Raw genomic sequence first — 230,686 nt, forward strand, 5'->3', positions numbered from 1 at the left:
TAGAGTGATTTTAAAAGCTATTCACAGCTTTCACTTTGATTTATGCCAAAAAGAAGGGGGCGATCTACCCTCAAGTATTCATCGCTCGCCTCGATAAAACACGCTGAAGAGGTTTTAGTCAGGGAAGGATAATTTTTTTGCTAAAATTTAAAAAGCCCAAATTTAAGTATGCTTGCTATCCACTCCTTCATCTGCTTCCTTGGGAAACACTCGAAATTGGTGATTATTCCTTCATTTTCCTCTCTTTGTAGCTAAAGGAGGTTTGTAGCATAAAAAATTTGGGTCAATTGGTATAAGTGAAGGGGGTGAAAAATCCCCCTGAAGATCACTTAAGAGGGAATTCATCCTTCCACTTCCCTATTGGAAGGCCTCTAAAGCTTGTTTTTTCTCTTTGATTTGACTTTTGAGTATTTTCAGGTCTTTTTTAATTCTTTTGTTTTCCTCATCTAAAACTTTTAGATGCTCAAGTGCTGCCTTCCGATTGATATTGTCATCATACTTTTGATCACGGGTGGATGGCTTCAGGCCGCCTTGTCGGTATTGTTCATGTCTTTTTATGGTATTAATGGCTTTTTTATTGGACTGATAGATTTCTTTTTGATTTTTGGAAGTAGCTTCCAATTTGATTAGCTCTTCTTGTACCATAAGGTATTCCGTAAATCTGCCAAAGTCTTCGAGTACTTCCATAAATATGGCGGTTTCTATAGGGTTGACCCCGGCATCCGTAAAATTCATCAACTCATCATTTTGGATTAATAAGTGTAGTGTACTACCCTCAATTCGGCCGTCTATATGGCCGGTTAATTGTAAATCGTGCTTGGAGACCTGAGTGAATTGAAACTTTTTACTCGTTAATTTCCCTGATTTGGTTCTTACCTTAATACCCATTTCCTTTTTCATAAAGGCTTTAAATGCTTTTTCAGCCGATGCCTTCTCCATCGCGACTTCTAAGGCGATACAGTTGACAGATTGTCGATTAATCACCACAGTAGCATTGTAAGGAGTGGTGGCTTGATTGTCCGCGTAGGAAATGTTGCTGATGAGTAGGAAAATTAAAAATATAGTTTTCATGTTGGCGGTGCTTTTTATTAATAATCGACTGGAAATGCAATTGGTGAGCTTTGGCCAGAGGAACAGCTAATTTTTGGGTTCAATAATGCGTTTTTTTGTCATGTAATAATTTACCAGTTTTAGCTAAAAAGATAAGGGCCACCTATCGGTAGCCCTTATAATATTTTGAGTAAAATTTAACCTGAATTATTCACCGAATGATATCGAAAATCAAACCCTATATAAAAGGGATACAGGGATAATGCTGATTTGTCAAAAGCCTCAATATAGCTGGGAGGCTTGCTTTTCAATCCTCTGCTTCGTTGAAAAAACTCGAAACAGGTGACACTTCCTTCATTTTCCCGCTTAACAGCTAAACGAGGAATTAGAGCATGAATAATCCGGATTAATTTTAGTTCAATACTGCTCATTAAACATGCTTAGGATGCACTTTCAGGGAAACCTCTATCCCTCATTATGGCGTTGGTTTCAGCATCTCTTCCTCTGAATAGGCGATAAGCCTCGGCAGGATCCACTGCATTACGTGGGGCAAACAAGTACTTCACTAGTTTTTCGGAAACTTCTGCATCGTAATATCCTCCTTCAGCCTCTTCGAACATTTCTGCGGCATCGGAAGTCAAAACATCTGCCCACAAATAACCATAATAGCCCGCAGCATATCCCTCACTGGAAAAAATATGTCCAAATTGCGTAGAGCGGTGTCTCATCACAATTGTTCGAGGCATATTCAATGCGCTCAGGCTTTCTTTTTCAAATGCTCTTGGATCCATATCGGTAGGGTCAGCCATATGGTATTTCATATCCATAAGGGCAGAAGCCAAATATTCTGTAGTCGCAAAGCCCTGATTAAAGGTAGAAGCCTTTTTGATTTTTTCAATTAAAGATTTCGGCATGGGCTTGCCCGTCTCATGGTGCACTAGAAATTGGTTAATTACCTCATCTGTAGATAACCATCTTTCCAATAGCTGTGACTGAAATTCCGTATAATCTCGAACGCCACCGTTCAGCGTAGGGTATTTTACATTAGCACTAAGGAAGTGTAAGGCATGTCCGAATTCATGGAAAAAGGTTTCAGCATCTTCCCAGGAGATCAATACCGGATTTCCGGGTGCGGGTTTAATAAAATTGGAATTGTTGGAGGCCAAAACATTGGTTGCACCTTCAAAATTGGAGTAGCTTCGGTAAGTCGTTGCCCAGGCGCCCGAACGTTTTCCCTGACGGGCAAACGGATCGAGGTACCATAAACCAATGTGTTCCCCTGTATTTTTATCCTTTACCTCCCAGACTTTAACATCTTCATGGAAGACGGGAACACTGCTCTCCGCTACCGGAACGAAGTCAAAATGGAATAATTCTCCGGCTACATAAAACATCGCCTCACGAAGTTTATTCATTTCCAGATATTGTTTCACCTCATCAGAGTCCAGTTGGTATTTCGCCTGTCTTACCTTTTCCATATAGAAGCGATAATCCCATGGCTCAATAGTAATTTCCTGACCACTGGCGCGGGCAATTTTTTCCATATCTGCCACTTCTTCCTGAACACGCGCAATAGCCGCAGGCCATACTTTGTTCATAAGGGCATATGCATTCTCCGGGTTTTTGGCCATCCGGTTTTGTAATCTCCAGGCAGCGAAATTATTATAACCCAATAAACCTACTCTTTCTTTTCTAAGCTGTAAAATTTGGGCGATAATTTCGTTGTTATCAAATTCATCTTTGTTATCACCACGCATTATATAGTTGGTCCATACTTGTTTGCGAAGTGCGCGTTCCTCTGAATAGGTAAGGAAAGGCTCCATAACCGAGCGCGTATTGGTGATGGCATATTTTCCGGGATGTCCCTTTTGTTCTGCCGTTTTTGCTGCCGCTGCTACAAATGAGGCCGGTAATCCCGAAAGCTGATTTTCTTCAAGGTATACCACATAGTTTTCTTCATCGGCTAAAACATTATTTGAGAAAGTGGTATACAAGGAGGATAATTCTTTGTCGATTTCTGCATATCGCTTTTTATCTTCCGCATTGAGCGCAGCGCCATCCATAACGAAAGCCTCATAAGTCAGATCCAAAACTCTCTGTTCGGAATCCGCCAAAGGTTGTTTTTTTGCCGCCTGATAGATGGCCTCAATTCTTTTAAATAATCCTTCGTTCTGTTTTATCTTAGATTGAAAGTCGGCAATCTTGGGAGCCAAATCTTTTTGAACTTCTCTAAACTCCGGAGTGGACATATTGCTTGATAATATGCCATAATATCGGAAAACACGAGATAAAGCTTTTCCGGAGGACTCCATTGGAATCAGGGTATTCTCGAAGGTGGGTGCTTCAGGATTATTGGCAATCTCATCAATTTCTGCCAGTTTCATTGCCATGGCAGCTTCCATAGCAGGCTGAATGTCCTTGACTTCCATTTGATCAAAGGCTGGAACGCCCTGAAATGGCCCTGTCCATTCTTGTAGCAGGGGATTGTTGATGGCTTCAGCAGGTATTTCTACTGTTTTTTGGCTCGATGGGGAGCAGGCCATACTGGTGGATAGCAATGCCGCTATCATTAATTGGCGTCCCCTTGAATAATTTTTAAACATGAAAAGGTTGGTTAAGATTAAGAGCGTGATAAAAAGCTAAATTTCGTAATGAAAATTTGATGATTGTAGTGCAAACGTGGGATATTCATAGGAGAAGGGCCATGCCATTCTTGAAAAATTACCCAAAATCGACTCCAATAAATCGAATTTGCTTCGGATGGTGCGATTTATACAAGCTCAAAAGGTTAAGACTAATTCAAAGTTAAAAAATATTTCCATTTATGTGGGCGAAAGCGATTTTTATCCCGTCTTGGCGGCTTTGAGATTAGCAATAGGAGGGGAATTCAATTTTTTGAAAAATAATCTGCGGTTTTTGAATAGGCATGGCACTATTTTAATAAAGAATATTCAACAAATACGCTTTAACCATGAAAAGAAACTTTGTACTCTTTTTGATAGCCACTGTCGCATTGTTTTCTTGTAAGGATAATGACCCTTTCGAAGATGCGCAAACCATTGTCAGTGGTCAGCTGATTGCCCAGTCGGATACGCAGGATTTTGAGTGTGTAAATGGGGCAGTTCCTGTTTTGGAAGTCGAAGTGAACGCTGATGAGGAAACTTTTGACTTAGATCTTGATCAGGTGACTTTGTTTATCAATGAAAAAGCAGCCATGAAGCAGGAAGTGGTTTCTGCCACGCTTCACCTGCCCAATGGTGGAGCTTTGCCCGGCATTCCACAGGATCATTTAGGAAATCATATCAAATTTAAAGCTCCCGTACCTGAGTCTGATACGGTTTACAGTATCAGTGTGGCGCAAAGGTTTATTGCGGAGGGGTTTCCTGTAGGTTCCTTTTTGGTTTACGGAGTGGCAGTTGAGGTTAAATTACCGATTGAAGAAGAATAATTCCGGCAATGCATAGATGTAGAGAGGAATTTAAAAATAAATGATATTTGATATCATTTTACCAATCCTTTCATAAGCGAGTACAACGTTGTACTCGCTTTTTTTTGGAATGAATTTTTGAAGTGGATCAAAATTCAATGGCCAACTTCCCAATCATAGTACCAGCTTCGGAAGTTTGATGAGCGGCTTTAAGGTTGGCCACCGTCAACCCTCTGAGGGTCTGCTTCAGAGTGGATTGAAGCTCCCCGCTGTCCAGTAATGCGGCCACCTTGTTCAGAATTTGATGCTGACGTTGCATATCCGCAGTTTGAAACATCGAGCGGGTATACATCAACTCCCAATGAAAGCTAACGCTTTTTGCTTTGAGGTCTCTTAACTGTACCGGTTCTGCAGGGTCGCTGATAGACCCGATTTTTCCCTGCGGTTTTATAAGATCACACATGGCTTCCCAATATTGGTTAACGTCTACCAGGTCCAGTATATAGTCCACAGGATCATGTCCTGCTTTTTTCATCTCGTTCAATAAATCCCGGTGGTTTACTACCTGATCTGCCCCCATTTTTTCACACCAGCTAATACTAGCCTCCCTGGATGCGGTGGTAATCACTTCTAAGCCAAGCAGATTTTTAGCAATTTGAATGGCCATAGAGCCCACTCCACCAGCCCCACCGATGATGAGGATTTTTTTGCCGGCATCTTTTTCTTTGGTTAATTGCAATCGGTCAAAAAGTAATTCCCAGGCCGTCAATGAAGTTAAGGGCATAGCTGCCGCGGCGTCTACAGGAATATGCTGTGGCGCGAAACCCACAATTCTTTCATCCACCAGCTGATATTCCTGATTACATCCCGGGCGGGTCAAATCTCCGGCATAATAGACCAAATCGCCCTCTTTGAACAAGCTACAGCTTTCTCCTACTGCTTCCACAGTGCCGCAGGCATCCCAACCGAGGATTTTCGGATCTGCTAATCTTTCGTCCACCGCGGCAGATTGCCGGATTTTATAGTCCACCGGGTTCATTGCAATAGCGGCTATTTTGACCAAAAGGTCTCTGCCTTGGGCTCGCGGTTTGTCCACTTCAAATAGTTCAAAGCTTTGCGCTTCTTCAATAGGTAGTGATTTTGTAAATCCAATGGCTTTCATGCTGTAAAGTTTAAAGGGTTCGGTTTTGAATGTATTTGTTTTGCTGCGATATCGGCTTGTTTGCTGCTATAGAGGGAAGAGGGCACAATGACTTTTTGTTTGCTTTAAATGAAAGGTATGGCCATAAAAAACCTGAGTGTTTAGCACTCAGGTTAAAGGTGGGTTCAGAACGTGTTTAGACGCCGAGTTTTCCCCGCAGAAAATTTAGTATTTTTAAAGGAGTAGGTGATTGCTTTTAGAACACCAGCTGCATCTCTCAATGCATTTAATTTCAATTTCTATTATTTGGATTTTCTTTGGATGGTCTGCATTTAAACACGCTCTCATATCTTGACTTCTATAAAGCAGATAACGAAATAATTCAATTTTCATTATATTATAGCTTGTCAGCAAAAAGGAGTAAGAACATACGCTCAAAAGATGGCATTATTGTCAATCTAGCAATTTAGGAAATCCCCTTTTTGCCCAAGCTTTAGAGTTAGAACAGTACCTAAGAACGTGGGAACTTGCCCTCGATTCAGTATCAATCATGAGAAAAGACGATGAAGATTGGTGACAAATTGAGTATTTATTAAATCGTAAAGGACTATGGAAATCAAGTATGTAGCAGGCGTTGATATCGCCAAATCAGATTTTAAGGTCAGCCTGGTTTTAGGTTTCTCGGATCGTGAGCCAAAGGTTTTAGGCAGTAGAAAATTTAAAAATACGGAAAAAGGCTTTGATGAATTAGTTTCGTGGGCTGCTAAGAAATGTAAATTGGATTTGCCTTTAAGCTTTGTCATGGAAGCCACGGGAAATTACCATGAGAAGCTCGCCTGGTACTTAAATCTGAATTCGCACCGTGTGAGTGTTGTACTGGCGAATCGGGCAAAATCCTATATGAAAAGCATCGGGCATAAAACTAAGAATGATAAAATGGACGCCAAAGGTTTGGCCTTCATGGGTGCTTTTCAACATTTGAAAGAATGGGAGCCGATGAGTAAAGGCCTCTACCAGCTAAGGGAACGTACCCGCTTATTGGAAGATTTGCTAAAGGTAGAAACAAGCTTGAAAAATAGAATGGAGCATGCCAAGCACACGATGATCATTGTCGAAGATGCCCAGCAATGCCTGCAAGAGGCGATTGATGCGATAGAAACACAAATTTCTAAGTGCAGAGAGCAGATTAAAGAAGTGGTTCAGAAGGATTCAGAATTAGCCCGAAAAACCGAATTCTTAACTTCCATCAAAGGGATCGGCCCCATCACAGCAGCTACCATAATTGCAGAAACTAACGGATTCTTGTTGTTTGAAAACCTACGGCAACTTACCAGCTATGCAGGATATGATGTTCAGGAAAATCAGTCTGGTCAAAAAGAGGGAAGGACTTCAATCAGTAAAAAGGGAAATTCACACATTAGAAGAATTCTACATATGGCAGCATTGAATGTCGTTAAGCATGAAAAGGGCGCATTTAAAGCGCTTCAGGAACGGATCTATAAAAAGACAAATATCAAAATGAAAGGGTATGTGGCCGTGCAGTCCAAATTATTAAGGATAATGTATACCCTCTGGCACAATGAACAGCCTTATGACAATCAATATCATCGAAATTGTGCCAGGACAGTCGAAGGCGATCCAAGTCAATTGATCGTGGAACAGAAGGTTGCCTAAGGAAAAACGGGAAGTGCCCCCATCTACGGGCGGGCATAGAAGCAATCGGCAATCTTTAACCATTGATCCGATAATCAATCCCTAAGAACAACTATAGGCTTGCCAATAACAATCTTTAGGATTTAACCTGAAGATAATAATAAAAGGGATAATCCCCCTTAAAATGGAAGTAGCTGCCTTAAAAAAAGACAGCTACAGAAGGTAGACGTAAACGCCTCCTTTGAATTTCAAATATATTAAAATAATTCAATTCAAAAAATTGCTTTTTTAGACAGTACCTAAAAAACGATTTAACTAAACTTCTGCAGTTTCTTCGGCTAGAATTGGGTGATGTTCTACTTTATGTTTTTTTTCGGCATCTTTATTTCTTTGGAATCGTGGTCGTTTTACGCCAAAAGAACCTTTGGCAATCTTTCCTTTTGTAGTTTTTTTATCTCCTTTTCCCATAAAATTAGACGTTTTGAAAGGGTTGAACATAAAATTTAAAAATCAGTCGGTCGACTATCTCCTTTATATTAATAAAAATACAAGGGAAATGCAATTTTAATCAAGGGTGAAGCCGTTGATTTTCAGGTTGAAATGAAAATAACTGATGATGGTAGCCATCTTATGAGAGAAGATCAGATGCCAAAAGGAATGAATAAGGATTTCTATTCTTGGAGTCGGTTTTGGACAACAATATTCAGGCTACAATCAATATCTTGGGATAAATTATGGATTGTTTATTCAACAATAGGCATTTGGAGCGGTCTAAAAATTGTTGAATGCCTTTTCAGAGTGGGATTTTTCTTAAGATTTTTGGGGCTGGTGACGCAAACTGAAGGGCCGAAAAAAAAGGAGGAAGCGATTAAGACTTCCTCCCTTTTTTGGTTATTTAACTTTCCCCTTTTCGTTGAAAAGCTGTCCTTTTCGCTTGGGGAGGTCGAATTTTATTTCGGTCCATTCCGTTCCCTTTACTCCTTTGAGGGTGATCTCATTATCCACCTTTACCAAGGTAAACAGAAAGTTAGGTTGGCTTAGATCTCCTGTGGTAAAATACTTGTTAACGGAAGTCAGGCCATTTTTGTCTACCCCCTGCGGTTTATAATCTTTGGTCATAAAGTAGAGCTCGTCCCAGTCACACCCTTCGGTACAAATTAATTTTACTCCCTCCGGAGCGCGTTCTACAGTGATTTTGAAGTTGTAAGCTTTGTCTTTTTGAGGTGGTATAGTATTGCCAAAAAGGAAAACCATACTCATTAGGAATATTCCTATCCCAGATTTTAAAAAAAGATTCATATTAGGCTGATTGAGGTGATATTGATATTTGTTTACATATAATATTTACTGCATTTGACTTTTAATTATCCTTCCTCTCAAATCAACCCGTTAAAAGGGAAATGCACTATTTACTTATAGATTAGTGAGCGATATTAAAATGCTCTTAAATGAAGTTTGCCCCCCTTTTTGGTGAAAAAAAAATTTATATTTTTAGTGAATAATGATAGTATTAATAATTAGAATACCAAAATAGAAAGAGTGATCGTATTTTGCAAATTTGGTAAAAGTCTAGATAGTAGAATCTTGGGGGAAAAATGGGTAGATCGCACCTAAAGTAGGTAAAAACAGTTGATTGATTTCGAAATAAAATCCATAATACCTACCATTGGATGAAGGCTTTATTTGTGGAGATAGGTCATTGTGTGCTGGTCGTATTTGATAAGGGTTTGATTAAAATCTGGAGTATCAAAATAGTAGTAGCCGATCTTGAATTTGCTATATGTCTTAAATTATTCTTATAAAGCCGGATTTTTCATATTTAAAACCCGTATAGCGGTAAGGCGGGATAAAGAAGGAATTTTTCCTTTTTAAAGTTTTGCAATGAAGCAGATAAAAGAGGAGGAAGCAAGCTTGCCCAAATTTGGGTTATTGAAAAATCTAATCGAATAACGATGCTAATGGGTTATTGAAGCCGATCGGATAATGCTGGCGGGGAATATTTCGGTTTAAATCAGAGAATCGCCTGGTTTTCCCCATGTATGCGCTATTATCGCCTTAGAAAGCTGAATTTGCAGCGAAAAAAGCAAGTTTGATACAAATACAAGTGGTTCGTTTTTGTATGATCGTGTCTCCATGGTCATAAGTCACTAATATACTCAAGCTATTGGATGAAGGAAGGAATTTGTATGATTTGATTAGCCTTATGAATGCTGGTATTAATATTTGAATAACTCCTCATTTGCCCAGGAGCGCTATATCCCTATTCTGTGTACACCTCTTGCTAATTTGTGTTAGTCCAGTCGTTTTTCCTTTCTTACTTTTGTATATACTAAAGACGAACAACAATTACTATGACCCAGATTGATAAATCAAAACCCGTTTTAGTGACCGGTGCCAATGGTTATGTGGCCAGTTGGTTGGTGAGAAAACTTTTAAAAGAAGGGATTAAGGTGCACGCCGCTGTTAGGAATCCTGAAAATTCAGCTAAAATTCAACATTTGGTGGAGGAAGCGGAAGCACAGCCAGGTGAGTTGAAGTTTTTCAAAGCGGATCTTTTACAAAAGGGCGCTTATAAAGCCGCCATGGAAGGATGTGAACTTGTTTTTCATACTGCTTCTCCTTTTACAACGGACGTTAAAAACCCGCAGGAGGAACTTATTGAACCCGCAGTTCAAGGTACCGCAAATGTTTTGAACACCGCTAATGAGGTGGATTCAGTAAAGCGAGTGGTGGTAACTAGCAGTTGCGCCGCTATTTATACGGATGCGATTGATACTGTAAAAGCTCCCGGAGGACAATTAACAGAGGAGATTTGGAATACGACCGCTTCCTTAGCTTATCAGCCCTATTCCTACTCAAAGACGCTGGCCGAGCAGAAGGCATGGGACATTGCTAAGGCCCAAGATCGTTGGGATTTGGTGACCATTAACCCAAGTTTAGTGCTGGGTCCCGCCCTAAATCCGCATCAGACTACTTCAGAGTCGATAAATATTTTAAAAATGCTGGGTGGTGGTGACATGAAAATGGGCGCACCAAGATTAGGGATGGGGGTGGTCGATGTTCGTGATGTAGCGGATGCTCACTATTTGGCTGGTTTTACACCTCAGGCGCACGGGCGGTATATCACTTCAGCGCACAACTCTAATTTTCTGGAAATGGGACTTGCCTTACGCCCAAAATATGGCAAGCAATTCCCCTTACCTAAAAAAGCGATACCCAAGTGGTTATTAATGCTGGTCGGTCCACTGGTCAACAAGTTATTCACGCGGCAATTCATTCGAAATAATGTGGATGTGCCCTGGAAAGCTGATAATTCAAAAATCCAAAATGAATTGGGTGTTCAATTCCGTCCTTTCGAGGAAACCATGGAAGAGTCCTTTCAAGTATTAATTGATGAAAATATTTTATAAGCCTATATCATTTATCGCTAGATCCAATGAATCTAGCGAAGTGGCTTATTATGATCGTGACTTAGAGCAGGTTTAAAAGCGCACCATCCGGCGGAAAATTTGATTATTGCAGAAGCGATTTTGCAGCCGGATGGTGTGCTTTTAAATATGCGCTAAATAATTTCGCTATTTTATTATTTGGTTTTGAGTAATTGGTGTCGATTTAGGATAATATTTGTCTTTTATTGTGGAATTTAATACAATATTGGTTTTAGGAAGAGAGTGGTTTTTTAAAAAAGGTTATTTTTGTTGCCAATCGGCGATAGGTTCCTATTTTTTTGTGATCCTATTGCCTAATTTCCTAATTAATAATTTCCAGCCCTCATGTTTAGAATGAATAAACTTTGGTTGCTTTTTTTAAGCCTTGGTCAAGTGCTATTGGCCTGCCAAACTCCTGAAAAGATTGAGGAGAAGCGGCCAAATATTTTATTTATTATGTCTGATGATCATGCTTATCAGGCCATTAGTGCCTATAGTGATCATTTGATTCAAACCCCTCAAATTGACAGAATTGCCAAGGAAGGGATGTTGTTTACCAATGCCTGTGTATCAAATTCTATTTGTGCCCCATCTCGCGCAACCATACTTACCGGTAAACATACCCATATTCATGGTAAGAATGATAATTTATTTCCGTTTGATACCACTCAAATGACTTTCCCGCAGCTTTTTCAAAAGGCGGGTTATGAAACTTCCATGTTTGGGAAACTTCACTTCGGAAATAATCCCAAAGGTGTGGATGAATTCATGATTTTACCAGATCAGGGTAATTATATCAATCCTACTTTTATCACCCAGCAGGGGGATACGATCATTAATGGTTATGTTACCGATATTATCACTGATTTAAGTATTGACTATTTGAAATCTCAACGTGATCAGGACAAGCCTTTCATGATGATGTATCTGCATAAGGCCCCTCACCGTCCATGGTGGCCTTCTCCGGAAAAGTTCGAGGAGTTCCGAAAGAAGAAATTTCCACTGCCGGAGACCTTATTTGATGATTATGCCACAAGAGGTACCGCCGCTCATACGGCTGAGATGAACCTGCTCACCCATATGCAATATGAGCATGATTCCAAGATTCGTCCGGAGACGATTGCCGAAATGGGAGGGGTTGAACCTTTCATTGAGCCGATGCCTGATGGATTTTACGGTCCTTATAATCGTGCAAATGAGGCGCAGAAAGCCCTTTATGATCCTATTTTAAAAGAGATCAACGATGAATTTAAGGCGAATTGGCCGAAAATGACTGATCGCGAGAAAATGGAGTGGAAATACCAACGTTATATGCAGGATTATTTGGCTTGTATTTCTTCCGTGGATGATAACGTGGGTCGTATGTTAGATTATTTAGAGGAGAGTGGACTGGCAGATAATACTATTGTAGTGTACACTTCTGATCAGGGGTTTTACTTAGGAGAGCACGGCTGGTTTGATAAGCGCTTCATCTATAATGAATCCTTCAAAACGCCATTATTAATGCGTTGGCCGGAGAAAATTCAGGCCGGTCAGGTTTGTGAAGAAATGGTTCAAAATTTAGATTTTGCACCTACCTTCTTAGAAGCCTGTGGCATTGATGTTCCTGAAGATATGCAGGGAGAGAGCATTATGCCCCTTTTATTGGATGCTACTGCGCAATGGGGTCGCGAAGCGGTTTATTACCATTATTATGAGTATCCGGCTGTTCATATGGTGAAGCGTCATTATGGTATTGTTTCCAAAGAGTGGAAATTGGTGCATTTTTATGACGATGTCGATGAATGGGAACTTTATGATCGATTAAAAGACCCTCAGGAATTAAATAATGTTTATGATGATCCTGCTTATGCAGATAAAGTACAGGAAATGACCCAAAAGCTTGAAGATTTGCGTGTATATTATGGTGATTCTCAGGAGTTGGATCAACACTATATGGATCGTTATTATGATGCGCTGGGTAATGCCGGTTATCAGCATGATCATCAAAAGTAATTAAATATTTAAATTTTTATAAATCACATTATACTTAGTGTAATGTGATTTTTTTGTCCATATTTTTAACTTTTTCTTTCCTTTCAGGCTTTCCCTCGGATCATCTGGCAGGGCCTAAGGCCGTTGCTCTATAGGTGAGGTGCTATGCCAACAGGGTGTAAAAAGAAGTTTCAATAAAGCTACCTCCCTGAGCCAAATTATTCCTGTTTAAATCTTCGCTTAGCCTCGAGGTGGAAAGAATGAAGGAATTTGCCCTTTAATGAAGCAGATGAGTGAGGAGAAAGCAAGCTCCCTCAAATTTGGGCTATTCATAAATTAGGGGCAACATCCCTAATGCATTGAAAATAAGTCTTTTGATTTGATTGTAAAACCTAGGGGCATAATGTGGCTTAGTGCAATTATTCAGTAGATTTGTAAAAAAACAAAGCAAGATGCAAAACAGGAATTTAATACGGTTTGATTGGGCAATAAAGCGATTGTTAAGGAACAAAGCGGATTTTACTGTATTAGAAGGCTTTCTTGCGGAATTGCTTAAAGAGGATGTTCAAATTCAGAATGTTTTAGAGAGTGAGAGTAATCAGCGCTTTGATTCCGATATATATAATCGCGTTGGTATTTTGGTAAAAAATACCATAGGCAAGTTGGTGATTATCGAAATTCAGAATCAGAATGAATATGATTATTTTCATAGAATGTCTTATGGGGCTTCAAAAGCGGTTACAGAATATATTGCTGTGGGAGAACCTTATCAAAACATAAAAAAGGTTTATTCCATCAACATCGTTTATTTTGATTTGGGCCAGGGAGAGGATTATGTTTATCATGGGAAAACAGACTTTATTGGTATTCATAAATCTGATAAGCTGTTGTTATCTGCAAAACAAACGGAATTATTAGGAGGTAAAATTGAGCCTGCTCAGATTTTTCCTGAATACTATGTTATTAAGGTTAATCAATTTGATGATGTTGCCAAAGATACTTTAGATCAATGGATTTATTATCTGAAAAATAATGAGATCCGAGAGGAGTTCACGGCAAAAGGGATTTCGGAAGCGAGGGCGCTTTGGCGTGTGGACAACTTGCCGGAAGAAGAGCAGAAAAACTATGAGCGCCACCTTAAAGCCCTGAGGAATGAAGCGAGCAGGCTTTTGACCTTAAAGGAGGATGCTAAAGATCGTGCTAAAAAAGAAGAAAAGGTTGAAATTGCGCGCAAAATGAAAAGAGAAGGTCTGGATCTGTCGTTAATCCAAAAGTTAACCGGTCTGGATAAAGGGGATATTGATGCATTGTGATTTTTCGGTTTATTTCAATTTTTGAAAGCGTATAAGTGTCTGATTGTCATTAAGCTCTATTTGAGAATGGAATAAGCCAAATTATTCCTGTTTAAATTTTCGCTAAGCCGCGAGGTGGAAAGGATGCAGTAATTTGCCCGTTTTGGTTTTTTCCCAACAAAGGAGGGGAGTGAGTAGAAAGCAAGCTCCTTTAAATTTGGGCGATTCATAAATCGGCGATAATAGCTTTAATGTGTTGATTGTAATGCCCTTCGTTGTGCTTGTTGCGCCTGGCGGCGCATAATGCGGCTTATGAACTTATCGGCTCAGTTATTGAATACGTTTTTAATATCTCGGGTCCGGCTTTTGCGGCAACTTTACCATGCGTTCCACTTCAATATTCGGAAAGCCGAATTCCACAATCACTTTTCCTTTGATCAGATAACAGCCACGTCCCTGAAACGGGCTGTGCTGCAGGCTGGGAGGGAAGTGACAGGTGTCAAAGAAAAATCCCTGCGGATCGATGAAGCTGCCGAAGTTCATGATTTCTCCTTTGACGGTACGCACCGGCTTGCGGGTGATGTAATATCCCAGCATGCGGACGGTCTGCCCCCGATATTTCAATAAATCCGATGCGGGAAAATCTCCCCGGTAATCTGTGCGGAGGATGTCGAAAGGGGAGCTGAGCGGAAATCCGAGCAGGTCGAGCTGTTCAAAGAATTGTTCATTTCCTTCGGCCTCCAGGCTGGGTAATTCATATTTATTTTCATTGGTGGCCGTTTGGAACAGCTCGCCCGTTTGCAGTACGGGCCGATGGGGTCGCAGGCACAGGCCTTTTTTCCATTGCAAGGCTTGCGGACTTTCCCCGGTAAAGCGGAATGCCCCCATGCGGATTAATAGTTCTAGCTGCTCCCGTCCCACTTTCACCCGGTCGGTGAAGTTGCCGAGGCTACGGAAAGGCCCGTTCTTTTTGCGTTCTTCCAGTGCCCGTTGGATCATTTTCTGCTCCAGGCTTTTCACATGTACAAAGCCCAGGTAGACGTCTTTGCCGCTGAGTGAAGTCAGCCATTCCCCTTTATTGATGCAGGGGCCGTGGATCACGGCACCGGCCAACCGGGCCTCATGCAGATAAAGTTCGGCAAAGTAAAAGCCCCCGAAATTATTGATCACTGCCACCATAAACTCGATAGGGAAGTAAGTTTTCAGATATAAACTTTGATAACTCTCCACTGCAAAGCTGGCCGAATGCGCCTTGCAGAAAGAGTAGCCGGAAAAGCTTTCCATCTGTCGCCATACTTCTGCCGCCAGCTGGTCAGGGTAGCCTTTTTTGCGGCAGTTAGCGAAGAACTTGTCCTGAATTTCCAGAAAGGCCGTTTTGCTGCGGGTCTTGCCGCTCATGGCCCGACGCAGAATATCCGCTTCAGCCAGGTCAATGTCTGCGAAGTGGTGGGCAATTTTGATCACATCTTCCTGATAGACCATCACGCCATAAGTTTCACCCAGATGCTCTTCGAATACGGGGTGCAGGTATTCAATTTTTTCCGGCGCATGGGAGCGTTCAATATAGGTGCGCATCATGCCACTCTTGGCTACCCCGGGGCGGATGATGGAAGAGGCCGCCACCAGATCGATATAATTGTCGCACTCCAGCTTTTGTAAAAGTTGTCGCATGGCGGGCGATTCGATATAAAAGCAACCGATGGTGCGGCCAATGCGGAGGTTGGATTTGATGTTTTCGTCCTGTTTGAATTGTTTGACGTCGTGAATGTCGATGGTGATGCCCTGATTCTGTTTGACCAGCTTCACACATTCTTTGATATGCCCGAGTCCGCGCTGGCTTAGTACATCAAATTTATAATAACCGATATCCTCGGCCACGTGCATGTCAAACTGCACAATGGGGAATCCCTTCGGCATTTGCTGCAGTGGGGTATAACAGGCGATAGGTTTCTCGGATATCAGCACGCCGCCGGCATGTATGGACAAATGATTGGGCAGGCCTTTGAGCTGATTGGCGTAATGGTAGATTTTGGGCGCCAGCGCATGGTGTTTTTCGATCCGGTTGGGCTCATCAATGAGGGTGTCAATGTCGCCTTTGGGTAGGCCAAATACCTTCCCCAGTTCCCGAATGAGGGATTTTGCCTTGAAAGTATTGTAACAGGCCAGCAGGGCGACATGGTCTTTGCCATAGCGCTTGAAGAGGTAATCCAGGATTTGATCGCGCTCATCCCAGCTGAAGTCGATATCGAAATCCGGAGGAGAAGTACGGTGAGGGTTGATGAAGCGCTCGAAGTAGAGGTTGAGCTCCACCGGGTCCACATCGGTGATTTTCAGGCAATAGGCCACGATGGAATTGGCGCCGGAGCCCCGGCCTACATGATAAAAACCACAATTTCCGGCATAGCGCAGCATGTCCCAGGTGATCAGGAAATAGGCGCCCATCTGCAGTTGTTCAATGACTTTCAGCTCCTTTTGCACACGGGCCAGGGCGTACTGGTCTTTTTCGGAATAGCGGTAGGCGAAGCCGTCCATGGTAAGCTTGCGCAACAGGGCCATATCATCCTTGTCTGAGCAGGTGTAAAAACGCTTGTTTTTGGGACGGTCAATGTCAAAATGGATGTGGCAGTCCGACAGGAGTGCATCGGTGCGTTCCAGGATTCCTGGTACATTTTCAAAGCGGTGGCGTAGCTTTTGCAGCGATAAGGGGTATTCGTATTGACCGGCAATTTCTTTTTTATCAAGTTTGCTAAGGATCACATTTTGATTGATGGCACGCAGCAGTCGGTGCAGGTCATGGTCCTGTGGTTTTGCAAAGGTGATCGGGTGCCAGACCACTAATTTGTCCTGATGTGCATGCAAATGCTTCAGGCCCGGTAGTCGGTGCACATCCTCTGCCCGCAGGCCAACAAATTCTCTTTCGCCGAGTGCTCGCTCCGGTATGCGACGGGAAGGATAAACGAGATACACCTTTTCATGCAGGAGTATGGGGAGCTCTTCCGCCTGCTGATAGCGAGTGCAATGTTCATTAATCGCACGAAAGCCTTCCTCGTCCCGTGCGATGGCGATGAAATGTAATGTTTCGCCCTGTCGGAATTCCATACCGGCGATCATGCGCAGGCCAGCCTTTTGAGCAGCACGATAGACGTCGTAAATAGCGGAGACGTTGTTGATGTCGGTCAGGACGAATTCACGCGCACCGGTTGTGGCAACGGCTTCTACCAGGGCATCGGGCAGCAATGTTCCGTAGCGAAGACTAAAGGCGGTATGACAATTAATGAGCATGGGTATTTGGTGTTATGATTTTCCCTATAGAGACGCAAGCTTTGCGTCTTTACTGCTTGCGTCTCTATAGGGACCGTTGCGGTATAGCGACTGCCGGCAGTCTGATGAGGCTTGTGTTGGGGTGAGATGCGGCCTTGCCTTTGGCAGAGACGCAAGCTTTGCGTCTTTACTGCTTGCGTCTCTATAGGGACCGTTGCGGTATAGCGACTGTCGGCAGTCTGATGACGCTTGTGTTGGGGTGAGACGCGGCATTGCCTTTGGCAGAGACGCAAGCTTTGCGTCTTTACTGCTTGCGTTTTTACCGAGGGTGTGGCAGAGACGCAAGCTTTGTGTTTTTACTGATCGCATCTTTACATCCTTGGCTTACTCATGCTGACGGCCCGTCGGACGACCTGCTCGCCGTATTTGTTGCGCAGGAGGTCTTTGGCCTGATGGAGTTTGAGGGTTTTGGTGTTGTCTTCGAAGAGGTCGATCTGGAAGTTGCCCCGTACGAGGTGGCTGAAGCGGATGCCGATTAGCCGGACGAGCACGCGACGGTCGTAGAGTTGTTCGAAGATGCCTTTGGCGGTGCGGATCAGCGTGTCCTCGTGGGAGGTGTAGGGGATGCGCATTTGCCGGCTGACGGTGTTGAAGTCCGAATAGCGGATTTTGACCGTGACGCAGGCGGTGAGTTTTTGCTGCTTGCGCAGGTCGTAGGCGAGGTCTTCGGTCATGCTGACGAGCTTGGCGCGCAGATAGTCCACATCGATGGTGTCCTGCTGGAAGGTACGCTCTTTGGAGGCGGACTTTTGCTCACTGTAGGGAATGACTTCGCTACGATCGATGGCGTGGGATTTTTCGTGCAATACACGCCCGCTGCGACCGAATTCGCGCTCCAGCAAGGGCACGGGAATTTGTTGCAGGGTGTTGATGGTGCGTACGCCCATGGCGGAGAGCGTCTGGTAGGTTTTCTGGCCGACCATGGGAATTTTGCCCACATTCAGCGGGGAGATGAAGGCTTTTTCTTCGCCCTGTGGCACGCGGATGGCGCCATTGGGCTTGCCTTCGTTGGTGCCCATTTTGGCGATGAGTTTATTGACGGAAAGCCCGAAGGAGATAGGCAGTCCGCTTTCCTGCATGATTTTCTGACGCAGCTCGATGGCCCATTTGTGGCAGCCATAGAAGCGATCCATGCCGGTGAGATCGACGTAGAATTCATCGATGGAGGCTTTTTCGAAAAGCGGTACATTGTCCCGGATAATTTCGGTCACCAGGTGCGAATGCTGGCTGTAGCTTTCCATATCGCCGGAAAGTACGACGGCGTGGGGGCAAAGCATTTTGGCCATTCGCATGGGCATGGCGGATTTGACGCCGAATGCACGGGCTTCGTAGCTGCAGGAGGAGACCACTCCTCTGTTGGATTTTCCGCCGATAATCAGCGGCAGGTTGTTCAGCTGGCTGTTTTTGAGTCGTTCCACGGAAACAAAAAAGCTGTCCAGGTCCATATGTAATATTGAATTCATCATCACTTCTTGTCTAAACAAAAACTCGTTTTGCAATCCTTTCCTTTTCCTTACTATTCAATATGACGGTATAGTCGACATCCTCTCGTCGTATTTATAACACAAATGTAAGGGCTTTCGTTGCGGAAAAAGAAGTGTTTTGGTGTGATTTGTGAAAAATACCTGTCGTAAATTTCGACCTATGAAAATGGAAATCAATGAAAAGTGACGGGCTGCGGCAGAAAGGGCTTTTGGAACAAATAGTGATCCATTTAAATAATACCGCATAGGGTGTTAAGTTAAGATTAAAAATAGGCATTATTCAGTTGTTAAATTTGTTGATATTAAATTGCGCTTTTTGAATAATTTTTATGTATCTGATTTGTCTATTTGATGTTGTATTTAAAAGGGTGGAAGGGATGTGTAAAAAGGAGGGGTTTTGTGGTGTTGAAGGGGTGGTGAAATTTTTATTTTGAAAAACCCTGAAGTCTTAATTATTCGATTGAATTTAAAATCCAAAAATGAAAAGCCTTGCTGAGGTATATCTGATCGGCATGGCTGGCAAATATTTTTTCCTGTGCCGAAAGAGCTTTGGATTTTGTAATGCGCTGTAATTTAGTCTTTTACTGGAGTCAATCTGTTGTCGCTCCTGTTTTGTTCATAAAAAGAGAGAAGTGGTAAAATATAATTTTTACCCCTTTAAATTATGTTCGTGATTTTGACATGATTTTTACACCACTGGTTTTGGGGGATTTTTTTTAGATGTGAGTATGGAGAATCCGTTAGATTGAAACATCAAAATTTTTTAATTCAAACTATTTTTTATGCGTTTATTTTTATCCCCTATTAAATGCAGTAAGCTATTTATGGGCGTACTCATTGCATTTCTGCTTTCCACACAAGCAGTTTACGCACAAGTAGAAATTAAAGGAACAGTGACCGCTTCAGATGGAGAGCCACTGCCGGGTGTTTCAGTGGTAATAAAAGGTAGCTCAACAGGAACCATCAGTGATTTTAGCGGCGCCTATGCACTTCGAGTAAACGGACCGGAGGATGTCTTACAGTTTACTTTCGTCGGGATGAATACCGAGGAAATCAGAGTGGGTAATCAAACCACCATTAATGTGACCATGCAGGAAGATGTGGTGAATCTGGAGGAGTTTGTAGTGGTGGGTTACGGTATTCAGCGGAAATCGGATGTGACGGGTTCTGTGGCTTCTGTAGATGCTAAAGAGCTGCAACAGTCCTTAAGCCCGAATATTGATCAGGCTCTGCAGGGAAGGGCAGCCGGGGTATCGGTGATGTCGAATTCAGGTTCTCCGGGCAGCAATACTATGGTGAGAATCCGGGGAATCGGTTCGGTAAATAATTCCAGTCCGCTTTATGTGGTGGATGGGGTTCCGCTGGGGGATATTTCCTCTTTGAATATGCAGGACGTGGAAACGATGGAAATTTTGAAAGACGCTTCCGCTACCGCGATTTACGGATCGCGGGGTGCGCACGGGGTGGTATTGATTCAGACCAAATCCGGAAAAAAGGGAAAAACCACGGTGAATTATTCCGGAAGAGTAGGTGTGCAGTCAGCATCTAATTATCTGGATTTAGTATCGGCAGAAGAATATGCCACTATCAGGAATAAGGCCCGGGCAAATGATCAGTTCTATTATCCAGGCGAAGACTGGAGTCCTATGCCGGAATTAGCCAATCCGGCAGCTTTGGGTCAGGGGACGGATTGGCAAAGAGCCGTTACTCGCGATGCGCTAATTCATAATAATCAGGTATCCGTTTCTGGCGGGAATGAGAAAAATACATATTATATGGCCATTAATGCGATGGGGCAGGATGGAATTATGAACGGATCGGATTTTTCCAGATTAACCTTCCGTTTGAATAATTCCTATCAGATCCATAAGGATGTGAAAGTAGGTCATAATATTAATATCAGTCACAGCACTAAAAATACCATTCCGGAATGGGGGGAGAATGTGGCCAACCAGAAAATTCTGACCAATGCGATCGGACATGATCCGATAACACCGGTCTATGATCCGACTAATCCGGACAGCCCTTATGGTTATACCAAATTGGGGGGTAACTATGGAAATCCGGTAGCCCGGGTGGATTACAATAACAATACAACCACCGTTTTTGGGGTTCAGGGGAATTTCTTCGCAGACTGGAATATCAATAAGCATTTAACTTTCCGCTCCAATTACGGTCTGGTCGCCCGCTTTCAGGAAAATGAGGTTTTTGTTCCGGAGTATGTGGTTTCGCCTTTGCAGTTTGAAAAAACGTCAAGTTTGAGTAAGAATCGGGCAAATACCATCAACCATACCTGGTCGAATACCCTGACCTATATGCGTAGCTTTAATAAACACCATCTGACTGCCATGGTGGGACAGGAAGTTCAGACCAATTCTTACCACCTGATACAGAGTAGTATTATGGATATTCCGGGAAATATCAGTAAACCCAGTTTTGGAGGAGGGAATATTGGTACTTCTGCAGTGACTGATAATCTTACGGCCAGTGCCCTGGTATCCTTCTTTGGTCGTGTTAATTATAACTATGACGACCGCTATTTGGTGACGGCGAATTTCCGTTCGGATGCTTCTTCGCGTTTTGGTCCCGGTAACCGGTGGGGATATTTTCCTTCGCTGGCCTTAGGTTGGAATTTGCACAAGGAGGCCTTCTGGCCGGAGAATGATGTGGTGACCAGAGCCAAGCTCACCGGAGGTTATGGTGAAATCGGAAGCCAGAGTTTTGATGATTATATGTACTACAGTCTGATAAGCGGCGGGCAATATTATTTCTTTGGTACGGATAATCACCTGAACATCGGGGCGACACCATTGATGATTGGTAACGAGGACCTGAAGTGGGAAACCGCTACCACCACCAATGTGGGAATAGAAATGGGCTTTTTCAATGATATGATCACCTTCAATGCAGAGTATTTTGTGAAAAATACCACGGATATGTTATTGCGGTTACCTATTCCTGATTACTCCGGCATTCAGCAGGCTCCATGGGTGAATGGAGGACACCTGAAAAACCGCGGATGGGAATTTACGGCATCTCACCGCAAGCAGGTAAATGATAAATTTTCTTATGGGATTGACGGAAACATCTCTTTTATCAGAAATGAGATGCTGGACTGGGGAACAGAGAACGGATTCGTGGATGAAGGGAAATTCAGAAGCTTCCCGCTGTTGAGCCGTACATCTGAAGGCCGTCAGATCGGAGAGTTTTTCCTATGGAAAACGGACGGCATCTTCCAGACGTCGGAAGAAGTAGCGAACAGCTCACAGCCGGATGCCAAACCCGGAGATATCCGCTTTGTGGATGTTAATGGTGATGGCGTGATCAATGAAGATGACAGAACTTATGTGGGATCCCCACTGCCGGACTTTACTTATGGCTTTACCCTGAGTTTGAATTATGGTCATTTTGATTTTTCTGCCTTCTTCCAGGGGGTACAGGGGAATCAGGTATTTAATGGAATGCGATATTATACCGACCGGGCAGGTGTATTTAATAACCATAAGCGAATGCTGAATGCATGGGATGGACCGGGTTCTTCCAATACGGTGCCCCGCCTAACGGAACGTGATGCGGAGAATAACTTATGGGCTTCAGATTATTATCTGGAGGATGGCGCTTATCTGCGTTTGAAAAATCTTGAAATTGGGTATTCCCTGCCGTCTGTTATTGCCAGTCGGTTGAAAATGCAAAACCTAAGAGTCTACCTGAGTGGCCAGAACTTGCTGACCTTTACGAAGTATACAGGTATGGATCCGGAAGTAGGGCAAGAGTGGCCGGATAAATTGGCTTTTGGTATTGACCGGGGAATGTACCCTCAGCCAAGAATTTTCTCATTAGGACTGGATGTTACTTTTTAATTTTTGAATCATGAAAAAGATCATTTTTTATATATCAGTAGTGGCTTTTTGCCTGCAGGGGTGTTTTGGGGAGTTGGATCAAAAACCATGGGGAGTAGCCCTGGAGGACGAATTTTATAAAACAGAGGAAGATGCGGTCTTAGCAATAAATGCCGCTTATTCTCCCATGTCCTGGATGCAGGATGCCTTTAATTCCAATATGGCCGCACTGGATTGTTCTTCCGATGATACTTTCAAGGGAGGCGGACATGCCGGTGACCAGACCGGTCTGACCGAATTCGCCCAGTTTAGAATTACCTCTTCCAATAGTATTTTGGCAGATCGCTGGAAGGATGCTTATCAGGGCATTTTCCGGGCCAATAAGGTGATTGAAAATGTGCCTGGAATTGATATGGATGAAAACCTTCGGAACCGCATAGTCGGGGAAGCTTACTTCCTCAGAGGTTATTATTATTTTGAATTACTGGTGCAGTTTGGTGGCGTCATTAAAGTGGACCGGGTATTAAGGCCGGATGAATTTAATCAGTCCCGTTCCAGCAGGGCCGAAATCATCCAGCTCATAGAAGATGACCTTACCATGGCGGTGGATCGTTTGCCTAAAAAATCGGAATACTCCGCTTCCACAGAACTAGGAAGAGCGACCAAGGGTGCGGCACTGGCTTATCTGATGAAGTTGAATGTGATGGAGAAAAACTGGTCGGCAGCATCTAAATATGCCGAGAATATTTTTGCGCTGGGAGAATATGAGTTAGTGGCGGACTACGGGCTTATTTTCCAACAGGCAGGAGAGCACTGTTCTGAATCCATTTTTGAGGTAAATTATAATGAAAACTCCATCAAAGGCTGGGGACGAGGAAATCCGGGTTCCTGGACAGGGGTATGTTTTATGCCCAGAGCTATTAGGGGGACGGGTTTTTGTCAGGTGGATGAAGGTTTGGTCGCTGCTTATGAGGAGGGAGACCCTCGCAAGGAGCTGACCGTTTATCATCATGAAAATACGGATTATGGTACGGATTTATATTTTAGAAAATATTCCTGCGCACCGTATTCAGATTACCCATGGCCATCAAACGGTCCCAGTCACGGAGCGAATAACACCCGCCTGGTTCGCCTGGCAGATATTTACCTGATGTATGCCGAGGCACAATATCATTTAGGGAATGAAGGTTTGGCACAGGAGTATGTGAATATGATCCGTGAGCGCGCAAGAGGAGGCGATGATAGCCTGCTGCCGGATGTTACTGCAACTGGAGAAGCTTTGTTGAACGCCATTTATTTTGAAAGACGCATTGAGCTGGCCGGTGAAGGACTTCGTTTCTGGGATTTGGTTCGTACAGGAAGAGCGGCTACGGTTTTGAAAGACAGAGGATTTGTGGCGGGTACGCATGAATTACGTCCTATCCCGAATAAGGATGTTATTCTGTCTAACGGTGCAATTGAACAAAACCCGGGTTATTAATACTTCGGGTTAAACCATAAAAAAGGCTGGTGCAGGGTGCATCAGCCTTTTTTGCTGTTTACAACTTGTTCATAACCCTAGGGATAGTCCATGACTATCAAAAGGTTCCCGAAAATCAGGCATTAAATACTTTCAAATCTTCCACCAGCGGCATCAAACGCTCCACCGTGACATGCTCCATAATCACGACTTTAAACCATTTGGCTTCGTGATGATTGTCGGGCACCAGGCCATATTTTTGGGCAATTTCTTCATTCAAATGTTTCGCGCGCATGGTTACCAGATTGGATTTCGGATGGCGAAAATACTCCACGCCCATAGCGGCTAATTGCTCACAAAACCACTCTGTTCTTTTCTGTAAAATATAGATTTTCTCATACCAGCCATAAGGGCCGTATTTAGAAAGAATCATCCAAACCGAAATGGCATTAGCTCCGGAGCGGCTGCCGATCAGGGTACAGTCTTCTCCTTCCACATAGCTGGCTTCCATGGTGGTGGCGTACTGCATCAGGCCTTTTCTGGCCAGGAAAATACCGGTGCCGTATGGCGCCTGGGCCATTTTGTGGGCGTCCAAAGTCACGGATGAAATTTCAGGATGGTTAAAGCCCATTTGGAAATTTTCCTCAGAAAAAGGGAAGTAGAAACCCCCATAGGCTCCATCAATATGGATGCGATATTGCACCTCATTTGCCTTTAGTACGGCAACATAATCATCCACCGAATCCACCGAGCCAAACATGGTGGTCATCATATTGGCGACAATGATGAAGTATTTTTTCCCTTTTGCTTTTTGCGCTGTAATACAATCCTGGATTTTCTCCTGGTCGATAGCACGATTATTTTCATCTACAGCCACCTTTGCCACATCAATGGCCAGAACATTTCCTGCCTTATCCATGGAGTAGTGGTTGTCCTGAGAAGTGATGATGACCATCTCCTCTCTTTGCGCCCCAAATTCCTTCATGAATTGATTGCGGTAAATCCAGATGGCCTGCATATTGGCTTCTGTTCCGCCTGAGGCAACATAACCATCAATGCTGTTAGGGGCGCCCTTCAAAATATCCACGGCGCAAATTTCAATCAGTTCCCGCTCAATTTCATGCGTGCCGGCAAAAAAGGATTCTGAAGCACCGGTGGTATGACAACCAATATGGTTTGGGTTGTGCAGCATCGTGCTTAAAAATGGAGCGTCTTTCAGAAAAGAAGCATTGTGAAAAAAGACTTTTTCATCGAGATAAGATCCTGGTACACCCAGGATGTTGGCGTCCAGGTAATTGATATTTCTCTTTAAAGCGGAAAAAACTTTTTCTTTTATTTCCTCTTCCGACTTTTTGCTCCAGATATTCATTTTTTTTGCCTCTGATTTTTGATTATGCTGGCAAAGATAAACAAATTCTCAGAACCTTGTCTCTTATATAAATAATGGGTAGAAATTATAGGATATTTATCATGAAATTAATTTAAAACTCATAAATGGTTAATATGTTTAATGACAAAAATGTTAATTCATTTTGTTAAATGAAAATTGCGTATTCCTTAAATGTAGAGGCTGATTTCCTGCTTTTTGTCGATTAGCAAACGTTTGCGGCTTATTTGTTTGTAAATCGCTCAGTTAAGCGAATTCAAAGAATTATTTAATAATTATTATTGCGGGATAATATCAGTCATTAACCATTTAATTTTTTTATGGATCTGCAAAAGAGAAGTCTGAAAAGTGCATTCATTCAATTGAATATTGTGATTCTTATATTTGGAGTTACCATATTGTTGGGGGCTTTTTGGTATTTAGGGGATGTGATGGACTCCAATGATCGTTATGTTGCTTTTGGAGAACCCATAGAATATACGGCAAAGGTCGTTAAATCCGATGCCATGGAGGTGGTTAATTTACTTTATGGGCTTTCAGTAAAAGATGATGCCGAAAAAATACAAGTCATTAAAGACCGCTTGTATTCTATAGAGGGGCATATTAAGGGCTTTGAAGAGAAACGAACCCTTGGTCTGGATCCTCAGTTTGATCCGATCGTTCTGAGTATTCAGCGTGATTTCAAAGCGCTCAACGAAGTGGTGTTAAAAGGAGCTGAACTTCGAGATCCCAACTTCATCGAAGAACAGGTGGTGCCCAAAATGAATCAGTTTGGGAATCATATCAATGACCTTTCCGGCAAGAATTGGGAAGTATATGGCTCAAGACAGAGTAAAATATTTGCAGGTTTTGGTCGATTCCAGATCGGGATGATCGCTTCACTGGTTATTTTTTTATCGGTTATTTTCCTTTTTGTCTGGCAATTATCTAAGAGGATTGTTCGTTATTTACACGCCTTGGAAACTGAAATTGTGTCCCTGAGCAAAGGGAATTTACCGAAACCTTTAAAAGAACATGGCAATGAACTGGATACTATCGTCAGAGCGGTAAATGTATTGAATACCAATTTAAGACAGGTGAAGGAATTTGCTTTGGAGGTAGGGGAAAGAAATTTTACCACGAAGATTTCCGTTTTTGAAGATAAAGGTGAAATGGGCGAATCTCTGATTGCCATGCGGGACAGTCTGAAAAGGGTAGCGGCGGAGGAGCAGATCCGGAACTGGCAGACGGAAGGAGTAGCCAAATTTGAAAGTCTTATCCGTGAGCTTAATAAAAATATTGATTTATTGGCGGATGAATTTGTAAGAGCTTTATGTAAATATATTGGGGCGAATCAGGCTTTTGTATTTGTGGCAGAAGAGAATGAGAAGGGAGATATTGAATACCTGAAATTAAGAGCCGCCTATGCTTTTGATCGAAAGAAATATGTAGAGAAGGAAGTGTATCCCGGCAACGGATTAGTGGGACAATGTTATTTAGAACAGGCACCCATTTTCCTTTCAGAGATTCCGCAAAATTATTTGAAAATTACCAGTGGCCTGGGTGATGCGTCCCCTTCTAATATTTTATTACAACCCATGATTTTTAATGATCGGGTGGAGGGAATTCTGGAGTTGGCGACTTTCACTCCGTTGACGGAGGCGCAACGGTCCTTCATTGCTCGCATTTGTGAGTCGATGGCCTCGGCTATAAGTACAGCCCGAACCAATGAACGTACTCAAAAAATTCTAAAGGAATCACAGCTATTGACGGAACAGTTAAGAGCGCAAGAGGAGGAGTTAAGACAGAATTCTGAAGAACTGCTGGCCACACAGGAAGGCATGAGCAGACGGATTGAAGAGCTGGAACAACAGCTTCAGGCGACGGAAAGGGCTCCTGTCATGGAATAATTTTTACATCCAAATCGACCTATTTAATGATTAAAGCCCTCCTTTTCGGAGGGCTTTGTATATTATCCAAAATCACTTTCAATACTTCAAATTTTCACGGCGAATTTTGGTTTTTAAACAGGCTTTAAAGTTAGCTTCAATCCTGAAGTTTTCAACAATCGAGCTTCCCGCCAAAATAAAACAGATAACTGCTTTCCCGAAGCAGTCATGCTGTATTTTTGTGCTGGGCAGATTCCCTGAAATGGTAGCATCCCGCTCATTGATGGGTTCCGGTAAGCTATTCGGGAATGCAATCGGCCGCTGTTTATCCCTAACCTGCTGTTGTTTACTATGGTAGCAGGGATATTTCGATTTTATTTAGAACTGATACTCAATCTCTTCTGGTTTGATTTTGAGCCAGTACCATAGCTCATCTCCCAGATCCCAGTAAACCTTGACTCCTTCCGGAATGAGTACGCCCTGGTGTTTTTGATAGTGGTGAAGTTTGGTCATCCACAGACTGCGCTTTTCATTACTTTTACCATAATACCTTCGGGTAATAAATTTTTCCGGTAACCAATTATCAGAAAAATAGAAATCTCCGTAAACCTGCAGTCCTCCGTATTCAAAATAGGCGCGTGCGACTTTATAGCTTAATTCTTCCCATTGCACCCAGGGGCTGCAGGCAAAAGAAGGGTACCAGACCATTTCCCCTAAAAAGCGTTGCATGCTACTTTCGTCAATTTTCCGCCCTTTCTCATTTTCCATACACAGCCCCGGGCTGCAATATAGCCGTGCATTTCCCCTTCCGTTTTCGAAATGGTTTAGAGTAGTTATTTTCAGGATGGAAAATAGCCTGAGCTCGGCTCGCCAGTTAAAGGCGGGGGGATGGGTTTGGGCAGCATAATACGCATGCGCATCGTCCCATTTTTTTTGTCCGGGATGCAACATCATCTTCAGCTGCTGACGCATTTTGATGGATTGTATGGGGCGATTGATGTCCGGCATGGCCTGATGAAGCCATTGACTTACGGCGAACGGCAAGGACTGCAGACCGGTAAATTCGGTGGGTTGAGGTAATATGGTATTGGGGGGACACATATTAACTGTATTGGTGGTTTTGGTATTTAAGTTATTCTTTCTACATGTAAAAGAATATTTATCAGTTAATAATCTGATTTTTTTACTTTGGTGCCGCTTCGCAAGAATGGACAAGCAAATTGGGTGCTTACTCCTTTACTTTGTATCATAAGAAGAGAGATTCGCGACATTAAAAGCGGAAATGCTTCTATATTTAAAGCGAAATTTAGCAATTACTTAGGCAGGATATGGAGGAATATTACGAAAATAGAATAGCGAAAGTGGTGCACTTTATTCATCGCCATTTGGATGAAAAATTAACCATAGAACAATTGGCGGAGGTTGCCGCTTTTTCGCCTTTTCATTTTCACCGGATTATGCAGGCACATTTAGGAATGCCGATAGGGAAATATGTCCATCAAGTCCGCATGCAGCGAGCTGCACAACTATTGAGCTCTTCAGAAGTACCGGTCTCTGAATTAGCCTGGGAGTTGGGGTATTCGGATGCTGCAGCCTTTAATAAAGCCTTTAAGAAGCTATATCGTGTATCTCCTTCGGAATTTCGTGTATTAAAATTAGATCATGTTATGAAAAATGAAAAGCCTGATTTCGGACCATGGAGCATCACCAAACGTCCAACCAAAGTCCATTTGGAAGAAAGAAGATTGATGTATATCCCCTTAAAAGGAGCTTATGGAGCGCTGGATTATGGGGGCGCCTTTGAGCAACTTTGGGGGCAAATAGGTGCCCAGAAACTTTTTACTAAGGGGATACAATCTATTTGTCAGAATTTCGATAATCCTGATATTACGCCGGCTGCTGAAATTCGGGCAGAGGTGGGTTTAATTATTCACAAAGAAGCCAACGCTACGGGTGAAATAAAATTGAAAATGCTTCCTGAGGGGGAATTTATGCGATTTCGCTTTCAAGGAGATTATCAGAATTTGGGTTATGCCTATCAGTTTATCTTTGGTGAATGGTTGCCAAAGAGTGGATTGAATTTGAGAGAGGAGCCTTGTTTCGATCGCTATGTGAGTGACCCCAGACGGGTGGTGCCTGAGAAAAGAAAAGTAGAGATTTTTATTCCAATAGAATAGGAAAAGCCGCTGGAATTCCAGCGGCTTTTGGTATTTTTTGAAGAGCGTGTTTAAAAACCAAATTTCCTTATGAATATTTGTTTATATAAGAGTGAACTATGCTTATTTTGAGGCCAAAATTACGGCAGAAAAATAAAAGCAATATCACTTCTTATTTATCAATTTTTTTTAGGGAGTATTTAGTGCGTGTTTAAAAGCGTACCATCCAGCTGTAAATTCGAATTATTGGAAGCGATTTTGGATGATTTTTCAACAATAGCGCTGCTATTCTCTCAAAATAATCGGGTATCGCTTCTGCAATAATCAAATTTTCGCTACGAATTTTGTGTTTTAAACACGCTCTATGGTTTTAGTAGGCTTCTATTTTACTTCAGCATTAAGCTTGCCTTGTTGATGAACAGCCTGATTTTCTTCCTGAATTCGTGCTCTTTGTGCTTTGGTTAATCCATGCTTGTAATAGAATTCCGGTTTATAGTAGGAGTTGTGGCGCTTCATTTCCGGATCATTTACATCCAGGCTCAGGTCACAATCAAATCTTAATAAAATGGCATGGTTCTGCGACCAGGTTGTGGCATTGGTCAGGTGGGAAATCCCCCAGGTAATACCTCGTCCGTATTTGGTGTCGGTGAAGGCATCCGGTACATAAGGACCGGCGGCGGTCGGCATCAGACTACAGATGGAAGCGATATCGAAATTTACGCCATCCGGTGCATATTGCATAGTGAAGTGCTCATTCCCATCTTTAATCACCATCGCGGCCATTCCTTCTTTGAAAGGGAAAAGGGTGGTTTCATGTCCGGAGGTAATGACCGGGTTTTGTGGGTGTTTCACAAAAGGTCCCATTGGATCATCTGCGATCGCTAAGCCCTGCATGCGCACCAAAATAGGATCGCCATCAGCATCTGATTTATAATACAAATAGATCTTTCCATCGCGTACAATCGGGTAGGGATCATGAATAGAAAATTGATCCCAGGCGCCTTCAGGTCCATTGGGAATAACCACTTTATTGGCATGTGTCCAGGGGCCGTCAGGAGAATCAGCATAGGCGATGGCCACCGGGCAATCATCCCCTCTTTTCCCACTTGCTTCCATGAAGGCTTGGTAATAGATGTAATATTTTCCTTTCCACTCCAAAATGTCACAAGTAGAAATAGATCTCCAGCCCGGATTAGGTTTTTCTGGTCTTTTCAGAGCAGGCCCTTGCTCCTCCCATTTGAAGCCATCTTCAGAGGTTGCATACCAGATTTCAGCCAAATCCCAGTCCGCAGATGGAATAGTATCGTTGCAGTTTTTGGCTCCTTTTGGAGGAGTTGGCGTATTTCGATAAGTATACCAAACGTAGTATTTGCCATTGGCAAAAATCACTTTGGATGGATCTCGACGGGAAATGGTACCATCTCCGCCATTATAATCAAAACCTTCTAGTTTGGTGTATTTGAATTGGGTGTACAGCTCATTGTCCTCAGGTCGTGGGGCCATATAGCGATCATAATTTCGCTCCATGGCAGCGCTTAATTTGATCTGAGGTTTTTCTTTAGGAAGAACAAAGGGGAAATGCGAGTGCTCTGCGTTTTGCACTGTTTGTGGATTACAGGCAAACATCAGGCAGAGTGCAAAAAATGCCGGATAATATGAAAGTTTAAAAATCATGGTATTAGAGTTATTTTGAAAGCAATTAGCAGATTGTTACAATAAAAAACAGGGGTTAAAAATATTTAATTTTTAACCCTTGTATATTCTGTTGCTCATTATTATTTGAACTGAGTTGCTTTTGTCCTGATATTCAGCGTGGAGCACCAGCAGGGCAAAAAATGCATTTTCAAACACTTTTTATGGTTTCCTCTGCCTTGGTTTTAATGAAGGGTGATGATTGCTTCTACAGGGGTGGCAGCTCCCAATTTTTGACTTAATTCACTAGGAAGGGCATTGGCCACCATTAGTTTGTATTTCCCTTTTTGCCAAACGCTTTCACCCTCCTCATTGATCATCCTGAAATCTTCTGCCGGCATTTCAAATTTCACAGTGGTTGCTTCTCCCGCTTTTAAGTGGATCCGCTGGAAATTTTTTAGCACATACATCGCGGTGTTCTCCTCTCTTTCCTGTGGTACCAGGTACAGCTGGGCGACATCTTCCGCAGCCATGGTGCCGGTGTTTTTCACCTTGACTTCTAAAGAAACGGATTGTTTAGATTTTAATTTGTCCCTGGAAATTTTTATCTCTTCATATTGGAAGGAAGTATAACTCAAACCAAAGCCAAATGGATAGGCCGGCTCTTCTTTCATGAATTTGTAGGTGCGGCCCGCCATGCTGTAATCCTCATATGGAGGCAACTGTTCAATATTTTTAGGAAAGGTTATGGGGAGTTTGCCAGATGGAGCTACATCACCAAAAAGTACATCGGCCACCGCATTTCCTCCCTGTTCTCCCGGATACCAAATTTGTAGAATAGCATCACAATGGGCTTCTATTCCTTCCAGAGAAACCGGGCTTCCGCTGGCAATAAGTAATACCAATGGCCCTTTTTTCTTTTCGGCAATTTGTTTTACATAATCAATCTGATTTTGAGGGAGCTTCAAATCTTTGCGATCTCCGATATAATCAGAAGCAATGGCATCCACCTCTTCTCCTTCCATATCCGCGGTTATTCCGACCACACAAATGGTTACGTCAGACTCTCCGGCTACATTTGGTGCCCAGTTTTTAGGGTTGATGTTTTTTTGAAATGGAAGGGCGCCGCTTCGGTAATTTAGCGAAGTTCCTAAGCTTACTTTATCTGCTATGCCTTCTAAAATAGTGACTAAATTAGGGCTAATGCCATAATAATTCCCCATCAACATATCAGCAGAATTGGCAAAGGGACCGGTGACATAAGGTACGCGGATATCTTTTGGGAGTGGTAATACCTGATTTTTATTTTTTAACAATACAATACTCTTTTGGGCCACTTCTCTGGCCAGGGCAACATGGGCTTCGCTATGAATATGCTCTGGGCCGATTAAGTCATAGGGATGATTGTGATTTTCATCCATTAGTCCTAATCGAATTCTGGTTTTCATTAGCTGTATTAATCGCTGATCGATTAATTGCTCATCAATTAATCCTTTTTCCAGTGCTTTTGATAAATGTTTATAGGTTGCCCCGCAATTTAGATTTGTGCCTGCCTTTAAGGCTACTGCAGCCGCTTCCGCTGGCGTAGGGACATATTTTAATTTATGAGTAATGCCACTGATGGCGCCGCAGTCAGAAGTGATATAGCCGTTAAACTGCCATTGATCTTTCAAAAACCCCTGCAAATACGCTTTGTTCGCAGCGGCCGGAATACCATCAATGGCATTGTAGGCTGCCATTACGCCTTCTACTTTGGCTTCTTTGACTAATCTTTCAAAAGCAGGAAGGTAGGTTTCGTGTAAATCTTTTTGGGAGGCACGGGCATCGAACACATGACGCATGGACTCTGGCCCTGAGTGTACCGCAAAGTGCTTGGCGCAGGCAGCAGTTTTTAATCTTTTGGGGTCGTTGCCCTGTAATCCATTCACAAAAGCCACCCCAATACGGGAGGTAAGATAGGGATCTTCCCCATAGGTTTCCTGCCCACGCCCCCAGCGTGGATCTCTGAAAATGTTCACGTTTGGAGTCCAAAAGGTGAGTCCTGCATATTTTGAATAATTGCCCATTTCCTGGGATATGGTGAATTTGGCCCGGGCCTCATCGGAAATAGCACTGGCCACCTGATGGATAAGTTCCGGGTCAAAAGTAGCGGCCATGGCTATTCCTTGTGGGAAAATGGTCGCTTTTCCATTTCTGGCAATACCATGCAGGGCTTCATTCCACCAGTTGTAAGCAGGAATATTGAGGCGTTCAATCGCCGGGGCGTCGGCAAGCAGCTGGCCAATTTTCTCTTCAGTGGTCAGTTGTTTTACCAAGACTTCAGCCCGAACGTCTTCAGATAGATAGGGGTTTTGGAAAGAATAATCTACTTCCTGTGCATTTCCGTAATGAAATAAAAACAAGAATAGACCGCCAAAAAATTGAGAACGGAACTTCATAAAAATGCTATATTAAATATCAAACTTTCTACTCGAAACGGGCAAAAAGTCGAACCATCTTCACGCCCCCTTTTTTGCCTATTACTTACTCATAAAAGTATTGGGTTCGCGGCTTTTTTGTACGTTGTATTCTTATGCAATAACTATTCAGCGATTGAGAAAAACTTGATATTTAATTTGCGAAACTAAATCCTTCGTCTGGTTGATTGATTTTTTAGCGGTTTTATGATTAGGGCAGTCTAATGGGTTGATTTTTGACTATTTATTCTTTAGTTGGAGGAAATAAAGGGGGGTAAAGGTGCCTTCGGAATGGGGGTGAATTCAAGTTTAAATCCCCAAGTTTTCCAGTATTTATTTGAATTTACTCCTATTCAAGCTAATTACCCAAGGTTCTGGATCACATGCAGGGGAGATGAGGTAGCAAGCAGGATTGATGGCTATTGTCGATTTATCTTTTTGGCTTCCAAATATTCATTTTTACCTAGTCTGAATTATGCAGGTTTCAATTCGCCTTTAGCTGCCATGCGCGAAAAATGGGGGTATTTTTCTTGTGTCGGGTTTTTTCCAACAAAGGAGATAAATGAGGAGAAGGCAAGCTTGTGAAAATAGGGGGGCTTAAAAAATTAGGAAAGCGCGCATAATGGGTGGGAAATGTGTCTGGTGTGGGTTGCTTAAATCCAGCAGCGCTACATTCAGGTCAACACAATCAAAGGGAGTTAGTTCACGAAGCTTGAGGTGATTTTTATTTTTTGAGATGATAATCGAAATCATTTGTCCACGCTTGGAAGCGTAAAGGAATCTACCATGCCGTGGATCCCGATTTTTTTAAAAGATTTGAGGAAAGAGTTTTCAGGGAATGCCAATAATTTGACTATCTTCTGTTCAGAACAATTTCAGATAAGATGAAATACAACCCTATTATTTTTTTATTGCTGCTATTGGGGGCTTGTGCCGAAAAGAAAGGAGGGGAGGAGATTTCGAAAGGCAAGGAAAAGGTAAATTTCCCAGTTTATGCTGATTATGAAACGAATCATTCTGATCAGGAAGTATTATTGCAATCGGTTTTTTCAACTCCTTTTAATGGACAGAAGGGGACTTTTGTTGGCCTAAAGAAGGGCTTGCCTTTATCGGAAGAAGAGGTCGCTACTCAGCTGAAGGATACCCTTTTGTTGGAGAAGGATAATGCGCAATATTGGAGCCTGAAGCAAGAGCAGGTGTTGGATTTCCTGACGGTGGAATGGGTGGATTCGCTTTTTGTTTTTGGTGAAAATGGGAAATTAGGGGAAGATCAGCGCCCTGAAAAATTTATATATTTTGAGGATCTTCTTGAGTCTGGTTTTATAGCTTTATTTCCGGACCTCCCCCTGATGGATTCTGCCCTTTATGTGATGAAGTTTAAAGGGCAATATTTCCCGGAAAATCAACGTCATATTCCTCTGGACAAGGAAGTGAAGCGAGAATGGAAGCTTCTTCAACTGGAGCAGGCAAAAATGGGTATTGGCTCCCTTCAGTTTGGCTTGTTACCCGATTCCACTTGTTTATCTTTTTATGCCTATTCGGATTCTTCGGGGCAGGATCACAGTCAGTTGTACTACTGGAAATTGGGCATGCCGGACAAAGCCCATGTGCAAGCTTTAGATTGGGTCATTTCCGATGTGGTCGTCACCCCTTTAATTGTTCGCGGAAAACCTGTTTTATTGGGTAGTGGATGTATTTCGGAATCGGATGTTTGCAGTGATTTTCCGCTTGTTTTTGACGGAGAAAAATATCAAATGGCTTCTTCTTCCATTTTTGTTCCGGCAGATTTTCAGGCAAGTTCAGCGATGGTCTTCTCTGAGCAGGATACCATCTTTGCCCTCATAAATCGCCGATTATTAAGGGAAGACTCACTTTCTACAGAGGCATTGTCGGCATTTATGAACGCTTTTTTTCATTTGCGAAATATGGAGGAGGTCAGACTGGTCGGAAATGAATTGATGCTTGATTTACTGTATCAACAAACTGAGGAATTTTTATTAGTCTTTGGCAGTCAGGAGGACAGTGTGAAAGCTTTTATTCTGAAAGAACTGGCTCATCCGGTAATAGAAAACTACGATCCGGCGGCGGTAATGGATAAAGTGGAGTTTTCGAAAGCGGATAAGGCGGTGAAAGTGCAGGTACTGACCACTTTAGAAAATTATCAGGCTACCTATATTCAATAAGAAGCTACCGGAAAGCAGGAGAGTCTTGGCGTTCTGACCCGAATTATCCACCGCTGGATTTAGTAAGACTCGCCAAGGGCTCATGTATTAGCTCCCTGAGGTTGATTTTGCCGAATTTTAATAGTTCCAATTGGGGTAAGCCAGCTTTCTATTCATTCATCTGTTTCGTTGGAAAAAACTCGAAATGGGAATCAATTCCGTTGTTTTTTCCTTTGCCGCTAATCGTGGATTTAATCTTTAGTAATCCGGTTTAGGGTGAGTTAAAAAACGAAATATCGGGCCCAAAATTCTCCTATTACAGAAGGGAAGCATTATCTGGCGAATGCAGCCTTCTTAGAATGTGTTTAAAAGTCAAAATTCGCAACGAAAATGAGCGATGCCCGATTTTTTGTGAGAGTAGCATCGCTATTGTTGAGAAATTCCCTCTTAATTAGTGGAATTTTATCGGAATTTCACCAAATCAATCGAAGCCAGTGGTATTTAAAACAGGCAAAATCATGATGACGGGACTTCCTGCATTTTTTTTATGGTTTTCAGCAGGGTCTTTTTTGGGGTGATCGGGATACTTGCCATCATTATTTTTTGCATAGTAGTAAGTCCGGAGAGTACTTCTAACTTGCCAGCCATCATGGCATTATAACCATCTTCCGCTACGGACCTTGCACTGGCGGTTTGATTAAACAAAGTGGTCTTATCCATTCCGCTCGTTTTGGCAAATTCCGTTTCGGTGGCGCCTGGTAATAATGCGGTGACGGTCACCTTCGTTCCCTCCAATTCTCCGGCCAGCGCATTACTGAAAGAGGTGACGTAAGCTTTGGTAGCGAAATAAACGGCCTGTAACGGACCGGCCATTAAACTGGCTGTAGAAGAAACATTCAATATTTTGCCCTCATTTCTTTTTACAAATTCCGGGAGAAAAAATCTGCTCAGGGCCGTAAGCGCAATGATATTCAAATTAATCATAGCTAAATCTTCCTCCCACTTTCGTTCGTGAAAATAGCCTCTTCCTCCAAATCCGGCATTGTTAATCAGATAGGTGATTTGAATATTGGCCTGCTGAATTTCGTCAAAGACTTCCTGTGCTGCATTGGCTAGTGTCAGGTCTTTTTGAATAACGATAACCTCCGTTTCAAATTGATTTTTGAGTTCATGGGCCAAAGCTTCAAGCTTATCCTTGCTTCTGGCAAGCAGGATTAAGTCATTTCCTTTTTCAGCATGGATGCGGGCGAATTCTTTTCCTATGCCGGAGGAGGCTCCGGTGATTAGCGCTACGTTTTTCATCTTTTTTATTTTCAATTACTGATTTTCTTTACAAATTAAATGACACGGAATGGGGAATGGACAACACTTATTAGGGATTGTTCCGGGAAGTAGAAAATACAGAAAAATTGGATGAAATAAAATCGAATGATTGGAATACGCCGGCGGGCATTCGGGTGTTTATTAGAGCAAGTTTAAAAGCAGACCATTCCGCTGCAAATTCGAATTATTGGAAGCGCTTTTGGATTATATCTCAAAAATAATGATGCTATGCTCTCGTTATCTGAAGATAATAGGGTTGTTGGGTGGCTATGAGTTTGTCGGGGTTTAATTTTGCTTAAACCTTATGAGGTCGAAAATTAGGCAAGATCAATTTGTGGGGGTATAGAGATTTAGAAATAGAAATAAACTGTATTGGTAAAAGGGCAAGGGAAAGCAAATTTGGCGCTGCCTTTTATGCTTGATTGGCGGTGTCATATGAAAATCGATATGCAGAAAAATGCTTTCCTTTGTCATAGTTAAAGAGCCGCTCAGTTTAAGAGCATGTTTAAATGCACATTAGCCGGCTATAAATTCCAATTATTGGTAACAATTTTGGGTAATTTTTCAACAATTACGATACGGTTTGCTCAAAATAATCCTTTGTGACTTCAGCAATAATCAAATTTTCGCTGCGAATTTTGGCTTTTAAATGCGCGCTTAATCATTGAACTCAGGGCATATTGTAATAAAAGCGTTCTTGTATAATTTGGCCGTTTTGCCATTTCTGAACCGCAACCTCTTCCATCTTGAAGCGTTGTCCCTGCGGGTTGGTGATGTCTACCCAAGACTCTACCATGGTGATGTTGTTTTTTTCATCTGCAGTGATGGCGCCCACACCCCCACCGTGCATTTCCTTGACCATATTGGTTTCCCAGTCGATTAATGCTGCTCTTTGTTCGTCTTTTCCTTTTCGTGTTTCCCCATTGGCCTCAATAATTTCACAATCCTCCGCATAAAACTTTTCGAAGGCCTCCATCATTTTCCCTTCTCCCATGAGGGAATAGAGGCTTTGTGCATTTTCAAGATTACTCATTTTCTTTGTTTTTGGTTGAATTTAACCGTAAAACAGTCAAAGCCCGAATAAAGTTAATCTTGCTTAATTCCAATCTTCCAGGGGACATAGTTGGAGAAGATCCGCTCGGAAACATTCATAAATTATAACGTCATGTTTTTCCATCCATCTGGCAATCGTTAGGGTTGGTAAGGCAGCATTTCGAGGAATGAGCTGTAGGATAGTTTCATTTTTTTTGGTTAAAACAGTCCACAGGTAGGGGGGTTGGTCAATAGTAAGATGCATTGCTGAAAATATACGATGTAAATACTACTGAAATTTAACTACCTAATATTAATACAAAATCACCCTGAGACTAATTTTACCTATGAAATTGGATGGTATGTTTCATTTAAGGGTGATGCAGGGGGATTGCTAAGCTCATTTTGTTAATGTTAAATTAATATATTGAATCCCCTCCTTTTTCTAAAAAAAGTGCTATCTTTGAAATAGCCTAGAAAATGTTTTGGGAGCCATCCCAAAGTGTTTCATGTGGTAATTTAAGTAAGTGTGTGAGACCCTGACGTAATCCGTCGGGGTTTTTTTATGGCCGCCCTTTTAAGATAAGAGGATGTTAAAAAGTTAAAAATTGCATCCGGATAGTGTGTTTTTAAAAGCGCGCTAATATCCATTATCACTTTCTAATAATCTGAATTTGTATTCTGATTACCGTTTCAGGAGGAATGCTCACAGGTGTTTAACCCTAAAAGCGCGTAAACGTAGCATTTTCCTGTATAAATGTTCAAAACGAGGCAGCCGGAAATTACCGGAAGTAGAGCACTTTTTTCTCCAAATACATTGAAAAAAAATAAGAAAACGCCAATGGTGGCGATGATCCCTCGGATGATTTTATCAATTTTTCCAATATTCTCCTTATTCATGATGGCAATTTACGGGTTTGGATCGCTTAGACTATTTTTAAATTAAAAATTTAATTATTAAGCCGGATTATCTCAGCTTAAATCCTTCTTTAGCTCCAAGGCGGGAAAAATGAAGGAATTATTCCTATTTCGATTTTTTTCCCAGGCAGCAGGTGAATGAGGAAATGGCAAGCTTATCCAAATTTGTGCTATAAAAAAAACAGCCAATTCAAGTATAATGTATTGATAGTAAGTCAGTATTGTTGAATTCTTAAATCTAGCGGTGAAAAATTCTTGTTAAGGCAGTTCCACAAAACTGTTTTAAATATTATAAGATCGCTATTATTTATCCTTTCTATAAAATCACTTCAACTTGTTCTGGTTTAAGGTCAGGCTTGCATCATTCCCGGGCTTTCAGTTTCGCTATTGCTTTTTTTTGCTCGATTTGGCCTTAGGATTAAATTCTAAACATTTTTGAATCCAGTATTCCAAATCTTCCTCCTGGTCAATGGCCAGTGGGGATACGAATACATAGCCTTTCAGGGGCTTCTTAGTGAAATCCATAGGACGAATGCCAGGTTTTTGAAGCGCCTTTTCATAGTCATCGGGTCCTATTCTGGCCATCAAGTCGTTTTTCACGATGCCAAAGCACATTTTGTCCTCCACTAAAAAGCAAAGTCCTCCCATCATTTTTTTTTCCTGGGCGGAAATTCGGAGCTGATTGATTTTTTGTCGCAGTCGGTCTGCTAAATATTCGTCATACGCCATTTTGATGAATTTTGATTTGCATAATGGTGGCTATTGATTGAGCTCTTTGTTTTAATAGTTCGGCCTTATTGCCGGTGAAATGAGTGTCTACCGCCTGTAGAAAAAGTTTTAGCCAGGTATCAAAATGATTTTTTTCAAGTTTATGAACGGCGTCGATTTCTAAATGAACTTTTACCGGATTCCCACGGTAGGCCGCTGGAGGAAATAAAATGCTTTCCCAAAAATCACTAATGCGTGGCAGGTGTTCTTCTAGTTTTACTTTTCTATGTTCGGTGAAAAATGGGCCAATCTGAGGGTCCTTGAAAACTAAGCCATAGAAATAAGCCATGAGCTGTTCAATATCTTCTCGTCCTGAAAGGTCTGTTTTAGGCTTCTCCATCTAATAAAGAAAATCAATTATGGTCAAATAAAAAAGGGGAACTTTAGTTCCCCTTTCAAATATTTTCTGTGGTAATTGTGTGTGTTTGACCCGTAATATTGATAAGAGCCTATCATGTTTCTGTGTGTAATTTGAAGGTATAATTCTTATCCATAAAAGCATAATTTCTAAGTGGTACAATTAGGGGTACTTCCATTTATTCGCGTTTCATTTAGGGGTACAGATAATCATAAATATAGCTTTAATCGTGCCATATGACTATAATTTAGGGGTACAATAAATATTTGAATAGAATTTTCGGAAAAGCGAAAAATTTGTAAATTGAGCGAAGTGCTATTTTTATTTCTTTAACTCAAACTTAGCGTATTTTGCATTTTACCCCATATTGGCTTCCCGGTGCATTACAAATGATGGTTTCCAGAACAGGAAACTTATGCAGGCTTTGGATTTTTATTTTTCTGATGATTTTTTCTGGGCCTGCTGTAGCTGCTATAGAGCAGTTTAATTTCATTCATTGGGGGAAATGGGATGGCTTATCTCAAAATGATGTGTTTTGCATTATGCAAAGCAGCCAGGGGTATTTGTGGCTTGGAACCGAGGAGGGTCTGAATAAATTTGATGCCTATGATTTTGTGGGGTATCAACCTGATGCTTCTGACCCTTCCTCTCTCAGTTTTCATGGGATTCGGGCGCTTTTGGAGGATGAAAAAGGGCAAATCTGGGTGGGGACTCATGCGGGTTTGAATATTTATCTGTCTAAATCGAATACTTTCAGGAGGGTGGAGATCGAAGAACTTCAGCGAGCGGATATTCGGGATATTTTGCAGGATGTTCATGGGAATTTATGGGTGGCCACTGCTGATGCCGGATTGTGGCTGATGCAAAATGGGCATTGGGAAAAATTACAAGAGGGCGCTTTTCAGGTACTTTTTGAAGACCGATTGGGGCAGCTTTGGTTGGGGAGTAAAGAAGGACTTTTTATGGTGCAACAGGGAGGCAGGAGGTTGGAGACAATTCCTTTGAATAAGGGCGAGGCATTTAATGTGCGAGCGATTGCTGCGGAAGGAGATCAACTCTGGGTAGGGACCAATGGACATGGTTTATGGGCACTGGATTTATATAATCATAATAATCGGCAGCACTTTATGAAGGCAGATGGTCTGGAAGGTAATACGATTATTAGCCTGGCTGTGGATCTGGAAAAACGACTTTGGATTGGAACTGAAAATCAGGGTTTACAAGTGATGAATTTGGGAGGCGCTCTGGTTCCTCAGGTAGTAAACTCTGTTAAATTCGATATATCGAAATCAGCGATCACGAGTATTTACCTGGATCCGGTAGGACGCATTTGGATTGGTGTTTACGGAAAAGGGGTATTTATGCACGATCCTGCGCAGCCTTTTCGACATATTTCTCACGCCAATCATTTAACCAATGGGCTTTCTAATAATAATGTTCGGGGCATGTATTTTGATGAAACGGATGGTTGGTTTTTAGCGACTGATGGTGGCGGAATGAATATTTTCGATGCGCATCAGGACTATTTTGATCAACTTCCGGAGGGCGCTTTAACCACTAATCATTTGTTGTCTATTGAAAAACATCAAGATGGTAAATATTGGATAGGAACCTACAGGAATGGGGTTGATATTTGGGATAAGCGAAGCAATCAGATTCAAAATATAAGTGTTGCTAGCCGGCCCGATTTGGGATTGCAGAATGATAACATATGGTGTATTTTACCTGATAACCGTGGCGGGATGTGGTTAGGGACATCAGGCGGTTTGGCCTTTCAGGCGAAAGATAATCAACCATTTAGCGTATATTGTGCTCAGGAAGGGGATAGTAGTAGTTTGATTAATAATGAAGTTCGCGCATTGACCCAGGATGTAAAGGGAGATATTTGGGTAGGTACTTTTGGCGGGCTTAGTCGATATTCGGTGCGAGAGGATCGTTTCTATAATTATATTCTTCCGGAAAACTTAAGTAGAACGCCCGGTATTATGGGGATTCTGGAAGATGAGCATTTGAATTTGTGGATTGGGACTTATGGAGGGGGTGTTTTCCGGTTTGATCGATTTCGTGAAGTGTTTATTCCAATTGCCGGATTCGAGAATTTGCAAATTTTCTCTATGGTGGAGGGGCAGGAAGGCGTTATTTGGGTCGCCTCAAATGAAGGCATTCATCGTTTTAATCCTCGAAACGGTGGCATTGAAACTTTTACAACCAATCAGGGACATCGGTTTGGTAATTTTATTTATGGGTCTAAAATTTCTTTCCCCGACGGGCAAATCGCTTTTGGAGGTACGGATGGATTAGTCATTTTTGATCCCGCTCAGGTGCGAACTAAAGAAAGGGAGTTGCCCTTACACTTTACCCAGTTTCGTTTACTCAATGAGGATCAATCCAATATTGATGAGCAAGGGCATATTTCCATGATCGATGAGGTGTATTTGGAACCGGATCAAAATGTATTTTCACTTACCTTTGCTTGTTTTGATTTTGGAAATACCAGTACGATTGGTTACCGGTATAAGTTTGACGTCCGGCCTAACAATAAATGGCATGAGATTGGTAACGAGCGGACAGTGACGTTCACAGATCCTCCTGCTGGAAAATATAATTTTGTATTACAGGCCTACCGGATTAATTCACCAGATGTGCTGTTAGCAGAGCGTTCCTTAATCATCGAGATTCTACCGCATTTTTATGAGACGCTATATTTTAAAGTTTTAATTTTTATTGTTTTCGTTATAGCGGCTATTGCTGTTTGGAAATGGAAGGAAAGAAGCTGGCGATTACAACAACTATTTTTGAATCAGCAAGTAGAGCTACGTACTTCTGAACTACAACATCAAAAAGAGGAGTTGGAAGCCAAGAACGAGGCCTTAGCTTCCGCCGAAAAAAAGAATCACCACCTGTTACAGGAGCAATTCTCGGAAAGGTTATATTATCGGGAACGGGAATTAACGGCTCATACCTTGAATACCATTTCTAAAAATGAACTTTTAAAAAGGGTAAAAATAGATTTGTCTAAGTTAAAATTACAGGAAAAAGAGGATAAATCATTGTTGAAAAAGGCGCTTCAGGAAATTGATGACAGTTTGGAAATGGAAAAGGACTGGAAAAAGTTCAATGCACTTTTTGGAGAGGTACACCGAGACTTTGTCCAAAAACTTAAGGCCAAACATCCGGATTTAACGGAACATAATTTACGTTTGTGTTATTTATATCGAATGGATCTTTCTTCCAAAGAGATCGGGATCACCCTTGGTATTTCATTGAATAGCGTCAAGGTAGCCCGGCATCGTTTAAGAAAGAAATTGGGTTTGGAAGAAGAGGTTGATTTGTTAAATTATTTACATAGTTTTTTATAATTTATTAATGACTTGTCGGAATTGTTCTCCATTGTTTTGCCACTGAATGATTAAGACTTTACGTTCTAGCCCTCTAAGGTCTAACCGATCGCCTTCCATTACGCTGGTCTGCGTGATTTTATGTCCGCTAATTTCATATATAAACAGGTCTCCGCTTCTTAGAATTTCCAGTTCCCAGATTTGCTGCTGACAATGATGTGAAAAGGGAACGTCCGGGACATTGGTCTCCTCTGTGAAATTAATCTGATGACTTTTAGGTTCTCCCAGTGTCATAATTTCATTTTTTCGACTAAAGGGGGCGATTTCAAGGGTATAGTCTGGCAGAAGGTCTGAAAATATATCCTTAAACAGAATCAGTTCCTGACTACTAAAGTAATGTTGCTTTTCATTAATTGATAGGAGTAGACTATCCGCATTTTGGGTGTTAATTTTTAGAGCCAGATGTTCTATATCGGCTCGGTTTAGAGTGTCCAGTTTCTTTAACCTGGAAATGACGTTGCCACTTCTTAAATCCAATAGCTCGGTAGATAGCCACTTTGGTTGAGTAGACTGACTATCTTCATCAATCAGGCCATTACAGTTATTATCCATGCCATCGGCAATTTCAGGGGCGTTGGGATTTATGTCTTTGTTGGCATCATCACAGTCGGTATTGTCGGCCACATACCCATTTGGTTTTTTACAAGCCTGTTGACTTTGGTTGGGATTTCCAAACCCATCGCCATCACTATCTGCATACCAGGTCGGAATTTTCTGATCGGGATTCGGTACGGTCGGACAGTTGTCTATCGGATTCAGTATGCCGTCGCCATCATCGTCAGCAATTCCTTCATCGATTTGTCCATTACAGTTATTATCCATGCCATCGGCAATTTCGGTGGCATTGGGATTGATGTCTTTGTTGGCATCATCACAGTCGGTATTATCGGCTACATATCCATTTGGTTTTGTACAGGCCTGCTGACTTTGGTTGGGATTGCCGAATCCATCGCCATCACTATCTGCATACCAGCTGGGGATTTTCTGATCGGGATTCGCTACGGTCGGACAGTTGTCTACCGGGTTCAGTATGCCATCCCCATCATCATCGGCGATTCCTTCATCGATTTGACCATTACAGTTATTATCCATGCCGTCGGCAATTTCAGGGGCGTTGGGATTAATGTCTTTGTTGGCATCATCACAGTCGGTATTGTCGGCCACATACCCATTTGGTTTTTTACAAGCCTGTTGACTTTGGTTCGGGTTTCCAAAACCATCACCATCATTATCTGCATACCAGGTCGGGATTTTCTGATCCGGGTTTGGTACGGTCGGACAGTTGTCATTCGGGTTCAGAATGCCATCCCCATCATCATCGGCGATTCCTTCATCGATTTGTCCATTACAGTTATTATCAATACCGTCGGCAATTTCAGGAGCATTGGGGTTGATATTCTTGTTGTTATCGTTGCAGTCGGTATTGTTGTTGACATAGCCATTGGGCTTTGTACAAGCCTGCTGACTTTGGTTGGGGTTGCCGAATCCATCGCCATCACTATCCGCATACCAGGTGGGGATTTTCTGATCGGGATTCGCTACGGTCGGACAGTTGTCTACCGGGTTCAGTATGCCATCCCCATCATCATCGGCAATGCCTTCATCGATTTGTCCATTACAGTTATTATCAATGCCGTCGGCAATTTCAGGGGCGTTGGGATTGATGTCTTTGTTGGCATCATCACAGTCGGTATTGTCGGCCACATACCCATTTGGTTTTGTACAAGCCTGTTGACTTTGGTTCGGGTTCCCAAACCCATCGCCATCGGTATCGGCATACCAAGTGGGGATTTTCTGATCGGGATTCGCTACGGTCGGACAGTTGTCTACCGGGTTCAGGATGCCGTCGCCATCATCATCGGCAATTCCTTCATCGATTTGACCATTACAGTTATTATCAATACCGTCGGCAATTTCAGGAGCATTGGGGTTGATATTCTTGTTGTTATCGTTGCAGTCGGTATTGTTGTTGACATAGCCATTGGGCTTTGTACAAGCCTGCTGACTTTGGTTGGGGTTGCCGAATCCATCGCCATCACTATCCGCATACCAGGTGGGGATTTTCTGATCAGGATTCGGAACTGTGGGGCAGTTATCAACCGGGTTCAGAATGCCATCCCCATCATCATCGGCGATTCCTTCATCGATTTGTCCATTACAGTTATTATCTATGCCATCGGCAATTTCGGTGGCGTTGGGATTAATGTCTTTGTTGGCATCATCACAGTCGGTATTATCAGCCACATATCCATTTGGTTTTGTACAGGCCTGCTGACTTTGGTTGGGATTCCCAAAACCATCGCCATCACTATCTGCATACCAGGTGGGGATTTTCTGATCCGGGTTTGGTACGGTTGGACAGTTGTCTACCGGGTTCAGGATGCCGTCGCCATCATCATCGGCAATGCCTTCATCGATTTGTCCATTACAGTTATTATCAATACCATCGGCAGCTTCAGGAGCATTGGGATTGATATTCTTGTTGTTGTCGTTGCAGTCGGTATTATTACTAACATAACCATTGGGCTTTGTACAAGCCTGCTGACTTTGGTTGGGATTTCCAAAACCATCACCATCGGCATCGGCATACCAGGTGGGTATTTTCTGATCGGGATTTGGTACGGTCGGACAGTTGTCAACCGGGTTCAGAATGCCGTCGCCATCATCATCGGCAATGCCCTCATCGATTTGTCCATTACAGTTATTATCAATACCATCGGCAGCTTCAGGAGCATTGGGATTGATATTCTTGTTGTTGTCGTTGCAGTCGGTATTATTACTAACATAACCATTGGGCTTTGTACAAGCCTGTTGACTTTGGTTGGGATTGCCGAATCCATCGCCATCACTGTCGGCATACCAGGTGGGGATTTTCTGATCAGGATTCGCTACGGTCGGACAGTTGTCTACCGGGTTCAGAATGCCGTCGCCATCATCATCGGCAATGCCTTCATCGATTTGACCATTACAGTTATTATCAATACCATCGGCAGCTTCAGGAGCATTGGGATTGATATTCTTGTTGTTGTCGTTGCAGTCGGTATTATTACTAACATAACCATTGGGCTTTGTACAAGCCTGTTGACTTTGGTTGGGATTGCCGAATCCATCGCCATCACTGTCGGCATACCAGGTGGGGATTTTCTGATCAGGATTCGCTACGGTCGGACAGTTGTCTACCGGGTTCAGAATGCCGTCGCCATCATCATCGGCAATGCCTTCATCGATTTGACCATCGCAGTTATTATCAATGCCGTCGGCAATTTCGGTGGCGTTGGGATTGATGTCTTTGTTCGCATCATTGCAGTCGGTATTATCAAGAATATAACCAGTAGGAGGGCTACTGGCAATAGTGGATTTATTCGGATTCCCAAAACCATCCTTGTCAGCATCCTGATAGTAAGTCTTACTGCTGCCCGCCTGGTATTTTATGATCATCCAATTCGAAGCTTTGATGGGGCGGTTGTTTCCATCTTTTTCAGCTGCAATAAGGAAATAATATCCATCAGTAGCAGGATCGGTGGGGTTTATATTAATGGTATGGCTTCCCTGACCCACACCGTTGGTTTTGGCATTGATCATTTCCACCTTCACATAAGTATTGCATTCGAAGGGTTCGAAACTTAGGCTATTGGTGCTGGTGTTATATTGCCCGCCCTCCATAACTACAATTTGATAGTTAGTATTGGCTTTACCGGAAAAGTTGAGTGTAGGGTTTAGCGTATTGACAAATCCTTTTTGGCTTACTCCGGCCACCGATATTTTGGCATTGGTATTGTTCCCGGGCTTAAATTGTGCCCAGGCTTCCGATCGAAATTGCTTTCCAAATAAAATCGAAGTCTGGCTACTCCCATCTGAATACTGAATGGTGAGGGTAGCGCCAATCATTTCCGATCCTGAAACCGATCCCGTATCATTGGGCCCCGGAGGTTTCGCTCCTTTAATAGATTTAGGATCCACGTCAACTGAAAAGGGAAAAACCTCTCCCGGGGCGAAATCATTAAAGTTCACTTTTAATTGATAGTAGCCATTGGCTGCTGAGCCTTTAGAGAAGGAAAAAGAGGTTTGACCCGCTAAATTATTGGGATCATCGTTTTCAAAGGATTTGGCATCCGAATCACCGGCTTGACCTGTGGGGTCGAAGACCATACCGAACATCATGCAAGTACTCAAATCTATAGTGAAGGAGGTGATTTTTTGACCGCCGGTAGATTCATTCGTCAATTTGAAAGCACCGCCGGAAAAGGTACTGGCTTTGATGGCATTCCTTTTATAAATATCTGTATGAATTTCCAATAGGGCATTTTGCGCAAAGGAAAGGGTGAGATCAAATAAAAGGAACAAGAGAAGGAGTAGGCATTTTTTCATAGGGATTCGGCTGTGTATTTCCGAAACTAGGAGGTATTATCACTGTTTTCCCATGCTGATGGACATTGATAGAATCCTGCTGATTGAATGAATTAGAGGATGGCAAGGATGTTATCCTTCCAAAAAATGACCAATTATGTATAAAATGTTTGATTGATTTAATTAAATATCAATCATTTACATATAAAGTAAATTTAAAATTTAATTAGTGCAATTTCCGACCCCATAGTCGCATGAATAATAAGGATGTTTAGACCAAAATGGCTGCAGGGGCTGCTGGGGATATAAAAATGGGAATAGACTTTTAGAAGAATAGGGCTTGAGAGATAAGGGCTTCCCGGCTTCGAGAATGATATTATTTTACTTAAAACTTCCATTCATCATTTTTTAGTGAACTGAAAAGGAGGAATTGGAGGGCGTAATTTTATTTTAGGAAGAATAAATTTTGAAAATATTGGAATGTGACGAAACAAATAACCTCGAATAAGCCCATCGGTTCTAAGATTAAATAATACCAAAATCTATACCTCCTATGCGGCATATCTTACCCATTAGCGTCAGATATCCAATATTAACCTTATTTCTTTTTCTTAATGGTTTCTTTTCAGCTAGAACACTCAATGCCCAAAATTTTGGAGTGAGTGACTTGAATAGCCTGGGGATTACTTCTCCGACCACCCTTGAGTTTGGTCCAGATGGGAAACTGTACGTCGGGGAGCGCTTCGGTACCATTAAAGTGGTCACCATCCAGCGTAATGGCGCCAATAATTATCAGGCGACCTCGGTGGAAACCATTAATTTGGTAAAAAACATTCAAAACCATGATGATCAGGGGAACCCGACCACTACGGCTAATCGGCAAGTGACCGGGCTGACGGTTGGGGGGACTTCTGCCAATCCCATTCTTTACGTGACCTCCTCCAACCCATTAGTCGGTGGGGGCGGAGGCGGAAGCGACCTGAATCTGGATACCAATTCCGGCACCATCTCGCGTTTGACTAAAAGTGGTGGCAGTTGGTCCAAGGTGGATATCGTTCGTGGCTTGCCCAGATCGGAGGAAAACCACGCCCCCAATGGAATGGAGCTGGTCAATATTAATGGAACCAACTATATTCTGCTCTGTCAGGGAGGAAATACCAATGCTGGTGCTCCTTCGAATAATTTTGCGCTCATTACGGAGTATGCCTTATCGGCCGCCATCTTGTCGATTAATTTGGACCAGATTAATCAAATGTCCATCAAAGGTAGTGGCAATTCCTCTTATATCTATGATATCCCCACGGTGGACGACCCTACACGCCCCAACAGTGGTGGACTAGATGTGGGTGATCCTTTCGGAGGGAATGATGGATTGAATCAGGCCAAAATTGTACCCGGAGGACCAGTGCAAATATTCTCTCCGGGTTACCGAAATGCCTATGATTTGGTAGTGACCGAAGATAAGCGGGTGTATGTCACAGAAAATGGAGCGAATGGCGGATGGGGCGGCTACCCGGTAAATGAAGGCACTCCTAATGTAAATAACAATTACGATCCGAATGAACCTGGCTTTGTCAATAATAAGGACCATTTGCACTTAATCACCGGTATCGGGAATTCCGCTAGTGTCGATAATTATAGCTTTGGTTCATACTATGCGGGTCATCCTGTTCCGATCCGCGCAAATCCAGCTGGAGCAGGCTTGTATACTTTTGGAACTTCCGGCGTTTTTCGCACCTCGGTAACGGGAAATCCCAGCACCTCCCTGCCTGCGGACTGGCCACCGGTGCCAGTGAGTATGGCGAATCCGGTAGAAGGCGACTTTCGAAATCCCGGGGTGGATGATAATGATTTGACCACCTGGGAAAATAATACCAATGGGATCGATGAATACACGGCCAGCAATTTTAACGGGGCCATGCAAGGGAATTTGATAGCAGGAAAATCCGGAGGGAAATTGCATCGGGTGATCTTACAATCCAATGGAGATATTCAGACTCTGGAGCAAAATAAATTTTCTACCGGGGGCAATCCGCTGGGCATCACCTGTCAGGGGGATAATGATATTTTCCCCGGAACGATCTGGGTAGCCACCTTTGAAAATAAGGTGGTGGTGATGGAACCCGCCGACTATGACGGGGATGCCGGAGGTGATTGTCCACAGCCCGGACAGTCCGGTTATTCCGCATCAGCTGATAGCGATAATGATGGATTTACCAATGGGGATGAAATTGATAACGGCACTGACCATTGTAATGGTGGTAGTTTCCCGAATGACTTCGATGGGGATAAGATCTCGGATTTGAACGACCCGGATGATGATGGGGACGGTATTCCGGATGTTTCGGATCCATTGCAAATGGGGCAGCCTTTTAATATTCCGGTGATCAATGAATTGTTTTCGCAGAACCTGGAACTCGGTGGTTTTTTAGGACTGGGCCTTACCGGCCTGATGAATAATGAAAAGACGAATGATAATTATCTTAATTGGCAGGATGATCCTTCCGCCTCCAATTCGGATATCGATGATATCTACGGTGGGGCGATTGGAGCCATTACGATGTATATGACCACCGGGGACCCTTATGGCTCCCTAAATAATCAGGAGAAAGCCTATCAGTATGGGGTGAATATGAATGCCAATACCGATCCGGTGATTTGTCATAGCCGAATGATGGCGCCTTTTCATGATTTCTCGGCGGTGGGTTATCAATCTCAAGGGATGTATGTGGGGAATGGAGACCAGGATAATTACATCAAATTTGTCATCAATAATGGAGGCTTTCAAGTGGTATTTGAAAGTAATGGCAGCTCAGTGGAGGAATTTGAGGGGAGCCTTCAAGGGAACCTGAATGAATATATGGACATGTTCATGGAAGTAAATCCGGCCAACGGGCAGGTGGAAATTTCCTATTCGCTGGATGGGGGAGCGAAAATTTCTGTGGGAACGGTAACCGCCTCCGGCCCTGTTTTAACAGCCATGCAAACCAATGGTAATCCTTTTTGTGTGGGTTTTATTGGGACTACCTTCGGGAATGGAGCAGAATTTGCGGCCAATTGGGACTTTCTGAATGTGCAATATGCTGATCAGGTAGATCAGGTACAACTCACTAAAGCCTTCCCTGATTTTACAGAATCTATCGGGACGTCCACTATTCAGTTGAATCTAGCTGAATATTTTATTTATACCGGAGGATTTAATAACCTGGAATTTACTTTTCAGACGACCAATAATCTGTTTGGTTTGAATAAAAGTGGTAATGATTTGATTGTCAGTCTACCCACTACTGCGGCGAGTACGAGCATTACGGTTACCGCCAAGGATTTGGAGGAAAATGAAGTCTCCGATACCTTCACCATTTCGGTGGAGGATGTGCCTGAGATTCTGTTCCGGGTGAATGCCGGGGGAGGAACGGTTGCAGCCATAGATGGTGGTCCGAACTGGATTGGGGATACTAAAGCAAGTCCGAATCAATATTTAGCAGACGCAGGGTCGAATTCCACCTATCAGGGGAATATCGGAAATTTGCATCCTTCGGTGGATGCCTCCAAAGTGCCCCAAGCGATTTTTTCGCATGAGCGCTGGGATGCCTCCGGAGGGTCGGAAATGAAGTATGCTTTTCCGGTAGCCAATGGTGATTATGTGGCGAGTATTTATGTAGGAAATGCTTACAGTGGTACTTCGCAAGCTGGTCAAAGAAAATTTAACGTTATAGTGGAGGGTCAGGCTCAAAACAATATTGATTTGATTACCCTCTTTGGTCATCAACAGGGTGGAGTTTTGAAATTCAATGTCACCGTTACGGATGGTTTGTTGACGGTTGATTTGACTCATGGAAGTATCGAAAATCCTTTGGTCAATGGAATCGAGATTGCTAAATCCGGAGCGGTATCGAATCCGCCATTGGTATTGCAGGCCGTAAATGATCAGCAAAATCAAGAAGGAGACCAGGTGAATTTAGCGCTTTCTGCCAGTGGAGGCGACCCCAATATGAATTTTGTTTATGGGGCACAGGGCTTGCCCCCGGGAGTGGAAATTGAACCGACCAACGGTTTGATTTTCGGAACCATTAATGCCGGGGCGGCTAACAGTAGCCCCTATGAAGTCACCGTTTCGGTGGATCGCGGAAATGAAAGCCAATCCCAAACTTTTGATTGGGTAGTGAATGCTCCTCAGCCGGATGAATTGATAGTGAAGCTGGAAATTTTGAAAGGGAGTGATGCCGCCAATGCCACTACCTTTAGTGATGATGCTTTTGTTCTGAAGAATAATTCTCAAAATATTGAAATCCAAAGTATTGAGATTGATTTGTCTACTGCGGCACTCCCCAATCTGCTATTTGATCCCAATGGCACTGCCGGGGATACTTCGGAAAAAGATTTTACCCCAAGTGCTGGTGCTTCGACAGTGGGCTATCTATCGCATGATTTTCAAAAGCCTGCAGGAGTAGGTGGTTTCCAGCAGCTGACCGTGAATTTTAATGATTTTGAAAGTGGAGAAGAAATAGTCTTCGGAGTAGATGTCGACCCGGGTTCTATTGCGGGATTGCCTGCACCAGGCCCTAACCTTTCCGGGGCCATTACCGGACTGGAAATGATCGGGGCGACTTTCCGGGTAGTAAGCAGTTCGGGAACTTACACCGGACAAATTGCCGGAGATGGTTCCCTGGCAGGGGCTGTGAGTTGTGTGTTATCAGCAGCGGATTTTGTTGTCCCTGCGATCAGCTTTCAGGGCTTAGCGGATATGGTGAAGACCAGCGACAACTCGGCCACTATCCAAATCAGTGGAGGGGCCAATAATGGAAAAGTTCGACTTTATCTCCTGGAAGGTGGTCAGTTTGAAGACAGCCCGGGCGACTTGACTTTCGCAGACTTTGAAGCCAATGGCTTGAGTCAGATCGCTTTTGATGATTTCAATTTGAATGGAAGTGGAAATGCGACCAAGACTGTCAATATCACGGAAAGTTCTCCTGAGGAAGGTTTGTTTTACTTTGCTGTCGCTCCATTGTCGGTAGATGATATTCCATTGGGCTTATCCAATATTCTGAAGGTAGAAAAGATAGCGGAAAATCTCTTTGTCTATTATGAAGATCTGGATGAGGATGGATTCGGGAATCCGAATGTTATACTGGAAACGGGAGAGGATCAGCCTCCTTCTGGATTCGTGGCCGATAATAGCGACTGTGATGATGATAATGCAGCAATTAATCCCGATGCGACGGAAATAGCTGATGGTATCGATAATAATTGTGATGGGCAAATAGATGAAGGCTTTGGTAACAACACTTATTATGCCGATACCGACGCCGATACTTATGGAGATCCTTTAAATACTTTGATCACCACTTTGCCCACAGCGCCGGAGGGTTATGTGTTAAACTCATTGGACTGTGATGATAGTGATGAAAATATCAATCCGGATGCCACAGAAGTTGCGGATGGGGTGGACAACAATTGTGATGGAGAGGTTGATGAAGGTTTTGCGGTGAACACCTATTTCGCAGATACGGACGAAGATGGTTTTGGTGATCCTTCCAACACCATTCAATCCGCATTAGTTACGCCACCGGCAGGTTATGTTACCGATAATACGGACTGTAATGATGATTCCGACTTGTCTTATCCGGGGGCACCGGAATTGGACGATGGTTTAGACAATGACTGCGACGGTGAAATTGATGAGGATTTCGGTGGAAATACCGAGGGCGTTATTGGCTTCAATCTGATCAATGCACAATCTGATCAGGTCATTCTGGCGATGCAAGATGGTGGCACCTATTACTTTGGTGATTTGGGCACACAGGCGCTGAATATACAGGCGGTGACGGTTCCGACCAATGTAGATCAGGTGGCCTTATCGCTGTCTAATGGTAAAAACCAAACCGAGAAAGTGGCCCCTTATGCGCTTTATGGAGATAGTGGAGGAAATTATAACATTTGGAACGCCTCTGCGGGCACTTACACCGTAATCGCCACCGCTACGGTGAATGGGCAACTGACACCCTCGCTTTCCTATACTTTTACTTTGTTGAGTGGAAGCGGCCCGGTGGACTCGGATAATGACGGCGTTTTGAATCCGGATGATAATTGTCCGGACACTCCAAATGCCAATCAAGCGGATGCGGACAATGATGGGGTAGGAGATGCCTGTGATAATTGCCCAACCGTGGCAAATGCGAACCAAGAACTGCCTACTTGGTATGCGGATACGGATAATGATGGCTTCGGAAATCCTGCTCAAAATACTACCGCCTGTACGCAACCTGCAGGTTTTGTGGCCAACAGTCAGGACTGTGATGATACGGAGGGCAGCATTTATCCGGGAGCTCCGGAACTGGCCGATGGCATAGACAATGACTGTGATGGGCAGGTGGATGAGGGGCTCGACCAGAATACTTACTATGCCGACACGGACAATGACGGATTTGGCGATCCTGGAAATACGACCACTTCGGCATTGCCTGATCCACCCAATGGTTTTGTGAGCAATGATGAGGATTGCGATGATAGCGATTTCAATATCAAGCCGGGCGCCACGGAAATTGCCGATGGGAAGGATAATAATTGTGATGGGCAAATTGATGAAGGCCTGCCGACCACGACTTATTTTGCAGATAATGACAATGATGATTTTGGGGATCCGGAAAATTTTATCGTTTCTGCCCTCACTTCACCTCCTGCCGGTTACGTGCTGGACAATACGGATTGTGATGATGGGAATGCGAATGTGAACCCTGATGCTACGGAGGTATTCGATGGTTTGGATAATGATTGCGATGGGCAGACGGATGAAGGGGTGCAGCCTACAGGCCCGGCCATTATCGCCTGGCAGCTGGTGGATGCCACCGCAAATGTGATTTTGAAAACCATTACGGAAGGAGAAGTGATTGATCTGGCCGCTTTAAATAATCCGGCGATTAATATCATCGCGGTGCCGAATGAGGAAGTGACCAAAGTAAGTTTCTCCGTGAGTGATGGACATACGCAGACTGAAAATTTTGCGCCATATTGTCTCTATGGGGATAATCAGCAGGGTGACTTTGGTAATTGGATTCCATCCACAGGTGCTTATACCATTTCCGCTACTCCATTCATTGGCAGTACAGTGGGAACGGTAGCAGATTTGAATATTTCCATTGTCAATAGTGGCGCTCGGTTTATTGCCGAAGAACCTGCTTCGGCGGAGGTTAAAAAAGCCTTCAAATGGTATTTCCAGGACCGTAGGGTTAAGATTGAAATATTGCGGGATGGGCACCTGAATATTTTTGACCTTCAAGGCCGCCAAATGATGGATCAGGAAGTGGAGGTCGGAGATCAGCACTGGATGCCTTCCAATTTTCATGGGCGTTCCATCATAATATGGAGAAAAGAAAATGAGCATCAACGCGATTGGATTATTTCGCCTTAGAGGGTGTTTTTTACACGCCCTTAAGTTGATGAGCACGTGAAGCGCCCTGTTTGTTGCCGAGAATTGGGGTATTCAATGTGCTGGAATTTTGCCAATTTATTCGAGAGCTCCGGGGGAAACTCCGGGGCTTTTTGCGCTTTTAGGATTTTTGAAAATCAGGGCTGGGCTTGACCTTATTTTTTCTTGTTGACCTGCTTTTGGGGATAAAGCTGCATTAGGAAAACTTCCTTCATTTTTCCCATCTTGCAGCTAAAGGAGCATTGAAGCATGAATAATCCGGCTTAGCAGGGGCGAAGCCCCGCAGGGGCAGGGATGAAGCGGGTTTGTTTGAACCACAGCGGCCCAAAAGGCCGATGAGGTGAGCCGCGCGAGCCCGGTGCTGACGTCTAAGCGGCAGCAGCCCCACAAAAAAAAGAAAAATTCACCTGAGTGAGGCATCGCTGGCTTTAACCCGAATTATTCAGGGCATCGGATATTTTGCTTTGTGCTCAGTGCTTTTTAACCCGAATTATTCACCGCTAAATTAAGTAATTCGCCTTAATTGATTTATTATCAATCAATAGGCTCATTTCTGCTGATTTTTTAAATTGCCCAAATTTGGGCAAGCTTGCTTTCTCCTCATTCATCTGCTTCGTTGAAAAAAACTCGAAATAGGAGACTATTCCTTCATTTTTTCCGCCTTGCAGCTAAAAGAGGATTGAAGCATGAATAATCCGGGTTTAAGTGGTTTTTGGGATTTTTTAGTCGGCCGTATTGGTGTGAGCTTGTTTTCTTCTTATTCCGCCATTCCCTTATGCCTATTTCAGCTTAAGGATAAAAAAGGGCCACCCCAATGTTGGGGCAGCCTCTAAGCATCGGATGGATTACACCACATTATTGGGTTAACACACGAATGTTTTGTTGATTCCCCTCCTGTTTGATTTGTAATATGTACAAGCCTGCGGGTACTTCCGGCGTATCAATGGTTAATTGATTTTCCTGGACCTGAACCTCTTTTTGCCAAATGGATTGTCCCTGCTGATTGATCAGGCTGATTTGAGCCGGCCCTGCTTGCAGGTTTTTCAGGCTTAACCAGTGATCAAATGGATTTGGATACACCTCCAGTGCGTGGGAACTTTCGGCGAATTGTCGGTTATTGGCCAGTCCGTAATAATTGGCGAAATTATCGGCATACGCATGGTTGCCTACTGCATCCCAATTGACGGACCAGGTCATCCAACCCCGAAGGCCCGGGTATCCCGATGGATTTTGCAATTGGTAGTTACCACCAAAGGAGATTCCCTTGGTCAGGTAGTCCAGGGCTTTTTGAACTTCTGCCGGTGCAGTATAGCCTCCGGCAGGTGCTGCAGCAGGGGTGGCGGGTAAGCCAATGGCCACCTGATCTTCCCGGAAAGCATCAAAGAAGCCGGCCGTACTTTGGGTCTGGAATCCCTGCAACATCATTTCGGTCATGGCCACAATAAAGTCCGCATTGGCCTGACTGTAAATTTGCCCGTCGTTGGCGATGACACTTCCCGTATTGTAAAGCTGCACGTGAACATAATCCAGTTGGTCGCGCAGGGCATGCAGGATCGGAAGATATCCCCCCCAGGAGCCGCCATAAGCATTTTTTCCGCCCTGTACATAGGCCGTTTCCGGAGCGGAACTCATGATCAGCTGGTTATTGAAGCGGGCATTGATGTTTTTAATGGCATTGATGAAATTCACCACCCGCGGGGTGGTCGGATTTTTAAAGTCCACATCACCGGAATTCAGGGATAGGGAAGAGCCTTCCAGGTCAATATCCAGTCCGTCAAAGCCGTACTGATTGATCAGCTCCACCATGGAATCTTCAAATTTTTGTTGCTCGGTCGCATTGTCCAAATGGACCACGCCATTCGCCCCACCGATAGAAATCAATACCCGACGACCCTGGCTTTGCAAAAGGGCCACATCTTCTTTGAATTGCTGACGGCTGGCCTCGGTGGGTTCATTGCCCTGATTGTTGAGGTCAATAGGATCAAATACCATGGTATTGTCGATGTCCCGAATTTTTGGTTCCGCAAAAGCGATACATACTACATTGTACATCGGGTTCACCTCCGACAGGCGAATGTAGGGCGCGCTGGAAAGGTTCCAGTTATGCCAATAGCCGACCAATACGCGCTCCGGAGCGGTGGGGGCAGCAGGGTCTTTAACCCGAATGGTGATTTCTTCTGTAGAGGTATTGCCCTCATCATCCGTAGCACTGGCCGTAATGGTATAAAAACCATAAGCGGTCGGATTGAAGGTGTAGGTGTTGCCATTGTGGCTTTGCCCATCCACCTTGATGCTGGTGGCGGTAATGCTGCCGTCATCAGCGGCTTCAATGGAAATTTCAATGGCCACTAATCCGTTGAATATTTCATTATTTTGGGGAGCGACAAAGCTGATCGTTGGGCTTGTTCCTCCTCCGCCGGTATCACCACCTTCACAGGCGCCCAGTGGTTTCCACCAATGGTCGGCGGTACCCGGGGTTACATTATATAAATTGCTGGTGAGTGCTTCATAGCGTTCACCTTCATGGGATACAATATCTCCGGTTTGGTAAATGGCAGGATAGGGCTCATAGGCGGGAATACCAGCGCAATCTCCTCCGGTACTAGCGGACGCTTTAACGGTCACCGTATGGCTTTCACTCACGGTCAGACCTTCGCTGTCTGTAGCAGTGGCGGTGATGGTATAAGTGCCAAAGGCGGAAGGCATCCATTCAGCCGTATTGCTGCTCCAGCTTTGATTGTCTACTTCAATCATGACCTCCGTTAAGTTATCATCCGGATCACTGGCCTCAATGGCAATCGAAATAGTTTCCAAAGCGGCCTGTTCGAAAGTAGTTCCATCTGCCGGGCTAAAGCTGGTAATCATTGGCGCCTGGTTAGTGGTTTCATCGATGATGGTGATGGTAATTTGAGCAGAGCTGGTCTGGCCGGCATCATCGGTGGCCGATGCGGTCACCACATAGGCGCCATAGGCAGCAGGGGTGAATTCATAGGTATTACCGCTCACGGTATTGCCATCCACGGTCAGGCTGCTAGTGACGATACTGCCATCATCAGTGGCCAGGAAGCTGATAGCAATCGGGCTGAAGGTGGCCTGAACCACGGTGAGGTCTGATGCCGGATCGATAAAGGTAATCTCCGGTGCCTGGTCCACATTCACATCGCCGCAATCTGCCAGATAGGCCCAGGTAGTGGCATCGGTGCCGGGTTCCACACCGACGGCCCACCATTTTTGGAAAGTGTATACTTTCGCCTGGTGACTGACTTTCATGCCATTGGTTTGATAAGTGGTGGCCGCATCATAGGCGGGGTAGTCGGCACAATTCAGCGTGGTTCCCGGACAGGCGGATTGCAATTTCCATACATCTGAGGAACCGGGCTGGCTGGCTGCTGCGGCTTCCCAGGCGGCCTCATAAAGGAAACCTCCAAATACGACCTTACTTCCGGCTGGGTATACCTGAGCAGTCCATTCGTCTCCGCAATAGGCTTCCACTTCCAAAACTTCCACTTGTATAATCAGTTCTGAAGTTTCGCCGGCATCATCGGTGGCGGTGGCAGAAATGCTAAAGTTGCCAAAAGCAGATGGAAGCCAGTTCGCCTGAAGGCCGGTGAAAGTTTGCCCATCCACACTAATGGAGGAAGCAGCAATGGTTCCGTCGGCATCGGTAGCGGTAAATTCCAAAGCGACTGGTGCCAGTTCGGACAGCTCAATCACCTGACCATCAGTGGGGGAAACCGCAGTGATAACAGGCAGACTATTGGGGCAGTCAGGCCCTTCGCATTCCAGACTAAAGGTAATTTGTTGGCTGGCGGTTTCCCCATCATTATCTACGGCAGTGGCCGTCAGGGAATAATTTCCGAAAGCGGCAGGGGTCCAGTCTGCTGTCCACTGATTATTGTTAAGAGTGGCCTGCAGTTCCTGTCCGGCTATTGTAAAAGTCAGGCTGCTGATGCTGCCATTCTCATCAGAGGCGGTAGCGATCAGGGGGATGGCCGCCAAGGCAGGTGTGGAGGTCAGACTTTCCTGATTTTGTGGGGAAAGGATATTGACTATGGGGCTGCCATCGCCTTCAGCAAATACCTGATTGAGGGTGTTCACTAAAGGCGATTTGGTATCCGGGCAATAGGGTAATTTTCCAAAGGTAGTTTGCACGGCGGGCATTTCCAGATCACCGAATACTTGCCATACAATGACACCGCCAATCTGATGGTCATTGACATACTGGGCCTTTTCGCTGATGGACTGCTCATTATCAAAGCTCAGGAAGTAATTGCCCTTGGTCAGGTAGGGGACACGGGCGGTTTCATCCCAGTGGTAGGTCCAGTCGGTAGTTTTTTGTCGGATAAATTCATAGGTGGGGGTGGCATCGAAATCACCGAAATTGGTGAAATCTCCGGCGGTCATCACTGGTCCATCCGGCTGCAAAGTACGTTGGGTTTTCACCGTGGGGGCATTCAATGCAGCGGCTCCATTGGTCACTACCCCCCGGCCGTAAAAGCCCACACCCATCGTGATTTTTTGCGCGGGAATACCTAATTGGTCCCTCATATAAGTGAAGGTGTCATTCCAGGACATGGCGCCATATTCTTCCCCTTCATAGGAATAAAGAGGTGAATTGTGCCCGGCAATATTGGACCAGCCACCATGATAGTCATAAGACATCATATTGTAATAATCCATGATGTTGTTCAGCTTACTCCATTCAAAATCCGCTAATTTGTTAGGAATGGCAGAAAAAGCAGCAGTGATCAGCTTATCCGGACCGATAGCAGCACGAATTTCCTCCATCATGGTGGTGAAATTGACATAGTCATCGGGACCGTAATTTTCGATATTCATCCCCACATTTCCGGGATATTCCCAGTCAATGTCGATGCCATCAAAGCCCATGTCGATGAGGGTTTTACAGTCATTAATGAAGTTGGCCCGGAGTTGGGGGTCGCGTGCCATCTCCGGAAAATGCTTGCACATGGACCATCCTCCGATGGAGGCCATCAGTTTGACATTGTTGGCTTTACAAAGTTCGATGATGCCCGGCGCACCACCCGGCTTGGGGAAGGGGATCGGCATATCACCTTCCAGACCGGTCTGGCTATTGGACCAGCGGTTGCCATTGATGATATAGCCGGCAGCTTCAGCTTCTGGCGTCATGACATAGAGCAGCTCTAGCTCGCCATACAACAGGTAATAATCCCAAGAGCTGTATATGTCCGGATGCAGAAGCTCGCCCGGTTCCTGAACGGCTCCGTTCTGATAAATGGATTTATTCCTTAGATCACCGGAATGAAGGGTACCGTCTTTGGCCACGCCAAAGAAAGAAAAGTTGAGAATGGTGTATTGGCTATAATCAATATTGAGCTGATTATAAGCCCCTTTGGCCGGTACTCCATGCTTAGTGTCCTTCCAGGCATCCCATTGGGTGAAATAACCAATGATTTCCTTTTGGTGGTCTTGAGTGGAATAGGGGGCATTCCCATCCACTTGCGCGAGTGCGATTTGAGCGGACAGGAGCAGAGCAAAAAGTCCTATACGCCAAATGGTATTAATAATTTTCATAGTAAATAAGTTGGTTAAGTGAAACAAACAATGGCCATTTGCTTATGATATAATTTATGGAATATCAGGGGGTTATGCCGAGTGGTTCCGGTGTACAATTGGGGGTACAGTAAGCATCAGTCTATAATATTTAGGGGTACTGATATTTAAATTAGGTAGACCTTAAACAGTTGATGGAAGTTTTTGGGGATACTAAACAGCGTAAAGAAAAAGATGTAAAAAAATATAGCACCTTGCGTATTTCGAAATTAAAATAAGGCGCTGGACCTGAGTGAATTAATAATTTTTATTTTGTAATGATTATAATTTGCGTAATTGGTATATCATTTTTAGCCTTATTTAGAAATTGCCATTTAAAAAAAGCCGAGTTTTAATTATTTGCAGGAAGAAATTGAACAAATTTCACAGGGTATCTTGGTTTCGCCCTGTTGCTATACCTCCTGTATCTAAGCCGGATTAAGCAAGTATTGCCATCCGACTGCCCCCACTACACATTATAAAGGTTGGCGTATCCCAAATTATTGCAATTTTAGTGTGGCTTTTGCGGTTTAAATATTCGGCATCCATAGAATTCTGCTTACCTTCGTATAAACAGCGATTTTAACATGATTAGTAGCGATAAAATTACCTTTGATGCCATTGAGCTTTATCCGATGCCGGAGGCGATATCGGAAAAGCTGGAAGCTTTATATGCACAGATGAACTCTCTTTCCGGGGTGAATCAGCTGGATCGATTGATCACGAAGCTACGAAAGTTTATAAAGGAGCATCCGTCGTACCCGCAGGCTTACAATTATTTGGCGAATGCTTATGTCATGCAGCGGAATATGGACAAGAGCAAGGCAGTAAATGAGTTGCTGTTTGAAAAATTTCCGGATTATTTATTTGGCCGCGCGGCTTTGGTGGCGAGTGATTTGGACGAAGATTTTCTGGAGGACATCACTTATCTGTTAGGGGAAGAGTTGGAGTTGGACGCCCTGTACCCGGATCGGGAGCAGTTTCATATTCAGGAGGTGACGGCTTATTATTTTGCGGTGGCGAAATATTATTTTGTGTCGGAGCAATTTGAAAAGTTGAACGAATTGTATTCGGAGCTGGACAAAATATTGCCGGATGAGCCGATGACGCATGAAGTGTCGAAATTAGTGATGGCGGGAAATGCCCAGGCTCTGGAACATGAACATGAGCATGTGCCACACGTACATTCGCATCCGGAGAAATGGGAGCAAACCACGGTAGCGCCAGAATTCCAATTTTCGGAGGAAATGGCGAAGTTCTATCAGGAAGAAGAAATCGAGGAAGCGGAATGGAAGGCGATGCTGGAATTGCCAAAAGAAGCGCTGGAGGCTGATTTGCTAAAGGTGCTGGAAGATGGCTTCCGTCGATATGATCATTTTGAGCAGATTGAGGAGCAGGACTTTATGTTCCGCGCGCTGGCGATGCTAACGGATTTGCGTTCGAAGGAAGGCTGGAAATGGGTGATAGAGGTCACCAAGCAGGGAGAGGAATTTATGATGTTCCATTTTGGGGATGCTTTCCACCAGCTGGTGAGCCGTTATGCATATTATGCTTTTGAACCCTCGGAATTAGAGCGTTTTGAAAACTTTTTCCTCGAAGAAGGAATTGCCGGCTTGGATAAAGCTTATGTGGTGAACGTGATCGCCTATGCGGAAATGGGTGGCCGGATTGAAAAGGCTGCCGCGCAGGCTTTTGTGCAAAAGGTGTTGCAGGAATTGTGGGAGGCCCGTGATAACAGTAAGCTGACGGATGCTTTTCTGAATTCTACTTTGATTGGCCTGGCGGCAGATCTCAAAGTGAAGGAGTGTCTGCCACTGGTAAAGCAGTTTTTTGATGAAAATATGGTGGTGCCCTCATATTTTGGTGATTTTGCGGAGACGGAGCGTTATTTTGATGCCCAGAGTTCGGTATCTCAATATAAGGCACAGCCGGAAGGTTGGGCATTTTGCCTGAATCCACTGAATTTGACCGATGAAGATTTGGATAAGCTGATGCAATAGAAAATTTGCTTATTTATTCTTTCCACAAAATATGTATATTGGGACTCTTAATTTTTGGGAGTCCCTTTTTCGTGGACTTTTGAGATTTGTAGCATTCCGTATCCCGGAAGTTATCGGGTGGCAGGGAAGGCTTGAAATCTCTAATGGTTTGTTTTTTGATTAATTTGAAAGGAATGATTTTAGACGGAGTATTGATCAGACCAGAAACGGCAGAGGATTTTGAAGGTGTTTACGAGGTTAATAAAAGCGCTTTTGATTCAGAGGCTGAACCTCAATTGGTAAATGAATTGAGAGCGGAAAAAACCGCTTTTATTCCTGAACTTTCATTGGTGGCCACCTTCAAGGGAAAAATTGTGGGGCATATTATGTTTACCCATTTGGGGGTAAAGCATCCGGAATATAAAGGAGGGATGATTACCCTTGCGCCCATGGCGGTGCAGCCCGAATTTCAGACCCAGGGTATTGGGAGTGTTTTGATTCGCGAAGGCCTGACGCAGGCCCAAAAGATGGGTTTCGAAACCGTAGTGGTGTTGGGGCATGAAAAGTATTATCCGAAATTCGGTTTTCAGGAAGCCGCGCTTTTTGGGGTGAAAGCGCCCTTTACGGTACCTAGCAGCGCTTTTATGGTGAAGATTTTGTCAGAAGAGTTTAACCCGGCCCATGCAGGTGAGGTGATTTATCCCCAGGCCTTTGAATTGGTATAAATGAAATTCAATAGCATATGCTCAGCAGGCTTCGGTCTGCTTTTTTTGATTATGGCTGCCTGCTCTTCAGATCAGAGGGAAGTCGTTCCCCCTTCCGATAGTTTTGTGATGGGGGCTGACTTATCCTATGTCAATCAGCTTTTGGACTTTGGTGGACAGTATGCCGATGCCTCCGGAACCCCACAAGACCCCTATGCACTATTTGCCGACATAGGAACGGACTGGGTACGCTTAAGGCTCTGGCATGATCCACTGTGGACCCGCGATATTTATGGGAATGCCGGTACGCAAATGTACAGTGACCTCGAGGATGTAAAGCTGGCGGCATTGAAGGCTAAAAATCAGGGAATGGAAGTATTGCTGGATATTCACTATTCCGATACCTGGGCAGATCCGGGGCAGCAAGAGTTGCCGGCAGCCTGGGCCAGGCTGTCCTTAAATGAGGTGGAGCAAAAGGTGGAGGAATATACTTATCAAGTGCTGGCGGAAATGCAGGCTGCGGGATGTTTACCCCTGGCGGTGCAGGTGGGCAATGAAATCAATACCGGCATGCTATTTCCACATGGTGCGTTATTCCCTGAGGGAAGTGGTACGGCAAATCCGGAGGGATTGCGGAAAATGCTGATCGCGGGCCTGAAAGGCATCGCCCGTGCGGAGGACGCCTTCGGTGTGGAAATCCAATCGGTGATACACTGTGCCCAGCCCGAACATACCGATTGGTTTTTTAGTACCGTTTTCGGAAATGCGCCTCTGGACTTTGATATTCTGGGCGTCTCCTTTTATCCGGCCGGAAGCAGCCGTTCCATTGCCGATATGGGCAATGCCATTCGAAATTTGAAAAGTAAATACGCGAAAGAAGTCATGGTGCTGGAAGTGGCTTATCCCTGGACGCTTGACTATGCCGACCACAATAATAATATCCTGTGGGCTGATGACCTGATCAATGGGTATCCCGCCAGCCCTGAGGGCCAACTGACCTTCTTCCGGGATTTCTGTCAGGAAGTGAAAAGTGCCGGAGGATCCGGCGTTATTTATTGGGAGCCCGGCTGGATCTCCACCGATGCCAAGACGCCAGGCGGTAAAGGTTCTGCCTGGGAAAATGCGACTTTCTTCGATTTTAAAAACGAAAATCGTTTGCTGCCGATAAGGGAGGTGTTTGGGGAGTTTTAGCGGTATTAATCTATGTTGTTTTAAGCCGAATTATTCACCGCTAGATTTAGTGATTTGCTATAAATATCTTGAAATCAGAGTGTTGTGGTTGGTTTTGTCGAATTATCAATAGCTCAAATTTGGGTTATCGAAAATTTTGCAAATCCAGTCGTAATGAAATGACAAACAGTCTCTTGTGGCGGATATAATAACTAGCGGTGAATAATTCGGGCTAGGGGCTGCCCTCCGCTACACTCCGGTCGGGCTCGCGCCAGTCGCTCTTTGGGCGAGGGCATAGGGGCCGGAAGCGTGCCCTGCCCAAAGGAGCTCCAACAATGGCTTGATCCCTCAGCCGAATGCTCGCCTGATTAGCACCATGCGAGAACAAGAGCTGGAAGTTCCTTTCTCTTTTTTTCTTGTAACGGTTTCCAACTACTGAGGTCATCGGTATTGAGCCTGGTCCATAGCCTCATTTATGCTTAAATCCTCATTCATTTGCTTCCTTGGAAAAAATGAAGGAATGAGCCCTATTTCGGGCATTTCTACCAAAGGCTCCAAAATATTTCGCTCATAAGTTGCTGCCAGGGCCTGTGGTGGAATAAGCGCATTAAGGGTTTCGTGATCTGAAATTTGTTCGATTAAAAGATAATTTTTAAGTTTCCTCTGGATGTATTTAGTGTTATAATAATATACATATATTCATCCCTCGTAAAACCTACTATGATGCGCTATCTCTTGATTTTTTTGTTTGCCATATTATCTAATGCCGTCAATGCTTGTGACTGTATATTTGAAGGAGATTTCTTTCGGGACAGCCAGTTATCAGAGCTGGTGGTCTTTGGGGAGGTAATCGATTATAATTCTTATTATGCCCATAGCAGAGCACCGTTTCCGACTTCCATTTCATTTCTGATTAAGGAAAAGTTGCGCGGGACGGAAAGACGCGATACAATAACCGTGTTCGGTGATTTGGGGTATAACTGCCGACCCTATATAAGTAAATTTGCCCCTAAAACAGAATGGGTATTGGCCATGACAAAAATGAGTAATGAAAAGGAGTCGGATTATGAAATATCAAGTTGTGGAGCGTATTATCTTCAATATTTGAATGGAGAGGTGATATCGGAAACTTTTGGAAAGGAGCGCCTAAGGTTTCCTTATGATCAGGTGGTTAATTTAGTCAGGTACCCTGCTTTAGTTCCCTATCATTGGCCCGCTAAATACCTGGATAGCACCGAAGATGGTCTTTCGTATTTTTTAAATTGTGATGTCCTTCCCAAAAGTAATATTCCCAACCGAAGGTTAGCGGATATGGTGAAGCGGGAGCTGAACCTTCCTCCCGGATTTTTGGAGGAAGGAGATTCCTATCTGTTTTTAGTAAAGGGGATAGTGGATGAAAGAGGCCACTACAGGTTCAATGGTTTTTACAGACAAGTTCACTTTCTTTCATTTGAAAGCGACTATATTGGAAGCCAATTGAAATTTATTTTGGAAAATACGGGAGGTTGGCTTTGTGGCTTGGAAGGAGGTGAGAAAGTTGCGGCAGAGGTTGTTACGCCCATATTAATAGAGCGCAGGCTGTGACCAACAGGTAGTGTATCGTGAAGGCTGATTAGAGGAGTCGGGATATTCTACTCTCTTTTTATTTCCAGGGGTAAAGCATAAAATGACAAAAAAGAGGTTGGTGGTTAATTACCTGGGATTTTTTGGTGTTTTAAGCCGGATTATTCATCCTTAAATCCTCGATTAGCTGCTAGGGGGAAAAAATGAAGGAATTTTTCCTATTTCGAGTTTTTTCCAAGGAAGCAGATGGGTGGGAAGGAAGCAAGCCTACTCCAATTTGGCTTATCAGAAATTCAGTAAGTTCAATCATAATGAAGTGACAAACAGCCTCTTGTGGTGGGTTCAATAACTAGCGGTGAATAATTCAGGTTAATGACCTAATGGGTGATTTTCTAAGCAAATAGTCACTTTAAAAACCGTAATGATTTCACTGTTAAAAAGGACTATTTAGCTGAACATGACCTGTAGCAGTGCTTTTTAGCTGATTTCCCATTAATATTGAACAACATTTTTTGAGCAACAGCACTATGAAAAATACAGAACTCGTTTTTAATATTTGGTTTATCGTTGACATCAGGACCGGATTATCTTCCGCCGCATTGTTTAAAGCTTATCGTTTGTCCGGTAGTGATGATGACAAGTTTAAAGTTTTGCAGGAAGCTGCAGCAGCAGATTACCCGTCTGCTCAACGCATTGATTTTGATAAGGATACTTTTGCCAATATCGGTGAGGCGGAAAAGATGAACGGGATGATTCCCGACAATTTAATCAATTCCTATTTTTATCAGAATATGGATTTGTTCCTAAAGAATATGGAGCAGGAGGGCGAAAAATTCCCAAAGGAACCGCTATTCATTTCCACTTTTCTGATGCAAAATGAAGTAGGGGAAATCCGGCCGATGACTTCTGAAGCCAATAAGGAATGGGCACTGGCAGAACAAAAGAGATTGAAAAAGGCATAGGCCTGGTCAGAGTCTTTGGTCATAGACAATAGTTAAAAAAGGATTTGAGGAGATTCAGATCCTTTTTTTATTGTGAATACTCCTCCTCATCTGACCCCTTGCCCACGATTAAAATCAGGGGCAAGGGATGATTCCAATTTTTTGATCCAGCTATTGATTCTACGCTCCGCTCAAGGGGGGGCATTTGGCTGGTCGTTGGCTTCGTCTAAGACCTATAATCTTTGGAGCATTTGCATCATTTTCTTTTTTCGAGGGAAGGCACCCCACCTACCGATGGAAGTCAACCTTGGTCAAAGCGAGACGCTTCGACCAGAGGGGGGCTGGTCATGGGCAATGGATACCCTCTAAAATCCCTGGCAGATTGGCCAAAAAAACGGGGATAGTGCCAGCCCCGCCTGTTCATTAGAAGACCGTACAGGTCACTCCATCATAATTAACGCTTCCCGGTCCTAAGTTAACAGCGGCTTTTAAACATTTTATATTTTTTATCACTTAATTAGGGTCTGCTTAAAAAGGTCTCTTTATTTTTCTTGAAATTTGGTTGACCAATTCCAGCTTCGATTATTGATGTTACTAATGCCCATAAATCATATTCATAAATAATGAAAAAAAGGTCAAAAAAGATTCCTTTCATGAAACTTTCAAGGTTAGCAATAAAGAAGATGGCACCAATCCAAGAATTTGTGGTGTCTGATCTTCGTGCCTTAATATTATTCAATCCATACCCTCTTTTAGTTTGTCCAAATTTTCCTTCTACATGACTCCTCAATTTTTGATGGATAACCTTATTCTCTTCCCGCTCTTTAATTTTTTCAGGATCTTTAGGAGGAGCTCCAAGAGGTGAGCCGACGAAAGTTATATCATTTTGATCATAAACTTCTCTAGCATTTCGATTTCCATAAATTTTGTCTCCAACAATTCCATTTAGCTTAGTGTGAGGGTGCCGTAGTTTATGTGCTTCAATATGCTTTTTGATAATCTCCTCTTCCCCTTCATAGTATGCTTCAAAATCATGATGGTCAATATAAGAATAGCCTTGGTCAATAGATATTGATATTTTAGCTCCAAATTCAACATTCGCTCCAGACTTCCCTCTTATGATGGGGCGAATATGTGGTTGATATAAGTTTACAATACGGAAACCAACCGTATTTTTCTTCTCTTCAATCATTTCCATTTGTTGGCGATACACTTCTTGAATAACATACAATAGCTTCAAAAAACGCTTATTCAAAGGAATACCTACCTTAATTTGGTCTAATAGACGATGAATATGCCCTATATTTCGATGAAGATACTGTAGTTGTTTTCGATTTGCAGCCCTCCAAAAATCGGCGCCTTTCTTCTTTTTTCTTGTCAACGCTAGAAATTCTTTTTGGGCTTTTTGTCGATAGCTTCTAGGTTTCTTAGCATCTGTTTTAACAAATTCCCATAATATATCGATGATTTTTTCTGATTCAATGCGAGCCTTATTGATCAAAGCCAGGTCGGTCGGATAAGGAATTTCTTGCACCGCTACAGTAGCATCAACTGAAATCGAGTTTTCAATTTCAGGCTTCTTATATTTTGTATCACTTTCTACATTTTTTTCATCACGAAGTTCGCTTTGCTCATCAATACTAACGTCATGACTCTGGAGTAAGTGACTTAAATCATTAAAGTCTTTTATGGTCAAACGCTTTCTAATTGTCGGAAATAATGAAGAATCGAATACCTGATCATGTTGAAATTTATGCAATCCAACAAAGTATTGTAGATATGGACTTTCTTTGATTTGTTCAATTGTTTCTCTATCAGACAACTTATATTTGTGTTTGATAATCAAGGCTCCAATCACTAAACGCGCTGGTTTAGGTCTAGCTCCTTTGTCGAAGGACATGTTCCGTTCATAGATCCTTTTTAATTGACTCCAAGGAATTTCTTTGGCCATAATAATCCATCTATTATTGGGATTAAGGCCACCCAAATACGGGTCCATAAAATCAGAAATCTCAAGTTGATCAGGGGAATGCTTAATCATAGTGCAAGCTAAAAAAGTAGGAAAGGAGCCCTGGGGCTATTTAAAGGACAATTTACAAAATTTCCCCTTGCACTAAAAGAGATTTAATGTGATTTAATAAGTTGATCTTCAGTCGTTTTTAGATAATTCGAGCTATTTCAGCAGACCCTATTTATAATAAACCAGTGGCTATTTCGAATAGTAAATTTAAAATAATACTTGCCTTAAGTGGCCTTTTTTTGTTGGGATGGGGGCTAAGCTCCTACCTTTCTGCCCGATATTTGGTCCGCCCCAATCCTTCGGATTTTAATAATATCACCCAGCTTGATGGTTTTGCGGTGGAGGACCTCAGTATTCCCTCAGCGGATGGACTGATGATTTCTTCCTGCTTCATACCTCATCATCACCAGGAAGGGATATCCAAAGCGGTAATCCTTTTATCGGGGATTAGGGGAAATCGATTGGGCCAATTGGAAAGGGCGAAGTTCTATTTAAACCAGGGCTATGCTGTACTCCTCCCGGATTTAAGAGGAACCGGGAAAAGCGAGGGGAATGCCATCAGTTTTGGATGGCATGAGCAAAAGGATTTAGTCGCCAGTATTGCTTTTTTGCGTGATAGCGGCTTTGAACGCATAGGAGCGGATGGCCAGTCTTTGGGTGCTGCAACGATTGTGTACGCATGCTCGGCGACTGATTTGCTTGATTTTATAATATTGGAGTCTTGCTATGATAATATTACCCATGCTTTTAATAATCGGATCGCTAAATTTAAAATTCCATTATTTCTATTTCAACCGGTGATCTATTTTACAGAACAGCAAATTGCCGCTTCCAGGGAAAGTTTAAGTCCGGTAGCGTTGATTCGGCAGGTGCATAGCCCTAGCCTGATATTGGCCGGAGATCAAGAAAGTCAGATTCCGGTACCAGAGACCGAGCAGCTTTTTCGTAATAGTGGTGCTGAATTAAAAAGATTGCACTTTTTTCAGGGCGGAAAGCATGAGGATCTGTATCGCCGTTTTCCTGAAGAATTTGAAAAAGTGGTAATCGAGTTTCTTAAGGAAATAGAAAAAACGAAGTAGAAAAGTGTAATGGAATTTTTTACGCTATAGACTTTTTTGTCAGGGGCTGCCCTCCGCTACACTCCGGTCGGGCTCGCGCCAGTCGCTCTTTGGGCGAGGGCGAAGGGGCCGGAAGCGTGCCCTGCCCAAAGGAGCTCCAACAATGGCTTGATCCCTCAGCCTGGCGAGCTTGCGCCCGCAGGGGGCAGTGCATGCAGTGCTTTGGGTATCAGCTGGTAATTTTTTGCGCTAGTATGGATTGTTTGATAGGATTTATTACTGGTTAGTGCATTCCCCCCTTGGACGAGGATGGTGCTACCGGAATAATGTGAGCAGCTCCCTTTCCAAGATCAAATGGATTTTTCTCAAAATGGGTGTGCTACCTTTCCTGAGTAGAAATTTGCCCATGCCTAGACTGGGAGCTGGTGCTAGGCCTAAACAGCTGAACGAGTTCATTTTTTGAATGTCCAAATTTATTTATCGTAATTTTTTCCATGGATTATATTGATAGTTAGCCATATAATCCTGCCACTTCACAATCAGTAATTTTTCAATTCCTTTCTCCAGAATGGGGCAAAAGCCATATTCGTAACAAAAATAATAGACATGGCCCTTTTGGGTGAGGTAGAGATTGGTGAAGTATTCAAAGGAGAATTCATAACGCAGCAATACTTCTTTGCGAATGATCCCTTTTCCTTCAGGGGATAGTTTTTTGAGAATATTTCGATTTTTCATCAATAGCTTATTTAAGGCGATCGTTCTGGCGAAAGCATCTTTGCGCTGTTGATTATGAAAAGCAGACCGACACTTGCTATCGCAATATTTTCGATCTGCCCGCCCTACCAGAATAGGCGCCTGACAATACAAACAAACATCTGCCATTTAATTCATTTAAAGTTCTTTTGAAACGTTTATACTCGTTTATAAACGTTTCAGTCCTCCTTTAAGTCGCTTCTATTGAGTATTTTACAAATAAAAAATGGCTCCTAATCCCAAATACATCCGTCTGTCTAAACTACAAATCAACCAAGGGAAATTTATCCGCATTGACTTCCCCTGGGAAGAAGGGTTTAAAAAATTGATCAAACAACTCCCGGACCTAAAATGGAATGCCCAACTTGCCTGTACCTACATTCCGCATACCGCCTATCATATACAATGTATATTCAGACTTTTTAAAGGGGTAGCCTGGGTAGACGGAAAGGCCATTTTTAGAAATAAAGCGGAGCGGCAGGATAATTACCAGGGGCTACAAAAAAAATATAAAAACATCAGTATTGCCCCCGATCGCAAGGAAGCTCTACAAGCGATGTTGGACAGGCTCGAAAGTTTAAGGTATAGTTACCATACTGCCAATACCTACCTGCATTGTTTCCAGCAATTCCTGGCCTACTACCGCAGAATACCTATTAATAATATCGAAAAACATGAAATAGAAAAGTATTTATTGCATATGGTGAGGGTTAAAAAAATGTCTGCTTCCGCTCAAAATCAAGCCATTAATGCCATCAAATTTTACTACGAACATATCGCCCAGCTCGATACGCAATTTTACCATGTACAGCGACCCGCAAAACCCAATTCACTGCCAAAAGTCATCAGTAAAGAAGATATTCAAAAACTAATTTTGCAAGCCAAAAACACCAAACACCGGGCAATTATTGCCTGTATTTACGGCGGAGGCTTACGCGTATCTGAAGCTTGTAACCTCCGGATAAAAGATATTGACTCCAACCGCATGGTAATCAATATAAAAGGAGGAAAGGGCATGCATGACAGAACAACCATACTTTCACAGAACACCCTGGCCTGCCTTAGAAAGTATTTTAAAGCCTACCGACCGACCACTTATTTGTTTGAAGGAACAAAAAAAGGAAGTCCTTACTCCCCAGTGTCTATCCGCCAGTTTTTAGATCGTTATGCCAAAAGGGCCAATATACAGGTGAAGGTAACGCCCCATATGCTACGCCATAGTTTTGCCACTCACCTATTGGAGGACGGAGTGGACCTGAGGTATATACAGGCGCTATTGGGGCATAATTCCAGCAAAACAACGGAAATATATACCCACGTAAGCACAAAAAATATGGGGTCGTTCAAGAGTCCGCTCGATAATATGCAGTTTTAGGATTAAAACGCGGCGCTCTTGGATAATAAGCAAGAGACCACTATTTTAATGCGATATTAAAAATTGTGACTCAGGTGGCGAAGCTGTGTCCCATACATGGCGGATATCGATCATATGATCGTTTTGATTGGCTATCGATCACTCGAGTCACTGATATACAATTGTTGTGGTGCATTAAAAGACAAACGAAATCGAGAATTGGAAAGAATATATTGACAAAAAATTTCAACCTGCTGAAGACTTTGAAATAAACGGACAACAGGACTCACCGACATTGGACTTAAAACACATTCGGACAGGAACAATTGTGAGTTTTATTTGGCCAGATGACGAATGGAAAAAAGTATCTGACATTCAATATTGGAATAAAAAGACAGAAGGTTGGTCAGGCGAGTTTGGAGACGTTGAATTCAACGATGAGAACAAAGAGAAAGTTGACAAATTTTTGGACTCTGTATTCGAAACGGGTTGGTCAAGCAAGGATATTTATCTGTTTGGTAAACATTATAAATCCATTGTTTTCGACCGACCAAATCTCAAAGGACATAAATTCACCTATTGGAGTTCGAATTATGGATGTTTAGCATTGATATTATTTCCAATTTTTCTGATAATCGGACTTTTAATAAGGATTGGACTTTTAGGACGAATAGAAACAATAGAAATTGAAGCAATAAATAAAAAAAACGACACCACAACAACGCATATAGCTTATGGCGGGTGAATGGCTCCCAGCAAGGTTTTCGCTTCGTAGCCAAGTTCAGTCTCGGTGGACAGCAAAGTGCTTCGAAACCGCCACAAGCCATATGCAAACCGTTGTGCGTAATTATATAAAGACCCTACTACAACTATTGACCGTATTAATTTTGACAGCAAATTTTGCCAACGGACAGACTATGGACAGCACTTTAAAAAAGCTAATTAACAATAAAATAATTGAACAAAAACAAGTGAAGGATTTTGAAGAACTTCTTAAAAAAGGTGATTCAAAATCCAAAGCAACCTATCTATATTCTCTATTTCAAATTGAATTTAAGAAGTTGACAGGAAAATACTATTCAGAAATTGGAACGCATTTAAGTTTTGGAGATGAAAAACCTAAACTAGCAGAACAGTCCAAAATAAACGAAGAACTCATTCAATATCTTTCGAAGCTTAAATCTTGCGATTTAATAAGTGAAAATCAGTTCATTCATTTCCAATCCAAGGTAAACAATAATGAATTTATTCATTCACTTCAATTATTACCAACAATAATTGAGCAAGTAGTATTAAAGGAACATATGAACCCTGATAAACTCAAAGTATTTGCAGATAAACTCAAAAGCAAAGAAATTGTGAGTTTAAAGTATGATAATCTTATTGCAGATATAGAACAAGAGAAGCTACAAAAGCCTATCGATTTTTTAAAATACTGTAATAAAGCTGTCATAATTAACGAGCAAGATTATCCGAATGAGCCTCAGAAATATCTTGAACTTATACATCAAAAGACAGCAAGCATAATTCCCGAATTGAGTTTTGTGAATTTTGAATTTCAAGTTGTGCTTGACAGCTCAATTTCCGACAGTGATAGTAAGTTCTATGATTTTGTTGTTTCACTAAAATCAAACGGCAAGAAATATAAACAGAAAAGTAGCTATCACTTATATAGTCCGAGCAAAAACCAATACTACGGTAACAAAATAGACCAACAAGAATATTATAAAATCTTCAATAAAATACTTGCTGACCTGCAATCGTCTTACAGACTACACGAAGTAAAAGCATATCAAGGAAACGCAGTTGAATGGAAAGTTTTTGGAATAATAGCATTGACAAAAGAACAAGCAGATTTGCTTCACGGTGGTGGTGTTTATTTTACACCAAGCTACGAAAGCTTTAAAAATAAATTGACAAGCAAAAAAATTGAACAGACTATAGAAGAGTATAAGAATATTGGATTATTATCACACTTAACAAGTGAACAAATTGAAAAAGCAAAAGAGAAGGTTTCCGAACAAGAGAATAGCAATCTAAATGACGTTTTAATGGCTTTTCCTGATGTTATTTATATGTTTGATACAGAATTAGGTAATCTTGAAGACCCTTACGCTGAATTAATTCGAGAGTACAAGAAAATATCTCACGATGATTTTAAGGCGACTGAAATATCTGACAATTTTGACATTGAGAAGAAAAAGAAAGTTGAATTAAAATTTAAAATTGGAAATAAGTCGTACAGCAAGATGCTTAAAATTGAAAATGATTGGATTGATACCGAGTTTTTCAATTTCACAAAATCTGTTGTTTCAGAACAAAACTTGGAAGGACAGTTCTATGAACTTTATTCAGGTGGACAAGAAGCAAGTATCATTTATTTGACACAGGAGCAATACGACTATTTAAGAACAAATAAATTGCTAGTATTTGGTGACGAATGGCGGACAGAAGAAGAATAACTACGCACAATAAATAGGAATACGAGCGGTCTGCAAGACCCAGCGAATATTCCCGGTTGAACTACACCCCTGAGCGCATGGAGTCCCCGAGCTGATACTATGTGTTTTTCGGCAAGTTTGTCGATGATTTTATTAACCCCTCAGCCTTCATTACAAAAATTTGAAGCTAAAAATCATCAAATATTGACTTTCCAAAAGGTGATTCTTTTGGTTATTTTTCGATTTTCAGCCTAATCTCCGAGGTTGAGGGTGTTCGGTCCCAGGCCACATGAAAATGCGGCTTTTTTTCGTGGGTATTCAAAATTATTGCAGGGCCTTGTAGAACAAGGTGCTGATGGCAATGGCAGGCGAGCGAATTCTTGGAAGCTCCCGAACGATAATCATTTTACCATGCTCGCAGTGAGGACACTTTTTGAAATCCTTACCTGCGATGCGATGGATCACTGCCGTTGCAGTTTCATTGCTCTGCTGAATTTTCTTTTCGACCGGATGTTCCTCTGGCTGAAATTGCAGTTTTAAATTCCGCTTGGTGGTCGCATTATAGAGTCCATAATATCGGATTTTGACAAAATTCCTCGGTAGAATATGCTGACAAAATCTTCTGAGGAATTCAACCCCAGTGATCGTTATGGCGCTTTTTTGCCCACCTGTCCGATAGTTTTTAGCAATGAAAGAGACATGGGTTTTGGTGATTTTTAGGATGCGCTGGTTGCTGATCGCTACCCGGTGGGTATACTGACCAAGATAACGGATGACGTGCTCCGCATTGGCCATGGCGGGCTCACAATATACCACCCATTTTTTCCCATAAGCATTTTCAATGGTCTCCTCAAAATCGGATAACAGCTGTTTTTTCCGTAAACGCCGTTTGAGTAAGTCCAGAAATTTCCCTTTAAAAACACCACTTAACTGATGCACCGGATAAAGAAATTTTTGATGGTCGCCCAGCTTTTTCCAGCAACCTTTCAAGTCATAGCCCGCTGCCGGCACCAGGCAATGAAGGTGAGGATGCAGCGATAAATTTTGACCCCATGAATGCAAAACACAGACCGCCCCCGTTTCCGCACCGAAATGCGTATAGCCGAAGTTTTTTAAGGTGCTCCAGCAAGCAGCGAAAAGTGCACTGTAATACAGTTTTCGATCATAAAGACAAAGTCGGTTGAGCACATGAGGCACAGTAAACACCAAATGATAATGCCTGACCGGAAGGGTTTTCGATATCAGTTTTTCGATCCATAAAGCCTGCTTGGAAGCCAGACATTTGGGGCAGTGACGGTTTCCACAACTATTATAGCTATAGCGGACCGTATGACAACAGTCGCATCGTTCTTCATGCCCTCCCAATGTGGCAGTCCGGCAGTGAAGCAAATCAGTAAGCACCCTGAGCTGTTCAGCGGTAGGCTTTTCCTGCTCACAATATTGCTTCCCGAATTGTCGAATGACATCCGCAATTTCGACGGCTGGTCGCATTATCTCCGTCCATATAGGGTGTCCAATGGACTATGTGGTGTTAGCCTTTCGCATTGCGCCACATGTAAATAAATCATCGTGGTGCCGATTTCAGAGTGCCCAAGCAGGTCTTTTACAGTAACGATATTTAATCCATCTTCCAGTAAATGGGTCGCATAACTATGCCGAAGTGAATGTAGATTAACCTTTTTTTGAATTTGCGTTTTCTTCAATGCTTCCCGCATTACCCAAGACAAACCACGGACACTGTATTGACCGCCATCTTTTCCATTAAAAAGCCAAATGTGAGGGTGTTCCGCAGAAAGATATTTTTTTAAACCAACAACCATCACTTCCGAAAGGGGCACAATACGGTCTTTTTTATATTTTGACTGCCGGATATGAATTGTTTTTCGCTCCAAATCAACATCGCCCAATTTTAGGTTGATCACCTCCTGACCCCTTAGGCCAGCTGAGTATATTAGCGTGAGAACGATGCGCTGTTTGAGTAAGAAAGGCGCAGCAAAAAGCTCTTTTAACTCTGAGCGATTCAAAATGACCGGCAATTTGGTGTCCCCTTTAAGGGAAGGTAGGGCGATGGCATTTTTATTCATCCCCAACAATCGGAAATAGTAGCGCAAGCCATAAACCATATGCTTGAAGCTAATCGGGAGGGTGACTTGGGGTCACGGGCTAAAGCCACCAGATATTCATTGATCTCATCCTCACTGATTTCCTCCGGCAGCTGTTTAAAATGAAGTACAAATAGCGCCACCCGCCGGACGTAATTGTTCAGTGTGCTTTCACTTTGACCGCGTAAGCTGACCTGAGAAGCCATTTTCTTACATACGTTCTCAAATTCCGGAACAGCAATGATGGCCTGCTCAACGATGGTTAATCCTTTCTTTTTTCTCATCTTTTTTTGTTTAGGTGAAAAATGTGAAAGGTTTAATTTATAAAAATCGGTATGATCACTATCTTTAGTGATGATGAGCTATCCCGAAGGGATTTAGTTCAACAATGTATATAAAAAATAGGCGTAACAGTTCTAAATTCAAGGGTTTTGGCTCTTATCATAGTTCGTGTTTAACCGAAAGTATGATGCTTAGAAAACGCCTACTTTTCATATACTAACCGTTGGCAAACATTGATAAAATCAAATGGGGAAACTGGAACAATATTTCAAAGGAGAAGAAAGCTGGATTAAATATTCCAATCTATTTGGTGAAGACTGGACTAACTCTAACTTTCAGCTGAAACTTTTAGAGAAGTGCAACGGAAAACTTGATATAGCGAAAGTCATATTCTATCACCTTGGGGAAAATAGCCTAAAATGGATGGATTCTAATGTTCCTGCCTTGGACGACCTGACTCCATTAGAATGTTTAAATGACGAAAAATTGATAAATAGATTGAAGGAATGCTTGCACAGGTTCCCTTGATAAAAAGAAAAAACGATTTGCCAATAAATAGGAATACGAGCGGTCTGCAAGACCCAGCGAATATTCCCGGTTGAACTACACCCCTGAGCGCGTGGAATCCCCGAGCTGATGCTATGTGTTTTGCGGTAAGTTTCTTCAGGATTTCTTTATCCCTCAGCCTTTTTTACAAAAATTTGAAGCTAAAAATCATCAAATATTGACTTTCCAAAAGGTGATTTTCTAGGTTATTTTCCGATTTTCAGATAAATCTCAGAGGTTTAGGGTGTTGGGTTCCAGGCCACATGAAAATGCGGCTTTTTTTCGTGCTTGTTCAAAATTATTGCAGGGCCTTGTAGAACAAGGTGCTGATGGCAATGGCAGGCGAGCGAATTCTTGGCAGCTCCCGAACGATAATCATTTTACCATGCTCGCAGTGAGGACACTTTTTGAAATCCTTACCTGCGATGCGATGGATCACTGCCGTTGCAGTTTCATTGCTCTGCTGAATTTTCTTTTCGACCGGATGTTGCTCTGGCTGAAATTGCAGTTTTAAATTCCGCTTGGTGGTCGCATTATAGAGTCCATAATATCGGATTTTGACAAAATTCCTCGGTAGAATATGCTGACAAAATCTTCTGAGGAATTCAACCCCAGTGATCGTTATGGCGCTTTTTTGCCCACCTGTCCGATAGTTTTTAGCAATGAAAGAGACATGGGTTTTGGTGATTTTTAGGATGCGCTGGTTGCTGATCGCTACCCGGTGGGTATACTGACCAAGATAACGGATGACGTGCTCCGCATTGGCCATGGCGGGCTCACAATATACCACCCATTTTTTCCCATAAGCATTTTCAATGGTCTCCTCAAAATCGGATAACAGCTGTTTTTTCCGTAAACGCCGTTTGAGTAAGTCCAGAAATTTCCCTTTAAAAACACCACTTAACTGATGCACCGGATAAAGAAATTTTTGATGGTCGCCCAGCTTTTTCCAGCAACCTTTCAAGTCATAGCCCGCTGCCGGCACCAGGCAATGAAGGTGAGGATGCAGCGATAAATTTTGACCCCATGAATGCAAAACACAGACCGCCCCCGTTTCCGCACCGAAATGCGTATAGCCGAAGTTTTTTAAGGTGCTCCAGCAAGCAGCGAAAAGTGCACTGTAATACAGTTTTCGATCATAAAGACAAAGTCGGTTGAGCACATGAGGCACAGTAAACACCAAATGATAATGCCTGACCGGAAGGGTTTTCGATATCAGTTTTTCGATCCATAAAGCCTGCTTGGAAGCCAGACATTTGGGGCAGTGACGGTTTCCACAACTATTATAGCTATAGCGGACCGTATGGCAACAATCACATCGCTCTTCATGCCCACCCAATGTGGCAGTCCGGCAGTGAAGCAAATCATGGAGCACCCTGAGCTGTTCAGCGGTAGGCTTTTGTTGCTCACAATATTGCTTCCCGAATTGTCGAATGACATCCGCAATTTCGACGGCTGGTCGCATTATCTCCGCCCATATAAGGTATCCAATGGGCTATGAGGGGTTAGCCTTTCGCATTGCGCCACATGTAAATAAATCATCGTGGTGCCGATTTCAGAGTGCCCAAGCAGATCTTTTACCGTAACGATATTCAAACCATCTTCCAGTAAATGGGTCGCATAACTATGCCGAAGCGAATGTAGATTAACCTTCTTTTTGATTTGCGTTTTCTTCAATGCTTCCCGCATTACCCAAGACAAACCACGGACACTGTATTGACCGCCATCTTTTCCATTAAAAAGCCAAATGTGAGGGTGTTCCGCAGAAAGATATTTTTTTAAACCAACAACCATCACTTCCGAAAGGGGCACAATACGGTCTTTTTTATATTTTGACTGCCGGATATGAATTGTTTTTCGCTCCAAATCAACATCGCCCAATTTTAGGTTGATCACCTCCTGACCCCTTAGGCCAGCTGAGTATATTAGCGTGAGAACGATGCGCTGTTTGAGTAAGAAAGGCGCAGCAAAAAGCTCTTTTAACTCTGAGCGATTCAAAATGACCGGCAATTTGGTGTCCCCTTTAAGGGAAGGTAGGGCGATGGCATTTTTATTCATCCCCAACAATCGGAAATAGTAGCGCAAGCCATAAACCATATGCTTGAAGCTAATCGGGAGGGTGACTTGGGGTCACGGGCTAAAGCCACCAGATATTCATTGATCTCATCCTCACTGATTTCCTCCGGCAGCTGTTTAAAATGAAGTACAAATAGCGCCACCCGCCGGACGTAATTGTTCAGTGTGCTTTCACTTTGACCGCGTAAGCTGACCTGAGAAGCCATTTTCTTACATACGTTCTCAAATTCCGGAACAGCAATGATGGCCTGCTCAACGATGGTTAATCCTTTCTTTTTTCTCATCTTTTTAAGGGTTAGGTGAAAAATATGAAAGGTTTAATTTATAAAAATCGGTATGATCACTATCTTTAGTGACGGGCTATCCCGAAGGGATTTAGTTCAACAAAGCATATAGCTTATGGCGGGTGATCGGCTGCCAGCAAGGCTTTCGCTTTGTATCCAGCTTTGGTTTCGGTGGACAGTAAAGTGCTTCGAAACCGCCACAAGCCATATGCAAACCGTTAGGTTGCATTTTGCAGACGACACAGAAACAATGGATACAGATTCAAAATTTAAAATATTAGAGTGTAAGTTTGGAGACAAGCGATTCAAGATTGAGGAAGATTTACCTGAAGTTGGATGGTATCTGTATGTATATGATTTAAATGATAAATGTGTAGCAGACCATTTGCAGGATGATTTAGAAACTATAATTGATTTTGCATTTGAGGAATATCAGATACCCAAAACAAACTGGATAGAGAGTGAAATCAGAAGTTTTGTACAGGAAGAGACCTATAAATTATTAGCTCAAAGAGTATTATCTCACTTTGATAGCAAAAAGCTCATTGATTGGGCGATAATGCTGATGGGCAAAGGTTTTGATTCGGAAAGCCTAATAATTCTAGCTGGACTTGATTCGGATACAACAGAAGAGCGTGAGCAATATTTTTGGCAGACAATTAATGAACTAGGGCTTGACGTAAATAGGACTGATTTTGAACTAATTGATAATTATGCAATTTATGTGGCTGAATCGGTAGTACATAAAAAGATGGAACCAAAGGATGGACTGGCAATTATGCAAGACATCGTTCGCTCCACAGATTATTCAAAAAAGTACATTCAGTTCTTCGAGATTGATGAGGATTTAGACTATTTAAAATATGATAACCATACAATCTTTAACACGGGATTGACATTAAAAAATGCGGATAGTTTTATAGCAAGAGAATTTGAATTATTACTGGAAGCGGAGAAATACAAAATTGATGATAAAACTAGAGGACTTGCATATTGCAATTCCTGTGACAAAATAGAGAAACCCAGATTAAAAAATAAACGGAATTGGATTGGTAAAGTGAAATATCAGATTTGGGTTTGTGGAGTATGTGAATCCCAAGACATTTTACATTTTAGCAGTCAGAAAGGAAAAGAGATTATAATGACAAGAATAAACGCAACCTAATAAATAGGAATACGAGCGGTCTGCAAGACCCAGCGAATATTCCCGGTTGAACTACACCCCTGAGCGCATGGAGTCCCCGAGCTGATACTATGTGTTTTTCGGCAAGTTTGTCGATGATTTTATTAACCCCTCAGCCTTCATTACAAAAATTTGAAGCTAAAAATCATCAAATATTGACTTTCCAAAAGGTGATTCTTTTGGTTATTTTTCGATTTTCAGCCTAATCTCCGAGGTTGAGGGTGTTCGGTCCCAGGCCACATGAAAATGCGGCTTTTTTTCGTGGGTATTCAAAATTATTGCAGGGCCTTGTAGAACAAGGTGCTGATGGCAATGGCAGGCGAGCGAATTCTTGGAAGCTCCCGAACGATAATCATTTTACCATGCTCGCAGTGAGGACACTTTTTGAAATCCTTACCTGCGATGCGATGGATCACTGCCGTTGCAGTTTCATTGCTCTGCTGAATTTTCTTTTCGACCGGATGTTCCTCTGGCTGAAATTGCAGTTTTAAATTCCGCTTGGTGGTCGCATTATAGAGTCCATAATATCGGATTTTGACAAAATTCCTCGGTAGAATATGCTGACAAAATCTTCTGAGGAATTCAACCCCAGTGATCGTTATGGCGCTTTTTTGCCCACCTGTCCGATAGTTTTTAGCAATGAAAGAGACATGGGTTTTGGTGATTTTTAGGATGCGCTGGTTGCTGATCGCTACCCGGTGGGTATACTGACCAAGATAACGGATGACGTGCTCCGCATTGGCCATGGCGGGCTCACAATATACCACCCATTTTTTCCCATAAGCATTTTCAATGGTCTCCTCAAAATCGGATAACAGCTGCTTTTTCCGTAATCTTCGCTTGAGCAAATCCAGAAATTTCCCTTTAAAAACACCACTTAACTGATGCACCGGATAAAGAAATTTTTGATGATCGCCCAGTTTTTTCCAGCAACCTTTCAAGTCATAACCCGCTGCAGGCACCAGGCAATGAAGGTGAGGATGCAGCGATAAATTTTGTCCCCAGGAATGCAAAACACAAACCGCCCCCGTTTCCGCACCGAAATGCGTATAGCCGAAGGTTTTTAAGGTGCTCCAGCAAGCATCAAAAAGTGCACTGTAATACAGTTTTCGATCATAAAGACAAAGTCGGTTGAGCACATGAGGCACAGTAAACACCAAATGATAATGCCTGACCGGAAGGGTTTTCGATATCAGTTTTTCGATCCATAAAGCCTGCTTGGAAGCCAGACATTTGGGGCAGTGACGGTTTCCACAACTATTATAGCTATAGCGGACCGTATGGCAACAATCACATCGCTCTTCATGCCCACCCAATGTGGCAGTCCGGCAGTGAAGCAAATCATGGAGCACCCTGAGCTGTTCAGCGGTAGGCTTTTGTTGCTCACAATATTGCTTCCCGAATTGTCGAATGACATCCGCAATTTCGACGGCTGGTCGCATTATCTCCGCCCATATAAGGTATCCAATGGGCTATGAGGGGTTAGCCTTTCGCATTGCGCCACATGTAAATAAATCATCGTGGTGCCGATTTCAGAGTGCCCAAGCAGATCTTTTACCGTAACGATATTCAAACCATCTTCCAGTAAATGGGTCGCATAACTATGCCGAAGCGAATGTAGATTAACCTTCTTTTTGATTTGCGTTTTCTTCAATGCTTCCCGCATTACCCAAGACAAACCACGGACACTGTATTGACCGCCATCTTTTCCATTAAAAAGCCAAATGTGAGGGTGTTCCGCAGAAAGATATTTTTTTAAACCAACAACCATCACTTCCGAAAGGGGCACAATACGGTCTTTTTTATATTTTGACTGCCGGATATGAATTGTTTTTCGCTCCAAATCAACATCGCCCAATTTTAGGTTGATCACCTCCTGACCCCTTAGGCCAGCTGAGTATATTAGCGTGAGAACGATGCGCTGTTTGAGTAAGAAAGGCGCAGCAAAAAGCTCTTTTAACTCTGAGCGATTCAAAATGACCGGCAATTTGGTGTCCCCTTTAAGGGAAGGTAGGGCGATGGCATTTTTATTCATCCCCAACAATCGGAAATAGTAGCGCAAGCCATAAACCATATGCTTGAAGCTAATCGGGAGGGTGACTTGGGGTCACGGGCTAAAGCCACCAGATATTCATTGATCTCATCCTCACTGATTTCCTCCGGCAGCTGTTTAAAATGAAGTACAAATAGCGCCACCCGCCGGACGTAATTGTTCAGTGTGCTTTCACTTTGACCGCGTAAGCTGACCTGAGAAGCCATTTTCTTACATACGTTCTCAAATTCCGGAACAGCCATGATGGCCTGCTCAACGATGGTTAATCCTTTCTTTTTTCTCATCTTTTTAAGGGTTAGGTGAAAAATATGAAAGGTTTAATTTATAAAAATCGGTATGATCACTATCTTTAGTGACGGGCTATCCCGAAGGGATTTAGTTCAACAATGTATAAAAAACATAAGTGGCTCAGTGGTTTACGGGAGGTTTGTACTTTTAATCAGCTCCGCCAAATCTGCGATTTGACGGGTTGTTTTGAAACTTTAAACTCGTGTCAAAACGCAAATTTGGCTCAGCGCAAATTGACAGGTAAGAGCTTCGAAATCACTTACGTTTCTTATACTAAACGTTGGCATTCATTAAAAAAGAGAAACAGAGATATTTAAGAACTTGTGTACAAATGTTGAATTGATGTATAGTATAGTTACAAGCATAGAGTTTTGGATGAGTCTCATAATTAGTAATCTAATTGTTGAACTAAAAAATTTGAAGCCTATGAATGTTATAAAAACCATTATTGTCGGAGTGGGAGCTATTGTGTGGGGCCACAGCAATATGACTTGTAGAATATTATGCAAAGAGACAACACATCAAGACAACAGCGATGGGGGTTCAATTCCCCCTCCCCACTCTCTGATATTGAATTAAGAAGTAATAAATATGAGTTTAGATTTAAATGTTTTTGTAAAACAAGTAGACGATTCAATCATTCCCAAATGGATAGAACGAATGAATCAATTTGATATGGAATGTGAAATTCATCCAGACTTTTCATTTGCTGACCACAGCGGATTTTTACCATTTAGAATAAAGTTTAAAAATCCTGAAAACAAAGAATTCAAAGACAAAGAATTTATATCAGGATTTGAGTTTTATAAGGACGAATTTGATTTACAAAAAGAGCTTGACTCAATTCAACCAAAAAAGACTTTGATTCAAAGAATACTAAATAAGCCAACAGAAAAGGTTGAATATGTAAATACAGAGATAGACTCTAAACTTGCGGATTGTAAATTGGTTTTGACTTTTAATTGGGGTTCACAAAATTCGCTTGAACTTAGAATGTCTTCGCTTTCTTCGGCAATTATATCAGAATTGACTGATGGAGTTTGCTGTTATCCTGCTGATGACATCTGGTATGACAACGAAACAATTGTTGAAGATGCTTATAAAGAGCTAAAGGAATACGAAAACTCATTACAACCAAATGAATGGAAAATGAATGAATTTGAAGGTTGGAATGATTGAAAAATAACGAAATGCCAACAAAAAATATAGGTCATTTGGCGGATAGTGCTAAATTTGAGTATGTTAACTTAAATAAAAAAACATATAGCGGTTTGATACTTTGGAGCTTTGAAGTGCCAAACGCCCCATATTCAAAACGTTAGCTGCAAGGCAAAAAGACGATGAAATATAAACCGACACCAATAAATATCATTTGTGGACTATTGATAATAGCCTCGATTTATGGTGCAATTTTCCCAGGACCAATGGGCTTCGGTTTTCTTGGACTTTTTTACCTTCTTCCAGTTGCTATTTTCGGACTTCTACTCGACTATCTTGGACAAAAGACAATTAAAGGTTATAGGAAACTATTCCTAATTGAAATCGGAATTGTAGGTGTCATTGCTTTTGGTTTTTTATGGCAAGATCGAACTAAGACCTACATAATTCCCGACCAAAGAGACTTTGAATTTGTTGTTACAGTCTATGATATAAAAGACTCTGAAGAACTACCAATCAACTTTTTTACGTGGACTTATGAAAAAGAAATCCCTGAAAATGGAATTCTATTGACCGCAAACAGAATCAATTCAGACTTGCCCAAAACAAAGATGTTTACAAAAGCAGGGTTTAGCCTTCAAGACAGAAATGACACAATTGACTTGTGTTTTGGTCTTGCAAGTACCTCGAAAATTGAGATTGAAGGAAAAAATTATGACTATCAGGCTTGGAAAATTGATAAAGGTGGAACTATCGGGTATTCCTCAAATGACATTAAAGAATTGGAAGAAGAATTAAAAAAGTATTTAAAAAGAAAAAAGCCCAGCAGCTAATAAATAGGAATACGAGCGGTCTGCAAGACCCAGCGAATATTCCCGGTTGAACTACACCCCTGAGCGCATGGAGTCCCCGAGCTGATACTATGTGTTTTTCGGCAAGTTTGTCGATGATTTTATTAACCCCTCAGCCTTCATTACAAAAATTTGAAGCTAAAAATCATCAAATATTGACTTTCCAAAAGGTGATTCTTTTGGTTATTTTTCGATTTTCAGCCTAATCTCCGAGGTTGAGGGTGTTCGGTCCCAGGCCACATGAAAATGCGGCTTTTTTTCGTGGGTATTCAAAATTATTGCAGGGCCTTGTAGAACAAGGTGCTGATGGCAATGGCAGGCGAGCGAATTCTTGGAAGCTCCCGAACGATAATCATTTTACCATGCTCGCAGTGAGGACACTTTTTGAAATCCTTACCTGCGATGCGATGGATCACTGCCGTTGCAGTTTCATTGCTCTGCTGAATTTTCTTTTCGACCGGATGTTCCTCTGGCTGAAATTGCAGTTTTAAATTCCGCTTGGTGGTCGCATTATAGAGTCCATAATATCGGATTTTGACAAAATTCCTCGGTAGAATATGCTGACAAAATCTTCTGAGGAATTCAACCCCAGTGATCGTTATGGCGCTTTTTTGCCCACCTGTCCGATAGTTTTTAGCAATGAAAGAGACATGGGTTTTGGTGATTTTTAGGATGCGCTGGTTGCTGATCGCTACCCGGTGGGTATACTGACCAAGATAACGGATGACGTGCTCCGCATTGGCCATGGCGGGCTCACAATATACCACCCATTTTTTCCCATAAGCATTTTCAATGGTCTCCTCAAAATCGGATAACAGCTGCTTTTTCCGTAATCTTCGCTTGAGCAAATCCAGAAATTTCCCTTTAAAAACACCACTTAACTGATGCACCGGATAAAGAAATTTTTGATGATCGCCCAGTTTTTTCCAGCAACCTTTCAAGTCATAACCCGCTGCAGGCACCAGGCAATGAAGGTGAGGATGCAGCGATAAATTTTGTCCCCAGGAATGCAAAACACAAACCGCCCCCGTTTCCGCACCGAAATGCGTATAGCCGAAGGTTTTTAAGGTGCTCCAGCAAGCATCAAAAAGTGCACTGTAATACAGTTTTTCGATCATAAAGACAAAGTCGGTTGAGCACATGAGGCACAGTAAACACCAAATGATAATGCCTGACCGGAAGGGTTTTCGATATCAGTTTTTCGATCCATAAAGCCTGCTTGGAAGCCAGACATTTGGGGCAGTGACGGTTTCCACAACTATTATAGCTATAGCGGACCGTATGGCAACAATCACATCGCTCTTCATGCCCACCCAATGTGGCAGTCCGGCAGTGAAGCAAATCATGGAGCACCCTGAGCTGTTCAGCGGTAGGCTTTTGTTGCTCACAATATTGCTTCCCGAATTGTCGAATGACATCCGCAATTTCGACGGCTGGTCGCATTATCTCCGCCCATATAAGGTATCCAATGGGCTATGAGGGGTTAGCCTTTCGCATTGCGCCACATGTAAATAAATCATCGTGGTGCCGATTTCAGAGTGCCCAAGCAGATCTTTTACCGTAACGATATTCAAACCATCTTCCAGTAAATGAGTCGCATAACTATGCCGAAGCGAATGTAGATTAACCTTCTTTTTGATTTGTGTTTTCTTCAAAGCCTCTCGCATTACCCATGACAAGCCACGAACACTGTATTGACCACCATCTTTTCCATTAAAAAGCCAAATGTGAGGGTGCTCTGCCGAAAGATATTTTTTTAAACCAACAACCATCACTTCCGAAAGGGGCACAATACGGTCTTTTTTATATTTTGACTGTCGGATATGAATTGTTTTTCGCTCCAAATCAACATCGCCCAATTTTAGGTTGATCACCTCCTGACCCCTTAGGCCAGCTGAGTATATTAGCGTGAGAACGATGCGCTGTTTGAGTAAGAAAGGCGCAGCAAAAAGCTCTTTTAACTCTGAGCGATTCAAAATGACCGGCAATTTGGTGTCCCCTTTAAGGGAAGGTAGGGCGATGGCATTTTTATTCATCCCCAACAATCGGAAATAGTAGCGCAAGCCATAAACCATATGCTTGAAGCTACTTCGGGAGGGTGACTTGGGGTCACGGGCTAAAGCCACCAGATATTCATTGATCTCATCCTCACTGATTTCCTCCGGCAGCTGTTTAAAATGAAGTACAAATAGCGCCACCCGCCGGACGTAATTGTTCAGTGTGCTTTCACTTTGACCGCGTAAGCTGACCTGAGAAGCCATTTTCTTACATACGTTCTCAAATTCCGGAACAGCAATGATGGCCTGCTCAACGATGGTTAATCCTTTCTTTTTTCTCATCTTTTTTTGTTTAGGTGAAAAATGTGAAAGGTTTAATTTATAAAAATCGGTATGATCACTATCTTTAGTGATGATGAGCTATCCCGAAGGGATTTAGTTCAACAATGGCTAGCAGCAATAGTCGCTCAGTGCCAACACACGAACCAAAACTACAGCTGCTAGCCTCGCCGTTGGCAGCAAGCTAAGAAACATACTGCATAATGAGATACTTTAAGCGAAAATGGAATGAAACAAGAGGTGACCAATTTGATGATTGGGGAACCTCATTGTATTTTCTGGAAACGGATGATTCAGGATTACCATCTCGACAGATAGAAAAGTATGATAACGGGATTGTCCTTAAATATGACTCTGATAATGCAGAAGATGTTTATGGAGGATTAGGTGACCAAGAATTGGATTTAGAAGAATTTATCGAATTTGAAATCTCAAAGACTGATTTTGAAAAAGAGTGGAAATCTAAAGTAAAACAATTTGTCGTAAGTAAATCAATTGGAGTATTGTTTCAAGATGACCAATTTGAAGACTGGTGGGAAGCGGAGCCAAGGGAAATTCCTTTTTTTGACAATAAGAAAATAAAAATAACATTCATGGATTTGGTCTCGACAGATGATACCGAGTTTATCGAAGAAGCAGACCAAGCGTTGGAACAATTTCTTTCAAAAACGGAGATTGATAGAAAAGGATTATCAGACTTAACTTTTAAACATTGCATTGACTTTTTAAATGCTGTTGATTACGGAGACGAAGATGGTAAGCTAAGACAAATTAAGGATAAGGATGATATCTGGAATTATGTTTATCCAAAAGATATTTTTGTGTCACGTAGAGACCGTCGAGATGAAAACATTTACATAAACTTGACATGTGAATGTGAGTGGGAAAAAGAGCATGGATTACAACTTGTATTCAGACAAGGAAGGCGATTGACCAGAATAAGTGAACAAGACGGACACTTAACTGAATCTGATGCTTACGATAAACCTGATAAAGAAGATAAGTTACTTAATGCTTATATAAAGGAATTTGATAAAAAACCTTGGTGGAAAAGAAGGAAGTAAAGCCAGCTGCCAATAAATAGGAATACGAGCGGTCTGCAAGACCCAGCGAATATTCCCGGTTGAACTACACCCCTGAGCGCATGGAGTCCCCGAGCTGATACTATGTGTTTTTCGGCAAGTTTGTCGATGATTTTATTAACCCCTCAGCCTTCATTACAAAAATTTGAAGCTAAAAATCATCAAATATTGACTTTCCAAAAGGTGATTCTTTTGGTTATTTTTCGATTTTCAGCCTAATCTCCGAGGTTGAGGGTGTTCGGTCCCAGGCCACATGAAAATGCGGCTTTTTTTCGTGGGTATTCAAAATTATTGCAGGGCCTTGTAGAACAAGGTGCTGATGGCAATGGCAGGCGAGCGAATTCTTGGAAGCTCCCGAACGATAATCATTTTACCATGCTCGCAGTGAGGACACTTTTTGAAATCCTTACCTGCGATGCGATGGATCACTGCCGTTGCAGTTTCATTGCTCTGCTGAATTTTCTTTTCGACCGGATGTTCCTCTGGCTGAAATTGCAGTTTTAAATTCCGCTTGGTGGTCGCATTATAGAGTCCATAATATCGGATTTTGACAAAACTCTTTGGCAGAATATGCTGACAAAATCTTCTGAGGAATTCAACCCCAGTGATCGTTATGGTGCTTTTTTGACCACCTTTCCGATAGTTTTTAGCAATGAAAGAGACATGGGTTTTGGTGATTTTTAGGATGCGCTGGTTGCTGATCGCTACCCGGTGGGTATACTGACCAAGATAACGGATGACGTGCTCCGCATTGGCCATGGCGGGCTCACAATATACCACCCATTTTTTCCCATAAGCATTTTCAATGGTCTCCTCAAAATCGGATAACAGCTGTTTTTTCCGTAAACGCCGTTTGAGTAAGTCCAGAAATTTCCCTTTAAAAACACCACTTAACTGATGCACCGGATAAAGAAATTTTTGATGGTCGCCCAGCTTTTTCCAGCAACCTTTCAAGTCATAGCCCGCTGCCGGCACCAGGCAATGAAGGTGAGGATGCAGCGATAAATTTTGACCCCATGAATGCAAAACACAGACTGCCCCCGTTTCCGCACCGAAATGCGTATAGCCGAAGTTTTTTAAGGTGCTCCAGCAAGCAGCGAAAAGTGCACTGTAATACAGTTTTCGATCATAAAGACAAAGTCGGTTGAGCACATGAGGCACAGTAAACACCAAATGATAATGCTTGACCGAAAGGGTTTTCGATATCAGTTCTTCGATCCATAAAGCCTGCTTGGAAGCCAGACATTTGGGGCAGTGACGGTTACCACAACTATTATAACTGTAGCGGACCGTATGGCAACAATCACATCGTTCTTTATGCCCACCCAATTTGGCAGTCCGGCAGTGAAGCAAATCATTGAGCAGCCTGAACTGTTCAGCGGTAGGCTTTTCCTGCTCACAATATTGCTTCCCGAATTGCCGAATGACATCCGCAATTTCGAAGGCCGACCGCATTATCTCCGTCCATATAAGGTATCCAATAGACTATGTGGTGTTAGCTTTTCGCATTGCGCCACATGTAAATAAATCATCGTGGTGCCGATTTCAGAGTGCCCAAGCAGGTCTTTTACAGTAACGATATTTAATCCATCTTCCAGTAAATGGGTCGCATAACTATGCCGAAGTGAATGTAGATTAACCTTTTTTTGAATTTGCGTTTTCTTCAATGCTTCCCGCATTACCCAAGACAAACCACGGACACTGTATTGACCGCCATCTTTTCCATTAAAAAGCCAAATGTGAGGGTGTTCCGCAGAAAGATATTTTTTTAAACCAACAACCATCACTTCCGAAAGGGGCACAATACGGTCTTTTTTATATTTTGACTGCCGGATATGAATTGTTTTTCGCTCCAAATCAACATCGCCCAATTTTAGGTTGATCACCTCCTGCCCCCTTAAGCCGGCAGAATAAATTAGCGTGAGAACGATGCGCTGCTTGAGTAAAAAAGGCGCAGCAAAAAGCTCTTTTAACTCTGAGCGATTCAAAATGACCGGCAATTTGGTGTCCCCTTTAAGGGAAGGTAGGGCGATGGCATTTTTATTCATCCCCAACAATCGGAAATAGTAGCGCAAGCCATAAACCATATGCTTGAAGCTACTTCGGGAGGGTGACTTGGGGTCACGGGCTAAAGCCACCAGATATTCATTGATCTCATCCTCACTGATTTCCTCCGGCAGCTGTTTAAAATGAAGTACAAATAGCGCCACCCGCCGGACGTAATTGTTCAGTGTGCTTTCACTTTGACCGCGTAAGCTGACCTGAGAAGCCATTTTCTTACATACGTTCTCAAATTCCGGAACAGCAATGATGGCCTGCTCAACGATGGTTAATCCTTTCTTTTTCTCATCTTTTTTTAAGTGAGGTGAAAATTGTGAAAGGATTAATTTATAAAAATCGGTATGATCACTATCTTTAGTGACGGGCTATCCCGAAGGGATTTAGTTCAACATCGGGTCAAGCAGTCAGTGCGCGGATTTTACTATATTTAACCATTGTAACATTTAATCAGCTTTCCTGCACGAGGATAGTACCGCGGCTCGAAATCGCGCACCGCCTCTTACCCGAGGAACGTTAGGTTTAATAGACAATGACACAAGAGATAATAGATAAAGCAACAGAGCTCTGGCAAGATGATAACGAGAAGAAAGCTATTGAACTTCTTGAAGCAATTGACCTTGATAATAATGCCAAAGCAAATACCTTAATAGGTCAAATGTATATTGGAGCAAAACGTGGAAATTCGAACATTAAAAAAGATGTAAAAAAAGGAATCCAGTTTCTGCAAAAGGGATTAGCTCTTGGAGATGCTGAAGCTGGGATGGAATTAGCTGACCTTTATTCCTTAGGAGAAGGAGTTAAAGAAAACTACAAGAAAGCCGAAAAGTATTGGATTGCATCTTGGGAATTAGGAGAAGAAAGAGCTGGATTTGAGCTGGCAAATTATTACTATGATGAGTTTAATGAAAAGATTAGCGTAGCGATTAATATCTATGAACAGTTGATAGCCAGAAATGAATTTGTTGGAAATTGCAATTCAAAACTTAGCAAGATTTACGAAAAAGGAATTGGAGGTATAACCCCAGACCCCGATAAATCTTTAATGTATTTAGAAGAAGGTGCAAAAGATTCACATATTCATTGCTGTATGAATCTCGGACTCAAATACTACAGAGGAGATGGAGTCAAAAAAGACATTGTGAAGGCAATTGAGCTAGTCGAAAAAGTAAAGGACAATGAGCTATTTAAACAAGACGTGGAAGTTCTGCTCAACAAGATGATTAAAGAGGAAAAAATATAACTAAACCTAATAAATAGGAATACGAGCGGTCTGCAAGACCCAGCGAATATTCCCGGTTGAACTACACCCCTGAGCGCGTGGAATCCCCGAGCTGATACTATGTGTTTTTCGGCAAGTTTGTCGATGATTTTATTAACCCCTCAGCCTTCATTACAAAAATTTGAAGCTAAAAATCATCAAATATTGACTTTCCAAAAGGTGATTCTTTTGGTTATTTTTCGATTTTCAGCCTAATCTCCGAGGTTGAGGGTGTTCGGTCCCAGGCCACATGAAAATGCGGCTTTTTTTCGTGGGTATTCAAAATTATTGCAGGGCCTTGTAGAACAAGGTGCTGATGGCAATGGCAGGCGAGCGAATTCTTGGAAGCTCCCGAACGATAATCATTTTACCATGCTCGCAGTGAGGACACTTTTTGAAATCCTTACCTGCGATGCGATGGATCACTGCCGTTGCAGTTTCATTGCTCTGCTGAATTTTCTTTTCGACCGGATGTTCCTCTGGCTGAAATTGCAGTTTTAAATTCCGCTTGGTGGTCGCATTATAGAGTCCATAATATCGGATTTTGACAAAATTCCTCGGTAGAATATGCTGACAAAATCTTCTGAGGAATTCAACCCCAGTGATCGTTATGGCGCTTTTTTGCCCACCTGTCCGATAGTTTTTAGCAATGAAAGAGACATGGGTTTTGGTGATTTTTAGGATGCGCTGGTTGCTGATCGCTACCCGGTGGGTATACTGACCAAGATAACGGATGACGTGCTCCGCATTGGCCATGGCGGGCTCACAATATACCACCCATTTTTTCCCATAAGCATCTTCAATGGTCTCCTCAAAATCGGATAACAGCTGTTTTTTCCGTAAACGCCGTTTGAGTAAGTCCAGAAATTTCCCTTTAAAAACACCACTTAACTGATGCACCGGATAAAGAAATTTTTGATGGTCGCCCAGCTTTTTCCAGCAACCCTTCAGATCATAGCCCGCTGCCGGCACCAGGCAATGAAGGTGAGGATGCAGCGATAAATTTTGACCCCATGAATGCAAAACACAGACCGCCCCCGTTTCCGCACCGAAATGCGTATAGCCGAAGGTTTTTAAGGTACTCCAGCAAGCAGCGAAAAGTGCACTGTAATACAGTTTTCGATCATAAAGACAAAGGCTATTGAGTATATGAGGCACAGTAAACACCAAATGATAATGCTTTACCGGAAGGGTTTTCGATATCAGTTTTTCGATCCATAAAGCCTGCTTGGAAGCCAGACATTTGGGGCAGTGACGGTTACCACAACTATTATAGCTATAGCGGACGGTATGGCAACAATCACATCGTTCTTCATGCCCACCCAATTTGGCAGTCCGGCATTGAAGCAAATCATGGAGCACCCTGAGCTGTTCAGCGGTAGGCTTTTCCTGCTCACAATATTGCTTCCCGAATTGTCGAATGACATCCGCAATTTCGACGGCTGGTCGCATTATCTCCGCCCATATAAGGTATCCAATGGACTATGTGGTGTTAGCCTTTCGCATTGCGCCACATGTAAATAAATCATGGTGGTGCCGATTTCAGAGTGCCCAAGCAGGTCTTTTACAGTAACGATATTTAATCCATCTTCCAGTAAATGGGTCGCATAACTATGCCGAAGTGAATGTAGATTAACCTTTTTTTGAATTTGCGTTTTCTTCAATGCTTCCCGCATTACCCAAGACAAACCACGGACACTGTATTGACCGCCATCTTTTCCATTAAAAAGCCAAATGTGAGGGTGTTCCGCAGAAAGATATTTTTTTAAACCAACAACCATCACTTCCGAAAGGGGCACAATACGGTCTTTTTTATATTTTGACTGCCGGATATGAATTGTTTTTCGCTCCAAATCAACATCGCCCAATTTTAGGTTGATCACCTCCTGACCCCTTAGGCCAGCTGAGTATATTAGCGTGAGAACGATGCGCTGTTTGAGTAAGAAAGGCGCAGCAAAAAGCTCTTTTAACTCTGAGCGATTCAAAATGACCGGCAATTTGGTGTCCCCTTTAAGGGAAGGTAGGGCGATGGCATTTTTATTCATCCCCAACAATCGGAAATAGTAGCGCAAGCCATAAACCATATGCTTGAAGCTAATCGGGAGGGTGACTTGGGGTCACGGGCTAAAGCCACCAGATATTCATTGATCTCATCCTCACTGATTTCTTCCGGTAATTGCTTAAAATGAAGTACAAACAGCGCCACCCGCCGGACGTAATTGTTCAGTGTGCTCTCACTTTGACCGCCTAAGCTGACCTGAGAAGCCATTTTCTTACATACGTTCTCAAATTCCGGAACAGCAATGATGGCCTGCTCAACGATGGTTAATCCTTTCTTTTTTCTCATCTTTTTAAGGGTTAGGTGAAAAATATGAAAGGTTTAATTTATAAAAATCGGTATGATCACTATCTTTAGTGACGGGCTATCCCGAAGGGATTTAGTTCAACACGCGGTCATAAAACATTGCGCGGATAGTGCTATATTTGAACAAAATAACAATTAATCAACGGCTTAGCGTGCTGATAAGTTTGAGCTCCGAATTGCGCAACGTTTCATACCGCCAACCGTTATATGCCATGACTGCAAATCCTAGTACATATCTCCTTGATAAACGGGACGGTAAATTTATACTGTTCCTAGGTGAGTATTCATCCGAACAAGGAATGTTGCTGCTTCCTAGGGATTTAGAGATTGTGAACATCTCACTTGGAACAACTGACTACAAGAACTTAAGCTGGGCAACTGAAAGTGATTTTCCAACTTTTAGAACGTCGGGCGAACTTTCAGACTTCCTAACCTCAAACGAAGTATGGTTTTTAACCTTTGAAGTGGAGTTTAAAGATTATGGCTCACTAAGTACTCATGATGATGGAGAGTGTCATTTTGAACTCCTGAACAAGTCTGATGTAGTCGAACTAATCAAGAAGTCAACCCCTGAACAATACTCGAGTTTAATTCTTTCGAAACTTCTAGAATTGCCTAACAAATACCTGACAGTGAACCCTAATGGTGAAATTCAAGTCTATCATACATTCGACCAATATCTAAACGAAAATCAAGTTAAATAATATGCTACATATTGGGAACTCAAATGTCTACTGGTATCTAGGAGTCTTCTTGATCTGTCTTTTAACAACTGGCTTGATAAATAACTTCAACTTTTTAACAGAACAGGACATCAATCTTCATGACTCATATGTTTCGGTAGCAACTTGGCAATTGGCAATAATATCCTTCATTATAACCGAATTTATAGTTTTTGCCTTTTTAACTTTTAAATCTAGATTTCAGAACAGGGGAACTATGTTGATATTGCTAATCCATAATACATTGATTATCTGCTCTACTATTTATGTTCTCTATGTAATTTATGTTGTTATGACTGCAGACGCATTAGTCGAATTATTTCGAACAAATAAATCAGAACATCTTATGATTGAAAATCTAAAAGGGGTTCTCATCGCTTTTACATTCATTTTACTTCCATTTCTCATAGTTGAAATCCTACTCATTCGAAGAGTCAGAGGTTTGAACACTCTAAAAAAGGCATATAACAAGCTGTGATGAAATCATGCTTGAATTGTGGTTGACGAAACTTTTCTGCTTTTTGGAAGCCCCGCCAATTCTGCGAATTGGCCTATTGAGATAAAAAATGTAATAGCCCATTTCGCAGAGTTGGCTATTTAGTAGACGAAACATTATCTTCACCAAAACGCACGATTCATACAGGATCGTTGGCAAACATTAGGGAAAGGACACCGAATTAATGAACTAAACAGTTAAAATGACAGAATTTGAAATTGACAGATTAGAAAAAAGTATAAACACGAAACTACCAGATTGGTATAAGGAATTTTTACTGAACTATCCCGAAGACCTTGTTGGTTTGGGAGCACCATACAATACGGTTTCAGAACTAAGTCTTCCAAATCAAACGGATAGACTAATTGAAATCAGCGACTATGAAGATTCTCCAGATAATATCTTGATTATTGGTATTGATGGGATAGGAAACTTTTATTATGTCATCTTAGATAATAATGACACTAGAATTTATCTGTTTGACCATGAAGCTCCCTCCTTTATCGACAACAATGAGGACATGATTGATTGGGGAAATAGTTACGATCTAGTTTTTGAGAACTTAAACGAACTAATATCTCATTTAAAAGAAAATTTAACAGAAGACGAGCTAGATGATTCAAATACAGCAGGAATAGAATATCTTCAACCATCGGAAGTTGTTGTATTGATAGAATGTGAGATGAAAGACGAGTGGCAGAATAATCGAAACCTTGAAGTTGCAGACTCATATCCATATTCGATTAATAATTCAGAGGTTATTAAGTTACTTAAAGTTGAATCTACATTATTTGAAGGATATCCTGAAGACTATACAATTTCATATTCATATCTCGTATCAGTAGATAAGTTCGGAGAAATTATTGACGCAGATTTTCTAGGAGGTGACAATATGAGAATTACTGACGATGTGAATGAGAATATTAAGAACTTGAAATTTGAAGCAGGAACTCGAAATAATATTCCTGTTGATTCTTATACCATTGTGAGATATAACTTCAAAATGAAATAACGTTTGCCAATAAATAGGAATACGAGCGGTCTGCAAGACCCAGCGAATATTCCCGGTTGAACTACACCCCTGAGCGCATCAATTCCCCGAGCTGATATTATGTGTTTTGCGGCAAGTTTGTCGATGATTTCCCAAACCCTAAACTTGGTTCGCGAAAATTTGAAGCCAAAAATCATCAAATATTGGCTTCCTAAAAGGTGATTTCCATGATGATTTTCCGATTTTCAGCTGAATTTCTGTGGTTTGGGGTGTTCGGTTCCAGGCCACATGAATATGCGGCTTTTTTTCGTGGTATTTAAAACTATTGCAAGGCCATGTAGAACAAGGTGCTGATGGAGGTGGCATTTTTTTCCTCCCCAATAATCGGAAATAGTAGCCCCAGCCATAAACCATATGCTTGAAGTTAATCGAGAAGGGGGGGGGTGTTTCGTGCCAAAGCGAACTGAAGTGACTGGCACAAATCGAACCGGAATAGCCAACAGCAATAATGGACTGCGCTACGATGGTTAATCCTTTCTTTTTCTCATCTTTTTTTAAGTGAGGTGAAAATTGTGAAAGGATTAATTTATAAAAATCGGTATGATTAGTATCTTTAGTGACGAGCTATCCCGAAGGGATTAAGTTCAACACAGCATATAGCTTATGGCGGGTGAACGGCTGTCAGCAAGGTTTTCGCTTCGTAGCCAGCTTTGGTTTCGTGGGACAGGAAAGTGCTTCTAAACCGCCACAAGCCATATGCAAACCGTTAACGGTCAGTGAAAAAAAATGACGACAATGCAAAAGATAGTAGTGGATGAATCAGTGTCTCAACGACAATTTTTAATAGCGGTTGACTATTTAAAAATTGACAATATTTCTTTGCTGGAAGTTCTATATATAAAAGACACTTGTCCTGGTATTCCTGATAATGAAATTATAAAACATTTACTAAACGAGAACTCAATATTTATCACAACTGATCGTGTTGCACACAACAAGACTTTATTGAATAATAAGAAAAGTATATACATTGATGCGGATTTTGCAATTAAGGAAACTGTATTAAAGGATATTAAACTACCCAGTAAAAACATTAATAATTACAAGTCTGATTTACAAGATAATTATAAGATAAATAAGGCTGACATACACGAAAAATTATTACCAGAATCAATTAAGCAATTAAAAAAACTACGTACCAAAAGACGCAGAATCCGAAATTATTTTGAAGGGATAGATAATATTGACAATATTGATATTTCTGTTTCTAAACAAGAAGCTAAATCTAAAATAATAATTGGTGTTAAAATAAGAGCAATTTCAAATAATGGAATTAAATCATTAGATGCAAGTGAAATTTATATATATGAAGATCAAAACCAAGATCAAATACTAATATCATACAGCTAGACATTTTTGCCTAAAAACGTAAAAAGCGAATCAACAATAGTAACTTTGGGTTCCCACACCAACAAAGATCTATGTTCAATTCGCTTCACAGCAAACTTACGCAAGAATTTCCAAAATGGGGTAAAGCTTGCTGGAAAAATGTACTCGCTTTAAGTTTAGGTATCATCCGAAAAGGAACCGTATGTCTTAATAAAGTGAAAGATTGCATAGGTAGCATTTTAGAAAATCAGAGTACTTCCGCCTCTGGTCATTACAAACGCTTAACCCGCATATTTACGGAATATTCTGACACCCATTTATGGAGTGATCTATTGCAATTATCCGCCATGCATATGCATAAAGGTGGGGATTTTTTGATGGTGGATGGCACCAGTTGGAAGCAAGGGGATCGCACTTTTCATTTCATGACCTTGGCAATTTTGTATAATGGAGTAGCTGTGCCGATCTATTTCATGAATCTGGAAAAGAAGGGCATCAGTAATCAGGAAGAAAGAATTCAGTTGCTTGAAGAGGCGTCAAAGTTATTCAATCTTGAAGGCAAAATTCTCTTGGCTGATCGTGAATACGCAGGACAGAAATTCATCAAATACCTTGAGGATAACGGCTTTAAATATGTGCTTCGGGTAAAAGAATGCAACTTTAAGAATCAGTGGAATGAAAAATCTATGACGAAAGCGCAAATGATTTCAAAAGTCATAAATAGTAAGGTGAAGGGCAAAACGATGTCCGCTAAGATGAAGTTTGAAGCCGGAGACAATTGCCGGATGGTCATCAAGAAAAGTGAAGATGCGGAAAAGGAACCTGTGATTTTCCTTCTGACAAATCTATCTAAAAACGCATATAAAGTAGCTGAGGACTATCGGAAGCGATGGCAAATTGAGACATGTTTCAGACATTTGAAGACCAATGGTTTTGACCTTGAAAAAATGAATGTTCAGGGAGCAGATAGATGCCGGTTAATGATGGCTATTGTCGTTTTTGCATATTCGGTATCCATAGCTCATGGGTTGAAAAAGTACAAAAGTGTTAGTCTGAAAACTTATGCCAATGGTAAAAGGTACAGATCCATTTCCGTTTTTCGAAAAGGAGTCGAATGCATCGCAGAAGCTGATTACAGAATAGAAAATTGGGGCGAGTATATCCTGATTCACTTCTTAAGCCATGATCGGAAAATTTGCCCCAAATCAATAAATGTCTAGTTGTATGTACTAATATGTTACGTTCTAATTGCTCTTTTAAGACTTTGTTTAAACTCAATCTCAACGACAATATATTATGATTTGAATGAAATAAAAGGCGATTTCGATTCTAAATTAAATACGGAATTTTCCGAGCTATATGTGACTTTAAAGTCTTATTTTAATCGATTGACTTTTAGTCCCGTTAGTAAAGGAAAAAACATTGAAATGGTAAGACGTAAATTAAGCCAATTGAGTAAAAATGATGCTGGAAACGAAATAATCACTGGAGATATTGAAAAAATGTATAAAAAAATAACACCGAATCGTAATAAATAGGAATAAGAGTGATCTGCAAGACCCAGCGAATATTCCCGATGGAACTACACCCCTGAGCGCATGGCTCCCCCGTGATGGTACTATGTGTTTTCCGGCAAGTTTTCCGAAGATTTCCCAAACCCCAAGCTTGGATCGCGAAAATTTGAAGCTAGACATCCTCAAATATTGCCTTCTCAAAGGAGGATCCCCTGGATGGTTTTCTTATTTATAGTTGAGTCTCTAAGGTTTGAGGTGTTAGGTTCCTGTCTTTGGTTCGTGTTACTCTTTTCATCGGCTTTCAAATATTTTAAAAAAATAAGTCCGCCTATTTATGGGGAGGAATCACAGCGAGGCGGGAATATGAAGTACTTTTTCCTATTTCAAGTTTTTTTTAAGAAAGCAAAGGAAGAAGGAGAAAGTAAGCTAGCGTCAAATTAGGGTATTATTCAATCAGCAACTCTGGTCTTAATAGAAATGGTGAAGCGTTATTTAAAGTGAGCTGTTAAATTTAGGGGTGAATAATTCGGTAATAGTCCTATCAACCTTTGCTAGTATTTTAGAAGGGACTCACCTTGCATTTAAGGGAATGATATTTCGCTTTCGGTTTTATTTCCACTTCAGGACTTTTTATAAAAATGTTTTTAATGTGTTAAAAATCCAAATCAAGGTTGATTTAATGAATTGGTTATCAGTAGTTAGGATTGTTTTTGTTTAGCTGAAAATTTGCTTTTGAAGTGATTGTGGTTTTATTTTTTGGGAAGCTTCTTTTGAATATTTTTTGTGGGCTGATAAAGTTGAAATAACTTTCAATTATTGAATTGAAGAGATTGAAAATGAGATTTTTTTATTACCTGATTGTCCTGTTTTTTTCCCTTTCTGCTTGTCAACAGCTAGGGAAGACCCCTTTTCTTTGTCAAATAGTGGGGTATGATCAACACATTGAGCTTAGTTGGCAAGCGAAGGCGGGTGCCCAGTATGAGGTTTTCGAATCGGTTGCTGGGCAAGAGCATTTTCTAGTAAAAACCGATTTTCCTTTTTACCTGGATTTTGTGGGGACTTCTAAAAGCAGGAATTACCGCATTTATGAATTGGATGATAAGAGCCGGCGACTGGTTTTTGAAGGGGAAGGAGAGAGTCGTGACTTTTCTGATGAGGAGTTGTTGGACATGGTGCAGCGGTATACCTTTCGTTATTTTTGGGAAGGGGCGCATCCACAGAGCGGGATGGTTTTGGAAAGATTCAAAGACCATTTAAAAGGCAATATTGCCGCTTCAGGTGCCACTGGTTTTGGTTTGATGGCCATCCCGGTGGGTATTGAGAGAGGTTTTATTAGCCGGGAAGAAGGAGCTGAACGGGTGTTAAAAATTTTGAATTTTTTGAAAAAAGCGGATCGTTTTCATGGGGTTTGGCCTCATTGGATGCACGCTGAAACCGGGCAGGCGCGTCCTTTTGATGAAAAAGATGATGGCGGTGATTTGGTAGAAAGTTCTCATTTGTTGGCGGGAATGGAAGCGGTAAAGTCCTATTTTTTGGAAGCCAGGGAGGCTGAAGGAGATATTCGGGTATTAGCTCAGGAATTAATAGATGGGGTAGAATGGGATTGGTATGTAAAGGAATCCCCTTATTTACGTTGGCATTGGTCGCCAAATTTTAAGTTTGAGGGCAGTCAGAGGATTGAAGGCTACAATCAAACTTTGATGACCTATATGTTGGCCATAGGAATGAAAAATGAAATTGGATCTGCCTATTTCAAAGAGGGTTGGACCAATGTCAACAACAACCATTTTCTAAATGGCCGGGAGTATTATGGAATGTACTTACCTATGGGGAACCCTAATTATGGTGGGGCTATTATTAACAGCATACATAGTCATTTTTTAATCAATCCCTTCGGCTTACAGTGGGAGGAGATTTCATTTGAGGAGCAGGTCGTTAATCAAGCCAAAATTAATTTTGCCTATTGTGTGGATAACCCTAAAAGCCATTCTGGTTATTCCAAAGATTGTTGGGGAATAGGTCCCGCCGATAATCCCTGGGGCTATGAAATGCATCATCCCGGACCGAAAGACAATGGGACTATTGCTCCATCAGCCGCCCTGGGGATTTTTCCCTATACCCCGGAGGAGTCTATGCGAGCGCTGAAACATTTTTATAGAGAAAGAGGGAAGGAGTTATTCGGTTATTACGGTTTTCATGATTCTTTTAATGATAATGCACAGTGGGTTGCTGATACTTATGTAGGCAATAGTAAAGCAGCCACATTGCTGATGATCGAGAATTATCGATCAGGTTTATTGTGGAAATTAGGGGGTAATTCAGCATTAATTCAAAATGGCTTGAAATTTTCCGGATTTAGGTATGAGGCGGGAGAAAGTTAAGCCGAATTTCTCACCACTAAATGTATTGATCCGGATTTAAAGACTCAACCTCAGTGCATTATGGGTGTTTTTCATAGCGTATTAATAGCCCAAATTGGGGTAAGCTTGCTTTCTCTTCCTTCCTGTGCTTTCTTGGGAAGAAATGAAATAGTGGACTATTCCTTCAATTTACCGCATTGCAGCTAAACGAGGGTTTAAGCATGAAAAATTCGGTTAAAATAGATTTTTGGACTTTAAATTAAGGAGCGCCTTTTGGGGCTTTTTTTTTGGTTGATGGAGGGTCTATTCTTGAATTCCATTTCAACCCAAGACAAATTGGAATTACACGAAACGATATTGAATAGTTTTTCAACAAATTGGTAGGCAATTTATATAGGTTAGGATGTTGTTGGGGAAGATTTCGCACCAAAAAGCTTAGGCCTCAAATGTTATCTTCCTCTTTGGACTATATGGAAATAGGGGACGATTCCCTCGGTTAGATTACCATGCTGCTAAATGAGGATAAAAGCAGGAAGCATTCGGCTCAAATTCTAGCCTAATGACCTTATTCAATAGTTTAAAATTAGAGATCGAGTTTTATAATGTCAAAGAATCAAATGAGCCGTGTATACTCCTGTTCTACCCGAAAAGGACGCCCTCTGCCTGAAAAATGGGGTAAAAGGCTTATCTGTATTATTTTAGGGTGTTTTTTGAGTTTTAAATAGCCCAAATTGGGATGAGCTTGCTTTCCCCTCCTCCATCTGCATCCTTGGAAAAAATTCGAAATAGGCAGCTATTCTTTCATTTTCCTGCCTAGTAGCTAAAGGAGCAATAAAGCATGCATATTCGGCTTAAGGGGTATTGTTTTTTTCTTTGTTCTATAGGTCGTTAGGAGGGATGGAATAGGATAAAAAAACAGGCCGCCTCCGAAGAGACGGCCATCCCACAATTAAGCTGAATGATCAGCTAAAATTATAATCCCCCGAAAATTCTGGTGGTGGAAATGCGTTTTTGATTCTTAAATTTTGCAGCAATAATAAAGGTATTTTGATTCAGCGGCCCCGTTGGGATTAGTAAACGACCACTGTTAGTGTTATTAGGGTTTACAGCATGGCGGTTGATGACCTGTCCTTGCATATTGTAAATGATGACCTCTTCCAATGCGTGCTGACGCTCCCAGAATACCTCGATACCGAATTCATTGGCTTTATAAAAACCTCTGATGTCGATTAATTCTTTTTCGCCCTCTGTCGGGGTCAGAATGCCGTATTTACTTTCATCCCATTCGAAATTCAGGTTGGTCAAACCACTTTTGATCATTGGAGAATTCATCCCTAATTTCCAAAGCAATCCTGTTCTAAGGTTTTCAATCATCACTAAGATTGGTCCCTGATCAATACAGATATAATCGCTGGCTACCCAGTTCTCTCCCGGGTTAAAGGCATCGCGGAAACCGTAAAGGTCAAATATCTGTGGTCCCAGTTCACGGTAGAAATGCTTTAAAGCGGCCATACTTTCTTCCGGAGTATAAGCAATCGAGCCTAAGGCTGCCGTCGGCGTGATGGTTCCATTGTCACGGGTGCCTGGCTCATGTGCTAAATATCCCCAAGGGTTATCAGAAGCGGTAAGTCCCCAGACCTTGTCTGAATAGCCCTCGTGCTGATGCGGGTTGTCAATACAATACTCGCGGTTAATCAGGGTGTGGTTACGGCATTGCTCCATATAATTATTGAAGCCTTCGGTACTCTTGGTGAAGTTATCTTCCAGGTCAGAAGGGTCAATCACGGTAAAGGAGTAATGCGAAAGGAACAATGGACCTCCGAAGTCTTTTCCTAATGGTAATAAATATTTATTGTAATAAGTATTTCCGTTTAGGAAGCTATTCCCCTTAGTGTAACCTTCGAAATAAACAACTGGTGGAATTTTATGGGCACCCTCAGCAGCAGCTAAAATATAAGTGATCAGGGTCTCATTATAACCGCTTACTTTTAGGTTTTTCTCAAAGCCATAATTTGGTGACCAGTGCCAGGTAAGGTGATAGTCATCTTGCTGACGGAACCAATTCCATTCAATGCCTTTCAGAATTTCTGCTACTTTCTCTCGAATGCTTAATTCTTCCGTGCTTTGTTGGTTGAAATACTGATTGGCCGCTACCATTCCCTGAACCATTAAGGCGGTTTCCACGATGTCTGCGCCATCATCCTTTTCCCCAAAGCGAACGGTTTCTCCAGTGGTACCATTCATCCAGTGTGGATAAGCACCATGATGACGCTCAGCCATTAATAGGAAGTCTACCATTTGGGTCATTCGCTCAATACCCTGCTCACGGCTGATATAGCCTCTTTCTACACCCACCGGGATGGCCATGAAACCAAATCCGGAACCTCCGGCTGCCACCACATTTCCGGGCGCATTATTATTACGAATACGTTCTGGCGTCATACCACTTACCGGATGTGCACCTTCCCAGAAGAAACGGAAAGTATATTCCTGCACCATTTCCAATAGTTCCTCATCTGTGAAGGTCAGGGTGGTGGCCGAAGCGAATACCGGATCCGAATGTCCATCGGTACCGATGGAACGTACCTCATAGTCTACCGTTTTGTCCTGACCGATAAAGTCCATATAGAAAAGTCGATCTGTACGACCTGCTAGTGTTTTCTCGCCATTTATTGTTCTATAAATTTCGAAATTTGTAGTTACATCAGATTCTGCTTCCCAGCGTAATTCCACATGGCTGTCATAGCCTTTGGCGGTTAAATTCAAAGGTTGGTTGATTTCAATTTCTTCCCGAATCCATACCGTTAACTCATCTACCAACATATTATGCGTTTGGGCATCTGCCTCGCTTTGGCCAAAAATTACACCACGTATTTTCATCCAGTCCGTATTGGCATTGTCCGCATGCTGCATGATTTCTTTCATATTGGCGGTGATACGCGTCCACACTCCTGCAGGCAGGTCTTCATTCCAGTTGCTCAATGGAAATGGGCGTGTTTTTGGTCCGCCATCCGCTTCAAAATAGATCGTAGGTAAGTGCTCTTTGCTGATACCTGCTTCGCTATACGCCCAAAAATATAGTTCATCGGCATTGTAAATATCGTGCGTGTGTCCCTCTCCGTATCCTGTGAAAATGATGCCTAGCCAATCTCCGCCTGCTACTGAGTTCCACTCCAATTCCAGCGCGCTATTGTTAGTGAAGCCTTCATTGACGGCAATCAGTTTACTAGCATGTACACTATGTCTTTTGAAAGTACTTCCGTTTAATGCGTTACCATAACTTGGATCGTAAAAACCATCCTGATGCGACTGACTAAAGAATTTCACAAATACTTCTTCCGCTGGTGGAGGGCCATCCGGAGCACCGGTAGCGACCACATTGTCAATAAGCATGGTGTGGATTTTATCGTCCACCTTGTTTTGGTTCAGAATCACCGCCTTGATTTGTGTCCAATCCATGTCCACATTGGATGGGTCATCTTTCCAGGCTGATAAAGGGACACTGATTTCTACCCAGCTACCAGCAGGGATGTCCTCATTGTAATCCCCGATGGCCACCCGGCTGGATTTGATATTATTCGGGTTGCCCTCAAAACTCATCGCTGGTAAATCTTCTTTGGCAATAGCTTCTTCAGAATAGGCAAAAAAGGAAATGCGTTCCTGACGCATAATGTCCTGTACGCCCCAGCCCGGCTGAATGATCAATGCGGCCCAATTTCCGCCTTCATGTCCCTGCCAGCTGATTTTCAGGGAATGATTTCCCTCATAAGCATGCAGGTTCACCGGGATTTTTTCCCGTACTCTGTCATTGGCAAATTGTTCCAGATAGGAATCATTATCGAAGGCAAGGCCTGTATCGTAATATTCGTCATTATTGCTTTCACTGAAGAAAACAGCATCCTGCCCAATCGCGCTGAGGGAAAGGCAGCAGAGTGCAATTAGAAATAAAAATCGACTCATGTTGATAAAAAGTTGAAAATAAAAAATAGGGTTGAAGTGGATTTGCGGGAGTCACCGGTAAGGGCTACCGGTGACTGATAGTGGTTAGTATCCCGGGTTTTGCTTAAGGATACCATTGCTTATGGTGATTTCTTCTTGTGGAATAGGGAAAACCTCATGCTTTCCAGCCTGGAAACCTTTGGCTCCCAAAACTTCCTGCCCGCGGCCCTGTCGTACCAGGTCAAAAAAGCGGTCAAATTCCATAGCCAATTCCATTCTTCTTTCTTTCCAAATAGCCCGCTGCAATAATTCACCACTTAGGCCTTGCAGTGGGGCTAATTGCGCTCTTTGGCGAATTTGGTTTAGGCGCTCCAATGCGATGGCATTGTTCCCTAAAGCTGCTTCTGCTTCGGCATTCATCAATAATACTTCCGCATAGCGCATCAGACGCAAATTCTTATTGGAGTTGGCTCTCTGGCCGAAGAAGCTCTCCCTTGTTTCCGAGATATAAGCTTTTTTATTGTAATAAGGGTTCGGAGCATTCGGATTTACGACCACATCATCCCAAAGCGTTTCCCCCGGAGTCAAAAGTGTACCCGCTTTGCGAATGTCTCCTTCTTCAAAAGCATCAGCTAAATCAGTGGAGGGTGTATTGAATCCCCAGCCAAACTGCCCGCGGATATTTTGTACGAGGGTGAATTTGTCAATACAACGTGCCGGAATTTCTGCCCGACAGGATATTTCAAAAATAGATTCACTGTTGTGCTCACCTGCCTCACGGAACAGCCAGTCGAAGTCTGCCACTAACTGGTACCTTCCGCTGTTAATAATGGCATCGGTGTGTTTTTTAACGGCTTCCCAATTCTCTCTGTACATTTCTGCTTTCGCCAAAAAGGCCAGAGCCGTCCACTTATTCACCCGTCCGATCTCTCCACTTTCCTGATTTTCCGGCAGGTAATCCAGCGCGTTGGTGAAGTCAGTGATAAGGAATTCCAGGGTTTCCTCCGCTGTGGCGCGCTGGAATACTTTGGTGTAATGCTCATCCACATTGATGTCGGGCACAAAGTCTATCAAAGGAACACCTCCATAAACCCGGTACATATTCCAGTAGAAATTACCCCTGAGGAACAAACATTCTCCCATGCGGTGGTTCCAGGTGATCGTGTCCATGCCTTCCACATTGTTGAGCATCTGCATGGCGCGGTTTACGCGTGAGATGCCATCATTGTTTCCGGTCCAGAGATCCTGAACAGATTGAGCCGAAGGCGTATAGGTAAAACTTTCCATCTGGTGTTTGTCTCCACCGGTATCACCCGGATCCGAACCCTTGTCGGCATTATCAGAAGTAATACTGGCGACGCCCATCCAGGAAAAAGAATACATATTCCAGGCGTAAAATTTTTGATAAACGGCCGTAACCGCCTGTTCGACAGATTTAGGAGAAGGAGCATCAGGTGTTTCCTGTCCTTCAGGCGGAATATCCAGGAAGCTTGCGCTACAACCAAAAAGGAAACCGGCCGATAGTATGGCGAATATATTTTTAATATTTCTTTTCATTACTTTAAAAAATTAGAAGCCAACATTGATACCCAGCATATAGGTGGTACTCATTGGGTATGCATCATACTCAATACCGGATCCGGTAACGCCTCCACTTAACTCAGGGGTGAAACCACTGTACTGTTGATGCATCCAGGGGTTTTGTGCAGTGGCATACATCCGTAGTTTTTCCATTTTCAATTTCTTGCAAATGTGTTGTGGTAGGGTATAGCCCAGGGTGAGGTTGTTTAATCGGAAGAAATTACCACTTTCCACATAGTAGGTAGAGCGCAATGGGAAATCATTACTTGCTCCCGGGTGGATGGTGGAAGGATTTTCCGGTGTCCATCTGTCACGTACTTGTGCCGCGGTTACATTTTCGTTTCCAAAGCGGCTTCCTCTAAGTCCATTATAAACCTGGTTGCCCAAGTTGCCATAAAAGTCTACCGATAAATCAAAGGCTTTAAAGGTAACAGAAGCATTAATACCGTAATACACTTTTGGTTGATAGGATCCGGCGTAGACTACATCTTCATCATCAATTTTTCCGTCGCCATTCACATCTCTGTAGATTAAATCTCCTGGTTTGGCATCGGGCTGCAATAGGTAACCCATTTCATTGACATAATAGTCAATCTCCTCCTGGCTTTGGAAAACGCCGATGGCATCATATACAAAGAATGATCCAATAGGGTAACCTTCCGTGGTCAGGGTGACATTCTGACCGGAACCGATATTACCTCCGATTACCGGAATACCGCCATTTAACTCTTCCAAAACGTTTTTATTGTTGGTCCAGTTAGTGCTCAGGGAATAAGACCAATCTTCATTAATCTGATCTGCCCAGGTAATCATAAATTCAACCCCACGGTTGCGAATCGTTCCCACATTGGTTTGGAAGTTTCTTCCTCCAAAGGCAGAGGGTATCCTCATAGCAAAGATGGCATCAGTGGTAACTTTGTCATAATATTCAATTTCACCGAATAGTCGTCCATCAAGGAATCCGTATTCTAAGCCCAGGGTTTGCTCAGTAGTGACCTCCCATTTCAGGTTGGTATCTTTTACCCCGGTAATGGTTGCGCCCTGGTGATTGGTCGCATCCTGACCAAAAAGATAATCTAAATTATTACTGATGGTGTATAAGAAAGCATTGTCCCCAATGTTATCATTACCATTTTGGCCATAAGAGGCTCTTAATTTTAAATTATCAATCCAGCTGACATTTTTCAGGAAGTTCTCTTCTGATAGTCTCCATCCCAAACCAATCGCATAAAATGTACCCCAACGGTTATGCGAAGGATAACGGGAAGAGCCATCGCGTCTGATTGTTCCGGTGAATAGGTATTTGTCATCATAGCTATAGCTGGCCCGACCAATGTAGGAGTTACGGGTGTTCTTTTGATTAGCTTTGTGATAGTTGGTGGCCGTTTCCGGATCCCCCAGGTTTAAATACCAGAATCTTGGGTCATTCGGCACATCCTGTCTGGAACCTCCATGCTCATATTGAAAACGGGATTCTGCGGTAGTACCAGCCAATACATTGATACGGTGTTTACCAAACTGATCATTATAATTAACAGTATTGTCCCATACCCAGTAGGAGTAATCCTGATATCCGATCGAAAGGCTGGATACATCACGCTGTTGGTTGGCATTTACATAAAATACCGGCGAATAGTTGGTTTTATTCAGTTTCTCGCCTTCAATACCAAAGGATGACTTCAGGGTGATTTTGTCCCAAAATTTAGCTTCGGCGAAGAAGTTGTTCTGATATCTTACCGTATTGATCAGGTTATTGTTGTACTCAATTGAGGCCACTGGATTACCCACATTACTGAATTCGGAAAATCCCCAGCTGCCATCTTCATTTTTCACTGGAATTTGAGGCGCTTGTTTGTAAGCGGTATTAAAGTTCCGGTTATTTTGATTAGCAACATTGATGGAGGCGATGTTTAAATTGTTTCCAATGTTTAACCATTTGGCCACCTGGTAGGTATTGTTAATTCTGGCATTCAGGCGTTCGTAATCATTATCCTGCATCAGGCCGGACTCAGCAAAATACCCTACACTGGCAAAATAAGTGGAACGGTCACTACCTCCGCTAACGGATAGGGCATGCTGGGTGAACGAACCGGTCCGGGTGATGGCATCGAACCAATCGGTTTCCGGTCCCTCGTAATTTTCATCAAATTGTGGTGCTTTGCCATCACGCATCAGGGCCTGGTTGTTGAATTGGGCAAAGCCCTGAGCATCGGCCATCTCTACGCGGTTCAGCGGTGTTTTTACCCCATAGCTACCATCATAGTTGATTTTCATTTTGCCTTTCTGGCCGGATTTGGTGGTAATGATGATGACTCCGTTGGCACCACGAACACCATAGATGGCAGTGGAAGAGGCATCTTTCAGGATATCCATCGAGATGATGTCCGCACTATTGATGTTTCGGATATCACTGGAGATTACTCCATCCACTACATACAACGGATTCACCCCTGCGGATACCGAGCCTACCCCGCGAATACGTACATTCGGAGCAGAGCCCGGAGAGCCGTCAGTGATCACCTGTACCCCGGAGGTTCTACCCTGGATAGATTGGGTGGCGGTAAGGGCGGGTTGCTTTAAAATTTCTGCAGGCTTCAGACTCGTCACCGATCCGGTGATGTCTTTTCGTTCCTGGGTGCCGTAACCTATTACGACCACTTCTTGTAATTCTTCTACATCTTCATTTAATGTTACATTGATTTGAGATTGATTTCCGGCCTGAATTTCCTGACTCTTGTATCCAATAAAGGAATAGATCAGAATGTCAGAGGGGGATACATTGGTAACCTGATAATCGCCATTAAAATCGGTAATGGTTCCGGTGGCGCTTCCTTTCAGGTAAACGTTTACGCCTGGTAGACCATCGCCGGCGGAGTCGGTGACTCTACCATTAATGGATTTGCTTTGTGCCCATGCTCCTGTAGTGCTAATGCTAAAAAGTAACAGGAGAATCATGGAGGGAGTCCAAAAATTCATTGTTCTCATGGTTGTTTAGTCTAACGTGTAGTCCAATTAAAAAATACTGTTGAGCTGCGATAACGGGAGTAAATCGACTAAAAAATTGCGAAATGGACAAAAAAATCCCTCAAAACAGCTGTTGTTTTGAGGGATTTGCAATAGTTTTCATTTGTTATTTTTGCGGATAAATTACAAATTAATCATGCTGTAAATCAGAGGGTTAAGTTTAAATGTAACCCGATCATCTATTTCAATAACAACTGTAAATTTATAGGTTTTCCAATAGGTTGGAGTGCGGTCCTTTATATTCTTTTGTCTTCTTTAAAAAGGCATTGACCGTTCCTAATCTCATCTCTAATGATTCGGCTAACTTTTCCTGAGTCATTTTGATGTTGTTAGCACCCACATACACCAGGAAAAAGGCTTTAGTGATCGGGAATCTGATGCCATGAAAAACGGTGTTGGCCGTTATGGATTCATGATAGCCACATTTGGTACAGCGTCGTGAGAACTTCTTTTGGCCGGGAGCGTATTTTTTGTTCCGGCATTTGGAACACTTATATTCCTGCTGCCATTTTACCTCTTCCAGATAGCGGTGGCAGGCTAATTCATCGGTAAATATTTCCTGAAATTCTTCATAACTCAGGTGTTTGTTTTTAATACGCTCATTCCTTTCTTTCTTTAGTTTTTTCTTCAAGCTATAATTGTCCAAATCCAGATGAGCGTTCATTTCCATGATTCTCTGGGACTGGGCCTCCATAGCTGCATAGGCTTTCTCTAGCTCCGCATTTTTATGGGCAATCTCCACGGTTCTTTCCTGCACCTTATTTTCCAATTCTCGATTGACTTTCTGTTCCAATACCAGGTTTTCCTGCTGCTGGTTGATAAGGGCCTCATCGGCGGTCCTTTTGGCCGTTCGGATTTTGGTGACCCGGTCATTAATGGCGACCAAAACTACGGCGAGCTGTAGGATCAGCGAAGTGGGGAAACTATGAAAAGTGATGGGGTTAAGCGGTAGCCACCCAAAATTGATGGCGGAGCGCATAATTAGGGTTAAGCCAATTAACATGATGGCGGCCAAAATGTAAGGCGCGCCGTAGTAACCTTTTTTGGTGGCTCGGGCACTGAGATAAATCATGAGCCCAATGGGAATTACATCGAAATGACGCAGATAAATGATGGCATTGTTGCTCAATAATTCAATCACTAAAAAGCTGGTTCTCAGGATGCCAAATCTGACAATGTATTTTTCAACTTTTGGGAAATGCTTTTTGGTAGCGAAAAATGATTGGTGAAACCATAATGCACTCATAATCAATAGGTATTCGATCAGTGGCTGGATGGTGAGGTTAACGGTGGGCCAGCTGTTCCAAAAGAATTGAAAGCCTATACCGTCTTTTTCAAAGAACCACAATTGAATGCTAAATATATATAACATCAGGAAAAGGTATGCTTTGTCCCGAAGCGCGATATACATTAATAAAGTATATAATAATAAGGCAGTTAAGATTCCGTATACCAAGCCGAAATACAGGTATTCATTATTGGAATAGCCAATAAAAGCAGTGGCATCTTTAATCGCAAAGTGCGTGTCTGCCGGGTGTTCTGCCTTAATTTTCACATAGATTAATTGGAATATCCCCGCTTTTGGGTTGATTTGAAAAGCGTGATTTTTATGGTTGAGGGGTCTTTGCTTAAAGGGAAGAAAGGCACCGGATTGAAAATGGGTGTATTTGGCGTCAGTTTCCGGTAAGAATATTTCAAATTCTTCAATGCTTTGGTCTAGAAACTCTAGGAAGAAGCTGTGATGGCCAGTATTAGGAAGTTGGATGGGGATTCTGGCCCAATAGGTTTTCCCTTCCTGAAATTTCTGTTTGGAAAAAGAGGAGTCACGTCTCCAATGATATTCCTTACTTAAGAGGTCTTCAATATTTAAAGGCTCTTCTTCAATAAAGAAGGGGATATCTTTGAAAGAATGTAATTGGAATTCATCACCTATTTTGGGGCTGATCCATTGTTCGTAATGCGCATCAAATCCGGGTTGTTTAATGCTGCTTAGCAGTAATAAAAGTAAAAAATACATATTCGGCTTGATTTAAAATTGGGGTGTTATCGCTGCTCAAGCTAAATATTCGAATACAACCTTGTTGTTGAACAGTAAAAATGCGTTTTGTCATTGAATTTTCAAACAAGATGCCTTGAAAAAGAAATGTTCAAGAACAAAAAAGTTGCTTTGAGATATTCTGGTCTGGTATTTGGCTAATTTGAGATTATAAAATCCAACTATTTATTGTTTTGAGGTTGAGGCCCTTAAAATCAGTCACTTAAATTGTTAGTGAAGTGATAAAATGCTTTCGTGAAAAGAAGAAAATAGGAGTGTTTTTATTTCTTTTTTGAGGTTGGCGTTTGGAAAAACATAAGGGAAGGTTCAACTTCTTTACAGTTAGCGCTGCGGTATTATTTTTTTCATTAATTCAATCACACTAAATCATGACAAGATTATTATTTGGTTGTATTCTTATTTTTTTAGCCGGAATACCGATAACCACAAATGCCCAAAAACCTAACTTCATTATTATTTATGCCGATGATATGGGCTACGGGGATCCAGGCTATCTGGGATCTGAAGATTTGCAAACCCCTCATTTGGACCAGTTAGCAGCCGAGGGGGTGGCCTTTAGTCAGGGATATGTGAGCGCCTCGGTTTGCGGGCCCTCCCGCTGTGGATTATTAACGGGTGTTTATCAGCAGGCACTTAGGGCTGGTGAAAATGCGCCGGAAAATGCCTGGCAGGATGGGGACTTTCCTATGGCCGGCCTGACGAAGGATCAGCCTATTGTTTCTGAAATGTTACAGGGATCAGAATACCGTTCTCTGGCGGTAGGGAAATGGCACCTGGGGATGGATGAAAGTCTGAGGCCACTGCAACGGGGCTTTGATGAATTTTATGGCTTTTTGAATGGCTCTCATGATTATTATCGGGCTGATATGAATTTTGAAGGTAGTCCAGCTTATTGGCCCATGTTCAAGGACAATGATATTGTCCCCTATGAAGGCTATACTACGGAAGTGTTCTCTGAAAAAACCGTGGATTTCATTCATGAAAATGCCGATAATCCTTTCTTCGTTTATTTGGCCTATAATGCGGTTCATCATCCCTGGCAGGTGCCACAGTCTTATATGGATCGTTTGCCTCATATTGAGGATGAAGATCGATTAATTTTTGGGGGGATGATGTTGGCCATGGATGACGGTATTGGCCAAATAGTGAATGCTTTGAAAGAAGAGGGGGTTTATGAGAACACCGTGATTTTCTTTATTAGTGATAATGGTTCTCCAAAAGGGCAAAGTGGGAATATGTCCAGTACCGGCGGTTTACGCGGATGGAAAGGAGATACTTATGAAGGGGGAATTCGGGTACCTTTCGTTCTGAGATGGCCAGGCTTGTTGGATGATGGTAGCTGGTATGATCAGCCGGTATCCAATCTGGATGTAGTACCCACGATTATGAGTTATTTAAATGTGGAAAATCCTACCAAAGAGGGTTTAGCATTTGATGGTGTGGATTTATTGCCTTATATGCTGGGTGACAGAGGTGCCCAACGTCCGCATGACATAATGTACTGGCGTCGTGATAATCACTATGCCCTTAGAAAAGGAGACTGGAAGTTGTGTTGGAATGATGGCGATATAAAAGATGGGAATCCAATGCTGTTCAATTTGGAAACAGACCGGGAGGAAAAGGAAAACTTGTTTTCCTCAGAAGTAGCGATAGCCGAGGAGATGCAGGAAATTTTTGATGCATGGGATGGTTATTTACCGGATCACCGCTGGTGGGGAAGAAAAAGAAATAGAAATTATAGAGAATATTTGATTGAAGATTTTGAAGGACCAGCGGCAAAATGGTCGGTATTTAAGCCCATTGGCCTTACCACTACGGCTGAAGTTATTCAAAATCCTTATCCCACTGCGGGGAATGACAGTGAATTTGTGTTGAAAATCGGAAGATCGGCCTCTTTTGATAAGCCTTTTGCCGGTGCCTGGTCAAGCATCACGGATATCCATCACCAATTACCTTATTTGCATATGCGGGTGTACAATCCGCGTAAGTCTGTAATTAAAGTGCAGTTGGAGGATGGTCAAAATCGTGTGCTTTTTGAATCGCTCAATCCATATAAAACTACGGGTGAATGGCAGGATATGGTTTTTGATATTCAGAATTTTGATGGGGTGATTCGAGTGATTAATATTCAACCGGATCATAATACCGAGTTTATTGATAATGAAATTTTAATTGATGATATATTTTTAGATTTTTCTCCCATAGCAAGAGATGCAGGTAAGTTTACCGGTGATAAGGTGGAGAACCTTAGAATGGAGGCAGAAGACGATGGACATATGGATATTGCCTGGGATGCGGTAGCGGGTGCCCTTACTTACCAGGTTTTTGTCAATGGCAAACCGTTGGCCATCACCACTGAATTAATGTATCAGCTTGCCAAGCCAAACCCCGGCACTCGGGATGAAGTTGTAGTGGTAGCATTAAATGAGTTTCATGAGCCAAGCTTGGCCTCAGAGGTATTAAATATTTTTGGGGAAGATTATGTAAAGGTGATGGAAGATTTTGAAGTCAATGATGGTAAGAATTTTGTCAGCAATGCGGTTGGAAAATTAAGTGTCAATTCGAATCCATCTGCCTGGAATACTTCCCTGACGTGCCTGGAGCTCGGTGATTTGGAAACATCTGTAAAAGTAGAGGCAGAAGTAGCGCCTTTTGATATTACTCACCAGTATTTCAAATTAGTGGCAAAATCCGAACAGCAATTATCTTTTCAGCTTGTCATTTATAGGGAAGACGGAACTCAGGAAGCTCTGGAAAGTGAATACCCTTATCTGGAGAGCGGAAATTGGCAGCGTATGGCTTTTGACTTAGCGGCTTTTGAAGGGGAAACTTTTGTAAAATTTGATCTTAATATTTCCAATCGATCCACGCAGTCTTCCGCTGTGACTGCCCTGAAAATTGATGAAATTCAATTGGATAATGAGGCGCCCTTCCAGGTGGAGGATCCTTTATCGGTAACATTAGATTTTGACCAAATGCAGTTTTTCCCTAATCCCACAAAAGGAGCGGTTTATTTTAATCCTCAATTGCAGGGACAGAAAGTATACCTCTATACCCTGAGTGGGCGCCTGGTGAAAAGTTTTCATTTACCCGAGCACGAGACCTCCATCTCATTGGCTGACCTGAAATTGGGGAGTTATCTAGTGACTGTACCCGCCTGGAATAAGCAATTTTCTCAAAGGTTGGTGTTAGCGCCTTGATTGCAAGTCTGTAAAGTTTTGAATATTAACGCTTATGTGAACCAGCATATTGATTTTAAGCCGAATTATTCATCGCTAAATTTAGCGATTAGGCTTAAGTGGGCTTAATTTCAATTTAATAAGGCGGTGGTTACTGATTTGTTAAGAGTCCAAATTGGGGCTAATTTGCTTTCCCTTATTCAGCTGCTTGGCTGGAAATATCTCGAAATAGGAGATGATTCCTTCGTTATTTTCCACTTTGCAGCTACACGAGGATTTAACCTGAATTATTCACCGCTAGATTTAGTGATTCATTATAAATAGCTTAAAATCAAGGCTTTATGAATGGTTTTGTCGAATTATCAATAGCTCAAATTTGGGTATGCTTGATTTCTCCTCATTCATCTGCTTCGTTGGGAAAAACTCGAAATAGGTGATGATTCCTTCAATTTTCCCGCCTAGCAGCTACACGAGGATTGAAGCATGATTAATCCGGGTTAAGTATAATTAATTCGATTTAGTGTAATCAGCTTTCATTTTTTTATGAAAGTTTCATTTCGAATTTCAATTATTCAATACAAGGTGCTGAGTATAGATAGTGTTATTCAGTATTAGTAAAGTATCAATGTGGATGATGAATCGGTTATTATATCGATTTTAATGGAGGGGCAGGAGTTAATCTTATACGTTTAATGATCTGCCTTATTTTTTTAATTTTTTATATGAATAGTATGCGTATTAAGAGATTCTTTTACTTTTTATTTTTCTTTTTTGCGGGCATGAACCTCTCTTATGCCCAGCGGCCTAATGTCATTGTTATCCTTGCTGATGACCTGGGGAATGGGGATGTAGGTTATCATAATCAGCGTTCTGATATCCCCACACCAAATATTGATGCCCTGGCTGCCTCCGGCGTGCATATGACGGCAGGCTATGTGACGGCTCCCGTCTGTGGTCCTTCGCGAGCAGGGCTCTGTACCGGAGTGTATCAGAATCGTTTTGGTTTTGAGGATAACCCCGGACCTTTCCGTCAAGGACCTGAAGTCATTCCCGGCATACCCACCAGTGTCCCCATTTTTGCAGAACTGTTCAAGCAAAACGGATACACCACCGGTATGGTGGGGAAATGGCATCAGGGTGGTGAGGAGACCAATAGCATGCTGCCAAGTCGTCGGGGGTTTGATGAGTTTTTTGGTTTTATTGGAGGGGCTTCTGCTTATTTTATCAATGACAATGCCGATGGCAAGCTTTTGAGAGGGGAGACTCCCGTAGATGCTGAAACGGAATACCTGACAGATGCTTTCGGACGTGAGGCCGTTGATTTTATTAGCCGTCATCAGGATGAGCCTTTTTTCCTATATGTAGCTTTTAATGCAGTTCATGGACCTCTTCAGGCTCCGCAGGATTTATTGGATCAGTTTACCCATATTGAAGATGAGAAGCGCAGAATTCTGATTGCGATGCAACATTCCATGGACCTGAATGTGGGGAAGATCGATCAGGCGCTGAAAGATCTTGGATTGGAGGAAAATACACTGGTCATTTTTACATCTGATAATGGAGGTAAGCCCGATGATAATCATTCTTTTAACGATCCTTATCTTGGAGAAAAGGGCACCCTTTATGAAGGAGGTGTGAGATTACCTTATATTATGAAGTGGAAAGGGAAAATTCAGGAGGACAGTCAGTTTGAGCCCATGGTGTCCGCCCTGGATATCATGCCAACGGCACTTTCAGCGGCCAATATTTCTTATAATGCTGAAAATTATGATGGAAAAAATTTACTTCCCCATATTCAGGGAATGGATACCACTCCTCCACATGATTATTTGTATTGGAGATTTAACCACTATTGGTCCATCCGGGATGCGGATTGGAAACTACATTTTAATGGGCAGGAGAAAATATTGATTAATATCAGTCAGGATATTGGTGAAAGTCAGAATCTGATTACTTCTTCTCCGGAAGTTGCCCAAAGGTTGGAAGAGGCCTGGAATGCCTGGGCCAGTGAACTTCCGCCGGTAATGTGGGGTTGGAATCCTGCTTTGGCGGGCAACTACAGAGGGCATTTTGCAGAGGATTTCGAAAAAGTATTGGTGCACCGTCGTAATCCATTGGGTAAAAGCGCATTGTCAGTGGTTGAAAATCCCCATAGAGAGGGGATTAACCTGAGTGAGCGGGTGTTGAAAGTTGAGCGCCTTGGGGAGGACTCCCAAAGTTGGATGGGAATAGCCATCCCACTGGTGTTGCCTTTTGAACGCACAAAAAAATATGTGCATTTAAAAATTAAGAAAGACCGGGCCACTGATGTATTTATTGAGTTGCGCGGTGATGCGGTGGGCCAGCAAAAAATCAAAAGTATTGAAAATTATACGCAGTTAGGGGAGTGGCAAGATATGGTCTTTGATGTTTCGGCTTTTAATGATGTTTTGCGCCATATCAATATTTTACCTGATCATGAGGTAGGCCCTTATCAGGAAATTTACATAGACGATTTTTATTTTAGTGATGATGCCAGCCCGGTGATTGGGGCTTTTGACCAATTACAACCTAATGGATTAAAGCTTTATGGTAGGGGGCAAACGGAAGTGCAATTGACCTGGAATCCGGTAAGTGGCGCACAAAAGTATTACATTTTTAATGGGGATGAACGTATTGGTGAATCGGAACATGGAGCCATTAGACTGGAACAATTGCAAAGTGATGGGGTATATCATTTTACGGTAGAGGCAGAAAATCAGCAAGGTCAAAAGAGCTTGAAAAGTGAGCCTTTGGAGGTAAGAATGCCGGAGGCAGCGCCCCTGTTTTTGATTGAAGATTTTGAAGGGGAAACGGTTTTAGACTTTCGTCAACTGGGTCAAACAGAAAACCTGCAAGTGGTCAATAATCCATCGCCGGATGCCTTAAATGCGAGTTCCAAATGTTTCTATATGGAGCGTCCCAATAGCGGAGCTCCAAATTATTCGGGTACCTGGGCGGATGTAGCACAGCCTTTTCGTCCGGTGGATCGCTACTTACATATGAAGGTGCTGAAAGAGCGAATAAGCCCGATAAAGTTTAAATTTGAAGGGTCCAGGGCACAGCAATTTGAAAGCCTAAATGATCAAACCAGAGTCGGGGAATGGGAAGACATCGTTTTTGATATTTCCTCTTATGATGGAGAGGTGAGCCGGATTGTTATCCAGCCTGACTTTGAGGTGGGTGAATTTCACCAGATTTATATTGATGATATTTGGATCAATATTGAATCTGAACCACATCAGGCTTTTGATCAGCTAAAAGTGGAAGGTGTAAAAGAATATGAGGTGGAGGAGTATTCGGCTGAAATTCGCTGGAACCCCTTGGGAAATGCTGTTGCCTATGATATTTATTTGAATGATGAATTGTTGGGTGCTGATCTAGCAGATACATTATTTGCCTTAGTTGATTTATTGCCTGCCACCACTTATGAGGTTCGGGTTCAGGCGACTAATGCGCATGATTTTAAATCTCAAAAAAGTGAGATCCTGATCTTTTCCACCTTGGAGGAACTTCCCGAAGGAGATTTTGTCATTGATGATATGGAAGACGAACCATTGGTTTATATGCCAATGGGCCTAATTGATGATATCGCTATTATTGATAATCCGAACCCCTCAGGAATTAACACCAGTAGTAAAGTTTTGCAAATGAGCAGGCTGGAAGCGCCATCTCAAAATTGGGCCGGAGTTTGGGCAGTAGTTCCTGCATTTGATCGCAGACACCCTTATTTGCATGTCAAAATTATGAAGGATCATTTAAGCCAGCCGCGTTTCGGATTAATAGGCCCTGATGATCAACCCAAAATGGAGATATTGCCCACCAATACCGCTCAGGTTGTAGGGCAATGGGTGGATTATGTGTTTGATTTTTCTGCTTTTGCAGGTCAGGTAGTGAAGTTGAATATTCAGCCGGATTTTGAAAATGGTGCGCGCGGAATGCTTTATGTTGATGATATTCTGATGAATAGTGATCCGAACCCTATTGAAGCGGAGATTGATTTTGAAGGGGAGCAAGTAGTGGGGCTGAAGGTGGACAAAGCGAGAGAAGACCGCTTGTATTTTTCATGGGCACCCCTGACAGATGCTTTGGCCTATGAAGTTTATCAGGATGACGCTATGGTAGGCCTTACCGAAGAGCATCACTATCATATCGAAAATCTGATAGGCGATACGGAATATGTAATTAAGGTGAGAGCCAAAAATGCAGAAGATCTTTTTTCTCAATTCTCCGAGGAAGTGAACGCACGTACGCTTCCGGTGCTTAATCCGGAATTTGTTTTGATCGAAAATTTTGAAAAGGAGGAAACGCTTGATTTTAAAAGTTTAGGTAATATGTTAGTGGAAGGTGTGGTGGATAATCCCCTGGTGCAAGCGCAAAACCCAAGTTATAAGGTCCTTCAGCTGGAAAGACCTGAGGATGCTCAGGAATGGGCGGGGGCCTGGGCAGATGTGACGGCATTTGATCGCCAGTATCGCTATGTACATGTGAAAGTACTGAAATCGGTGAATTCTCAGGCAAGATTTAGCCTGGAAGCAGAAGGGCAAAAGTCAGAGGTATTTGCTTTTGATAGCCCTGTTGTGGAGGGAGAATGGACTTATTATGTGTTTGATTTTGATGATTACGATGGTTTGGTAGAGCGGATTGCCATTCAGCCGGATATGCAAAGTGTGCAGGCTGGGGAAATCTTTATCGATGACATCTATTTGAGTAAGACTAAAACGGCTATTATTGAGACGCCTGAGGAACCTACAGACCCGGATAAACCCCTGGATGCTGAAATAGGTCGGGAGAACCCGATTTTCCCTAATCCGGTAAAGGATAAATTATTTTTGAAAGCGGAGGGGAGTTTTAGGATCCATATCATGGATTTGAATGGTCAGAAGGTGTTTACAACACAGGAGGCGAATTTAGAGAAAGGGCTGGATGTCTCCTTTTTGAGATCAGGAATCTACCTGATGGTGGTTCAAAATGATCATGCTTATCAGGTGTTCAAGTTTTTGAAAGAGTAGAGGAAGTCAAATTCTTCCTGATTTACACTTCGTTAAGCGGTAAGGCAGGAAAAATGAAGGGATAGTCCTTATTTGATTTTTTCCAAGAGCGTGTTTAAAAGCCAAAAATCGTAGCGAAAAATTTGATTATTGGACAAGTGATACCGGATTATTTTGAGAGCATAGCAATGCTATTGTTGAGAAATTATCCAAAATCGCTTCCAATGAATCTATTCTCCCGCCGGATGGTGTGCTATTTAACACGCTATAAGCCGCCCTTCACCCGAAAGCTATAGTGATAGCGAAAGTAAGTTTCATAATCAGAAGCAATGGACGCTGGTTCATTGCTTTTTTTTTAAGTGATATTTAGCCATTTAGCGTGGGAATTCGTTTCTAAAATTGGTGATGCAGTAATTTTGCTGCATATTGTAAGTAAATTGATTACAATCCAATGGGCATTAAGAAAACAGAAGATCAGCAGTTTAAACGGTTTGTGCCGGAAAGTATTTCGGCTCAACATACCCACTCCATTCCGAAGGAGTTTGTCGGAAACGGCATGTCTTATCAATGGGAAACTAATTTGGATAAAATCAATATTATACGGAATGGACTGACCTATCAGGCTATTGAAGTGATCGCGCAGCGTGCCAATGCTTCCATTAAGCAGTTTTTGGATATGCTCCAAATTCCCCAAACCACCTATAACAAAAAGAAAAGAGAGGGCGCGCTCCTGGACGGGCACAGTACGGAGCTCCTGCTGGCGATCAATGATTTGATTGCCTGGGGGGAAGAGGTTTTCAATCAGGAATTGACCAAATTCCACCATTGGCTGAAGTCGCCTAATCTATCCATGGGCAATGTAGCGCCGGAAAGTTTGCTGGATTCCATGACGGGTGTTCAGGTGGTGCGTGATGCTCTTGACCGAATTGAATATGGAAATTTTGCCTGATGCTTGTATTCCGGATTGAAAGAGAAAAATACCTTCCATCCGTTTTAGAAGGTATTGGAGCGGCCCGTTCAAAGGGTAGCCGCTGGAATAGTTTCCAGACTCATATGGTTTACACTGCAGAATCCCGGGCGTTGGCTATGCTGGAAGTGGCGGTGCATTTGGACCTAAGTCAGGAATTGCCTTCCGATCGCTGTTTTGTGAGTATCGAAATTCCGGAGGAAGTAGAAATATTGCGTCTGAGTCGGGAAGATTTACCCCCACTTTGGGATGCCAAGCCACCATCCCGCGAAAGTCAGTCAATAGGGGATGCTTTTATCCGAAGTAAGGCGGCAGCGGTTTTGCGTGTGCCCAGCAGTATTGTGCCTATGGAATATAATTATTTGATTAATCCGCACCATCCGGATGCGGCGAAAATTAAAGTGATACAAAAAGAAAGGCTGGTTATTGACGAGCGGTTAAGTCTGAAATAAGGGGCGATCTCCCGGGGAATTTGGGCAAAATTACTTAGGAGCCTGTTGAATTATATTTCAATAAAATCACAAAATATTATTTGGTCATTAATTGCGAATTGGAGTCAAAATAGTCCTAAATACTAAATTCCGGGGATTGAAAAGATTTTTTCTTCAATGAAAAATTGGGTCCCCGAATAATATTTCGCTTAATAGACTAAATTGGTGTAAATCCGCCAAACTCCTAGCTCGGATCATTTATTAATAAATCCTCGTTTAGCTGTAAGGCGGAAAAAATGAAGGAATAGTTCCCTGTTTCACGTTTTTCCGAAGGAAGTAGATGAATGAGGAGAAAACAAGCTGGCTCAAATTCGGGCTATTATAAATCAAAGAAAATTAATTATAATGAATTGAAATTAAACTACTTGCGATTAGTTATTGAATTTAGTGGTGAATAATTCGGGTTAAATTAGCCACCAATGACGGACATGGAGTCATGGGAGCGCAAATCTTTTTCGGCTTCGAACCCATTTTTGGCTTTTTGTTGAATCAGGGTCTGGAGTGTTTGTATGATTTCAGTATCTGTTTTTCCATTGCGAATTAAATCTCTTAGTGATAAACCTGAGTTAGCGTACAGGCAGGTACGCACTTCTCCCTGAGCACTCATGCGTAATCTGTCACAGCTGCCGCAAAAAGTACGACTGAAAGCAGGAATGATCCCAATTTTCCCTTTCCATCCATTGGCTTCATAACGATAGGCGGTGGAGTTGAAATCGCTGGGCTGTAATGGTATTTCTTTATGCAGGAAGTCCAGAATTTTATGATGGTTCCAGACTTTGGAAGCAGTGTGGGCATCTCCGCCATTGAAAGGCATTTCTTCAATGAAGCGGACATCAATGGCCCGGTTTTTCGCCAAACGGGCAAGTGGCAGCAGATCATCCTGATTTTTTTCGCCCATCACCACCGCATTGATTTTGATGCGGAACCCCATCTCATAGGCCCGATTGATGGTTTTGATCACCTTGTCGAGTCCTTTGCGGCGGGTGATTTGGAAAAAGCGTTCCTCATCCAGGCTGTCCAGAGAAATGTTCAGATCCAGGATGCCCAGGGCCTTTAGTTCTTCCAGATAATCCATCGTCAACAAGCCGTTGGTAGTCAGGGCGATTTTTTGGAGTCCATTCAGTTTACTCAGGGCGGTCAGAAAGACCATCAGTTCCCTTCGGACGAAGGGTTCTCCTCCGGTAATTCTGATTTTTTCTACCCCTTCTTTGACAAGAATTTGGCATAAACGCAACATTTCCTCATAGCTAAGCAGTTGCTTTTGAGGTAGGAATTTGATCCCTTCCTCCGGCATGCAATAGTAGCAGCGTAAATTGCATCGATCCGTTACCGAAAGCCGGAGGTATTTTATTGGTCTGTTAAATTTATCTATTAACATATACTTCTCTTAAGGATGAGCACTCACCCAAACGGTGCCATTTTCCAGATGCTCCTTTTTCCAAATGGGCACGGTCTTTTTTAATTCGTCAATAGCAAATTCACAAGCCTCAAAGCCGGCCTTACGATGAGCACTTCCTACGGCGATGATGACCGCCATTTCGCCAATTTGCTTTTCTCCTACTGTATGGTGGATAGCGATGCGATGAACGTCATAAATTTCAAGGGCCCGTAGGGCGATGATTTCCATCTCTTTTACAGCCATGGGTTCATAGGCTTCAAAATCTAAACGTACTACCTTTTGTCCATTTGCGTGGTCTCTTACTTTTCCCACAAACAGGTTGTTTGCCCCACTTTGCGGATGTTGCACAAAATCAATACAAGCCTGAACGTCTAAATGTTCTTTTATTTTGATGTCGATTTGGTTCATATACGATGGCTATTAACCTCCCGCTACAGGGGGGATCAGGGCTATTTCATCTTTTGTTTCCAGTTTATCAAAATCCTCTGCATACTGCTGGTTCACCGAAATGGCCAGACTTTTCAAGTCTTTCAAGGCTGGAAACTGTTGCATTAAAGCAGATTTTAATTCTGAAACATTGGCGGCATCACTTTCAAAAATCAGCGGGGATTGACCCGTAATTTCTCTGGTGATCCCAAAGGTCAGGATTTTAAAACTTTTCATTCTTGAAAGATAATTGATTTGTGTGGATTTACAGATTTTGAATCAAAAAAATAGTCCGTTATAGACATGATCGTAATTTTTTATGCTATTAAATGGGTATATTATTATCTAATCCGAATTTTTCATCCTTCTATCCGTTTTTAACTGCAAGGCAGAAAAATGAACAAATTGTTTAAAGTGTCGCCTTTTTTCAAAAGAAGCAGAGGAAGGAGGAGAAAGCAAGGGGGTGCAAATCTGCTTTAGTGAAAAATCACAAAATTACCTGTAATAGACCGAAAACAAACCCCTGGAGAACCCCTCCAGACCTTAGCGTTGCATTTTCGGCTAAACCAGTTTAATTCATGCTTAAATCCTCGTTTAGCTGTAAGGCGCAAAAAATGATGGAATTTTTCCTATTTCGAGTTTTTTCCAACGAAACAGATGAATGAGGAGAAAGCAAGCCCGCCCAAATCTGGGCTATTATAAGCCAAAGAAAATTAATTGTAATGAATTGAAAATAAATTACTTGCGTTTAGTAAATAAATATAGCGGTGAATAATTCGGCTAAAGGGATTGTAGGGTAAAAAGCTTATTAGACGGGGATGCCGCCTTTGTTAAATGAAACTTTTTGGGAGCATATAGAATCGAATCTTCAGGCTTCAAATTCAGGTAGTAGAAAAGTAAAAGCCCCTTTTTTTGATTAATTTCCAGCGCTTTTTGGGGTAGAGGTGAATTTTTAGGGATTAAGTCTTAAATTGAATTATTCATCAGATCTCATTAAATCAAATGAAAGTAAGACTTAGAAATAATACCATTCGCCTGAGAATGGATATGGCGGATTTGAAAATATTAAAGAGTTCAGGGAATTTGCTCATGGAGACCCCTTTCCCCTCCGGGAAAATTGAATGGAAGGTGGAAGTGAGTCAGCAAGTAAGTGAGGTGGCGGTGGATTTGGCCGAACGCCTCGTGACGATACAATTACCTATCGAGACTTTTCGAAATTGGGCCAACACCGAGCTGGTAGGCCTAGAGAAGGGGGTTGAACTGGGGAATGGAGATTTCCTGCAGGTGTTGATCGAGAAAGATTTTAAGTGCCTGACACAAAGAGATGAAAACGATGATGATGCATTCCCGAATCCACTGGAAAAGCATAATTGTTAAAGGGTAGATGGTTTGGTTTTTTCAGGCCTGATAACCCCTTTGCCTGCTGAGGAGGTGAAAAAAATCACGGATGAAGATGTCATTCCGTGATTTTTTTTTGCCCTATTATGGTTGAATGTTTTTCAGAATTTCAGCTTTGTCCCCTGGTGTATTGGCATTTGTTAAATTCGTGCCATCTGCCAATGGAATAACTTCACAATTTTCATTGATCACCAGTTTTCGAGGACAAGAATAACCTAAACTCATGTATTGTAAAAGTTTGACATAAGCCCTCGGCTCGTAAATCGTAATCAATGGCTCAGGGAAGGGACGGTCTTCAATTTTAAAGCAGGTGGCTACTTTGCCTGACTGTCGATGTTCCACTAAGGTGGAAAGCGTTTGTTCATTGAGCAGCGGAAGGTCTACCGCAATTACCAGCCATGCAGCATCCGGATCAGCCTGAAAAGCGGATAATATGCCACCCATAGGACCAAGGCCCAAAAAGCGATCAATGATTAAATTCTGCCCCGGGTATTGCTCCTTTTGTTGCGCATTGCAGGAGATAAAGACTTCCTGACAAAAGGGCTTGAGAAGTTCAATGCCTTTTTCCCATTGCTTTTTCCCAGTGTAGTTTTGCTGGCTTTTATCCTCTCCCATTCTTTGGCTTTTGCCGCCGGTCAGCACCAATCCCTTCAGGGGTGCTTTTTTCAAAAGACTCCAGGCTTGTATGAAATTTAGAATTTCTTCTTCCTGTGCTTCTTTGAAAACGGGCGTGTCCGCTTGGAGCTTGGACTGAATAGCCTCCGGAATTTCATCTACTCCTTCCCGAATGATGACCATCAGAGGTGCGGTTAATTTCTCTGCATGTTTAGCGACATTCTTTTTAGGGTCGATAAAGACAACTTGTTGCGCTCCTAAAAAGTGATTGCCATTGATCAAAAGCCGGTCATTTTCCTGCAAGGCGATTTTTAAAGCAAAATCAGAAGGAAAGTCGTCAGATTGTAAATCAAAATAACTTTGTTGGTGATTCCATAATTGGTAATAGGGAGACAAACGTGCTTCCGGATGATGCTCCATGTCTAGGAAGGCGGTTTTTTCTTGGTGCCAGCTTTGGGCAAATTTTGCGGCCCATTCCTTGATGATGCCGCAGGGCGCCCCCATTAGCGCAATCTCAAAGCGGTGATATTTTCCTATGGCAGGCCGTGTGAGGGCTGCGTGTTTAGTCCATTTTGAAGTCATTTTTACCTCCTGATTTTTGGATGAGTCTGGTTGATTCAATAATAATGTCATGAGAAAGGGCTTTGCACATATCATAAATAGTGAGCGCAGCCACACTGGCGCCATGTAATGCTTCCATCTCCACGCCGGTTTTTCCGGTAGTTTTTACGCGGCAGAAAATATGGATATAGGGCCGGTCAATTTCCGTCCATATTTTGGATCCTTCCAAGGGCAAAGGATGGCAAAGTGGAATGGTATCGGCAGTTTTTTTGATGGCCATATGTGCCGCAATAACAGCCGTTTGCAATACAGGGCCTTTCTTGCTCATTAATTCTTCCCCTCTCAAAGCGGTCCAGACTTCTGCCGGTAAATGAACACTGGAGCTGGCAGTGGCAATCCTTTGGGTAATAGTTTTATCGGAGACGTCCACCATATGCGGCTCCCCTTTATCGTTGATATGAGTAAAGTCTTTTTCCTTTGACATTCTTATTTAGAATAGGTTTAATTTTAATTGAGAGAATAAAAATAATACAAATAATGATCATTCTTCCCCCTAAATCTCTTACTTTTCGATCTAAAGTTGGTTGAAATTTAACATTTTGTTTGAATGCTTTCTGTTAACGAAGCTGAAAAGTTGATTTTTTCTCATCTTCTTCCACAGCATGTGGAGGAAGTACCTTTAAAAAATGCCGTGGGCCGTTATTTGGCTCAGGATATTTTGGCAGATCGGCCTTTTCCTCCCTTCGATCGTGTTGCTATGGACGGAATAGCCATCAAAGGAAAAGAATCCTCCGTGGGGGAACTTCTTCAAGTTTCCGGAATTCAGGCTGCGGGGGAACCTCAAAAATCCCTATTAGCAGATGCTATTGAGGTGATGACCGGGGCTGTTTTGCCTTTGGGGGTCGATACCGTTATTCCTTATGAACATTTGGAATGGGAGAAGGATGGTGCGATGGTGCGGATAATTAAGTCCTTTAAGCAAGGGCAAAATGTGCATCATAATGGAAGTGATCACCAACAAGGGGAAGTATTGTTGAAAAAGCATGCTAAAATCACCTCTGCGGAAGTGGCAGTGTTGGCTACTGTGGGTAAAGCTCAGGTGTCCGTTGTGGCACTACCCAAAGTGGCGGTCATTAGCACCGGAGATGAACTGGTGCCGGTGTCAGATTTGCCGGAGGTGCATCAAATCAGGAGGTCTAATGGGCCAATGCTGGCTGCAAGGCTTGAATTTTGGGGTATTCAGGCTGATGAATACCATTTAAAAGATGATCGGGAAATCCTCGAAAAGGCGCTTAAAGGGTTGGTCTTAAATTATCAGGTTTTATTGTTTACAGGTGGGGTTTCCATGGGTAAATTTGATTATCTGCCAGGGGTATTTGAGGCTTGCGGTATTACAAAACAGTTTCATAAAGTGGCCCAACGCCCGGGCAAACCCTTTTGGTTTGGAACTTTTCCGAAAGGGTTGGTTTTCGCCTTACCTGGAAATCCGGTCTCCAGTTTCCTTTGCTATATACGATATGTACATCCCTGGTTCGCTCAGTATTTTGGGTCGGAGCTGCCTGTACAGTATGCCGTTTTGGATCAAGACATCAATTTCAAGCCAAACCTTACGCGCTTTTGTGAGGTCAAATTATCCTTTGGTCAGGATGGCCGCCTACTGGCTAGTCCTACGGGGGGCGGTGGTTCAGGCGATTTGGCCAAATTATGCAGGGCAGATGCCTTTATGGAATTACCATCTAATCTTGAAATATTTAAAAAAGGAACGATTTTTCGGATTTTTCCTTACAAATAGCCTGCTGGAGTGACCAAATTGGTGTTATAAATAAAAATAATTCCATAACTTATTAGAAGTCATACCTATCCTAAATATTTACAAATATGGATCAAAATTCCAATGGTGATATGGAGAGAGACGAAGATATTCACCGTCTCAATCGAAGGTCATTTTTAAAACTTTCCGGCGGAGTGGTGGCCGTTGGCGCCCTTGCCGGGACAGGGTGGGCCGTAACGGAACTTTCCGTCAAGGAAGGGCCGGTGGCCAAATGGCATAAGTCGGTTTGTCGTTATTGTGGTACCGGATGCGGCGTGATGCTGGGTTTGGATAAAAACGAGAAGCTGGTGCGGGTCAGAGGAGACCAGGAAGCACATAATAAAGGAGTCATTTGTATTAAGGGCTCACTTTTGGATGAGCTGATGGAAAAGAAAGAAGCCCGCTTGACTACCCCTAAAATTCGAAAGAATGGCAAACTGGTAGAGGCCAGTTGGGAAGAGGCCATGTCTTTGGTGGCAGAGAAGTTCAAATCTTCGATCGAAGAAAATGGCCCGAATAGTGTGGCTTATTACGGATCGGGTCAGCTATATATAGAAGAGTCCTACACGGCCAATAAATTATTTAAAGGGGGTATTGGTACCAACAATGTGGATGGAAATCCGCGATTATGTATGGCTTCGGCGGCAGTAGGATATACCCAAACCTTTGGGAAAGATGAACCTGCCGGTTGTTTTGATGATATTGACCACGCCGAAACCTTTTTTGTGATTGGCTCCAATGCTTATGAGTGCCATCCTCCGGTTTGGGAAAGAGTCATGCGACGCAAGGCAGCTAATCCCAAGGTGAAGATCATTGTGGTGGATCCGCGTCGCACCAAGACGGCGCAACATGCGGATTATTATCTTCCGGTAGTGCCGGGAACGGATATGCTGTTGTTGAATGCTATGGCGCATGTGATTATCAATGATCGCCTTTATTCAGAAGAGTATGTCAATAAATACATCAGCTTCAATGATGGAAAAGCGGAGGTGAGTTTTGAGGAATATAAGGCGTTTTTGGAGGATTATGAGCCTGAAAAAGTGGCTGCTGAGCTGGGGATTTCCGCACAAATTATTCGGGAAGTAGCCTATTATTTTGCCACCTCTAAAGCCACCATGTCTTTGTGGACCATGGGCTTGAATCAGCGTGTTCAGGGGGTATTCCTGAATAATAACATGAATTCCCTGCATCTGCTGACGGGTCAGATCAATAAGAAAGGAGCTACCCCGATGTCCATGACGGGCCAATCCAATGCATGCGGAGGAGTCCGGGATACGGGTTCTCTTTCACATTTATTGCCCAATGGCCGCCTGGTCGCGAAAGCAGAACACCGGGCCGAGGTAGAAAAATTGTGGGGAATTCCGGCAGGGAAGATACAGGAAAAGCCGGGTTATAATGCGCTTTCGCTATTCCAGGCCATGAATGATGAGAAGGTAAAAGCCACTTTGGTGATGTGTACCAATCCGGCGCAATCCCTTCCAAATGTGGCACATTATCTTCCGGGAATGGAAAAGACCTTTATGTGTGTAGTGGATGCTTTTGAAACGGAAACCTCCAAATATGCGGATGTGCTGTTGCCGGCGGCACTCTATATTGAGAAAGAAGGGACTTATGGACAAACCGAGCGACGCTATCAGTTAATACAGAAGCTGCGGGAGCCATATGGAGATTCCCGTTCTGATTTAGATATTTTGGTAGACCTGGCCGAACGCCTGGGCTATGGTGATTTCATTAAATCTAAAACTAGTAAAGAAGTTTGGGATGAGTACCGGGAATTTTCTTCTCATTCCAAGTATAATTTCATGGGGATGACCCGTGAGCGCCTGGCTAAAGAGCGCGGCTTGCAGTGGCCCTGCCCGACGGAAGATCACCCGGGTACTGCCAGAAGATATATTCCCGGAGATCCTTTTGTGCCGGAAGGTAAGGAGGTTTATTTTTATGGAAAGCCAAACGGAAAGGCAACCGTTTTTATGCGCCCCTACCTGAGAGGAAATGAAAAAACAGATGCCAATATGCCCACTTATCTGACGACGGGAAGGGTAGTGTCTCAATGGCACACCGGAACCATGACCAGAGAAGTGGCCGAGTTGAACTCCCAGTCAGGACCCGGCCGTTTTGTGATGCACCCGCAGGATGCGGCTCACTATCAGGTGAAAGAAGGTGATGTGATTATTGTTAATTCTTCCCGAGGAGAAATGAAGGGCACTGTGAGTATATCCGAAAACGAAACCCCGGGAGTAGTATTTGCTGCCTTTTATGATCCGGAGTTCATGATCAATGATGTGGTTTCGGATGATCATGATCCCATTTCATTTCAGCCGGATTATAAGGTGACTGCGATTAATATATCGAAATCTTTACCATTAAAACCTCAATAATTATATGGAAGGTATATTAAAAATTTTAGCCATATTGGTTTTAATCGCCGAAGTAATTTTATTTTACCGACTTCGGAAAAATAGAAACCGTATGACGCAAACGGTAAGGATTACGGTGTTATTTGCCATTATTCTGATTCCGATTGCTTCCATTGTTTTTGCGAATTATCATGTTTTTGTTGGCATGAAAGAAACCAAATCCTGTGTGGGTTGTCATGTGATGGCGCCCATGGGAAATGATTTGGTAGATCCACAGTCTCAGACGCTGGCCGCCCGCCATTTTAAGAATGGTTGGATTCAGCAAGAGGCTTGTTACTCCTGTCATGAAGACTATGGTTTTACCGGTACCATCAAAGGAAAACTGGATGGTTACCGCCATTTGATGCGCTATATGACCAATACCTATCATGAGCCGATTCGTTACCGTGGGGAATTCAATAATCAGAATTGTTTGAATTGTCATAATGGAACAGAGAAATTTCATGCAGTTCAGGAACATATTCCCGTTTTGGAAAACATTGCCAACACAAATTCTATTAGTTGTATGAATTGTCATGGCCGGGCGCATCCGGAGCCTTCAAAGCGAACGCCCGGGCATCCTGAATATGAAAGACTGGATAAATCACCAAAAGAAATTGCGCGTATTCGTGAACATTTAGAGGAATATTAAAATGAGAAAAGTATTCATAGAAAGCTTATTTACCATAGTGGGATTACTCATTACGATTCCGTATATGTTTCATCCTACGCCGGTACTGATGTTTTTATTTGTATTCGTCGCCACCCCTTGTTTCATAGTGGCGATTACCTTAGCGGCTATTGAGATATTCCGTGATTTACGTAAAAAAGAATTGATATAAACATATATTATTTAGAAAAGGTGGTGCATTCCACCACCCTTTCTTTCGCAAGAAAAAATGCCTAATGGAGGGTTTAAAGCCTCAATATTCTTTATAAATATTTGATAATAGTAGAAGCGGTATAAAATTATTTTGTTAGAACTGTATCGCTTATGTGGGAAATCATTTCAAGGTGTTTCCTTTTCAAAGATTTTGTTGTCAAATATGAGGGATTTAAAAACACGTTTCATTTTCTCCTTGCCCCAGCACCTTCAGCCTTTACCAATAACATGGGCGATGCTCATGATCTTTTTCACCAATAAACCTACTATGAAAAAGCATTACATTATGGTATTGCTGCTTTCCTTTTGGTTTGCAGCAACACCGGTATTGGCGCAGGAAGACTCTCCCCAAACCGGTGATTTAGAAGTAAAACTTCAGGTTAGACCTCGTGCGGAGTTTCGAAATGGTGCATTTACGCTTCGCGCTCCTGATCAGGATCCCGCCTTTTTTATTACGAACAGGGCGAGGGTATCCGCCTATTACGGAACAGACCGATTGAATCTGGGCTTTAGTGGTCAAAATTACTCTGTTTATGGATCCACTCCTCAAATTGAAACTGAGGGGACCTTTATGCTAAATGAGGCCTGGGCCGAATTATTAGCCTCCTCCTGGGCTTTCCGTATTGGACGGCAGCAATTGACCTATGATGGGGACCGGATTCTGGGAACTTTGGACTGGCACCAGTCCGGCCGATGGCATGATGCCCTGCTTACCAAGTATAGGGGGGAGCATCTGAAGCTGGATGTGGCATTAGCCTGGAATCAGAATCAGGAAAATCAGTTTGGTATTGCCTACGATCCAGGTACTGGTCAGCCTTATAAAGCGATGCAGATGGTGCGTCTGGAAAATAAATTTTCAGAAAAGGTCGATCTGTCCGCCATCTTTTTGAATTTGGGTTTTCAGCGTTTTGATGATAACTCTAATCCTATTTCAGGGATGAATAATTTTCAAACCGTTGGCTTAAATCTGGTTTATACGCCAAGAGACTGGATGGTCAAACTCATTGGTTACTATCAATTTGGCGATGATGCTGGTGGCATTTCCTCCGATGCTTATTTTGGCTCCCTTCGTCTGGATTATATGCCCTCTGATAGCCGGTGGTCATTTCTTGCCGGGGTAGATTATGTGTCCGGGAATGAAGCGACCATCGTTGATAATCCCGGAGAGGGAGATGCCTTACTGACCTATGACGTAGCTGATCAGAATGCCTTCAACCCCTTGTATGGTACACACCATATTTACTATGGATTAATGGATTACTTTTTTGTGACGCCGGACTCCTACGGTAAATTGGGATTGTTTGATAAGTATTTTGGGGTGGCCTTTAAGGCTTCCAGTAAGTTTTCATTAGACGTGGCAGTGCACCATTTTAATGGAGGTGCGAAAATTTTAGACAGTACGGGTGATGATGATGGGAACTATCTTGGTACGGAAGTGGATCTTTCATTCAAATATGTGATAATGAAAGATGTGGTGATGACAGGTGGTTATCAACAAATGTTTGCAGATGATAATATGCAATTGTTAAAAAATAAACCGGAGGCGGAAGATACACAAAATGTAGTATGGTTAATGGTCAATATTAATCCTACGATCTTTAAAAGAAAAATGAATTAAATAGGGGGCTTCTGCCCCTTTTTTTATGATAAATACTATTCATATTTTTAACGGTGATGCGCTGGAGGCAATGGTCCCTGCTTATTTAGCAGCTGATAGGCTGGTGATGAGGGATTGTATGATGGAGGGGCCGATGGATTTATTTCAGTCATCGAATCATGTAGCGCTCAGAGAGGAGTATTTATTGGACCATTTTGGTCCCCTTCCCCAAAATCTTCCGATAGCTTCTTTTTATGAGGGAGAAGCCCGCTGCTCCGGAAAGGATGTTTATTTATGGTTTGAGTATGATGTTTTTTGTCAGGTTAATTTTTGGACTTGTTTACATTTTCTCTCTGGACAACAGGCAGTCTATTGGGTCCGGCCTCTGGATAAATCCTATTTAGGTTTTGGTAGTAATAATGCCTATGAGCTGGAAATTGCATTTGGCCGCGCCATCAAATTAGATCAGAAGCAGGTAGAAGCATTTAAAAATCTCTTATTTTGGTATCAGCAAAAACGCTTTGTAGAAGAAAATTTAGCTATTATCCCGCTGCAAGCAATTTTTCCTCATGTTCAAAAGGTATTGCACGCCTGTTCCGCATTATTTGAGAATTCGGAGGGTGCTTTGAGTATTTTTGATCAGGAATTATTGTCGGTATGTAGAAAAGAGGGGAGCTTTGATATTCGTAAAATATTTCCCAAAATGCATACAACTCTAGGGATATATGGAATGGGAGATTTACAGCTGGAATATCATTTAGCGAAGTTGGCTCAGCTAACCGATCTGGATGATGGCACTTTTTAAACCGCCAGATCTAATACCAAATTAAGTAGGAATAATTCAGCTTAGTCTAAGAGCGTGTTTAAAAGCACGCCATCCGGCTGAAAATTTGAATTATTGGAAGCGATTTTGGATAATTTCTCAACAATAGTGCTGCCATTCTCTAAAAATAATCGGGTATCGTTTCTGCAATAATCAAATTTTCCCTGCGAATTTTGACTTCTTAACACGTTCTAAATCAGTTTGGTCGTGGGGTGTAATGGCCTTTATAAATGATGATATAAAAAAAGGAACTATAATAAGCTCCTTTTTTTATCAATGTTTTGCCCAATTAATATGATTGTGTTGTCAGCCAAAACTATAGGCGGAAATTTCGATTTTTTGGGAAGAGTAATTGAATTACTTTCAATCAGCGTATTCTTATTTTTGCAAAATAATGGGTGCAGCTTCTGTAATCATTAATTTTTGAAAGGATTACCGGCTTAAATACACGCTCCTAACGGATGAGTAATACTCCCCTTAGCTTTAAGAGCCTATTTAAAAGCATACCATGCTGCTACAAATTTGAATTACAAGAAGCGATTTCGGTTAATTTCTCAACAACAGCGATACTACTACCTCAAAATAATCGGATATCGCCTCTATAATCATCAATTTTTCCCTGTAAATTTGGCGTTTAACACACGCTAAGCATTTCTAAGGAAATGATTCAAATTAAATCTTTTACCTTTTTTACTTAATTCTTTATGGTAAACGGTTAGCGGGTTTTCAGGAAAACGCTCTGGACGATGCTCGTTTAACCATTCCTGAAATGCTTTTCTGTCGGCAATTGGGTAGTTTTTTTCCTGCCATTCCGCCAAATACTTTTTTGCTTCGGCATATCGCATGGGGAGTTTACTATCTGATTTTTTAGGCTCCGGGGTTTTAATGACATTCTCCCTTTTTCCAAATAAAGCTTCTAAGGCTGCTTTAGGATCATTGGCAATTTCATTTTTCTTTTTCTGATCAAAGATCGGCATGAAGTCACCATCCGGAATACTTGCAGCTGCTTTAACCTCCTGCGTTTTGCGTTTCTTTCTGGGGAAAGAATATCCTAAGAAATCGGCTAAACTGAAGCGTGCCCCGGGTTTGTATTTTCGAAAAGCGGTTTTAATATCTTTTGGGAAATCAACAGGTGCCTCGTGTTCCAGCCAATCCTCCCAAACTTCTTTGCTTTCAAATTTCCCCTCCTCCTCAATGTGGGTTCGAATAAATTTTTTGGCTTTTGAATAACTGAGTACGCTTGGGGTCGATTTTTTAGCTTTATCTACTTTTGGGCTTGCAGGTTTTGCTGCAATTTCCTCCTTTTCGATCACCAGGTTTTCCTTTTGCGAGGGCTCTTTTGCCTTGGTTTCCTGAAGGGGTCTGGCAGCTTTTTTGGGAATGGAAGAAGTGTTTTTAAAGCCTCTAATTGAACCATAAGCCGCATAAGGTGATTTGGGCAGCACAAAATCAAAATCCTGTATTGTTTTTTCAGCGCTGATTTCCTGAAAAAGTATACGATAATCATCGATGTTGTTTATGCCGTAAGCAGAAATAATATCGATGAAATCCTCTTTAATCGGATACTGTTTTGATTTTGTCTTTATACGTTTATCAGAATACTCAATGCTATTTAGAGTATTATAACTGTATTGAACTGTTTTTTGCATACTAAATGAACATTACAAAAATCCCACTTTTCAATCTAAAAGTAAATGTTGACTGGAGTAATCGGGGACAGTAGGTCTTGTGAAAGTAAAACTAAGGAAATATTTTGATAAAATCCCAAAACTGGTCCGAAAATACTTTTATTCTACAATTTTTAAATATTTCATACACATTATCTTGTCAATTTAAGTGCTAAAATATACCCTTTTAATTCTTTTTTGCACGAAATTGTTTTTGCTACCAAAAAATTGAGGCCGCTTATTTGTATAAGCGGCCTCCAATAACACCTTTTTATCATGAATTTAATGAAGGTACTTACAAATTGAAGGATTAGGCGTAAGTATGATCCTGCATTATTACTTTTTGACAGATGTGGATGCGTTTAATGTATTTCCCTTAAATGATGCGCGAAGATGGCTAAAATCCCAAGGGCAACATTGCATAATCAGACATTAGAGTTGTAAAATAGGGTTTGAGATTCAATGAGATTAGAAAAAAGCGTTTTTATGGTAACTTGTTGGTGTTTTATAGTACTAAATACTGAAAAAGGTCAGGGCGATCATTCAAATACTCCCCGAAAAATTTCTTTTCTTCCATCCGTAGTCGCAGTCCCTTTAATAGGGAGGGGTGTTTGATCTCAATACCCACTAATGCCGGACCGGTATTTCGATTGTGTTTTTTGGAATACTCAAAGTGCGTGATATTATCCTCGGGGCCCAGTACTTCATTGACAAATTCTTTTAAGGCGCCTGCACGCTGTGGAAATCTGACAATAAAATAATGTTTGAGGCCTTCAAATAATAAAGAACGTTCTTTTATTTCTTCGGTACGGGTGATGTCATTATTACTACCACTAAGGATACATACTACATTTTTCCCTTTGATTTCATCTTGAAACATATCCAAGGCAGCTACGCTTAGCGCTCCTGCAGGCTCTACAACGATGGCTTCCTCATTATATAATTTTAAAATAGTGGAGCAAACTTTCCCTTCCGGAATGCTGACTACTTGATCGAGAGACGCTTTACAGATTTCATAAGTGAGTTCGCCTACTTCTTGTACCGCCGCACCATCGACAAATTTGTCAATTTCCTGTAATTTAACCGGTTTTCCGGCGGAAATAGCTGCTTGCATCGAAGGAGCACCTTCTGGTTCTAGGCCAATAATTTTGGTTGCTGGGGAAAGGGATTTTAAATAAGTTGCTACTCCCGCCGCTAATCCTCCGCCTCCAATAGGTAAAAATACATAGTCTGCCTGCTCTGGGAGGTCTTCCAGAATTTCTTTGCCCACAGTGGCTTGTCCATTAATAATATGATAATCATCAAAGGGCTTCACCATGGTGGCCTTGTTTGCAGTACAAAATTTAATGGCTTCGAGCTGGGCATCATCAAAAGTGTCGCCGATCAAAACAATGTCAACATTATCCTTACCAAACATTTCCACTTGTTTGACTTTTTGTTTTGGTGTGGGGACAGGCATGAATATGGTCCCTTTTACATTTAAAAGGGCGCATGAATAGGCCACTCCCTGGGCGTGGTTTCCTGCTGAGGCACACACCACTCCTCTTTTGAGTTCGTTATTTGTCAGGGAGGAAATCTTGTTATAGGCACCACGTAATTTATAAGATCTGACGCGTTGAAGATCCTCTCTTTTTAAATATAAATTCGTTTCATATTGGTGAGAAAGGCCGAAATTTCTCATTAGCGGTGTTCTATCTACAATATTTTTTAGATTTTCGGAGGCGGCTATTATACTTTGAACAGTAGGTTTTTCCATGGGATAAATTTTAAAAAAATAAATATAGGAAAACTGTCTTAGCTTGCATTTTATAATTCCTAATTTCTTAAATGGAGTTGACCAGAAGCTTTTTCTGGAATTCGGAGAATGCCTTTAGAATAGGCAGTAGTTTCCTATGAGTAGGTCATCATTACCTGTTATTTTTTAAGCTGAATTAGTCCGGATTATTGAGGCTTAACCCGGATTATTCATGGTTAAATCCTCGTTTAGCTGCTAGGCGGGAAAAATGATGGAATAGTTTCTTATTTCGAGTTTTTCTCAACGAAGCAGAAGAATGAGGAGAAAGCAAGCATACCCAAGTTTGAGCTATTGATAATTCGACAAAACTAACCGAAAAGCATTGAAATATATTCATTTATAGGTACTTACTAAATCTAGCGGTGAATAATTCGGCTTAAATTCTCGTTTAGAGCGTTTTTAAAAGCCAAAATTCGCAACGAAAATTTGATTATTGCAGAAGCGATAAAGGATTATTTTGAGAGAATAGCATCGCTAATGTTGAGAAATTATCCAAAATCGATTCCAAACATTCCAATTTGCTGCCGGCTCGTGCGCTTTTAAACATGCTCTTAGCGGCAAGGCGGGGAAAATAAAAGTTTTTTGCTGTTTTGAGTTTTTTTCTAAGGAAGCAGATAAATGTGGAGAAAGTAAACTTAGCCCATTTGGGGCTATTAAAATTCAATGCGTATAATCGTAATATATTGACTATAAGGTATTTTAGAATGAGTTTCTATACTTTAGCTGTGAATATATTAGATTTATGCAGGTTAAAAAGCCAAAATTCTAAGTGAAAATTTGAATCCAGCTTGCAAATTTTAGCTGTTAAATACGCTCTAATGGAAAAACTGATCATAGGTATAAGTGACATAGTATAATCCGCCTATGGCTGATGCCCCGAGGCTTGTGGTATAGTACTCGTTGAGAATATTGGCTCCTCCAAATTTCACGGTGGATTTAATCGATGGTATTCTTAGGGAAAGCTGGGCGTCAATGCTGCCATAAGCAGGAATTTCCCCCACTCCGAAGGAGGATTCCCAAGTGAAGGTATCCTGCCAATGGTAGTTTATTTGAAAACCAATTCGTGGACTGATCCTCCTGTTACCGATCACTAAATTATATCGATATTTTGGCGTATTGAATCGGGTGAGGAAATTTTGGTTATCAATTTCTTCCACTGTATTGAAAGCCAGATTGCCGCCAGCATAAAAAGTTCCCAGGAATTGGTAATTTATACCTGCAGACCATCCCCAGTTGATCACCGGCTCATCCACGCTAATGGTTGTTTGAAATCTTTGCTCCTCAGGGGTGAAGGGATTTTGAACCAGCAATTTTGTGCCATGGAAGTTGTTGTAATTATTGATATAAATGTTGGCGTCAAGCAGTAGGCGGTCATTTACGGTAAGGGATTTATAGCCTAACTCAAAGGCCAAAACGGTTTCGGGTTTAAAAATTGGAATGCTTACCGGTCCATTGGTGGTGTCCGGCACCGCCGTTACCGGGCTTTCGCCTATCAGGGGGTAGAGGGGCGCTGTATCAAAACCGTATTGGTTTTGAACTTCAGGTAATCCACCAATTACCCTTGTGGGGCCCACGGCGATGTCCACATATTGGTCCGCCACGGCCGCGAATCTAAAAGCAGTTTGAGCCGAGGCCCTGATATTGTGCTTTTTATCCTGATCTAGGGCTATAAGCAGAGAGAGCCTGGGGGTGACTTTCCCATTAAAATTTTTGTTTTTATCATAACGAGCAGATGCGTTGACTTGTATTTTGTCATTCCAATAATGCCCGATGTACTGGGCGAAAATCCCCAATTCATAAAAACGTATGGGCTTGCCTGGTTCGTCGGTAAATACCGTTCCTTCACTATTTAATCGATATTGACGGTATTGAGCTCCCACTAGCAGATCTACCCCATTGAGCATTTCTTTAAAATTGTATAATGCCTCTAGCTGAGAAAGGGCGCTTTTATCTAATACCTGCGCTCCTCCCTCATTGATGGGTTTGGACTTAATATCGTTCAGGTATTGATTAAATTCCGGGCTGCCACCAATAGGAATGGCGGGTTTATTGGTGTCCTGAATATTTCCATTGGCATCACGGTTGTCGGCGAGTAAGCGGGCGAATTTATGGGCATCCTCCTCACTGTTATTCAGCAGGACACTCTGCAGATATGCGGCAATATAATCCTGATACCAGAATTCACTCGGTTTCCAGGCCTCATTAATGAGGGCCCCGGCACCGCCGGCATCATATGCATCCCCGGAATTTTCCTGCACATACCAGTATCGAATAAAGCCTTTTTCCCGATGTGCCAATTCTGCTTTTCCGGTATACATAGAGAAATTGCTGATAGAGAAACGGTTCTGAGCAGAATAAACGGCCTGTCCATTGGCGTAGGCCCCTTGTAAGGAAAGCTGTAATTCCGGATTTATTTTATAGTATAGCGACAGGCTTCCTTTCAGGTTTTTGGCATCGTAATTCACCAGGTCTTTTTCCTCAAAGCCCGTTCTGGTCACTTCCTGATCCGGGATTATATTAAAAACAGCCTGATAGGTAGAATCATAAGCGGGAGTACCAGGGGTAAAACCCAATTCTTTGGCAAAGCCATCTGCTACCGCCGGCGCTACGGTTTGCAGGTTAAGCCCAATTTCATCACCATAAATATTCACGCCATCATATGCCGGATTATTTTCCCTTTTTGAATTGGGGTTATTTAAGTTCCGGATATCTCTTTGGTCAGCGGCGGCCCAGTCATCGGCGTCTAAATAGGAAAAGACCAGTTTTACGCCAAATTTGTCCTTATAGTTTTTGGCATACCGGAAATTGAAATCGTAATAGGGTGTGTTCGTATCATGTATCGGGCTTTCAAAATTCATAGTGCCGACTTGTAAAGAGGCCGAGACTCCCTGATAATCGAAGGGATTTTTACTGGTCATAATCATGGAGCCATTCATGCCACCAGGTCCATAGAGTGCCGAAGAGGCCCCGGTAAGGAGTTCCACACTTTCGACGTCAATTTGAGGAATGCCAAGTAAATTTCCCGCTGCAAAACTCAAACCGGGTGCAATATTGAGGACCCCATCAATAATTTGATTGAACCTGTAGTTGGTATTGCCATTAAATCCCCGGGTGTTAGGGAATTTTAAAGTGAGGCTTTGGGCATTCATATCTACCCCTTTCAGGTTGCCAATACCATCATAAAAGTTAGCTGCTCCCATAGATTCAATTTCGCGACTATTTAATTTTTCCACCGTAACGGATGACCGAAGAATGTTTTCTTCCACCCGGGAGGCGGAGATAATCACTTCCTGTCCGAAAATGGGAGCTGATGCTAAAATAATATCCCATTGATAATTTCCTTCTACCATTACGGTGTCCCTGAAGCTTTTTTTTCCCACCATGGATGCAATGATGATATGCGGGCCTTTGCCGTTGGTGGACAAGGAAAATTCTCCGTTTATATCCGTGATCGTGCCCCTAAGTCCATTTAAGAAATAGATATTTACGCCGGTCAGCGGTCGTTTTTCTTCATCTGTTACGGTTCCGGATATTTGGATTTTTTGGCTATATGAAAAATTTGGATTGAGGATGAGTAGGATTAAGATGTTGAAAATCAGTAGCGGATATTTCATGTGCAGGTTTAGTGATTTATTATAAAATATACTATTTTAATTTGAATTTCACTAAAAGCTAAATTTGTATTATGAGAAAACCTATGCTTTTGCCCCTGCTTCTTTTATTCCTATTTGTCCTGGGTGCTGCCTGTTCGGATGATGATAATGGAGATGCACCCATGGTGGACCCGATGGTTGGCCTTTATACCATTGAAGAAGCCATTCTTATTAATGATGTGGTAATAGGAGAAGTGGTTATTGATGCGGGTACGGATATCACTTCTATTATTAATCTTGCTTTATTGGGGGATGCCGGTTGCTCTGATGCCTCCAATACACGAATTGATTTGAGAGAAGGGGGGACGATCTTCTATCTTTGTAAAACGGAGGATACGGAGACACAAAAAGGAACATGGAGTATTAATGAAGACCGGGATGTTTTGCAATTAAGATTGAATATTTCCGGAGCAACGGTTGGCTTGAACGTGACAGAGTTTGATGAAGAGGAGCTTTCCGGAAATGTGACCAACCTTGCTGTTCCAACAGAGCTGCTGGTTCCCGATTCTGGAAATGGCTTTGTCGTTATTGATATGATGTTGGCCTTTGATCGGGACGACAGTTGAGTGAAAGGCATTAAACAGAAAAAAGGAGCTTTACGCTCCTTTTTTTCATATCAGACATTTAGACGATTCTCCACTTTGCATTTACCTTCTCTTTGTTGCTATGGTCAGATTTGATGAAGTGTTAATAAGCAATCTTTCCAAAGACAGAGGGCTTTAGCAGAGAAAAGCACTTTTAATTTTTAATCGCAAAGGGTGATTTCACCACTTTTTCTACAAATTCTTCACAGGTCACGATCGTATCTCCAGTCATTTCATTTTGGATCGTTACGTTACCTTTTTTTGCATATAGAAAGCTTCCCTCGTTGGTGTCAATATATTCATCCTGGTTAAAAACCCGGATAACCCGGTAAGGGTGGCTGGTCGGCGGACTCAACAGCTTTACTTGGTCATTAATTTGAAGCATAGTATTAACATTTATTTGACACAAAAATCAGATCAAATAGGTGAAATAGAACACGACGCTAAAAATTTTCCAAAAATTCACTTGTTTTTTGATCTGTCATTGTAAACTAAGTAAAAAAATATCTTTATTTTATGATAAATGTTAGTTTTGTTTATGTTTTACAACCAATTGTATAATTTTAAGTAGGTTTCCCCCGGAAGTTGAAGTGGAAAAATTATCGTTTTAGAAGTCGTTGATCAATAAGGCTTTGCGCATTTGTGCTTAAGGCATGCAGAATTTATCTCCAATTTCAATCATTTCCTGATGTTGGAGGCCGTATTTATAATAAATCAAGTCAAAGAGGACAGTGGTTTTTGAGTGAATTTTTAGGGAGGAAAAATTGTTTTAGCCTATGGAAAATTGGATGACGTTAGTTTTGGGAATACTGCTAAACTTTAGCCTTGCTTTTAATGTCCATGCCCAGGACAAAAGGTTTTTTGATATTATTGTGAAGGGGGATACTGTAGGGGACTTAGTGGCGAACCGTAGTTATTCCGGGGAAAATATGATTATTGAAATCACAACGAATATGAAGGTCAGGCTTATACAGCGAGTGGATTTTGCTTACTATCTGGTGGCGGAATATGATAAAGCCGGCTTGATAAGAAGTGAAATGACCGTGAAATTGCAGGGGCGCGAGCATAATAATATCAGAGTGGAGAAAGTGGCGGATGAGACCTATGTGGTAAGAGAAGATGGGAAAAGCCGTCAAATGCATCAGTTAATCTCGTTTTCTTCTGCTCGTTTATTTTTCGAAGAGCCCACTCGGGTGCAGGAAACTTTTACTGAATCTGAGGGCTATAGCAAACAAATTATTAAAGACGGTGAGCACCGGTATTTGGTGAAAGGAAGTAAATCAAAGCCGAATGTTTATCAATATGATAAGGATGGCGTGTTGCTGGAAATAAAGTCTTCTCATGCGATGATTCCGGATTTTAGGACGGTTCGTCGTAAGCAATAATTTAAAACCGGGGAATCAGGATCATTCCCCGGTTTTATTGGAGCACGTTTAAAATCAAAATTCGCAGCGAAAATTTGAATGCAGGTATTGCAATAGGGATCCCCGATTATTTTGAGAGAATAGCATCCCTATTGTGGAGCAATTATCCAATATCGCTTTCAATAATTCGAATTTGAAGACGGATGGAGTGCTTTTAAACAACCTGTTATTTTAAAAATTTTCTTCCACCATCGGGCGGATAATAAATTCATGAGGGACAATGTCTTTTGGAAGAGAAATCATTTCCTGAATAGCTTTGGCCACGCTTTTGGCCTGTAAATATTCAGGACACTCTGCGGCTCTGAAATCCGTATCCACCCCACCTGGATAAAGGTTACAAACTTTTATGCCATCCCGACGCGCCTCTTTTCTCATTACCGCGGACAAATGATCCATCGCTCCTTTGGAGACGGTATACCCGCCGATATTTTCGTTGGCATATTTACAAACGGTAGATAATATGTTTAAAATGATGCCTTTGCTTTCTTTTAATAAAGGATAAAAGGCCTGACTTAGTTGTAAGGGGGCATAGCAGTTAAGTTTCATCATATAATCAAGATCAGTCAATGGAATTTGGCTTAAGGGTCCACGAGAAATATTGGCTCCGGCACAGTTTATCAGAATATCTAATTGGTTGATTTTTGATAATATATCTTCACAGAGGGGTTTTATCTGAGGAAGGTCACTCAGATCTGTATGGTAAAAAAGCGGAAGTTTTGGGGCTGCTTTAATTTCCTCTCTCAACTGTTGCATTTTCTGTTCATTTCTTCCGACTAAAATGAGTTGGTGTCCCGCATTGCTCAATAGGAGAGCGACTGCTTTCCCGATGCCGGAAGTGGCTCCGGTAAGTAAGATAGTTTTGGTCATCTCTAATGGATTAGGTATTAAAATCAGTTTAAATTATCCTTATTAAATAAATGTGGCCTTTTTTGAAAAAATAGAATCAATTTTCCTATTGGGAAGTTAATTCTCATAGTCGTGTTTAGGATCCCAAAGTCCTTGGGAGAATTAAGCATTAGGCTGGAATATTTGGACAAATTGTATCTATATCATGAAAAAATAGTAAAAAATTAACCTCATTAACTTAAGTTTTCATTCGGATATTCAACTATTTAATAAGGTATAAAAAACGAAGTTATGAAAATTTATTTATTATTATTATTCATTTTTTTAATGGCCAGTTTGGTCGCACCTGCACAATCGGAAGAATGGATAAAAATTGGAGATAAGACCATTGGGTTTTCTGAGAAAACACAACATATCAAAAATATTAAGGGAGAGAAACGACAGGTCAGTAAGATTAAACTAAACAGTACGCAGGGCAACATCAAATTGACCAGATTGGTTGTGACTTATGAGGATGGTTCAGAAAGTGAGTTTAAGCCAAAAGGAACGGGAATAATTCCAAAAGGTACAAGTAGCTTAAGTTGGAATTTATCCAAAGACAAAGAGTTGACAGACATCGCGATGGAATATGAAACCATAGGTAATGTCGTCGTGTCCAAAAGAGGGAAAATTGAAGTTTGGGGAAAGCCGTGGTCCCGGAAAAAAGGAGATTAAGCCGAATTATCCATCCCAAAATTCATCAGGTCAAGCCAATATGCATCAATCCAATTGTTGTGAGTGTTTTGCTTTAATTTTTGATAGTCCAAATTTGATAGCTAAACCATTGGCTTGAAGAGAAGTCTGCACAGTGTGGGTTCCAATATATTTGCTTCAATTCGCTCTAAAGGTTAAATACCTGATAGATGGATTCGGGCGGCAGGTGCGATGGTTTTGCCAATATTGGTTAAATGCGGATTATTCATGCTAAAATCAGCATTTGACCGTGAGATGAAATAAATGAAGAAATAGTGGCCGGTTTCCATCTTTTCCCATGGAGTCAGACTGAGGCTGAGCAAGTATGCATAACCCAATTGCAGTAATTCAAACCCTCAAATGGAATTATCAATGGGCTGAATTTCATCTTTTTTGTTGTTGTATAAGAATATGTTTGAATAATGTAGGGTAATGCTTGGTTAAAGACGGTTCCCCCTCCTGAATTTCTATTCCTCATTCCGTCTTTACTGTAAAAAAAGCCTTTAATCTTCCTCTTCTACTCTTTCATCATTCAGAAACATGTGTATGTAATACCCCAGGGTAAAGGATCCAAGGGTAATCATTAACGCTAACCAAAACCAGATGTCAATTTGTATTGTCTCCATTTTAAGATGTGTTTAATTAGTTTTTGCAAACACAATGCTAGAATCGTTGCTGATCAGTTTGGGATATTTTTTTTATTCCAAAATAGCTTAAAATGGCGGTTTAAAGCGCTCAGGCCTATTTATCAAATAAAATGATAAGACTTAAACTGGGGTATAAGGGAAATTGATCGTTAAAATGTACTTGGAAGACGCATGCTTAAAAGCCTTCATTTCAATGACCAGTTAAATAATGGTAAACTCTCTAGTGGATTGCTTTGAAAGAACGCTCGTGCTATTCCAATAAAATGCTTCAAATCGCTCACAACAATTTGAATTTGCATATGCTGGTGCCGTTTGCATTCTTTTTATGCTTTTGCTTGGTAAGCAAAAGCCGGAATCGGAGATAATCCCTTTAATTTAACCAGGCAACGGCTAAAGGAGGAGAAAGCAAACTGGCCCCAGTTTGGGCAATTGATAAATCAACAAACACAATCGTAGGAGTTGGAAATAAGTAATTTAAGGTGATTTACTGATTGATCGGTGAATAATTCGGGTTGAGCAGGCATTATTTGGGATAAATATAAAATTTGATCATAGAAAATCATTTTGATCAATCGGGTTTTCATAATGCCTATTTCATTATTGTTGGCGGGGATGGAATTCAAGGTGTACCTAGCAGGGTAGGGCTATTTGTTCGCAGCTCTATGTTCTTTTTTCCATATTTCTAAGGCTTCAAATAAGGGGATAAAGCTCTTTTGTTGATGATAAATAGCAAATCCAAAACGTAATCGATCATTTCTTAAATCCGTCCAAATATGGGCCTTTCTTAAATGTTGATGAAGGCTTTGTGCTGTTTGAACCGGGATTTTAAAGGTTAAAAAATGCCCTTGAAATTCCCATCCATGGTGCAAGAAGGTCTTTTTAGAGAATTCCGGAAGACCTATGTTGAATAATTGCTCCAGAAATGTTTTTTGTAATTGCTGGATGTATTCATGCATTTCAAGCAATTGCTCCCGACTATAGAGGATATTTTTTAAAACCGCTTCCAAGCGGTACATGGCGGAGAAATCCATGGTGGCACCTGCATAACGCATCGCCCCTTGACTGTAATCTATGAGTTGTTCGTTTTTTTCACTAAGGGTCTCAAAAGAAGCAAACCAGCCAGTATTTATTGGTCTTAAAGCTAATGCTTTGGTTGGAATAAAAGCAAAGCAGCAACCTTCGCCTCCCATTAAATATTTATAACTTCCTCCAAGGTAAAAAATGTCCGATGCGATATCCTGTAAATTGGTCGGAATCGCTCCGAGGCCATGATAGCCATCAACGATTATCCAGGGGACAAAAGGTTTTAATCGTTGAACCAATTCAGACAGCTTTCCTGAGGCGATGCCACTATTAAAAAAGACCTGACTAAAGAAAGCAACATCATAATCGTTTTGCTGGGCAGCTTCCAGAAATCGCTCCTGAAAGGTGGAAAATGGAAGGGTGGGAATGATGGTCCTTTCTATCATTTTTTCTTCTTCCCACCGCCGACACTGCCTTTCAAAACTATGAAATTCACTGTCAGTGGTGAGAATTCGTAATTTTTCTCCCGACTTTTGTATGGCGGAAAAAATCCGGATGATTAATTCGTGGGTGTTAGGGGCGAAAACTATGTTTTCAGGATGAGGAAATTGCGTTAATTCCGCTAGTCCTTTTTGGGTGTTGGAAAGGTGAGCTCCTAAAATCAATTTCCATTTTTCATCAGCTAAAGATGCGCTATCTCTCCAATATTGTAATTGGGCATTTTCCGTAACATCCGGCCAAAAATGATGAGAATGAGCGCTCAGGTGGAGGTTAGCCTCGTGGAAATTTATTGATGTTGAAAAATATTGCTGGTAATTCATGACAACTTTGGTGAGGTAGATTCAATATTGAAGTTGAGGAAATCTTTTATATTTTTAGGTAGGGAAGGCAGATAGGCTTTCGGTAATAAAAAAGTGGAGAGGTTAAAGAGGTCATCAAAGACCCGGTTGTTTTGAGTCGTCCGCTTTAAATATTGGTGACCCGATGACCCTCCAGTGCCGATTTTGGAGCCCAACATCCTTTGTGCCATTAAGGCATGGCTATAGCGCCAGGCAGTGAATTGCTCATCAATATCCATCAGCAGGTTGAGGCATTCAAAGGGTTGTTGAAGGAGGGGTTCGTCCCGGTACAGCAAAATGAAAAGTGCGTTCATGAGGGCCTTTCGGGATAGTTTAAAGTGCCCCTCTTGTTGAAGTTTTAAGTATTTTTCTTCGTCGAATAAAGCGGAAAAGGTGGATTTGGTGCCTTCAAGTGCTTTTTCCTGCCCTGCTTTTACATCTGGATCCGGAGCAGGGTGTTGTAGGATTAAATTTGCCTCTTCTTCCAGCATTTTTTGAACTGCTTTTTCATAAGCATTCCAAAAATCAAAATGAGCCTCAGTGGTAAAGGGCATTCTTTCCAGCCAGATTTGTAATAATTGAAATAAGGAGGATTCTTTTTCTACGGCTTTTAACTGTTCAGCATCTTCATCGGATAGTCTTCCGGTGAAAAATTTTCGATCCACGCCCTGTCGGTTTTTGGTACTCAGCCCCATTCTGATTTCTATTTCCCTGAACTGAACAGATTGAAATCCGGAGGCTGGTACCAATAAATCTCTAAATTCAAGAAAATCCATGGGAGTCATGGTCTCCAAAACCTTTAAGTGCCCCTGCATTACCTGTTGAATTTTATAGATTCTATCCAGCTTTCTAACGGTAGCATGCATATCCTGTGCGCTAATATGTTGCTTTTGAAAGGTAAGCTGAATGCTTTTTAGTTCATGCAGGATCTGTTTGAACCATAATTCATAGGTTTGGTGTACCAAAATGAAGAGCATTTCGTCATGGGATTCCTCGCCATATAGTTTGCTCAGGGGTGTTTGAGCATTAAGTAATTGTTTCAGTTTTAAATACGCTCCGTAGTATACAGCTCCTTTGTTTTTATGCATTGCCCTAAGTATGATGTTTATAATAAGATAATAAATAGTGGTAGATCTGCCTCCTTTTAACGAAAAATACTTTTCAATCAGTGATTTGGAATGAATTCAGGCGGTTGGGATTTATTTTTACCTAAATGGGTAAAAAATCCCGAAATGATTTTTAAATGCCTGATTTTCTTTTACCTTTGATTTACCCATTTGGGTAAAACAGAAATTTGAACAGATAAATGAAAGAAGATGTCAAAGGGAAAATTCTGAAAGTCGCGACCAATATATTGTTGGAGAAGGGCTATTCAGGCTTGAAAATGCAAGCTTTGGCGGATGAAGCACAGATTAATAAGGGGCTTTTGCACTATTATTTTAAAAATAAGCAAAATATTTATTACGGCGTATTGGAAATATTAGTGGATAATATTTACCTGCATATTCGATCCGTGTTGGATTTGGATATACCGTTTGAAGAACGGTTGGCCAAAATCGCGCTGTTGTATTTGGATCGATTGGAAAAAATTCCCGGCCTACCCACATTTATAGTGGGCGAGATTTGTCGTAATCCGGAGTTGGCAAATAATTTCCCATTGGCCCAGGAATTTGTTTCTACCCTTATTTTTTTAAGCGAAAAACTGGGTGAAGCGCATCTTCCCAATGGACGGGAGGAAGTAATGAGTCTAATCACGAATATGATGTCCTTATTGGCATTTCCTTATATGATGGACCCTTTGAAACAAAAAATATTCCCGCAGTCGCACAAGGGATTGTCTGAAGAGGGGCAAAAGGAACAAAGAGCAAAAGAAGTGGCGGCTATGGTGATGTTTAACTTAAAAAGTAAAGCTTAGTATTATGAAGAGGCATTCTATTTTAATTTTCATATTAATAGTGTTTGTTCTGCCTGCAGTAAAAGGAGGGGTGCCGCTGGATAGTTGTATTCAAGCAGCGCTAAAGCACCAATCTTTTTTCTTACAACAGGCAGCGATTCAGGAGGCGGGTCAGCTGGCACATGAATCTCTGGGGAAAAACTGGCTTCCACAAATGAGTATTCAGGCGAGTGCGACTTTTCAAAATGAACAAATTGAATTTCCCTCCGGTCTTCCCGGTATGGAAATGCCGGAGGTGCCCTTAAATATGTATAAGGGATTAATTAACCTTTATCAGCCCATATATGATGCCGGCTTAACTTCCATTAAACAGCAATTAAGCCAACTGGATTATTCGAAGGAAGCTATTGAGTTGGAGATCCAAAAATATAAAGTGAAGCAACAGGTGGCCACCCTCTTTTTTGGACTTTTATTGACCAAGGAACAGCAAGCTGTCATTGCAACCAATTTAAAGACGCTCAATGAACGGCTTAAGCAGTTGGAAGGTGCGGCGGCAGCCGGGGCGGCGCTGCAAAGTGAGGTGATTGGTCTCAGGGCGGAGTTGTTCTCCTTAGAGCAAAAACAGGCAGAAAGCCGGTTTGCTTATCAAAGTCTGCTGGATCAAATGAATACCATTACAGGTAAAAGTTTTGGGCTTCAGGATGAATTTCTGCATAGGCCATCGGAAGTGGACTTAGGGGATTTATCCGTGGATTTAAGACCTGAACTCCGGGTGTTACAAAACAGACAAGATTATCTGAGTTTTGCCGAGAAAATGGAAAAAGCGAAACTGACCCCTACCATAGGTTTAAATGCGAATGCAGGTATGGGTAATCCCGGATATAATATTTTGAATGAAGGCTGGGCACCAATGTTATTTGCCGGCTTTAGTTTAAATTGGAAATTTTGGGATTGGAATCAAAGCAAAAAGCAGCGGGAAATCCTCCAGATTAGATCGACTTTCCTCCATATGGAAAAGGAAAGGGCCACCATAGGTTTGCAGCTGGAATTGAATAAACTTCAAAATGAAATTTTAAAGAATAAGTCCTTACTGATTTCAGATGAGGAGATTGTCAAATTGCGAGAGGAAGTGCTTAAAAGGGCTTCCGGACAATTGGATAATGGGGTGATTACTTCAACGGCTTATTTGGTGGAACTTAACAAAACCAAGGAGGCTCAAATGCAATTGGCAATTCACCAAATTCAATTGCAGATGCAACAGGTGAATTTTTTAATGGTGAAAGGTTTATATTAATTGAACGCAAAAAAATAAGGAAAATGAGTCGATTTAATGTATACACATATTTAGTTTTTCTTGTTAGTCTTATGGCTTGTCAAGACGGAGAAAGGCTTTCTGATGCTTACGGAACCATAGAAACCGATGAAGTTATGGTGGCTGCTCAGGCTTCCGGAGTATTGGAGAAATTTGATATTCAGGAGGGAATGATTTTAAAGGAAGGTCAAAGTGTTGGCCTTATAGATACCCTTTCGCTGCATATTCAAAAAATGGAGCTTCAGGCACAGAGAGAAGCATTAAGGGCCCAAAGTGGCCAGCTTTATGCGCAAATAGGGATTTATGAATCACAAAAGAAAAATCTTTTAAGAGAGCAGAAGCGCATAGAGAAATTACTGGAAGTAGATGCGGCCACGAGTAAGCAAAAAGATGATATTGAAGGACAAATTTTGGTGGTGGAAAATCAGATTAAGCATGTAGAATCTAATAAGCCTGCTTTGTTTGCACAAATTCGCGCTCTGGATGCCAAAGAGCAATTATTGGATGATCAATTACGAAAAAGCCACATATTGAATGCCCGAGAAGGGACGGTGCTCACCAAATACGTGGAGGAAAAGGAATTGGTGAACTTTGGTAAACCTCTATATAAATTAGGTGATCTGGAAAATGTATACGCCTGGGCTTATATTTCCGGAAAGCAATTACATGAGATTACTATTGGGCAGAAAGTGAATGTTTTATATGATTTGGATGGAGGTGATATGGGGCAGCAAATTGGGGAAGTGACTTTTATTTCCTCCAAGTCAGAGTTTACTCCTAAGACGATTCAAACAAAGGATGAACGTGTAGATTTGGTGTATGCCATCAAGGTTCGTCTGAAAAACGACGGTCTGTTCAAAATAGGGATGCCCGTAGAAATTAGGTTTTAAAGTTCAGGCCGATGGATCGATTAATGATTGATTGCCAGCAGCTGGAGAAGGTGTTCGGAGCGCAAAAGGCAGTAAATGCGGTTAGTTTTCAGGTGCCTGAAGGAGAATTGTTTGGTTTGATTGGACCCGATGGAGCAGGAAAGACAAGCATTTTTCGGATGCTTACCACCCTGCTGCTGCCAGATGGGGGGCGGGCAACGGTGAATGGTTTGGATGTTGTGGAGGATTTTCGGGCCATTCGGCGTCAAGTCGGTTATATGCCGGGGAAATTTTCATTATATCAGGATCTGACAGTAGAAGAAAATTTACAATTTTTCGCAACTGTTTTTGATACTTCTATACAGGAAAACTATGCTTTAATAAAGGATATTTACGAGCAAATTGCTCCATTTAAAAATCGGCGGGCAGGAAAGTTGTCTGGAGGAATGAAGCAGAAATTGGCATTATGTTGCGCCCTGATCCACCGGCCTACGGTGTTATTTTTGGATGAACCGACCACTGGTGTGGATACGGTCTCCCGAAAAGAGTTTTGGGAAATGCTAAGCAGACTGAAACAGGAAGGGATTACGATTATGGTCTCCACTCCTTATATGGATGAAGCCACCCTTTGCGAGAGAATCGCCCTGATTCAGGATGGTTCAATTCTTTCCATCAACAGTCCTGCTGGAATTGTGTCAGAATATCCGAAAACCTTATATGCCGTTCGGGCGGAGAGAATGGGGCATTTGCAAAAGGCACTTAGGGAGCATGCTTCGGTAGAGCGTGTTTTTGCTTTTGGAGACTACCACCATATCACTTTGACCCCAGGAGCGAATCAGCACACGGTAAGAGAATGGCTTCAACAGGCTCAATTTGAGGGGGTAGAGTTGAAGGAGATCACCCCTACAATTGAGGATTGTTTTATTCACTTAATGCATTAGAGATGAGCGAAATTGTGATCAAAACAGAGCAACTTACGAAGAGATTTGGAGATTTTATCGCCACGAATGCCATCACTTTTGAGGTGCAAAAAGGTGAGATTTTCGGTTTTTTAGGAGCTAATGGTGCCGGAAAAACGACTGCTATGCGGATGTTATGTGGCCTGTCTACTCCTTCTTCCGGTAAGGCAAAAATAGCAGGCTTTGATGTCTATCATGAAACGGAAAAAATTAAAAAGAATATCGGTTATATGAGTCAAAAATTTTCCTTATACGAGGATTTGACTGTAAAAGAGAATATTCAATTCTTTGGAGGTATATATGGTTTGTCGGATCGGGAAATTGCCGAAAAGACCCAGATGATGAGCCGCACCTTAGGCCTGGAAACGGCGATGAATAAAATGGTAGGAGATTTACCTTTGGGCTGGAAACAAAAATTAGCCTTTTCGGTCGCCATTATTCATCAACCCAAAATAGTCTTCCTGGATGAACCCACCGGGGGGGTGGACCCGGTAACGCGGCGTCAATTTTGGGATTTGATTTATCAGGCAGCAGAAGATGGGATTACTGTTTTTGTTACGACCCACTATATGGACGAAGCGGAATATTGTGACCGCATTTCAATGATGGTGGACGGAGAAATCAAAGCTTTAGATAGCCCCAAAGCTTTAAAGGAAAGCTTCAATGTTTCCAGTATGGATGAAGTATTTTATCAATTGGCAAGAGCGGCAACCCGTTCTTCAGACTAAGGATTTATGAAACAATTTTTCGCTTTTATTCGGAAAGAGTTTTTCCATGCTTTTAGAGATCGAAAAACCCTGCTTTTGCTTTTTGGTATGCCCATTATGCAGATAATATTATTTGGTTTTGCACTTACGAACGAAATAAAAGATGCTAAAATTGTCATCTGTGATTATGCCCGGGCTAATTTGAGTCGCAGAATCATAGATAGAATCCAAACCTCAGAAATTTTTTCCGTCAAATCTTTCGTCCCGGGAGAGGCCATGATTGAGGAGGCCTTTAAAGCTGGAGATGTGAAACTGGCTTTGGTATTTCCATCAGATTTTGAGCAGAAGGTAATGAAGGATGGGGAAATAGCTTTTCAAGTTATTGCAGATGCCTCCGACCCCAATACCGCCACCACCCTAAACAGTTATGTCCAAAGTATTGTACAGGGGCTTTTGGCGGAAAATCAGGTCGGGTATCCTGCCTATCAGATCATTCCTGAAGTCAGGATGTTGTATAACCCGACTTTGGAAGGAACAACGAATTTTGTTCCGGGTGTGATGGCCCTGGTGTTGATGTTGGTTTGTGTGTTGATGACCTCCGTCAGTATCGTAAAGGAAAAGGAGCTGGGCACTATGGAGATTTTACTAGTGTCTCCGGTAAACCCGCTTATGGTGATTATTTCCAAAGCAGTTCCTTATTTTTTAGTCTCTCTGGTGAATTTGACCATTATTCTGCTACTGGCCGTATTCCTGTTGGGTATGCCGATTAATGGTAGTATTTCATTATTGTATTTTGAAAGTTCTATTTTGATATTAACTGCGCTTTCTTTGGGTTTATTAATATCAAATTCCACTGATTCTCAGCAGGCAGCCATGCTGATATCACTAATGGGCTTGTTAATTCCTACCATGTTGTTTACCGGATTTATGTTTCCTTTAGAAAATATGCCTATTCCATTGCAAATAGTAGCGAATTTCGTACCCTCAAAATGGTATTATATTATTGTAAAATCAATTATGATAAAGGGCTTGGGATTTTCCGCGATCTGGAAAGAAACACTGATCTTAATAGGGATGTGCTTATTACTTTTGACGATTAGTTTCAGGAAATTTAAAATTCGATTATCATGAGAACCCTTAAGTTTTTATTACGAAAAGAGTTTAAGCAGATTTTTAGAAATAAGAGTTTGCTTCCTATGATATTCGTAATGCCTATCATGCAATTGCTGATCCTTCCCCTGGCCGCTGATTATGAGGTGAAAAATATATCCATTTCCATAGTGGATCATGATTTGTCCTCTACGTCCAGGCGATTAATCTCCAAAATATCCGCATCAGGCTATTTTGTTTTGAATGACTTTGGGCAAAGTTATGATTTGGCCTTTGAGGAAATAGAGAAAGATCATGCGGATTTAATACTTGAAATACCAGCGCACTTTGAAAGGAATTTAATCAAAGAAAAAAAGGAGCAATTATTTATCGCAGTGAATGCTATTAATGGCACAAAGGCGAGTTTAGGAGGGGCATATCTGAGTGATATTATTCAAAATTATAATCAGGAAATTAGGCTGAATTGGAGCTTAGGTAATGATGGGTTAAAACATATTAATATTAGTGCTCAAAACTGGTTTAATAAGTATTTAAATTATCGCTTTTTTATGGTGCCTGGCATACTGGCAATTTTGGTGACGATGGTGGGGGCTTATATGAGCTCCTTGAATGTAGTGAAGGAAAAAGAGATCGGTACTATTGAGCAAATAAATGTAACTCCAATTAAAAAACATCATTTTATTTTAGGGAAACTGATTCCTTTCTGGATCATTGGGATGTTTATTTTTTCCATAGGGTTATTTGGGGTGGCGCGACTGGTGTATGGCATTATACCACAGGGAAGTCTGCTTTTGCTATATGGAATTTTGGCTTTATATCTGATTGCTATGCTGGGTTTTGGTCTGTTACTTTCCACATTCTCCGAGACACAACAGCAAGCCATGTCTCTGGCATTCTTTTTCATGATGATATTCTTGCTGATGAGCGGCCTGTTTACACCTATAGAGTCCATGCCCACCTGGGCAAGAGCGGTGGCTAAATTAAATCCGGTAACTTATTTTATCGAGGTTTTGCGCATGATAGTTTTAAAAGGATCTGAATTTCGACATGTACAGAGCCAGCTTTTAGCTATTCTCGGTTTTTGTGTCACCTTCAATGGGTTGGCAATATATAATTATAAAAAAACGAGTTGATTAGTAGTTGTTAAGTCCCGCTTAGTGGTAGGTGAACCAAATGCTTTAATCTTCCTATTATGTTCCATCCTATCCATTGGGCGGGAGATCTGGCCCAAATTATTCACTGCTATATTTATTAATCAAGTGCAAGTGGTTTATTTTCAGTTCTTAAAAACTTTTTTTCTTTGAATTATAATATTCCAAATTTGGGCAAGCTTGCTTTCTCCTCATTCATTTGTTTCGTTGGAAAAAACTCGAAATAGGAAAATATTCCTTCATTTTCCCTCCTTACAGCTAAATGAGGATTTTAGCATAAATAATCCGGCTTAGGGTAATCATAACGGAAGCCTCGGGTAAATTTTTGGTTTTGGAGAAGGTGATTTTATGATAGAAATGATGCATTGGCTGGGGATCAGTTATCAGTATGAAAGATAAGATTCAAAGCAATATTATTGTTTGAGGTCATTTTTGGATTTATGAATTGATATTCAATAGGTTCTGTGTGGTTTTGCCAACCACATCCTTAAACAAGTCATTCTTTCAATGAAATCAAATATTTAATAATGTTCGGTCTATTCAAAAAGAAATCTCGCATAGAAGTACTTCATAAATCATATCAGCGTTTGATGGATGAGTCCTTTAAACTATCTACAACCAATCGTCGGTCCAGTGATCAAAAATATGCGGAAGCGCAGGAGGTGATGTCGCAAATCGAACAACTCTCCAAAGAAAAAGCCTGATGTGCGGCGGATAGTGCAGGTTTTCTTATTTCGCCGTTATTGGTTGAATTAGCGTCACTTAATTGTGGCGCTATTTTTTTGCAAGTAAATAGAAAAACAAGTTGCCTAATAAGGCACAGATAAACATCACCAGGAAGGTGGATTGTAGCGGAGCTTCCCCCACCAAATGGATGATGGTTCCCATTGCTGCTGCCATTGAAAACCGGATGATTCCATAGGTAGCATTGGCGGTGGCGACCTTACCCGGATAGCAATTCAGGAAGCAAGAGTTGATATGTCCAAAAACAAAGCCTAAGGCGCCAATAAAAACCATGTTGAGTAAAAGTAGGGGCAGAATTTGAGGCGCATCAGCTAATTGACTGTAAAGCAAAAGCCCCAGTCCTGCCAAATAATTAATGGCGAAACCTAATTGAGAGATTTGCCGGGAGTTGTATTTTTTAAGTAATCTTTGACTTATTCTGCTGAGCAAAATCATCACGATCACGTTGGCACTGAATAGGATAGGGAAGTTGTTTTCCGCAACCTTGAAATAGTCCACATAAATAGAGGTGGCTTTTGAGATAAAGGCATATAAACCGGAGGTAGTAAAAGCGCCTGCTAGTATATAGCCCAATCCTAATCGGTTGGTGAATATCCCCAAATACCGTTGTAGGGTGGTTTTCAGGCTAAGTTCTTGCTCCGGGCGGATGTAGGGAACATCCAGCTTATAAGAAATCGTGGTCAATAAGGTTATGCTATAGATTAGCAGGCAGACAAATACCGCTTGCCAAATGTCAATTTTTGCAATCAGGCCTCCCACCAGGGGGGCAATCATAGGAGCGCTCATCCTGACGCTGGCGATGGTAGATAAAATCTTGGCACTTTCTTTTATTTCAAATTTATCTTTCACAATGGCAGCCGTATTGACGGTGGTAAATCCACCTCCAAATCCCTGTAAAAGTCTAAATAAAAAAAATGCCAACAGATTGGGCGAGAAGATGATGCCAATGGTAGCCAGGGAAAAAAGGGAAAGTCCTATTTGCATCATAGGTTTTCTACCAAAATGATCCGATAGTGGGCCGCCGGTAAATTGACCAAAAGCAAACCCAAAAAGAAAGAGGGAAATCGTGACCTCAATAGTTGAAATATCGGACTGAAAGTGTGCTGCTACTTCAGGGATTGAGGGCAGGTACATGTCTATAGCAAAGGCCCCCATGGCGACTACTGTGCTGAGTAGTGCAACTAATTGATTTCTACTAAGTGGCTTAATTGCGGTTTGATTCATTGTGAAATGGTTAACCGTAAAGTTGTATAAATTATTTCACAATCCCATAGGATATTTGGTTGGAGGTACAAATCATAAATAAATATTGTAATTTGACTTTCTGGTACATTATTATGTTCCTTGGGTTGATATTAGCTTGAATGAATAACGTTTGTTTGGGCAAATTTTTGAGCTTACAAATATTATTCCTATCACGGAAAGGGAAATGTTTGATGGGGGATATTAAGCCGAATTATTCATACTGGAACCCTTGTTTAGCTTTAATCCGGGAAAAATGAAGAATTAGTCTCCTATTATAAGTTTTCTCCAATGAAGTAGGTGAATGAGGAGAAAGCAAGCTAGCCAGCCCGAATTGGGGCTATTAAAAAATCAGCAAATACAATTTTATTTGGTGGAAAAAGTCATTTCATGCGTATTACTTAATCTAGTGGTCAATATTTTAGATATAAGTTTTATGCTTTTTAATTCATGTCCTTTTTTATCAATAATAATATTGTAAGTCAACCGTTTTCATAAGGCTGCTGTACACCATTTGCGCTATATTTAATAGTTGATTTGAAACTACGCCATTAGCGGTTAAATCTATTTTTTCTCAAATGGCTTATTTTTTAACCGGATCTTTCATGCTTAAATCCTCCTTTTTGCGCCTCACAACTAAATGAGGACTTAAGCATGCATTATCCGGGATCATTTGCATTAACCTGAATTATTCACCGCTAGACTTAGTGAGTTGTTGTTATTCGCTCAAAGGTTTAATTAGTCTGTACGTTCACCTGGTACCAGTCTATTTTTCTTGTGAAATACATAGTAGCCGCCAGAATTAGAGCCAGACCGATACTGCCCATTAATAGCGCGTAATCTGTAAGCTGGAGGGTGGTGAATAAAAAGGCATATGTGGTCGCTAAGCTGATAAGTAGCAAAAAGGATAATTTCCGATCGCCTAAGACGCTGGCCGAGTAGCCGCCAATCATCCCTACAACTGTAGTGGAGGAGATCAAATAGGCTAAATTGAAATTACTGTGCTCAGAAATAGCAACCAATAATATATAGAAAAGGCAAAGTGCCAAGCCTACCAGAATATACTGGAGCGGGTGGATGCGACGATCGTTCAAAATTTCCACTAGAAAAAAGACTAAAAACGTTAAGCCAATGGTCAATATGGCATATTTAGCGGAGCGCATAGCTTTCCGGTAATCGTCCATGGGCGAAAGTAGTTTGACCCCGAAAACCGCACTTTGCCATCTTTTGATTTGATTGGTACCTCTCCACTGTTGAGGGAAATTGCGGTTGTGTTGCAGGATTTTCCACTCCGCATTGAAACCTTCTTGTAATATCTCCCGATGTTCCGGTAAAAAATGGCCATCGAATGCGGGATCTTGCCAGGGAGAGTTGATTTTTACTTCAGTGATCTTTCCTAAGGGAACGAAATTCATTTCTTTGGACCCCTGGAGATGAAGTTGATATTCGAAGTCATAATTTCCACTGGTAGTTAATGGTAGCGGAATGGTTACGCCGGAGTTTATATTGGTCTCGGATCTGGTTCCCGGACTTTCCTCCAATTTTTCACCATTCCACTGGAAGGCAATGTTTTCCTTAATTCCTCTTAAATCTGAAATGCCAATGGTAGCAAAAGCCTTTTGATAGTGGACTTTGGTGATGTTATCTTCCAAAGGTATTTCAGGGATATTGATTTTTCCTTTTATTAGTAAATCGGATTGATAAACCACCGCCTGATAAATTCCGCGGCTTAAAGTTTTGGGGTCAATATTCCCACTAATCAGTAACTGGTCAGGAAGAAAGTGAATGAAATCTTCTTTAATTTGTTCGTGATCCTCATCGGTATAGGTGATTTCGATGGGGATAGATATCATTATCGCCTTTAGTTCCTGTGATTTTGCCCATTTATTACTGATTTCTTCTATCGTTTGCCCCTGAAGGGCTTCTCGTTCCGAAATGATGCCCTTGATCATACTGGTCGGAATTAGTAAAAGTAAGGCTAATACCAGTATCGCAGCTACTTTCCAAATAACGTTGCCCTGGAAGGGAGTGAATCTTGTTGAAGTCATGTAATTTGAAGTTAAATGTACTTTGTGTTTCAAAGTGAAAATATAAAGTACTTTGAGTTACAAAGTTAATGAGTAAAGATTTTATTGTATGAGTTTAGATAAGGCGTTCAGATGCTTTTCAAAAGCAGCTTTTCCGCCTGTTGTTGCACTATATTGTGTGTTCGGTTTTCGGTTGATAAATTCCTTATGTACCCGAATATATTCTTTCTTTTCAAGTGCTTTGAGGTGACTGGCAAGATTGCCATCAGTAGCGCCAAGCAGGTCTTTCAGGGCATTAAAGTCCAGATAGTCATTCACTACCAGTGCCGACATTATGCCTAATCGAAGTTTGTTCTCAAAGGCTTTTTCCAGTTGTAACAGAAGCTCTTTCACTAGGCCTCCTTTTTTTGCATCAACCCACCATAAATCAGGTGGAGAACACCAAAACCAGTAAGCCAGAAAAGGTCTGCCCATTGCGGAAGGAAATAAGCGAATAAACCCAGGGAGATTTCAATAAGCCCCAAACTTTTGATCGCTCCAATTGTATATCTCGCTGAAGAAAATAAAGCCAAGCCATAAAAAACCTGACTCATGGCCAGTGCTTCCGGAAGGTTATTATTCCATACTAAATGCAGGCAGATGATGCCTCCCGGAATAAGAGGCGCCAGCATATGATACAATAATTGCTGACTTTGTGAATTCCATAGGGAGAGGCCCTGTTTTTTGCCTTTTCTCCAGCTAAAGAAAAGTGTTAAAGCCAATACCAGACACAATGTAATTACGCCCAAGCCTATAATAGCAATAAGGTCTTCTTTTCCTAATTGATAACGGCTGCCCCAATAGTAGTATTTAAATAAACTTCCGCCCAATAACGCTATGACTCCTGCGGAAATGCCGGAATAGCCACTCAGGGAGAGGAATTTAGATGATTTTGACATCATCGTTCTGATTTCCTCTAATTCGTTTAAATACTGCTCTTTCTCCATGGTAAAGTACTTTGAGGTTCAAAGTAAAAATTGTTATGCTTTTTTCCTATAAAAATTGACATTCATTTTCAAAGTGTAGGTTTATTATGATTTTAGGTGGACCCTATTGAGGATAGCAGATTTGCTTTAGATTCGGAATCAGGTCCATTTGAAAATGGAAGCTAAATGAGGAGGTGTTTGATATGTTGAGGTGGGTTAAAAGGCTTTAAATCTGGGCTTTGGGTGCTTTTGTTTATTCAATAGGCTGATTTTTGCAGGCGTTTTATCCACTCAAACATGAACTTCCAGGGAAAAATAGTTAATCCAAATTTTTCACCGCTAATTTCATTGAACTGGCTTTAATGGTTCATTGTCAGTCAAATACAATATTTCTCTTTGGTTTTTAATCGCCCAAATTAGGATAAGCTTGCTTTTGCTTCCTTCCTCTGCTTCTTAGGGAAAAAATCGGAATAGGGGACTGTGCCTTCATTTTTTCGGTCTTGCAACTAAACGAGGATTTATACTGGCATCATTCGGGTTAAAAGGAAACTATATCCTCTGTGTGGCTATCTTCCCTTGCCATTGAAATAGGGTTTGGGGATGGGTAATCTTGTTTATACATTCCTCAATCGGCTTGAGCTCAATTATTCAACTTCAGATACAGTGAGCTGGATTAAAAAACTAAAGATCTTTCTGTTTGAGAAGGGGCGCTGTTTTTTTAATCGCCCAAATTAGGATAAGCTTGCTTTTGCTTCCTTCCTCTGCTTCTTAGGAAAAAAACTTGAAATAGGAAAAATCCTATCATTTTCTGCTCTGTAGCTAAACGGGAAATAAATCAGGAATAATTGGATGCAATCCCAAACTGGTCTTGCCCTGGGAGGGGTGATTAGCATGATAACGGATAATTTTGAGGTGTTACTGCTCCAAATTTTTCCGTTATCATTTCATATTAATCGAATTTGTTTGCGGATGGTGCGCTATTAAACCTCCGATTGAACTTCAGCAAATTCAAGGCATTTCTTGATGACTTCTTCAGTACGAAGGGTGCGGTTGTGTCCCAATCCTTTGGTGGAATAAGTTACTGCGGTTGGGAATCGTTGCTTAAATTCCTCCAGATGATAATAGGGAACTTCCGTGTCGTCCTGGTCATGGATAAGCATTAATTCCACCTCGCCCACTTCAGCAATTAATTGCTTACCTGCCAATTCAAAAAAATTCTTATCACTTCTGGCGTTAATGTAAGCATGTAGATAAGCATCATTCTTGGCTGAAGCATTAATCTTTTTCTGGAAGCCCTTCAGGATATCTTCTCCTACTGCCGGACTGCCTATCATGATCAACTTTTTGCAAAGGGCTTTTCTCGTTTGGGCAATAAGTGCCGCTACGCCTCCTAAAGAGTGCCCCACTACCAGGTGGAAAGGGCCAAACCTTTGGTCTAAATAGGAGGCAATTTCTGCAAATTCCAAGACATTAGTTTCCTTGCCCTCCGACTGTCCATGGCCCGGAGCATCAAAAGCAATGCATCGATAGCCTTTTGCCTGAAATTGTTCGACCAACAAGTTAAACTGACTTGCCCTGCCCATCCAGCCATGCACAAACAAAACGGTTTTCTGCTTATCTCCTTTCCATTCGTAAAGGGAAATGCTGTTTTTTTGATAGTTTAGTTTATGGGTGGTAGCAGTCGCTAAAAAGCTCAGTTCCCTTTCTTTAACAGGGTATTTGAATGGGGTGAAAAATAATTTTGCATACCATTTGCCCGCAAGTCCCGGACTGATTTTTTCCAGTTTAGGAAACGCCCACTGTATGGTTCTTAGCACAAAGGGGGTTTGTGGTTTTTTCGTCATTTGGGGGTCTGAAATGTTCAATCTGGTTTATTTTCTTGATAAATTTTAGAATGCTCTAAAACTATAAGGATAAATTTACGAAATTTTTATTGAAATCGGGTATCTATGCAGGGGTTAGATTAATGAGCAGGCTTGAGTTTCCCATGGGCATTGCTGCGGTGGTTTGATGTTTATTCTTGCAAATAATAATAAGTCATTTCTTTTTGGCGATCATCCAAGGTGAAGATCTGATCCTCGGGGAATCTTTTCATATAATCTAAAAGTGCAATATCCCCCTGAGAGAAAAAGCTGTGCAAAAGCATGATAGTGGAAATATATAACGAATGCGCCGGGAGGACAAATAGAAGCATCAATAAGAAAAGGTTGATCGTAAAAAGCGGAGATAGGGCGACGATCGGAAATTGTTTTCCGTTAATAGGCGATCGGTCCGCCCCGGCATAGAAATATCCTTTTCGAATTTCCGCCCCAAAGTATATATTGTTTGCCCCAACCCATTTATAGGCAATGGCATGAACGCCTTCATGAGCCAAAATGAGAATGGGAAAGCCGAGAAGATAATAAATAGATAATAAAGGATTTTTAGAAAAAATGCCGAAGCCGGCCTCAGAATAATAGAAAGTCCAGAAAATAGCAACCAGCCATGCAATCACCATAAGGTACAGGAAAGTACGATAGCGTTTCCAAAGCTTACTATTTAAATTTAAATTGCCCAGAATAAAGGCCTTCATGTCCTGGTGTTTGACCTGGGCAATAATTTTTTGATGGGGTTCCATATCTATATTTTATCGGCTAAAATTACGATTATATGCAAACATATTTGGCCCAAGACGATGTCTTTTCTTATTGTGGGAGATTTTTTAATGACCAGGGCATTTTTTGGTCTGCTGCGGCGGCAAGTCGCATTAGGTTTCGGTTTAAAGGCACGGACTTGAATATTAAAAGTCACTTTATCCCTTTCCCTTCCCGGGAAAATTATCAATATCTGCGGGTGATCCTTGATGGAATTGATTACGGTCGGTTTTTGCTATCCGCCGATCAAAAAGAAATTTACCTGCATCATTTGACCAAAACCTGGCATGAGGTGGAAATTATTAAAGAGCAGGAAGCCAAGGCAGGGCTGTGGGGTTTCGTTAGCGTGGAAGCTGAGGCTGTTTTAAAAAGTCAGTTACGTGCTTCATACCGATTTTGGTTTGTGGGGGATAGTTTGTCAAACGGATGGGGGAGTATGGTGAATGAACCTTATGATGGAAACTGGCTCGAGGCTTCCTCTGCATCCGTGGCGTTTCCGGCTTTATGTGCGTCATCATTTTCGGCGGATTTTCAGCTGGATGCCATTTCAGGTTTTGGGGTTTACAGGAATTGGAATACCGACAGCCCGCTACTGCTAGATTGTCTTGACCATGTTTTTCTAAATTTCCCTCAGGAAATTAAGCAGGAACAAAATGAAATTTTTGACGCCGTCATTGTGGCTTTGGGTACAAATGATCTCTCCTCCGGGGATCATGAAAACCCGCGTTTACCCTTTGATGAAGCGATGTTTAAAAATTATTATCTTCGAATTATTGATAAGCTTAGCCTTAGGCAACCACAGGCTCACATTATATTAATGAATAGTCCCGTTTATGGAGATGATCGCTATGGTTTATTAATCCGATTACTGGAGGAGATTAAGGCGGCCCTTCCTCTGGCTTTTAGAAAACGAACCCATTTGCTTTCTCTGCCTCACTTACCGCTTTTAGGTTATTGGCAACATCCGGGTTTGGGGGAGCAACAGATTATTGCCCATTGCTTAACAGAGCTCCTGCTTGATTTAGGGTTTAAAAAGGCCTGTAAAGGATGAAAGCGTTGAGATTGGAATTTTAGTGGTAGAGGATACCTCCCGGATGTATTAAAACCCACAGCCCTTATTCGACCTAATGATGGACTGTAAAAATGGGTGCTCTGAGTCAATGTATTAGCCAATGTTACAAGCCTGGCAGGACCCAAATTCCTAATCCGTATTATTCACCCTAAAACTCCCTAAATCCACACAAATCTCTTTACCCCAGTTTGTGACGGTTATTTTCGATTTTAAATTGCCCAATTTTGGGAAAGTTTACTTTTCCCTCATTCAACTGTTTCGTTTGACAAAACTCGAAATAGGAACCTATTCCTTCATTTTGCCACCTTGCAGCCAAGGAGGATGGAAGCATCTATAATTCGGGCTAAAACAGGGTGGAATTTCTCCCCGTTTTTTAGAGCGAGGTTTTTTATCATTTTGGTGTAGTATTTGCGCTAGTACTACCTATGGAAAAGTCAACTTTTATGTTTGTGCACCCTTATTTTGGTTTGGTTGTAAAAGATCCCAAAACAGGGGAAGTTCGTCAGGTGGTCGCTTTTGACGGGCAAAATAGAAATGGGAAAATTCAGGGGATGATTCAAACGGAACCTTTGAGTGTTTAGTCTGAATTATGCACCAACAGATTTTGGGTGATACAATAATTGGCTTTATTTCAATTACTTGAGATTGATTTTGCTGATTTTATTAAGAGCACGAGTATATTCATCCCATCCAGCTGCAAATTCGAATTACTGGAAGAGATTTTCGATAATCTCTCAACCATAGCGCTGCTATTCTCTCAAAATCCTCCTTTATCGCTATTGCAATAATCAAATTTTCGCTGCGAATTTGGCCTATAAACACGTTCTAATGCTTAAATTTGACTAGCCTTTCTTTCTTCTCATTCATTTGCGTCCTCTGTAAAAATTCGAAATCGGGAATAATTCTTCATTTTTCGCGATTTGCAGCTCAAGGAGATTTTTAATATAAATAGTCCGGTTTAAAGGGTAGATCCTCAAAGAAGCCGCGATGCCAATTCGGTGTCGCGGCTTCTTTGTTTATGAATTACTAATGTATAATTAAACAAAAATATAGTTCGTGATTATTAGTCTATCACTAATATCAATGCTATCCATTAAACGAAAAGTGAAAAAGGGATTAGGAATATGGAGCTTGTTTAACTATGTTTATGTTAAAGTTAAACAAAGTAGTTATATCACCGTTTACAATAATGTAGACTTAGACGAGAATATTAACAAGTTTAAGGAGGTTGTTGAAAAAATTATTCCCGTTTAGATTTGGATCAATTCATTTGTGTAAGTAAGCATATTAAAACATTAAACATGGAAGCATTTAATATTATCGAGGTTGAGCAACTGACCGGTATCAAGGCGCACACTTTACGAATTTGGGAACAACGTTACGCATTTCTCTCTCCAGGTAGAGATGAATTAAATACCAGATGGTATTCAACAGCTGATTTGTTAATGATCCTTGAAATTGCGCTTTTGAAAGATCATAATCACAGAATTTCCACCATCGTCAGCATGCCGGAGGTCACCAGAAAAGAAAAGGTGTCAGAGATATTAAATAAGTTGATGAACTTTCCGACAGCCGTTATGGGCTTGTTGATTGGTATGGCAAAGGAGGATCATGAAGAGTTCGAACGCATATTGGCATCATTAACGCTTAAATATGGGATCGAAAAAACGATTACTGACGCCATCTATCCTCTGCTGATGCGTACCGGTATGATCTGGGGTAACACTATTATCAGTTCCGGGCAGGAAAATATGGTTCGTGATATCGTTCGTTATAATTTATCTTTTACCGTTAAGAAGCAAGAACTTCAAATGGTGGATCATGATAAGCATTTCATGTTTTTCCTTCCTCCCGGAGAAGAAGACGATTTGGCCATGATCTTCGCCCAGTTTTTAGTGCAGCGGGAAGGGAATAAAGTTACTTTTATCAATGAGGCTTTACCTACGGAACATGTTATTCAAAAAGCGAGCTTGTTACAGGCAGATTGTGTATTGAGCATATTAAACAACTATCCCGATTCCTTCCTTTCTGCTCAGGGCTTCGTTGATCAGTTGGGTGATGCGACTACCATTCCGGTTTTGTTAAGTGGTTCTAAAATGATTGGGCAGGGGATCATCGAGCCTGAAAAGATATCGATTTTCAACAAATTCCAAGACCTTATCGATTTTATGGAGGAGCAACGAGTTTCTGTTTGCTACTAAATGGAAGAAAATCACATCATTTTTTTTTGAATTCCTGCAACCTTTTGTGAAAAATATGCTTAATTATAGTATCAATTGAAAATTGATAGATAAAACTTTTGTTGAGGAGGGCTTAGTCCTCCTTTTTTTGTGGTCCAAGATAAAGGAATCAAGAAAATTTCCGGCTTTGACGGAAAGAATGAATTCTGGTTTTTTTATTTCTGTATTCATCATAAATTTTTTGGTTTCAGCACTTTACTCTAGGGAAGCCGATATTTCTGAAACGCTATGAAAATATGGTAAATACATTTTTTGTTCGATAATTTCACGTTTTTCGTAAAAGACAATCAATGGAGATTGATGAGTTTTGTTGGGTTCTCAGAGGGTTGCTTTCTTGGCGTCGTGCTGGCATTTTTCATCATTATTCGTCTCATTGCGATTTTTATATATAAAAAAGCCGGAGGTCAAGTCCGGCAAAAGTGGTTGGTGGTCATAGCCAATGGAATGCTATGGGAATTTGGGAAAAAAGAGATTCCCGATCATCACTTATTCTTAAAAATGGTGGGTTTTGAATTTAGTACGGTAAGCTCGGGTGATTTCTGGCTATCAGTCTTTCTATGTCACCTTTTCGTGGCCTTTGGCCATAAACGTAACCTGATAGTCCCTGCCACATTTCTGCTTTACCCGCTTGTCGGATAGCAATATAGCTGAACCATTCTTCATGTACTTTGGATTGAGCGATTACCCTGTACTCAAAATCATTGCCATTTACTTTTACTATACTTTCCATAATTGTGCTTTTTTATGAGTGCAATATACACCATACAAAAGTCGGTAAAAACGACAATATTTATTTTTTCGCAAAATCTTTTGCGCTACACATATCGTTGGGTGACTATGCAGCAACAAGAATCGAATTATGTAATAAAAGGACAGGTGTTTGACGAGGAAGGGCAAGTAGTTCCGGGTGTTCAGGTGATATTATTGGAATATCGTATCTTCACTTCTACAGATCGGTATGGAGAATTTTTGATGGTTTTGCCAATTTCAAGTAAGTGGCTGACCCTTCGCTTTATCGCAAACTCCTACTATTTAAGGGAATTACTATTCCGACCTGAGCGCCAAGATGTATTAAGAGTCGGATTGTCCAAAACAAAAAATACTGATGGCATTGCTTTTTGTGAGCTAGCGCCGCCAGTATGGTGGAAAATTTATTGGTCACGGGCACAGAAAGGTTTGAGAAGGATCAGGCGTTTTTTTTAGAACGGATTATCCATCTCCATCTTATGGTTTTCACCAGAATTATTCACTGTGGATTTAGTAACTAATTTTCACCCGAATTATTCACTGCTAGATTTATTGGGTCGTTGTAAAAATCTACAAATCAGTGGGTTGTGCTTAGTTTTGTCGAATTATCAATAGCGCAAGTTTGGGTATGCTTGCTTTCTCCTCATTCATCTGCTTCGTTGGGAATACTCGAAATAGGAAAAATCCCTTCATTTTTCCCGCCTTGCAGCTGAACAAGGATTTAAGCTTCAATAATCATTGTTAATGTTGCCGGAATTTCATTGGGCTTAAGCCGGTTTTTTTCTTAAATATCTTGGAGAAGTGGGAGGGGGAATTAAACCCTAATTGATCGGAAATTTCACTAATAGGGATTTCCGGATAGCTTAATAGTTTCCGCGCTTCCCTGATTTTAAGGTTGAGAAAATAATCATATACACTCTCTCCCAAATAATTTTGAAACAGCTTTTGTAAAACGCTTTTTGAAAAGCCAAATTCCATACTGAGCCGTTCTATGGTTATTTTTTCGCCTAAATGTCGGGCAATATATTGGGTGATGGATTCAATTCTGGCTTTATCGGAATTTTCGATTTTTAAGTCTTCCAGGGCATTTTGCTGTACCAATTCAAAAAATTTTGAAATTAATATTAATGCCTGTCCTTTTAAATAGGGTTTGAAATATTCAGCCCGTGGTGGTTGGCCAAAGATGTTGATTAAAAGATTGTTGAGTTCAGATTTGAGTGGGAAATAATGAACAGAGGGAATGTTAAGATGGAAAAGGTCGTCCAAAACTTTTTTTTCTAAAACGGTCCCAAAATTTTCAGTAATCCAGTCTACATGAAACTGAAGGTAGCAAAGTCGAATGGCTTGCTGATCCTCAACATGCATATAGGCCTCCGCCTGACTGGAAAAAAACAGAACGGAGCCTTCAATCTTTTTGAAATCTTCATGATCATGCGTGAAAAGGTACTTTGCCGGTGATAGCTGAAAGATCAGGCAAAACTCTTTGGGTCGAAGACTTTTCTTTTCTACCAACATGATTTCCCTGTCAAAACAGCAGTCCATCACTCTTAAATCCAGGTGTTGTTCCTGAAATTGATAGAAAGTGCCAGTGCCTATTTTTGGAGATATAATGCCAAACGGCGGTGCTTGTTTTTTTTCTCCAAAACATTGCTTCATTTGGGTAAACCAATCTTCCCCAGGATTAAAAACCAGTTTGATCATAAAAAAAATGCCAATTTTTTTAAAATTAAAGAAAATTGGCCATTCTCCATCAAGAGATCATATCTTTAATCCAATATGCCTCTTCTGAGACAATGGAGTAAAATCGTCTCCATATTTTTGTCTTTGTTCTTCTTTAAAATATTTTTTCGGTGGGTATCGACCGTTTGCTTTTTTATGCCCAATCTTTCGGCAATAGCCTCTGATTTTTGCCCTTTGGCTATTTGTGCAATGACCTCCAATTCTGTTTTGGTCACATTCAGGCTGGTAAGGCTTTTGGCAATCTGTGATAGTGGAGGTTTAACCTTCATGGGGGCTTTATGATCACCCAGAAAAGTGAAGGTGGAATGTAAATCCACTCGGCTGTCCGGTTTAATATCGGTTACATCGGCTATTACGCCAATAGTAGAGATTAAATTTTTCCCAATCATGATAAAGGGCATCGCCTGAATCCAAAATTTCCGGGGTCCTTTATCCGGATGATTGTAATTGACGAAGTGAGAAACCTTTAATTTTTTGGCTTTTTGGGGTGATAGGTCTGCATAGAAGTTGAGGTGCATCTTTTCCCTTAAGAAATAGAGTTCTTTTTCAGATTCCGCCAAATTACTGTGAAAACTTTCCAGGCTTAAGCTGGGGATATCTCCCAGCACTTCTTTCCAGTGGTCTGAATAATCCTCTAACTCACCTGTTTTAAAAGAGAGTACAAAATAGCAGTATGGATCTCTCAATTCAAAATTGGTTAAAGCTCCTTGCGCACCAATGTTGATAATCTCTTTATCTGTTAGTAATTTAATAGGTTGAATTTCCTGGTTCATAAAAAAATGAGAAGAGGTTTAGTGGATGAGGTTGTGCTGGAAGCAAGACACAATCACTTTAGCAAAATGGCTGGTTTCGAATTTCTCTAAAATCGTTTGCCTCCTTTTTTTAATGGTAGGAATACTTAAGTTGAGGCGATCTGCGATTTGTCCACAGCTCTGATTGTTTCCAAAGGACTGGATAATAAAAAGTTCTTCCTTATTTAGTGAGGGCAGTGCAGGTGCTTCTTCCTTTTCAATCTTTAATTCTTCAGCATATGTATTTTCCGTTGGGATTTTAAAAACCTTACCGGAAACGATGTCCTCATCTGAGTTGAGGTGTAACCTCAGTAATAAAAAATCTTTTTGTGTGCTGTATTTTTGATCAATTCTAAAAAATATAGGGTTTTGGCGCATATTCCATAGGCGGATCTCATGCTCAATTTTATCAATGGTATTTTCTTGTAAAATTGACCCCATTTCGGCCTTTAATAATGGAAGTAATTGTCCATTCTCTTTATATAAATGTAAATCTTGTGGGCTAATATTAAAAGATGATACGATTACATGATCATTAAACATATCTAGTGCTCGTTTCTTTATATTAAACCTCACGGTTTCTTGCCTGGAAATTTTGTTCCAGTCTCTTTTTATTATTGAAACTGTCATATCAATAAGGTTGAATAGTGGATGCAGGCGCTAATAAATAGAATATTAGTTTAAAAATCATTTTTAGATTTAAAAAATATTGATTTGGATACTAAGAGTATTGTGTCATTTCACGCAAGGAAATGGAGGGAAGTGATATTTTTTTATCCTCTAATATTTGGAGTACACATCTGAGCTAAATTGAGGTTAAAATCTTAATAAGGATAGCATCTTGAATTAATACAAAGGAGGTTTGTAGATTATTCTCATTCTAAATCATTTAAATTTAATGGATGAATCTTAGGAAAGTTTTTTTTACTGAATGGGGTGTTTTTGGCTTGTACGAAGGATTTTGTAAGATTTTGATCTTACCAGCTTTACCTTATCGGGCGGTTTTTTTCAATACCTTATTAGAGGAAAAGTATTAAATAGACGGTCCGTTTTCAATGGGCTTGATTAAATGTAGAAATCTATAAACTTCGATTTATTTAATTAGTCAATGGGCTGGTGCTTAAGATGGCGACCGAAAAATGACTTATTTTAGTTAGCGGGTTTTGAATGTGGTTTAGGTTTTTATACTACTATAAATGATGTGCCTTTTAGCGCCTTTTTGAACTTTTTTTTGAAGTAAAAAAGCAGTCTTGACTGAATTTTAATAAGTGTTGTGGAGGATGAAGTGTTTCGAATTTTTATGATAGATTGATGTTAAAGTATTCAATTTCTAAATACAAAAGAAACGATCTGTTTATATTTTTCATTCAATTGATTAAGGGGGGTAGGTTTTGTCCTTCCCTATGGTGGTATAACAAAACTAAAACGGGGGCAATAAAATTGCGTGTTTAAGCCTCAAAGTTTTCTAACGTTTCATTAAAGTATTACTTCCCTCAACAAGCATAATTCACAGGGCTATTCTCACTAGTAGGGAAGCCACCAACTTACAAAAAGCAGCCTTAAATACTTCCAAATGAAATGGGGGTGGTTTAAGTGGTAATTGCATTCTATGTCCTTGTTAATGAGTTGGAATAGATAGCGATAATATAACTTATTAACCCGAATTATTCACCGCCAGATTCAGGAGTCCGCTTTAACCATCTAACTATCAGCTTAGTATATTCGTGTCGACTAATTTTTTTATAGCCCAATTTTGGGCAAGCTTGCTTTCTCCTCAATCATCTGTTTCGTTGGAAAAAATTCGAAATAGGAAAATATTCCTTCATTTTTTCCGCCTTACAGCTAAACGAGGATTGAAGCATGAATAATCCGGGTTAAACAGGCCAAAAGGATTTTTATAGAAGGAGGTATAGGCATGCCTGGTAAGGAGGATTAAAGCTTAACACCTTTATTTAGTTCGGAAGGTAAGGTCCTTTCGTCTTAGAGCGTATTTAGAAGCCCACCATCCGGCCGCAAATTCAAATTATCGAAAGCGATTTCGGATAATTTATCACCAATAGGGAGGCTATTCTCTCAAAATAACCGGGTATCGCTTCTGGAATAAACAAATTCACGCTACGAATTTTGGCTTTTATATATGCGCTTATTTGACCCGAATATTTCAAGGCGAGGATAGGAAATCCATGTCCAAGGCTTTATTGTTGGTGAGGGTTATAAGATTTACTGTTTTTATTGCTCAAATTTGCTAAGCTTGTTTGCTACTCATTCAACCAATTCCTTAAAACCCTCGAAGCAGGTAATTGTCCTACATTTTTGCGCCTTGCAGCAATAGTTTGATTCAAAGATTGATAATTCGGCTTCCTTAGAGAAAGCAGGGTGTAAGAGTCAGGAGGAACTTATTTTATGCGCCCTATTTTCTCGTGAAAAATCAGTATAGACAAGCGCCGAAGTAGCAATAGAAAGGGGTGCTTTGTATTTTTTTTGAACATTCTAATGGAGGAAAAGGAGGCGGAATGGACTGGTTGTTTTCCTTGAATAATTATCATTATCAGAAGTTTATATTTATATTTGAAAGGATTATTTTATTTAAATACTGATGAATTTTAAACCATTACATTACTTTTTATTTGGGATTATGGCCGTGGCGTTCCTAATCTCTTGTAAATCCAGCCCTTCGGGGCAAATCACAACTGATGGCGCAATGCCGGAGGAGATCAGGGAGATTCCACAGGGCCACATTTCCCGATATGCGCCCATAGTAGTGAAGTTTTCACAGCCTTTTGGTGAGGAGCAAATTAAGAGTGAAACTTCCCCTAAAGGGATACTCTCTTTTAAGCCTTCTTTGAAGGGGACGGCAATATGGCTGAATGCCTCCACTATTCAATTTAGTCCTGAGGCGCCTTTGAAATCCGGGGAGCAGTTTCAGGGTATAATTAATTTGTCCAAACTAACTGGCAGTAAGCAAAGCGATTTTACTTTTGCGGTAAAAGTGATTCAGCAACGCATGGAGGTTGAATTCTATGGTTTGTCTAGTAAGGGCAATGGCTCAAATGAAATGTTGATCAAAGGGGCGGTAATTACCGCCGATCGGGTGGAGGAAATGCCGGAGGTCATTAAAGTGTCGGATCAAAAAGTAAAAGTAGAGTGGGGGAGTAGTCCAAAAGCAAAGGTTTTTCCTTTTACCATCAGTGGTATCAAGAAACTGAAGTCGAAAAGTTCCACTATAAAAGTAAGCTGGGATGGCGCCGCCCTGGCTAGTGCGGAGGATCATGGAGAACGCTCTTTTACCATTCCTTCTCAGGATGACTTTAAAGTGTTGGGCATGCAGATCAAAAACGATAGTGAACCTTATGTGGTATTGTCGTTTTCTGATCCGATCAAAAGCCCACAAAACTTAAAGGGGTTGATTGAAATCTCTAAAGGAAATAATAAAACCATTATTGATGGCTCCAAAATTTTGGTTTACCCCACCAATAAACAGGCACAGAGTTTTACCTTAACGGTAAATCCGGGTATCCGAGGTGAAGGCGCGAAGAAATTGAAGGAACGGAAAAGCTTTGAGGTAGAATTTAATATGCAAGCGCCTACGGTCAATTTCATTGGGAAAGGTAATATCTTGCCTTCTACCAGTGGAATGGTTTTGCCGTTTAAGGCTATGAACTTGAAGAAAGTGGATGTGACGGTATGGAAAATTTTTGAAAATAATATTCATCAGTTTTTTCAACAAAATACCTTATCCGGTAGTGAATATTTGGAGAATGTATCCTATCCGGTGGTGCGAAAGACGATTGACCTGACTAATTTCGGGATAATGTTACCCAATAAAAGTCAGCGCTTTACCCTGGATTTGGAAGAATTAATTAAACAGGAGCAGGGCGCTATTTATCGGGTGAGGTTAAGCTTTAGAAAATCACATGTAATGGGCTTCTGTCCTGAAGTGGATGAGGTTGATTATGAAGAGGATGCGCAGCAATTGAAATCCTTGAATGTAGGGCATTATCAGTTTGACCCTTACAGTACTTATGATGATGATTATAACTGGAGGGAAAGAGACAACCCCTGCCATAGTCAGTTTTATCAAAAAAGTCGTTGGGCCTATCGCAATATTTTCGCTTCCAATTTGGGTATCATCGCCAAGTCCGCGGAGAAAGGCGCGGTAAAAGCTTTTATCACTGATTTGCGTACGGCACTTCCACTACCTAATGTGCAGGTGAAAATTTTGGATCGTCAGAATCAGGTGATTTCCGAAGCCAAGACCGATGGCGAAGGCATGGTGAGTCTGGAGTTTGTTCGTCGTCCGTTTTTATTGGTAGCCAAAAGTGAAGGCGGAGAATATGGTTACCTGGAATTAAAAATGAATCAGGCTTTGTCCACCAGTAATTTTAATGTGCGTGGAAGTAAGGTGCAGGAAGGTTTGAAAGGCTTTCTTTACGGTGAGCGTGGCGTGTGGCGACCTGGAGATACCCTGAATTTGGGATTTATGTTGGAAGATCGTCAGCATTTGTTGCCGCCGGCCCATCCGGTGACCTTAGAGCTGAAAGATCCTTCCGGGCAGTTAGTGACCAAACGCGTAAGCAGAGGAAAGATTTTCGGATTATACACCTTTAAATTACCAACGGATCGCAATGCGCCTACCGGCTTTTGGGTGGCCACCGCACGCGTCGGTGGTGCGAGTTTTAGTTTGCCTATTCGCCTGGAAACAGTGAAGCCGAATCGCCTGAAATTGGAGTTGACGCTTGATACAAATCCGGTAGTGGGACCATTGGCTTTTAATGGCGATTTGCAGGTGAATTGGTTGCATGGTGCCCCGGGAGCGACCTTAAAGACGGAGTATGAAATGTTCATGCAAAAGTCTAAGGTAAGCTTTCCTGATTTTGAAAGCTTTGAATTTAATGATGAATCCACAACGTTTAATCCTTCGGGTATTTCGATTTTTGAAGGAAAAACCAATGCGGAGGGATATACAAAAATCAGTGTTTCGGAGCAGAAGCCAAAGGCAGCACCGACCAAGGTGAAATTACTATTGAGAGGGAAAGCCTATGAGAATGGGGGAGATTTCTCTATTGGTAGAGAAGATGTGGATTATTATCCATATCCAACGATGATCGGTTTTAAAATGCCCAAGCTAAATGACAGTAATGGCCTGTTGACCAATAAAAATCAACAGGTGGAATTAGTGCAGGTAGATACCAAAGGAAAGTTAAGCACCGGTAAGCGATCGGTGAAAGTTCAATTGTATAAGTTGAGCTGGAGATGGTGGTGGAATGATGGACAGGAAGATTTGTCCTATTATCTGTCTTCAAAATCTAAAACCCCCTATCGAACCTTTGATACCGATTTAGTGAATGGAAAAGCTTCCGTGCAATTTAATATTCCTAACCGGGATTGGGGTCGATACTACATAAAAGTCACCGATAAGGTTTCGGGCCAAACGGCCGGCAAGGTTTTTTATGCTGACTGGCCGGGCTGGGTGAATGAGGACAAAGGTGGCGAAGGGGCGACTCGTCTGGACTTTACCACGGATAAAAAAGAATATGCAGTAGGAGATTTTGTCACCGTGAAATTACCTGCTGCTCAGGGTGCCCGTGCGTTGGTTTCTATTGAAAATGGCCATGAAGTGATAGAGGCGCATTGGGTGAATCTGAGCGACAGTCCGACTGATTTTGAATTGGTCGCTCATACTAAGATGGCCCCTAATGCTTATGTATTTGTGACTTTGGTACAGCCGCATGAGCAGACTGCCAATGATCGTCCGATGAGAATGTATGGTGTGCAGGCGATTTCTGTGAGCAATCCTGATTCGCACCTAAATCCTCAAATCAGCATGGCGGATAAGTTGCGTTCCAATGCCGCTTTTGAGGTAAAAGTGAAGGAGCAAGAAGGCAAGGCCATGAACTACACATTGGCGGTAGTGGATGAAGGCTTGCTGGGATTGACCAATTTCAGAACCCCGGATCCATGGTCCGCTTTTAATAAAAAGGAGGCCCTGGGGGTTTATACTTTTGATTTATACGATGAGGTAATTGGAGCTTACACCGGTGATTTGGAACGTTTGCTTGCGATTGGTGGGGATGATGCCATTGGGCAAAAACAAGCCGATGAAGTGAATCGCTTTAAGCCGGTGGTGAAATTCTTAGGCCCATTTCAGTTAAAAGAAGGGGAAGAGAAGACGCATAAAATCCAGATGCCTCCTTATGTAGGCGCCGTGCGGACCATGGTGGTGGCCGGTTTCGGTAGCCGGTTCGGGGCAGCGGAAAAATCCGTGATTGTTCGGGAACCCCTCTCCGTGATAACTACTTTCCCCCGCGTGATGGGACCCGGTGAAGAAGTCAGCGTGCCGGTGAGTATTTTCGGAGAAGAAGATGCTTTTGGCAGTGGCACAGTAAGTATAGCAGTAGAAGGTCCGGTAGAAATAGTGGGGGAGAAAAGCCAATCGATTACTGTTGGTAAAAAAGAGGTACTGAAATTTTTCCGATTAAAAACCCTTCCAAAAGTAGGCGCGGCAAAGATTAAAGTTACGGCTAGCAGTAATGGGGAAAGTAATACGGAAGAGATTGAGTTCATGGTTCGTCCTTCGAATCCGGAAGTTCAGACGAAGCAAACTGCACTATTGAAACCGGGAGAAGTCCGGACCCTAAAGTATAAGGCGACCGGATTGGAGGGGACCAATGTACTTTCGATGGAAGTGACCAACCTGCCACCGCTGGATATTGAAAACCGGTTGAAGTATTTGATCAAGTACCCTTACGGTTGTTTGGAACAGACGACTTCTTCCGTCTTCCCGCAATTGGCCTTATTGCGTGCCGGACTGATTCCTTTGAATAAAGAAGCCGAAGTGAAGAATAATATTCAGGCCGGGATTCAGCGTCTGATGACCTTCCGCCATTTTGATGGAGGGCTTTCCTATTGGCCCGGTGGTGATTATGTAAGCTCCTGGGCTTGTTCTTATGCCTTTGATTTTCTGACCGAAGCCAGAGCCGATGGCTTTGATGTACCGGCAGATTTTTATAATAAGCTGTTGGATTATCAGAAAACACGTGCCTCAAAGGCCAGCCTTTCTGTAAAAGGAGTGGCCAAGCCACAGGCTTATCGACTATTAGGACTGGCGAAGGCCAATCAGGCGGATCTTTCAGCCATGAACAGATTGAGAGAACTACCTGAACTAGAGAATTTATCTAAATGGATATTGGCAGATGCCTATGCTTTGGCGGGATATCCGGAGACCGGGCAAAAATTAATTGCCTCAGCCTCTCAGGAAATTCCTCATTATCTGGCGGGCTCCAGTACCTATGGTTCTAAAGTTCGGGATGAGGCCATCATTATGAGCGCTTTATTGCATCTGGGCGATAGAGAAACGGCCATGCCAATGTTGATTAAAATTTCCAAAGCCTTATCTTCTGATGACTGGATGAGTACGCAGACTACGGCTTTCGCCTTGCTTTCTGCTTCCCAAATGATTAATCCCACAAAGGCGAACGATATGAATTTCCAATTTGAGGGCAATCAATTGAAGAAGACGAAAGTCACCGATGTGAGTGGCGTCTACAGCAAACAATTCGACATAGCGCCTTTGGAAAATGGGGAGTTGAAAGTGAAGAATATCGGTAATGAGGAACTATTCCTGACCATGAGCCATAAAGGAATCCCATTGCAAACTGCAGAACAGCCGGTGAATAAAGGCCTGCGTTTGCAAATCGGCTATCAGGACGAGAAAGGAAATCCTATAGAGGTGGATCAAATTAAACAAGGGACTGATTTCAAAGCGGTCGTTGCCGTGAAGAATTTGTCTGCTACTCAGGGAGTAGAAAATGTCGCCCTGCGTCAGATTATCCCGGCGAACTGGGAGATCACCAATGATCGATTCCTGGGAACTTCTGCTTTCAAATCGCAAAGCAGCTTCGATTATCAGGACATCCGCGATGATGAAGTACAAACCTTTTTCTCTCTGAAAAAGAATGAGGAGAAAACTTTCATCGTGCTATTACATGCATCCTATAAAGGAAAGTCCTATTTGCCGGTTGCCCTTTGTGAAGCCATGTACAATGGGGAATTGCAATCCCTGACCACTGGACAGTGGGTAGAAGTGAAATAAGGAGGAATAGTAATCAGGATTGATTCCTTAAATATAAAAGGACGCTGCAATGGGTAGCGCCCTTTTTTTGAATAAGGTAGAGGTCTTCTCCGGGCCGGAAGGCCTAAAAAGGTTTTAGGTTAATTTGAAAGAGCATTGGGTCGGTTTTTATTTTGCTGACTAATAATTTTATCCTACACTTTAACTGCTATGATGGCTGGGTACTTTTTCCATTCGGATAATAAATGATTGCCTAAAAAATAATCTTATTCACATCTAAAAAAATTGCGGAGTATATACTTATTAGGTTACAAGCCGGCCGAATTATAAGTATTTTTTTTGAGCACAGTTCCACTTACCATCCTCCTTTACGAATTTTAAAAGTCGGCATTTTCCGCTGCCACAAAACCAATCAAAATTAGTCACATCCTCTTCCAAATATGCTGTGGTGGAATCTCTGCTGAATACCGGAATAGTAATGGACACGAACCCATAGCCATATTCTTCTTTCCATTCCTTTCGAAATTGTTTCGATTGATCAGATTGGTTCAGGTAAAAGAATCGCCTGAGATGTTCTAATGTAGTAAAATGAGCATCAGGGAGTCTGCTACTATCCCATTTAATATCGCCTTCATATGAGGTGTCGATATTTACAAAAATGGTACAGGTGTCACATTTTCCTTTTGTATTAATCTGCCGACGAAAAAAATCATGATCAATTGCTGAAGCAAAATCTTTGGACATACGACTAATTGACCTGTCCACTGGACTTTCCATTAATATAATTTTTTCATCTTTGTTTCTAAGCACCTCCTTGCACACAGGTAAATAAGCGTCATTCAATAGTTGATAAACTTCATCTGTAATAATGAGCGCTAATGGTTCATTTTTTACTTCAGTATTTTGTTCATGCTCCTGACAACTTAGGCAACAACCAATACATATAAATAACCAATATAATTTTTTCATTTTCTTTAAAGACGCTCTTAGTCCATTGCCCGGTTTGGGGGAATTTTGTTTTCTCAACATAGCACTACTGCCGCAGCAACAAGCAGCGCGCAACAGCCAGCACAGCGGAATTTACAACCATCATTTCCGTCTTTCAGCCAGACGAGAGGAAGTTTTAAGCCGCCCAGATGCTGCTTAAATCGTCCGCAATACCTTTTCCATCTTCTTGCCTTTGGCCAGTTCATCCACCAGCTTATCCAAATAACGCACCTGTTGCGTCAAGGGATTGGTAATTTCTTCCACCCGATAACCACAAATCACCCCTTTGATCAGGGAGGCATTCGGATTCAAAGTCGCAGCCTCAAAAAAGGCTTTAAAGGTCGCTTTTTCTTCGATCAATTCCTGAACCTGCTCTGCCTGATAACCACAAAGCCACTCGATGACCTTCAGCAACTCTTCCTCCGTTCGCCCTTTCTTTTCTACCTTGGTGACATAATGCGGATACACCGAAGCAAAAGTCATTTCAGCAATGCGGGCATCATGATGGCTGGTATCTTTCATCTTATTGGGATTTCTGTTGAACAAATAATAGTCAAAATAACATAATCCTGCTGACTCCCCAAAATTATGATTGGCTTTATGGGGCCCTCGCATCCGCTCACCGCGCTGGCGGCACTCGCTCTTAGGGGCGGGTAATTTATTGATAATTGGTCATGGCATCACCCGCCCCAAAGGAGCTCAGACAAACGGCTTCGCCTCTGCCTTCATCCCTGGCCCAGGCGGCCAATTGGAAATTCCCGGGAAACCGATAGACCACCACTGAACTTAGGTGCCGACTTTAATACTGCTGATCTAAGGTTTCCGTCTAAGACCCAAAATCCCGGGAGCGTCAGCTCCTTTTTCCTTATTGATTAAACCAAAATATATTTATTACGAATAATATTCTAAAAAATTATGGGAAGGAAATATGCCATACGGGATCAGCATAGGATCTATTTTGTCACCTTTACGGTTGTGAATTGGATTGATATTTTTACCCGTGAGGTTTATCGTTATGTTTTGTTAGATAGCCTGAAATTTTGTATAAAAAATAAGGATCTGAATGTTCATGCTTATTGTGTAATGTCTAATCATATCCATTTGATTTTGAGTGTTAATAGTGGAGAGTTATCAGGAGTGATTCGTGATTTCAAATCCTTTACTTCTAAAAGAGTTAGAAGTATTTTGGAGGAGGAAGGTAATAAGGAAAGCCGGCAAAGGTGGATGTATTGGATGTTTCAAAATGCTGGTATTCGGAATCAAAGAAATGGATCATTTCAATTTTGGCAACAACACAACCACCCCATCCTATTGTCGACAAATGACATGCTGGATCAAAAACTTGATTATATCCATCAAAATCCAGTGAAATCGGGTTTAGTTTTTGATGCAAGAGATTGGATTTGGAGTAGTGCAAGGCAGTATGCGGGTGAATTTGGTAAATTAACCATTAGTTTTCTTTAATGCTCACCACTGGCCTTAGGCTCCCGTCTAAGACCCAAAATCCCGAGAGCGTCCGCTCTCTTTTGCTCACCGATCTTCTTCAAAATTTTTTTTAAAGTATACTATTACAATAGAAAATGGGTGGGAAGTATAAAGGAGATCGTGCGAAGCTTCCTTTTTGTTCACTTTGGTGTTTTGGGAGCGGACGCTCCTAAGCAAATGGGTCGTAGCAATATGCAACGACCAGTATTGGGATGCAACGTCCGGTGTTACTTTTTTCACAAAGCCGGCATGCCTCAATTAAAACAATGACCACCACTGGTCTTAGGCTCCCGTCTAAGAGCCAAAATCCCGAGAGCGTCCGCTCTCTTTTGTTTACGATCTTCTCGAAAATTTTTTATAAAGTATACTATTATAATAGAAAATGGAGGGGAAGTATACGGGAGATCGTGCGAAACTTCCTTTTGGTTAGTTTTGGTGTTTGCGAAGCGGACGCTCCTAAGCAAATGGGTCGTAGCAACATGCAACGACCAGTGTTTGTGTTATCATTTGATGACGCTTTCTATCTTGTTGATTCTGTGGGGAAATACCACCACTGGTCTTAGGCTCCCGTCTAAGACCCAAAATCCCGAGAGCGTCCGCTCTCTTTTGTTTACGATCTTCTCGAAAATTTTTTATAAAGTATACTATTATAATAGAAAATGGAGGGGAAGTATACGGGAGATCGAGGGAAACTTCCTTTTTGTTAGTTTTGGTGTTTGCGAAGCGGACGCTCCTAAGCAAATGGGTCGTAGCAACATGCAACGACCAGGGTTGGGATGCAACGTCCGGTGTTACTTTTTTCACAAAGCTGGCATGCCTCAATTAAAACAATGACCACCACTGGTCTTAGGCTCCCGTCTAAGACCCAAAATCCCGAGAGCGTCCGCTCTCTTTTGCTCACTGATCTTCTCCAAAATTATTTATTAAGAATACTATTACAATAGAAAATGGAGGGGAAGTATACGGGAGATCGTGGGAAGCTTCCTTTTTGTTCACTTTGGTGTTTTGGGAGCGGACGCTCCTAAGCAAATGGGTCGTAGCAATATGCAACGACCAGTATTGGGATGCAACGTCCGGTGTTACTTTTTTCACAAAGCCGGCATGCCTCAATTAAAACAATGACCACCACTGGTCTTAGGCTCCAGTCTAAGACCCAAAATCCCGAGAGCGTCCGCTCTCTTTTGCTCACTGATCTTCTCCAAAATTATTTATTAAGAATACTATTACAATAGAAAATGGGAGGGAAGTATTCGGGAGATCGTGCGAAACTTCCTTTTTGTTAGTTTTGGTGTTTGCGAAGCGGACGCTCCTAAGCAAATGGGTCGTAACAATATGCAACGACCAGGGTTAGCTACTTTCAGGAGGAAGAGGTAGTCTTATACCAATCCCATTACACTTTTCAATACCGGATTTCGATTATCTTTTTTCCAGATCATGGACAGGATGGCCTTTTGGGGAATGTCCTTTAATTCAATGAATTTAATATTCAGATTGTAGCCTTCCTGTAGGCTGGTGGGTACAATGGATACGCCCATATTATTTTCAACGAGCTTGAAGATGGTTTGGGCGTGTACGGTTTTATGGCTTACTGTCGGACTGAACCCCTGATCTTCACAAATACTCATTATGGTGTTGAAATAGAGATTGGAATAGTCGGCGGTAAAAAGAATGAATTTTTCCTCAGCCAATTGTGCGATGGAGGTGAAATTGGCGGTATCCAGAGGGTGATCTCCGGGCAATACCACAGAAAAAGAATCTGTAAATACTGCCTTCAGACCGATATTTTCCGGTACTCTGGCCAAGCGGACAAAGCCCAGATCCATTTCATCTTTCAGTATGGCCTGCACCTGATCATAGTTCGACATCTCTTCCAGACTGGACTTGATGTTCGGGAATTTTTCATTCATCTTAAGCAAAAGATCCGGTACCACATTTTGCATGGCAGAACCTAAAAAGCCTATTCGGATTTCTCCTGAAGCTCCTTCTGCCACATGTTTAACCTGCTGGAAACTAAAATTGAGGTGGTTGAGCATCAGGTCAATTTCGGTTTTCAGGTATTCTCCGGCCGGGGTCAGACGTACTTCCTTTTTGTCTCTTTCTAATATGGTGGCTCCCAAATTTTCCTCCAGTTGTTTTATTTGCCGGCTAAGGCCCGGTTGAGAAATGAACAGCTTTTCTGCTGCTTTGCGGAAATGCAATTCCTCGGCGACGGCCTTGAAATAGCGCAGGTGTCGAAGTTCTATCTGATTACTCACAGTTATTAATTAATGACAAAAAAGGTATTACTGATTATCAAATGTAATCAATAAATTCGCCCTTGAAAAATCCATTTGACCGTAGAATCGGCCGTTTCGGGATAATTAATAAATATTTCCACTAGGAAGAAGCATTGTTTTCCGAAGATGGTTACGATTTAAAGGGTTTTATTAAAACGAACAGATATTATGCAGACTTTTCGATTTGGGGAAGACTATTTGACCGCCGGCACAGCATTGAAAATTGCACGCGGTGAAGTTCGCGGAACATTATCAGCAGCGCAGCGCGCCAAGGTAATTGCTAACCGTGAGGTGGTAGAGAAAATTGTAGAAAAGGGAGATGCCGTTTATGGGATCAATACCGGATTTGGCCCTTTATGTACCACCAGTATTTCAAAAGAAGAAACGAAAATTCTGCAAAGCAATATTTTACAATCGCACAGTGTTGGGGTAGGGAATCCGGTGGAGACCGAAATTGCCAAACTCATGCTGGTATTGAAAATGCAATCCCTGTCAAAGGGTAATTCCGGAATTAATGAAAATACGCTGGATCGTATCCTTTGGCATATTGAAAATGATGCCATTCCTGTAGTGCCGGAGCAGGGATCGGTTGGTGCTTCCGGAGATTTGTGTCCGTTATCCCACTTATTCCTACCACTTTTAGGTTTGGGTAAAGTGGATTATAAAGGAGAACGCATTACCACAGAGGTGCTTTTTAAAGAGGCTGATTTGGCTCCTGTTGATTTGGGGCCGAAGGAAGGTCTGGCTTTGATCAATGGGACCCAGTTTATCCTGGCACATGCGGTAAAAGTAGTAGAAAAATTACATTCCTGTTTGTCGCAGGCAGATATCGTGGGAGCGATGATGATTGAAGGATTGCAGGGATCCGTGAAACCTTTCTATCCGGAATTGCATGAATTGCGCCCGTATAAAGGAAATATTCACGTAGCAGCCAGAATCAAATCGCTTTTCAAGGGATCTGAAATTATGGAAGATCATATTGATTGTGATCGCGTTCAGGATCCTTATTCTTTGCGTTGTATCCCACAGGTGCACGGTTCTTCCCGTAATGCCTGGTTGCATTTGAAGGAATTGGTAGAGATTGAATGTAATTCGGTAACGGATAACCCGATTGTAATTGATGAAGAGTTGACCATTTCCGGTGGTAGTTTCCACGGTCAGCCATTGGCTTTGGCGCTGGATTATGCCTGTCTGGCTGCTTCTGAAATCGGTAATATTTCCGATCGTCGAATTTATCTGGCACTGGAAGGGAATTCCCCTGGTGTTCCTAAATTGTTGATGAAAGATACCGGTATTAATTCCGGCTATATGATTTTGCAATATACTTCCGCTGCACTGGCTTCTGAGAATAAGACCAGCTGTTTCCCGGCTTCTGCGGATAGTATTCCGACTTCTTTAGGCCAGGAGGACCATGTTTCCATGGGTTCCATCGCTGGTCGTAAAGCATTGCGTGTTATTGAAAATGTGGAAAAAATTCTGGCCATCGAATTACTAACGGCTGCTCAGGCTTTTGAATTCCGTCGTCCGATGAAATCCGGTCTTATTCTGGATGCTATCCACAATGCGGTTCGTGAAAAAGTTTCCTTCGCTGAGGTCGACAGAGTGTTTGCCGATGATATTGAATTGGGTATAGAGATGATAAAGTCCCGCCAAATTCTTAACTTAGCAGAAACGATGGCCGCTAAGGAAAAAGTTAATTTCTCGAGTCGATTTAACGAGGAGTTTGAACAATATTAACCCGAAAGGATCCGGTGAGTGGTATTTGGTGCGTTCGCTGCTTGCCGGTCCTTTTTTCCCTTTCTTTTCCTTATGAAAAATCAATATACATTTATCGGCCCGATTCATCAGTTGGTGACCATGGCCGACATGCCCCTGAAAGGTGCATTGAGTGATGAAGCCCTCTCCACAATAAACCAGGCCGGACTTTTACTGGAAGGTGATAAAATATTAAAAGCAGGAGACTTTGAAGTCCTGAAATCAGAGGCTGAAAAGCTGGAGACTGAAATGACCATTCTGGATCAACCCATGGTCATTATGCCAGGATTGGTCGATAGTCATACCCATATTTGTTTTGGTGGTTCCCGTGCCCGTGATTATGCGATGCGTAATGCCGGTAAAACTTATCTGGAAATTGCAAAAGCAGGAGGGGGAATTTGGGATACGGTTACGCAAACCCGTAAAGCCAGCCAGGAAGAACTAACTGCTGGTATTGAGCAGCGTGCTGCCCGTCACCTGTCGGATGGGGTAACGACTATCGAGGTGAAAAGTGGTTACGGTCTTTCCGTAGACGAAGAATTGAAAATGTTGCGGGCCATTCAGGCGGCCGACACCAAATCGGAATTGATTCCTACCTGCCTGGCCGCTCATATCAAGCCAAAAGATTTTGATGGAGATTTTTCAGAATATCTGACTCATATTGCGGAAGAATTATTTCCGATATTAAAAGAAGAGGGATTGACCAACCGCATGGATGCCTTCATTGAAGAAGAAGCTTTTTCCGCGGAAGTGATCAAACCTTATTTTGAAAAAGCCAAAGCGATGGGATTTGATATCACTGTACATGCCGATCAGTTCAGTACTTCTGGTTCGCAGGTCGCAGTGGATTTTGAGGCACTTAGTGCAGATCATCTTGAAGCCAGCGGGGAAGAAGAGGTACAATTATTAGCGGACTCTAATGTGATCGCCACCGCTTTGCCGGGCGCATCCATGGGATTAGGTTGTGCTTATACCCCTGCCAGAAAAATATTGGATGCCGGAGGTGCTGTGGCCGTGGCCTCGGATTGGAATCCGGGTTCTGCACCCATGGGTGATTTGCTCATGCAGGCGGCCATTCTGGGTACTTTCCAAAAATTAAGCAATACAGAATTATTAGCCGGATTAACATACCGCGCCGCCGCTGCCTTGAAACTGCAAGACCGTGGTCGATTAGTGCCGGGGCAAAAAGCGGATTTTATCGCTTTCCCAACCACTCATATTAACGAAGTCTTCTATCAGCAAGGAAAATTAAAGCCTGCAAAAGTATGGGTAGATGGTCAGTTAGCTTTTGAGCTTTAATATTTCATTCGCGCATTTAACATAATGCTTCTATAGTAAAGAATAAAAGATTATACATATATGGATTTCAAATCATTAATTCTTCAGGGTATCCCCAACCAATTACCTCCTAAAAAGGAGTTGGATCCCAATGCAAATCATGCTCCTAAAAGAAAGGAAATTCTAAATGCAGAGGAAAAGCGTTTAGCGGTAAGAAATGCTTTACGCTATTTCCCAAAGGACTGGCATGCAGAACTAGCCGTGGAGTTTGCAGAAGAATTGGAGGCATATGGACGAATTTATATGTACCGATTCATGCCGGAATATAAAATGTATGCCCGTCCAATCGAGGAGTATCCTGCACAATCATCTCAGGCAGCAGCCATTATGTTGATGATTCAGAATAATCTGGACCCGGCGGTAGCCCAACATCCGCATGAATTAATTACTTACGGTGGCAATGGTGCCGTTTTCCAGAACTGGGCACAGTACTTATTGTGCATGAAGTACCTGGCCACGATGACGGAAGATCAAACCCTCCATATGTATTCAGGTCACCCGATGGGATTATTCCCTTCTTCTAAGGATGCACCAAGAGTGGTCGTCACCAATGGTATGATGATCCCGAATTACTCACAGCCAGATGATTGGGAGAAATTCAATGCATTGGGTGTGACTCAATACGGACAGATGACCGCAGGTTCTTATATGTATATCGGTCCACAGGGTATCGTTCATGGTACAACGATTACTGTAATGAATGCTTTCCGGAAGAATTTGGAAAAAGGGGAGAGCTCCAAAGGGAAAATTTTCCTGACTGCTGGTTTAGGCGGGATGTCCGGTGCACAGCCCAAAGCAGGTAATATCGCTGGTTGTATCACGATCTGTGCGGAAGTAAATGCAGCTGCAGCGACCAAGCGTCATGAGCAGGGTTGGGTAGATGAGATTGTTGCGGATTTGGACGCCTTGGTGGCACGAGTTCGTACGGCTCAGCAAAATGAAGAAGTGGTATCGATTGCCTTCCAGGGCAACATTGTAGATGTATGGGAGAAATTTGATGAAGAGGGGATTTATATTCACCTGGGATCTGATCAGACTTCCTTGCATAATCCATGGTCTGGCGGTTACTATCCGGTAGGTTATTCTTATGAAGAATCCAACCGAATGATTGCCGAAGAACCTGAGGCATTTAAAGTAGCCGTTCAGGAATCCTTGCGTCGTCATGCTGCGGCGGTGAACAAACATACCACCCGTGGCACCTATTTCTTTGATTACGGTAATGCCTTTTTGCTGGAAGCTTCCCGCGCCGGTGCCGATGTAATGGCGGAAAATGGCATTGATTTCCGTTATCCTTCTTACGTGCAGGATATTCTGGGACCAAAATGTTTTGATTATGGTTTCGGTCCTTTCCGATGGGTTTGTACTTCGGGCAAGCCGGAAGACTTAAGCAAAACCGATGCGATTGCCGTTCGTGTGATGAAGGAAATCAAGGCCAATTCACCGGAAGAAATTCAGGAGCAAATGCAGGATAATATCACCTGGATTCTGGAAGCGGAAAAGAACCAATTGGTGGTAGGCTCTCAGGCACGTATTCTTTATGCTGATGCGGAAGGCCGTGCTAAAATTGCCGAAGAATTCAATAAAGCAGTGGCTTCAGGGGAATTGACTGCGCCGGTAGTTCTGGGTCGTGATCATCATGATGTTTCCGGTACAGATTCACCTTACCGCGAGACTTCCAATATTTATGATGGTTCTCGTTTCACCGCTGATATGGCCATTCACAATGTGATCGGTGATAGTTTCCGTGGCGCTACCTGGGTTTCTATCCACAATGGTGGCGGCGTAGGCTGGGGGGAAGTGATGAATGGCGGATTCGGTATGGTGCTGGATGGTTCTGAAGAAGCAGATGCCCGTTTGAAGAATATGTTATTTTATGATGTAAACAACGGTATTTCCCGTCGTTCCTGGGCCAGAAATGATGAGGCGATGTTTGCCATCAAGCGCGAGATGGAACGTCGTCCGGACCTAAAAGTGACTTTACCGGAGATTGTGGAAGATGACATTCTGAATAAATTATTCTAAGCAAATATCTTTATATTCGAAAGGCGGTGACAGGGTTAAATCCAGGCATCGCCTTTTTTTTAAAGCAGGATTTTAATCTTCGTCAATCCACCTACAAAACTCCTCCATGACTTCTTGCCATTTGCCTTGTTCATAATCTAAATCCCCGCTTTCGTTGACGGGAAAATAATTATTATTCAGATTGAGGCGTCTTTTCAAGGTTAGATTTTTTTTCCCTTTTCGTATAAAATACAAGGGCAATAGATCACAAAAATAAGCCGCAATTCCTTCAGCGCCATTACTTCAAATACTGGCATATTAATAGACAGCAAATCAGTAAATAAGGGTTTGTAAAAGATGGGAAAGGGGTAGTTAAAAATAACAAAAATGAAATCATTATTTTTAACAATGCATATAAACTTCCCGCCAGGCCAAATTAACTTAGTTTTAATTCAGAAAAAGAAGAAAAATAGATTGCAGGCAGTCGCGTTTGGTATAAATTAACTTATGTCATTGTGTTTATAGTCAATAATCTAGCGTGTTTTGTTGATCCTTTGTTAACTTAAAATTAATTTATTAAACGAAAATATATCCCCAAAATGATGTGATGTTGATGTAAGAAATAATCAACTTTTGAGATTTTCTTAATTTTCTCTAATGGAAATAGCCCTATTTTAGTGGAAATTAAATTACTACCTATGAAAAAATTTCTAGTATTTTTCTTTCTTATTTTTGCTATCAACTGTATTTCAAATACTGAAGCTCATGCACAAAGAAAAGTTGTTGTTGTAAAAGAAAAGGGCGGCAAAGGGAAAAAGAAACATCATCATCATAAAAAAGGTAAAGGCCATAAACACGGCCATAAAAAGAAAACGGTAATTGTTAAACAATATCCAAGGGGTTCCAGATGTTATCGTTATAGTGGAAGAGATTATTATTGCCATGGAGGAAATTATTATGTTGCCTGTAACGGTGGCTATCAAATGGTTCCTCCTCCAAATGGTTTGGTAATTAATGTACTACCAACGGGTAACAGAAGAGTTACCATTGGGGGATCATTATATTTTAATTTTGGAAATACTTACTACCGTCAAACTAATGGAGGTTATATGGTGGTGCAGGATCCGCATTAACGAATATTGACGGCTTTTTTCAAACGAATCGGCATTGTCTGATCAAAATATTATTAGGGCACTCCATTTTTGGGGTTGCCTTTTTTTTATGGTTTTTGAATAGGATCCGGGGAATACTTTGAGTAAAATGGAGTTTGCTAAGGATCATTTGCTTATTCCTTTTTTATTTTACTTAATTGCGGTTATTTGAAATATAAATCTTAACATGCCTTAGATCTATTAATAGTTGAAAGCGGTTTCCTCGCATCACACCGAATTTTTGGATTTTCGTTATAAATTTTATTTTTGCATTGTTAGTGAATGAATTTCAATCCACTAACAAAAATGTTAAAGTCCTATACAATAATTTCTAATTTAAGCTTCTTGGTTACTTTAACTTTCCTTTTCATAATATTCTACAAAACAATAGTTTAGTATATGATGTAGACTTATTTTAGATTATTTCAATTTGTCACGTCCTGAAATACGTTGACACCATTTCAACGTAATAATACTCCCTAAATAATTGTACTATTTCAATAACACTAGTAGGAGTGGAGCCTCCCGGCGGGTCATTTTGATAGCTCATCCATGCAGCAAATAGCATTTGCTATTTGCTTGGCATGAACTCCCCATCAAAACGTTTCTTCCTTCTTTTCTCAAGAGGTTTATTACTTTCCCTATTCTTGAGTTTTAATTGATAGTAATTCTTCCATAATTTTTTTATTGGCCCACTCATCTGATGGGCTTGATCCGGAGTTAACATGTTGATACTTAAGTGAGGCCTGTTGAAATTGTAAACCTCTATAGCATCGCTTGTCCAGGCAAATGCCTCTTCAAAACTCATAAATCGGGCACCCAAGTCCAATTCGTCCTTTAATATGCCATTCACGCGCTCGGCAGCAGCATTTTGATAAGGATCATAACTTTCCGTCATACTTATGCTGACACCGGCATTTCTTAAATCCTGTACGTATTTATTACTACAGTATTGAACCCCACGATCTGAATGATGAATAAGAGGTAAATTCTTGTTTTTTCGTTGTTTAAGCGCCATTTTCAAGGCTTTTCTGCTTTCTTTAGCGGCAAGAGATCGGGAAAGATGCCACCCAACAATTTTGTGAGAATACAAATCCGTAATCAAGTGCAGATAACAAAAATCCTCTGGGCCTAACAACTTTATGTAGGTGATATCTGCAGCGTATTGCTCATCAGGTCGGGTGGGTGTGGTTCCCTGAATTAGATTCTTATATTTTTTGAAACGATGATTTGAATTGGTGGTGATCGCCCGGTTCCTTTTCTTTTTTATCAATAAATTATTTTCTCTTAGAATGGTAAATAATTTATCTCGGCCTATATAAATGCCTAATTCCTTAAGCTCTTCATTGAGTACATGATAAAGTTTTCTTGTGCCTAACTTCCTCAATTTAAGTTTTTTTCTCTTTCTCTTGACCTGCTCAACAACAACTTTTTCCATTTCATAATGAGACATCAAGACATCTTCATGCTGGTACCAGGCTTGTCGGGTATATCCAAAACAAGCGGTAATTCGATTTAATCCGACAGCTGGATACCGCTGCTTCATTTTGTCGACCGCTTCCCACCAACTTTTTTTTTAAAGTTAATACCTGTTGATTCAGAGGCGATATCGACAATAATCTCCATAGCCTCAGCCTTTAACTCTGCATTTTCTTTTTCCCGCTGAATTTCCATAATCAGTTTTTTCAAAGCCTTAGGATCATCCGGTAATTCACTTTTTTTCATCTTAGGTCGAATTTTATACTTTTTTTGGATTAACTCTTCATACCACCAACACCAGCGTCGAAGGGTTCGCTCATTGATTCCGTAATCATCCAAAATTTCTTGTTTTGAAACAAGTTTGGCGTAATATTTTTGAACAAGTGTCCGTTTTTCTTTAACACTAATGGATTTTTTTTCTTTTTGTACTTTAGTCATAATTCTTGAAATCAATAAATTATATTATTGGTGTCAAGTAATTTTAGGACGCTACAATTAACATTATAATTTATGTTATGTTAAATAAAAGCCACGAGTACTCCCGACCAATAAATATTGGCCGGTCTGTCCATAATCCTTTTGGATTGATAACGCTACATCGCCTCCATACCCATTACTGTGGGATAATCAATCAATCCTTTTTCTGTACCGCCAAAGAAGGTTGATGGATCAGGCGTATTGAGTTCCAGCTTATGCTCCAGTCGGTATGGTAAATCGGGATTAGCTATAAACGGGCGTCCGAAACCTATCATATCTGCCCAGCCTTCATCAATAGCTTGTTCAGCCTTTTCCTGAGAATATTTCCCGGCATAAATAATCATCCCGTCAAAAGCAGTACGGATAGATTGTTTAAATTCAATCGGCATTATGGGAGCATCTTCCCAATCGGCCTCCGCAATATGAATATAGGCTATGCCCAATTCATTCAAAGCCTTGACCGCTTCCAGGTAAGTTGTCTCCGGACTTGCATCCACTGCACCGTTCAGCGTCGTTAGAGGGGCTAAGCGTATCCCAACTCGGTCAGCACCGATTTGACCAATAACTTCTGCTACGACCTCTTTCATAAATCGTAAACGGTTCTCCAAACTTCCACCATATTCGTCCTTGCGGTTATTTGCTTCCGAATCGATAAATTGATTAATCAAATACCCATTAGCACCATGAAGTTCAATACCGTCAAAACCTGCTAGCATAGCATTTCGGGCAGCCTGACCGTATTCCTTAACGATCTCTTTAATTTCAGGAATTTCCAGGGCATGTGGTGTACTGTGCTGTACCATCTCTCCTACTCCGCCTTCGGGTCCTTTTCCTTCCGGATCTATAAATACCTTAACGCCTTCGGCAGTAATCGCAGAGGAAGAAACGGGTTGAGCTCCATTGGGTTGTAAGGCGGTATGGGATAAACGACCTACATGCCAAAGTTGAGCAAAAATCAACCCACCTGCCTGGTGTACCTTTTCCGTAGTTTTTTTCCAACCTGCAATTTGTTCGTCATTATAAATGCCCGGCGTCCACGCATAGCCCTGTCCTTGGGGCGAAATCTGTGTGCCTTCCGAAATAATCAAACCGGCAGAGGCCCGCTGGGCATAATAAGTTGCCATCAAATCATTGGCGACATCCCCTTTGGAGGATCTGGACCGGGTCATGGGTGGCATTACCAAATGATTTTTGAACTTAAAAAGGCCTTTTGTAAAGGATTGATACAGTTTATTTTCTTTATGAATTGTTGCCATGAGGACTTTTTTTTTTACACTAATTTTGGGTCAACTTTCCAGTTTTTTAGCACCTATCTAAAATGTCGCTTTCGGTCATCAGTAGTCAAACGGCCTTTGTCGACACGCTATTGGGTGAGCATATTAATCCGTTCTCGGATAAAATGCTTCTCCCCCAAAACCTTAAATTGACGAGTATTATGATGCAAATATGTGCCCAAATAGACTATAATAAAAATAAGAAAATTTATACCTTGGCATTATTTAAATAATAATAGTGATATGGTCAATTTGGAGTGGTATCGGACATTTAAAACCATTTATGAAAAAGGTTCCCTAACGGCAGCTGCAGAATCCTTATTCATTTCACAACCCGGGGTAAGTCTTCATTTGAGCTCTTTGGAAAGTTATGTAGGCTACAAGCTGTTTGAAAGAGGCGGTCGGAAATTGCTTCCCACAGAAAGAGGGATTCAACTTTATCATGCTTTAATTGAGCCCATTCAAAAGCTGGAGGAGGTCGAAAAGAAATACCAAAAAAGTACTGAAAAAGATACGCCAACCATTAGTCTGGGCATGTGTTTCGAAACCTTCCAAATCACACTGGAGGAATATCTCCACACTTTGCCTTTTAATGTGATTCTGGAGTTTGGTGGGTACCATAGCCTATTACAGAAACTAGAAAAAGGCGTTGTCGATATTGTAGTAACCGCGAAAAAGCTGGAGACCAGGGGTATTGTTCATGAGCCTTTCAGCCAGGAACAAATTATTTTGGTCGGAAGTAAAGATATTCAGGTGGAAATGCTGCAGGAATTAGCCCGAAAAGATGAAAAAGGTTTTATGGAGTTTCTTAAACAACAAACCTGGTATGGCCCCACAGGAGAAAATGAGCATTTGCAACGATTCTGGATGCAGAATTTCGGACAACACCCTGATTTTCGTCCAAATTATATTGTCCCCAATTTTAACTCAATCATCCGGTGCTTAACGGTGGGTTCCGGCATGGCCATCATCCCCGATTTTTTATGCAAACAGGAAATTGCAGCAGGTAAAATTCAACTTCTTTGGAAAGGTTATCAACCATTAGTGAATACACTCTACTTTGTAAAACGCAAAAAGACTATTTTCGAAAGGGAAGTACAAACCATTCGCGATATATTCGAGAAGAATAGTGCACCCTTGACCCTAAAAGAGTGATCATCTTTTTAGAGTTTACCATCAGGGTATAGAATACGGACGAAAACCTTTTTTTTAGTGGGATATGCCTTTACCTTTTGGTTCTTAAAAGTTTAGATTTTGGTGTTATCCCCAATTATTTACTATCAATATATTTCCCAAACACCCAAAGCTTTAAAGATAGTGGCCTAACTAAAAAACAAGCCGCCCAATCAAATAGCGCCTCAAATGGAAGGAGATTTTTTCTATTAACCCGAATTATTCACCGCTAGTTTTAGAATCTATTTCAAGGGACTGTTAGTCTATTTTTTACGATTGGGTCTGCTAAATTTCTGTTAGCCCCAATTTGGGCAGGCTTACTTTCTTCTCATTCCGCTGCTTGGTTGAAAAGACTCGAAATAGGAAACTATTCCTTCATTTTTCATACTTTCCCGCAAATCCAGGATTAAGTATGCCTATTTGGAAACTACTCCTGAGGATTTTTGATAAAGGACAAAAATCCAAGTCGAATTCACCCATCACCCATTATTTAGTTTTATCAGTCGTTTGCGAAAAGGATTTGGTTTAAAAAGTCCGAAATAAGATGGGAATATACTTGAAAAGCCTCCCTTTTTTTCACAAACCGCGCCCTGTTTAAGCATGATTATTCCGGCTTAATTAAATTGAATCTCAATTATTTAAGGGAATGTCTTATATTGTTTATTGACAGGTGATTTATGGTCCGCCCTGTCCGCAAAGCCGTTTCCATTTTAGCCACTCTTGCTTAAAACCTTTATGAATCCATTTTTCCAACAAGTAGTCTCTAAGACCACTGAAATATTCCTCAAAGATAAGATGCAAAAAGAACTTCCGGATGATCATCTGGAGCAAGTCATCTTCGAATGGAAAAAATTTTTTCATGACTTTGCCTTTATGATTTTTGGTAGTGCTTCGGCGAGTTTTGGGCTAAAGGGATTTTTATTACCCAATCATTTCGTGGATGGTGGTGTCACCGGTATTTCTTTGATAACCCAGGAAATTACAGGCATTTCCCTTTCTATTTTATTGATCCTGATCAACATGCCCTTTTTACTCTTGGGATCATCTACCATCAGTAGATCCTTCGCCGTCAAGAGCATTATCGCCATTATGATGCTGGCATTGTTGGTACACTTTATTCCCTATCCCACCGTGACCGATGACAAATTGTTGATTTCCGTATTCGGGGGATTTTTCCTCGGCTTAGGTATTGGTCTGGCCATGCGTGGTGGTGCTGTCATTGACGGGACAGAAGTACTGGCCATCTATCTGAGCAAAAAAACCTCCCTGACCATTGGTGATATCATCTTACTCTTTAATGTGATAATTTTCTCTGTTGGTGCTTATGTGTTTTCAATAGAAATTTCTTTATATGCAATGCTGACCTATTTAGCCGCTTCTAAAACCGTTGATTTTGTGGTTTCTGGTATTGAAGAATATGTGGGCGTAACCATCATTTCGGAGAAAAGTGAAGAAATTCGATTGGCCATCATTGAAAACCTGGGCCGGGGATGTACTATTTACAATGGAAAAAAAGGCTTCGCTGCCAGAGGAGTCAAATTAGCGGAAACCGATATCGTCTACACCTTATTAACCCGACTGGAGCTTCCAGGCTTACAGGACCAGGTAATGCGAATTGACCCTAAAGCCTTTATGGTCATGCATAGTATAAAAGATGCGAAGGGGGGAATGATCAAGAAGAGGCCCTTGAAGTAAGGGAATTTTAGAAACTCATTCCAATTGGAAAAGGCGCGGAATTTGGTACCTCTACGCCAACAATTTTATCTAAAAGGAAAATAATTTGAAATTAACCGATTACCAATTACCTCCTTCTATATTAGGGCATGAGTTGGAGGTTAAACATTTTGCTTGGAATCATCACCCTTTTCACCACCTGTACCTTTCGAATTGAGGAACCCGCAGATATTCGATATGACGGTCCGGAAGAATTTGAAATAATCGTTTACCGATTTTTCCAGGAAGCCAATGCCCGGGGGATTACCAAATTCCGTCATCGCAAAATCAAATTGGACTATGAGCTTTCTCTGGATCAGCCCAATGGTGAAAACGGCAATCGACAACATGGACAGGCCAATCGTACTTTAGGGGTAATTTCTATTAATCCCAATTCCACCAAACTTGAAGTCGATCATACCACGGTTCAGCTTATTTTCCATGAACTGGCCCACCTATGTCTAATTCCGGAAAATTTACATACCCACCGTCAAAATATTCCCAGTCTGAAAAAGTATGGGACGGAAGAGTACATCTCCTCCATTATGTTACCGGCCACTTACTTATCTGATATTCCACCATTAGGGCATTCCTCCTGGGAATGGTTATTGGATGAATTATTTGGAGTAGTCAGGACACTTCCTGAAAGTAACCACCCATCTGCCGCTTTTACAGAGGAAAAATTTGAATGTTTATCACCGGTAGAATAATTCCAAATTGTTCACCACTAGATTTAGTAATTCAACCTAATCAACTTATTATCGGCGCACTACTAATTTGTTTTCAGATTTTATAATAATCCCAATTTGGCTAAGCTGGCATTCTCTTCATTCACCTGCTTCGTTGAAAAAACTCGAAACTGGAAAAACTCCTTCATTTTACCTGCCTGGCAGCTAAAAAAGGATTTAACCCGAATTATTCACCGCTAAATTCATCAACCAAGCGCAAGTGGCTTATTTTCAGATCTTAGAAACTTATTTTCTTTGAATTATAATAGCCCAAATTTGGCAAGCTTGCTTGCTCCTCATTCATCTGCTTCGTTGGAAAAAACTCGAAATAGGAAACTATTCCTTCATTTTTTCCGCCTTACAGCTAAACGAGGATTTAAGTAGGAATAATCCGGCTTAGACAAAAAAAAACGGCGCCTTCACAGCGCCGTTTTTTTGTTCATAAGTAGTTTATTGGATGGTTTATTTCACCATCAATTTCAGGAATTCACTATTGATACCGTTGTGGTTGTAGCGAACCATATAAGTTCCGCCCACCAATTTCATATCTTCAATGAATACTTTCACTTCATCTTCCAGACGCTCAATGGAATCGCCTTTTATGTTGTGAATTACACCGGTCATATCGATCAGCTGTACCTCGAATTGATCCTGTTCTTCTACCAAAACATTTAAATTAAAGTATTCGGCAGCAGGGTTTGGATAAGCTTTCAAATTACCCACGATCGTTTCAGGTGCCACGATGGATGGAAGATCCACCTCACGCGCATTCTCCGGCGCTTCGTCTTTCGGCATCACACAAATGGCGGAGATTTTCGCATTGTCTGCACAATAACCGTCCACGTAGAATTCGATGTCCAAAGCATTACCGTCAGCGGTTACATAGAAAGTTTTGCAAACGGCCTTATTCTTTCCTCCTGCTTCCGCAAAGATATCGAACAATTCTAGTTTACGCTGGCCTTCAATGTCCACATGGAAAGTACGAGAGCCGGCTTCATTCCAGTAAGTTTCCGCGAAGAATAACTTCACTTCATATTCCTTACCATGACGTGCAGGAATTCTGTATAAGAAATTCTCTCCGTAACGTTCTGAGCGGAACAACTCATCATCGTAGCTATTGTCTATCTGACTGCCGGAAGCATAGTAAGTTTTTCCACCGTAGAAGTACTGATCTTCGCCGAAGATGTATCCATCATACGATTCGTAAACCTCGGTTCCGTGTGCATTCACATAGTAAGTGTACACTGGCTCTTCCGGCTTGTCGATTGGTACGATGCAAATCGCTGATACCTTCGCCATGTCCACGCCATTGTCTCCTTTGTAGAATCTGATGTTCATATGATCCGCCTGGGCATATACTTCGAAGGTCTCACAAACAGCTCTGTATCGAGCGCCTGCTTTTCCAACGATGTCATAGCCGTACAGCTTGTTCTCGCCATCAATATCCACATTGAAGATACGCTTGCCTGCCTCTCGGTGATATACTTCTGCAAAGAACAATTTCACCTGATAGTACTGGCCTGCTTTCGCCGGCATGCGGTAGCTAAAGTCACGTCCGTAACGCTCGGTAGTGTATAGATAATCATCGTTGGTGCCTTCAATTTCAGTAGTTTCTGCCACTTTATAAGTTGCGCCTCCTGAATAGTAAGCATCACGCTTGAAGATATACCCTTCCTCGGTGGTATAATCACGCTCACCTTTTGCATTCACATAGTAACCCAATACTTCTTCCCCGTCAATCGGCATCACGCAGATACCATCTACTTTTGCATTATCCAGTCCATTCGGACCACAATAGAATGCTAAGTTCAGGTACTCATCATCTGCATACACCTGGAACTCACGCGTAATTCCGATACATTTTCCACCGGCTTCTGCGAAGATATCGAAGTCTTCCAATACTTCTTCGCCTTCCAGTGCTACCGAGAATTTACGCTTGTTTGCATAGTTGTGATAGTTCTCAGAGAAGAACAACGTTACTTTATAATGCTGACCGGTTTGTGCCGGAATTGCATAGCTGAAGTTACGTCCGTAACGCTCTGTCAGGTGAATTTTATCATTATCCGTTTGATAGATTTCCTTTTCAGGATGCGCATATCCGGTTCCTCCTCTGTAATATTTATCGTAATCGAATACCAGTCCTTTTTTGGTGGTTACGATTTCCTTACCATTGGCATTGATGTAGATCGCGCCATTCTCACGTGGGGTATCTTTCACCTCAATTGTGAAGCGACACTCTTTGCGGTTACCGCAATCATCCTTGGCAGTGATCGTTACTTCCGTTTCACCCGTTGGGAAGTAATCTCCGGAGCGGTGGGAGTAGGTTACCATCAAACCAGTGTTGGTGGTCGATACCGTTTCCTGGAAGTCTACGAATGCACCGTTGTCACCACGCTCGGCATACACTACGATGTCTTCAGGACAAGTCAGGTGCAACGGACGCTGACCTTTCAAAGTGATGGTCTGATAAGCAAACTCCTTATTGTCACAAGTGTCAATCGCGATCCACTTACGCTCGAATTCAGCGGTTTCACAATCGATATAGTGATAATCTCCGTCTTCAAAACACAGGTGCTTCAATCCGGAACAGTCATCTGCTGCCGTAACTTCGCCTTCGATCGGATCCAGATCATCACCCCAGTTCATCATCTTATCCTCAGGAAGTTTAGTGAAATAAGGTTTCTCCTCGTCTTTGATCTCAATGCGTTGCTCACAGCTTACTTTGTTGCCATAGTAGTCTGTGGCGGTCCAGGTACGGATGATCACTTCGAAAGCAGGACATTCACCTTTTTCCGTTTGATCTTCATAAGTTACCTCAACACCTTCGCAGTTATCTGTCGCTGTGGCCATACCGGTATTGTCCGGGGAAATGTCATCTCCACAAGCCACCATGGTATCGGCTGGTTTGTAATCGAATTCAGGATCGATCTCATCCGGCTGAACGCCGATGGTTACTTCCTTCTTCGCGGTACAACCGTTGGCGTCTTTTACGAAAACATCATAAGCACCTTTGCCCAGGTATTCGAACAGATTGGACGCCTGGAAATTCTCTCCGTCAATGGAGTAAGTATATCCCGGAGTTCCACCCTGTGCGGTTACCGTAATGGAACCATCCAAATTCTCAGGACAAGTTACATCCACAATCTCACAGCTTACAAATTCAACTTCGGTAGGCTGTTCGATGATGAAATCTTCCATCGCGATACATCCGTTCTTGTCTTCCACCGTCACCTTATAGGATCCAGCCGCCAAGTTCACAAATACATTGCTTTTCTGTGGATCGCGACTCACTTCGTTGTCCAACCAGTCGGTACCTTCCAGACTGTAGCGGTAATCGCCATAATCGAAAAGTGTTCCGCCGATCGCAGTGATGGTTGCTGTACCATCTGCTGCACCGTAACAGGTAACATCAGTAGTAGCAATATCGGTGATTTCCAACAGATCCGGTTGCTTCAGCTTGTACACTGCATCCGCCGTACATCCATTTTCATCAATAATAGTCAACCAATAAGTACCTGCTCCCAATCCTGACCATACCGGTCCGCCGAAAGTCGTACTGCTTTCCACATGCGTCCAGATGAAGATACATCCGTCGTGCTGCTCATTATAAGTACCACCGTCAATGATAGCGGTTAACTCACCGTTCATATCACCGAAGCAAAGGATTTCCTTGATTTCCTCGATTTCCACATCCAGATTGGATGGGTTTTTCAAGGTCACATCCGCTTCAGCCATACATCCGTATTTATCGGTTACTTCAAGGGTGTATTGGATAGATCCTGCCAAATGATCGGCATCGAAAGTCATGCCGCTATCGTCGGACATGGTCGATACATCACCCGCATAACCGTTCCAATTCCAGTCATAAGATGGATTACCATCTTTCGGAGAACCTCCGTACACGAAGAAGGAAGCAGTACCATCCGCATCGCCATTACAGCCCGGATTCTCAGACATCAACAAGCTCACTTTTGGTGCTGGATGAATGGTAATATCGAATTGTGCGTAATTGGAAACACATCCGTTTTCATCAATCACTTTCACCTTAATGGTGTTGGTTACTGATGCATCAGAAGTATTGATCGCGGTGAATTTCGGTAAATAGTTTTCACCGCTATTTTCTGACATACCGATACTATTCATACCATCCTTGAATTCCCAAACGAAAGTACCCGGCTTGCCGAAGCCTAATTTGTAAGGATGAACTTCTTCACCGGAACAGTAATGCAAGTCCTCAACAACCGGTTTCGCTGGTTTTGGGAAAATGGTATAGTCTACTTCCACACCAGGACCCTCACATACTTTGCCTTTGTTGCCGTATGCTCTGGAAGCTGTTACGAAATAAGAATAAGTGCCTGCTGGCAAGCCATCTTCGGGAACAAATTCAGTGCTCTGTGCCAATAGCTGGCCACCTTCAGCATCGTACCAATTGAAGATCAAGTCGCCATCTTCGAAACGGGAGTCGCCCGAAGTAGCCGTCAATTTACCCGGCTGATCATCGAAACATACCGCATCACCGTAAGCAATTGGGGCAGCAGGTGTTGGTTGTACGATGATTTTAAAAGTATGTGGTTCAGATTCACATCCGAACTCATTCACTTTCACTAGTCTGATGGTATTGGATAACTCACCGTCCGTACCATTCTTCGCCAGGAAGGAAGGTAGTTTTTTCGGCGCTTTCTCATGGTTGTCATCATCCAGCCCGATTTCGCCGGTGAAGCTGATTTTCTCCCAATAAACTCCGTTTCCAAAGATCAATTCCGGTACCGTTTCACCCTCACACACGATGATGTTCTCTTGTGATGGTTTCATTGGCTTTGGATGGATGGTCAACGTAACTGCTGCCGCAGGCCCTTCACAACCATTAATCGTTCTGGTGAAGTAACAGGTATAGGTACCCGGTCCGTCTGTTTCAGCCATGAACTGCATCCCTGTTCCTTTTTGCGGAACAATACCCTGAGCAGGATCCGCCTCATACCAAGTGATGGTGCCTTCGTCGAAAGCGTCTTCATTTTCCACCATGAAATATGGAATGTCCTCGCCTTCACAGATTTCCAAATCAGCTGCTACCGGAGCTTCCGGGGTAGGCTTGATGGTCAATACCGCTTTTTGTGGCTCAGAAGGACAATCAAATTCCGTAATTTGCTTTACGAAATACTCATAAGTGCCTGGCTCGCTGTCCGTAGGGGTGTATTCCGCACCGGAAGCAAGGTATTCCCATTTATGATTATACCATTTAAAGGTCGCTTGATCTTCCCCACTCGCTACAAATGTAGGGGTCGCCTCTCCTTCACAAATCGTCTTGTCTGCCACCGATGGCTTGTCTGGCGTAGGCTTGATTTGAACCGTCAACGTACCTGGAGCACTCTCACATCCGTCATCTGAAATGGCAATCAAATCGTATTTTGCTTCGATAACAGCTCCCGTGTTATTGGGTACTCCATAGAAAGCGCTAATACTACCCATTCCCATGCTTTGATCAATCCCTACTTCTGCATTATCACCGTCGCGACGCACCCATTTAACATTGTCCGGTAAGTCCAGTGCACCTTCTTCTCCAGGGCAAATGCAAATCAACTCATCACCGGGAGCATCTGGAAGTGGATTCACCTTGATATTGAAATATACAGGGTCAGCAGGGCATTCCTCCTCCGATAAGGCAGTCACTTTAATGGTCGCCATGCCAGCGGTAGTCGCCTCTTCATCAATGTCTCCGCTAGTTGAACTGATTAATACAAGATCCCCGGCGGTTTTCTCCCATTCGAAGGAAGCAATTCCTGTTCCAGTGATATTGGTTTTTATCTGTTCTCCCACACAAACTTCGATGTCTGCTATAGGATCAATAACCGGCTTAGGATCAATGATCAAACTGAATGTTGCCGGTTCGCTAGGGCAACCATCAATGATGGCAATCACTTCAAAGAAATAGGTTCCTGGCTCGCTAACCGCAGGAGAATAGTTTATTCCCTGTTCTGACGTACCTGATAGTAAGTCTTTCCAGATACCTTCCGTGGTGCCATCAATCTCAAATGTAGGAATCGCATCTCCTTCACAAATTCTCTGATTCGTAATTTGTGGAGCGGCAGGTTTTGGTTTTACGATGAGTTTCGCTGGACTTCTAAGACTTTCACAACCATCGGTTACCTCAGCAATGTAGAAGGTGTACATCCCTACTGGGCGCACTCCCGCCTCATAAGTATTACCGGTAGCCAATTCCGTTCCATTGAATTCCGAATCGTACCATACAATATTAGTTCCGGTTGCAGTAAGGGTCGCAGGATCTCCATCACAAACTTCTACATCCGAAGGAGATGCCGGCGCTGCAGGTTGTTCGATTATTACAGTTAAAGTTGCTTCAGTTGCTTCGCACGGTCCGTTACTTGCTTGTTTGTAAGTAAAGGTTAAAGTGGTTCCATCCGCCTCTGCTCCAAAACTTCTGGCATAAGTATCATCGCCTAATTCATTATCAGAACTATCAAACCATTTACCCCCAGTATCGCGATCACCTGTCAAATAATCAAATAAAGTATAAGACATCTCATCCCCTACACAAAGTTTGAGTTCTCCATTTTCTCCAGCAGATTTAAGATCATAAACCGTAAGCTCGATTTCTGCAGCATCTTCATTACATCCGGTATTACCACCTCCAACAGTGTAAGTGAATACATAAGTTCCGGCGGAAATATCTTTAAAGTCAACTGATGTTTCATCGCCAAGATCCACACCAGAATTATCGGTGTCAGTCCAAACCCCTCCCTCATCAGCATTTAATAACTGGGCAGAAAGATCAATAATAGTGGAAGTTCCCGCATTACAAATATCAGCCATACCATTGTCACCTGCAGAAGGTTCGTCCAGAATGGTGATCGTCATAACTGCTGCATCATCTTCACAAGGTGCATCTGCAGTAATGGTATAGGTAAATTTATATTCTCCAGCATCAGCAGTGCTTAAGTCTAAAGAAGCTGGGCTTGCCACTGGATTATTGTCTTCATCTGTCCATGCTCCCCCTCCATCAGCATTAGCAAGCAAAGCAGTCAAATCAATCGCACCAACTTCAGCAGTCCCCAGACAGAAAGATGCTGAATTGTCGTCACCGGCTTCTGGAGCATCTTTTACACTAACGGTAACTTCTACACTAGCAACACCACAATCATTGGAAACACTATACTTAAATACATAGTCCCCCGCTGTTTCATCAGTAAAATCAACAGCTCCATCGGAAGCTGGATAAATGCCACCCGAAACCTGTGACCAACTCCCCCCTCCGGTAGTAGCGGAAGTCAATAGAGAAGAGAGTTCAAACTCACCTTCATCATTGCAAACCATACCATCAGATTTTTTTCCTGCAACCACATCTCCTACTACATATACGGTAAAACTACAAGATGCTGAATAGCATCTAACATCAGCACCTCCCGCAGAAGGAGTTCTATCTTCATAATTGAACACATAAAAAGTATAGCTACCTTCAGTAGAAATATCATAAGAAGATGATAAAGGACTACCCGATGGATCATCCGTTAAGAATACCTCCTGATTTGAACCAATATTAAATGCGTCTCCTAAAGTAGGGCTGGCATTATCTTTCAAACAGATTGTATTAGGCCCCGGACAAGTTGGTGGACTAACAGGAGCAGGATCAATAAGTTCGACCTCAAGTCCTAACGGATCTATACAGTCTTTTGCATCCTTAATCTCCAAAGAGTAAGTCCCAGCGGTCAAATCGGTAAAAGAACCTGTGGTATTACTATCCACCTGCTGACCATTCTTATATATGGTGTAAGTGAGTTGGCCGGTACCACCAGTAGCCTGGATGTTAATACTTCCATCATTCCCACCGGGACAAGTTGGATCGAATGAATTCGGAAAGCCATCTAAGGCTTCAAATGGTTCTGGAATATCATAAAGAAAGGAATCTTCAGATTCAGCCCCGGTACCATTATCTTTTAAAAAGAACTTATATTCCACGTCTTTTTGAATATCATAAATAGCGATATTCCAGGTAGTCCCAATTGCGGAAATATTACCGGGATCAACACAAATTAGCTCAGCGGCATAATCGCCTGGATTAATCAGGCTTCCATCCTTATAAATATCTATTTGGTCCGGATTAATACCAAACCAATTAGCAACCAACCAACCCCCTTCATAACCATTAGCCACATTATCAGTGGTTAAAGGCAAAGAGCAAGGGTTAGCGGATGTTATTCGTTCACTATCTTTATCTAAAGGACAATCAGGTATATACTTTCCATAAATAATAATTTGCGCAGTGGCATAATTTTGAAAGACGAAGCTTCCAATGACCAAAAGAAAAAAGGTCAAAATAAAGCGGAGTCTCGTTCGGTTATAGTGCTGTTTCATAAATCCTTATCTTAATACTTGATAAACCTTTTTTCATATTTAACATCAAAGCCCATTTTTAAGGGATCCTCACCTAGGTTACTGTCAAAAGCGATAATGGCGTAGAAGACGCCATCCTCCATCCCATGAAATACGTGGCCATTTAATGCGGGAACTATCTCTATCAATTGATATTGATCTCCTAGGACTTTGTAGAATCCAATTTTTGCATTATCACCAAAACCAGACACTTCATTCACTATTAATTGGCCCTTACCATCAATTGAATCAAATGATTTGACTTTAAAGACCTTATTACCTGCTCCAATGCTGGTGCTGAAGGTAAGTAGTACAAATAATAAGCTTAGTAGGCTTATTTTCGGTATTTTGTTTTCTTTCATTTTCTTAGTTTAAGTTTAGAAATAATCGGAATTCACTTTTTCTAGGAGGAGTTCATTGTTGTTAAATAAGGTTAATACATGGTTTTCAAATAAATATGGAATCACCCATTTCATTTCTAAACACGTCTAATCTTACATCGTTCTTACTTCTAATAAATTCCTATATGAAAGAAATAAAGTAGGGCTCAAAAAGCATATTGCAGGATCAAATAAAAATCATAGCCTATCAAACTAAAGTTATACTGCAGTAAAACAATAATAAATCAACATATGATCAGACAAAAAAATAGCAGCATTGCTGTTTTTGCATTAATTAAATAATACATAACATCTAATAGCGAAAAATGGATATTAGTAGCATACTTTTTCGAACATCATATTGGTATACTTGAGCTTTTCAGGACGAAAAATTTGTGTTCATCCAAAAATTGATAAAGTTATGATCAACACATATTTTTCTTAATAAAAATAAAAATAGCAACCACCAAAATATACTTCTTGGATTAAAGATGTAATTTCGGCTAAAACTATTTGGATACACGCCAGAAGAAAAGAAGATGTAAACCGAAATTCCTGACTTGTATGATCATCCTGTATACAAAAAAGCAGGTAATTAATAACGGAGATATTTGTTCTTGAATCATTCCTTGAGGTAGTAGTCCGTTAAACACTCCAATCGACTTAAACCAAATATAAATTCATTGTCCATTAGTCGTAAGGTGAATTCATTTTCATTCATGCAGGTTTTTAGAGCGTGTTTAATAGTCAAAATCCGGGACTTAGATACTAAGTTGAAATGTAGACTGTCGAGTATTTTGGCCAGATAGCTGGTTCCTTCCTGACAAATGGCGCTGACGTGATCAGAACAGCGGTTGATTTCCTCACATTAAAAATGTGAGAAAGCCTAGCTGAAATGCGACAAATTTTTTGGCAAAAAAACGGCGCCATCACAGCGCCGTTTTTTTGTTCATAAGTAGTTTATTGGATGGTTTATTCTACCATCAATTTTAGGAATTCACTATTGATACCGTTGTGGTTGTAGCGAACCATATAAGTTCCGCCCACCAATTTCATATCTTCAATGAATACTTTCACTTCATCTTCCAGACGCTCAATTGAATCGCCTTTAATGTTGTGAATCACACCGGTCATATCGATCAGCTGTACCTCGAATTGATCCTGTTCTTCTACCAATACATTTAAGTTAAAGTATTCGGCAGCAGGGTTTGGATAAGCTTTCAAATTACCCACGATCGTTTCAGGTGCCACAATGGATGGAAGATCCACCTCACGCGCATTCTCTGGAGCTTCGTCTTTCGGCATCACACAAATGGCAGAGATTTTTGCATTGTCAGCGCAATAACCATCGATATAGAATTTGATATCCAGTGCGTTGCCATCAGCCGTTACATAGAAGGTCTTGCAAACGGCCTTGTTCTTACCACCAGCTTCCGCATAGATGTCAAACAATTCCAATTTACGTTGTCCTTCGATGTCCACGTGGAAAGTACGGTCACCGGCTTCATTCCAGTAAGTTTCCGCGAAGAATAACTTCACTTCATATTCCTTACCATGACGTGCAGGAATTCTGTATAAGAAATTCTCTCCGTAACGTTCTGAGCGGAACAACTCGTCATCGTAGCTATTGTCTATCTGACTGCCGGAAGCATAGTAAGTTTTTCCACCGTAGAAGTACTGATCTTCACCGAAGATGTATCCATCATACGATTCGTAAACCTCGGTTCCGTGTGCATTCACATAGTAAGTGTACACTGGCTCTTCCGGCTTGTCGATTGGTACGATGCAAATCGCTGATACCTTCGCCATGTCCACGCCATTGTCTCCTTTGTAGAATCTGATGTTCATATGATCCGCCTGGGCATATACTTCGAAGGTCTCACAAACGGCTCTGTATCGAGCGCCTGCTTTTCCAACGATGTCATAGCCGTACAGCTTGTTCTCGCCATCAATATCCACATTGAAGATACGCTTGCCTGCCTCTCGGTGATATACTTCTGCAAAGAACAATTTCACCTGATAGTACTGGCCTGCTTTCGACGGCATGCGGTAGCTGAAGTCACGTCCGTAACGCTCGGTAGTGTACAGATAATCATCGTTGGTGCCTTCAATCTCGGTAGTTTCCGCTACTTTATAAGTCGCGCCACCAGAGTAGTAAGCATCGCGCTTGAAGTTATAGCCTTCTTCGGTGGTGTAATCACGGGCTCCGTTTGCATTTACATAGTAGCCCAGGATTTCTTCATCGTCGATCGGCATCACACAAATACCATCTACTTTCGCGTTATCTAATCCATTCGGACCACAATAGAACGCCAGGTTCAGGTACTCATCATCCGCATACACTTTGAACTCACGCGTGATTCCGATGCATTTTCCTCCGGCTTCCGCGAAGATGTCGAAGTCTTTCATGATTTCTTCACTCTCCATGGCTACCGAGAATTTACGACGGTTCGCATAGTTGTGATAATTCTCCGAGAAAAATAAAGTCACTTTATAATGCTGACCTCTCTGTGCCGGAATCGCATAGCTGAAGTTACGGCCATAACGCTCAGTCAGGTGAATCTGATCATTTTCTGTCTGATAGATTTCCTTCGCACGGTGCGTATAACCTGTACCGCCATTATAGTACTTGTCATAGTCAAATACTAAACCGTCTTTGGTGGTCACTACTTCTTTACCATTGGCATTAATGTAGATCGCGCCATTCTCACGTGGAGTATCTTTCACTCGGATAGTAAAGCGACACTCTCTGCGGTTGCCACAGTCATCTTTCGCAGTAATCGTTACCTCTGTCTCACCAATAGGGAAATAGTCTCCTGAACGATGAGAGTAATTCACCCGTAGACCAGTATTAGTCGTACTAACTTTCTCCTGGAAGTCTACGAATGCACCATTATCACCACGGGAAGCATATACTACGATATCATCCGGACAAGTCAAGTGCAATGGACGCTGACCTTTAATGGTGATTGTCTGATAAGTGTACTCCTTATTGTCGCAAGAATCGATTGCAATCCACTTACGCTTGAATTCTGCATATTCACAGTCAAGGTAATTGATCTCTTCATCCTCGAAACACAGGTGCTTCAGACCAGAACAATCATCAGCAGCTTTCACCTCATCGTCTAATGGATCATAAGCATCACCCCAATGCACCTCTCTATCCTGAGGATATTTGGTGAAGTAAGGCTTCTCTTCGTCCTTGATTTCGATGCGCTGCTCACAGCTTACTTTGTTGCCATAGTAATCTGTGGCAGTCCAAGTACGGATGATCACCTGGAAGGCAGGACATTCGCCCTTCACGGTTTCATCTTCATAGGTCACTTCTACGCCTTCGCAATTATCCGTTGCTGTTGCCATTCCGGTATATTCCGGAGAAGTATCATCTCCACAAGCTACCATGGTATCGGCTGGTTTGTAATCAAATTCAGGATTGATCACATCTGGCTGAACGCCGATGGTCACTTCCTTCTTCGCGGTACAACCATTGGCATCTTTCACGAAAACGTCATAGGAACCTTTAGCTAAATACTCGAAAACGTTGGAAGCCTGATAGCCACCGTCATCCAGTTTGTACATATAGCCTGGTGTTCCACCTTGTGCGGTAATCGTGATGGATCCATCCAGGTTTTCCGGACAAGTCACATCCACAATCTCACAGCTTACAAATTCAACTTCGGTAGGCTGCTCGATTTTGAAATCCTCCATCGCCATACATCCGTTCTTATCCTCTACAATGACCTTATAGGATCCTGCAGCCAAGTTCACAAATACATTGCTTTTCTGTGGATCATGGCTCACCTCATAGTTTTGCCAATCGGTGCCCTCCAGACTGTAGCGGTAATCGCCATAATCGAAAAGGGTTCCACCGATAGCGGTAATGGTCGCTGTTCCATCCGCTGCGCCGTAACAGGTTACGTCAGTAGTAGCAACATCGGTGATTTCCAATAGATCTGGTTGCTTCAGTTTGTAAACTGCATCCGCCGTACATCCATTTTCATCAATCACGGTCAACCAATAAGTACCAGCTCCCAAGCCTGACCAAACGGGCCCGCCGAAAGTCGTGCTACTTTCTACATGCGTCCAGATGAAGATACAATCCTCATGGGAATCGTTGTAAGTACCACCATCAATAATGGCAGTCAACTCCCCATTCATATCACCATAGCAAAGAATAGATTGCGTCTCCTCAATTTCCACATCCAGATTGGATGGATTTTTCAGAGTAACACTTTCCTCTGCCATACAGCCATATTTATCCGTCACGGTCAAGGTATACTTGATCGATCCTGCTAAATGGTCGGCATCGAAAGTCATTCCACTGGCGTCTGACATGGTCATCACATCATCCGGATGCCCGTTCCAGTCCCAGTCGTAAGCAGGATTGCCCTCTTTTGGCGAACCTCCATATACGTAGAAGGAAACAGCGCCATCCGCATCACCGTTACAACCAGGATTCTCTGCAGTCAGCAAGCTCACTTTTGGAGCTGGGTGAATCGTGATATCGAATTCAGCATATCTGGAAACACATCCGTTTTCATCGATCACCCGCACTTTAATGGTATTGGTTACTGGGTCGCCGGAAGTATTGATCGCCGTGAATTTAGGTAAATAATTTTCACCGCTGTTCTCCGACATTCCGATGCTGTTCATACCATCTTTGAATTCCCACTCAAAAGTACCTGGCTTACCGAATCCTAATTTGTAAGGATGAACTTCCTCACCGGAACAGTAATGCAAGTCTTCCACTAGCGGCTTAGCAGGTCTTGGGAAAATGGTGTATTCCACTTCCACTCCGGGTCCTTCACAATATTTATAATCACCATAAGCTTTAGAAGCGGTAACAAAATAGGTGTAAGTACCCGCTGCCAGGCCTGTTTCCGGCATAAATTCAGTTCCTTGTGCTAACAATTGTCCGCCCTCGGAATCATACCAGTTAAAGATCAAATCAATATCCTGGAAACGTGGGTCACCGGAAGTAACGCTTAGTGTACCTGCCTGATCATCGAAACAAACGGCATCTCCGGTCGCTATTGGCGTCGCAGGTGTTGGATGAACAATGATCTCGAAGTAATGCGGCTCGGACTCACAACCGAACTCACTCACTTTCACTAATTTAATAGTATTAGACAAGTAAGCTGCCGTACCATTTTTCGCCAAGAAAGCCGGTAAGATGTTTGGATAGTTTTCATTGTTTTCACCATCCAGGCCAATCTCTCCGGTGAAGCTCACTTTTTCCCATTTTACCCCATAACCAAAATCTATTTCTGCTATGGTTTCGCCTTCACAAACGATGATATCCTCCTGACTTGGCTTTTCTGGTGTTGGGTAAATAGTCAATGTAACCGTTTCCATTACCTCAGTGCATAACCCTTGAATAGTTACTGTGAATTTAATCTCACCTCCATTAGCTATTTCCTCGGTAGTAGGATAATAGGTAGTAATCAAAGTATTGGTAGAAATGAACGTTCCTTGCCCATTGGTTTCCCATAATATTGGCATATTTGCCAAAACATCTTCATCCCCTATAACATCTGCCTGGAGGGAAATAGATGCTGCATTCTCAGGACAAACCGGGTTTTCGCTCATTATGTGGGCCTCAATAATTGGAGGAACACAATAAATACCGAAGTCTAAAGTAGAATTATATTCTCCCGGAGACAGGGTAACAAATGGGGTCATTCCCCCTGTAGTAACATCTGCATCAGAGTCTAATTCATCATTACTACCTGCATTTGCAACGGTGGCCGTATATCCAGCTGGAATACTACTTTCTACAAACACTACTGAGTAAGGAATATTTGGCTCTAATTGATCGAAAATATAGCTACCGTCAGCTCCTGTCACTGTTGTCGCAACAACATCAAGTGCTTCGTTTTTCAAGTAAACAGTGACATTAGGTACCCCCAATTCACCATCATCCTGAATACCGTTCTCATTTTCATCAAACCATACGAAATCTCCCAAAGAGGCTACTGGTAGGTTGATGCCCAAATCCAATGATAAGTTCTCATCTCCGGGGCCTAAGGTTACCACAGGTGTCATGCCCAAAGTACTGGCATCTGCATCTGAATCAGCTTCATCATCTGAGCCTGAGTCTTTCGGAGAGGTTACATAATCCGTGGGTAGTGTACCTAAATCAAACTCTATCTTATAATCGCCCGGTGCTAAATTATCAAATAAGTAATAACCATTGGCATCGGTATTTACGGTACTGATGAACGTGCCATCGCCGGCTAACAAATTAACCGTTACCCCGGCAACGCCCTCTTCACCTGGATCCTGAATTCCATCGCGGTCCAAGTCATACCATACAAAGTTACCGATCGAGGCTGGCTTGGTGATCAAGCCTAAGTCAAAACTCAAATCCTCTTCGCCTGGTGAAAGTTCCGTAAATGGTGTCATGCCGGCCATCAGCGGATCGGAATCCGAATCTAAGCCATCATCTCCACCGGCATCAAGCAAGGTGGTTTGAAGGGAATCCGGTACGGTTGTTAAATCAAACACTATGGAATAAGTTCCTGCATCTAGATTATCAAATAAATAGTTACCATTGGCATCGGTGATTACCTCTGCGATAATATTTAATTCCTCATCTTTAAGTTGAACCGTGATGCCAGGTACTCCTTCTTCCCCTTCATCCTGAATGCCATCGCGGTCTGAATCATACCACACAAAGTCTCCGATGGAGGCTGAAGGTAGGTTGATGCCCAAATCCAATGATAAGTTCTCATCTCCGGGGCCTAAGGTTACCACAGGTGTCATGCCCAAAGTACTGGCATCTGCATCTGAATCAGCTTCATCATCTGAGCCTGAGTCTTTCGGAGAGGTTACATAATCCGTGGGTAGCGTGCCTAAATCAAACTCAACTTTGTAATCACCAGGTGCTAAATTATCAAATAAGTAATAACCATTGGCATCGGTATTTACGGTACTGATGAACGTACCATCGCCGGCTAACAAATTAACAGTTACCCCGGCAACGCCCTCTTCACCTGGATCCTGAATTCCATCGCGGTCCAAGTCATACCATACAAAGTTACCGATCGAGGCTGGCTTGGTGATCAAGCCTAAGTCAAAACTCAAATCCTCTTCGCCTGGTGAAAGTTCCGTAAATGGTGTCATGCCGGCCATCAGCGGATCGGAATCCGAATCTAAGCCATCATCTCCACCGGCATCAAGCAAGGTGGTTTGAAGGGAATCCGGTACGGTTGTTAAATCAAACACTATGGAATAAGTTCCTGCATCTAGATTATCAAATAAATAGTTACCATTGGCATCGGTGATTACCTCTGCGATAATATTTAATTCCTCATCTTTAAGTTGAACCGTGATGCCAGGTACTCCTTCTTCCCCTTCATCCTGAATGCCATCGCGGTCTGAATCATACCACACAAAGTCTCCGATGGAGGCTGAAGGTAGGTTGATGCCCAAATCCAATGATAAGTTCTCATCTCCGGGGCCTAAGGTTACCACAGGTGTCATGCCCAAAGTACTGGCATCTGCATCTGAATCAGCTTCATCATCTGAGCCTGAGTCTTTCGGAGAGGTTACATAATCCGTGGGTAGCGTGCCTAAATCAAACTCAACTTTGTAATCACCAGGTGCTAAATTATCAAATAAGTAATAACCATTGGCATCGGTATTTACGGTACTGATGAACGTACCATCGCCGGCTAACAAATTAACAGTTACCCCGGCAACGCCCTCTTCACCTGGATCCTGAATTCCATCGCGGTCCAAGTCATACCATACAAAGTTACCGATCGAGGCTGGCTTGGTGATCAAGCCTAAGTCAAAACTCAAATCCTCTTCGCCTGGTGAAAGTTCCGTAAATGGTGTCATGCCGGCCATCAGCGGATCGGAATCCGAATCTAAGCCATCATCTCCACCGGCATCAAGCAAGGTGGTTTGAAGGGAATCCGGTACGGTTGTTAAATCAAACACTATGGAATAAGTTCCTGCATCTAGATTATCAAATAAATAGTTACCATTGGCATCGGTGATTACCTCTGCGATAATATTTAATTCCTCATCTTTCAGTTGAACCGTGATGCCCGGTACTCCTTCTTCTCCTTCATCCTGAATGCCATCGCGGTCTAAATCATACCACACAAAGTCTCCGATGGAGGCTGAAGGTAGGTTGATGCCCAAATCCAATGACAAGTTCTCATCACCGGGACCTAAGGTTACCACTGGTGTCATGCCCAAAGTACTGGCATCTGCATCTGAATCAGACTCATCATCTGAACCTGAATCTTTCGGAGAAGTCACATAATCCGTGGGTAGCGTGCCTAAATCAAACTCAACTTTGTAATCACCAGGTGCTAAATTATCAAATAAGTAATAACCATTGGCATCGGTATTTACGGTACTGATGAACGTACCATCGCCGGCTAACAAATTAACAGTTACCCCGGCAACGCCCTCTTCACCTGGATCCTGAATTCCATCGCGGTCCAAGTCATACCATACAAAGTTACCGATCGAGGCGGAATTTAAAATAAAACCAAAATCTAATGTATGATTATTTTCACCATAAAATCCAGTTGAAAAAGGAATCACAATATAATTTGGATTTATTAAGGCGTTCCCATCTGAATCATATCGATCTGTATCACCTGCCTCCCCTAATTGGTCTAGTCCAAAATCCATAATAGTTGGCAAATAATTGGTTAGTTCTGGACTGTCTTTTAAAATTCGTAATTCTTATTCCGTATTAACCATCAAACCACCCGGAACATTCGCATCATTAAAATAATACTCTCCCATGGTGTTTGTTATAGTTGATGCTATTAATACATCGTTCAGATACAGCTCCACACTTATCCCCTCCAATCCAGTCTCACCTGCATCTTGCTCACCATTTTTATTAATATCAAACCAAACTCTGTTACCAATTTCTATTGGAGCGGGATTACTCATTAAAGTAATTTCACCAAGGCCTGATGCTTTACCAAAAGTTTCCTGACCAAACAAAGGGGTTTGATAAATGGTGGCACGTTTACCACTAGTCCCATCTGCATTAAATTCCAAAAAACCACCAGAGTAAATGACAACAGGGTCTAATGCAACGGACATGACCTTATCTAAGCAGTAAAGGTTGGCACCACTACCCATAACCGTTTCTGGGTGAATGGTTGAATAATTATCTCCCGTATAATATTCAATTGGAGGAACATTAACGGTATTCAACCATTGGGGTGTATAAGTAGATCCATTAAAATCTGCTCTGACTAAATCACCACCAGCCAAAGTCTCATAAATGGTCGTGGATGTTTCAGTAGGATCAGGTCCATAATTCCACCCCCCCATTTGATGACCGAACCTATCGGTGAAAAAAACCAACATATCACCATCAGCAGTAAAATCAATATCAGTAAGCATAGGTTGTGTATGGCATAAAGCAGTATTAATCGTTGCAAAGGTTGAAATTAGACCTGGACTTGATATTCCGGGAACAGGATTTATCAAAAACTCATCCAACCAAGGTTGCCAAATACCACATGGAAAACCGTTAGGATTTAAATCAGCCCGATAATAAGCAAGATCAAAATTGAGCACTTCCACCAATCCATTACCATTCAGATCCATTTCATAAACAAGTCCTAAAAGCTCACCAGAACCAGCTTCCCCAGAACATACGCCTCCGAAATACATCTTTTCATTTAAAATCTTTAAAGCAAAAGGCCGCCATTCACTTGCATTGGAGCAGGGAGCAGGAAAATCAATAAAAGAATCAATAGACATTGTAGTGATATCAATTTTCACAATTTGTTTGGTGAATAAATTCACTGAAAACAAAAATTTCCCATCCGAACTAACTTCAAGTCCACCTTAACTCATTTTCCCAATTTTCCCAAAAGCCTCGTAATCATAGTTAGGATCAGAAGGGATCGTACTCAAATTCCTGTTAGTTGAAATACTACCAACATTTGTTAATCCATCAAGATCAATAAATAAAGTGGGGGCGGAAGCAGAACCCGAAGAATAATCAATTACATAAATTGCTCCAGGACCATCAGCAAAGCCACTATGCCTTTTCAAGAAAGCTGAGACATATAGCTTTTTATTCACATTATCATATGCAGTACCCCATGTTGAACCAATTTCCCCAATGGTAGCATCATGTAACAAACCAGGAATTGGTGGCCCAGAAGATACAGGGATACCATCGTAATCAATAGAAACTAAGGCATCCCAGGTTTGGCCTGTACCAGAAGAACTACCATTAACGTGGCAAGGAACAACAAAGCTTGGATTAGGTTCACAATACAAATCTGGACAAGCCAGCCCAAGATTGGCAAATCCCCCACCGTTAACGAATTGTACGGTAGTTCCGGATTGGCTCCCATTGAAACTGGGTTTTGATATGATTCAAAACCAGAAAAAATCACCCTATATTGCACCAATGGGTCATTAGTTGAGGCAGAAGAAAAGGCTCCATTTGAGTCAGAAACCAAAGTTTCTATTAAACCATTTGAATCAAAAATCTCGACAGTAACCCCTTCAATACCCGGCTCATTTATTGCTACTTCTTGTAGCCCATTCATATTAAAATCTTTATAAACAACCCCGGAAATGCCTTGAGAATAAAGCCAGTGAGGTATAAAAACACCAATTAAAATTAACAATGTAATCCTCCTGAACAAATTCAGGAAATTTGAAGATTTTTGCTGATCTAATAATTGTTTTTTCATTGTGATTATTTTTGGTTTTAGTTTTAGTTGGCTAATAAATATTTAAACAAAGTGTAATGACACTTCCAAAAACATACTTTCGTAAAGAGCACTACTAACTTATATTTATTCTATATTTTAATGTACCATTTTCAGGGACTAGTATTTGAACAAGAAATTCAACCTACAGTTTGAAGCAGTTTAACAAGGCAATGTATGAATTGTATAGAATTAGTGGGGTGAAGTGAAATGTAAGAAATGTTCAATTTGTTGAGCCTAAAAAATCCTCAATTTATAAGAATTTGCATTTTTCTTACACGACAAAATAGATTTCTTAAGGATCAACGCAGCACATCATTGAAAATAAAAGTTTAAAAAAAATATCAATGCAACAGTAGTTTATCATTTGAATTCCGCTTCATCGCATCCACTACTGGCTACTTGTGAAGGCGGACATATTTTGATATTTCTTAATTTCATGATGAAAATAAAAGAAGATTTTGTTCCAAATGAGTTATATAAAAAATATATTGCTGATGAACGCAATAAAGAATATTATCCACATCTCCTATATTAGACTAATTGAAATGAATAAATCTAAATACCTAATTTTAACGGTGCTGGTACTTTCAGTTGTTTGTATTAGTGGCTGCGTAAAATCAACAGGGCCTACCTATAAAAAGGGCAAGCAAAAAATGGTCTGGAGGGATTTTGAAGATACCAAGCGATTGAATAACCTAAAAAGTAATACCAGTAAGAAAAAAAATACCAAAGGGAAAAAAGTCCATAAAAAAAGGTGAAGCCAATGCTTCACCTTTTCTATTCCAATATAATTTTCGTTTACCAAAAACGTTTCGGGCAAAGGACATCTTTCATCACCTGAATGTCCATTCCTATCATCACCTCGTGACTACCATGTGTAAAGGCAGTGATTTCGGATAAAATATAATCGTAGGTATAGGAAACAAATAAACTGTTAGGTAACTGGAGCCCAATCAAGCCCGAAATCGCATCGCCGTGTCGGTAACCAACTCCCATCATCAGGAGGTCTTTATACTCCCATTTCACGTTCACATCCACATGTAGGCCGGCTGGGCGCATATGTTTCAATACTACCGTACCCAGTAAATTCCAGTCGCGATCTAATTTCCACCGATATCCTGCCATGGCAAAAAAGTGCATATACAATTGATCTAACCGTAGCACCTCTCCACTTCGTATTACGGCATTTCCGCCAGCCATTTGATGAACGCTGGCGCCTGCAAAAAACCGATTGCTGTAAAGGTAAGCGCCTACATTGATATCCGGCTTGAACGAGTTCTTGGCCGCGGCTATCACGACATCTCCCTCCTCGCCCGGATTAAGTTTATCCCGATCAATTCCATATTGCTTAAAACCTAAACCCATCCCCAAAGAAAGGTATAAACCCTTTTTAATCACCTGATGGTAGGAATAATTGGCCAAAACCCCCGTTTGTGACAGAGGACCCGTAACATCCGAAATGATTTGTCCGCCGACTCCATGGTGATTAGGTACATATTTAATATAGGTAGGGTCCACCTTCCCCAATGGGGCATGGCCCGTTAGGAAAAAGGTTTTGGGAGCATCCGGAAAGTTGCCCCATTGGGAACGATATCCCGTCCGCATTTCCAAAAATGTTGTTGACCCTGCAATAGCAGGGTTCAACAAAAACGGATTGACATTGTACTGACTGTATTGTGGGTTCTGTTGACTAAAAGCCGCAACAGGCACCAAAAATAACAATCCGAGGGTCTTTAAAACACACTTTAACATGGCACTTATCTTAAAATGGTTACTGACCCTTTGACTTTGGGAAATCCGTCATTGAGGTCAAGGACATAATAATAGGTAGCTTGAGGTAATGGCTGCCCTCTGTGGGTACCATCCCAGCTGAAATCATTCGCTCCGGAGGTATGCAACAACTTACCCCATCGGTTATAGATATGAATCACCGGGTTATCGTACTCATCGAGGTTCCCAATTTTCAAGAAATCATTTTTTCCATCCCCATTCGGCGTAATTACATTCGGTACATCTACCGGTGGTCTGACCTTAACATGAACCATGGCTGAATCCAAACAACCTTCCACCGTGAGCCCACTAGCCCAAAAGTCTGTGGAAACTACAGGAAAAGCAGAGGTACGGGATTCATTAGGCTCTTTCACCCATCTCCCTGGATTCCAACTGACATCTGTGGCCCCAAAAACTGCAATTTGACCGGAATGCCCTTCTCTAATGACGATATCATCAGACGTAGTGAAAGGGGTAATACTTAGAATTTCAATTAAAATTGGAGGGGTAATATCCTCACAATAATCATCAAAAATTCTAGCTCTATAATAGGTGTCCTGCCCGGGCCAAACCGTAATGGAATTTCTATCATTCAATTCATCCGGCAGCTGATCCCATCGATTACCATTGTAGGAATATTCCCAACGAATATTGGGATACTGGTCAATGGTGATGGTGGTAGAAGTTCCGGGACAAATCGGGCTCAATCCTACAGGAGGTCCATTGTGTGCGAAATCACTAATATTGATGCGCTTTTCCGGAGATTTCACTGGTGATTGGGCATTACAAATAAAATCAGGGGTTAACCAAACCATCAACATATCGCCATCAATGAGACTATCGTTTTGGTAAGTGGCTTGCTCATGCTCAAACTTGCCATTCAAAAACCAGCTTAAATGATAGTTTTCTCCAGGATTATCTAAAATCGGTTCCACAAAAACATCCTCTGGAAAGCAATACATTTCCTCCAATTCAAAATCCACTCCGGAATATTGTAGGGACATCACCTCAATTTGACGGGAGATTTCACCTTCTCCACATTCCAAATCAACCATGGTGAGCACCACATTTTTTGGTCCTGCCTCATTCCAAAACACCAAATAACTGAATCGATCAGGTTGGCTTAATACCGATCCCCCAGCCCAGTCAATATGGAAATCATTTGCTGGCACATCCGACAAATCCGGGAAGGTTACTAAAACCGGTGCCCCTAAACAAGCGGTTTGATCCGCAATTTCAAATTGGTCGAAATCAATAATTCTAATGGTTTTTCGGAATGGATCACTGATACATCCCCCATTATCGGTTACCAATTCTACCCATTTGTTTCCTTCTGTTTCCCACTGTAGGGTGATGGTGTTGGCCACCTGATCCACTAAAATAGCGGACTCATCAAATTCCCAATTTAATTCCACCTGAGGACCTTCATAAGTAAAGGTAACCGGAGTGTTTAAACAAGCATAGTTGGAGGCGCGGATCACTGGTGCCACAAATGGGATCACTTCCTGCTCTACCTGCAATCTTGTATCGCTTGTACAGGTGTTATTCATTAGCTCGACAGCCACCCATTGGTCGGCTCCGGCTACCGGCCACCTCACTGCTACTGAATCAAGGTTATTTGGACCAACAATCTCTCCTGAGCCATCCACTGTCCATTCTATGGTAGCTTGTGGTTCTAACCAACCCGTAAATTTGAAATAAACAATTTCTCCTTCACAAATAGCCTCCTGATCAGTTAATTCAAATTCCAACCCTGACCCTATCGTAATGGTTCGGCTAGAAGTGGAAATACATCCCAGGTTATTGACCTCCAGTCTGATCTCGAATTGTCCTTCCTCCGGGAAATCCAAAAGAAAATCCGTAAGGCTTCCTGCTGTAGGTACAAATGGGATATCATCTCTAAACCATTGAAGTGTCCAATCGGGATCTAATGGTTCTAAATATTGAACCCTAATCTGTTCCCCTTCACAGGCAAAATCACGATCGAGCTGGAAGTTGGCATTTGCAGGCTCATTGATATTCACCTGGGCGGTTAATGGTGCAATCGGGCAAGGCACATCCAGTATATTAATGACAATATCTTTTTGCCCCTCCGTTGACCACTTCACCAAATAATGGCCGATATCCACATGCTCCACAATCTGCCCCTGCTCCCCAAAATCAGGTAAAATACGGTGGTCATCTGGCAATTCACCGATAATCTGAATTTCAATGACCTCCTCAATACAGGCACTCATAGGATTAACCTCCAGACTCAAGGTTCCCGGATCAATCACAAATAAACTATCATTGACAACGGTTTCACAATTACCAATAGAAGAAGCTGCGGTAAAATATTGCCAGCCGGCGGACTGCCAAACGACACGCTTCAAGCCATTTTCGCTGGAAACTTCCTGTCCATTCCCCCAATCCCATGAGATCGTAGATGGATCTACATCTGTTTGATATTGAATCAAATATTCTTCTCCGATACAAATAATTCCTTCATGATCCACCGTCAGGGCAGGAGCATCTAAAATTTGAATACTCAGGTCTACTATTTCCTGACAACCATTCGCAATGATGGTCGCCTGAATATCCATTTGATTTTCTCCGATGGCCTCAAACTCATACTGGTAATTACCCAAATCCGTATAGGGTTGATTGAAATCCACCTGCGGCTTAAGTCCCGCATTGTCCAGGTAGGTTACAATAAAGGTAGAATATCGACAAGCCTGCGCCGGAATATCAAAATCACGAGAAGGATAAGGATTAACGTATACTGTTTTTAAAATGGTTTCATCATCACAAGTAACGCCTTCCACGGTTAACTCAATGGTTTTTTCGCCAGGCGTATCCCAGGAATAGACAAAGCGCTCCGGATCTGAAGGGCTGAATAAAGCACCATCAATCTTCCAGACCAAGGTTGCCCCTTCTTCCACTACTCCGGAATAGATGACTTCCAATTCTTCATTAATACATAACTGATCACCTTGTGTAAAATCAAAGTCGGGAAGCCCATTGACCCTAACCGTACCAGTGGCTACTTCAGAAATACAACCTTCATCAATAGCATATACACTGATATTTTTCTGTCCCCCGCTGGTCCAATAAATAAGATAGTTTTGATCATCTTCCTGTACAAGGGTACCTCCATCTAATTCCCAGAATAATTGGGCCGATTCAGAGGCCTCCAATTGGAGTGCTAGTCTTGCAAGACTATTCACACAAACAGCAGGATCCAATACATCCAGGTCAATCAAAGGGGTAGGATTCACTAATATTTCTTTGGCTTCCTCCGCCCCGGGACAAAGCACTCCATTAATGGTTAAGCTAATGGTTTTATTCCCGGTAGTCGGCCAATAAATATAGAAGGTCTCATTATCCTCTGTCTCGACAATGCCGTCATCAAAATCCCAAATGACGGTTGCTCCCGGCTCAAAAGAACCGGTAAAGCGGACAATAGTCTGCTCTCCATCACAAATGAAATCACCATCGGTGTCCAGCTCAAAAGATGCGATGTTCCCTACCGGAATTTCCTGTTCTTCCACTTCAGAAGTACAGCCATTTTCACTCACCTGCAGACGGATGGTTTTCGTTCCGCCATCGGTAATATCCCAGGTCAAGCCATATTCAAAAGGAGCATCTATCACTCTAACCTGCGCTCCGTCAAAATCCCAATCAAAAGCGGCATTTTCGGTAGCACTACCGGTATAACGGACAATCACTTCCTCTCCTGCACATATTCCCCCAGGAAGATCGAAAGTAGCGACAGGCGTTGGATTAATATTGACCGTGGCAAATACGGTATTTTGACACCTCACATTATTGACTTCAAGCTGAAGACTTTTTTGCCCGGTGGTCAACCATAGCGCTTTAAACTGGCCATTTCCAAGGTCTTCCCATAAATCTGCTCCCCCAATATCCAGCCATTGGTATTCAAAAGCAGGGTCATAAGGTTGGAGCGACACAATCACTTCCTGATCCGTACAGGCATCTGATGGGCTCATAATCTGAATATTCGGATAAGGCAATACTTCTATTTCAAAGAATTGTTCATCCGCACATTGTCCCGCTACCTCAACGGAAAGGTTCATCAATTGGCGGCCAGTTGCATTGAAACGTAATTCCAATTCATGACCATTAGGGCTCTGGCTGATAATTTCCGCACCTGCCAGCTGCCAATTGTATACGACATTATTCCAGTCAAAATCAGCATTCCCCAAATAAGTAACCGTAAATGGCTCTCCCAAACAAACCTGCTGTGGATAATCCAAGGCAATTTCCGGCTGCAGGTTGATATAATAGGGATAGCTATCCTCTGCAATACAGCCATTCCAGTTGGTATTGATGGTCACATAATGTAAGCCAAAGCGATCATTAACCGCGGTGATGGAAGTATTTTGATTATCCAGAATTTGTCCTTCAGACAAGGACCAGGTGAATAAGGTGGATGCTATATCCGTATTTCCGGTAAAGCTTATTTGGAAAGGCTCGTCCTCACAAAGTGGCTCCCCTATAAGTACATCATTCTCCGGATGCGGCTGCACCTCAAAAGTCAAAAAGGTTTGTTCCACACACTGATTGGAAGAAGCCAAAAAGGACATGGTTTTAGTGCCTTCGCTATCCCAAATAAACTCATAGGATTTATCTCCAATCGGCGTTTCCGAAGGGGCAATATCCCAGGTCCAGGAGATCGAGTCGGCCTCCGCAGTTCCGGTATATTCAAAATAAAAGGGCTGTCCTACACAGGCTACCGGATCATAATCGAACTCCAGGCTTGGATAAGGATAAACGGTAACGGAAGTCATTTCTTCTACCTGACAACCATTTTCAATTATGGTTAAGGTAATAGGATAAATACCTGCAGCCACCTGCTCTACTTTAAAGGATTGCGGGCCATAATCTCCGGGACTGACTACCAGTGCTCCAAAATCCCAGGTGAATTCCGCATCAAAAGGATTTGCCGTACCGCGATAAACAATATCGAAATCCCCATTCTCACAGACCTGATTAGGGGTGTCAATTTCTATTGTTGGATATGGGAAAATAATAATGTCTTTGGCTAAAGTTGCCTCACAACCTAAATCGGTATAAGCTCTCAAACTGATGGTCGCATCGTGACGCTCGGTAATATCCCAAGCCAGTATATAGGTGCGACTTGCGGCATCATGACTCACCACTTCTGCTCCATCAAAATCCCACTCAAGATGTACATCCATTCCGGCAGGTTGATAGGTCAACACTACTTCATCGCCCGCACAACTTTGCGTTTGCACTTCAAAATCTGCTACAGGCTGTTCATCCACTTCTATTTGCAAGACCTCATCACGAATACAGCCCCCAGTTTCAATGCGAACATTTACTTCATATGGAACGCCATCCGGACTTAAATCCAACCATTCAATTTCCACCTCGAAAGGGTTAATCACTGTCAGGATACCAACAGCGGGATCCAGCTGCCAATCAACGGTAGGATTCAGCCCATTTTCATCCACATAGGTAATATGCGTCATGGTCCCAAAACAAGTTACCGGCTGATATTCAAAGCGATATTGGGGCTGTTCTCCCACCTGCAAGGCCACCGCATCTTCATCCGATTGACAGTTTAGCCCCTGAATACTTACTTTGACTTCTTTTGGTCCAGCGGTATGCCAAACGACCCAATAGTTATCCGTCCCCGGAATGGCTTCTTCAATTCCCCCATCGAAATCCCATACCAGCGTAGCTCCTGTTTCATAATAACCTGTAAATTCTACAAATACACGTTCTCCTACACAGGCACCAGGATCTCCGGTGACTTTAATTTCTGCAAAGTTAGTTACTTTAATCGTGTCCTCTAATACACTGAAACAACCGCCCTGATCAACGGTGAGGCTAATCGGGTAAAAACCAGGATCTGCCCAGCGAACAGACCATTCACCTGTAGCCGGATCAAAAGCCACTTCTTCTCCCCCACCCCAATCGGCTGTGAAAGTCACCTCGGTTAAATCCCCATCTCCACTGTATTTGAAAATATTGATTTCATTCCTACAGACTTCCTCCGGATAGGTCCATTCTGCGGTAGGCACTTTGTTTACCTCTACTTCTCGCACAACAGAAGCATCAGGACAAACATTTCCGCGTACTGTTACAATCACCTGCTTAGTGCCCGGAGTATCCCATAATACATTATAATTCCATTCATCAATTTCTTCTACTTGCGCCTCTGAGCCAAAATCCCATTCCAGAGAGGCTCCCGGTTCCATTACACCGGAGAAAGAGAAATGAGCTACTTCTCCCGCACAAACGGCCTGATCATTATTGATTTCAAAATCAGAAATATTATTCACGCCAATTTCTTTCTCAAACCAATCAGAGGTACAGTTGGAAGAAATTGCCGTCGCTCTAAAACGTACGAGCTTAGCGCCAGGTGTGGCCCATGCAATGACCCAATTCCCATTACCATCGTCAGAAATAATATTGGCACCATCCAGCTCATATTCAAAATTCAAATCATTAATCGGCCAACTTCCATTATAACGAATGGATAATGGCTCATTAGAACACACATGGTCCTCCATATCAAAATCAATGACCGGTGTAGGATTGATGGTGATATCCTGCTGACTAATCTGCTCACAAAATAGCACTCCTCCATTTTCCTGCAACACCTTTAGTTGTAGGGTAACCGTTCCGGCTGCATTGGCCAAAAGGTCAATGGAAGAGGCGGATGCGTCAGAAGTAATGGTCGCATCTCCGGCCAATACTTCCCATTCAAATGTCAGGGAGGAAGTGGCTGTATGATTATAAGTAGCAGTAAAAGTAGAAAACTCACAAACTTCTGCGGGTGCTGTAAAATCAGCTAAGGGTAGATCGAATATTTCAATATTCAGCACACTGTCCTTTGGACAGCCAAACTCCTGAACAGATACCGGAATTTGTTTTACTCCGGATGTAAGCCAGCTCACTTCAAATCGACCATTTCCGAGATCATTAACTTGATCGGCACCGGAAGCAGCGAAATCATAATTCAAAATGGTTCCCGGACGATTCAAATCGGCAGATCCAATATATTCAAATAAAACCGAGCCTTCCACACAAGCCCCTGAAGGAAAATCCGTCAGCGCGGTTGGCGTAGGATGTACGACAATGGTCTTGGTCAATAAGCTGGTACAGCCTCCCATCTCTACAGACATGGTAACGTCAAACACCCCGGATGTAGCCCATAGGACTTCAAAATTCCCATTACCCAGATCAATAATTTGATCCGCATTTTGCGCCTGAAGTGAGATATTAATATTTGCTAAATCCTCAGTTCCGGTATATCTAAAAATAGTAGAAATGCCGCTACAAATAGGTTCATCAAATTCAAAGTCAATATCCGGTTTTGGTAAGACCGTTACCGGGAAGATATCCGTATTTTCACAGCCATCCATCACTACCGATAAATTCACCTGATAATCCCCTGCTTGTGCCCAAACTACTCGACGTTCGGTTGGGCTACCGCCCCCTAACACAATTGCTCCAGGGAATTGCCATTGAAAACTGCTAAATGCGGGATCCGCATTTCCGGTATATACTACCGTGACGGTATCTCCTTCACATATCGGATCGGGTAATGCAATACTAATTTCAGGTTCCGGTAATACCGTAACCATAAAAGAAGAATCATTGGTACAACCGAACTCTTCCATACTGACCTGCACCAAATAATCTCCCGGCGTGTCCCAGGTAAAGTGCCATTCATGCGCCGGATTATTTTCCATAATGGGATTGCCCGCAGCATTCCAAACGATATTGGTGTTTTGAATATTATTAATTCCCTCATAAACGAAAGTGGCCGCTGTCTCAATACAAGTTGATGTCGGACCTGAGAATCGAATATCCGGAATAGGGTGAATATCAACTAATAAAGTATCAATTACGGTACAAGCGAAGGAGTTACCAGCAGTAATTATGATTTCCAACTGACCGGTACTGGTATATTCTACTTTATAATTTCCGTTTGATTGATCTGTAACCGGTACATTCCAACTTAAATTAAAATCATGTCCGGAAGTATTAATGATCTGTACGATCAAATCTTCCCCAAAGCAAATTTCTGATGGAGCCTGAACGTCAAAGGTCGGGCTGGGATGTACAACAAAAAACTCCTCCAATACTTGAGTACATGGAGCTACACTCAAATCCACCTGAACGCGAAAGCTGCCGGGTTGAGAAAAAACATGGTCAAAGGAATGTCCGATGACCGTAGTCCCTGCATCCGGTCCATCTAAGATACGCCATTCTACTGCCGTATAATCCTGACCCAAATAGTTCCCTATAGAAGATTCCCCAAAGCAAGCCTCGAATATTTCGATGGTTGTTTCCGGGCTTTCATTAATCAGTACCTGGTCGTTTAAGCTAATAGAACAATTCGCGCTATTCCCAATTTCAATCTGAATGGGCAAAATACCTAAATGTGTTCCGTAATGCACTTGCCAGGAACCATTCCCTAAATCGGAAACATTCAGACCGTTCCAATTAATATTAAAGTCCGTGCTACCCGTGAGATTATTAAGCTGAATGATTAAATCTTCCCCGCTACAAATTTCCGCCGGAACGATCAACTCAAAGTCCGGCACCTCATGCACCACAAAAGTTAAATCCCCCTCGACCGGGCATTCTCCTAACATTAATTCCACATGTACCGTGTGTGTGCCAGGAGTTTGGAAGGCATAAATAAATTCGCGGCCTATTATTTCGGTCCCACTTCCATCTTGTGGATACCATTTCACTACCGTATTGGCTTCGCCTAAATAGTTCGCCCAGGAATTTTCTTGTCCAAAACAAACACCCTGATCCTGTTCGAAATCCCAGCTAGGAAGGCCCACAATGGTTACGGTAGTATCCAAAGCCGAAGTACAACCCAAAAAGTCCGCATTTAAATTTACATTATATTGGCCCGCTGCCCCCCATTTCACAACAGGGTTAAATACATTGGAGCTTCCGGGAGCTCCCTGCTCAAAGGTCCAGTTAACGGCAACATCTGTCTGGTCACCAGTATAAGTAAAGGGAACATCCGCTCCCACACATACGGAATCCGGGAAGCTAACTTCAAACCTGGGCAATGGGGTCACCAAAACTTCTACTGAATCGGTAACGGTATAACAGGTTCTGAAACAGGGCACTTCCATCAGTGCATCTACAAAATACCAGGTATCGTCAACCGGGGAAACGACAATAGTATGCGTCGTATCCCCCGTACTCCATTCATAAACCCCTTGACCTCCGGTAGCCACCAGGGTAATTTCTTCTCCCTCGCACATATAAAAAGGACGAGGTTGTCCGTCATTAATAACCACATTATCACCATCGTTGATCCAGTCGGTCCCATCCAAATCGTCGTGCATACTGGCATCAAAAGCCTGATCATAAATACGCAGGTAATCAATCAAACCTGCCGCATTTTCATCTTTGATATCCACATGCCCCCCTGTATTGTCCTGAAACAATTTAAAGGAAGACTGCATGGCCGTAAAATCATTGAAAGCCGTCAGGTCAATTTCAAATTCCAATTGGCCCTGGTAGTACACCGATAGCGTTTGTGCCGCATCGTCCCGGGTAATGGAAATACGCATCCAGTCGGTTTCTCCCGTCACCGGATCCGAAGGAATCACACTCACCCCATAAATCACCGTATTTTCATTCCGGTTATTTTCGGTTTGAAAAACGAAACGCCCATCATCAGAAAGGTAAAGCCCTGAAGCATTGGCGGCTTTAAATCTCAATATCCTTCTCCAACCGGATTTTTGATTGGTGGAAAAAGAGGTGAACTTGAACCGCATCTCCAATGAATAAGTGTTTGGCGGCAGGCCCCGATTACTTAAATCAAGCCCCCAAGTTTCCTGAAAAACATAAGCGGAATCAACAGTGATACAAGCATTATCCAAAGCGACATAATGCCCGTAACCTTCCAAAGGATCTAAATCCTCAATCCCCTTATTCGGCTCATCATTTTGAAGATTACCATGGAAAATATAACAGGCGATAGGCCAGGGCACTTCAAAATCACCATCTCCCTGAGCCTTTCCCGAATAAGGAAGTTGGAAGACAAGCAATAGCGCAATTAGGTACAAACACTTATGCATGGGTATGTAAGGTTGTTGGGTACAAGATGAAATTTTAAAGTCTCCTAACAAGAAAGCTTTAAAAAAAAGATTGACTGAAATAAAGAACTGTAAATCAATAACTAAATACTGTTATTTAATCACCAAAAAATCAAAAAGGTAACCAAGAATACAGTAATTATCATGAAATTGAATGAATTCGTCCTAAATTTAGAAGAAAGGCCCTATTCAAAAACTAAAAAAAAAGAGGACAATAACCCTAAATCACTGATTATGTGATTATTATTAATGTAAAAATATGACATAAAAATTTAAAGTATAGGTTGATGTTGAATTGTTATGCTAAAATATCACCAATGCAAGAAAAAATCAAAAATCGAATGTTTTTTAACTAAAAATTAATGAGTTGGAGCATGAAATTCCTTAGCCAATAATTGACTAAGGAATTTCTATACCTACTGACGCTCTTCTTATTCTGCCGGACTTACTTCCAGCACCAAAGGATCAATTTCATATTCGATTCCGGAGTCTACCAATATAACACCACTAATCAATGGTGTCACAAACTTCTCACTTTCAAGTGCTCCAGTAATAATATCCTCGGTAGCATCATCATAAGCAATGCCCACTTTTATGGTGTAAGAAGATGGAAACAAATGGGTAAAGATGAATTGATGGTTAACCGTTTGACTGGTGAGTTTTAAAGTTTCCCCTTCAAAAATTTGCACGAAAAATTCCTCCTCATATTGAATGATCTCCCCATCTTCTTCCAGCATTATGGCACCTTTGATAGCGCCTACTTCCCATAGCGTAGCGGAGGCAATTGGATCCAATTTCCAACCGTTTCCACTATTAAAGGAAACCGATGAAGGATCCATATCAATAGACATCGTATAAGAGTGCCCTTCTTTTACGACAGGATTAGTAATTTTCTTCAATTTCCAGCCAGAACTCTCTCCTGAAGGCACATTAAGCTTCTCTCCTGTCCCGGCTACAAAAATCTCATTTTCTTCCCCCAGAACTAAACGAATTTCCTTCACTTCTCCCACGGGCAGAGACAAATGTCCTAATAATCCATCAAGATGTGGATTGTTAATATTGTATCGGCCTGCCTGGTAATTTTCCACTTCATACCAAGCCTGATTTTCCCCCGTCATATTGATCCTCACCTGCTGAACATCTAACAAAATGGAATCATATTCCACAGTAACATTCAATTTGGCATTAAAAGATCCCGGGCTTTCCATAGGACTCATCCTTACTGCAACTCTTGCTGATCCGGACTCATTATCACTGCAGGAAGAAAAACTTAAAGCTAATAGCAATGCACATAAGCTTGAAAAAATTGATCTTTTCATCATAATATCTAAATTAAGTATAATTCAAATATGGAATTATGCATTGACAATTTCAACAATTCAATCGACCGACAAATATTTTTATATTTAAAGAATCATAGATTTATTAAAGATGAAAGTAAACAAAAGCCCGCACTACCGGAGAATCCTTAAAAAAGCCAAGTAGGAAATCCAGCCTTTTCATCTCTGAATAAAAAAATTATAAAAAAACACCAAAGCCTGATTCAAGACGCAATTATTCAAGTAATTTTTATTCAAATAAAGAAGATTTTATCAGCTACACCCACTACCAATTTACTATATAGGGGTGATTTGACGTTAAAAAAGAAAATCACCTACATTTACCGCAAGTAAGTAATACGCTAAATCTGCACTTTTTTTGATATCGAATTTTATTCCCACAGGACAAAAAAAATCCCGAAAAAATTTTCGGGATTTTTTTTATATCTTCAAATATACAGGAATATTACAATTGAATTACCGAAAGTACAATTGGTTCCACTTCATATTCAAAGCCGGCATCAATAAGAATGACCCCGGTAGCGCCTACCGTAATCAATTTATCTTCTCCATATTCTGCTTCCGTTAAATCCCCATTTTCATCGATAGCGGCTGCAGCCATGACCTCATATTCACCCGTCAACAAACCGGTAAAAACAAATTGACCATTAACAGTCTCAGTCGCCACCAATAAACGGTCTCCTTTATAAAGCTCAACAAAAAACTCCTCCGGGTAATCACCAGCACCCTCGGTATCTTGCACATACACCATACCCTTTATTGCGCCCACCTCTAAAATAGTGGCAGAAGCAACCGGATCTAACTTATAACCAATCCCATTATTGAATGAGATAGACTTAGGATCCAAATCGATCGCCAAAGTATAAGCACGGCCTTCTGAAATAATCGGATTGGTGATATTTTTCAATTTCCAACCGGAAGATTGCGCTGAAGGCGTCTTCAAATCAAATCTTTCGCCGCCAACGTAGATATCATTTTCTTCTCCCAAAACCAGGCGAATTTCCTGAATTTCTCCTGCAGGCAAAGCCAATTCGCCTAATAAGCCATCCAAATGAGGATTATTGATGTTGTACTGACCCGCATAAATATCTCCGATCTCATACCATCCCGCTTGCTCTTCGCCGGTCATTTTTATACGAACTTGTTGGATATCCAAAAGAACAGAATCATATTCCACTTCTTTTGCTCTAAGGTCCATACCTTCCAATTGCTCCATGCTGTTCATCCGAACTGCAATTTTTGCGGAACCATTGTTATCTGTAGCGTCATCGCTTTTACAAGAGAACAATGAAGTGGCCAATAAGGCCAATGTTAGGGTTTTCGATAAAAAGTTTCTCATCTTATTAAATTTAAATAGCAGCCCAAAATGCTTGAAATTTATGGTTTTACCAACTCCAATTCGATGGCAAAACAAGACGTCCCCTATCCAAATTTATCACTGATTTGCAAGCCAAAAAAAATCCCCTCGAATTTCTCCGAGGGGTTCATCACTGATTTTTGCTTACGCTTAACGTAAGGTCAACTTTTTTCCGACCAATTTGTACGACTTGCCAAATGAATTTTGAAGGTCCTTAAGCACACCGGTATTAATTGCCCTTAAAGAGATCTCTTCCCGCAAAGCTTGTATATGGGCTTTTTGTTCAAGATTTCCCTGATCCCAATTCATTTGCCTATTGTACATCAGAATCAATTCTTGATCTGACAAATGTACCAATCGCTTGGATTCGGCCTGTCGGCTCTGCTCAAATGTGGCCATAGAAATAATTTGATTGTTGATGATTCAAATTTCTTCAAGGACAATAAAACACGACATCCCTTGAAGATTTAGCATCAATCTAAGCGATTTAATAGGAATCCGCAAATAGAATATGACGAATGTTAGGACAAAAACAAAGTATACTTAGTTTTTTGGATAAATGAATCAAAGCCCTTATTCCACTTCTAAGCCCTGCTTTTCAATGGTGTCTATTTCGTTGTTTTCTTTCTCAACCCGGGCCTCTAACACCTTCTTCAAATTGTTTAAACCTGTCTGTAACTGCTCCCCTAACATTTCTTCCATATTCATTAAAGGCAAAAGCAGATTCATGGGATAAGGCATTTTACCTTCAAAGCCCCAAACAACAGCGGTTTGATTTTCGGAAACCGGTTTAGTCTCCATAAAAGCATTATCTTTGGCTTCGAAAGGTTCGAAAAATTGAATTTCATAGTCGATGCGCTGTCCTTCTACCATGGAAACGATGGTTTGTTGCCCCC

At 41.9% G+C, this 230,686-nt stretch carries 148 protein-coding genes and 1 pseudogene (1 of these 149 cut by a window edge); 67 read left to right on the forward strand and 82 right to left on the reverse strand.

Annotation, left to right across the window (positions count from 1 at the left end):
* Window positions 1-357 precede the first annotated feature (357 nt).
* Both AAA970_RS15745 and AAA970_RS15750 read right to left on the reverse strand, forming a co-directional pair.
* A complete protein-coding gene (locus tag AAA970_RS15745) occupies window positions 358-1,071 on the reverse strand; it encodes a hypothetical protein (RefSeq protein WP_338237854.1) in 714 nt (237 codons plus the stop codon).
* 419 nt (window positions 1,072-1,490) lie between these two features.
* The gene (locus AAA970_RS15750; RefSeq protein ID WP_338237855.1) at window positions 1,491-3,653 is read right to left on the reverse strand and encodes a M3 family metallopeptidase; all 2,163 of its coding nucleotides are present in this window, start codon (window positions 3,651-3,653) and stop codon (window positions 1,491-1,493) included.
* Between the two features lie 368 nt (window positions 3,654-4,021).
* Between AAA970_RS15750 and AAA970_RS15755 the strand changes: the two genes are divergently transcribed.
* Entirely contained in the window at window positions 4,022-4,498 is a 477-nt protein-coding gene (locus AAA970_RS15755) for a hypothetical protein (protein WP_338237856.1), read from the forward strand.
* 127 nt (window positions 4,499-4,625) lie between these two features.
* On the opposite strand, the gene AAA970_RS15760 is transcribed toward AAA970_RS15755, so the two are convergent.
* Window positions 4,626-5,639 carry a zinc-binding alcohol dehydrogenase family protein gene (locus AAA970_RS15760; RefSeq protein WP_338237857.1) on the reverse strand — a complete coding sequence of 338 codons (1,014 nt, stop codon included), beginning with the start codon at window positions 5,637-5,639 and terminating at the stop codon, window positions 4,626-4,628.
* 588 nt (window positions 5,640-6,227) lie between these two features.
* Between AAA970_RS15760 and AAA970_RS15765 the strand changes: the two genes are divergently transcribed.
* Window positions 6,228-7,292, forward strand: coding sequence for an IS110 family RNA-guided transposase (locus AAA970_RS15765; RefSeq protein WP_338237572.1), 1,065 nt, complete (start codon window positions 6,228-6,230; stop codon window positions 7,290-7,292).
* Between the two features lie 294 nt (window positions 7,293-7,586).
* Here the strand turns inward: AAA970_RS15765 and AAA970_RS15770 are convergent, their stop codons facing one another.
* Together AAA970_RS15770 and AAA970_RS15775 are read right to left on the reverse strand one after the other, a co-directional pair.
* Window positions 7,587-7,739, reverse strand: a complete 153-nt coding sequence (locus tag AAA970_RS15770) for a 30S ribosomal protein THX (protein WP_338237858.1) — start codon at window positions 7,737-7,739, stop codon at window positions 7,587-7,589.
* A 423-nt stretch (window positions 7,740-8,162) separates the two neighbouring features.
* On the reverse strand, window positions 8,163-8,525 hold the full coding sequence (locus AAA970_RS15775; protein ID WP_060688014.1) for a hypothetical protein: 363 nt from the start codon (window positions 8,523-8,525) through the stop codon (window positions 8,163-8,165).
* Between the two features lie 1,097 nt (window positions 8,526-9,622).
* On the opposite strand from AAA970_RS15775, the gene AAA970_RS15780 reads away from it, so the two are divergent.
* The 3 genes from AAA970_RS15780 (at window position 9,623) to AAA970_RS15790 (ending at window position 13,986) form a co-directional block, all read left to right on the forward strand.
* On the forward strand, window positions 9,623-10,681 hold the full coding sequence (locus AAA970_RS15780) for an SDR family oxidoreductase (RefSeq protein ID WP_338237859.1): 1,059 nt from the start codon (window positions 9,623-9,625) through the stop codon (window positions 10,679-10,681).
* 372 nt (window positions 10,682-11,053) lie between these two features.
* Window positions 11,054-12,694 (forward strand): sulfatase family protein, encoded by a 1,641-nt coding sequence (locus AAA970_RS15785; protein WP_338238593.1) that lies wholly within the window; start codon window positions 11,054-11,056, stop codon window positions 12,692-12,694.
* Window positions 12,695-13,125: 431 nt separating this feature from the next.
* A complete protein-coding gene (locus AAA970_RS15790; RefSeq protein ID WP_338237860.1) occupies window positions 13,126-13,986 on the forward strand; it encodes a PD-(D/E)XK nuclease family transposase in 861 nt (286 codons plus the stop codon).
* A gap of 324 nt (window positions 13,987-14,310) precedes the next feature.
* Here the strand turns inward: AAA970_RS15790 and AAA970_RS15795 are convergent, their stop codons facing one another.
* Together AAA970_RS15795 and dinB are read right to left on the reverse strand one after the other, a co-directional pair.
* A complete protein-coding gene (locus AAA970_RS15795; protein WP_338237861.1) occupies window positions 14,311-17,247 on the reverse strand; it encodes a DNA polymerase III subunit alpha in 2,937 nt (978 codons plus the stop codon).
* Window positions 17,248-17,597: 350 nt separating this feature from the next.
* Window positions 17,598-18,752 (reverse strand): DNA polymerase IV, encoded by a 1,155-nt coding sequence (dinB, locus tag AAA970_RS15800; RefSeq protein WP_071932203.1) that lies wholly within the window; start codon window positions 18,750-18,752, stop codon window positions 17,598-17,600.
* A gap of 800 nt (window positions 18,753-19,552) precedes the next feature.
* Here dinB and AAA970_RS15805 point away from each other — a divergent pair.
* Together AAA970_RS15805 and AAA970_RS15810 are read left to right on the forward strand one after the other, a co-directional pair.
* Window positions 19,553-22,630, forward strand: coding sequence for a SusC/RagA family TonB-linked outer membrane protein (locus tag AAA970_RS15805; RefSeq protein ID WP_338237862.1), 3,078 nt, complete (start codon window positions 19,553-19,555; stop codon window positions 22,628-22,630).
* Window positions 22,631-22,640: 10 nt separating this feature from the next.
* The gene (locus tag AAA970_RS15810) at window positions 22,641-24,089 is read left to right on the forward strand and encodes a RagB/SusD family nutrient uptake outer membrane protein (protein ID WP_338237863.1); all 1,449 of its coding nucleotides are present in this window, start codon (window positions 22,641-22,643) and stop codon (window positions 24,087-24,089) included.
* Between the two features lie 115 nt (window positions 24,090-24,204).
* Here AAA970_RS15810 and AAA970_RS15815 read toward each other — a convergent pair whose 3' ends face one another.
* The gene (locus AAA970_RS15815) at window positions 24,205-25,437 is read right to left on the reverse strand and encodes a pyridoxal phosphate-dependent decarboxylase family protein (protein WP_338237864.1); all 1,233 of its coding nucleotides are present in this window, start codon (window positions 25,435-25,437) and stop codon (window positions 24,205-24,207) included.
* Between the two features lie 338 nt (window positions 25,438-25,775).
* Between AAA970_RS15815 and AAA970_RS15820 the strand changes: the two genes are divergently transcribed.
* The gene (locus AAA970_RS15820; protein ID WP_338237865.1) at window positions 25,776-27,344 is read left to right on the forward strand and encodes a GAF domain-containing protein; all 1,569 of its coding nucleotides are present in this window, start codon (window positions 25,776-25,778) and stop codon (window positions 27,342-27,344) included.
* 357 nt (window positions 27,345-27,701) lie between these two features.
* On the opposite strand, the gene AAA970_RS15825 is transcribed toward AAA970_RS15820, so the two are convergent.
* Window positions 27,702-28,424: a DUF6920 family protein gene (locus AAA970_RS15825; protein ID WP_338237866.1), complete on the reverse strand. Its 723-nt coding sequence runs from the start codon at window positions 28,422-28,424 to the stop codon at window positions 27,702-27,704.
* A gap of 227 nt (window positions 28,425-28,651) precedes the next feature.
* On the opposite strand from AAA970_RS15825, the gene AAA970_RS15830 reads away from it, so the two are divergent.
* On the forward strand, window positions 28,652-29,500 hold the full coding sequence (locus AAA970_RS15830; RefSeq protein WP_338237867.1) for an AraC family transcriptional regulator: 849 nt from the start codon (window positions 28,652-28,654) through the stop codon (window positions 29,498-29,500).
* Window positions 29,501-29,860: 360 nt separating this feature from the next.
* On the opposite strand, the gene AAA970_RS15835 is transcribed toward AAA970_RS15830, so the two are convergent.
* Window positions 29,861-31,153 (reverse strand): glycoside hydrolase family 117 protein, encoded by a 1,293-nt coding sequence (locus AAA970_RS15835; protein WP_338237868.1) that lies wholly within the window; start codon window positions 31,151-31,153, stop codon window positions 29,861-29,863.
* A 203-nt stretch (window positions 31,154-31,356) separates the two neighbouring features.
* Window positions 31,357-33,549 (reverse strand): glycoside hydrolase family 3 C-terminal domain-containing protein, encoded by a 2,193-nt coding sequence (locus tag AAA970_RS15840; protein WP_338237869.1) that lies wholly within the window; start codon window positions 33,547-33,549, stop codon window positions 31,357-31,359.
* 902 nt (window positions 33,550-34,451) lie between these two features.
* Between AAA970_RS15840 and AAA970_RS15845 the strand changes: the two genes are divergently transcribed.
* Window positions 34,452-35,750 (forward strand): hypothetical protein, encoded by a 1,299-nt coding sequence (locus AAA970_RS15845; RefSeq protein ID WP_338237870.1) that lies wholly within the window; start codon window positions 34,452-34,454, stop codon window positions 35,748-35,750.
* 495 nt (window positions 35,751-36,245) lie between these two features.
* Here AAA970_RS15845 and AAA970_RS15850 read toward each other — a convergent pair whose 3' ends face one another.
* The 5 genes from AAA970_RS15850 to AAA970_RS15865 form a co-directional block, all read right to left on the reverse strand.
* Window positions 36,246-37,031, reverse strand: coding sequence for an SDR family NAD(P)-dependent oxidoreductase (locus AAA970_RS15850; protein WP_338237871.1), 786 nt, complete (start codon window positions 37,029-37,031; stop codon window positions 36,246-36,248).
* A gap of 691 nt (window positions 37,032-37,722) precedes the next feature.
* Complete coding sequence (locus AAA970_RS15855) at window positions 37,723-38,085, reverse strand: SnoaL-like domain-containing protein (RefSeq protein ID WP_338237872.1); 363 nt, start codon at window positions 38,083-38,085, stop codon at window positions 37,723-37,725.
* Window positions 38,086-38,777: 692 nt separating this feature from the next.
* A complete protein-coding gene (locus AAA970_RS27830; RefSeq protein ID WP_420916729.1) occupies window positions 38,778-38,984 on the reverse strand; it encodes a YgaP family membrane protein in 207 nt (68 codons plus the stop codon).
* 402 nt (window positions 38,985-39,386) lie between these two features.
* Entirely contained in the window at window positions 39,387-39,731 is a 345-nt protein-coding gene (locus tag AAA970_RS15860) for a TfoX/Sxy family protein (RefSeq protein WP_338237873.1), read from the reverse strand.
* Window positions 39,721-40,110, reverse strand: a complete 390-nt coding sequence (locus AAA970_RS15865; protein WP_338237874.1) for a group III truncated hemoglobin — start codon at window positions 40,108-40,110, stop codon at window positions 39,721-39,723. The genes AAA970_RS15860 and AAA970_RS15865 overlap by 11 nt, the downstream gene beginning before the upstream one ends.
* 461 nt (window positions 40,111-40,571) lie before the next feature.
* Between AAA970_RS15865 and AAA970_RS15870 the strand changes: the two genes are divergently transcribed.
* Complete coding sequence (locus AAA970_RS15870; RefSeq protein WP_338237875.1) at window positions 40,572-43,487, forward strand: ligand-binding sensor domain-containing protein; 2,916 nt, start codon at window positions 40,572-40,574, stop codon at window positions 43,485-43,487.
* Here the strand turns inward: AAA970_RS15870 and AAA970_RS15875 are convergent.
* The gene (locus AAA970_RS15875; RefSeq protein ID WP_338237876.1) at window positions 43,482-47,870 is read right to left on the reverse strand and encodes a putative metal-binding motif-containing protein; all 4,389 of its coding nucleotides are present in this window, start codon (window positions 47,868-47,870) and stop codon (window positions 43,482-43,484) included. The genes AAA970_RS15870 and AAA970_RS15875 overlap by 6 nt on opposite strands.
* 556 nt (window positions 47,871-48,426) lie before the next feature.
* Here AAA970_RS15875 and AAA970_RS27935 point away from each other — a divergent pair.
* Complete coding sequence (locus tag AAA970_RS27935; protein WP_479531370.1) at window positions 48,427-55,281, forward strand: MopE-related protein; 6,855 nt, start codon at window positions 48,427-48,429, stop codon at window positions 55,279-55,281.
* 873 nt (window positions 55,282-56,154) lie between these two features.
* Here the strand turns inward: AAA970_RS27935 and AAA970_RS15895 are convergent.
* The gene (locus AAA970_RS15895; RefSeq protein ID WP_338237877.1) at window positions 56,155-60,855 is read right to left on the reverse strand and encodes a glycosyl hydrolase family 18 protein; all 4,701 of its coding nucleotides are present in this window, start codon (window positions 60,853-60,855) and stop codon (window positions 56,155-56,157) included.
* 605 nt (window positions 60,856-61,460) lie between these two features.
* Between AAA970_RS15895 and AAA970_RS15900 the strand changes: the two genes are divergently transcribed.
* From AAA970_RS15900 to AAA970_RS15920, 5 genes are all read left to right on the forward strand, one after another.
* Window positions 61,461-62,873 (forward strand): hypothetical protein, encoded by a 1,413-nt coding sequence (locus tag AAA970_RS15900; protein WP_338237878.1) that lies wholly within the window; start codon window positions 61,461-61,463, stop codon window positions 62,871-62,873.
* Window positions 62,874-63,046: 173 nt separating this feature from the next.
* Window positions 63,047-63,577, forward strand: a complete 531-nt coding sequence (locus AAA970_RS15905) for a GNAT family N-acetyltransferase (RefSeq protein ID WP_338237879.1) — start codon at window positions 63,047-63,049, stop codon at window positions 63,575-63,577.
* On the forward strand, window positions 63,578-64,747 hold the full coding sequence (locus AAA970_RS15910; RefSeq protein ID WP_338237880.1) for a glycoside hydrolase family 53 protein: 1,170 nt from the start codon (window positions 63,578-63,580) through the stop codon (window positions 64,745-64,747).
* Between the two features lie 699 nt (window positions 64,748-65,446).
* Window positions 65,447-66,310: a hypothetical protein gene (locus AAA970_RS15915; protein WP_338237881.1), complete on the forward strand. Its 864-nt coding sequence runs from the start codon at window positions 65,447-65,449 to the stop codon at window positions 66,308-66,310.
* Window positions 66,311-66,816: 506 nt separating this feature from the next.
* Entirely contained in the window at window positions 66,817-67,251 is a 435-nt protein-coding gene (locus AAA970_RS15920) for a hypothetical protein (RefSeq protein WP_338237882.1), read from the forward strand.
* A gap of 496 nt (window positions 67,252-67,747) precedes the next feature.
* On the opposite strand, the gene AAA970_RS15925 is transcribed toward AAA970_RS15920, so the two are convergent.
* Window positions 67,748-69,271, reverse strand: a complete 1,524-nt coding sequence (locus AAA970_RS15925) for an IS5 family transposase (protein WP_338237883.1) — start codon at window positions 69,269-69,271, stop codon at window positions 67,748-67,750.
* Window positions 69,272-69,435: 164 nt separating this feature from the next.
* Between AAA970_RS15925 and AAA970_RS15930 the strand changes: the two genes are divergently transcribed.
* A complete protein-coding gene (locus AAA970_RS15930) occupies window positions 69,436-70,329 on the forward strand; it encodes an alpha/beta hydrolase (protein WP_338237884.1) in 894 nt (297 codons plus the stop codon).
* A gap of 456 nt (window positions 70,330-70,785) precedes the next feature.
* On the opposite strand, the gene AAA970_RS15935 is transcribed toward AAA970_RS15930, so the two are convergent.
* A complete protein-coding gene (locus AAA970_RS15935; RefSeq protein ID WP_338237885.1) occupies window positions 70,786-71,190 on the reverse strand; it encodes a hypothetical protein in 405 nt (134 codons plus the stop codon).
* Between the two features lie 97 nt (window positions 71,191-71,287).
* Between AAA970_RS15935 and xerA the strand changes: the two genes are divergently transcribed.
* From xerA to AAA970_RS15950, 3 genes are all read left to right on the forward strand, one after another.
* A complete protein-coding gene (gene xerA, locus AAA970_RS15940) occupies window positions 71,288-72,436 on the forward strand; it encodes a site-specific tyrosine recombinase/integron integrase (RefSeq protein ID WP_338237886.1) in 1,149 nt (382 codons plus the stop codon).
* A 307-nt stretch (window positions 72,437-72,743) separates the two neighbouring features.
* On the forward strand, window positions 72,744-73,160 hold the full coding sequence (locus AAA970_RS15945) for a hypothetical protein (RefSeq protein WP_338237887.1): 417 nt from the start codon (window positions 72,744-72,746) through the stop codon (window positions 73,158-73,160).
* A complete protein-coding gene (locus AAA970_RS15950) occupies window positions 73,150-74,877 on the forward strand; it encodes a hypothetical protein (RefSeq protein ID WP_338237888.1) in 1,728 nt (575 codons plus the stop codon). The genes AAA970_RS15945 and AAA970_RS15950 overlap by 11 nt, the downstream gene beginning before the upstream one ends.
* Window positions 74,878-75,180: 303 nt before the next feature.
* Here AAA970_RS15950 and AAA970_RS15955 read toward each other — a convergent pair whose 3' ends face one another.
* The 6 genes from AAA970_RS15955 to AAA970_RS15980 all read right to left on the reverse strand — a co-directional run bounded on the left by AAA970_RS15955 (window position 75,181) and on the right by AAA970_RS15980 (window position 80,146).
* On the reverse strand, window positions 75,181-76,347 hold the full coding sequence (locus AAA970_RS15955) for an IS91 family transposase (RefSeq protein WP_338237889.1): 1,167 nt from the start codon (window positions 76,345-76,347) through the stop codon (window positions 75,181-75,183).
* Window positions 76,347-76,967 (reverse strand): tyrosine-type recombinase/integrase, encoded by a 621-nt coding sequence (locus AAA970_RS15960; protein WP_338237890.1) that lies wholly within the window; start codon window positions 76,965-76,967, stop codon window positions 76,347-76,349. The genes AAA970_RS15955 and AAA970_RS15960 overlap by 1 nt, the downstream gene beginning before the upstream one ends.
* The gene (locus AAA970_RS15965) at window positions 76,937-77,242 is read right to left on the reverse strand and encodes a phage integrase N-terminal SAM-like domain-containing protein (RefSeq protein ID WP_338237891.1); all 306 of its coding nucleotides are present in this window, start codon (window positions 77,240-77,242) and stop codon (window positions 76,937-76,939) included. The genes AAA970_RS15960 and AAA970_RS15965 overlap by 31 nt, the downstream gene beginning before the upstream one ends.
* Before the next feature lie 842 nt (window positions 77,243-78,084).
* Window positions 78,085-79,251, reverse strand: coding sequence for an IS91 family transposase (locus AAA970_RS15970; protein ID WP_338237892.1), 1,167 nt, complete (start codon window positions 79,249-79,251; stop codon window positions 78,085-78,087).
* On the reverse strand, window positions 79,251-79,871 hold the full coding sequence (locus tag AAA970_RS15975; RefSeq protein ID WP_338237893.1) for a tyrosine-type recombinase/integrase: 621 nt from the start codon (window positions 79,869-79,871) through the stop codon (window positions 79,251-79,253). Before AAA970_RS15975 ends, AAA970_RS15970 begins: the two co-directional genes overlap by 1 nt.
* The gene (locus AAA970_RS15980) at window positions 79,841-80,146 is read right to left on the reverse strand and encodes a phage integrase N-terminal SAM-like domain-containing protein (protein ID WP_338237891.1); all 306 of its coding nucleotides are present in this window, start codon (window positions 80,144-80,146) and stop codon (window positions 79,841-79,843) included. The genes AAA970_RS15975 and AAA970_RS15980 overlap by 31 nt, the downstream gene beginning before the upstream one ends.
* Window positions 80,147-80,396: 250 nt before the next feature.
* Here AAA970_RS15980 and AAA970_RS15985 point away from each other — a divergent pair, with 250 nt between their 5' ends.
* Window positions 80,397-81,311: a hypothetical protein gene (locus AAA970_RS15985; RefSeq protein WP_338237894.1), complete on the forward strand. Its 915-nt coding sequence runs from the start codon at window positions 80,397-80,399 to the stop codon at window positions 81,309-81,311.
* Between the two features lie 293 nt (window positions 81,312-81,604).
* Here the strand turns inward: AAA970_RS15985 and AAA970_RS15990 are convergent, their stop codons facing one another.
* Genes AAA970_RS15990 through AAA970_RS16000 form a run of 3 tightly spaced genes read right to left on the reverse strand, consistent with a single transcriptional unit; the run spans window position 81,605 to window position 83,666 of the window.
* Window positions 81,605-82,771: an IS91 family transposase gene (locus AAA970_RS15990; RefSeq protein ID WP_338237895.1), complete on the reverse strand. Its 1,167-nt coding sequence runs from the start codon at window positions 82,769-82,771 to the stop codon at window positions 81,605-81,607.
* On the reverse strand, window positions 82,771-83,391 hold the full coding sequence (locus AAA970_RS15995) for a tyrosine-type recombinase/integrase (RefSeq protein ID WP_338237893.1): 621 nt from the start codon (window positions 83,389-83,391) through the stop codon (window positions 82,771-82,773). The genes AAA970_RS15990 and AAA970_RS15995 overlap by 1 nt, the downstream gene beginning before the upstream one ends.
* Window positions 83,361-83,666, reverse strand: coding sequence for a phage integrase N-terminal SAM-like domain-containing protein (locus AAA970_RS16000; protein WP_338237896.1), 306 nt, complete (start codon window positions 83,664-83,666; stop codon window positions 83,361-83,363). Before AAA970_RS16000 ends, AAA970_RS15995 begins: the two co-directional genes overlap by 31 nt.
* 595 nt (window positions 83,667-84,261) lie before the next feature.
* On the opposite strand from AAA970_RS16000, the gene AAA970_RS16005 reads away from it, so the two are divergent.
* The gene (locus tag AAA970_RS16005) at window positions 84,262-84,849 is read left to right on the forward strand and encodes a hypothetical protein (RefSeq protein ID WP_338237897.1); all 588 of its coding nucleotides are present in this window, start codon (window positions 84,262-84,264) and stop codon (window positions 84,847-84,849) included.
* A gap of 161 nt (window positions 84,850-85,010) precedes the next feature.
* The gene (locus AAA970_RS16010; protein ID WP_338237898.1) at window positions 85,011-85,661 is read left to right on the forward strand and encodes a hypothetical protein; all 651 of its coding nucleotides are present in this window, start codon (window positions 85,011-85,013) and stop codon (window positions 85,659-85,661) included.
* Window positions 85,662-85,954: 293 nt separating this feature from the next.
* On the opposite strand, the pseudogene AAA970_RS16015 reads toward AAA970_RS16010, so the two are convergent.
* Both AAA970_RS16015 and AAA970_RS16025 read right to left on the reverse strand, forming a co-directional pair.
* Window positions 85,955-87,122, reverse strand: a pseudogene (locus AAA970_RS16015) (IS91 family transposase).
* Window positions 87,122-88,018, reverse strand: coding sequence for a tyrosine-type recombinase/integrase (locus tag AAA970_RS16025; protein ID WP_338237901.1), 897 nt, complete (start codon window positions 88,016-88,018; stop codon window positions 87,122-87,124). Before AAA970_RS16025 ends, AAA970_RS16015 begins: the two are co-directional and overlap by 1 nt.
* Before the next feature lie 200 nt (window positions 88,019-88,218).
* Between AAA970_RS16025 and AAA970_RS16030 the strand changes: the two genes are divergently transcribed.
* Window positions 88,219-89,079, forward strand: coding sequence for a DUF6985 domain-containing protein (locus tag AAA970_RS16030; protein ID WP_338237902.1), 861 nt, complete (start codon window positions 88,219-88,221; stop codon window positions 89,077-89,079).
* A 306-nt stretch (window positions 89,080-89,385) separates the two neighbouring features.
* On the opposite strand, the gene AAA970_RS16035 is transcribed toward AAA970_RS16030, so the two are convergent.
* Entirely contained in the window at window positions 89,386-90,552 is a 1,167-nt protein-coding gene (locus tag AAA970_RS16035) for an IS91 family transposase (protein WP_338237903.1), read from the reverse strand.
* The gene (locus AAA970_RS16040) at window positions 90,552-91,370 is read right to left on the reverse strand and encodes a tyrosine-type recombinase/integrase (RefSeq protein WP_338237904.1); all 819 of its coding nucleotides are present in this window, start codon (window positions 91,368-91,370) and stop codon (window positions 90,552-90,554) included. The genes AAA970_RS16035 and AAA970_RS16040 overlap by 1 nt, the downstream gene beginning before the upstream one ends.
* A gap of 317 nt (window positions 91,371-91,687) precedes the next feature.
* Between AAA970_RS16040 and AAA970_RS16045 the strand changes: the two genes are divergently transcribed.
* On the forward strand, window positions 91,688-92,398 hold the full coding sequence (locus AAA970_RS16045) for a tetratricopeptide repeat protein (RefSeq protein ID WP_338237905.1): 711 nt from the start codon (window positions 91,688-91,690) through the stop codon (window positions 92,396-92,398).
* 303 nt (window positions 92,399-92,701) lie between these two features.
* Here the strand turns inward: AAA970_RS16045 and AAA970_RS16050 are convergent, their stop codons facing one another.
* The 3 genes from AAA970_RS16050 to AAA970_RS16060 are packed head-to-tail and all read right to left on the reverse strand — an operon-like array spanning window position 92,702 to window position 94,763.
* Window positions 92,702-93,868 carry an IS91 family transposase gene (locus AAA970_RS16050; RefSeq protein WP_338237906.1) on the reverse strand — a complete coding sequence of 389 codons (1,167 nt, stop codon included), beginning with the start codon at window positions 93,866-93,868 and terminating at the stop codon, window positions 92,702-92,704.
* Complete coding sequence (locus tag AAA970_RS16055) at window positions 93,868-94,488, reverse strand: tyrosine-type recombinase/integrase (RefSeq protein WP_338237890.1); 621 nt, start codon at window positions 94,486-94,488, stop codon at window positions 93,868-93,870. The genes AAA970_RS16050 and AAA970_RS16055 overlap by 1 nt, the downstream gene beginning before the upstream one ends.
* Entirely contained in the window at window positions 94,458-94,763 is a 306-nt protein-coding gene (locus tag AAA970_RS16060; RefSeq protein WP_338237907.1) for a phage integrase N-terminal SAM-like domain-containing protein, read from the reverse strand. Before AAA970_RS16060 ends, AAA970_RS16055 begins: the two co-directional genes overlap by 31 nt.
* 230 nt (window positions 94,764-94,993) lie before the next feature.
* Here AAA970_RS16060 and AAA970_RS16065 point away from each other — a divergent pair, with 230 nt between their 5' ends.
* The 5 genes from AAA970_RS16065 to AAA970_RS16085 all read left to right on the forward strand — a co-directional run bounded on the left by AAA970_RS16065 (window position 94,994) and on the right by AAA970_RS16085 (window position 102,274).
* Complete coding sequence (locus AAA970_RS16065) at window positions 94,994-95,485, forward strand: hypothetical protein (protein WP_338237908.1); 492 nt, start codon at window positions 94,994-94,996, stop codon at window positions 95,483-95,485.
* Window positions 95,486-96,201: 716 nt separating this feature from the next.
* Window positions 96,202-97,011: an SMI1/KNR4 family protein gene (locus AAA970_RS16070; RefSeq protein ID WP_338237909.1), complete on the forward strand. Its 810-nt coding sequence runs from the start codon at window positions 96,202-96,204 to the stop codon at window positions 97,009-97,011.
* 774 nt (window positions 97,012-97,785) lie between these two features.
* The gene (locus tag AAA970_RS16075) at window positions 97,786-98,400 is read left to right on the forward strand and encodes a hypothetical protein (protein ID WP_338237910.1); all 615 of its coding nucleotides are present in this window, start codon (window positions 97,786-97,788) and stop codon (window positions 98,398-98,400) included.
* A 71-nt stretch (window positions 98,401-98,471) separates the two neighbouring features.
* Entirely contained in the window at window positions 98,472-99,599 is a 1,128-nt protein-coding gene (locus AAA970_RS16080) for a transposase (RefSeq protein WP_338237911.1), read from the forward strand.
* 1,130 nt (window positions 99,600-100,729) lie between these two features.
* Entirely contained in the window at window positions 100,730-102,274 is a 1,545-nt protein-coding gene (locus AAA970_RS16085; protein ID WP_338237912.1) for a glucoamylase family protein, read from the forward strand.
* A gap of 951 nt (window positions 102,275-103,225) precedes the next feature.
* Here AAA970_RS16085 and AAA970_RS16090 read toward each other — a convergent pair.
* The 4 genes from AAA970_RS16090 to AAA970_RS16105 all read right to left on the reverse strand — a co-directional run bounded on the left by AAA970_RS16090 (window position 103,226) and on the right by AAA970_RS16105 (window position 112,814).
* The gene (locus AAA970_RS16090; protein ID WP_338237913.1) at window positions 103,226-106,213 is read right to left on the reverse strand and encodes a glucoamylase family protein; all 2,988 of its coding nucleotides are present in this window, start codon (window positions 106,211-106,213) and stop codon (window positions 103,226-103,228) included.
* Between the two features lie 84 nt (window positions 106,214-106,297).
* A complete protein-coding gene (locus AAA970_RS16095; protein ID WP_338237914.1) occupies window positions 106,298-107,749 on the reverse strand; it encodes a RagB/SusD family nutrient uptake outer membrane protein in 1,452 nt (483 codons plus the stop codon).
* A gap of 12 nt (window positions 107,750-107,761) precedes the next feature.
* Window positions 107,762-110,758, reverse strand: coding sequence for a SusC/RagA family TonB-linked outer membrane protein (locus AAA970_RS16100; RefSeq protein ID WP_338237915.1), 2,997 nt, complete (start codon window positions 110,756-110,758; stop codon window positions 107,762-107,764).
* A gap of 241 nt (window positions 110,759-110,999) precedes the next feature.
* Window positions 111,000-112,814, reverse strand: a complete 1,815-nt coding sequence (locus AAA970_RS16105; RefSeq protein ID WP_338237916.1) for a 7TM diverse intracellular signaling domain-containing protein — start codon at window positions 112,812-112,814, stop codon at window positions 111,000-111,002.
* 407 nt (window positions 112,815-113,221) lie between these two features.
* On the opposite strand from AAA970_RS16105, the gene AAA970_RS16110 reads away from it, so the two are divergent.
* The 4 genes from AAA970_RS16110 to AAA970_RS16125 all read left to right on the forward strand — a co-directional run bounded on the left by AAA970_RS16110 (window position 113,222) and on the right by AAA970_RS16125 (window position 122,460).
* Complete coding sequence (locus AAA970_RS16110) at window positions 113,222-116,053, forward strand: sulfatase-like hydrolase/transferase (RefSeq protein WP_338237917.1); 2,832 nt, start codon at window positions 113,222-113,224, stop codon at window positions 116,051-116,053.
* A 710-nt stretch (window positions 116,054-116,763) separates the two neighbouring features.
* Window positions 116,764-121,062 (forward strand): sulfatase-like hydrolase/transferase, encoded by a 4,299-nt coding sequence (locus AAA970_RS16115; protein WP_338237918.1) that lies wholly within the window; start codon window positions 116,764-116,766, stop codon window positions 121,060-121,062.
* A gap of 430 nt (window positions 121,063-121,492) precedes the next feature.
* A complete protein-coding gene (gene parS / locus AAA970_RS16120; RefSeq protein WP_338237919.1) occupies window positions 121,493-121,990 on the forward strand; it encodes a type II RES/Xre toxin-antitoxin system antitoxin in 498 nt (165 codons plus the stop codon).
* A complete protein-coding gene (locus AAA970_RS16125) occupies window positions 121,990-122,460 on the forward strand; it encodes a type II RES/Xre toxin-antitoxin system toxin (protein ID WP_060687957.1) in 471 nt (156 codons plus the stop codon). The genes parS and AAA970_RS16125 overlap by 1 nt, the downstream gene beginning before the upstream one ends.
* Window positions 122,461-122,908: 448 nt before the next feature.
* On the opposite strand, the gene moaA is transcribed toward AAA970_RS16125, so the two are convergent.
* The 3 genes from moaA to AAA970_RS16140 are packed head-to-tail and all read right to left on the reverse strand — an operon-like array spanning window position 122,909 to window position 124,561.
* Window positions 122,909-123,877 carry a GTP 3',8-cyclase MoaA gene (gene moaA, locus AAA970_RS16130; protein ID WP_338237920.1) on the reverse strand — a complete coding sequence of 323 codons (969 nt, stop codon included), beginning with the start codon at window positions 123,875-123,877 and terminating at the stop codon, window positions 122,909-122,911.
* Between the two features lie 9 nt (window positions 123,878-123,886).
* Complete coding sequence (locus AAA970_RS16135) at window positions 123,887-124,306, reverse strand: molybdenum cofactor biosynthesis protein MoaE (RefSeq protein WP_338237921.1); 420 nt, start codon at window positions 124,304-124,306, stop codon at window positions 123,887-123,889.
* A 12-nt stretch (window positions 124,307-124,318) separates the two neighbouring features.
* On the reverse strand, window positions 124,319-124,561 hold the full coding sequence (locus AAA970_RS16140; protein WP_338237922.1) for a MoaD/ThiS family protein: 243 nt from the start codon (window positions 124,559-124,561) through the stop codon (window positions 124,319-124,321).
* Window positions 124,562-125,326: 765 nt separating this feature from the next.
* On the opposite strand from AAA970_RS16140, the gene AAA970_RS16145 reads away from it, so the two are divergent.
* Entirely contained in the window at window positions 125,327-125,701 is a 375-nt protein-coding gene (locus tag AAA970_RS16145; protein WP_338237923.1) for a DUF7009 family protein, read from the forward strand.
* Window positions 125,702-125,806: 105 nt separating this feature from the next.
* On the opposite strand, the gene AAA970_RS16150 is transcribed toward AAA970_RS16145, so the two are convergent.
* The gene (locus tag AAA970_RS16150; protein WP_338237924.1) at window positions 125,807-126,919 is read right to left on the reverse strand and encodes an NTP transferase domain-containing protein; all 1,113 of its coding nucleotides are present in this window, start codon (window positions 126,917-126,919) and stop codon (window positions 125,807-125,809) included.
* On the reverse strand, window positions 126,900-127,382 hold the full coding sequence (moaC, locus tag AAA970_RS16155; RefSeq protein WP_338237925.1) for a cyclic pyranopterin monophosphate synthase MoaC: 483 nt from the start codon (window positions 127,380-127,382) through the stop codon (window positions 126,900-126,902). The genes AAA970_RS16150 and moaC overlap by 20 nt, the downstream gene beginning before the upstream one ends.
* A 123-nt stretch (window positions 127,383-127,505) precedes the next feature.
* Here moaC and AAA970_RS16160 point away from each other — a divergent pair, with 123 nt between their 5' ends.
* From AAA970_RS16160 to AAA970_RS16185, 6 genes are all read left to right on the forward strand, one after another.
* Window positions 127,506-128,690 carry a molybdopterin molybdotransferase MoeA gene (locus tag AAA970_RS16160; protein ID WP_338237926.1) on the forward strand — a complete coding sequence of 395 codons (1,185 nt, stop codon included), beginning with the start codon at window positions 127,506-127,508 and terminating at the stop codon, window positions 128,688-128,690.
* A gap of 86 nt (window positions 128,691-128,776) precedes the next feature.
* Complete coding sequence (locus tag AAA970_RS16165) at window positions 128,777-131,086, forward strand: molybdopterin-dependent oxidoreductase (protein ID WP_060687949.1); 2,310 nt, start codon at window positions 128,777-128,779, stop codon at window positions 131,084-131,086.
* 4 nt (window positions 131,087-131,090) lie between these two features.
* Complete coding sequence (locus tag AAA970_RS16170) at window positions 131,091-131,756, forward strand: hypothetical protein (RefSeq protein WP_338237927.1); 666 nt, start codon at window positions 131,091-131,093, stop codon at window positions 131,754-131,756.
* Between the two features lies 1 nt (window position 131,757).
* Window positions 131,758-131,946 carry a hypothetical protein gene (locus AAA970_RS16175; RefSeq protein WP_338237928.1) on the forward strand — a complete coding sequence of 63 codons (189 nt, stop codon included), beginning with the start codon at window positions 131,758-131,760 and terminating at the stop codon, window positions 131,944-131,946.
* Window positions 131,947-132,255: 309 nt separating this feature from the next.
* Complete coding sequence (locus AAA970_RS16180) at window positions 132,256-133,605, forward strand: alginate export family protein (RefSeq protein WP_338237929.1); 1,350 nt, start codon at window positions 132,256-132,258, stop codon at window positions 133,603-133,605.
* Window positions 133,606-133,630: 25 nt separating this feature from the next.
* A complete protein-coding gene (locus tag AAA970_RS16185) occupies window positions 133,631-134,389 on the forward strand; it encodes a hypothetical protein (protein WP_338237930.1) in 759 nt (252 codons plus the stop codon).
* Between the two features lie 662 nt (window positions 134,390-135,051).
* Here AAA970_RS16185 and AAA970_RS16190 read toward each other — a convergent pair.
* From AAA970_RS16190 to AAA970_RS16200, 3 genes are all read right to left on the reverse strand, one after another.
* A complete protein-coding gene (locus tag AAA970_RS16190) occupies window positions 135,052-136,056 on the reverse strand; it encodes a hypothetical protein (RefSeq protein ID WP_338237931.1) in 1,005 nt (334 codons plus the stop codon).
* 523 nt (window positions 136,057-136,579) lie between these two features.
* The gene (gene ilvA / locus AAA970_RS16195) at window positions 136,580-137,830 is read right to left on the reverse strand and encodes a threonine ammonia-lyase IlvA (protein WP_338237932.1); all 1,251 of its coding nucleotides are present in this window, start codon (window positions 137,828-137,830) and stop codon (window positions 136,580-136,582) included.
* An 854-nt stretch (window positions 137,831-138,684) separates the two neighbouring features.
* A complete protein-coding gene (locus tag AAA970_RS16200) occupies window positions 138,685-141,483 on the reverse strand; it encodes a TonB-dependent receptor (protein WP_338237933.1) in 2,799 nt (932 codons plus the stop codon).
* Window positions 141,484-141,554: 71 nt separating this feature from the next.
* Here AAA970_RS16200 and AAA970_RS16205 point away from each other — a divergent pair, with 71 nt between their 5' ends.
* Complete coding sequence (locus tag AAA970_RS16205; protein WP_338237934.1) at window positions 141,555-142,088, forward strand: hypothetical protein; 534 nt, start codon at window positions 141,555-141,557, stop codon at window positions 142,086-142,088.
* Window positions 142,089-142,260: 172 nt separating this feature from the next.
* Here AAA970_RS16205 and AAA970_RS16210 read toward each other — a convergent pair whose 3' ends face one another.
* The gene (locus AAA970_RS16210; protein ID WP_060687939.1) at window positions 142,261-142,491 is read right to left on the reverse strand and encodes a hypothetical protein; all 231 of its coding nucleotides are present in this window, start codon (window positions 142,489-142,491) and stop codon (window positions 142,261-142,263) included.
* A 391-nt stretch (window positions 142,492-142,882) separates the two neighbouring features.
* On the opposite strand from AAA970_RS16210, the gene AAA970_RS16215 reads away from it, so the two are divergent.
* Window positions 142,883-143,491: a DUF6134 family protein gene (locus tag AAA970_RS16215; RefSeq protein ID WP_338237935.1), complete on the forward strand. Its 609-nt coding sequence runs from the start codon at window positions 142,883-142,885 to the stop codon at window positions 143,489-143,491.
* A gap of 210 nt (window positions 143,492-143,701) precedes the next feature.
* Here the strand turns inward: AAA970_RS16215 and AAA970_RS16220 are convergent, their stop codons facing one another.
* Window positions 143,702-144,397, reverse strand: coding sequence for an SDR family oxidoreductase (locus tag AAA970_RS16220; RefSeq protein WP_338237936.1), 696 nt, complete (start codon window positions 144,395-144,397; stop codon window positions 143,702-143,704).
* Window positions 144,398-144,667: 270 nt separating this feature from the next.
* On the opposite strand from AAA970_RS16220, the gene AAA970_RS16225 reads away from it, so the two are divergent.
* Window positions 144,668-145,090, forward strand: a complete 423-nt coding sequence (locus AAA970_RS16225; protein ID WP_338237937.1) for a hypothetical protein — start codon at window positions 144,668-144,670, stop codon at window positions 145,088-145,090.
* A 521-nt stretch (window positions 145,091-145,611) separates the two neighbouring features.
* Here AAA970_RS16225 and AAA970_RS16230 read toward each other — a convergent pair.
* From AAA970_RS16230 to AAA970_RS16240, 3 genes are all read right to left on the reverse strand, one after another.
* Window positions 145,612-145,734: a hypothetical protein gene (locus AAA970_RS16230; RefSeq protein ID WP_338237938.1), complete on the reverse strand. Its 123-nt coding sequence runs from the start codon at window positions 145,732-145,734 to the stop codon at window positions 145,612-145,614.
* A 665-nt stretch (window positions 145,735-146,399) separates the two neighbouring features.
* Window positions 146,400-147,599, reverse strand: coding sequence for an aminotransferase class V-fold PLP-dependent enzyme (locus tag AAA970_RS16235; RefSeq protein WP_338237939.1), 1,200 nt, complete (start codon window positions 147,597-147,599; stop codon window positions 146,400-146,402).
* On the reverse strand, window positions 147,596-148,705 hold the full coding sequence (locus AAA970_RS16240; RefSeq protein ID WP_338237940.1) for a tryptophan 2,3-dioxygenase family protein: 1,110 nt from the start codon (window positions 148,703-148,705) through the stop codon (window positions 147,596-147,598). Before AAA970_RS16240 ends, AAA970_RS16235 begins: the two co-directional genes overlap by 4 nt.
* 218 nt (window positions 148,706-148,923) lie before the next feature.
* Between AAA970_RS16240 and AAA970_RS16245 the strand changes: the two genes are divergently transcribed.
* From AAA970_RS16245 to AAA970_RS16280, 8 genes are all read left to right on the forward strand, one after another.
* Window positions 148,924-149,532, forward strand: a complete 609-nt coding sequence (locus AAA970_RS16245) for a TetR/AcrR family transcriptional regulator (RefSeq protein WP_338237941.1) — start codon at window positions 148,924-148,926, stop codon at window positions 149,530-149,532.
* Window positions 149,533-149,536: 4 nt separating this feature from the next.
* On the forward strand, window positions 149,537-150,805 hold the full coding sequence (locus tag AAA970_RS16250; RefSeq protein WP_338237942.1) for a TolC family protein: 1,269 nt from the start codon (window positions 149,537-149,539) through the stop codon (window positions 150,803-150,805).
* Window positions 150,806-150,828: 23 nt separating this feature from the next.
* A complete protein-coding gene (locus AAA970_RS16255; RefSeq protein ID WP_338237943.1) occupies window positions 150,829-151,713 on the forward strand; it encodes an HlyD family secretion protein in 885 nt (294 codons plus the stop codon).
* A gap of 11 nt (window positions 151,714-151,724) precedes the next feature.
* A complete protein-coding gene (locus AAA970_RS16260) occupies window positions 151,725-152,633 on the forward strand; it encodes an ABC transporter ATP-binding protein (protein ID WP_338237944.1) in 909 nt (302 codons plus the stop codon).
* 2 nt (window positions 152,634-152,635) lie between these two features.
* A complete protein-coding gene (locus AAA970_RS16265) occupies window positions 152,636-153,379 on the forward strand; it encodes an ABC transporter ATP-binding protein (RefSeq protein ID WP_338237945.1) in 744 nt (247 codons plus the stop codon).
* Between the two features lie 6 nt (window positions 153,380-153,385).
* A complete protein-coding gene (locus AAA970_RS16270; protein WP_338237946.1) occupies window positions 153,386-154,489 on the forward strand; it encodes an ABC transporter permease in 1,104 nt (367 codons plus the stop codon).
* Window positions 154,486-155,601: an ABC transporter permease gene (locus tag AAA970_RS16275; protein ID WP_338237947.1), complete on the forward strand. Its 1,116-nt coding sequence runs from the start codon at window positions 154,486-154,488 to the stop codon at window positions 155,599-155,601. Before AAA970_RS16270 ends, AAA970_RS16275 begins: the two co-directional genes overlap by 4 nt.
* 545 nt (window positions 155,602-156,146) lie before the next feature.
* The gene (locus tag AAA970_RS16280; RefSeq protein WP_338237948.1) at window positions 156,147-156,323 is read left to right on the forward strand and encodes a Lacal_2735 family protein; all 177 of its coding nucleotides are present in this window, start codon (window positions 156,147-156,149) and stop codon (window positions 156,321-156,323) included.
* A gap of 70 nt (window positions 156,324-156,393) precedes the next feature.
* Here the strand turns inward: AAA970_RS16280 and AAA970_RS16285 are convergent, their stop codons facing one another.
* From AAA970_RS16285 to AAA970_RS16310, 6 genes are all read right to left on the reverse strand, one after another.
* On the reverse strand, window positions 156,394-157,587 hold the full coding sequence (locus AAA970_RS16285; RefSeq protein WP_338237949.1) for a multidrug effflux MFS transporter: 1,194 nt from the start codon (window positions 157,585-157,587) through the stop codon (window positions 156,394-156,396).
* Window positions 157,588-158,339: 752 nt separating this feature from the next.
* The gene (gene creD / locus AAA970_RS16290; protein ID WP_338237950.1) at window positions 158,340-159,653 is read right to left on the reverse strand and encodes a cell envelope integrity protein CreD; all 1,314 of its coding nucleotides are present in this window, start codon (window positions 159,651-159,653) and stop codon (window positions 158,340-158,342) included.
* A gap of 81 nt (window positions 159,654-159,734) precedes the next feature.
* Window positions 159,735-160,025, reverse strand: a complete 291-nt coding sequence (locus AAA970_RS16295) for a transcriptional regulator (protein WP_060687925.1) — start codon at window positions 160,023-160,025, stop codon at window positions 159,735-159,737.
* On the reverse strand, window positions 160,025-160,618 hold the full coding sequence (locus tag AAA970_RS16300; protein ID WP_338237951.1) for a hypothetical protein: 594 nt from the start codon (window positions 160,616-160,618) through the stop codon (window positions 160,025-160,027). The genes AAA970_RS16295 and AAA970_RS16300 overlap by 1 nt, the downstream gene beginning before the upstream one ends.
* A gap of 959 nt (window positions 160,619-161,577) precedes the next feature.
* A complete protein-coding gene (locus AAA970_RS16305) occupies window positions 161,578-162,441 on the reverse strand; it encodes an alpha/beta fold hydrolase (protein WP_338237952.1) in 864 nt (287 codons plus the stop codon).
* Between the two features lie 170 nt (window positions 162,442-162,611).
* On the reverse strand, window positions 162,612-163,214 hold the full coding sequence (locus AAA970_RS16310; protein ID WP_338237953.1) for a DUF3267 domain-containing protein: 603 nt from the start codon (window positions 163,212-163,214) through the stop codon (window positions 162,612-162,614).
* 32 nt (window positions 163,215-163,246) lie between these two features.
* Here AAA970_RS16310 and AAA970_RS16315 point away from each other — a divergent pair, with 32 nt between their 5' ends.
* The 3 genes from AAA970_RS16315 (at window position 163,247) to AAA970_RS16325 (ending at window position 166,503) form a co-directional block, all read left to right on the forward strand.
* Window positions 163,247-164,281, forward strand: a complete 1,035-nt coding sequence (locus AAA970_RS16315) for a GDSL-type esterase/lipase family protein (protein ID WP_338237954.1) — start codon at window positions 163,247-163,249, stop codon at window positions 164,279-164,281.
* Window positions 164,282-164,727: 446 nt separating this feature from the next.
* Window positions 164,728-164,883, forward strand: a complete 156-nt coding sequence (locus AAA970_RS16320) for a hypothetical protein (protein ID WP_338237955.1) — start codon at window positions 164,728-164,730, stop codon at window positions 164,881-164,883.
* Between the two features lie 720 nt (window positions 164,884-165,603).
* The gene (locus tag AAA970_RS16325; protein ID WP_338237956.1) at window positions 165,604-166,503 is read left to right on the forward strand and encodes a MerR family transcriptional regulator; all 900 of its coding nucleotides are present in this window, start codon (window positions 165,604-165,606) and stop codon (window positions 166,501-166,503) included.
* 553 nt (window positions 166,504-167,056) lie between these two features.
* Here the strand turns inward: AAA970_RS16325 and AAA970_RS16330 are convergent.
* A complete protein-coding gene (locus AAA970_RS16330; protein ID WP_338237957.1) occupies window positions 167,057-167,272 on the reverse strand; it encodes a hypothetical protein in 216 nt (71 codons plus the stop codon).
* Window positions 167,273-167,286: 14 nt separating this feature from the next.
* Here AAA970_RS16330 and AAA970_RS16335 point away from each other — a divergent pair, with 14 nt between their 5' ends.
* On the forward strand, window positions 167,287-167,745 hold the full coding sequence (locus tag AAA970_RS16335; protein ID WP_338237958.1) for a hypothetical protein: 459 nt from the start codon (window positions 167,287-167,289) through the stop codon (window positions 167,743-167,745).
* A 285-nt stretch (window positions 167,746-168,030) separates the two neighbouring features.
* Here the strand turns inward: AAA970_RS16335 and AAA970_RS16340 are convergent, their stop codons facing one another.
* From AAA970_RS16340 to AAA970_RS16350, 3 genes are all read right to left on the reverse strand, one after another.
* Window positions 168,031-168,990 carry a helix-turn-helix transcriptional regulator gene (locus tag AAA970_RS16340; protein ID WP_338237959.1) on the reverse strand — a complete coding sequence of 320 codons (960 nt, stop codon included), beginning with the start codon at window positions 168,988-168,990 and terminating at the stop codon, window positions 168,031-168,033.
* Window positions 168,991-169,055: 65 nt separating this feature from the next.
* Window positions 169,056-169,802, reverse strand: a complete 747-nt coding sequence (locus tag AAA970_RS16345) for a LuxR C-terminal-related transcriptional regulator (protein WP_338237960.1) — start codon at window positions 169,800-169,802, stop codon at window positions 169,056-169,058.
* Window positions 169,803-169,820: 18 nt separating this feature from the next.
* Window positions 169,821-170,450, reverse strand: coding sequence for a helix-turn-helix transcriptional regulator (locus AAA970_RS16350; protein ID WP_338237961.1), 630 nt, complete (start codon window positions 170,448-170,450; stop codon window positions 169,821-169,823).
* A 1,966-nt stretch (window positions 170,451-172,416) separates the two neighbouring features.
* On the opposite strand from AAA970_RS16350, the gene AAA970_RS16355 reads away from it, so the two are divergent.
* Window positions 172,417-177,912, forward strand: a complete 5,496-nt coding sequence (locus tag AAA970_RS16355; RefSeq protein ID WP_338237962.1) for an alpha-2-macroglobulin family protein — start codon at window positions 172,417-172,419, stop codon at window positions 177,910-177,912.
* A 303-nt stretch (window positions 177,913-178,215) separates the two neighbouring features.
* Here the strand turns inward: AAA970_RS16355 and AAA970_RS16360 are convergent, their stop codons facing one another.
* Entirely contained in the window at window positions 178,216-178,860 is a 645-nt protein-coding gene (locus tag AAA970_RS16360; RefSeq protein ID WP_338237963.1) for a hypothetical protein, read from the reverse strand.
* Window positions 178,861-179,034: 174 nt separating this feature from the next.
* Window positions 179,035-179,400, reverse strand: coding sequence for a DUF2200 domain-containing protein (locus tag AAA970_RS16365; protein ID WP_338237964.1), 366 nt, complete (start codon window positions 179,398-179,400; stop codon window positions 179,035-179,037).
* 393 nt (window positions 179,401-179,793) lie between these two features.
* Here AAA970_RS16365 and AAA970_RS16370 point away from each other — a divergent pair, with 393 nt between their 5' ends.
* Entirely contained in the window at window positions 179,794-180,342 is a 549-nt protein-coding gene (locus AAA970_RS16370) for an REP-associated tyrosine transposase (protein ID WP_338237965.1), read from the forward strand.
* Between the two features lie 1,397 nt (window positions 180,343-181,739).
* On the opposite strand, the gene AAA970_RS16375 is transcribed toward AAA970_RS16370, so the two are convergent.
* Window positions 181,740-182,618 carry a LysR family transcriptional regulator gene (locus AAA970_RS16375; protein ID WP_338237966.1) on the reverse strand — a complete coding sequence of 293 codons (879 nt, stop codon included), beginning with the start codon at window positions 182,616-182,618 and terminating at the stop codon, window positions 181,740-181,742.
* 189 nt (window positions 182,619-182,807) lie between these two features.
* Here AAA970_RS16375 and hutH point away from each other — a divergent pair, with 189 nt between their 5' ends.
* From hutH to AAA970_RS16390, 3 genes are all read left to right on the forward strand, one after another.
* Window positions 182,808-184,376: a histidine ammonia-lyase gene (gene hutH, locus AAA970_RS16380; protein ID WP_338237967.1), complete on the forward strand. Its 1,569-nt coding sequence runs from the start codon at window positions 182,808-182,810 to the stop codon at window positions 184,374-184,376.
* Between the two features lie 72 nt (window positions 184,377-184,448).
* Complete coding sequence (gene hutI / locus AAA970_RS16385) at window positions 184,449-185,693, forward strand: imidazolonepropionase (RefSeq protein WP_338237968.1); 1,245 nt, start codon at window positions 184,449-184,451, stop codon at window positions 185,691-185,693.
* A 60-nt stretch (window positions 185,694-185,753) separates the two neighbouring features.
* Window positions 185,754-187,754 (forward strand): urocanate hydratase, encoded by a 2,001-nt coding sequence (locus AAA970_RS16390; RefSeq protein ID WP_338237969.1) that lies wholly within the window; start codon window positions 185,754-185,756, stop codon window positions 187,752-187,754.
* A 72-nt stretch (window positions 187,755-187,826) separates the two neighbouring features.
* On the opposite strand, the gene AAA970_RS16395 is transcribed toward AAA970_RS16390, so the two are convergent.
* Complete coding sequence (locus AAA970_RS16395; protein ID WP_338237970.1) at window positions 187,827-187,952, reverse strand: hypothetical protein; 126 nt, start codon at window positions 187,950-187,952, stop codon at window positions 187,827-187,829.
* Window positions 187,953-188,431: 479 nt separating this feature from the next.
* Between AAA970_RS16395 and AAA970_RS16400 the strand changes: the two genes are divergently transcribed.
* A complete protein-coding gene (locus AAA970_RS16400; protein ID WP_338237971.1) occupies window positions 188,432-188,866 on the forward strand; it encodes a DUF6515 family protein in 435 nt (144 codons plus the stop codon).
* Window positions 188,867-189,455: 589 nt separating this feature from the next.
* Here AAA970_RS16400 and AAA970_RS16405 read toward each other — a convergent pair.
* From AAA970_RS16405 to AAA970_RS16415, 3 genes are all read right to left on the reverse strand, one after another.
* A complete protein-coding gene (locus AAA970_RS16405; protein WP_338237972.1) occupies window positions 189,456-190,430 on the reverse strand; it encodes an IS3 family transposase in 975 nt (324 codons plus the stop codon).
* The gene (locus AAA970_RS16410; protein WP_338237973.1) at window positions 190,427-190,801 is read right to left on the reverse strand and encodes a hypothetical protein; all 375 of its coding nucleotides are present in this window, start codon (window positions 190,799-190,801) and stop codon (window positions 190,427-190,429) included. Before AAA970_RS16410 ends, AAA970_RS16405 begins: the two co-directional genes overlap by 4 nt.
* Window positions 190,802-190,956: 155 nt before the next feature.
* Window positions 190,957-192,096, reverse strand: a complete 1,140-nt coding sequence (locus tag AAA970_RS16415) for an alkene reductase (protein WP_338237974.1) — start codon at window positions 192,094-192,096, stop codon at window positions 190,957-190,959.
* Window positions 192,097-192,357: 261 nt separating this feature from the next.
* Here AAA970_RS16415 and AAA970_RS16420 point away from each other — a divergent pair, with 261 nt between their 5' ends.
* From AAA970_RS16420 to AAA970_RS16430, 3 genes are all read left to right on the forward strand, one after another.
* A complete protein-coding gene (locus tag AAA970_RS16420; protein ID WP_338237975.1) occupies window positions 192,358-193,269 on the forward strand; it encodes a LysR family transcriptional regulator in 912 nt (303 codons plus the stop codon).
* A gap of 753 nt (window positions 193,270-194,022) precedes the next feature.
* The gene (locus tag AAA970_RS16425) at window positions 194,023-194,982 is read left to right on the forward strand and encodes a YitT family protein (RefSeq protein WP_338237976.1); all 960 of its coding nucleotides are present in this window, start codon (window positions 194,023-194,025) and stop codon (window positions 194,980-194,982) included.
* 128 nt (window positions 194,983-195,110) lie between these two features.
* Complete coding sequence (locus AAA970_RS16430; protein ID WP_338237977.1) at window positions 195,111-195,710, forward strand: hypothetical protein; 600 nt, start codon at window positions 195,111-195,113, stop codon at window positions 195,708-195,710.
* A gap of 480 nt (window positions 195,711-196,190) precedes the next feature.
* Here AAA970_RS16430 and AAA970_RS16435 read toward each other — a convergent pair whose 3' ends face one another.
* The 6 genes from AAA970_RS16435 to AAA970_RS16460 form a co-directional block, all read right to left on the reverse strand.
* Complete coding sequence (locus AAA970_RS16435; protein ID WP_338237978.1) at window positions 196,191-204,095, reverse strand: malectin domain-containing carbohydrate-binding protein; 7,905 nt, start codon at window positions 204,093-204,095, stop codon at window positions 196,191-196,193.
* 11 nt (window positions 204,096-204,106) lie between these two features.
* Complete coding sequence (locus tag AAA970_RS16440; RefSeq protein ID WP_338237979.1) at window positions 204,107-204,475, reverse strand: hypothetical protein; 369 nt, start codon at window positions 204,473-204,475, stop codon at window positions 204,107-204,109.
* Window positions 204,476-205,465: 990 nt separating this feature from the next.
* Window positions 205,466-213,148: an SdrD B-like domain-containing protein gene (locus AAA970_RS16445; protein ID WP_338237980.1), complete on the reverse strand. Its 7,683-nt coding sequence runs from the start codon at window positions 213,146-213,148 to the stop codon at window positions 205,466-205,468.
* Between the two features lie 54 nt (window positions 213,149-213,202).
* The gene (locus AAA970_RS16450) at window positions 213,203-214,288 is read right to left on the reverse strand and encodes an SdrD B-like domain-containing protein (RefSeq protein ID WP_338237981.1); all 1,086 of its coding nucleotides are present in this window, start codon (window positions 214,286-214,288) and stop codon (window positions 213,203-213,205) included.
* Window positions 214,289-214,330: 42 nt separating this feature from the next.
* Window positions 214,331-214,630, reverse strand: coding sequence for a hypothetical protein (locus AAA970_RS16455; RefSeq protein ID WP_338237982.1), 300 nt, complete (start codon window positions 214,628-214,630; stop codon window positions 214,331-214,333).
* 53 nt (window positions 214,631-214,683) lie between these two features.
* Complete coding sequence (locus tag AAA970_RS16460) at window positions 214,684-215,193, reverse strand: SdrD B-like domain-containing protein (protein ID WP_338237983.1); 510 nt, start codon at window positions 215,191-215,193, stop codon at window positions 214,684-214,686.
* A gap of 515 nt (window positions 215,194-215,708) precedes the next feature.
* On the opposite strand from AAA970_RS16460, the gene AAA970_RS16465 reads away from it, so the two are divergent.
* Window positions 215,709-215,972: a hypothetical protein gene (locus tag AAA970_RS16465; protein ID WP_338237984.1), complete on the forward strand. Its 264-nt coding sequence runs from the start codon at window positions 215,709-215,711 to the stop codon at window positions 215,970-215,972.
* A 40-nt stretch (window positions 215,973-216,012) separates the two neighbouring features.
* Here the strand turns inward: AAA970_RS16465 and AAA970_RS16470 are convergent, their stop codons facing one another.
* The 6 genes from AAA970_RS16470 to AAA970_RS16495 all read right to left on the reverse strand — a co-directional run.
* Window positions 216,013-216,966 (reverse strand): PorP/SprF family type IX secretion system membrane protein, encoded by a 954-nt coding sequence (locus AAA970_RS16470; protein WP_338237985.1) that lies wholly within the window; start codon window positions 216,964-216,966, stop codon window positions 216,013-216,015.
* A gap of 5 nt (window positions 216,967-216,971) precedes the next feature.
* Window positions 216,972-227,075, reverse strand: a complete 10,104-nt coding sequence (locus AAA970_RS16475; protein WP_338237986.1) for a T9SS type B sorting domain-containing protein — start codon at window positions 227,073-227,075, stop codon at window positions 216,972-216,974.
* 449 nt (window positions 227,076-227,524) lie between these two features.
* The gene (locus AAA970_RS16480) at window positions 227,525-228,415 is read right to left on the reverse strand and encodes a DUF4382 domain-containing protein (RefSeq protein ID WP_338237987.1); all 891 of its coding nucleotides are present in this window, start codon (window positions 228,413-228,415) and stop codon (window positions 227,525-227,527) included.
* Window positions 228,416-228,878: 463 nt separating this feature from the next.
* Entirely contained in the window at window positions 228,879-229,772 is an 894-nt protein-coding gene (locus AAA970_RS16485; protein WP_338237988.1) for a DUF4382 domain-containing protein, read from the reverse strand.
* A gap of 168 nt (window positions 229,773-229,940) precedes the next feature.
* Window positions 229,941-230,189 carry a hypothetical protein gene (locus AAA970_RS16490; protein WP_060687849.1) on the reverse strand — a complete coding sequence of 83 codons (249 nt, stop codon included), beginning with the start codon at window positions 230,187-230,189 and terminating at the stop codon, window positions 229,941-229,943.
* A gap of 174 nt (window positions 230,190-230,363) precedes the next feature.
* Window positions 230,364-230,686 carry the 3' portion of an SRPBCC family protein gene (locus tag AAA970_RS16495; protein WP_338237989.1) on the reverse strand. Its footprint extends 205 nt past the window's final position, so 323 of the gene's 528 nt are visible here — the last part of the coding sequence; its start codon lies beyond the right edge, outside the window; it ends in the stop codon at window positions 230,364-230,366.

Source organism: Persicobacter diffluens (assembly GCF_036244895.1).
GTDB classification, from domain to species: Bacteria; Bacteroidota; Bacteroidia; order Cytophagales; family Cyclobacteriaceae; genus Persicobacter; species Persicobacter diffluens.

What these genes read in the sequence shown, in the direction of transcription:
- AAA970_RS15745 (WP_338237854.1), bottom strand. Translation starts at nt 1,071, where the DNA reads ATGAAAACTATATTTTTAATTTTCCTACTCATCAGCAACATTTCCTAC.
- AAA970_RS15750 (WP_338237855.1), bottom strand. Translation starts at nt 3,653, where the DNA reads ATGTTTAAAAATTATTCAAGGGGACGCCAATTAATGATAGCGGCATTG.
- AAA970_RS15755 (WP_338237856.1), top strand. Translation starts at nt 4,022, where the DNA reads ATGAAAAGAAACTTTGTACTCTTTTTGATAGCCACTGTCGCATTGTTT.
- AAA970_RS15760 (WP_338237857.1), bottom strand. Translation starts at nt 5,639, where the DNA reads ATGAAAGCCATTGGATTTACAAAATCACTACCTATTGAAGAAGCGCAA.
- AAA970_RS15765 (WP_338237572.1), top strand. Translation starts at nt 6,228, where the DNA reads ATGGAAATCAAGTATGTAGCAGGCGTTGATATCGCCAAATCAGATTTT.
- AAA970_RS15770 (WP_338237858.1), bottom strand. Translation starts at nt 7,739, where the DNA reads ATGGGAAAAGGAGATAAAAAAACTACAAAAGGAAAGATTGCCAAAGGT.
- AAA970_RS15775 (WP_060688014.1), bottom strand. Translation starts at nt 8,525, where the DNA reads ATGGTTTTCCTTTTTGGCAATACTATACCACCTCAAAAAGACAAAGCT.
- AAA970_RS15780 (WP_338237859.1), top strand. Translation starts at nt 9,623, where the DNA reads ATGACCCAGATTGATAAATCAAAACCCGTTTTAGTGACCGGTGCCAAT.
- AAA970_RS15785 (WP_338238593.1), top strand. Translation starts at nt 11,054, where the DNA reads ATGAATAAACTTTGGTTGCTTTTTTTAAGCCTTGGTCAAGTGCTATTG.
- AAA970_RS15790 (WP_338237860.1), top strand. Translation starts at nt 13,126, where the DNA reads ATGCAAAACAGGAATTTAATACGGTTTGATTGGGCAATAAAGCGATTG.
- AAA970_RS15795 (WP_338237861.1), bottom strand. Translation starts at nt 17,247, where the DNA reads ATGCTCATTAATTGTCATACCGCCTTTAGTCTTCGCTACGGAACATTG.
- dinB (WP_071932203.1), bottom strand. Translation starts at nt 18,752, where the DNA reads ATGATGAATTCAATATTACATATGGACCTGGACAGCTTTTTTGTTTCC.
- AAA970_RS15805 (WP_338237862.1), top strand. Translation starts at nt 19,553, where the DNA reads ATGCGTTTATTTTTATCCCCTATTAAATGCAGTAAGCTATTTATGGGC.
- AAA970_RS15810 (WP_338237863.1), top strand. Translation starts at nt 22,641, where the DNA reads ATGAAAAAGATCATTTTTTATATATCAGTAGTGGCTTTTTGCCTGCAG.
- AAA970_RS15815 (WP_338237864.1), bottom strand. Translation starts at nt 25,437, where the DNA reads ATGAATATCTGGAGCAAAAAGTCGGAAGAGGAAATAAAAGAAAAAGTT.
- AAA970_RS15820 (WP_338237865.1), top strand. Translation starts at nt 25,776, where the DNA reads ATGGATCTGCAAAAGAGAAGTCTGAAAAGTGCATTCATTCAATTGAAT.
- AAA970_RS15825 (WP_338237866.1), bottom strand. Translation starts at nt 28,424, where the DNA reads ATGTGTCCCCCCAATACCATATTACCTCAACCCACCGAATTTACCGGT.
- AAA970_RS15830 (WP_338237867.1), top strand. Translation starts at nt 28,652, where the DNA reads ATGGAGGAATATTACGAAAATAGAATAGCGAAAGTGGTGCACTTTATT.
- AAA970_RS15835 (WP_338237868.1), bottom strand. Translation starts at nt 31,153, where the DNA reads ATGATTTTTAAACTTTCATATTATCCGGCATTTTTTGCACTCTGCCTG.
- AAA970_RS15840 (WP_338237869.1), bottom strand. Translation starts at nt 33,549, where the DNA reads ATGAAGTTCCGTTCTCAATTTTTTGGCGGTCTATTCTTGTTTTTATTT.
- AAA970_RS15845 (WP_338237870.1), top strand. Translation starts at nt 34,452, where the DNA reads ATGAAATACAACCCTATTATTTTTTTATTGCTGCTATTGGGGGCTTGT.
- AAA970_RS15850 (WP_338237871.1), bottom strand. Translation starts at nt 37,031, where the DNA reads ATGAAAAACGTAGCGCTAATCACCGGAGCCTCCTCCGGCATAGGAAAA.
- AAA970_RS15855 (WP_338237872.1), bottom strand. Translation starts at nt 38,085, where the DNA reads ATGAGTAATCTTGAAAATGCACAAAGCCTCTATTCCCTCATGGGAGAA.
- AAA970_RS27830 (WP_420916729.1), bottom strand. Translation starts at nt 38,984, where the DNA reads ATGAATAAGGAGAATATTGGAAAAATTGATAAAATCATCCGAGGGATC.
- AAA970_RS15860 (WP_338237873.1), bottom strand. Translation starts at nt 39,731, where the DNA reads ATGGCGTATGACGAATATTTAGCAGACCGACTGCGACAAAAAATCAAT.
- AAA970_RS15865 (WP_338237874.1), bottom strand. Translation starts at nt 40,110, where the DNA reads ATGGAGAAGCCTAAAACAGACCTTTCAGGACGAGAAGATATTGAACAG.
- AAA970_RS15870 (WP_338237875.1), top strand. Translation starts at nt 40,572, where the DNA reads ATGATTTTTTCTGGGCCTGCTGTAGCTGCTATAGAGCAGTTTAATTTC.
- AAA970_RS27935 (WP_479531370.1), top strand. Translation starts at nt 48,427, where the DNA reads ATGCGGCATATCTTACCCATTAGCGTCAGATATCCAATATTAACCTTA.
- AAA970_RS15895 (WP_338237877.1), bottom strand. Translation starts at nt 60,855, where the DNA reads ATGAAAATTATTAATACCATTTGGCGTATAGGACTTTTTGCTCTGCTC.
- AAA970_RS15900 (WP_338237878.1), top strand. Translation starts at nt 61,461, where the DNA reads ATGATTAGTAGCGATAAAATTACCTTTGATGCCATTGAGCTTTATCCG.
- AAA970_RS15905 (WP_338237879.1), top strand. Translation starts at nt 63,047, where the DNA reads ATGATTTTAGACGGAGTATTGATCAGACCAGAAACGGCAGAGGATTTT.
- AAA970_RS15910 (WP_338237880.1), top strand. Translation starts at nt 63,578, where the DNA reads ATGAAATTCAATAGCATATGCTCAGCAGGCTTCGGTCTGCTTTTTTTG.
- AAA970_RS15915 (WP_338237881.1), top strand. Translation starts at nt 65,447, where the DNA reads ATGATGCGCTATCTCTTGATTTTTTTGTTTGCCATATTATCTAATGCC.
- AAA970_RS15920 (WP_338237882.1), top strand. Translation starts at nt 66,817, where the DNA reads ATGAAAAATACAGAACTCGTTTTTAATATTTGGTTTATCGTTGACATC.
- AAA970_RS15925 (WP_338237883.1), bottom strand. Translation starts at nt 69,271, where the DNA reads ATGATTAAGCATTCCCCTGATCAACTTGAGATTTCTGATTTTATGGAC.
- AAA970_RS15935 (WP_338237885.1), bottom strand. Translation starts at nt 71,190, where the DNA reads ATGGCAGATGTTTGTTTGTATTGTCAGGCGCCTATTCTGGTAGGGCGG.
- xerA (WP_338237886.1), top strand. Translation starts at nt 71,288, where the DNA reads ATGGCTCCTAATCCCAAATACATCCGTCTGTCTAAACTACAAATCAAC.
- AAA970_RS15950 (WP_338237888.1), top strand. Translation starts at nt 73,150, where the DNA reads ATGGCGGGTGAATGGCTCCCAGCAAGGTTTTCGCTTCGTAGCCAAGTT.
- AAA970_RS15955 (WP_338237889.1), bottom strand. Translation starts at nt 76,347, where the DNA reads ATGCGACCAGCCGTCGAAATTGCGGATGTCATTCGACAATTCGGGAAG.
- AAA970_RS15965 (WP_338237891.1), bottom strand. Translation starts at nt 77,242, where the DNA reads ATGAGAAAAAAGAAAGGATTAACCATCGTTGAGCAGGCCATCATTGCT.
- AAA970_RS15970 (WP_338237892.1), bottom strand. Translation starts at nt 79,251, where the DNA reads ATGCGACCAGCCGTCGAAATTGCGGATGTCATTCGACAATTCGGGAAG.
- AAA970_RS15980 (WP_338237891.1), bottom strand. Translation starts at nt 80,146, where the DNA reads ATGAGAAAAAAGAAAGGATTAACCATCGTTGAGCAGGCCATCATTGCT.
- AAA970_RS15985 (WP_338237894.1), top strand. Translation starts at nt 80,397, where the DNA reads ATGGATACAGATTCAAAATTTAAAATATTAGAGTGTAAGTTTGGAGAC.
- AAA970_RS15990 (WP_338237895.1), bottom strand. Translation starts at nt 82,771, where the DNA reads ATGCGACCAGCCGTCGAAATTGCGGATGTCATTCGACAATTCGGGAAG.
- AAA970_RS16000 (WP_338237896.1), bottom strand. Translation starts at nt 83,666, where the DNA reads ATGAGAAAAAAGAAAGGATTAACCATCGTTGAGCAGGCCATCATGGCT.
- AAA970_RS16005 (WP_338237897.1), top strand. Translation starts at nt 84,262, where the DNA reads ATGAGTTTAGATTTAAATGTTTTTGTAAAACAAGTAGACGATTCAATC.
- AAA970_RS16010 (WP_338237898.1), top strand. Translation starts at nt 85,011, where the DNA reads ATGAAATATAAACCGACACCAATAAATATCATTTGTGGACTATTGATA.
- AAA970_RS16025 (WP_338237901.1), bottom strand. Translation starts at nt 88,018, where the DNA reads ATGAGAAAAAAGAAAGGATTAACCATCGTTGAGCAGGCCATCATTGCT.
- AAA970_RS16030 (WP_338237902.1), top strand. Translation starts at nt 88,219, where the DNA reads ATGAGATACTTTAAGCGAAAATGGAATGAAACAAGAGGTGACCAATTT.
- AAA970_RS16035 (WP_338237903.1), bottom strand. Translation starts at nt 90,552, where the DNA reads ATGCGGTCGGCCTTCGAAATTGCGGATGTCATTCGGCAATTCGGGAAG.
- AAA970_RS16040 (WP_338237904.1), bottom strand. Translation starts at nt 91,370, where the DNA reads ATGGCTTCTCAGGTCAGCTTACGCGGTCAAAGTGAAAGCACACTGAAC.
- AAA970_RS16045 (WP_338237905.1), top strand. Translation starts at nt 91,688, where the DNA reads ATGACACAAGAGATAATAGATAAAGCAACAGAGCTCTGGCAAGATGAT.
- AAA970_RS16050 (WP_338237906.1), bottom strand. Translation starts at nt 93,868, where the DNA reads ATGCGACCAGCCGTCGAAATTGCGGATGTCATTCGACAATTCGGGAAG.
- AAA970_RS16060 (WP_338237907.1), bottom strand. Translation starts at nt 94,763, where the DNA reads ATGAGAAAAAAGAAAGGATTAACCATCGTTGAGCAGGCCATCATTGCT.
- AAA970_RS16065 (WP_338237908.1), top strand. Translation starts at nt 94,994, where the DNA reads ATGACTGCAAATCCTAGTACATATCTCCTTGATAAACGGGACGGTAAA.
- AAA970_RS16070 (WP_338237909.1), top strand. Translation starts at nt 96,202, where the DNA reads ATGACAGAATTTGAAATTGACAGATTAGAAAAAAGTATAAACACGAAA.
- AAA970_RS16075 (WP_338237910.1), top strand. Translation starts at nt 97,786, where the DNA reads ATGCAAAAGATAGTAGTGGATGAATCAGTGTCTCAACGACAATTTTTA.
- AAA970_RS16080 (WP_338237911.1), top strand. Translation starts at nt 98,472, where the DNA reads ATGTTCAATTCGCTTCACAGCAAACTTACGCAAGAATTTCCAAAATGG.
- AAA970_RS16085 (WP_338237912.1), top strand. Translation starts at nt 100,730, where the DNA reads ATGAGATTTTTTTATTACCTGATTGTCCTGTTTTTTTCCCTTTCTGCT.
- AAA970_RS16090 (WP_338237913.1), bottom strand. Translation starts at nt 106,213, where the DNA reads ATGAGTCGATTTTTATTTCTAATTGCACTCTGCTGCCTTTCCCTCAGC.
- AAA970_RS16095 (WP_338237914.1), bottom strand. Translation starts at nt 107,749, where the DNA reads ATGAAAAGAAATATTAAAAATATATTCGCCATACTATCGGCCGGTTTC.
- AAA970_RS16100 (WP_338237915.1), bottom strand. Translation starts at nt 110,758, where the DNA reads ATGAGAACAATGAATTTTTGGACTCCCTCCATGATTCTCCTGTTACTT.
- AAA970_RS16105 (WP_338237916.1), bottom strand. Translation starts at nt 112,814, where the DNA reads ATGTATTTTTTACTTTTATTACTGCTAAGCAGCATTAAACAACCCGGA.
- AAA970_RS16110 (WP_338237917.1), top strand. Translation starts at nt 113,222, where the DNA reads ATGACAAGATTATTATTTGGTTGTATTCTTATTTTTTTAGCCGGAATA.
- AAA970_RS16115 (WP_338237918.1), top strand. Translation starts at nt 116,764, where the DNA reads ATGCGTATTAAGAGATTCTTTTACTTTTTATTTTTCTTTTTTGCGGGC.
- parS (WP_338237919.1), top strand. Translation starts at nt 121,493, where the DNA reads ATGGGCATTAAGAAAACAGAAGATCAGCAGTTTAAACGGTTTGTGCCG.
- AAA970_RS16125 (WP_060687957.1), top strand. Translation starts at nt 121,990, where the DNA reads ATGCTTGTATTCCGGATTGAAAGAGAAAAATACCTTCCATCCGTTTTA.
- moaA (WP_338237920.1), bottom strand. Translation starts at nt 123,877, where the DNA reads ATGTTAATAGATAAATTTAACAGACCAATAAAATACCTCCGGCTTTCG.
- AAA970_RS16135 (WP_338237921.1), bottom strand. Translation starts at nt 124,306, where the DNA reads ATGAACCAAATCGACATCAAAATAAAAGAACATTTAGACGTTCAGGCT.
- AAA970_RS16140 (WP_338237922.1), bottom strand. Translation starts at nt 124,561, where the DNA reads ATGAAAAGTTTTAAAATCCTGACCTTTGGGATCACCAGAGAAATTACG.
- AAA970_RS16145 (WP_338237923.1), top strand. Translation starts at nt 125,327, where the DNA reads ATGAAAGTAAGACTTAGAAATAATACCATTCGCCTGAGAATGGATATG.
- AAA970_RS16150 (WP_338237924.1), bottom strand. Translation starts at nt 126,919, where the DNA reads ATGACTTCAAAATGGACTAAACACGCAGCCCTCACACGGCCTGCCATA.
- moaC (WP_338237925.1), bottom strand. Translation starts at nt 127,382, where the DNA reads ATGTCAAAGGAAAAAGACTTTACTCATATCAACGATAAAGGGGAGCCG.
- AAA970_RS16160 (WP_338237926.1), top strand. Translation starts at nt 127,506, where the DNA reads ATGCTTTCTGTTAACGAAGCTGAAAAGTTGATTTTTTCTCATCTTCTT.
- AAA970_RS16165 (WP_060687949.1), top strand. Translation starts at nt 128,777, where the DNA reads ATGGATCAAAATTCCAATGGTGATATGGAGAGAGACGAAGATATTCAC.
- AAA970_RS16170 (WP_338237927.1), top strand. Translation starts at nt 131,091, where the DNA reads ATGGAAGGTATATTAAAAATTTTAGCCATATTGGTTTTAATCGCCGAA.
- AAA970_RS16175 (WP_338237928.1), top strand. Translation starts at nt 131,758, where the DNA reads ATGAGAAAAGTATTCATAGAAAGCTTATTTACCATAGTGGGATTACTC.
- AAA970_RS16180 (WP_338237929.1), top strand. Translation starts at nt 132,256, where the DNA reads ATGAAAAAGCATTACATTATGGTATTGCTGCTTTCCTTTTGGTTTGCA.
- AAA970_RS16185 (WP_338237930.1), top strand. Translation starts at nt 133,631, where the DNA reads ATGATAAATACTATTCATATTTTTAACGGTGATGCGCTGGAGGCAATG.
- AAA970_RS16190 (WP_338237931.1), bottom strand. Translation starts at nt 136,056, where the DNA reads ATGCAAAAAACAGTTCAATACAGTTATAATACTCTAAATAGCATTGAG.
- ilvA (WP_338237932.1), bottom strand. Translation starts at nt 137,830, where the DNA reads ATGGAAAAACCTACTGTTCAAAGTATAATAGCCGCCTCCGAAAATCTA.
- AAA970_RS16200 (WP_338237933.1), bottom strand. Translation starts at nt 141,483, where the DNA reads ATGAAATATCCGCTACTGATTTTCAACATCTTAATCCTACTCATCCTC.
- AAA970_RS16205 (WP_338237934.1), top strand. Translation starts at nt 141,555, where the DNA reads ATGAGAAAACCTATGCTTTTGCCCCTGCTTCTTTTATTCCTATTTGTC.
- AAA970_RS16210 (WP_060687939.1), bottom strand. Translation starts at nt 142,491, where the DNA reads ATGCTTCAAATTAATGACCAAGTAAAGCTGTTGAGTCCGCCGACCAGC.
- AAA970_RS16215 (WP_338237935.1), top strand. Translation starts at nt 142,883, where the DNA reads ATGGAAAATTGGATGACGTTAGTTTTGGGAATACTGCTAAACTTTAGC.
- AAA970_RS16220 (WP_338237936.1), bottom strand. Translation starts at nt 144,397, where the DNA reads ATGACCAAAACTATCTTACTTACCGGAGCCACTTCCGGCATCGGGAAA.
- AAA970_RS16225 (WP_338237937.1), top strand. Translation starts at nt 144,668, where the DNA reads ATGAAAATTTATTTATTATTATTATTCATTTTTTTAATGGCCAGTTTG.
- AAA970_RS16230 (WP_338237938.1), bottom strand. Translation starts at nt 145,734, where the DNA reads ATGGAGACAATACAAATTGACATCTGGTTTTGGTTAGCGTTAATGATT.
- AAA970_RS16235 (WP_338237939.1), bottom strand. Translation starts at nt 147,599, where the DNA reads ATGAATTACCAGCAATATTTTTCAACATCAATAAATTTCCACGAGGCT.
- AAA970_RS16240 (WP_338237940.1), bottom strand. Translation starts at nt 148,705, where the DNA reads ATGCATAAAAACAAAGGAGCTGTATACTACGGAGCGTATTTAAAACTG.
- AAA970_RS16245 (WP_338237941.1), top strand. Translation starts at nt 148,924, where the DNA reads ATGAAAGAAGATGTCAAAGGGAAAATTCTGAAAGTCGCGACCAATATA.
- AAA970_RS16250 (WP_338237942.1), top strand. Translation starts at nt 149,537, where the DNA reads ATGAAGAGGCATTCTATTTTAATTTTCATATTAATAGTGTTTGTTCTG.
- AAA970_RS16255 (WP_338237943.1), top strand. Translation starts at nt 150,829, where the DNA reads ATGAGTCGATTTAATGTATACACATATTTAGTTTTTCTTGTTAGTCTT.
- AAA970_RS16260 (WP_338237944.1), top strand. Translation starts at nt 151,725, where the DNA reads ATGGATCGATTAATGATTGATTGCCAGCAGCTGGAGAAGGTGTTCGGA.
- AAA970_RS16265 (WP_338237945.1), top strand. Translation starts at nt 152,636, where the DNA reads ATGAGCGAAATTGTGATCAAAACAGAGCAACTTACGAAGAGATTTGGA.
- AAA970_RS16270 (WP_338237946.1), top strand. Translation starts at nt 153,386, where the DNA reads ATGAAACAATTTTTCGCTTTTATTCGGAAAGAGTTTTTCCATGCTTTT.
- AAA970_RS16275 (WP_338237947.1), top strand. Translation starts at nt 154,486, where the DNA reads ATGAGAACCCTTAAGTTTTTATTACGAAAAGAGTTTAAGCAGATTTTT.
- AAA970_RS16280 (WP_338237948.1), top strand. Translation starts at nt 156,147, where the DNA reads ATGTTCGGTCTATTCAAAAAGAAATCTCGCATAGAAGTACTTCATAAA.
- AAA970_RS16285 (WP_338237949.1), bottom strand. Translation starts at nt 157,587, where the DNA reads ATGAATCAAACCGCAATTAAGCCACTTAGTAGAAATCAATTAGTTGCA.
- creD (WP_338237950.1), bottom strand. Translation starts at nt 159,653, where the DNA reads ATGACTTCAACAAGATTCACTCCCTTCCAGGGCAACGTTATTTGGAAA.
- AAA970_RS16300 (WP_338237951.1), bottom strand. Translation starts at nt 160,618, where the DNA reads ATGGAGAAAGAGCAGTATTTAAACGAATTAGAGGAAATCAGAACGATG.
- AAA970_RS16305 (WP_338237952.1), bottom strand. Translation starts at nt 162,441, where the DNA reads ATGACGAAAAAACCACAAACCCCCTTTGTGCTAAGAACCATACAGTGG.
- AAA970_RS16310 (WP_338237953.1), bottom strand. Translation starts at nt 163,214, where the DNA reads ATGGAACCCCATCAAAAAATTATTGCCCAGGTCAAACACCAGGACATG.
- AAA970_RS16315 (WP_338237954.1), top strand. Translation starts at nt 163,247, where the DNA reads ATGCAAACATATTTGGCCCAAGACGATGTCTTTTCTTATTGTGGGAGA.
- AAA970_RS16320 (WP_338237955.1), top strand. Translation starts at nt 164,728, where the DNA reads ATGGAAAAGTCAACTTTTATGTTTGTGCACCCTTATTTTGGTTTGGTT.
- AAA970_RS16325 (WP_338237956.1), top strand. Translation starts at nt 165,604, where the DNA reads ATGGAAGCATTTAATATTATCGAGGTTGAGCAACTGACCGGTATCAAG.
- AAA970_RS16330 (WP_338237957.1), bottom strand. Translation starts at nt 167,272, where the DNA reads ATGGAAAGTATAGTAAAAGTAAATGGCAATGATTTTGAGTACAGGGTA.
- AAA970_RS16335 (WP_338237958.1), top strand. Translation starts at nt 167,287, where the DNA reads ATGAGTGCAATATACACCATACAAAAGTCGGTAAAAACGACAATATTT.
- AAA970_RS16340 (WP_338237959.1), bottom strand. Translation starts at nt 168,990, where the DNA reads ATGATCAAACTGGTTTTTAATCCTGGGGAAGATTGGTTTACCCAAATG.
- AAA970_RS16345 (WP_338237960.1), bottom strand. Translation starts at nt 169,802, where the DNA reads ATGAACCAGGAAATTCAACCTATTAAATTACTAACAGATAAAGAGATT.
- AAA970_RS16350 (WP_338237961.1), bottom strand. Translation starts at nt 170,450, where the DNA reads ATGACAGTTTCAATAATAAAAAGAGACTGGAACAAAATTTCCAGGCAA.
- AAA970_RS16355 (WP_338237962.1), top strand. Translation starts at nt 172,417, where the DNA reads ATGAATTTTAAACCATTACATTACTTTTTATTTGGGATTATGGCCGTG.
- AAA970_RS16360 (WP_338237963.1), bottom strand. Translation starts at nt 178,860, where the DNA reads ATGAAAAAATTATATTGGTTATTTATATGTATTGGTTGTTGCCTAAGT.
- AAA970_RS16365 (WP_338237964.1), bottom strand. Translation starts at nt 179,400, where the DNA reads ATGAAAGATACCAGCCATCATGATGCCCGCATTGCTGAAATGACTTTT.
- AAA970_RS16370 (WP_338237965.1), top strand. Translation starts at nt 179,794, where the DNA reads ATGGGAAGGAAATATGCCATACGGGATCAGCATAGGATCTATTTTGTC.
- hutH (WP_338237967.1), top strand. Translation starts at nt 182,808, where the DNA reads ATGCAGACTTTTCGATTTGGGGAAGACTATTTGACCGCCGGCACAGCA.
- hutI (WP_338237968.1), top strand. Translation starts at nt 184,449, where the DNA reads ATGAAAAATCAATATACATTTATCGGCCCGATTCATCAGTTGGTGACC.
- AAA970_RS16390 (WP_338237969.1), top strand. Translation starts at nt 185,754, where the DNA reads ATGGATTTCAAATCATTAATTCTTCAGGGTATCCCCAACCAATTACCT.
- AAA970_RS16400 (WP_338237971.1), top strand. Translation starts at nt 188,432, where the DNA reads ATGAAAAAATTTCTAGTATTTTTCTTTCTTATTTTTGCTATCAACTGT.
- AAA970_RS16405 (WP_338237972.1), bottom strand. Translation starts at nt 190,430, where the DNA reads ATGAAGCAGCGGTATCCAGCTGTCGGATTAAATCGAATTACCGCTTGT.
- AAA970_RS16410 (WP_338237973.1), bottom strand. Translation starts at nt 190,801, where the DNA reads ATGACTAAAGTACAAAAAGAAAAAAAATCCATTAGTGTTAAAGAAAAA.
- AAA970_RS16415 (WP_338237974.1), bottom strand. Translation starts at nt 192,096, where the DNA reads ATGGCAACAATTCATAAAGAAAATAAACTGTATCAATCCTTTACAAAA.
- AAA970_RS16420 (WP_338237975.1), top strand. Translation starts at nt 192,358, where the DNA reads ATGGTCAATTTGGAGTGGTATCGGACATTTAAAACCATTTATGAAAAA.
- AAA970_RS16425 (WP_338237976.1), top strand. Translation starts at nt 194,023, where the DNA reads ATGAATCCATTTTTCCAACAAGTAGTCTCTAAGACCACTGAAATATTC.
- AAA970_RS16430 (WP_338237977.1), top strand. Translation starts at nt 195,111, where the DNA reads ATGAGTTGGAGGTTAAACATTTTGCTTGGAATCATCACCCTTTTCACC.
- AAA970_RS16435 (WP_338237978.1), bottom strand. Translation starts at nt 204,095, where the DNA reads ATGAAACAGCACTATAACCGAACGAGACTCCGCTTTATTTTGACCTTT.
- AAA970_RS16440 (WP_338237979.1), bottom strand. Translation starts at nt 204,475, where the DNA reads ATGAAAGAAAACAAAATACCGAAAATAAGCCTACTAAGCTTATTATTT.
- AAA970_RS16445 (WP_338237980.1), bottom strand. Translation starts at nt 213,148, where the DNA reads ATGGATTTTGGACTAGACCAATTAGGGGAGGCAGGTGATACAGATCGA.
- AAA970_RS16460 (WP_338237983.1), bottom strand. Translation starts at nt 215,193, where the DNA reads ATGAAAAAACAATTATTAGATCAGCAAAAATCTTCAAATTTCCTGAAT.
- AAA970_RS16465 (WP_338237984.1), top strand. Translation starts at nt 215,709, where the DNA reads ATGAACGCAATAAAGAATATTATCCACATCTCCTATATTAGACTAATT.
- AAA970_RS16470 (WP_338237985.1), bottom strand. Translation starts at nt 216,966, where the DNA reads ATGTTAAAGTGTGTTTTAAAGACCCTCGGATTGTTATTTTTGGTGCCT.
- AAA970_RS16475 (WP_338237986.1), bottom strand. Translation starts at nt 227,075, where the DNA reads ATGCATAAGTGTTTGTACCTAATTGCGCTATTGCTTGTCTTCCAACTT.
- AAA970_RS16480 (WP_338237987.1), bottom strand. Translation starts at nt 228,415, where the DNA reads ATGATGAAAAGATCAATTTTTTCAAGCTTATGTGCATTGCTATTAGCT.
- AAA970_RS16485 (WP_338237988.1), bottom strand. Translation starts at nt 229,772, where the DNA reads ATGAGAAACTTTTTATCGAAAACCCTAACATTGGCCTTATTGGCCACT.
- AAA970_RS16490 (WP_060687849.1), bottom strand. Translation starts at nt 230,189, where the DNA reads ATGGCCACATTTGAGCAGAGCCGACAGGCCGAATCCAAGCGATTGGTA.